This is a genomic window from Streptomyces actinomycinicus, from assembly GCF_016741775.1.
In the GTDB taxonomy this organism is placed as follows: domain Bacteria; phylum Actinomycetota; class Actinomycetes; order Streptomycetales; family Streptomycetaceae; genus Streptomyces; species Streptomyces actinomycinicus.
The window spans coordinates 115,343-340,764 of sequence record NZ_JAERRK010000005.1; the positions used below are offsets into that span (position 1 = coordinate 115,343).

General features: G+C 72.9%; 212 protein-coding genes, 5 pseudogenes and 1 riboswitch (2 of these 218 running past the window's edge). Of the genes and pseudogenes, 118 read left to right on the plus strand and 99 right to left on the minus strand.

Going from position 1 to position 225,422, the window contains the following annotated elements; all coding sequences use genetic code 11:
* The 3 genes from JK359_RS12230 to JK359_RS12240 form a co-directional block, all read left to right on the plus strand.
* On the plus strand, positions 1-169 hold the end of the coding sequence (locus tag JK359_RS12230) for an MOSC domain-containing protein (protein ID WP_201834928.1). Its footprint begins 656 nt before the window's first position; only the last 169 of its 825 coding nucleotides appear in the window; the start codon falls outside the window, past its left edge; its stop codon occupies positions 167-169.
* 214 nt (positions 170-383) lie between these two features.
* Positions 384-989 (plus strand): Rv1733c family protein, encoded by a 606-nt coding sequence (locus tag JK359_RS12235; RefSeq protein ID WP_201834929.1) that lies wholly within the window; start codon positions 384-386, stop codon positions 987-989.
* A 229-nt stretch (positions 990-1,218) separates the two neighbouring features.
* Positions 1,219-3,657: a right-handed parallel beta-helix repeat-containing protein gene (locus tag JK359_RS12240; RefSeq protein ID WP_201834931.1), complete on the plus strand. Its 2,439-nt coding sequence runs from the start codon at positions 1,219-1,221 to the stop codon at positions 3,655-3,657.
* A gap of 63 nt (positions 3,658-3,720) precedes the next feature.
* On the opposite strand, the gene JK359_RS12245 is transcribed toward JK359_RS12240, so the two are convergent.
* Together JK359_RS12245 and JK359_RS12250 are read right to left on the minus strand one after the other, a co-directional pair.
* A complete protein-coding gene (locus tag JK359_RS12245) occupies positions 3,721-4,149 on the minus strand; it encodes a VOC family protein (RefSeq protein ID WP_201834933.1) in 429 nt (142 codons plus the stop codon).
* Between the two features lie 172 nt (positions 4,150-4,321).
* A complete protein-coding gene (locus JK359_RS12250) occupies positions 4,322-6,670 on the minus strand; it encodes a hypothetical protein (RefSeq protein WP_201834935.1) in 2,349 nt (782 codons plus the stop codon).
* Positions 6,671-7,134: 464 nt separating this feature from the next.
* On the opposite strand from JK359_RS12250, the gene JK359_RS12255 reads away from it, so the two are divergent.
* On the plus strand, positions 7,135-7,965 hold the full coding sequence (locus JK359_RS12255; RefSeq protein ID WP_201834937.1) for a DeoR/GlpR family DNA-binding transcription regulator: 831 nt from the start codon (positions 7,135-7,137) through the stop codon (positions 7,963-7,965).
* 87 nt (positions 7,966-8,052) lie between these two features.
* A complete protein-coding gene (locus JK359_RS12260; protein ID WP_201834939.1) occupies positions 8,053-8,526 on the plus strand; it encodes an SRPBCC family protein in 474 nt (157 codons plus the stop codon).
* 18 nt (positions 8,527-8,544) lie between these two features.
* On the opposite strand, the gene JK359_RS12265 is transcribed toward JK359_RS12260, so the two are convergent.
* The 6 genes from JK359_RS12265 to cds1 form a co-directional block, all read right to left on the minus strand.
* Positions 8,545-9,849: a cytochrome P450 family protein gene (locus JK359_RS12265; protein ID WP_201835445.1), complete on the minus strand. Its 1,305-nt coding sequence runs from the start codon at positions 9,847-9,849 to the stop codon at positions 8,545-8,547.
* Positions 9,850-9,940: 91 nt separating this feature from the next.
* A complete protein-coding gene (locus JK359_RS12270) occupies positions 9,941-10,543 on the minus strand; it encodes a GTP-binding protein (RefSeq protein ID WP_201834941.1) in 603 nt (200 codons plus the stop codon).
* Complete coding sequence (locus JK359_RS12275; RefSeq protein ID WP_201834943.1) at positions 10,518-10,892, minus strand: DUF742 domain-containing protein; 375 nt, start codon at positions 10,890-10,892, stop codon at positions 10,518-10,520. The genes JK359_RS12270 and JK359_RS12275 overlap by 26 nt, the downstream gene beginning before the upstream one ends.
* A complete protein-coding gene (locus tag JK359_RS12280) occupies positions 10,889-11,287 on the minus strand; it encodes a roadblock/LC7 domain-containing protein (protein WP_201834945.1) in 399 nt (132 codons plus the stop codon). Before JK359_RS12280 ends, JK359_RS12275 begins: the two co-directional genes overlap by 4 nt.
* Positions 11,284-12,483 (minus strand): ATP-binding protein, encoded by a 1,200-nt coding sequence (locus JK359_RS12285; RefSeq protein WP_201834947.1) that lies wholly within the window; start codon positions 12,481-12,483, stop codon positions 11,284-11,286. Before JK359_RS12285 ends, JK359_RS12280 begins: the two co-directional genes overlap by 4 nt.
* 229 nt (positions 12,484-12,712) lie before the next feature.
* Positions 12,713-13,837, minus strand: coding sequence for an L-cysteine desulfhydrase Cds1 (cds1, locus tag JK359_RS12290; RefSeq protein WP_201834949.1), 1,125 nt, complete (start codon positions 13,835-13,837; stop codon positions 12,713-12,715).
* A 302-nt stretch (positions 13,838-14,139) separates the two neighbouring features.
* On the opposite strand from cds1, the gene JK359_RS12295 reads away from it, so the two are divergent.
* Together JK359_RS12295 and JK359_RS38970 are read left to right on the plus strand one after the other, a co-directional pair.
* Positions 14,140-14,463 carry a hypothetical protein gene (locus JK359_RS12295; protein ID WP_201834951.1) on the plus strand — a complete coding sequence of 108 codons (324 nt, stop codon included), beginning with the start codon at positions 14,140-14,142 and terminating at the stop codon, positions 14,461-14,463.
* Positions 14,464-14,670: 207 nt separating this feature from the next.
* A pseudogene (locus JK359_RS38970) lies at positions 14,671-15,216 on the plus strand (ATP-binding protein); the annotation flags it as partial.
* A 299-nt stretch (positions 15,217-15,515) separates the two neighbouring features.
* On the opposite strand, the gene JK359_RS12305 reads toward JK359_RS38970, so the two are convergent.
* From JK359_RS12305 to JK359_RS12315, 3 genes are read right to left on the minus strand one after another with little or no spacing between them, the layout of a single operon-like run.
* On the minus strand, positions 15,516-18,077 hold the full coding sequence (locus JK359_RS12305; RefSeq protein ID WP_201834955.1) for an ABC transporter permease: 2,562 nt from the start codon (positions 18,075-18,077) through the stop codon (positions 15,516-15,518).
* The gene (locus JK359_RS12310; RefSeq protein ID WP_201834957.1) at positions 18,074-18,823 is read right to left on the minus strand and encodes an ABC transporter ATP-binding protein; all 750 of its coding nucleotides are present in this window, start codon (positions 18,821-18,823) and stop codon (positions 18,074-18,076) included. The genes JK359_RS12305 and JK359_RS12310 overlap by 4 nt, the downstream gene beginning before the upstream one ends.
* A complete protein-coding gene (locus JK359_RS12315; RefSeq protein WP_201834960.1) occupies positions 18,820-19,110 on the minus strand; it encodes an SHOCT domain-containing protein in 291 nt (96 codons plus the stop codon). Before JK359_RS12315 ends, JK359_RS12310 begins: the two co-directional genes overlap by 4 nt.
* A 174-nt stretch (positions 19,111-19,284) precedes the next feature.
* On the opposite strand from JK359_RS12315, the gene JK359_RS12320 reads away from it, so the two are divergent.
* Positions 19,285-19,884 (plus strand): TetR/AcrR family transcriptional regulator, encoded by a 600-nt coding sequence (locus JK359_RS12320; protein ID WP_201834962.1) that lies wholly within the window; start codon positions 19,285-19,287, stop codon positions 19,882-19,884.
* Positions 19,885-19,905: 21 nt separating this feature from the next.
* Positions 19,906-20,490 (plus strand): DUF4865 family protein, encoded by a 585-nt coding sequence (locus JK359_RS12325; protein ID WP_201834964.1) that lies wholly within the window; start codon positions 19,906-19,908, stop codon positions 20,488-20,490.
* 91 nt (positions 20,491-20,581) lie between these two features.
* On the opposite strand, the gene JK359_RS12330 is transcribed toward JK359_RS12325, so the two are convergent.
* The 3 genes from JK359_RS12330 to JK359_RS12340 all read right to left on the minus strand — a co-directional run bounded on the left by JK359_RS12330 (position 20,582) and on the right by JK359_RS12340 (position 23,024).
* Positions 20,582-20,959 (minus strand): VOC family protein, encoded by a 378-nt coding sequence (locus JK359_RS12330; protein WP_201834966.1) that lies wholly within the window; start codon positions 20,957-20,959, stop codon positions 20,582-20,584.
* Between the two features lie 118 nt (positions 20,960-21,077).
* Positions 21,078-22,325: an ROK family protein gene (locus JK359_RS12335; RefSeq protein WP_201834968.1), complete on the minus strand. Its 1,248-nt coding sequence runs from the start codon at positions 22,323-22,325 to the stop codon at positions 21,078-21,080.
* A 48-nt stretch (positions 22,326-22,373) separates the two neighbouring features.
* Positions 22,374-23,024, minus strand: a complete 651-nt coding sequence (locus JK359_RS12340; protein WP_201834970.1) for an alpha-ketoglutarate-dependent dioxygenase AlkB family protein — start codon at positions 23,022-23,024, stop codon at positions 22,374-22,376.
* Positions 23,025-23,091: 67 nt separating this feature from the next.
* Here JK359_RS12340 and JK359_RS12345 point away from each other — a divergent pair, with 67 nt between their 5' ends.
* Entirely contained in the window at positions 23,092-24,225 is a 1,134-nt protein-coding gene (locus JK359_RS12345; protein WP_201834972.1) for a methyltransferase, read from the plus strand.
* Between the two features lie 81 nt (positions 24,226-24,306).
* Here JK359_RS12345 and JK359_RS12350 read toward each other — a convergent pair whose 3' ends face one another.
* Both JK359_RS12350 and JK359_RS12355 read right to left on the minus strand, forming a co-directional pair.
* A complete protein-coding gene (locus tag JK359_RS12350; RefSeq protein WP_201834974.1) occupies positions 24,307-25,191 on the minus strand; it encodes a class II fructose-bisphosphate aldolase in 885 nt (294 codons plus the stop codon).
* Positions 25,192-25,223: 32 nt separating this feature from the next.
* Entirely contained in the window at positions 25,224-26,105 is an 882-nt protein-coding gene (locus JK359_RS12355; RefSeq protein ID WP_201834976.1) for an SIS domain-containing protein, read from the minus strand.
* A gap of 236 nt (positions 26,106-26,341) precedes the next feature.
* On the opposite strand from JK359_RS12355, the gene JK359_RS12360 reads away from it, so the two are divergent.
* Positions 26,342-27,121 carry a DeoR/GlpR family DNA-binding transcription regulator gene (locus JK359_RS12360; protein ID WP_201834978.1) on the plus strand — a complete coding sequence of 260 codons (780 nt, stop codon included), beginning with the start codon at positions 26,342-26,344 and terminating at the stop codon, positions 27,119-27,121.
* 12 nt (positions 27,122-27,133) lie between these two features.
* Here JK359_RS12360 and JK359_RS12365 read toward each other — a convergent pair whose 3' ends face one another.
* Positions 27,134-27,529: a luciferase domain-containing protein gene (locus JK359_RS12365; protein ID WP_201834980.1), complete on the minus strand. Its 396-nt coding sequence runs from the start codon at positions 27,527-27,529 to the stop codon at positions 27,134-27,136.
* A gap of 416 nt (positions 27,530-27,945) precedes the next feature.
* Between JK359_RS12365 and JK359_RS12370 the strand changes: the two genes are divergently transcribed.
* From JK359_RS12370 to JK359_RS12385, 4 genes are all read left to right on the plus strand, one after another.
* Positions 27,946-29,142, plus strand: a complete 1,197-nt coding sequence (locus JK359_RS12370; RefSeq protein WP_307788079.1) for an MFS transporter — start codon at positions 27,946-27,948, stop codon at positions 29,140-29,142.
* Between the two features lie 191 nt (positions 29,143-29,333).
* Entirely contained in the window at positions 29,334-29,963 is a 630-nt protein-coding gene (locus tag JK359_RS12375; protein ID WP_201834981.1) for an HAD domain-containing protein, read from the plus strand.
* Between the two features lie 73 nt (positions 29,964-30,036).
* Positions 30,037-31,398 carry a C1 family peptidase gene (locus tag JK359_RS12380; RefSeq protein ID WP_201834982.1) on the plus strand — a complete coding sequence of 454 codons (1,362 nt, stop codon included), beginning with the start codon at positions 30,037-30,039 and terminating at the stop codon, positions 31,396-31,398.
* A gap of 89 nt (positions 31,399-31,487) precedes the next feature.
* Entirely contained in the window at positions 31,488-32,228 is a 741-nt protein-coding gene (locus JK359_RS12385; RefSeq protein WP_201834983.1) for a maleylpyruvate isomerase family mycothiol-dependent enzyme, read from the plus strand.
* Between the two features lie 7 nt (positions 32,229-32,235).
* Here the strand turns inward: JK359_RS12385 and JK359_RS12390 are convergent, their stop codons facing one another.
* Positions 32,236-32,634, minus strand: a complete 399-nt coding sequence (locus JK359_RS12390; protein WP_201834984.1) for a MarR family winged helix-turn-helix transcriptional regulator — start codon at positions 32,632-32,634, stop codon at positions 32,236-32,238.
* 85 nt (positions 32,635-32,719) lie between these two features.
* Between JK359_RS12390 and JK359_RS12395 the strand changes: the two genes are divergently transcribed.
* On the plus strand, positions 32,720-34,225 hold the full coding sequence (locus JK359_RS12395) for an MFS transporter (protein ID WP_201834985.1): 1,506 nt from the start codon (positions 32,720-32,722) through the stop codon (positions 34,223-34,225).
* 134 nt (positions 34,226-34,359) lie between these two features.
* Here JK359_RS12395 and JK359_RS12400 read toward each other — a convergent pair whose 3' ends face one another.
* The 3 genes from JK359_RS12400 to JK359_RS12410 all read right to left on the minus strand — a co-directional run bounded on the left by JK359_RS12400 (position 34,360) and on the right by JK359_RS12410 (position 36,983).
* The gene (locus JK359_RS12400; protein WP_201834986.1) at positions 34,360-35,025 is read right to left on the minus strand and encodes a response regulator transcription factor; all 666 of its coding nucleotides are present in this window, start codon (positions 35,023-35,025) and stop codon (positions 34,360-34,362) included.
* Complete coding sequence (locus tag JK359_RS12405) at positions 35,022-36,242, minus strand: sensor histidine kinase (protein ID WP_201834987.1); 1,221 nt, start codon at positions 36,240-36,242, stop codon at positions 35,022-35,024. The genes JK359_RS12400 and JK359_RS12405 overlap by 4 nt, the downstream gene beginning before the upstream one ends.
* Before the next feature lie 90 nt (positions 36,243-36,332).
* The gene (locus JK359_RS12410) at positions 36,333-36,983 is read right to left on the minus strand and encodes a TetR/AcrR family transcriptional regulator (protein ID WP_201834988.1); all 651 of its coding nucleotides are present in this window, start codon (positions 36,981-36,983) and stop codon (positions 36,333-36,335) included.
* Positions 36,984-37,180: 197 nt separating this feature from the next.
* On the opposite strand from JK359_RS12410, the gene JK359_RS12415 reads away from it, so the two are divergent.
* Positions 37,181-38,218, plus strand: coding sequence for a medium chain dehydrogenase/reductase family protein (locus JK359_RS12415; protein WP_201835447.1), 1,038 nt, complete (start codon positions 37,181-37,183; stop codon positions 38,216-38,218).
* A gap of 177 nt (positions 38,219-38,395) precedes the next feature.
* On the opposite strand, the gene JK359_RS12420 is transcribed toward JK359_RS12415, so the two are convergent.
* Positions 38,396-39,088 (minus strand): TetR/AcrR family transcriptional regulator, encoded by a 693-nt coding sequence (locus JK359_RS12420; RefSeq protein ID WP_201834989.1) that lies wholly within the window; start codon positions 39,086-39,088, stop codon positions 38,396-38,398.
* Between the two features lie 147 nt (positions 39,089-39,235).
* Here JK359_RS12420 and JK359_RS12425 point away from each other — a divergent pair, with 147 nt between their 5' ends.
* Positions 39,236-39,691: a nitroreductase family deazaflavin-dependent oxidoreductase gene (locus JK359_RS12425; protein WP_201834990.1), complete on the plus strand. Its 456-nt coding sequence runs from the start codon at positions 39,236-39,238 to the stop codon at positions 39,689-39,691.
* Here JK359_RS12425 and JK359_RS12430 read toward each other — a convergent pair.
* Positions 39,681-40,922 (minus strand): geranylgeranyl reductase family protein, encoded by a 1,242-nt coding sequence (locus JK359_RS12430; RefSeq protein WP_201834991.1) that lies wholly within the window; start codon positions 40,920-40,922, stop codon positions 39,681-39,683. The two genes, JK359_RS12425 and JK359_RS12430, sit on opposite strands and share 11 nt — an antisense overlap.
* A gap of 132 nt (positions 40,923-41,054) precedes the next feature.
* Here JK359_RS12430 and JK359_RS12435 point away from each other — a divergent pair, with 132 nt between their 5' ends.
* On the plus strand, positions 41,055-42,410 hold the full coding sequence (locus tag JK359_RS12435) for a dipeptidase (RefSeq protein ID WP_201834992.1): 1,356 nt from the start codon (positions 41,055-41,057) through the stop codon (positions 42,408-42,410).
* Between the two features lie 62 nt (positions 42,411-42,472).
* Positions 42,473-43,177, plus strand: a complete 705-nt coding sequence (locus JK359_RS12440; RefSeq protein ID WP_201834993.1) for an MBL fold metallo-hydrolase — start codon at positions 42,473-42,475, stop codon at positions 43,175-43,177.
* A 120-nt stretch (positions 43,178-43,297) separates the two neighbouring features.
* On the opposite strand, the gene JK359_RS12445 is transcribed toward JK359_RS12440, so the two are convergent.
* The gene (locus JK359_RS12445) at positions 43,298-44,341 is read right to left on the minus strand and encodes an NUDIX hydrolase (protein ID WP_201834994.1); all 1,044 of its coding nucleotides are present in this window, start codon (positions 44,339-44,341) and stop codon (positions 43,298-43,300) included.
* Between the two features lie 153 nt (positions 44,342-44,494).
* Positions 44,495-44,719: a hypothetical protein gene (locus tag JK359_RS12450; RefSeq protein ID WP_201834995.1), complete on the minus strand. Its 225-nt coding sequence runs from the start codon at positions 44,717-44,719 to the stop codon at positions 44,495-44,497.
* Positions 44,720-44,916: 197 nt separating this feature from the next.
* On the opposite strand from JK359_RS12450, the gene JK359_RS12455 reads away from it, so the two are divergent.
* On the plus strand, positions 44,917-45,288 hold the full coding sequence (locus JK359_RS12455) for a hypothetical protein (RefSeq protein WP_201834996.1): 372 nt from the start codon (positions 44,917-44,919) through the stop codon (positions 45,286-45,288).
* 297 nt (positions 45,289-45,585) lie between these two features.
* A complete protein-coding gene (locus JK359_RS12460; RefSeq protein ID WP_201834997.1) occupies positions 45,586-47,649 on the plus strand; it encodes an NPCBM/NEW2 domain-containing protein in 2,064 nt (687 codons plus the stop codon).
* A gap of 204 nt (positions 47,650-47,853) precedes the next feature.
* Here JK359_RS12460 and JK359_RS12465 read toward each other — a convergent pair whose 3' ends face one another.
* Complete coding sequence (locus JK359_RS12465; RefSeq protein WP_201834998.1) at positions 47,854-48,807, minus strand: ROK family protein; 954 nt, start codon at positions 48,805-48,807, stop codon at positions 47,854-47,856.
* A gap of 211 nt (positions 48,808-49,018) precedes the next feature.
* On the opposite strand from JK359_RS12465, the gene JK359_RS12470 reads away from it, so the two are divergent.
* Entirely contained in the window at positions 49,019-50,068 is a 1,050-nt protein-coding gene (locus JK359_RS12470; RefSeq protein ID WP_201835000.1) for a LacI family DNA-binding transcriptional regulator, read from the plus strand.
* A gap of 2 nt (positions 50,069-50,070) precedes the next feature.
* Complete coding sequence (locus JK359_RS12475; RefSeq protein WP_201835001.1) at positions 50,071-50,814, plus strand: hypothetical protein; 744 nt, start codon at positions 50,071-50,073, stop codon at positions 50,812-50,814.
* A gap of 45 nt (positions 50,815-50,859) precedes the next feature.
* On the opposite strand, the gene JK359_RS12480 is transcribed toward JK359_RS12475, so the two are convergent.
* Positions 50,860-52,158: a DUF6986 family protein gene (locus tag JK359_RS12480; protein ID WP_201835003.1), complete on the minus strand. Its 1,299-nt coding sequence runs from the start codon at positions 52,156-52,158 to the stop codon at positions 50,860-50,862.
* Positions 52,159-52,369: 211 nt separating this feature from the next.
* On the opposite strand from JK359_RS12480, the gene JK359_RS12485 reads away from it, so the two are divergent.
* Entirely contained in the window at positions 52,370-53,272 is a 903-nt protein-coding gene (locus JK359_RS12485; protein WP_201835005.1) for an endonuclease/exonuclease/phosphatase family protein, read from the plus strand.
* 58 nt (positions 53,273-53,330) lie between these two features.
* Here JK359_RS12485 and JK359_RS12490 read toward each other — a convergent pair whose 3' ends face one another.
* The 4 genes and pseudogenes from JK359_RS12490 to JK359_RS12505 form a co-directional block, all read right to left on the minus strand.
* Complete coding sequence (locus JK359_RS12490) at positions 53,331-54,293, minus strand: electron transfer flavoprotein subunit alpha/FixB family protein (RefSeq protein ID WP_201835007.1); 963 nt, start codon at positions 54,291-54,293, stop codon at positions 53,331-53,333.
* A 54-nt stretch (positions 54,294-54,347) separates the two neighbouring features.
* Complete coding sequence (locus tag JK359_RS12495; RefSeq protein WP_201835009.1) at positions 54,348-55,133, minus strand: electron transfer flavoprotein subunit beta/FixA family protein; 786 nt, start codon at positions 55,131-55,133, stop codon at positions 54,348-54,350.
* A 216-nt stretch (positions 55,134-55,349) separates the two neighbouring features.
* Positions 55,350-55,859: a flavin reductase family protein gene (locus tag JK359_RS12500; protein ID WP_201835010.1), complete on the minus strand. Its 510-nt coding sequence runs from the start codon at positions 55,857-55,859 to the stop codon at positions 55,350-55,352.
* A 208-nt stretch (positions 55,860-56,067) separates the two neighbouring features.
* Positions 56,068-56,453, minus strand: a pseudogene (locus tag JK359_RS12505) (thioredoxin family protein).
* Positions 56,454-56,768: 315 nt separating this feature from the next.
* Between JK359_RS12505 and JK359_RS12510 the strand changes: the two are divergent.
* On the plus strand, positions 56,769-57,497 hold the full coding sequence (locus JK359_RS12510; protein ID WP_201835012.1) for a lysophospholipid acyltransferase family protein: 729 nt from the start codon (positions 56,769-56,771) through the stop codon (positions 57,495-57,497).
* Positions 57,498-57,551: 54 nt separating this feature from the next.
* Here the strand turns inward: JK359_RS12510 and JK359_RS12515 are convergent, their stop codons facing one another.
* The 4 genes from JK359_RS12515 to JK359_RS12530 form a co-directional block, all read right to left on the minus strand.
* Entirely contained in the window at positions 57,552-58,142 is a 591-nt protein-coding gene (locus JK359_RS12515) for a transglutaminase domain-containing protein (RefSeq protein ID WP_201835013.1), read from the minus strand.
* A 78-nt stretch (positions 58,143-58,220) separates the two neighbouring features.
* On the minus strand, positions 58,221-59,291 hold the full coding sequence (locus tag JK359_RS12520) for a threonine aldolase family protein (protein ID WP_201835014.1): 1,071 nt from the start codon (positions 59,289-59,291) through the stop codon (positions 58,221-58,223).
* Complete coding sequence (locus tag JK359_RS12525) at positions 59,288-60,034, minus strand: SDR family NAD(P)-dependent oxidoreductase (RefSeq protein WP_201835448.1); 747 nt, start codon at positions 60,032-60,034, stop codon at positions 59,288-59,290. The genes JK359_RS12520 and JK359_RS12525 overlap by 4 nt, the downstream gene beginning before the upstream one ends.
* Before the next feature lie 41 nt (positions 60,035-60,075).
* Entirely contained in the window at positions 60,076-61,473 is a 1,398-nt protein-coding gene (locus JK359_RS12530) for a DUF6421 family protein (protein ID WP_201835015.1), read from the minus strand.
* Between the two features lie 404 nt (positions 61,474-61,877).
* On the opposite strand from JK359_RS12530, the gene JK359_RS12535 reads away from it, so the two are divergent.
* Entirely contained in the window at positions 61,878-62,561 is a 684-nt protein-coding gene (locus tag JK359_RS12535; RefSeq protein ID WP_201835016.1) for a glycerophosphodiester phosphodiesterase, read from the plus strand.
* A 38-nt stretch (positions 62,562-62,599) separates the two neighbouring features.
* Here the strand turns inward: JK359_RS12535 and JK359_RS12540 are convergent, their stop codons facing one another.
* Positions 62,600-63,139 (minus strand): GNAT family N-acetyltransferase, encoded by a 540-nt coding sequence (locus JK359_RS12540; protein WP_201835017.1) that lies wholly within the window; start codon positions 63,137-63,139, stop codon positions 62,600-62,602.
* Positions 63,140-63,210: 71 nt separating this feature from the next.
* Here JK359_RS12540 and JK359_RS12545 point away from each other — a divergent pair, with 71 nt between their 5' ends.
* Positions 63,211-63,603, plus strand: coding sequence for a VOC family protein (locus JK359_RS12545; protein ID WP_201835019.1), 393 nt, complete (start codon positions 63,211-63,213; stop codon positions 63,601-63,603).
* 372 nt (positions 63,604-63,975) lie between these two features.
* On the plus strand, positions 63,976-65,025 hold the full coding sequence (locus JK359_RS12550) for an aldo/keto reductase (RefSeq protein WP_201835021.1): 1,050 nt from the start codon (positions 63,976-63,978) through the stop codon (positions 65,023-65,025).
* Between the two features lie 127 nt (positions 65,026-65,152).
* On the opposite strand, the gene JK359_RS12555 is transcribed toward JK359_RS12550, so the two are convergent.
* Positions 65,153-65,734: a MarR family winged helix-turn-helix transcriptional regulator gene (locus tag JK359_RS12555; RefSeq protein WP_201835023.1), complete on the minus strand. Its 582-nt coding sequence runs from the start codon at positions 65,732-65,734 to the stop codon at positions 65,153-65,155.
* Complete coding sequence (locus tag JK359_RS12560; RefSeq protein WP_201835025.1) at positions 65,731-67,575, minus strand: FUSC family protein; 1,845 nt, start codon at positions 67,573-67,575, stop codon at positions 65,731-65,733. The genes JK359_RS12555 and JK359_RS12560 overlap by 4 nt, the downstream gene beginning before the upstream one ends.
* 178 nt (positions 67,576-67,753) lie before the next feature.
* On the opposite strand from JK359_RS12560, the gene JK359_RS12565 reads away from it, so the two are divergent.
* The 5 genes and pseudogenes from JK359_RS12565 (at position 67,754) to JK359_RS12585 (ending at position 71,532) form a co-directional block, all read left to right on the plus strand.
* Positions 67,754-68,320 carry a DUF5134 domain-containing protein gene (locus tag JK359_RS12565; RefSeq protein WP_201835449.1) on the plus strand — a complete coding sequence of 189 codons (567 nt, stop codon included), beginning with the start codon at positions 67,754-67,756 and terminating at the stop codon, positions 68,318-68,320.
* A 90-nt stretch (positions 68,321-68,410) separates the two neighbouring features.
* On the plus strand, positions 68,411-69,346 hold the full coding sequence (locus tag JK359_RS12570; protein WP_201835026.1) for a M56 family metallopeptidase: 936 nt from the start codon (positions 68,411-68,413) through the stop codon (positions 69,344-69,346).
* Positions 69,347-69,670: 324 nt separating this feature from the next.
* Positions 69,671-70,315, plus strand: coding sequence for a phosphatase PAP2 family protein (locus JK359_RS12575; RefSeq protein WP_307788100.1), 645 nt, complete (start codon positions 69,671-69,673; stop codon positions 70,313-70,315).
* Positions 70,316-70,324: 9 nt separating this feature from the next.
* Positions 70,325-70,480 (plus strand): annotated as a pseudogene (locus tag JK359_RS12580) (hydrolase); the annotation flags it as partial.
* 383 nt (positions 70,481-70,863) lie between these two features.
* Entirely contained in the window at positions 70,864-71,532 is a 669-nt protein-coding gene (locus tag JK359_RS12585) for a TetR/AcrR family transcriptional regulator (protein WP_201835030.1), read from the plus strand.
* A gap of 18 nt (positions 71,533-71,550) precedes the next feature.
* Here JK359_RS12585 and JK359_RS12590 read toward each other — a convergent pair whose 3' ends face one another.
* Entirely contained in the window at positions 71,551-72,150 is a 600-nt protein-coding gene (locus tag JK359_RS12590; protein WP_372445399.1) for a DUF6214 family protein, read from the minus strand.
* A gap of 196 nt (positions 72,151-72,346) precedes the next feature.
* On the opposite strand from JK359_RS12590, the gene JK359_RS12595 reads away from it, so the two are divergent.
* Positions 72,347-73,684: an FAD-dependent oxidoreductase gene (locus JK359_RS12595; RefSeq protein WP_201835032.1), complete on the plus strand. Its 1,338-nt coding sequence runs from the start codon at positions 72,347-72,349 to the stop codon at positions 73,682-73,684.
* Between the two features lie 198 nt (positions 73,685-73,882).
* Here the strand turns inward: JK359_RS12595 and JK359_RS12600 are convergent, their stop codons facing one another.
* Positions 73,883-74,239, minus strand: coding sequence for an ArsR/SmtB family transcription factor (locus JK359_RS12600; protein ID WP_201835034.1), 357 nt, complete (start codon positions 74,237-74,239; stop codon positions 73,883-73,885).
* A 128-nt stretch (positions 74,240-74,367) separates the two neighbouring features.
* On the opposite strand from JK359_RS12600, the gene JK359_RS12605 reads away from it, so the two are divergent.
* Positions 74,368-75,447: an NADH:flavin oxidoreductase/NADH oxidase gene (locus JK359_RS12605; RefSeq protein ID WP_201835036.1), complete on the plus strand. Its 1,080-nt coding sequence runs from the start codon at positions 74,368-74,370 to the stop codon at positions 75,445-75,447.
* Between the two features lie 168 nt (positions 75,448-75,615).
* Here JK359_RS12605 and JK359_RS12610 read toward each other — a convergent pair whose 3' ends face one another.
* From JK359_RS12610 to JK359_RS12620, 3 genes are all read right to left on the minus strand, one after another.
* The gene (locus tag JK359_RS12610; RefSeq protein WP_201835038.1) at positions 75,616-79,911 is read right to left on the minus strand and encodes a cation-translocating P-type ATPase; all 4,296 of its coding nucleotides are present in this window, start codon (positions 79,909-79,911) and stop codon (positions 75,616-75,618) included.
* Between the two features lie 8 nt (positions 79,912-79,919).
* On the minus strand, positions 79,920-80,399 hold the full coding sequence (locus JK359_RS12615) for a hypothetical protein (protein ID WP_201835040.1): 480 nt from the start codon (positions 80,397-80,399) through the stop codon (positions 79,920-79,922).
* A gap of 330 nt (positions 80,400-80,729) precedes the next feature.
* Complete coding sequence (locus JK359_RS12620; protein WP_201835042.1) at positions 80,730-81,488, minus strand: PaaX family transcriptional regulator C-terminal domain-containing protein; 759 nt, start codon at positions 81,486-81,488, stop codon at positions 80,730-80,732.
* A 71-nt stretch (positions 81,489-81,559) separates the two neighbouring features.
* Between JK359_RS12620 and JK359_RS12625 the strand changes: the two genes are divergently transcribed.
* Both JK359_RS12625 and JK359_RS12630 read left to right on the plus strand, forming a co-directional pair.
* On the plus strand, positions 81,560-83,236 hold the full coding sequence (locus tag JK359_RS12625) for a DNA alkylation response protein (protein WP_201835044.1): 1,677 nt from the start codon (positions 81,560-81,562) through the stop codon (positions 83,234-83,236).
* Positions 83,237-83,381: 145 nt separating this feature from the next.
* Positions 83,382-85,364: a HEAT repeat domain-containing protein gene (locus tag JK359_RS12630; RefSeq protein ID WP_201835046.1), complete on the plus strand. Its 1,983-nt coding sequence runs from the start codon at positions 83,382-83,384 to the stop codon at positions 85,362-85,364.
* Positions 85,365-85,388: 24 nt separating this feature from the next.
* On the opposite strand, the gene JK359_RS12635 is transcribed toward JK359_RS12630, so the two are convergent.
* A complete protein-coding gene (locus JK359_RS12635; RefSeq protein WP_443729081.1) occupies positions 85,389-85,976 on the minus strand; it encodes an Rv1733c family protein in 588 nt (195 codons plus the stop codon).
* A gap of 277 nt (positions 85,977-86,253) precedes the next feature.
* On the opposite strand from JK359_RS12635, the gene JK359_RS12640 reads away from it, so the two are divergent.
* The 4 genes from JK359_RS12640 to JK359_RS12655 all read left to right on the plus strand — a co-directional run bounded on the left by JK359_RS12640 (position 86,254) and on the right by JK359_RS12655 (position 90,182).
* Positions 86,254-87,342, plus strand: a complete 1,089-nt coding sequence (locus tag JK359_RS12640; protein WP_201835050.1) for a WD40/YVTN/BNR-like repeat-containing protein — start codon at positions 86,254-86,256, stop codon at positions 87,340-87,342.
* 88 nt (positions 87,343-87,430) lie between these two features.
* Complete coding sequence (locus JK359_RS12645) at positions 87,431-88,108, plus strand: uracil-DNA glycosylase (RefSeq protein ID WP_201835052.1); 678 nt, start codon at positions 87,431-87,433, stop codon at positions 88,106-88,108.
* On the plus strand, positions 88,105-89,079 hold the full coding sequence (locus tag JK359_RS12650) for an N-acetylglucosamine kinase (RefSeq protein WP_201835054.1): 975 nt from the start codon (positions 88,105-88,107) through the stop codon (positions 89,077-89,079). The genes JK359_RS12645 and JK359_RS12650 overlap by 4 nt, the downstream gene beginning before the upstream one ends.
* Positions 89,080-89,255: 176 nt before the next feature.
* Positions 89,256-90,182 carry a sirohydrochlorin chelatase gene (locus tag JK359_RS12655; protein WP_201835056.1) on the plus strand — a complete coding sequence of 309 codons (927 nt, stop codon included), beginning with the start codon at positions 89,256-89,258 and terminating at the stop codon, positions 90,180-90,182.
* 84 nt (positions 90,183-90,266) lie between these two features.
* Here the strand turns inward: JK359_RS12655 and JK359_RS12660 are convergent, their stop codons facing one another.
* Positions 90,267-91,304, minus strand: a complete 1,038-nt coding sequence (locus tag JK359_RS12660) for a lactonase family protein (RefSeq protein WP_201835058.1) — start codon at positions 91,302-91,304, stop codon at positions 90,267-90,269.
* Positions 91,305-91,583: 279 nt separating this feature from the next.
* A complete protein-coding gene (locus JK359_RS12665; protein ID WP_201835060.1) occupies positions 91,584-93,074 on the minus strand; it encodes an FUSC family protein in 1,491 nt (496 codons plus the stop codon).
* A 230-nt stretch (positions 93,075-93,304) separates the two neighbouring features.
* On the opposite strand from JK359_RS12665, the gene JK359_RS12670 reads away from it, so the two are divergent.
* From JK359_RS12670 to JK359_RS12680, 3 genes and pseudogenes are all read left to right on the plus strand, one after another.
* The gene (locus JK359_RS12670; RefSeq protein ID WP_201835061.1) at positions 93,305-93,781 is read left to right on the plus strand and encodes an Lrp/AsnC family transcriptional regulator; all 477 of its coding nucleotides are present in this window, start codon (positions 93,305-93,307) and stop codon (positions 93,779-93,781) included.
* A gap of 17 nt (positions 93,782-93,798) precedes the next feature.
* A pseudogene (locus tag JK359_RS12675) lies at positions 93,799-94,174 on the plus strand (HAD-IA family hydrolase).
* A 164-nt stretch (positions 94,175-94,338) separates the two neighbouring features.
* Entirely contained in the window at positions 94,339-95,805 is a 1,467-nt protein-coding gene (locus JK359_RS12680) for an MFS transporter (protein ID WP_201835062.1), read from the plus strand.
* 49 nt (positions 95,806-95,854) lie between these two features.
* On the opposite strand, the gene JK359_RS12685 is transcribed toward JK359_RS12680, so the two are convergent.
* The gene (locus JK359_RS12685; RefSeq protein ID WP_201835063.1) at positions 95,855-96,655 is read right to left on the minus strand and encodes a LysR family substrate-binding domain-containing protein; all 801 of its coding nucleotides are present in this window, start codon (positions 96,653-96,655) and stop codon (positions 95,855-95,857) included.
* Positions 96,656-96,814: 159 nt separating this feature from the next.
* On the opposite strand from JK359_RS12685, the gene JK359_RS12690 reads away from it, so the two are divergent.
* Entirely contained in the window at positions 96,815-97,216 is a 402-nt protein-coding gene (locus JK359_RS12690; protein WP_201835064.1) for a DUF5997 family protein, read from the plus strand.
* Between the two features lie 265 nt (positions 97,217-97,481).
* Positions 97,482-98,294, plus strand: a complete 813-nt coding sequence (locus tag JK359_RS12695) for a helix-turn-helix transcriptional regulator (protein ID WP_307788081.1) — start codon at positions 97,482-97,484, stop codon at positions 98,292-98,294.
* 132 nt (positions 98,295-98,426) lie between these two features.
* On the opposite strand, the gene JK359_RS12700 is transcribed toward JK359_RS12695, so the two are convergent.
* Positions 98,427-98,849, minus strand: coding sequence for a secondary thiamine-phosphate synthase enzyme YjbQ (locus JK359_RS12700; RefSeq protein WP_201835065.1), 423 nt, complete (start codon positions 98,847-98,849; stop codon positions 98,427-98,429).
* 128 nt (positions 98,850-98,977) lie between these two features.
* Here JK359_RS12700 and JK359_RS12705 point away from each other — a divergent pair, with 128 nt between their 5' ends.
* Positions 98,978-100,054 carry an NAD(P)-binding domain-containing protein gene (locus JK359_RS12705; protein ID WP_201835066.1) on the plus strand — a complete coding sequence of 359 codons (1,077 nt, stop codon included), beginning with the start codon at positions 98,978-98,980 and terminating at the stop codon, positions 100,052-100,054.
* A 12-nt stretch (positions 100,055-100,066) separates the two neighbouring features.
* Here JK359_RS12705 and mltG read toward each other — a convergent pair whose 3' ends face one another.
* The gene (gene mltG, locus JK359_RS12710) at positions 100,067-100,963 is read right to left on the minus strand and encodes an endolytic transglycosylase MltG (RefSeq protein WP_201835067.1); all 897 of its coding nucleotides are present in this window, start codon (positions 100,961-100,963) and stop codon (positions 100,067-100,069) included.
* 43 nt (positions 100,964-101,006) lie between these two features.
* Positions 101,007-102,809, minus strand: coding sequence for an ABC transporter ATP-binding protein (locus JK359_RS12715; protein ID WP_201835068.1), 1,803 nt, complete (start codon positions 102,807-102,809; stop codon positions 101,007-101,009).
* Between the two features lie 114 nt (positions 102,810-102,923).
* Here JK359_RS12715 and JK359_RS12720 point away from each other — a divergent pair, with 114 nt between their 5' ends.
* A complete protein-coding gene (locus JK359_RS12720; RefSeq protein WP_201835070.1) occupies positions 102,924-103,373 on the plus strand; it encodes a MarR family winged helix-turn-helix transcriptional regulator in 450 nt (149 codons plus the stop codon).
* A 64-nt stretch (positions 103,374-103,437) separates the two neighbouring features.
* Here JK359_RS12720 and JK359_RS12725 read toward each other — a convergent pair whose 3' ends face one another.
* Positions 103,438-105,048, minus strand: a complete 1,611-nt coding sequence (locus tag JK359_RS12725) for a peptide-N4-asparagine amidase (RefSeq protein ID WP_236677729.1) — start codon at positions 105,046-105,048, stop codon at positions 103,438-103,440.
* Between the two features lie 233 nt (positions 105,049-105,281).
* On the opposite strand from JK359_RS12725, the gene JK359_RS12730 reads away from it, so the two are divergent.
* Positions 105,282-106,853 (plus strand): M1 family metallopeptidase, encoded by a 1,572-nt coding sequence (locus JK359_RS12730; protein WP_307788082.1) that lies wholly within the window; start codon positions 105,282-105,284, stop codon positions 106,851-106,853.
* A 247-nt stretch (positions 106,854-107,100) separates the two neighbouring features.
* Positions 107,101-109,023 carry an N-acetylmuramoyl-L-alanine amidase gene (locus tag JK359_RS12735; protein ID WP_236677792.1) on the plus strand — a complete coding sequence of 641 codons (1,923 nt, stop codon included), beginning with the start codon at positions 107,101-107,103 and terminating at the stop codon, positions 109,021-109,023.
* Positions 109,024-109,068: 45 nt separating this feature from the next.
* Here the strand turns inward: JK359_RS12735 and JK359_RS12740 are convergent, their stop codons facing one another.
* A complete protein-coding gene (locus tag JK359_RS12740; protein WP_307788084.1) occupies positions 109,069-109,836 on the minus strand; it encodes a L,D-transpeptidase family protein in 768 nt (255 codons plus the stop codon).
* Positions 109,837-110,074: 238 nt separating this feature from the next.
* Between JK359_RS12740 and JK359_RS12745 the strand changes: the two genes are divergently transcribed.
* From JK359_RS12745 to JK359_RS12760, 4 genes are all read left to right on the plus strand, one after another.
* The gene (locus JK359_RS12745; RefSeq protein ID WP_201835076.1) at positions 110,075-111,880 is read left to right on the plus strand and encodes an ABC transporter ATP-binding protein; all 1,806 of its coding nucleotides are present in this window, start codon (positions 110,075-110,077) and stop codon (positions 111,878-111,880) included.
* Entirely contained in the window at positions 111,877-113,658 is a 1,782-nt protein-coding gene (locus JK359_RS12750) for an ABC transporter ATP-binding protein (RefSeq protein WP_201835078.1), read from the plus strand. Before JK359_RS12745 ends, JK359_RS12750 begins: the two co-directional genes overlap by 4 nt.
* A gap of 348 nt (positions 113,659-114,006) precedes the next feature.
* The gene (locus JK359_RS12755; protein ID WP_201835455.1) at positions 114,007-114,477 is read left to right on the plus strand and encodes a DUF5709 domain-containing protein; all 471 of its coding nucleotides are present in this window, start codon (positions 114,007-114,009) and stop codon (positions 114,475-114,477) included.
* Positions 114,478-114,580: 103 nt separating this feature from the next.
* On the plus strand, positions 114,581-114,856 hold the full coding sequence (locus JK359_RS12760) for a type B 50S ribosomal protein L31 (RefSeq protein ID WP_201835080.1): 276 nt from the start codon (positions 114,581-114,583) through the stop codon (positions 114,854-114,856).
* A 14-nt stretch (positions 114,857-114,870) separates the two neighbouring features.
* Here JK359_RS12760 and JK359_RS12765 read toward each other — a convergent pair whose 3' ends face one another.
* Positions 114,871-115,665, minus strand: coding sequence for a metal-dependent hydrolase (locus tag JK359_RS12765; RefSeq protein WP_201835082.1), 795 nt, complete (start codon positions 115,663-115,665; stop codon positions 114,871-114,873).
* 145 nt (positions 115,666-115,810) lie between these two features.
* Here JK359_RS12765 and JK359_RS12770 point away from each other — a divergent pair, with 145 nt between their 5' ends.
* Both JK359_RS12770 and JK359_RS12775 read left to right on the plus strand, forming a co-directional pair.
* Positions 115,811-118,324 carry a DEAD/DEAH box helicase gene (locus tag JK359_RS12770; protein WP_201835084.1) on the plus strand — a complete coding sequence of 838 codons (2,514 nt, stop codon included), beginning with the start codon at positions 115,811-115,813 and terminating at the stop codon, positions 118,322-118,324.
* Positions 118,325-118,364: 40 nt separating this feature from the next.
* Positions 118,365-119,231 carry an acyl-CoA thioesterase gene (locus JK359_RS12775; RefSeq protein WP_201835086.1) on the plus strand — a complete coding sequence of 289 codons (867 nt, stop codon included), beginning with the start codon at positions 118,365-118,367 and terminating at the stop codon, positions 119,229-119,231.
* A gap of 31 nt (positions 119,232-119,262) precedes the next feature.
* Here JK359_RS12775 and JK359_RS12780 read toward each other — a convergent pair whose 3' ends face one another.
* A complete protein-coding gene (locus JK359_RS12780) occupies positions 119,263-120,315 on the minus strand; it encodes a DUF6397 family protein (RefSeq protein ID WP_201835088.1) in 1,053 nt (350 codons plus the stop codon).
* A gap of 126 nt (positions 120,316-120,441) precedes the next feature.
* Entirely contained in the window at positions 120,442-120,855 is a 414-nt protein-coding gene (locus JK359_RS12785) for a roadblock/LC7 domain-containing protein (RefSeq protein WP_201835090.1), read from the minus strand.
* A 91-nt stretch (positions 120,856-120,946) separates the two neighbouring features.
* On the opposite strand from JK359_RS12785, the gene JK359_RS12790 reads away from it, so the two are divergent.
* Entirely contained in the window at positions 120,947-121,375 is a 429-nt protein-coding gene (locus JK359_RS12790; protein WP_201835092.1) for a PPOX class F420-dependent oxidoreductase, read from the plus strand.
* Between the two features lie 9 nt (positions 121,376-121,384).
* Here the strand turns inward: JK359_RS12790 and JK359_RS12795 are convergent, their stop codons facing one another.
* From JK359_RS12795 to JK359_RS12815, 5 genes are all read right to left on the minus strand, one after another.
* Positions 121,385-121,987 carry a GTP-binding protein gene (locus JK359_RS12795; protein WP_201835094.1) on the minus strand — a complete coding sequence of 201 codons (603 nt, stop codon included), beginning with the start codon at positions 121,985-121,987 and terminating at the stop codon, positions 121,385-121,387.
* A 190-nt stretch (positions 121,988-122,177) separates the two neighbouring features.
* Complete coding sequence (locus JK359_RS12800; protein WP_201835096.1) at positions 122,178-122,588, minus strand: DUF742 domain-containing protein; 411 nt, start codon at positions 122,586-122,588, stop codon at positions 122,178-122,180.
* 18 nt (positions 122,589-122,606) lie between these two features.
* Positions 122,607-123,044 carry a roadblock/LC7 domain-containing protein gene (locus tag JK359_RS12805; protein WP_201835098.1) on the minus strand — a complete coding sequence of 146 codons (438 nt, stop codon included), beginning with the start codon at positions 123,042-123,044 and terminating at the stop codon, positions 122,607-122,609.
* The gene (locus JK359_RS12810) at positions 123,041-125,683 is read right to left on the minus strand and encodes a sensor histidine kinase (protein ID WP_201835100.1); all 2,643 of its coding nucleotides are present in this window, start codon (positions 125,681-125,683) and stop codon (positions 123,041-123,043) included. The genes JK359_RS12805 and JK359_RS12810 overlap by 4 nt, the downstream gene beginning before the upstream one ends.
* 47 nt (positions 125,684-125,730) lie before the next feature.
* Entirely contained in the window at positions 125,731-126,504 is a 774-nt protein-coding gene (locus JK359_RS12815; protein WP_201835102.1) for an MHYT domain-containing protein, read from the minus strand.
* A 152-nt stretch (positions 126,505-126,656) separates the two neighbouring features.
* Here JK359_RS12815 and JK359_RS12820 point away from each other — a divergent pair, with 152 nt between their 5' ends.
* The 3 genes from JK359_RS12820 (at position 126,657) to JK359_RS12830 (ending at position 128,750) form a co-directional block, all read left to right on the plus strand.
* A complete protein-coding gene (locus tag JK359_RS12820) occupies positions 126,657-127,268 on the plus strand; it encodes a class I SAM-dependent methyltransferase (RefSeq protein ID WP_201835104.1) in 612 nt (203 codons plus the stop codon).
* 172 nt (positions 127,269-127,440) lie between these two features.
* Complete coding sequence (locus tag JK359_RS12825) at positions 127,441-127,737, plus strand: hypothetical protein (protein ID WP_201835106.1); 297 nt, start codon at positions 127,441-127,443, stop codon at positions 127,735-127,737.
* Positions 127,738-127,880: 143 nt separating this feature from the next.
* On the plus strand, positions 127,881-128,750 hold the full coding sequence (locus JK359_RS12830; protein ID WP_201835107.1) for a hypothetical protein: 870 nt from the start codon (positions 127,881-127,883) through the stop codon (positions 128,748-128,750).
* A gap of 253 nt (positions 128,751-129,003) precedes the next feature.
* Here JK359_RS12830 and JK359_RS12835 read toward each other — a convergent pair whose 3' ends face one another.
* Complete coding sequence (locus tag JK359_RS12835; RefSeq protein ID WP_201835109.1) at positions 129,004-129,186, minus strand: tail-anchor membrane protein; 183 nt, start codon at positions 129,184-129,186, stop codon at positions 129,004-129,006.
* Positions 129,187-129,408: 222 nt separating this feature from the next.
* Between JK359_RS12835 and JK359_RS12840 the strand changes: the two are divergent.
* Positions 129,409-129,725: pseudogene (locus JK359_RS12840) on the plus strand (SNF2-related protein); the annotation flags it as partial.
* Positions 129,726-129,964: 239 nt separating this feature from the next.
* The gene (locus tag JK359_RS12845) at positions 129,965-131,305 is read left to right on the plus strand and encodes an esterase-like activity of phytase family protein (RefSeq protein WP_201835111.1); all 1,341 of its coding nucleotides are present in this window, start codon (positions 129,965-129,967) and stop codon (positions 131,303-131,305) included.
* A 63-nt stretch (positions 131,306-131,368) separates the two neighbouring features.
* Here JK359_RS12845 and xylA read toward each other — a convergent pair whose 3' ends face one another.
* Positions 131,369-132,535: a xylose isomerase gene (gene xylA / locus JK359_RS12850; protein ID WP_201835113.1), complete on the minus strand. Its 1,167-nt coding sequence runs from the start codon at positions 132,533-132,535 to the stop codon at positions 131,369-131,371.
* 154 nt (positions 132,536-132,689) lie between these two features.
* Between xylA and xylB the strand changes: the two genes are divergently transcribed.
* From xylB to exaC, 6 genes are all read left to right on the plus strand, one after another.
* On the plus strand, positions 132,690-134,150 hold the full coding sequence (xylB, locus tag JK359_RS12855) for a xylulokinase (RefSeq protein ID WP_201835115.1): 1,461 nt from the start codon (positions 132,690-132,692) through the stop codon (positions 134,148-134,150).
* A 31-nt stretch (positions 134,151-134,181) separates the two neighbouring features.
* Positions 134,182-135,432 carry an ROK family transcriptional regulator gene (locus JK359_RS12860; RefSeq protein ID WP_201835116.1) on the plus strand — a complete coding sequence of 417 codons (1,251 nt, stop codon included), beginning with the start codon at positions 134,182-134,184 and terminating at the stop codon, positions 135,430-135,432.
* Between the two features lie 374 nt (positions 135,433-135,806).
* Positions 135,807-136,820 (plus strand): acetamidase/formamidase family protein, encoded by a 1,014-nt coding sequence (locus tag JK359_RS12865; RefSeq protein WP_201835118.1) that lies wholly within the window; start codon positions 135,807-135,809, stop codon positions 136,818-136,820.
* 86 nt (positions 136,821-136,906) lie between these two features.
* Positions 136,907-137,506: an N-acetylmuramoyl-L-alanine amidase gene (locus JK359_RS12870; RefSeq protein ID WP_201835457.1), complete on the plus strand. Its 600-nt coding sequence runs from the start codon at positions 136,907-136,909 to the stop codon at positions 137,504-137,506.
* Between the two features lie 172 nt (positions 137,507-137,678).
* Entirely contained in the window at positions 137,679-138,983 is a 1,305-nt protein-coding gene (locus tag JK359_RS12875; protein WP_201835120.1) for a GAF domain-containing protein, read from the plus strand.
* A 56-nt stretch (positions 138,984-139,039) separates the two neighbouring features.
* The gene (gene exaC, locus JK359_RS12880) at positions 139,040-140,563 is read left to right on the plus strand and encodes an acetaldehyde dehydrogenase ExaC (protein WP_201835122.1); all 1,524 of its coding nucleotides are present in this window, start codon (positions 139,040-139,042) and stop codon (positions 140,561-140,563) included.
* A 151-nt stretch (positions 140,564-140,714) separates the two neighbouring features.
* Here the strand turns inward: exaC and JK359_RS12885 are convergent, their stop codons facing one another.
* The 4 genes from JK359_RS12885 to JK359_RS12900 form a co-directional block, all read right to left on the minus strand.
* Positions 140,715-142,136, minus strand: coding sequence for a DEAD/DEAH box helicase (locus JK359_RS12885; protein ID WP_201835123.1), 1,422 nt, complete (start codon positions 142,134-142,136; stop codon positions 140,715-140,717).
* 369 nt (positions 142,137-142,505) lie between these two features.
* On the minus strand, positions 142,506-143,315 hold the full coding sequence (gene xdhC / locus JK359_RS12890; protein ID WP_201835125.1) for a xanthine dehydrogenase accessory protein XdhC: 810 nt from the start codon (positions 143,313-143,315) through the stop codon (positions 142,506-142,508).
* 1 nt (position 143,316) lies between these two features.
* Entirely contained in the window at positions 143,317-145,758 is a 2,442-nt protein-coding gene (gene xdhB / locus JK359_RS12895; RefSeq protein ID WP_201835127.1) for a xanthine dehydrogenase molybdopterin binding subunit, read from the minus strand.
* Positions 145,755-147,251, minus strand: coding sequence for a xanthine dehydrogenase small subunit (locus JK359_RS12900; protein ID WP_201835128.1), 1,497 nt, complete (start codon positions 147,249-147,251; stop codon positions 145,755-145,757). The genes xdhB and JK359_RS12900 overlap by 4 nt, the downstream gene beginning before the upstream one ends.
* A 676-nt stretch (positions 147,252-147,927) precedes the next feature.
* On the opposite strand from JK359_RS12900, the gene JK359_RS12905 reads away from it, so the two are divergent.
* Positions 147,928-149,049 (plus strand): fatty acid desaturase family protein, encoded by a 1,122-nt coding sequence (locus JK359_RS12905; RefSeq protein ID WP_201835129.1) that lies wholly within the window; start codon positions 147,928-147,930, stop codon positions 149,047-149,049.
* Positions 149,050-149,187: 138 nt separating this feature from the next.
* Here JK359_RS12905 and msrA read toward each other — a convergent pair whose 3' ends face one another.
* Positions 149,188-149,718, minus strand: a complete 531-nt coding sequence (gene msrA, locus JK359_RS12910; RefSeq protein WP_201835130.1) for a peptide-methionine (S)-S-oxide reductase MsrA — start codon at positions 149,716-149,718, stop codon at positions 149,188-149,190.
* A 318-nt stretch (positions 149,719-150,036) separates the two neighbouring features.
* On the opposite strand from msrA, the gene JK359_RS12915 reads away from it, so the two are divergent.
* Positions 150,037-152,118, plus strand: a complete 2,082-nt coding sequence (locus JK359_RS12915) for a galactose-binding domain-containing protein (RefSeq protein ID WP_201835459.1) — start codon at positions 150,037-150,039, stop codon at positions 152,116-152,118.
* Positions 152,119-152,185: 67 nt separating this feature from the next.
* Here the strand turns inward: JK359_RS12915 and JK359_RS12920 are convergent, their stop codons facing one another.
* Together JK359_RS12920 and JK359_RS12925 are read right to left on the minus strand one after the other, a co-directional pair.
* Complete coding sequence (locus JK359_RS12920; protein ID WP_201835461.1) at positions 152,186-153,376, minus strand: S8 family peptidase; 1,191 nt, start codon at positions 153,374-153,376, stop codon at positions 152,186-152,188.
* Positions 153,377-153,817: 441 nt separating this feature from the next.
* Positions 153,818-154,396: a TetR/AcrR family transcriptional regulator gene (locus JK359_RS12925; protein ID WP_201835131.1), complete on the minus strand. Its 579-nt coding sequence runs from the start codon at positions 154,394-154,396 to the stop codon at positions 153,818-153,820.
* An 89-nt stretch (positions 154,397-154,485) separates the two neighbouring features.
* On the opposite strand from JK359_RS12925, the gene JK359_RS12930 reads away from it, so the two are divergent.
* From JK359_RS12930 to JK359_RS12940, 3 genes are all read left to right on the plus strand, one after another.
* Complete coding sequence (locus JK359_RS12930; protein ID WP_201835132.1) at positions 154,486-155,754, plus strand: NADH:flavin oxidoreductase/NADH oxidase family protein; 1,269 nt, start codon at positions 154,486-154,488, stop codon at positions 155,752-155,754.
* 96 nt (positions 155,755-155,850) lie between these two features.
* Complete coding sequence (locus JK359_RS12935) at positions 155,851-156,156, plus strand: hypothetical protein (protein ID WP_201835133.1); 306 nt, start codon at positions 155,851-155,853, stop codon at positions 156,154-156,156.
* 36 nt (positions 156,157-156,192) lie between these two features.
* Positions 156,193-156,957, plus strand: a complete 765-nt coding sequence (locus JK359_RS12940; protein ID WP_201835134.1) for a DedA family protein — start codon at positions 156,193-156,195, stop codon at positions 156,955-156,957.
* Between the two features lie 335 nt (positions 156,958-157,292).
* On the opposite strand, the gene JK359_RS12945 is transcribed toward JK359_RS12940, so the two are convergent.
* On the minus strand, positions 157,293-157,781 hold the full coding sequence (locus JK359_RS12945) for a hypothetical protein (RefSeq protein WP_201835136.1): 489 nt from the start codon (positions 157,779-157,781) through the stop codon (positions 157,293-157,295).
* 193 nt (positions 157,782-157,974) lie between these two features.
* Here JK359_RS12945 and JK359_RS12950 point away from each other — a divergent pair, with 193 nt between their 5' ends.
* Together JK359_RS12950 and JK359_RS12955 are read left to right on the plus strand one after the other, a co-directional pair.
* A complete protein-coding gene (locus tag JK359_RS12950) occupies positions 157,975-158,337 on the plus strand; it encodes a DUF779 domain-containing protein (protein ID WP_201835138.1) in 363 nt (120 codons plus the stop codon).
* A gap of 128 nt (positions 158,338-158,465) precedes the next feature.
* The gene (locus JK359_RS12955) at positions 158,466-159,647 is read left to right on the plus strand and encodes a phosphodiester glycosidase family protein (RefSeq protein ID WP_307788088.1); all 1,182 of its coding nucleotides are present in this window, start codon (positions 158,466-158,468) and stop codon (positions 159,645-159,647) included.
* Between the two features lie 16 nt (positions 159,648-159,663).
* Here the strand turns inward: JK359_RS12955 and JK359_RS12960 are convergent, their stop codons facing one another.
* The 6 genes from JK359_RS12960 to JK359_RS12985 all read right to left on the minus strand — a co-directional run bounded on the left by JK359_RS12960 (position 159,664) and on the right by JK359_RS12985 (position 164,884).
* Positions 159,664-159,858, minus strand: coding sequence for a hypothetical protein (locus tag JK359_RS12960; RefSeq protein WP_201835141.1), 195 nt, complete (start codon positions 159,856-159,858; stop codon positions 159,664-159,666).
* A 101-nt stretch (positions 159,859-159,959) separates the two neighbouring features.
* A complete protein-coding gene (locus JK359_RS12965) occupies positions 159,960-160,823 on the minus strand; it encodes a phosphatidylinositol-specific phospholipase C/glycerophosphodiester phosphodiesterase family protein (RefSeq protein WP_201835143.1) in 864 nt (287 codons plus the stop codon).
* Between the two features lie 173 nt (positions 160,824-160,996).
* The gene (locus tag JK359_RS12970; protein WP_201835145.1) at positions 160,997-162,073 is read right to left on the minus strand and encodes an acyl-CoA dehydrogenase family protein; all 1,077 of its coding nucleotides are present in this window, start codon (positions 162,071-162,073) and stop codon (positions 160,997-160,999) included.
* A complete protein-coding gene (locus tag JK359_RS12975; RefSeq protein WP_201835147.1) occupies positions 162,070-163,251 on the minus strand; it encodes an acyl-CoA dehydrogenase family protein in 1,182 nt (393 codons plus the stop codon). Before JK359_RS12975 ends, JK359_RS12970 begins: the two co-directional genes overlap by 4 nt.
* Positions 163,248-164,219: an NADPH:quinone oxidoreductase family protein gene (locus JK359_RS12980; RefSeq protein ID WP_201835149.1), complete on the minus strand. Its 972-nt coding sequence runs from the start codon at positions 164,217-164,219 to the stop codon at positions 163,248-163,250. Before JK359_RS12980 ends, JK359_RS12975 begins: the two co-directional genes overlap by 4 nt.
* A gap of 89 nt (positions 164,220-164,308) precedes the next feature.
* Entirely contained in the window at positions 164,309-164,884 is a 576-nt protein-coding gene (locus JK359_RS12985) for a helix-turn-helix domain-containing protein (protein WP_201835151.1), read from the minus strand.
* Between the two features lie 78 nt (positions 164,885-164,962).
* Between JK359_RS12985 and JK359_RS12990 the strand changes: the two genes are divergently transcribed.
* From JK359_RS12990 to JK359_RS13025, 8 genes are all read left to right on the plus strand, one after another.
* On the plus strand, positions 164,963-165,481 hold the full coding sequence (locus JK359_RS12990) for an FAD-binding protein (RefSeq protein ID WP_201835153.1): 519 nt from the start codon (positions 164,963-164,965) through the stop codon (positions 165,479-165,481).
* A 277-nt stretch (positions 165,482-165,758) separates the two neighbouring features.
* Entirely contained in the window at positions 165,759-167,297 is a 1,539-nt protein-coding gene (locus tag JK359_RS12995; RefSeq protein ID WP_201835155.1) for an ATP-dependent DNA ligase, read from the plus strand.
* Positions 167,294-167,767 (plus strand): NUDIX hydrolase, encoded by a 474-nt coding sequence (locus JK359_RS13000; protein ID WP_201835157.1) that lies wholly within the window; start codon positions 167,294-167,296, stop codon positions 167,765-167,767. Before JK359_RS12995 ends, JK359_RS13000 begins: the two co-directional genes overlap by 4 nt.
* Before the next feature lie 76 nt (positions 167,768-167,843).
* Positions 167,844-169,229 carry an NADP-dependent succinic semialdehyde dehydrogenase gene (locus JK359_RS13005; RefSeq protein WP_201835158.1) on the plus strand — a complete coding sequence of 462 codons (1,386 nt, stop codon included), beginning with the start codon at positions 167,844-167,846 and terminating at the stop codon, positions 169,227-169,229.
* A gap of 25 nt (positions 169,230-169,254) precedes the next feature.
* Positions 169,255-169,488, plus strand: coding sequence for a DUF6213 family protein (locus tag JK359_RS13010; RefSeq protein ID WP_201835159.1), 234 nt, complete (start codon positions 169,255-169,257; stop codon positions 169,486-169,488).
* Between the two features lie 247 nt (positions 169,489-169,735).
* The gene (locus JK359_RS13015; RefSeq protein ID WP_201835160.1) at positions 169,736-170,800 is read left to right on the plus strand and encodes a type III polyketide synthase; all 1,065 of its coding nucleotides are present in this window, start codon (positions 169,736-169,738) and stop codon (positions 170,798-170,800) included.
* Complete coding sequence (locus JK359_RS13020; RefSeq protein WP_372445401.1) at positions 170,800-172,023, plus strand: cytochrome P450; 1,224 nt, start codon at positions 170,800-170,802, stop codon at positions 172,021-172,023. The genes JK359_RS13015 and JK359_RS13020 overlap by 1 nt, the downstream gene beginning before the upstream one ends.
* A gap of 7 nt (positions 172,024-172,030) precedes the next feature.
* Positions 172,031-172,552 (plus strand): cupin domain-containing protein, encoded by a 522-nt coding sequence (locus JK359_RS13025; RefSeq protein WP_201835162.1) that lies wholly within the window; start codon positions 172,031-172,033, stop codon positions 172,550-172,552.
* A 92-nt stretch (positions 172,553-172,644) separates the two neighbouring features.
* Here the strand turns inward: JK359_RS13025 and JK359_RS13030 are convergent, their stop codons facing one another.
* Positions 172,645-173,874, minus strand: a complete 1,230-nt coding sequence (locus tag JK359_RS13030) for an acyl-CoA dehydrogenase family protein (RefSeq protein WP_201835164.1) — start codon at positions 173,872-173,874, stop codon at positions 172,645-172,647.
* Positions 173,875-174,045: 171 nt separating this feature from the next.
* On the opposite strand from JK359_RS13030, the gene JK359_RS13035 reads away from it, so the two are divergent.
* Positions 174,046-174,690, plus strand: a complete 645-nt coding sequence (locus JK359_RS13035; RefSeq protein WP_201835166.1) for a TetR/AcrR family transcriptional regulator — start codon at positions 174,046-174,048, stop codon at positions 174,688-174,690.
* 141 nt (positions 174,691-174,831) lie between these two features.
* On the opposite strand, the gene def is transcribed toward JK359_RS13035, so the two are convergent.
* Positions 174,832-175,386: a peptide deformylase gene (gene def, locus JK359_RS13040; protein ID WP_201835168.1), complete on the minus strand. Its 555-nt coding sequence runs from the start codon at positions 175,384-175,386 to the stop codon at positions 174,832-174,834.
* A 152-nt stretch (positions 175,387-175,538) separates the two neighbouring features.
* On the opposite strand from def, the gene JK359_RS13045 reads away from it, so the two are divergent.
* From JK359_RS13045 to rocD, 8 genes are all read left to right on the plus strand, one after another.
* Positions 175,539-176,777 (plus strand): Mur ligase family protein, encoded by a 1,239-nt coding sequence (locus tag JK359_RS13045; protein ID WP_201835169.1) that lies wholly within the window; start codon positions 175,539-175,541, stop codon positions 176,775-176,777.
* Between the two features lie 20 nt (positions 176,778-176,797).
* Positions 176,798-177,526 carry a type 1 glutamine amidotransferase gene (locus JK359_RS13050; protein ID WP_201835170.1) on the plus strand — a complete coding sequence of 243 codons (729 nt, stop codon included), beginning with the start codon at positions 176,798-176,800 and terminating at the stop codon, positions 177,524-177,526.
* A gap of 201 nt (positions 177,527-177,727) precedes the next feature.
* Entirely contained in the window at positions 177,728-178,753 is a 1,026-nt protein-coding gene (locus tag JK359_RS13055) for a 6-phosphofructokinase (protein WP_201835171.1), read from the plus strand.
* Positions 178,754-178,937: 184 nt separating this feature from the next.
* The gene (locus JK359_RS13060; protein ID WP_201835172.1) at positions 178,938-179,888 is read left to right on the plus strand and encodes a cytochrome c oxidase assembly protein; all 951 of its coding nucleotides are present in this window, start codon (positions 178,938-178,940) and stop codon (positions 179,886-179,888) included.
* Between the two features lie 114 nt (positions 179,889-180,002).
* Positions 180,003-180,170 carry a hypothetical protein gene (locus JK359_RS13065; RefSeq protein WP_201835173.1) on the plus strand — a complete coding sequence of 56 codons (168 nt, stop codon included), beginning with the start codon at positions 180,003-180,005 and terminating at the stop codon, positions 180,168-180,170.
* Between the two features lie 33 nt (positions 180,171-180,203).
* Complete coding sequence (locus JK359_RS13070) at positions 180,204-180,689, plus strand: Lrp/AsnC family transcriptional regulator (RefSeq protein WP_201835174.1); 486 nt, start codon at positions 180,204-180,206, stop codon at positions 180,687-180,689.
* Between the two features lie 161 nt (positions 180,690-180,850).
* The gene (gene ddaH, locus JK359_RS13075) at positions 180,851-181,660 is read left to right on the plus strand and encodes a dimethylargininase (RefSeq protein ID WP_201835176.1); all 810 of its coding nucleotides are present in this window, start codon (positions 180,851-180,853) and stop codon (positions 181,658-181,660) included.
* On the plus strand, positions 181,660-182,877 hold the full coding sequence (rocD, locus tag JK359_RS13080; RefSeq protein ID WP_201835178.1) for an ornithine--oxo-acid transaminase: 1,218 nt from the start codon (positions 181,660-181,662) through the stop codon (positions 182,875-182,877). The genes ddaH and rocD overlap by 1 nt, the downstream gene beginning before the upstream one ends.
* Positions 182,878-182,926: 49 nt before the next feature.
* Here rocD and JK359_RS13085 read toward each other — a convergent pair whose 3' ends face one another.
* Positions 182,927-183,574 (minus strand): DUF305 domain-containing protein, encoded by a 648-nt coding sequence (locus JK359_RS13085; RefSeq protein WP_201835180.1) that lies wholly within the window; start codon positions 183,572-183,574, stop codon positions 182,927-182,929.
* Between the two features lie 91 nt (positions 183,575-183,665).
* Positions 183,666-184,067: a DUF6153 family protein gene (locus tag JK359_RS13090; RefSeq protein ID WP_201835182.1), complete on the minus strand. Its 402-nt coding sequence runs from the start codon at positions 184,065-184,067 to the stop codon at positions 183,666-183,668.
* 544 nt (positions 184,068-184,611) lie between these two features.
* On the opposite strand from JK359_RS13090, the gene JK359_RS13095 reads away from it, so the two are divergent.
* Positions 184,612-185,337 carry a lysophospholipid acyltransferase family protein gene (locus JK359_RS13095; protein WP_201835184.1) on the plus strand — a complete coding sequence of 242 codons (726 nt, stop codon included), beginning with the start codon at positions 184,612-184,614 and terminating at the stop codon, positions 185,335-185,337.
* A gap of 58 nt (positions 185,338-185,395) precedes the next feature.
* The gene (locus JK359_RS13100) at positions 185,396-186,418 is read left to right on the plus strand and encodes an NAD-dependent epimerase/dehydratase family protein (protein ID WP_201835186.1); all 1,023 of its coding nucleotides are present in this window, start codon (positions 185,396-185,398) and stop codon (positions 186,416-186,418) included.
* A 59-nt stretch (positions 186,419-186,477) separates the two neighbouring features.
* On the opposite strand, the gene JK359_RS13105 is transcribed toward JK359_RS13100, so the two are convergent.
* From JK359_RS13105 to JK359_RS13140, 8 genes are all read right to left on the minus strand, one after another.
* Complete coding sequence (locus JK359_RS13105) at positions 186,478-188,043, minus strand: alpha/beta hydrolase (RefSeq protein WP_201835188.1); 1,566 nt, start codon at positions 188,041-188,043, stop codon at positions 186,478-186,480.
* Between the two features lie 220 nt (positions 188,044-188,263).
* Positions 188,264-189,037, minus strand: coding sequence for an urease accessory protein UreD (locus JK359_RS13110; RefSeq protein WP_201835190.1), 774 nt, complete (start codon positions 189,035-189,037; stop codon positions 188,264-188,266).
* The gene (ureG, locus tag JK359_RS13115; protein ID WP_201835192.1) at positions 189,034-189,711 is read right to left on the minus strand and encodes an urease accessory protein UreG; all 678 of its coding nucleotides are present in this window, start codon (positions 189,709-189,711) and stop codon (positions 189,034-189,036) included. The genes JK359_RS13110 and ureG overlap by 4 nt, the downstream gene beginning before the upstream one ends.
* A gap of 79 nt (positions 189,712-189,790) precedes the next feature.
* Positions 189,791-190,465 (minus strand): urease accessory protein UreF, encoded by a 675-nt coding sequence (locus JK359_RS13120; protein ID WP_201835194.1) that lies wholly within the window; start codon positions 190,463-190,465, stop codon positions 189,791-189,793.
* 9 nt (positions 190,466-190,474) lie between these two features.
* Positions 190,475-192,196: an urease subunit alpha gene (locus JK359_RS13125; protein WP_201835196.1), complete on the minus strand. Its 1,722-nt coding sequence runs from the start codon at positions 192,194-192,196 to the stop codon at positions 190,475-190,477.
* On the minus strand, positions 192,189-192,500 hold the full coding sequence (locus tag JK359_RS13130; protein ID WP_201835203.1) for an urease subunit beta: 312 nt from the start codon (positions 192,498-192,500) through the stop codon (positions 192,189-192,191). Before JK359_RS13130 ends, JK359_RS13125 begins: the two co-directional genes overlap by 8 nt.
* Before the next feature lie 10 nt (positions 192,501-192,510).
* On the minus strand, positions 192,511-192,813 hold the full coding sequence (locus tag JK359_RS13135; RefSeq protein WP_059248006.1) for an urease subunit gamma: 303 nt from the start codon (positions 192,811-192,813) through the stop codon (positions 192,511-192,513).
* A gap of 262 nt (positions 192,814-193,075) precedes the next feature.
* Positions 193,076-193,354 carry a type II toxin-antitoxin system Phd/YefM family antitoxin gene (locus JK359_RS13140; protein WP_201835205.1) on the minus strand — a complete coding sequence of 93 codons (279 nt, stop codon included), beginning with the start codon at positions 193,352-193,354 and terminating at the stop codon, positions 193,076-193,078.
* A gap of 203 nt (positions 193,355-193,557) precedes the next feature.
* Here JK359_RS13140 and JK359_RS13145 point away from each other — a divergent pair, with 203 nt between their 5' ends.
* The 3 genes from JK359_RS13145 to JK359_RS13155 all read left to right on the plus strand — a co-directional run bounded on the left by JK359_RS13145 (position 193,558) and on the right by JK359_RS13155 (position 195,557).
* Positions 193,558-194,193 carry an ATP-dependent Clp protease proteolytic subunit gene (locus JK359_RS13145; RefSeq protein WP_201835207.1) on the plus strand — a complete coding sequence of 212 codons (636 nt, stop codon included), beginning with the start codon at positions 193,558-193,560 and terminating at the stop codon, positions 194,191-194,193.
* 7 nt (positions 194,194-194,200) lie between these two features.
* Positions 194,201-194,506 carry a hypothetical protein gene (locus tag JK359_RS13150; protein ID WP_201835209.1) on the plus strand — a complete coding sequence of 102 codons (306 nt, stop codon included), beginning with the start codon at positions 194,201-194,203 and terminating at the stop codon, positions 194,504-194,506.
* Positions 194,507-194,925: 419 nt separating this feature from the next.
* A riboswitch (cyclic di-AMP (ydaO/yuaA leader) is annotated at positions 194,926-195,080 on the plus strand.
* 3 nt (positions 195,081-195,083) lie between these two features.
* On the plus strand, positions 195,084-195,557 hold the full coding sequence (locus JK359_RS13155) for a C40 family peptidase (protein ID WP_201835210.1): 474 nt from the start codon (positions 195,084-195,086) through the stop codon (positions 195,555-195,557).
* A gap of 7 nt (positions 195,558-195,564) precedes the next feature.
* On the opposite strand, the gene JK359_RS13160 is transcribed toward JK359_RS13155, so the two are convergent.
* Positions 195,565-195,729: a hypothetical protein gene (locus JK359_RS13160; protein ID WP_201835212.1), complete on the minus strand. Its 165-nt coding sequence runs from the start codon at positions 195,727-195,729 to the stop codon at positions 195,565-195,567.
* Between the two features lie 217 nt (positions 195,730-195,946).
* Positions 195,947-196,405 (minus strand): ATP-binding protein, encoded by a 459-nt coding sequence (locus JK359_RS13165; protein WP_201835214.1) that lies wholly within the window; start codon positions 196,403-196,405, stop codon positions 195,947-195,949.
* Between the two features lie 212 nt (positions 196,406-196,617).
* Between JK359_RS13165 and JK359_RS13170 the strand changes: the two genes are divergently transcribed.
* Positions 196,618-197,478 (plus strand): helix-turn-helix domain-containing protein, encoded by an 861-nt coding sequence (locus JK359_RS13170; protein WP_201835216.1) that lies wholly within the window; start codon positions 196,618-196,620, stop codon positions 197,476-197,478.
* 9 nt (positions 197,479-197,487) lie between these two features.
* A complete protein-coding gene (locus JK359_RS13175) occupies positions 197,488-197,709 on the plus strand; it encodes a DUF397 domain-containing protein (protein ID WP_201835217.1) in 222 nt (73 codons plus the stop codon).
* A 77-nt stretch (positions 197,710-197,786) separates the two neighbouring features.
* Here JK359_RS13175 and JK359_RS13180 read toward each other — a convergent pair whose 3' ends face one another.
* Positions 197,787-198,914 carry an 8-amino-7-oxononanoate synthase gene (locus JK359_RS13180; protein WP_201835218.1) on the minus strand — a complete coding sequence of 376 codons (1,128 nt, stop codon included), beginning with the start codon at positions 198,912-198,914 and terminating at the stop codon, positions 197,787-197,789.
* Between the two features lie 147 nt (positions 198,915-199,061).
* On the opposite strand from JK359_RS13180, the gene bioB reads away from it, so the two are divergent.
* The 4 genes from bioB to JK359_RS13200 all read left to right on the plus strand — a co-directional run bounded on the left by bioB (position 199,062) and on the right by JK359_RS13200 (position 203,165).
* A complete protein-coding gene (gene bioB, locus JK359_RS13185; protein ID WP_201835219.1) occupies positions 199,062-200,303 on the plus strand; it encodes a biotin synthase BioB in 1,242 nt (413 codons plus the stop codon).
* The gene (locus tag JK359_RS13190; RefSeq protein WP_201835220.1) at positions 200,296-201,576 is read left to right on the plus strand and encodes an adenosylmethionine--8-amino-7-oxononanoate transaminase; all 1,281 of its coding nucleotides are present in this window, start codon (positions 200,296-200,298) and stop codon (positions 201,574-201,576) included. Before bioB ends, JK359_RS13190 begins: the two co-directional genes overlap by 8 nt.
* A gap of 1 nt (position 201,577) precedes the next feature.
* Positions 201,578-202,294 (plus strand): dethiobiotin synthase, encoded by a 717-nt coding sequence (gene bioD, locus JK359_RS13195; protein ID WP_201835221.1) that lies wholly within the window; start codon positions 201,578-201,580, stop codon positions 202,292-202,294.
* Between the two features lie 178 nt (positions 202,295-202,472).
* Positions 202,473-203,165 (plus strand): class I SAM-dependent methyltransferase, encoded by a 693-nt coding sequence (locus tag JK359_RS13200; protein ID WP_201835222.1) that lies wholly within the window; start codon positions 202,473-202,475, stop codon positions 203,163-203,165.
* 158 nt (positions 203,166-203,323) lie between these two features.
* Here the strand turns inward: JK359_RS13200 and JK359_RS13205 are convergent, their stop codons facing one another.
* Complete coding sequence (locus JK359_RS13205; protein WP_201835223.1) at positions 203,324-203,698, minus strand: fic family toxin-antitoxin system, toxin component; 375 nt, start codon at positions 203,696-203,698, stop codon at positions 203,324-203,326.
* Between the two features lie 4 nt (positions 203,699-203,702).
* A complete protein-coding gene (locus tag JK359_RS13210; protein ID WP_201835225.1) occupies positions 203,703-203,945 on the minus strand; it encodes a toxin-antitoxin system HicB family antitoxin in 243 nt (80 codons plus the stop codon).
* A gap of 216 nt (positions 203,946-204,161) precedes the next feature.
* Between JK359_RS13210 and JK359_RS13215 the strand changes: the two genes are divergently transcribed.
* The 8 genes from JK359_RS13215 to mug all read left to right on the plus strand — a co-directional run bounded on the left by JK359_RS13215 (position 204,162) and on the right by mug (position 213,733).
* On the plus strand, positions 204,162-204,992 hold the full coding sequence (locus tag JK359_RS13215) for an ABC transporter ATP-binding protein (RefSeq protein ID WP_201835227.1): 831 nt from the start codon (positions 204,162-204,164) through the stop codon (positions 204,990-204,992).
* Between the two features lie 4 nt (positions 204,993-204,996).
* Positions 204,997-207,564 carry an ABC transporter permease gene (locus JK359_RS13220; protein WP_201835229.1) on the plus strand — a complete coding sequence of 856 codons (2,568 nt, stop codon included), beginning with the start codon at positions 204,997-204,999 and terminating at the stop codon, positions 207,562-207,564.
* 1 nt (position 207,565) lies between these two features.
* Positions 207,566-207,883: a GNAT family N-acetyltransferase gene (locus tag JK359_RS13225; protein ID WP_372445402.1), complete on the plus strand. Its 318-nt coding sequence runs from the start codon at positions 207,566-207,568 to the stop codon at positions 207,881-207,883.
* Between the two features lie 206 nt (positions 207,884-208,089).
* On the plus strand, positions 208,090-209,484 hold the full coding sequence (locus JK359_RS13230) for a hemolysin family protein (RefSeq protein ID WP_236677736.1): 1,395 nt from the start codon (positions 208,090-208,092) through the stop codon (positions 209,482-209,484).
* Positions 209,481-210,500, plus strand: a complete 1,020-nt coding sequence (locus tag JK359_RS13235) for a hemolysin family protein (protein ID WP_201835231.1) — start codon at positions 209,481-209,483, stop codon at positions 210,498-210,500. Before JK359_RS13230 ends, JK359_RS13235 begins: the two co-directional genes overlap by 4 nt.
* A 213-nt stretch (positions 210,501-210,713) precedes the next feature.
* Complete coding sequence (locus JK359_RS13240; protein WP_201835233.1) at positions 210,714-211,502, plus strand: SGNH/GDSL hydrolase family protein; 789 nt, start codon at positions 210,714-210,716, stop codon at positions 211,500-211,502.
* Positions 211,503-211,727: 225 nt separating this feature from the next.
* Complete coding sequence (gene purB, locus JK359_RS13245) at positions 211,728-213,170, plus strand: adenylosuccinate lyase (RefSeq protein ID WP_201835235.1); 1,443 nt, start codon at positions 211,728-211,730, stop codon at positions 213,168-213,170.
* Between the two features lie 71 nt (positions 213,171-213,241).
* Positions 213,242-213,733 (plus strand): G/U mismatch-specific DNA glycosylase, encoded by a 492-nt coding sequence (gene mug, locus JK359_RS13250; RefSeq protein ID WP_307788089.1) that lies wholly within the window; start codon positions 213,242-213,244, stop codon positions 213,731-213,733.
* Here the strand turns inward: mug and JK359_RS13255 are convergent, their stop codons facing one another.
* From JK359_RS13255 to JK359_RS13265, 3 genes are all read right to left on the minus strand, one after another.
* Entirely contained in the window at positions 213,734-214,177 is a 444-nt protein-coding gene (locus JK359_RS13255; protein ID WP_201835237.1) for a hypothetical protein, read from the minus strand.
* A gap of 89 nt (positions 214,178-214,266) precedes the next feature.
* Positions 214,267-214,983, minus strand: coding sequence for an ABC-2 transporter permease family protein (locus JK359_RS13260; protein WP_201835238.1), 717 nt, complete (start codon positions 214,981-214,983; stop codon positions 214,267-214,269).
* Positions 214,984-214,985: 2 nt separating this feature from the next.
* A complete protein-coding gene (locus tag JK359_RS13265; RefSeq protein ID WP_201835240.1) occupies positions 214,986-215,906 on the minus strand; it encodes an ATP-binding cassette domain-containing protein in 921 nt (306 codons plus the stop codon).
* Between the two features lie 108 nt (positions 215,907-216,014).
* Here JK359_RS13265 and JK359_RS13270 point away from each other — a divergent pair, with 108 nt between their 5' ends.
* From JK359_RS13270 to JK359_RS13280, 3 genes are all read left to right on the plus strand, one after another.
* Complete coding sequence (locus JK359_RS13270; protein ID WP_201835242.1) at positions 216,015-217,169, plus strand: sensor histidine kinase; 1,155 nt, start codon at positions 216,015-216,017, stop codon at positions 217,167-217,169.
* Between the two features lie 14 nt (positions 217,170-217,183).
* Positions 217,184-217,840, plus strand: a complete 657-nt coding sequence (locus tag JK359_RS13275) for a response regulator transcription factor (protein ID WP_201835243.1) — start codon at positions 217,184-217,186, stop codon at positions 217,838-217,840.
* Positions 217,841-217,938: 98 nt separating this feature from the next.
* A complete protein-coding gene (locus JK359_RS13280) occupies positions 217,939-219,090 on the plus strand; it encodes an ROK family protein (protein ID WP_201835245.1) in 1,152 nt (383 codons plus the stop codon).
* A 325-nt stretch (positions 219,091-219,415) separates the two neighbouring features.
* Here the strand turns inward: JK359_RS13280 and JK359_RS13285 are convergent, their stop codons facing one another.
* Both JK359_RS13285 and JK359_RS13290 read right to left on the minus strand, forming a co-directional pair.
* On the minus strand, positions 219,416-220,177 hold the full coding sequence (locus JK359_RS13285; RefSeq protein WP_201835247.1) for a GntR family transcriptional regulator: 762 nt from the start codon (positions 220,175-220,177) through the stop codon (positions 219,416-219,418).
* Positions 220,178-220,471: 294 nt separating this feature from the next.
* On the minus strand, positions 220,472-221,362 hold the full coding sequence (locus JK359_RS13290; protein ID WP_201835249.1) for an RNA polymerase sigma-70 factor: 891 nt from the start codon (positions 221,360-221,362) through the stop codon (positions 220,472-220,474).
* Between the two features lie 122 nt (positions 221,363-221,484).
* Here JK359_RS13290 and JK359_RS13295 point away from each other — a divergent pair, with 122 nt between their 5' ends.
* The 3 genes from JK359_RS13295 (at position 221,485) to JK359_RS13305 (ending at position 224,974) form a co-directional block, all read left to right on the plus strand.
* Positions 221,485-222,138 carry an NADPH-dependent F420 reductase gene (locus tag JK359_RS13295; RefSeq protein WP_201835251.1) on the plus strand — a complete coding sequence of 218 codons (654 nt, stop codon included), beginning with the start codon at positions 221,485-221,487 and terminating at the stop codon, positions 222,136-222,138.
* 144 nt (positions 222,139-222,282) lie between these two features.
* Positions 222,283-223,113 (plus strand): alpha/beta fold hydrolase, encoded by an 831-nt coding sequence (locus JK359_RS13300; RefSeq protein ID WP_201835253.1) that lies wholly within the window; start codon positions 222,283-222,285, stop codon positions 223,111-223,113.
* A gap of 274 nt (positions 223,114-223,387) precedes the next feature.
* Positions 223,388-224,974 (plus strand): alkaline phosphatase D family protein, encoded by a 1,587-nt coding sequence (locus JK359_RS13305; RefSeq protein ID WP_201835255.1) that lies wholly within the window; start codon positions 223,388-223,390, stop codon positions 224,972-224,974.
* Positions 224,975-225,041: 67 nt separating this feature from the next.
* On the opposite strand, the gene JK359_RS13310 is transcribed toward JK359_RS13305, so the two are convergent.
* Positions 225,042-225,422: the end of a helicase domain-containing protein gene (locus JK359_RS13310; RefSeq protein WP_236677806.1), read on the minus strand. Its footprint extends 1,692 nt past the window's final position; only the last 381 of its 2,073 coding nucleotides appear in the window; its start codon lies beyond the right edge, outside the window — the gene reads right to left on this strand; it ends in the stop codon at positions 225,042-225,044.

Genomic DNA, 225,422 nt, shown 5'->3' on the forward strand with positions numbered 1-225,422 from the left:
GTGTGTCGTGACGACCACCGACCAGGACACCGCCGTGCGCGGCCGGGAACCGCTGCTCACCCTGGCGCGCCACCGCAGGATCGGCGGAAATCTGCTGTTCGGACTGAATCTCGTGCCCGTCTCCTCCGGGACGATCCGGGTGGGCGACCCGGTGCGTGTGCTCGAGTAGGACGGCCCCGGGCTCCGGTGCACCCCCTCGGTCCACTCCGGCTCCCCGGCCGGGAACCGCGGGCGGTACCCCGGTCGTTGAAGGGGCGTGAGAAATTCGTGAGGAGCCGCGTGCGTCAGGTACCGCGGCGGGCGTGACAGCGCTCTCCCCCGATCCGGACCGGGGGTGAGCGCCGGTGTCGGGGGACATGACGGACCGGAAGGGGGGTGGGGACATGCGGGCTCTCAACGGGCTGTGGCGCTGGCGGCACAATCCGCTGCGCCGCGCGACCGATCTGGCCGAGGCGTGGGTGGCCCTGGTGGCGCTGCTGCTGATCGCCGTGGCCGCACCCGTGGCCGGCTGCCTGGTCGGCGCCGCTGCCCAGGACTCCCTCCAGCAGTCCGTACGCCGGCAGCAGCACGCGCGCCACATGGTGACCGCCACCGTGGTCCGGGATCTGGGCGAGGCCCTGCCGGAGTCCGACCCGGAGACCAGCAGCGCGAGCCAGGCCCGCAGCCGTGTCATCGCGCACTGGGTCGCGCCGGACGGCACCCGGCAGCACGGCGCGGTGCTCGCGGACCTCAAGTCCCCGCACCGGGGCGACCGTTTCAGGCTCTGGACCGACCCGCACGGCCGAATAACCACCCGCCCGCTGGACTCGGCCACGGCGACGGCTCACGCGGTGCTCGCCGGGTTCGGCGCGGCCCTGGTGATCGCGGTCCTGGTCGAATGCGGCCGGCGCCTGACCGTGTGGCGCATGGTCCGCCGGCGGTTCGCGCACTGGGACCAGGCCTGGGACCGGGCGGGTCCGGACTGGGGCAAGGCGGGCACCGGCAGCTGACGGCCTTCCGGCTCTGGTCAACCCGACGTGCATGCACACGCTACGGTGGACCGGCCGAAGCGCTTTCGGCGACAACCCGCGGGTGCGTGGACCCCGGGGCGTGCAGGTTCCCGGAGCGCGAACGCGCTCATGCCCCGGGGGCCGAGCACGGTCGTGGTCCCGGCACCGGCGGCAGCGTCCCGGTGGGCAGCGAGCCATCAGTACGACGAGGTGGGGGCACAGCAACGCCATGGCACAGGGCACGGTCCAGGTGACGCACACCGGTACTTCGCGGTGGCGGCGCCGCACGGGTGAGTACGCGTCGCTCGCCGCCGCCCTGGAGGCCGCCGCCGACGGCGACGTCCTCACGATCGCCGCCGGCACCTACCGGGAGAACCTCGTCGTCCAGCGCGCGGTGACACTCCGCGGGCCGGACGGCTCCCCCGGCTCGGTGCGGATCGCGCCCGTGGACGGGGTGCCGCTCACCGTGCGGGCCTCGGCCGTGGTGCGGGACCTGCACGTGGAGGGGCAGGACGCGGCGGCGCCCGCGCTGCTGGTCGAGGAGGGCACGCCCGAGCTGACGGACGTGCGGATCGTCACCCGGTCCGCCGCCGGCATCGAGGTGCGCGGTGGCGCCCGTCCGACCGTGCGCCGGTGCACCGTGGACAACCCGGCCGGTATCGGCATCGCCGTACTCGACGGCGGGAGCGGGGTGTTCGAGGAGTGCGAGGTCGTCGCGGCCGGCCAGGCGGGCGTGGCGGTCCGCGGCGGGGCGCATCCGCGGCTGGAGCGCTGCCGGGTCCACCACGCCTCGGGCACGGGGTTGTCCGCGACCGGCGAGAACTCCTCGCTGGAGGCGGTGGGTTGCGAGATCTACGAGGTGCGCGGCTCCGGTGTGCAGGTGACCCAGCGGGCCACCGCTCACCTGACCGACTGCGATGTGCACCGGACCGCCGCCGACGGCGTCACCATGGACACGGACGCGGTGCTCACGCTCGCCGACTGCCGCATCCACGACATCCCGGAGAACGCGGTCGACCTGCGCTCCCGTTCGGTGCTGACGCTGACCCGGACGACGGTCCGTCAGTTCGGCCGCAACGGCCTGTCGGTGTGGGACCCGGGGACCCGGGTGGACGCCAACCAGTGCGAGATCTTCGACAGCACCGGCGACTACCCGGCGGTGTGGGTGAGCGACGGCGCCACCGCGGTGCTCGACTCCTGCCGGGTGCACGACGTGCCGGACGCGCTGTTCGTGCTGGACCGCGGTTCCCGTGCCGACGTCGTGGACAGCGACCTGTCCCAGGTGCGGAACACGGCGGTGTCGGTGAGTGACGGGGCGACCGCTCAGCTGGACGACTGCCGGATCCGGGAGGCGGCCACCGGCGCGTGGTTCCGTGACCACGGCAGCGGCGGCACGCTCAACAACTGCACGCTGGACGGCACGCAGACCGGGGTGATCGTCACCAAGGGCGCCGACCCGACGATCGAGCGCTGCACGGTCGACTCGCCCGCGGAGGCCGGTTTCTACGTCTCGGCGGGCGGCCGGGGCAGCTTCCTGAACTGCCGGGTCACCGGCAGCGGCGGATACGGCTTCCATGTGATCGACGGCTGCCGTACGACGCTGCGCAGATGCCGTACGGAGCGGTGTGCGCGCGGGGGTTACGAGTTCGCCGACGGCGGCCCGGACGCGGGGTCCGGGACGGGGCCGGTCGTGGAGGACTGCACCAGCGACGAGAGCGGCGGTCTCCGGGCACCGGCGGCGCTCGAGACGGCCGTACAGACGGCGACGCGGTCCGCCGGACTGCTGGGAGCGCTTCCGGGGCAGCGGGCCACGGACCAGGAGCCGCCGGTCGCCGTCGCGGAGCCGGAGAAGGCGCAGCGCACGTCGAAGGACGTGCTCGGGGAACTCGACGCCCTGGTGGGTCTGGAGAGCGTCAAGCGTGAGGTGCGGGCGCTGACCGACATGATCGAGGTGGGCCGGCGCCGGCAGCAGGCGGGGCTGAAGGCGGCCTCCGTCAAGCGGCATCTGGTCTTCACCGGCTCCCCCGGCACCGGCAAGACCACGGTCGCCCGGCTGTACGGCGAGATCCTCGCCTCGCTGGGCGTGCTGGAGAAGGGCCACCTGGTGGAGGTGTCGCGGGTCGACCTGGTCGGCGAGCACATCGGTTCCACGGCGATCCGCACCCAGGAGGCCTTCGAACGGGCGCGCGGCGGTGTGCTGTTCATCGACGAGGCGTACGCGCTGTCGCCGGAGGACGCCGGGCGGGACTTCGGCAAGGAGGCCATCGACACCCTGGTGAAGCTGATGGAGGACCACCGGGACGCGGTGGTGGTCATCGTCGCCGGGTACACCGCGGAGATGCAGCGCTTCCTTTCCGTCAACCCGGGTGTCGCCTCCCGCTTCTCCCGGACCATCACCTTCGGCGACTACGGCCCCGACGAGCTGCTGCGGATCGTGGAGCAGCAGGCCGAGGAGCACGAGTACGCGTTGACGCCGGGCGCGTGCGAGGCACTGCTGAAGTACTTCACGACGATCCCGAAGGGGCCGGCGTTCGGCAACGGCCGGACCGCCCGGCAGACGTTCGAGGCGATGGTGGAGCGCCACGCGAGCCGGGTCGCCCAGCTCACCGACCCCACCACCGACGATCTGACCCTCCTCTACGCGGAGGACCTGCCCGAACTGCCCTGACCGGGCCGGCCGGCCGACGCGGTGCCGGAAGGCTCGGCCGGGCCGGCCCGCGCCGTGTCGCTGTCAGGGGCGGATGTAGGGCCGGGTCATGATCTCCATGTTGTGGCCGTCGGGGTCGTCGAAGTAGGCGCCGCGGCCGCCGAACAGACGGTTGATCTTGCCGGGTTCGGTGTGGCCGGGGTCGGCGTAATAGGTGACGCCGACTGCCTCCAGGCGGGCGATCATGCCGTCGAACTGCTCGTCGGGCACGAGGAAGGCGTAGTGCTGGGCCTGGATCGGCTCGTCCCGCTTCTCGTAGTAGTCGAGTGTCACGCCGTTGCCGAGGTCGACGGGCAGGAACGGCCCGAAGGGGGCGCCGACCTCCAGGCCCAGGATCGCGGCGAGGAACTCGGCGGACAGGCTCCGGTCGCTCGCGTAGACGGCGGTGTGGTTCAACTGAACGGCTGCAGCAGGCAGTTGTGAGGCGTGCGTGTTCTGCGGGTGTTGGGGCACGGGTGAAGGTCTCCGGTCGTTTGTTCCGTCGTGCTGGGGCGCCGCGCTCGGGCGCCGGGAGGAAAGACACGGAGAAGAGGGGCGGGGCTCTCGCCCGCCTCGCGCTCACGCGGAGGCCGGGAGTCCCACTCGTGTATGGCCCATGGCCGACCCGGCAGTCACACGGCGAACGTTATCGATCTTCAGGGGCCGGTGCAACACGCTGCTCCTCGAACGAGGCCCGCTCCTGCGGGCGTTGGCCGGGCAGCTCCGGGTGCAGTCGGGCCAGGAGCCGGCCGCGGTCGTGGGCGAAGGCCGGGTCCGACTGGTAGTCGGAGTGACCGAGGACGGGCGCCGGGAGGGGGTGGTCGGCCGTGCGGCCGTAGGCGAGGGGGTCACGCAGCGGCTCGTGGTCGACGTCCGGGGTGGTGGTGCCGCCGGGGACGTGCACCGGGCCGCCGATGGGGTCGGTGAGGCGATAGAGGTTGCGCCAGCAGGCGACGTCCTGGTGCAGGGCGGCGAGGGCCGGCGGGCCGAAGTGGGCCGGGAACCAGCGGCCGTACAGGCGCTCCAGCGGGGAGCCGTAGGTGAGCAGGGCGACCCGTCCGCGGACGGACGGCGGCAGCTGCCAGGCCGCCGCGGCGGCGAGGACGCTGCCCTGGGAGTGGCCGGACAGGACCAGCCGGCCGCCGGTGTGCCGGGTCCAGGTCGCCATGCGCCAGGTGAGGTCGGGTACGGCGCGCTCGGCGTAGCAGGGCGGTGCGAAGGGGTGGGCGGCGCGCGGCCAGAAGGTCCCGACGTCCCAGAGGGTGCCGATGGTGCGCCGGGCGGAGGCGTCCTTGTAGGCGCGTCTGCCCCAGGTCACGAACAGCAGGAAGCCGAGGCCGACCAGCCAGGAGCCCAGAGCCTGGGAGGTCTCGGCCATGGCCTGGACGACGTGGTGGGCGTGCCGGGCCGCCCCGGCGGGGGGCTTCCTGGTGGCGAGGGCTCCGGTCAGGGCCACGGTGCCCAGGAGCAGGGTGGTGGCGGTGAGCACGGCGACGACGAGGGGCGCCCGGTCGGTGAGGGTGGCCATGGCCCGGGCGTGGGCGATGGCACGGGTGCGGCCCGGGTCCTCGGGTTCGCCGGGGTGCTCGTGGCGGACGGTGTCGCGCTCCGCGCGGGCGAGCCGGGCGGTGCGTACCGCGAGTCCGGCGGCCAGGAGCAGGAGCACCGCGAGGACGGGCGGGATGGCGGAGGCCTGCCAGGTGAGCAGGACGGGCGGTCCGGGGAGCAGGGCGCGGGTGCCGTCCAGCCAGTCGGCGACGCGCTGGGCGACCCCGCCGGAGACCACTCCGCCGAGCGCGCAGCCGAGCAGTGCGACCGCGGGGCCGCCGAGGCCGCGCATGGCGGCGCGCGGGTCGGGTCTGCGCCGGTGGAGATCCGCGGCCACGGCACCGAGGGCGACGACGAGCAGGCCCTGGCCCAGCATGAGGGCGCCGAAGGCCGGGTCCCCGGGCAGCCGTCCGGTGGACTGCCAGCCGGGCCGGGACCAGCCGGCGTACAGCAGGCTGAGCAGCAGCAGGGCGAGCGCGCCGAGCGGCAGGCGGCGTACCAGGTGGTGGTCGAGGCGCTGGTCGAGGCGGTTCTCGCTGCGGCCCCGGCGGCACACCACGGACACCACCGCCGCCGCACAGGCGAGCAGGGCCGCGGGCAGCAGCCGGCCGAGGAGGTCCAGGGCCGCGGGACCGCCCGGCCGGTGGTCGAAGCGGGCGGCCGGGGTGGCGACGGTCGCGGCCACCGTGAGCAGGCCCGCCGCGGTGTGGGCGGCGCGCAGCCGGGCGACCAGGCGGCGCCCGTACCAGAAGCCGGGCCGGGCCAGCGCGCTCGCATGGGTGTCCGGCTCGGGGTCGAGGGTGAGGGGGCGGTGGGACTCGTACGCGTTCCAGGTGCGGTGCGAGAGGTACCAGAGCAGGCCGGTCAGTGCGGCGGGCAGTGCCGCGGCGAGGGCGAGCCGGCGGCCGGGGGCGCTCCACCAGCCGCCGGACGCGGTGGGCGCTCCGGGTACCGCGGGCGCGAGGAAGCCCAGCCAGGAGTGGCGGCGTACGCAGGTGCGGGTGCCGGCGCACTGCCAGGCCACGAGGTCCAGAGCCACTTCGCAGGCGGCGGCGATCAGCAGCACGGTCAGGGTGAGGGCGACCAGGCGCACCAGGAGGCCGTACAGCCGGACGGTGCGGGGCCGGCCGGGGGCGGCGGGGCGCATCCAGTGAGCGAGGTTGACCACCATGAACGGCAGCAGCAACAGCCACAGGGCACGGCTGCCGTCGCCGGAGGTGAGCTTGCACCAGACGTACGCCTCCTGGACGGGTCCGCTGCCGGGGTCCGTCCCGGCCGGGGCGGTGCCCGCGTCGCCGGCCCGCCGGAAGACGGCGGCCGTGTCGTCGCCGGTGATCCGGACGGTGCGCGGGTCGCCGAGCATCTTCTCGGGCGTGGTGCCGCCGACCCCGTGCACCAGCAGCTCCAGATCGTTCCCGGACCCGGCACCCCCCTGCGCGTGCCACACCGGAGCCCGGTCCGCACCCCGTCCCGGGGCCTGGTCCGCACCCCGTCCCGGGGCCTGGTCCTCACCCCGTCCCGGGGCCTGGTCCCCGGGCAGCCGCGGGGCCTGTTCCCCGCGCCGCCCTGGCGCCCGGTCCGCCCGCTGTGCCGGAGGCTGTCCTTGCGCACGTTCCACTGTTCTCGCACTTCCCCCGTGACGCGCTGACGTCTGTGTCGTGCGGGCTCCAGGATGTCCGGTCCTGCGGTCGCGCACACCCCTCGTCACGGAATCTCCCCGAACCGTGTGAGGCCGGGCGGACGGGAGACGACGCGCGTGGCGGGTGCGCGCGTCGGCAGGTGGTGGCGCACCCCGTGGCGTCCCGTGAAAAGATGGGACGCCCGCGCACTGCCGGACGGACGGAACGTCGAGGTCGGAGCCGGTGCGCCGGGCGAGTCGGACGGGTTGGCGGCGAAAGGACCGGAGCGTACGTGAGTGAGAATCAGAACCTCCTCGCGGAGCAGCGCCGCGCACTGATCCTGGACGAGGTCCGGCGCCGGGGCGGTGTACGGGTCAACGAGCTGACCCGCAAGCTCGGTGTCTCGGACATGACCGTGCGCCGTGACCTGGATGCGCTCGCCCGCCAGGGGATGCTGGAGAAGGTGCACGGCGGCGCGGTGCCGGTGGTCGACGCCAGCACCCACGAGCCGGGGTTCGAGGCCAAGTCGGGCCTGGAGCTGACGGCCAAGGAGGACATCGCGCGGGCCGCCGCCCGGCTGGTCAGCCCGGGTACGGCGATCGCTCTCTCCGGCGGTACGACGACGTACGCGCTCGCCCAGCTCCTGCTGGAGGTGCCGGATCTGACCGTGGTGACGAACTCGGTGCGGGTCGCGGACGTCTTCCACGCGGCGCAGCGGACCTCGGGGCAGCGGCAGGGGGCGGCCACGGTGGTACTGACCGGCGGGGTGCGCACCCCGTCGGACTCGCTGGTCGGTCCGGTGGCCGACCAGGCGATCGCCGCGCTCCACTTCGATCTGCTCTTCCTCGGTGTGCACGGCATATCGGTGGAGGCCGGTCTGTCCACGCCGAACCTCGCGGAGGCCGAGACCAACCGGCGCCTCGTGCACTCGGCACGGCGGGTCGTGGTGGTCGCCGATCACACCAAGTGGGGCACGGTGGGGCTGAGTTCGTTCGCCACGCTGGAGCAGGTGGACACCCTGGTGACCGATGCGGGACTGCCCGTGGAGGCGCGCGCCGAGATCGCGGAGCACCTGCGACTGGTGGTGGCGGGCGAGCCCGGGGAAGACGGCACAGACATCTGACAGTCAGTCAGCTATGGTGACTGGCGCCCGATGCCGGCTCTGCCCGGTCGACCGCAGCCGCGGAAGTGGCACAAGGGGGTTACGTCCATGGCTCGTCGTCTGCGCCCGGTGGACATCGACTTCGTCGAGGCCGCGCCCGTGCGTCTGGTCTTCGCGCGGGGTGTCTCGGCGCCCCCCGGGCAGGTCTTCCGCGCGCTCGCGGAGGACGTGCCCGGCTGGGCGGAGTGGTTCTCGGCGGTGACGCTCGCCCGGCCGACCGACGGGGGTGCCGGGCGGGAGATCCGGCTCCGCGGCGGGACGCGGTTCGCGGAGACGGTGCTCGCGTCGAAGGAGCCCGAGGTGTACGCGTACCGCGTCGACACCACCAACGCGCCGGGTGCCCGGGCGCTGGTGGAGGAGTGGCGCCTGGCTCCGCGCGGCACCGGCACCCGCGTGCAGTGGACCTTCGCCGCCGACGGGCCGGCGCCGTTCCGCTTCGCCCTCGGTCTGGCCGGGCCGGGCCTGGGACTCGCCTTCCGCCGTGCGGTGACGACCCTGGACCGGCGCCTGACGGGACGGTGATCACCCCGTTCCGGCGCGTCAGACCCGGAAGACGTCCAGGAACGTGCTCCAGAAGCCCTTTTTCCTGGCCGGTTCCTGACGCGTCGCGGCGGCCGTAGCCGTGGGCCGCGGCTGCTCGGCCCCCGTGGGGGCGCCCCGGCTCTGCAGCGCGGCGGCCGTGCGGGTCGCCGGCGTCGGGCTGAAGGCGACCGGCAGCGCCACCAGTGCCCGGTGGAACGGGCCCGGCCGCCATTGCAGTTCCTTCTCGTGGACGGCCAGCGTCAGATCGGGCAGCGCGTTGAGGATCTTCTCGATCGCGGTGACGGCGATGACCTGCGCCGGGTCCTTGGCCGGGCACGCGTGCGGGCCGGCCCCCCACGCCAGGTGGGCGCCCCTGCTGTGCGTCCGCCGGGCGTCGGCCAGCGCGGGATCGCTGTTGGCTGCGGCGAAGCTGATCACGACCGGCGTGTCAGCCTCGGCCACCACTCCCCCGAGGTCCACGTCCTGGAGCGGGTAATGGGTGGCGTAGTTGGCGATGGGCGTCTGGTTCCACAGGACGTGGTCGATCGCCTCCTCGATCAGCAGGCCGGAGTCGCCTCCGCCGGCGCCGGGCGACAGCAGCAGGAGCAGGGCGTTGCAGATCAGGTTGCGCTCCGGCTCGACGCCGGCACCCATCAGAATGATCAGCTGGTCCCTCAGTTCCTCGTCGGTCAGGCCCGCGGGGTGCTGGATCAGCCAGGAGGTGACGTCGTCGCCGGGCCGGCGCCGCTTGAGGGCGACCAGCTCCATGAGGCAGGTGTTGATGTCCTCGCTGGCACGCAGGGCGTCCTGGCCGTCGAACATCGCCGACATGGCGCTGGTGAGGGTGTCACCGATGTCCGCCGGGCAGCCGAAGATCTTGTTGAACAGCAGCAGCGGCAGCAGCTTGGCGTAGTCGTTGAGGAGGTCGGCGCGGCCCCGCTCGCTGAACCGGTCGATGAGGTAGTCGGCGATGGGCTCGACGTCCCGGCGGACCCGGGTGATGTTGAGCCGGGCGAGGCTGTCCGTGACGGCCTTGCGCAGCCGCAGGTGCACGGCGCCGTCGGTGAACAGGCAGTTGGGCCGGTACGCCATCATCGGCAGCACCGGGCTGTCCAGCGCGATCCGCCCTTCGTTCAGCGCCTTCCAGCGGCGGGAGTCCCGGGCGAACAGCGTGGAGTTCTGCAGCACGCGCAGCGCCATCTCGTGTCCGACGACCAGGGTGGCGTCGACGCCGGGTGCGAGTTCGACCGGGCCGGCCGGACCGTGGGCGCGCAACCGGTCGTAGACGTGGTGGGGGTCGGCGGCGAACGCCGCGTCGTGCATGGGGCATCTGGCCGCGGGGGCGGGGGCTGACTGGCGGTCCATGAAGTTCCTTCTGCTGGCTCCGGGCCGGTGGTCCGGGTCGTTGGGCGTGTCAGGCTGCTCGGGCGAGCAGATGACGCACGAGCGCGATGAGCGCATGGGCGGAGGACTGCCGGTCGCGGGCGTCGCAGTAGACCACGGGGGTGTCCGGGAGCAGGTCGAGGGCCTCGCGGACCTCCGTCTCCTCGTAGTTCCGGTCCGGCTGGAAACTGTTGACCGCGATGGCGTACTCGAGGCCGTAACCCTCGACGAGGTCGATGACGGGGAAGGTCTCCTCCAGCCGGGCGGGGTCGACCAGGAGCAGCGCCCCGAGCGCGCCGCGGGCCATGTCCTCCCACAGCTGCATGAAGCGCTGCTGTCCGGGGGTGCCGAACAGGTACAGGACGAGTTCGTCGCTGAGGGTCAGGCGGCCGAAGTCCAGGGCGACGGTGGTGGTCGCCTTGTCCGTCACGCCCCGCAGGTCGTCCACGTGGAGCGACGCCTGCGTCATCTTCTCCTCGGTGCGCAGCGGGGTGATCTCGGACAGCGAGCCGATGAAGGTCGTCTTGCCCACGGCGAAATGGCCGACGACCAGGATCTTGGCAGCGTTGGTCACCGCGCTGGAGACGTAGATGGATCCAGGGGCCGTCTCAGCCGATGAGGGATTGGAGTCCATGCAGAACCTTCTCGAGGGTCGCTCTGTCAACGTTCTGAGCCCGGGGCGGCTCGGCGCGGCGCAGGAGGTGGCCCTGCTCGGATAAGTCGGTCAGCAGCAGCCGGGCCACCCCCACCGGCAGCCCCACGTGGCCGGCCACCTCGGCGACCGACAGGTAGCCGCCCGCGCACAGCTCCCAGATCGCCATCACCTCGGGGCCGGCTCCCAGCGGAGGGGTCCGCTCGGGAGCCAGGGTGACGAGGGTGTGCAGCGCCAGGTCGTCCGGGGCCGGCAGGGTCCGGCCGCCGGTGATGACGTAGGAGCGGACGAAGTCACTGGTGACGGAGGCTTCCTCGCCGGGCCGCGTCATACGCCGGCACCGTCCGAGCGCGGTGCCACGCTCATGGCCTTGCTGAGGCCCGACACCGTCTTCTGCATGCGGAACGACATGGCCTCCATGTCGACGTCCAGCGCGGCGGAGACGGCGAGGTAGGAGCCCTGGCCGGCGGCGATCAGGAAGATCCAGCCGCCGTCGTACTCCAGCAGGGTCTGCTTCCAGATGCCGTGTCCCGCTCCCACGAACCCTGCGACGGCGCGGCTGAGCGACTGCATCGAACTCATCGCGGCGGCGTTCGTCTCGGCGTCGTCCCGGGGGATGTCGTCCGAGCGCTGCAGCAGCAGGCCGTCACCCGAGACGAGGATCGCGTGCCGGGCTCCGCGTACCTCGAGCACGTCGTTCAGCACCCAGGACAGGTCGATCTTCACTTGTTGTCAGGTCCTTCCGTGGTGTTCGTGGTGCGACCGAGCTGTGTGCCGCGCGCGAACGCCCCGATCCGCGACGCCGTGACCTCGCTGGCCGGCTCGGACGTCTCCTGCCGGCCGGCGGTGTCGAGGGCCGGGACCACCGTCACCGGGCCGTTGCGGCGCCGGCGCTTGGGCAGACCACCCGAGGTCGTTCCCACCACGTGCGAGGGGCCGACGACCGGCACGGGCGCCAGTCGCTGGGGGGCCGCCTCGGTTCCCTCGGCGTCCTGCGGGGCGGCGGGGGCAGGCACTTCGGCCGCGAGAAGGCTTTCGGGCACACGGATCACTGCACGTACTCCGCCGTAGGGGGACACGGAACCGACGGAGACGGCGAAGCCGTAGCGGGCGGCGAGCATGCCGCACACGGCGAAGCCGAACCGCGGCGGGTCGCCGAGGCCGGTGATGTCGACGGGGCCGTCGACGGCCAGCAGTGCCGCCGCCCGGTCCTTGGTCTCCTGGTCCATGCCGAGCCCGGCGTCGTCCACGATGAAACACACACCGGTCGGTACGGTCTGGATGTTGACCTCGACCGGCGTTCCGGGCGCGCTGTAGGTCGTCGCGTTGTCGAGCAGTTCGGCCAGTACGACGGCCACCGGCTCGACCGCCTTGCCGATGAGGGAGACGTTGACCTGCGAGTGGACGCCGACCCGGTCGAAGTCCCTGATCCTGCCCTGGGCGCTGCGGGCGACGTCGTAGACGGTGGCGGCGCCCTCGCGCCGGCCCAGCCATCCGCCGCAGAGTACGGAGATGCCCTTGGCGCGGCGGCCGAACTGGCTGCCGGTGTGGTCGACCGTCATCAGGTCGGCCAGGACGTCCGTGGTGTCGCCGTACTTCTTCAGCAGACCGTCCAGGAGAACCTGCTGCTCCTCGGCGAGCGACTGGAGCGTGCCCATCGCCGACTTCAGCACCGCCTTGGTCGCCGCCTCGGCGTCGGCCCGTACGTCCGCGAGGTCCCGCTGATGCTGCGCCGTCAGACCGGCGATGTGCGTGTGCAGCTGGCCGACGTCACCGCGGGCCTCCCCCAGTCCTGCCTCCAGGTCCTTCCTCGTTCTTCGGAGCGCCATGTTGGTTCTCCGGGCCCGCATCACCGCGACGACCGCAGCGACGAGCACCACCAGCAAGATCCACAGCAGTGGATCCCGGGTCAATGACGTCATGAGACTCTCTTCAAGTCGCATCGCGCCAGGAGCATCAGCGCGCGATGGTGCCTGTGACTGTCCCCCAGACGCGTACATGACACGCCGTCAGCCCACTGAAAAGTGGGATGATCTTATCAGTCAGCTCCACACAACACGCTTGCCCAGGGCCTCAATTGAGCCGTCACCAAACCCACACACCCCCGTCACCCGCCCGTCGGCCGGCGGGTGGCCCGAGGGCGCGGCCGGCTCAGTCCGGCCACACGCCCGTCGCCAGGAACGAGTCGATGGTCGCCGCGTACGGCGTGATGTCCAGCCCCTGCTCCGCGAGCCACGCGTCCGAGTAGTACTTGTCCAGGTACCGGTCGCCCGGGTCGCACAGCAGCGTGACGACGCTGCCCGTACGGCCCTCGGCGACCATCTCGGCGACGATCTTCAGGGCGCTCCACAGCCCCGTGCCCGTGGAACCGCCCGCCCTGCGGCCGATGGCACCCTCCAGGGCCCGTACGGCGGCCACGCTGGCGGCGTCCGGGACCTTCATCATCCGGTCGATCGCACCGGGCACGAAGCTCGGCTCCATGCGCGGCCGGCCGATGCCCTCGATCCGCGAGCCGCAGTCACAGGTGACGTCCGGGTCACCGCTGGTCCAGCCCTCGAAGAAACAGGAGTTGTCGGGGTCGGCGACACAGATCCGGGTGTCGTACTGCATGTAGTGGACGTAGCGCGCCAGGGTCGCCGAGGTGCCGCCGGTGCCGGCCGTGGCGACGATCCAGGCCGGCTCAGGGAACCGCTCCAGGTGCAGCTGGCGGAAGATCGACTCGGCGATGTTGTTGTTCCCGCGCCAGTCCGTGGCGCGTTCGGCGTAGGTGAACTGGTCCATGTAGTGGCCGCCGGTCTCCACCGCCAGGCGTGCGGACTCCTCGTACATCTTCCGTGAGTCGTCCACGAAGTGGCACTGCCCACCGTGGAACTCGATCAGGCGGATCTTCTCGGCGCTCGTCGTGCGCGGCATGACCGCGATGAAGGGCACACCGATCAGACCGGCGAAGTAGGCCTCCGAGACCGCCGTCGAGCCGCTCGACGCCTCGATCACCGGGCGGCCCGGCCGGATCCAGCCATTGCACAGGCCGTAGAGGAACAGGGAACGGGCGAGCCGGTGCTTGAGGCTGCCGGTGGGGTGGGTGGACTCGTCCTTGAGGTAAAGGTCGATGCCCCAGCGCTCGGGCAGCGGGAAGCGGAGCAGGTGCGTGTCCGCCGACCGGTTGGCGTCGGCCTGGACCTTGCGGACGGCTTCTTTCAGCCAGGAGCGGTAGGCGGGGTCGCTGCGGTCGACGTCGAGGGTGGCGCCGGTTCCGGCTCGGGGGGTGCTGCTCACGGCAGGGCTCCTTACGCTCTTCGCCGACGGCGCCTCACGCGGGCCGGCAAGTCGAGCATAGGCACCTTTCACACCGCTTCCCACCTGCATAAACGCATCTTTGGGCGGCCCAAAGAGGCGCTGTGGCACATGCGTGCGAGCGGACTGGGGGCGCACGGGCCGAAGTGCTTCGGGCCCTCGTCGCACCCGTCCCGCGCGTACTGGTGCTCCTCGCCGCATGGGGGCAGACTGCACGCGACGGGACCGCCCTCCCGAACGAGGGCGCACCGGTCCACGGGCAGACCGCAAGGGGGCGGCGAGACATGGCGGAGCCGGAGTTCACGGCCACAGGCGTGCGCATCGGCAAACGGCTGCGTTCGCTCACCCGGGCCGGGCAGGTCCGGATCAGCGACGGCCGGCTGCAGTTGCTCACCAGCTACGGCAGCGAGATCGACAGCGCTCCGGTGCAGGCGGTGCGCGCGTCCAAGCCGTGGTTCGCGCCGGAGGACCGGGCGCTGGCCGACGTCAACGGTACGCGGTACCTGCTGACGCTGGGCGAGCACGATCCCGCGCCGGAGCAGCCGGGGCCGCCCGCGGCACGGCGGTTCATCGAGGCGGTCCGCCGGGCGGCGGGGCGCGGCGGCTGAACGGCGTACCGTCGCGGCGAGTTGCGGGAGCGCTTCCGCTGCGTCACGCTGTTCTCACGTCACTCTGGGTTTACCGGCGATAACGCTGCGAACCAGCCCGCCGGCCACGACAGCAGGCGGACGTTTGGACGCAAGCCACCCTGCTGGATCCGTTGTTCTCCGTGTTTCTTCCGGTTCCTCCGGACCTCACATCGGGGAGTCGCAGCCGTGATCAGTCACCCAAGCAGGCACTGCACGGTGGAGCTCCAAGCCCTGCCGTCGCGGATCGGCCAGGTCCGCAGAATCGTATCTGCGCAGTTGCGCTACTGGCATATGGACCCGTTGATAGACCGAGCCGCGCTCGGTGTGACGGAGCTGCTCAGCAACGTCCACCGTCACGCCAGGCCCGACAAGTCCTGCACCGTCGAGCTGGAACTCCTCCCGGACCGGCTCACCGTGTCGGTGCGGGACCACGATCCGCGCCTTCCGGTACCGGTCGACGCCCCGGACGCCGCCGACGACACCCCGCTGGCCACCTGCGGGCGGGGCCTGGCGATGGTGGCCGCCGTGAGCGAGAGCTGGGGCGCGCGGCCGGACGGCGAGAACGGCAAGGTCGTGTGGTTCACGCTGCCGGCCACGGCAGCGGCCACGACTGCCGGCCGAAGTCGTCCGGCACGGCCCACGCCGCGGGCGGCGCCGGCCCCGGCAGCGGCCGGGGTGCCGGCAGCGGCCGCAATGCCGTCATCGACGCCGGCACCAACGCCCGTCCCGGCGGTGGCCGTGCCCGCAGGAGCGCCTGTTCCCGCGGGAGCCGTGCCCGCAGGAGCACCTGTTCCCGCGGGAGCGGTGCCCGCGGGAGCGCCTGTTCCCGCGGGAGCGTCCCTTCCCGCAGGGGCTTCCGTCGCCTCGGGAGCGTCCGTCGCGGAGGCAGCGCCCGTTCCCGCGGGTGCCGGGGCCGGTGCTCGGGTCTCCAAGGGTGCCGCACCGGCCGCCGCTCCCGCTCCCTCCGTGAGGGCCGGCTCGACGACGGCCTGACACCCCGCGCCCCCACCTGAGGGGGCGCGGGGCGCTGTTCACTCCGCCGCGACAGCCCGCAGCACGTCCAGCCGGGCCGCTCGGCGGGCCGGGCGGAGGGCCGCGAGGACGCCTGCCGTGAGGCCGACGAGGGCGACCAGGGTGAGCCGGAGCGGTGGGAGGGCGAAGACGAAGGCGGAGTCGCTCACTCCGTCGGACGCCTTCACCAGCGCCCATCCCAGGAAGGCGCCGAGACCGAGGCCGCCCACGGTGCCGAACGCGGCGACCAGGACCGACTCCCAGCGGACCATGGCCCGCAACTGGGCGCGGGTCTGACCGACGGCCCGGAGCAGGCCGAGTTCCCGGGTGCGTTCGTGCACGGCGAGGGTGAGGGTGTTCGCGATCCCGAGCAGGGCGATGACGACCGCGAGGGCGAGCAGGGCGTAGACGAGGGTCAGCATCATGTCGATGCCGCCCGCCGAGGACCGTGCGTACTCCTCCCGCGTCTGCACCTCGGGGTTCCCGTACCGCGCGGCGGCCCGTTTCACCGCCGCCTCGCCCGCACCGGCACCCACTCCCCGCCCGAAGGTGACGGCGATCAGCCGGTCGGAGTCCTGGGTGCGGTGCGGCGCCCAGGCGGAACGGGTGATGACGTAGTCGCCGACGAGTTGGGACGGGCCGTAGACCGCACGGACGGTGAAGGTGTCCGTCCTTCCGTCGGTGAACGTGAGCCGGGCCGTGTCGCCGGGGCGCAGGTGCTGCCGGTCGGCCTCCGTCCGGGTGAGCGCGAGGCCGTCGCTGCCGAGGCCGCGCAGCGACCCGGTGACCGTTCCGAGGTCGAAGGCGCGGGCGAGCGCGGCCGGGTCGGTGACCGTCAGCTCCCGTCCGGCGCCGTCGACCTCGGCGACTGCCTTGCCGAGCCCGACCGCGGTGTCCACCTCGGGCAGCCGTGCCAGGGCGGGGGCGAGCCGGGGGCTGAGTCCGCTGCCGCCGGCGCCGAACGACGGGGTGCTGACGGCGACATCGCCCGCGAAGGACCGGGACACGGTCTGGTCCATCGTGGCCTTGAGCGAGGCGCCGAACACCGTGAAGAGGGACACCACGGCCACTCCGGTCATCAGCGCGCTCGCGGTGGCGGCCGTCCGCTTCGGGCTGCGCAGGGCATTGCGCCGGGCGAGTGCGCCGGTGACTCCGCGCAGCCGGTCCAGCGGGCCGCCGAGCAGCCGTACGGCGGTGGTGGCCACGACCGGGCCGAGGACGACGAAGGCGGCGAGGGCGAGCAGAGCGCCGGCTCCCGCGAGCCGGAGGGACGGCGAGGCGAGGACGCCGGAGAGGGTGGCGGTGAGGGCCAGGACGGCGAGGGCGGTACCGGTGATCGCGCGGCTCCGGGAGGCGCCCGAGGTGTCGACGGCGGTCTCCCGCAGCGCGGCCAGGGGGGCGGTGCGTCCCGCGCGCACGGCCGGCAGGAGCGCGGAGCCCAGGCAGACCACGAGGCCCACCGCGAGCGGCAGGACCATCGACGGTGTCCTGATGACCAAGGCGCCCTCGGGGAACGGAAATCCGATCGCCGGAAAGAGCGCCTGCAGCCCGGCGGCGACACCGGTGCCGCCCGCGAGTCCGGCGGCGGAGGCGGTGAGCGCGACCACCGCGGCCTCGGCGAGCGCGGCGGCCGTGACCTGGCCACGGGCGGCACCGAGGGCCCTCAGCAGGGCGTTCTCCCGGGTGCGCTGGGCGACCACGATGGCGAAGGTGTTGTGGATGGAGAACGTGGCGACGAGCAGGGCGACGCCGGAGAAGACGAGCAGGAAGGCCGTGAACACGGTCAGGAACTGGCTGGAGATCATGTCGGTGTTCTCGCGCGCCGACTGCTGCCCGGTGATGGCCTCGACCCCCTTGGGCAGCACGGGAGCCAGCCGCCGCACCAGTTCCCGCTGGGAGACGCCGTCGGCCGCCCGCACCTGGATGCTCGTGGCCTGCCCGGGCCGTTCGGTGAGGTACTTCTCGGCATCGGCCCGGGTCATCCCGGTGAAGGTCACCTGCGCCATGCCGTCCTGGCCGCCGAAGGTGGCGAGTCCGACGACGGTCACCCGTACCGGGTCAGGGGTGCGCAGGACGGTCGTGTCACCGATCTCGAGGCCGCCTTTCGCCGCTGCGCCCCGGTTGACGACGACCTCGCCGGGACCGGCGGGGGCGCGGCCCTCGGCGATCCGGTACGGATTGAGGTCGCGGTCGGTGATCCAGTTGCCGGCGAGGGTCGGCGGCCCCTGCCCGCCGACGGGTTCGCCGTCGGCGCCGACCAGTTGACCCGCGCCCTGGATCTGGGGGGCCGCCGCCGCCACGCCGGGGACGCGCTCGATGCTCCGCACCAGCGAGATGCTCACCGGCCGCCGTACGCCCTGGGCCTCCCCGGGTGCGGTGATCGCGTCGGCACCGCGTACGACGGCGTCGGTGCCGCTGGTGGCCTCGCCGAACATGCTGCCGAAGCTCGCGCGCAGCGTGTCGCCCATGACGAGGGTGCCGGTCAGGAAGGCGACCCCGAGGAACACGGCGAGGAACGTGCCGGCGAAGCGACGCCGGTGTGCGCGAAGGGAGTTGAGGCTGAGCCGCAGGGATGCGTTCACGACCGCACCTCGAAGGCCTTCATGCGGTCGAGGACCTTGTCGGCGGTCGGCGCCTCCATCCGGTCGACGAGCCGTCCGTCGGCCAGGAAGACGACCTCGTCGGCGTGGGCGGCGGCCACCGGGTCGTGCGTCACCATGACGACCGTGCGTTCCGTCTGCCGTACCGCACGGCCGAGCAGGCCCAGGACCTCGCCGCCGGAGCGGGAGTCCAGGTTGCCGGTCGGCTCGTCGGCGAAGACGACGTCCGGGCGGCCGGCGAACGCCCGGGCCACGGCCACGCGTTGCTGCTGGCCGCCGGAGAGTTCCGAAGGCCGGTGGTGCAGCCGGTCGCGCAGTCCGACGACGTCCACGAGCGCGTCGATCCACTCCCGGTCGCCGCGCCGCCCCGCCAGGTCCAGGGGCAGCGTGATGTTCTCCGCGACCGTCAGCGTCGGCACCAGGTTGAAGGCCTGGAAGACGAAGCCGACCCGGTCGCGGCGCAGCAGGGTGAGACGGCGGTCGTCCAGGGCGCCCAGTTCGGTGTCGCCGATCCAGGCGGTGCCGGACGTGAGCGTGTCGAGGCCGGCCGCGCAGTGCATGAGGGTGGACTTGCCGGAGCCCGACGGTCCCATGATCGCCGTGAAGCGTCCGGCGGGGAAGGCGAGGCCGACGCCGTCGAGGGCGCGTACGGCGGTGTCGCCGGCGCCGTACACCTTCACGGCGTCCACCACACGGGCCGCGGCTCGCGGCTCGGTCGTCGTGGTCACGCCGCACCGCCCTTGGCCGCGCGGCCGAACTGCTCCTCCAGGACGGACAGGCGGCGCCAGTACTCGTCCTCGTCGATCTCGCCGGAGGCGAAACGCCGGCCGAGGACCGCGAGCGGCGAGTCGCCCGCCGGGCGTCCGGCGTCCAGGGGCCGCCAGGGCCCGCCGCGGCCGCGCCGGCCGGTGCGGCGCAGGACGGTGACGGCGCCGAGCACGACGGCCGCCCAGATCAGCGGGAAGAACAGGATCCAGGGGCCGGGTCCGCCGTCCCAGTTCGCCAGGGTCTGCATCGCGGGTCATCTCCCTCGTCGGGTTCGGTCTTCGGGCGATGTCCCGAGACTCCCGCCGGGAGGGGGTCCGGGTCGTCGTGCGGCCGGCGGCACCGCGCGTACCTCCCGGGGAGTACGGCCACGAGGCACGACTGCTACCGGCGGACGCGCGCCCTGGAGTCTGTAACTACTAGTATGTACAGTGAGTGCGTGAGCACCTCGGAACGACTGATCGAGTCCACCCGCGAGCTGCTGTGGGAACGCGGATACGTGGGGACCAGCCCCAAGGCGATCCTGGAGCGCGCGGGCGCCGGCCAGGGCAGCATGTACCACCACTTCAAGGGCAAGCCCGACCTCGCCCTGACCGCGATCCGGCGCACCGCGGAGGAACTGCGGGCCACCGCCGAGGCCGTCCTCGCCGGCCCGGGCACGCCGTACGAGCGCATCGAGGCGTATCTGCTGCGCGAGCGTGACGTGCTGCGGGGATGCCCGGTAGGCCGGCTGACCATGGATCCGGACGTGATCGCGAGTCCGGAGCTGCGCGCGCCGGTCGACGAGACGATCGCCGCTGTCCGCGAGCGGATCGCGGGGGTCGTCGAAGAGGGCAAGCGGCTGGGGCAGTTCGCGCCGGAGCTGGACGGCGCGGAGATCGCCGCAGCCGTCCTCGCGACCGTGCAGGGCGGCTACGTCCTCGCGCGTGCCGCCGGCTCGCCCGCCGCCTTCGACGCCGGCGTCCGCGGCCTGCTCGCCCTGCTCTCGCCCCGGACTCCCGGAGTGAGCGACCAGCCCGCCTGAACCCGCCCGGAAGGACCCCGGATGCACGCCATGCAGTACGAGTTCACCCTGCCCGCCGACTACGACATGGGCAGGATCCGCTCCCGTGTCGCCCGGGCCGGGCATCTGCTCGACGACTGGGACGGTCTCGGCATCAAGACGTACGTGATGCGCGAGCGGGGGGTGCACGGTTCGCCGGTGAATCAGTACGGCCCGTTCTACCTCTGGAACACCGTGGAGGGCATGAACCGATTCCTGTGGGGCGGAGCCTTCCAGGGGCCCGTCGGCGACTTCGGACGGCCGGCCGTGCGGCAGTGGACCGGCCTGGCCTTCGAGGAGGGCGCCGCGACCGCTTCCGCGCCCACGACCGCCGTCCGCCGTCGCCGACCGGTGCCGGACGGCGTGGAGTTGGCGGCCTTCATGGCGGACGCGGTGGCCGAGACCGGACGGCTGGCGGCCGCGGACGGCGCGGTGCTCGCCGCGGCGGCCGTCGACACGCACACCTGGGAACTCGTGCACTTCTCGCTGTGGGACCGCGACAGCCCGAAGGCCGAAGGCGACGTCTTCCAGGTGCTGCACCTGTCCGCGCCCGGCCGGGACCGGCTCCCGCGCGGGCGGCAGTGGTGAGCCGCGCCCGTACGTCCTCGGCGGCGTCCGGCCGGAGGAACAGCGCGTGCGCGACGCGCACGACCACCTCTTCCCGTGCCGCACCCGGACGTCAGCTGTTCGCCAGCTCCCCGGCGCTGCGTTCCACGCAGAACTCGTTGCCCTCCGGGTCGCGCAGCGTCACCCATCCGGTGCCGTCGGGCCGCCGGTGGTCCTCGTGCAGTTCGGCACCGAGCGCGAGCAGGCGCTCGACCTCTTCGTCGCGGGTGCGGTCCTGCGGCTGGAGATCCAGGTGCACGCGGTTCTTCGCGGCCTTGGGGTCGTCGACCCGCACGAACAGCAGGGTGCCGGCCGCAGACGTGACCAGGGCCTGCGGATCCCCGGGGAAGTCGTCGTCGGCGAGCGAGCCGTCCAGGGCCTGCGCCCAGAAGCCGGCGTGCGTGTAGGGGTCGGCGGAATCGACGGTGATGTGACGGATCGAGGAAGCCATGCCGCCGATCCGATCATGTACCACCGCCGCCGTCCAGGTGCGTGGACAGCATCCGGCGCGCGTGCGGCAGGACTGGGCAACCGGGCCGCTCCCCGCGGCGGCGGCGCAGGGACGCGTTCTAGACGCCCCGGGTCAGCGCGCCCAGCGGGTCGTCCAGGACCGGCTGCCAGGCGAGTTCGGCCGCGCCGACCAGGCTGTTGTGGTCCAGGGTGCACGGGAGGATGGGCACCCCGCCGCTCTGGCCCCACAGGCTGCGGTCGGCGACCACCGCGCGCAGCCGGTCCGCGTCCGCGTCCAGCAGGGTGCGGTGCAGGCCGCCGAGGATGATGCGGTCCGGGTTGAGGATGTTGACCAGGCCGGCCAGTCCGAGACCGAGGCGGTCGATGAGGGCTTCCGCGGCCGTGCGCACGGCCGGGTCGCCGTACTGCGTGCGCAGCAGGTCGTTGGCCTGCTGGAGCAGGGACACCTCGGGACCGGGTTCGCGGCCCGCCTCCACGAGCAGCGCCAGCGGGTCGGCCTCGACGTCCAGGCAGCCGCGGCTGCCGCAGTGGCACGGCCGGCCCTCCGGGTTGACCGTGAGGTGGCCGACCTCCAGCGCGAGGCCCGAACTGCCGGTGTGCAGGCGGCCGTCCAGGACGAGCGCGCCGCCGACACCCCGGTGCCCGGTCGCCACGCACAGCAGGTCCCGCGCACCCCGGCCCGCGCCGTGCCGGTGTTCGGCGAGCGCGGCGAGGTTCACGTCGTTGCCTGCGAAGGCGGGTCCGGTGAGGCCGGCGGCCCGCACGCACTCGGCGAACGTCTGCCGGACGGGGGCGCCTACGGGCCAGGCCAGGTGCAGGGGGTTGAGCGCCAGGCCGTCGGGTTCGGCGACGGCGGACGGCACGGCGAGTCCGGCGCCGACACAGCGCCGCCCGGTCGTGCGCAGCAGTTCCGCGCCCGCCTCCACCACGGACCCGAGCACCTTGGCCGGGTCGGCGTCGACGGTCTCGCAGCCGGGCGCGGTCGCCACGATCCGCCCGCCCAGGCCGACCAGCGCGGCCCGGAAGCCGTCGGCGTGGACCTGTGCCGCGAGGGCCACCGGCCCGTCCTCGGCGACCTCCAGCCGGTGCGAGGGGCGCCCCTGGGAGCCGGCCGCCGAGCCGGGCCGGGCGTCCACCCGGATCAGGCCCAGCGCCTCCAGCTCGGCGGCCACGGCACCGGCCGTGGCGCGGGTGACGCCGAGTTCGGCGGTGAGCACGGCCCGGGTCGGTGCCCTCCCGGTGTGCACCAGCTCCAGCGCGGGTCCGAGCGCACCGCGCCCCCGGTCCAGCCGCGCCCTCGAGGTGGTCCTCTCCCCCGCCGTGCGGGGTTCCGCCTTGCCGCTCATGAGGGGGAGTCTCCCATGATCCGCATCCTGGGTGGCCGGCGCCGCCGGCTACCGGCCGCTCACCCGCAGGGTGATGTTGAGCCGACCGGTCAGGCCCAGCCGGTCCGGCGCCGTGCCGGCGCGGACGCGCGGTACGCCGTGGTAGGCGAACCGGGAGGGGCCGCCGAAGACGAACAGGTCGCCGCTGCGCAGCTCCACGTCGGTGTACGGCTGCCCGCGCGTCCCGGTGTTGCCGAAGCGGAACACGCAGGTGTCGCCGAGGCTCAGCGAGACGACCGGCGCGTCCGCCTTCTCGTCGCCGTCACGGTGCATGCCCATGTGTGCGTCGCCGTCGTAGAAGTTGATCAGCGCGATGTCGTACGGGGCCGCGGGCACGGCGGCCGGGCCGAGGGCATCGGTCACCGCCCGGCGGGCCAGCGCGCCGAGCCAGTCCGGGAACGGCTTCACGGGAGTGCCGTCGCCGTCGACGACCGTGCGGGCGTAGGCGTACGGGTACCAGTGCCAGCCGAGGCAGACCTGGCGTGCGGTCATCGTGCCGCCGCCGGGGGTGCGGACCGTGCGCAGCCCGGCCGGCGGGCGTGCCCACTCCCGGCAGGCGCCGAGCAGGGCGCGCTGCCGCTCGCCGTCCAGCCAGTCCGGGACGTGCACGGCGCCCGTCGCGACCTCCGTGCGCTCCCGGGGGAACAGCTCGTCCTCCATGCCCCCATCCTGCCCCACCGCCTCTGATCTGCGGCTCCGCTAGCCTGGACGCACGATGAGCGACCGTATGACGACACCGTGGGGCGAGGCCGAGCTGACCCGCTTCCCCGAGGATCCGCGCGACCGGCTGCGTGCCTGGGACGCCTCCGACGCGTACCTGCTGCGCCACCTCGCCGAGGAGAGGGTGCCGCTCACGGGTGCGGTCGTGGTGGTCGGGGACCGCTGGGGCGCCCTGGTCACCGCGCTGGCGGAGCGGCGGCCGACACAGATCACCGACTCCTTCCTGAGCCAGGAGGCGACCCGGGCGAACCTGGCGCGGTCCGGCGCCGAGCCGGGTGCCGTACGGCTGCTCACCACGCAGGACCCGCCCCCGGAGCGGGTGGACGTGCTGCTGGTGCGCGTGCCGAAGAGCCTGGCGCTGCTGGAGGACCAGCTGTTGCGGCTGGCGCCGGCCGTGCACGCGGACACCGTGGTGATCGGCACCGGGATGGTGAAGGAGATCCACACCTCTACGCTGCGGCTGTTCGAGCGGATCCTCGGGCCGACCCGGACCTCGCTGGCGCAGCAGAAGGCGCGGCTGATCTTCTGCACCCCGGACCCGGCGCTGGAGCGGCCCGCGAACCCGTGGCCGCACAGCTATGCCCTGCCCGACGACACCGGAGTGGTGTCGGGACGCACGGTCGTGAACCACGCGGGCGTCTTCTGCGCCGACCGGCTGGACATCGGCACCCGGTTCTTCCTCCGGCACCTGCCCGGCCCGGGCGCCGGGCGCGTGGTGGACCTCGGGTGCGGCAACGGCGTGGTCGGTACGGCGGTGGCGCTGGCCGATCCGTCGGCCGAGGTGCTGTTCGTGGACGAGTCGTTCCAGGCGGTGGCCTCGGCGGAGGCCACGTACAAGGCGAACGGGGTGCCGGGACACGCCGAGTTCCGGGTGGGCGACGGGCTGGCCGGGGTGGCGCCCGGCAGCGTGGACCTGGTCCTCAACAACCCGCCGTTCCACTCCCACCAGGCGACCACCGACGCGACCGCGTGGCGGATGTTCACCGGGGCGAAGCGGGCGCTGCGGCCGGGTGGCGAGCTGTGGGTGATCGGCAACCGCCACCTCGGCTACCACGTCAAGCTGAAGCGCCTGTTCGGGAACAGCCGACTCGTCGCGGGTGACCCGAAGTTCGTCGTGCTGCGGGCCGTCAAGCAGGGCTGACGAAGCCGGGCGGGGGGCCCGGTCCCGGCCGGATCCCGGCCGTGTGCCGCGACCGGATCCCGGCCGTGTGCCGCGGCCGGATCAGGCGGCGGTGCCGGTGACGACACCGATGATCCGGGCCACTTCCCGGGCCATCGCCTCCCGGCCGACGCTGAGGTACTTCCGGGAGTCGACGGCCTCCGGATGGGCGGCGAGGAACTCCCGGATCGCGCCGGTCATGGCGACGTTGAGCGCGGTGCCGACGTTGACCTTGGCGATGCCGCCCTCGACCGCCGCGGCCAGCCCGTCGTCGGGTACGCCGGAGGAGCCGTGCAGGACGAGCGGAACGGTCACCGCGGCGGACAGCCGTCCCAGCAGCCCGTGGTCGAGGGCGGCGGTGCGGCTGGTCATGGCGTGGACGCTGCCGATGGCGACGGCCAGGGCGTCGACTCCGGTGTCGGCGACGAAGTCCCGTGCCTCGCCGGGATCGGTGCGGGCGCCGGGTGCGTGCGCGTCCAGCGGAGCCCGGACGGTCCGCCCCCACCCGCCCTGCCCGGCCTTGCCGCCGATCTCCCCCAACTCGGCCTCGATCCACAGCCCTTGGGTGTGCGCCCAGTCTGCGGCGGCCCGGGTCGCGGCGAGGTTCTCGGCGTAGGGCAGGCGGGCGGCGTCGTACATGACGGAGCTGAACCCGGCGTCGGGCGCCTGTCGCAGCAGGTCGTCGCTCTGCACGTGGTCCAGGTGGAGCGCGACCGGTACGGTGGCCCGTTCGGCGACGGCGACGGTGGCGCGGGCCAGCGGCAGGAGCCGCCCGTAGCGGAACTTGACGGCGTTCTCACTGACTTGGAGGACGACGGGCGTGCCGGCCGTCTCGGCGCCGGCGACGACGGCCTCGACGTGTTCCAGGGTGATGACGTTGAAGGCGGCGACGGCGGAGCGGGCTGCGGTGGCACGGATGACCAGTTCGCCCGTGTTTGCGAGGGGCACGTGCGTCCTTCCGGGACGGGAGCCGGTGCGGCTCAGGGGGCGAGGATCACCGAGCGGGTGAGGTGACGGGGCCGGTCGGGGTCGAGTCCCCGGGCGGCGGCGACGGCCACCGCGAGGCGCTGCACGCGGACGAGTTCGGCGAGCGGGTCGAGTCCGCCGTCGATCCACGACGCGCCGGTGGCGCGGACCTGTCCGGCGAGCCCGTCGGGTGCCTCGCCGAGCATCCAGGTGGCCGTGCCCCCGGTGCTGATGCTGATCGGGCCGTGCCGGTACTCCATGGCCGGGTAGGCCTCGGTCCAGGCGAGGGAGGCCTCGCGCATCTTCAGGCCGGCTTCGTTGGCGAGTCCGACGGTCCAGCCGCGCCCGAGGAAGGTGAACTGCCGGCACTCCACGAGCCCTTCGGGCAGGGGTGTGGCGAGGGCGGTGCGCGCGTCGGCGACGACGGTGTCGGAGTGCAGCCCGAGATGGGCCCGCAGGAGGGTGAGCGCGGTGGTCGCGAACCTGGTCTGCACGACGGAACGCTCGTCGGCGAAGTCCAGGACCACCAGGGCGTCCGCGGCCGACACGACCGGGGTGGCGGGGTCTGCGGTGACGGCGGTGGTGCGCGTCCGCCCCCGCACCCTCCCCAGCAGTTCCAGCACTTCGGTGGTGGTGCCGGAGCGGGTGAGGGCCAGGATCCGGTCGTACGGCCGCCCGTGCGGGAACTCGGAGGCGGCGAAGGCGTCGGTCTCGCCCTGCCCCGCCCCCTCACGCAGGGCGGCCACCGCCTGCGCCATGAAGTACGAGGTCCCGCACCCGACGACGGCGACCCGCTCCCCCGGTTCGGGCAGCGCGTCCCGGTGTCGCCCCGCCTGCTCCGCCGCCCGTGTCCAGCACTCCGGCTGGCTGTTCAGCTCGTTCTCGACATGGGTCATGCCCACACCCTCCCCTTACTGATTGTTCCTGCAAGATATAGCCAGCTTTCGAGCACAATCAAGCATTCGCGCGCAGGAGCGGGTGCGCTAGGGTCGCTGGGAGACCGGGGAAGATCGCGGAATGATCGGCGAACGGTCGGTGAGCCGGCCGGTGAGCGGTCGGACGACCGACCGGTCGGGGCCGCGGAGCCCTGGCCCCGGTCGGCAGGGGAACGACCGGAGAACGGAGGCCGCGGATGTCCCGGGACGCCCGCTGGAAGGCGCTGCTGGAACTGCTCGTCGAGCGCGGCCGGCTGGAGGTCGAGGAGGCGGCGGCCGAACTCGCGGTGTCCGCGGCCACGATCCGCCGGGACTTCGACCAGCTCGCCGAACAGCAGATGCTGGTGCGCACCCGGGGCGGCGCGGTGGTGCACGGGGTGTCGTACGAACTCCCGCTGCGTTACAAGACCGCCCGCCGCGCCTCCGAGAAGCAGCGCATCGCCAAGGCGGTGGCGGAACTCGTCGCGCCCGGCGAGGCGGTGGGGCTGACCGGCGGTACGACGACCACGGAGGTGGCCCGCGCGCTCGCCGTGCGCGGGGACCTGTCCACCGGCTCCCCCGCGCTGACCGTCGTCACCAACGCCCTCAACATCGCCAACGAGCTGGCCGTACGGCCCCAGTTCAAGATCGTGGTGACGGGTGGGGTGGCGCGTGCGCAGTCGTACGAACTCATCGGTCCGCTCGCGGACGGGGTGCTGAGCCAGATCACGCTCGACGTCGCCGTGCTCGGTGTCGTCGGCTTCGACGTCACGCACGGGGCGGCGGCGCACGACGAGGCGGAGGCCGCCATCAACCGGCTGCTGTGCGAGCGGGCCGAGCGGGTGGTCGTCGCCGCCGACTCCAGCAAGCTGGGCCGGCGGGCGTTCGCCCGGATCTGCGGGGCCGAACTGGTGGACACGCTGGTGACGGACACGGCGGTGGGGCAGGAGACGGTACACCGGTTCGAGGAGGCGGGCGTGGCGGTCCTGGCGGTCTGAGCGGCGACTGTTTCAGAACGCGCCGAGGTCGGCCTTCACGAACCCCGCACCCCGCTGGTCGTTGCAGCCGGCCGCCGGCCGGTCCCCCGGTTCGGGCCAGGCCTGCTGGGCCTTGAGCGCCACGCTCACCAGGGTCAGCAGCAGATCGACGTCGCTCGCGGCGTCGAGGCGCAGGGTCACCCACTGCGAGCCCGGAACGATCCTGATCGCCCCGGAGTCCTTGAGGTCCTTGGCGAGCCGCCGGACGGCCCGGTCGGTGAGCCGCAGGTCGACATCGCGCTCGGAGTGGAAATGGGCGATCTCGCCGTGGACCGAACTCACCGCCCGCCCCAGACCGCAGCTCGGCACGGCCGGTCTCAGGTCCGGCCAGATCGCCAGTTGTGCGAGCGCGCGCGAGGCCAACGTCATGGGCCCATCATGGCGCGCTCACCCGCTCGCAACCAGCTCGTGAGCAAGCATTAACCGACCTGTATCCCCCGCACGTTCCACGACCCGTACGCATGCCCACCCCTCGAACGCCCGCCCCCCTGGCCGCGGTTGCCCCCACACCGGACAGGGGCGGGCGGACACCGCGGTCCGGGGCCCACCCGGACACCCCCTTCGAGCGGCCCTGACCTCGTCGCCGGCCGCCGCCGGCACGGACGTACGACCCCGCGCCACCACGGACGAACGACTCGGCGACCTTGCGAACGCACGGCTCCCTGCCCGCACCGGACGACTCGGTACCCCACGGGACGACTCCGCGCCCCCGCAGGACGACTCGCGAGGCAGGCCCTTGACGAACTGGTTTGCCCCACCCGCCCGGCCCGCCCTACCCTGAGTTTGTGCCGCAAATAAACAAAACCCGTCCGCACAGCGTGGTGCCGGGCCCGAGCCTCACCCCGCTGCGTGCGGCGATCACCGCGTTCTTCGCCCTGGACGGCTTCATCTTCGCCGGGTGGGTCGTCCGTATCCCCGACATCAAGCACCAGACGCACGCCTCCGCCGGTGCCCTCGGCCTGGCGCTGCTCGGAGTCTCCGCCGGCGCCGTCCTCACCATGACCCTGACCGGCCGGCTGTGCCGCCGCTACGGCAGCCATCCCGTGACCGTCGTCTGCATGGTGGTGCTCGCACTCAGCGTCGCACTGCCCCCGCTCACCCACTCGGCACCGGCGCTGGGGGCCGTCCTGCTGCTGTTCGGCGCGGGCTACGGCGGGGTCAACGTGGCGTTCAACAGCGCCGCCGTGGACCTGGTGGCCGCCCTGCGCAAGCCGGTCATGCCGAGCTTCCACGCCGCGTTCAGCCTGGGCGGCATGGTCGGGGCGGGCCTCGGCGGGCTGGCCGCCGGCGTCCTGTCCCCCACCCGTCATCTGCTCGGGCTCACCGTGACCGGGCTGCTCGTCACGGCCGTCGCCGGGCGCACCCTGCTGCGGCAGGCGCCGCCCGTGCCGCCGGAGCGGACACCGACGCGGGCCGCCGGCACGGCACGGCAGCCGGCCGCGCGCGGGCTCGTGGTCGTCCTCGGGCTCGTCGCCCTGTGCACGGCCTACGGTGAAGGCGCCATGGCCGACTGGGGCGCGCTCCATCTCCAGCAGGACCTCGCCGCCTCCGCCGGTACCGCGGCCGCCGGGTACGCCTGTTTCGCGCTGGCCATGACCGTCGGCCGGCTGACGGGGTCGACACTGCTGGCCCGCTTCGGCCGGGCCCGTACCGTGATCGCCGGCGGCACCGTCGCGACCGCGGGCATGCTGCTCGGCTCCCTCGCCCCTTCCGTGGGGGCGGCGCTGACCGGCTTCGCCGTCACCGGCCTCGGACTGGCCAACCTCTTCCCGGTCGCCGTGGAGCGGGCCGGTGCGCTGGCCGGCCCGTCCGGCGTCGCCGTCGCCTCCACCCTGGGCTACGGAGGCATGCTCCTCGGCCCGCCCGCGATCGGCTTCATGGCCGACTGGTTCTCCCTCCCCACCGCGCTGACCAGTGTGGCCGCGCTGGCCGCCGTGGCCGCCGTCATCGGGGTGTCGACGCGCGGGGCGCTGGGCCGCTGACCTCCCGCGGCGGCCCGCCGGCCGGTGAGCACGCTTCTGCTCCGGGCCCTGCCGGCCGGCCCGGAGTGCACTGCCGGGCCGGGCCCGCCGGCGCCGGCCGGGCCGTGAGCACGCGCCGCCCGTTCCTGATCGCCGCACGTCGGGAGCGGAGCGCAGGCACCGGGGTCGCCGCGGCGCACTATCGTGGCGGCATGACCAGCTCTCCCGTCTCCGTGACGGGGCTGACCGGCCCGTCCGGCCCTCCGGGGCGCCCCTTCCGCTTCGCCCCCGGCCGACGCGTCGCTCCTCCCGTCCTTTTCCTCGACGTCGACGGGCCCCTCATCCCCTTCGGGCCGGCGCACGGCCGCGCACGGGCGGCTTCCGCCGTCGCCGCGGGGGAATCGCCCGGCCCGGGGAACCCGCTGCTGGGGCGGCTCGACCCGGCCGTCGGACCGCGCCTCGCGGCTCTGGGGTGCGAGCTGGTGTGGGCCACCACATGGCTGGACCTGGCGAACGAGGTCGTCGCGCCAAGGATCGGACTGCCGGGTCTGCCCCTGGTCAGATGGCCGGGGACCAGTGCGGACGAGGGGCCGCGCGGCCTGCACTGGAAGACGCGGCACCTCGTGGAGTGGGCCGGCCGCCGCCCGTTCGTCTGGGTCGACGACGAGATCACCGCCATGGACCGCCTCTGGGTGTCCGCACAGCGCCGGGAACCGTTCCTGCTGCACCGCGTGGACCCGGACGAAGGCCTCGGGGAAGACGACTTCACCGCGATCGGCGACTGGCTGCGCGCCACCGTTCCGCAGCACCTTCCGGGCAGCTCACCGCAGTTGCTCCGTTGACTCCGGCCGAACGGCCGTGCGACGGTGAGGGCGCGTTCGTCCCGAGGACCCTGGGCACTGGAGGCAGACCGCTGTGACCTACGGACACGACGACTCCCACGAGGCCATGGACCGTAGTCTGACTCCGGATCAGCTCGAGTCCTTCGAGAAGGACTTCGCCGCCCGGCCGGCGAACCGGCTGATGCAGAACGCGGTCACCCAGACACCCGTGGACGACGTCGCCCTGGACCGGCGGATCCTCACCGGCATCGACCACTCGGTCTCCCACCACCTGGACGACTGGAAGGTCACCAACCAGAAGCAGAGCGGACGCTGCTGGATGTTCGCGGGACTCAACCTCCTGCGGGTCGGCGCCGCGCGGAAACTCGGCGTCAAGGACTTCGAGTTCTCCCAGAACTACCTGCTCTGGTGGGACAAGTTCGAGCGCGCGAACCATTTCCTCGAGGCGGTCATCGAGACCTCGGACCGGGACGTGGACGACCGCACGGTGGCGTGCCTGCTGGCGGACCCGATCGGCGACGGCGGACAGTGGAACATGTTCGTGGCGCTGGTCGTCAAGCACGGCCTGGTGCCCAAGTCGGCCATGCCCGAGACCGACAGCTCCTCCTCGACCCGGGCGATGAACAGGGCCCTGAAGACGCTGCTCCGTCAGGGCGCACGTGATGTGCGGGCGCAGGCCGGCGAGGGAGTCGCGGCGCAGCGGGAGCGCAAGCGGGAGGTGCTGGCCGCCGTCCACCGGGTGCTCAGCATCCATCTGGGCACGCCTCCGCGGCGGTTCCTGTGGCAGTGGGAGGACAAGGACAAGCAGTTCCACCGCGACGGCTGGCTCACCCCGGCAGAGTTCGCCGCCTCGTACGTGCAGCTGCCCCTGGACGAGTACGTCTGTCTGGTGCACGACCCGCGGGAGTCCAGCCCGGTGGGCCGCACCTTCACCGTCGAGTACCTGGGCAACGTGGTGGACGCCCCGCCGGTGGTCTACCTCAACGCGCCGGCCGACCTGCTGAAGCGGCTGGCCATGGAGACGGTGGTCGGGGGCGAACCGGTGTGGTTCGGCTGTGACGTGTCCAAGATGATGCGGGCGGACGCCGGCGTCTGGGACGCCGAACTCTTCGACTACGCCGCTGTGTACGACGCCCCCTTCACCATGGACAAGGCCGCCCGGCTGCTGCACCACGACACGCAGATGACCCATGCGATGCTGTTCACCGGCGTCGACGTGGTGGACGGCAGCCCACGCCGCTGGCGGGTGGAGAACAGCTGGGGCGAGGAGAAGGCCGACAAGGGTTTCTGGACCATGAACGACTCGTGGTTCGGCGAGCACGTCTTCGAGATCGCGGTCCGGCGCTCCGCGCTGCCCCCGGAGCTGTCCGCCGCGCTCGACGAGCCGCCGATCGTCCTGCCCGCCTGGGATCCGATGGGCGCCCTCGCGGACTGAGGGCACCGAGGACCGCGGCTCGCCGAGCGCGTCGGCCGGCCGCTCCGGTCACTCCCGCGGAGCGCGCCCCGTCGGGCACACTCACCCTCATGGAGACTGCCGAATTCCTCGAGATCCTGGACCGCGAAGGCCGGCTGCTGGCAGCGGCTGCCGCCGCGGCCGGGACCGACGCCAAGGTGCCGACCTGTCCCGAGTGGCAGGTGCGCGACCTGCTGCGGCACACCGGGGCGGTGCACCGGTGGGCCGGCGCCCTCGTCGCCGGCGGCCACACCGCGCCCCGGCCCATGGACGACCCGCCGGAGCTGGACGGTGCCGAGCTGGTGGCCTGGTACCGGGACAGCCACCGTCTGCTGCTGGACACGCTGGCCGCCGCGCCCGTGGACCTGGAGTGCTGGACCTTCCATCCCGCGCCCAGCCCCTCGCCACTGGCGTTCTGGACCCGGCGGCAGGCGCACGAGACGACCGTGCACCGCTACGACGCCGAGGCGGCCCGAGGCGGTACGCCGTCCCCGGTCGCGCCGGACTTCGCGGCGGACGGCATCGACGAGTTGCTGCGCGGCTTCCACGCCCGCTCCCGGAGCCGGGTGCGCAGCGAGGAGCCGCGGGTGTTGCGGGTACGCGCGCAGGACGCCGGTCCGGACGCGGTGTGGACCGTACGGATCAGCACGGAACCGCCGCTGACCGTGCGCGCCGAGGAAGGGGAGGCGGAGGCGGAACTGTCCGGCCCCGCCGACCGGTTGTACCTGGCCCTGTGGAACCGGACGGCGGTGCCGCGGGTGACCGGCGACTCGTCGCTCGCCGACCTGTGGCGGGACCTGGCCGCGATCTGACGCCCGGTCAGCCGGCGTCTTCGAGCATCCGCGCCAGCACCGCGCGCTGCACCGGCCGTACCGCGCCGTGCAGCGCGCGTCCCTTCGCCGTGAGGGTCACGCGCACCCCGCGCCGGTCGTCGGGACACATGGCCCGCTCGACCAGGCCGTCCTTCTCCAGGCGGCCGATGAGCCGGGACAGTGCACTCTGACTGAGATGGACGCGGTCGGAGATCTCCTGCACCCGGTAGGCACAGCTGCCGTCCGCGGGGGCGCCCCCGGCCAGCAGGTCCAGGACCTCGAAGTCGCTGGCACACAGGCCGTGCGCGTGCAGCTCCCGGTCCAGTTCGCACTGGGTGCGGGCGTGCAGGGCCAGGATGTCCCGCCACTGTTCCACGAGCGCCTGTTCGGCCTTCTTCGCCGCCATGAGCGCACCGTAGCAGAGAAAGCAATCTATTGCATCGGCATTAAATGCGCTTGCATTCAATGCATGCGCATGTAGTGTCGTCGCCATGACCTCTCCGCTCACCACCCCCGCGTCCCAGGGACGGTGGACCCCCCGGCTGTGGGGCACCCTGCTCGTGCTCTGCGCCGCGATGTTCCTGGACGCGCTGGACGTGTCCATGGTCGGCGTCGCCCTGCCGTCCATCGGCTCCGACCTCCATCTGTCCACGTCGGCCCTGCAATGGGTCGTCAGCGGCTACATCCTGGGCTACGGCGGCCTGCTGCTGCTCGGCGGCCGGACCGCCGACCTGCTCGGCCGGCGTCAGGTGTTCCTGGTGGCGCTCGGCGTCTTCGCCCTGGCTTCGCTGCTCGGCGGACTCGTGGACTCGGGCCCGCTGCTGATCGCCAGCCGCTTCGTCAAGGGCCTGAGCGCGGCCTTCACGGCACCGGCGGGCCTGTCCATCATCACCACGACGTTCCCCGAGGGCCCGCTGCGCAACCGGGCCCTGTCGATCTATACCACGTGCGGCGCCACCGGCTACTCCATCGGCCTTGTCTTCTCCGGCCTGCTCACCGAGGCCGGCTGGCGGTTCACGATGCTGCTGCCCGCGCCCGTCGCCCTGCTGGCCCTGCTCGCCGGCATGCGCCTGCTGCCGCGCACCGGGCGCGAACGGGGCCGGGGCGGCTACGACATCCCGGGTGCCGTGCTCGGCACGGCCTCGATGCTGCTGCTGGTCTTCACCGTGGTGCAGGCACCCGAGGCGGGCTGGGCCTCGGCCCGTACGGTCCTGTCCTTCCTCGCCGTCGCCGTCCTGCTGGTGCTGTTCGTGCTGGCCGAGCTGCGCAGCCCCAGCCCGCTGGTCCGGCTCGGGGTACTGCGCTCCGGATCCCAGGTCCGGGCCCAGCTCGGCGCGTTGACGTTCGTCGGCAGCTACATGGGCTTCCAGTTCCTGGTCACGCTCTACATGCAGCAGGTGCTCGGCTGGTCCGCCCTGCACACCGCGCTGGCGTTCCTGCCGGCCGGTGCGCTGGTGGCGCTGTCCGCGACCAAGGTCGGGGCCGTCATCGACCGGTTCGGCACAACCCGCCTGATCGTGCTGGGCTTCGTCCTCATGACGGCCGGATACGCGCTGTTCCTGCGCATCGACCTCCACCCGGTCTACGCGGCAGTGATCCTGCCGACCATGCTGCTGGTCGGGGCGGGCTTCGCGCTGACCTTCCCGTCCCTCAACGTCCAGGCCACGAACGGGGTGGACGAGCACGAGCAGGGCATGGTCTCCGGTCTGCTCAACACCTCGGTGCAGGTCGGCGGCGCGATCTTCCTGGCCGTCGTGACGGCCGTGGTGACCGCCCACAGCCCCCAGAAGGCCACCCCGCAGGCCGTTCTCGACAGCTACCGGCCCGGTCTGGTCGTGGTCACGTTCATCGCGGTGGCCGGCCTGCTGATGTCGCTCACCGGACTGCGCCGGACCCGCACGCAACGGTCCGTCGTGGTCGCCCGGTCCACGGTGAACGAGGTCGCCCCGGCCACGGTGAAGGAGGCGGACGCGGACCGTGTACCTGTCCGCGACTGACGGGGAACGCCTCCCGGTGCGCCCGGCGGAGCCGTTTGCTCCGCCGGGCGCACGTCCGTGGAGTCGACGGGACGTACGACCTCGGGGCCGCGACAGCCCGGCCGGCAGGACGCGAAGGCAGTCGCGGCGGAGGCCTAACCCAGCCAGCCCGGTCGTACCAGCCCCGACTCGTAGGCGAGGACCACCAGTTGGGCGCGGTCCCGGGCGCCCAGCTTGACCATGGTCCGGCTCACGTGGGTCTTGGCCGTGAGCGGGCTGACCACCAGCCGGCGGGCGATCTCGTCGTTGGACAGGCCGATGCCGACCAGCGCCATCACCTCCCGTTCCCGCTCGGTGAGCCGGGCGAGGGCGCCGGCCGCCGCGGGCGCCTTGGAGCGCGCGGCGAACTCGGCGATCAGACGGCGGGTGACCCCCGGGGACAGCAGCGCGTCCCCCTCGCACACCGCCCGTACCGCGCGCACGAGTTCGTCCGGCTCGGTGTCCTTCACGAGGAAGCCGGAGGCGCCGGCGCGGATCGCCTCGAAGACGTACTCGTCGAGTTCGAAGGTGGTGAGCATGACCACCTTCACGTCCCCCAGGTCCGCGTCGGAGGTGATGCCCCTGGTCGCGGCCAGGCCGTCCAGGGCGGGCATGCGGATGTCCATGAGGACGACGTCCGGCCGCAGTTCGCGTACCCGGCGCAGCGCCTCCTCGCCGTCGGCCGCCTCACCGGCCACCTCGATGTCCGGCTGTGCGTCGAGCAGCGCCCGGAATCCCGCGCGCACCAGCGACTGGTCGTCGGCGAGCAGTACCCGGATCAACGGTCCTCCCTGAGGTGCGACGGCAGGACGGCGAGCACCCGGAAGCCGCCGTCGGGGCGCTGGCCCGCCTCGATGGTGCCACCCAGCGCGGCGGCCCGCTCCCGCATGCCGGCCAGCCCGTTCCCACTGCCGCCGGCGTCCGCGCCGGTCGCCGGTCCGTCGTCGTCGATCCGCAGCCGCAGGGCGCCGTCGTCGTACGCGAGGTGCACGCGCGCGTGCCGCGACCCGGAGTGCCGTACGACGTTGGTCAGGGCCTCCTGCACGATGCGGAAGGCGGCCAGGCCGGCGCCGGGCGGCAGCTGCGGCGGCACGCCGTCCAGCTCCACGGTCAGCCCCGCCGCGGCCGCCTGCTCCACCAGTTCCGGCAGCCGGTCGAGGCCGGGGGCGGGGGCACGCGGCGCGGCACCGGACGCGCGCAGCGTGTCGAGGACCTGGCGCACCTCACCGAGCGCCTCCTTGCTCGCGGTCTTGATGGTGGTGAGCGCGGCCCGGGCCTTCTCGGGGTCGCCGTCGAGCAGGGCGAGCCCCATGCCGGCCTGGACGTTGATGACGGAGATGCTGTGCGCGAGGACGTCGTGCAGCTCGCGGGCGATGCGCAGTCGTTCCTCGTCCGCGCGCCGCTGCGCCGCCTGGGCGCGGTCCGCGCGTTCCCGTGCCCACTGCTCGCGCCGCACCCTCGCCAGTTCGGACAGGGCGACGACGGCCAGCACCCAGGTGGCGGCGACGATCTGCTGGGTGAGGCTCCCGCTCTCGTCGCCTTTGGGCGGGAGCCGGCGGAACAGCCAGAGGGCGATCAGGGCGTGCCCGGCCCACAGCAGGCCGACGGCCGCCCAGGCGGCCCGCCGGTGCCCGGCCGTGACCGCGCTGAAGCAGCTGACGGCGACGGTCAGGAAGACCGGCCCGTAGGGGAAGCCCGCGGCCAGGTAGACGAGGGTCGCCGCGGCGGTGCCGAAGGCCACGGCCGCCGGGTGGCGGTGCCGCCACAGCAGCAGGAGCGAGGCGACGAGCAGGAGCACGCGGGCGTAGGCGTTCAGCTCGACGCGGTGCGTTTCGCCGTGCGCGGCGAAGTTGGTGCCGACCAGGACGACCGCGGTGAGCAGCGCGGTGGAGCGCCAGGGCAGGCGAGCGGCGGCCGGCTCCGCGTCGTCGGCGCGCGGCCACCACGGCGGCCCGTACCGCCACAGGTGCGAGGGACCGCGTCCGTGCTGCTGCGTCATGCCCGTCACGCTAGCCGCCGTGGGCCGCCGGGACGTCGGCCGGGCGAGGTGCTCGGCCGTACTCCCCGGGGAGTACGGCAGCCCGTCCGCTCAGCGGCCGTCCGCCGGTCCCGCCGCCTCGGCGGTGAACAGCAACTCCGCGTCGAAGCCCATGCCGGTGAAGTGGCCGGCGAGTTCCAGCGAGAGCACGCCGTGCAGTCGGGTCCAGAACGCCAGGGCACGGCGCAGCACGGACGGCGGGGCGGGGTGATCGCCCGCCCAGGCACGGTGGTCCGCGAGGTGGGTCTCGAAGGCGTCGGGTGACGCGCCGCGCGGTCGCTCGGCCGCACAGACGTCCAGCAGGACGGCCATGATCTCCCGGGCGATCGCCGTGATGTCGTCCGGCGCCCGGTATCCGGGAACCGGTGTGCCGTAGACGAGGAAGTAGCGCTGGGGGTCCTCCAGCGCCCAGCCGCGCAGCGCCCGGGCCAGACCGGGCAGGTCCGCGCCCGCGTCGGCCGCGGCGCGGAAGGTGTCCGCGAGGCTGCGGTAGCCGTCCCGGACCAGCTCGGTGATCAGGTCGTCCCGGCCGGAGAAGTACCGGTACAGCGCAGGGCCGCTCATGCCCAGTTGTCTGGCGATGGCGTTGAGGGACAGCCCGGACGCGCCCGCGGTGGCGATCTGTTCCCAGGCCTTGGCCTTGATCTCCGCGCGTACCTGAGCGCGGTAGCGCTCCCGGGGACCGGCCGCGTCTGCCGTCATCGCGTTCACGCTCCTCATGGTCGGGTTTCAACCTATCACTGCCGAGAGAGGCCATAACAGACATGCGAGATGAAGGCTTGACACTGTCGATAGGGACAGTCATTTTAGTTATAGCTTCTAACTCAAGCGAGGCGCTCTAGGTGTTTCGCCGCAAGCCGGAGTCGCCCACCGCTCTCTCCCACCTGGAGGTCGTCGTGATGGACAGCAAGGAACTCGTCGAGGTCGTCCTGCCGGGCACGGTCGAGCCGGAGGAGCTGCAGCTGCGGCACCGGCCCGTCCCGCGGCCGGGAGCCGGGCAGATCGTGGTCCGGGTGGAGGCGACCGGGGTGTCCTTCGCCGAGCAGCAGATGCGCCGCGGCCGCTACTACGACCAGCCGCCGTTCCCGTTCGTACCGGGCTACGACCTGGTCGGCACGGTGCTCACGGCCGGCGCCGGCGTCGCACCGGGGCTCGTCGGCACGCGGGTCGCGGCGCTGGTCAAGGTCGGCGGCTGGGCCAGCCATGTGGTGCTCGACGCGGCCGGCGTGGTGGAGGTGCCGGCCGCGATCGGTCCGGCCGAGGCCGAGACGCTGGTGGTCAACGGGATCACCGCGTGGCAGATGCTGCACCGCAAGGCGCGGGTGCGCGACGGCGGCACGGTCCTGGTCCACGGCGCCAACGGGGGCGTCGGGACGGTCCTGGTCCAGCTCGCCCGTGCCGCGGGCCTGCAGGTGATCGGCACGGCGTCCGCGCGTCATCACGAGGCGCTGCGCGAGCTGGGCGCCGTCCCGGTCGACTACCGCACCGAGGACGTCCCGGCCCGGGTCCGTGAACTCGCTCCGGGCGGGGTGGACGCCGTCTTCGACCATCTGGGCGGGCGCAGTGTCGTCGACTCCTGGCGGCTGCTCGCCCCCGGCGGGACCCTCGTCTCCTACGGCAGTGCCACCACCCGGGACGACTCGGGCTCGAAGCAGTGGCCCGTCCTGAAGATCCTCGGCCGGGTGTGGTGGTGGAACGCGCTGCCCAACGGCCGTCACTCGTACTTCTTCAACGTCTGGGCGGGGCGCGCCCTGAACAGGGACCGTTTCCGGGACCGGCTGCGCGCCGACCTCACCCAGGTGTTCCAGGCCCTGGAGCGCGGCGAGCTGACCGCGCGGATCGCGGCCCGGCTGCCGCTCACCGAGGTCGCGGAGGCGATGCGGCTCGCCGAGTCCGGCACGGTGACCGGCAAGGTCGTCCTGGTCCCGGAAGCGTAGGTGCGGCCGGCAGCCGGACCCGGCGTCCGGCCGGCAGGGGCGGACCGGCCCCAGGCCCTGGGCGAGCAGGCGGTCGACCGTCAGGGGGTGGACCAGCACCGGGTCCTGGGCGAGCCGGGCGGACGGCCGTCAGGGCGTGGACCAGCCCCGGTCCTGGGCGAGCCGGGCGGACGGCCGTCAGCGGTGGACCAGCCCCACGTCCCGGGCGAGCCGGGCGGCCGCGTGCCGGAAGAACGCCTCCCGGTCCTCCACGACCCGGTGGAACTGCCCGAACAGCTCGAACCCGACCAGCCCGAACAGCTGGGCCCAGGCCGCAACCAGCGCCACGGCCGCCCCGGGAGGCAGGTCGGGGGCGAGGTCCCGGACCATGCGCTCGCCCTCGGGGCGCAGCTCGGCGGGCAGCGGCAGGCCGGCGAGGCCGGGGTCCCGGGCGGCGTCCCGGACGATGCCGATGAGGAGCAGTCCGACGCGCGCGGCGGCCGGCACGGTGGTCTCGGGGGCGGCGTAGCCGGGCACCGGCGATCCGTAGATCAGGCTGTACTCGTGCGGATGAGCGAGGGCCCACGCGCGCACCGCCTCGCACACGGTCGTCCAGCGCCGCACATGGTCCGTGGCCGCCGCCTTCGCGTGGGCCGTCTCGGCCGCCTCGCCGAGGGAGTCGTAGGCGTCGATGATCAGCGCGGTCAGCAGGTCGTCGCGGCTCGGGAAGTAGCGGTAGAGCGCCGAGGAGACCATCCCCAGCTCGCGGGCGACGGCCCGCAGGGAGAGCTTGGCGGCGCCCTCCGCCGCGAGCTGTCTGCGCGCTGCGTCCTTGATGGCGGCCGTCACTTCGATTCTGGCCCGCGCGCGGGCGCCCTGTGCGGTGCTCATGCCAGCCAGTGTGCCACGACGCCAGAGCAGTGCACACAAACAGAAGCGGCGCCCCGAAAAGAGAGCACTGCTCTTGTGCGAGAGCGCCAGTCTCCCGCATAGTGGAGTCGAGCGAGAGCACCGCTCTCCCGAACAGTGGGGGTCACCATGTCGTCGTCTTCGCCGTACTACCTCAAGGGCAGCCCGCTGACCGTCCGGATGAACGCGGTCATCGGCTGGCTCGCCCGGCACGGACTCAGCCTCGCGGGCACCGCCGAGATGTCCGTGCGCGGCCGCAAGAGCGGCAAGGTGCAGCGCATCCCGGTCAACCCGCACACCTGCCAGGGCGGCCAGTACCTGGTCTCGGCGCGGGGTCACTCGCAGTGGGTGCGGAACATGCGCGCGGCCGGCGGCGGCGAACTGCGCGTCGGCCGCACGGTGCGCACCTTCACGGCGGTGGAACTCCCCGACGCCGAGAAGCTCCCCGTCCTGCGGACCTACCTGGAGAGGTGGGGCTGGGAGGTCGCCCAGTACTTCGACGGCGTGACCGCCAAGTCCTCGGACGAGGAGATCATCGCCTGCGCCGGCGACCACCCGGTCTTCCGCATCACCGTCACGAGCTGACGGGCTCCTCCGCGGGAGCGGCCGGCCCGCGGTCCAGCGCGGTCAGGGCGCGCTGGGCGAGTGGGTGCGAGCGGACGAGCTCACCCAGCGACGTGGACCCCTGGGTGATCTCCCGGAACGCCCGCCAGGCCGGACGGAAACCGGTGAGGGCCGCGTGGAAGAGGCCGGGACGCTTCTCGAACAGGGCCAGCATCCGCTTGCCGACGCTCATCTCGACGCCGAGCCCCGCCTTGATCGCGAAGGCGTAGTTCAGGGCCTGACGGCGGGTGTCCACGGCGTCGTTCGCCTCGGCGATGCGCACCGCCCACTCCCCCGCCAGCCGGCCGGAGCGCAGCGCGAAGGAGATTCCCTCACGGGTCCACGGCTCCAGCAGGCCCGCGGCGTCCCCGCAGACCAGCACCCGGCCCCGGGAGAGCGGCGAGTCGTCGGCACGGCAGCGGGTGAGGTGCCCGGTGGAGACGGCCGGCTCGAATCCGGCCAGCCCGAGCCGGGCGATGAAGTCCTCCAAGTACCGCTTGGTGGCGGAGCCTTCGCCGCGCGCGGAGATCACGCCGACGGTCAGCGTGTCGCCCTTGGGGAACACCCAGCCGTAACTGCCCGGCATCGGACCCCAGTCGATCAGGACCCGGCCCTTCCAGTCCTCGGCGACCGTCTCCGGCACCGGGATCTCCGCCTCCAGGCCGAGGTCGACCTGGTCGAGCTTCACTCCGACGTGGGCTCCTATGCGGCTGGCGCTGCCGTCGGCACCGACGACCGCACGGGCCAGCACCGTCTCGCCGCCCTGGAGCACCACGGCGACCGTCCGGCGGTCCGGCACCGCGGAGCCGTGCTGCTCGACGCGCTGCACCGTCACGCCCGTCCGCACCTCGACACCCGCCTTCTGCGCGTGCTCGACCAGCTGCTGGTCGAACTCGGGCCGGTTGATCAGCCCGAACAGCATCTGCTTGGAGCGGCGGGTACGGGTGAAGCGGCCGTTGTTCGAGAACGTGATCGCGTGCACCCGGTCCCGGAACGGCAGCTCGAAGCCGGGTGGCAGGGCATCGCGCGACGGACCGATGATGCCGCCGCCGCACGTCTTGTAGCGGGGCAACCCGGCCTTCTCCAGCAACAGCACGCGCCGCCCCGCGACCGCCGCCGCGTAGGCGGCCGAAGCCCCCGCGGGTCCCGCGCCCACCACGACGACGTCCCACACCTGCTGCACGTCGTCCGCCGAAGAGTTCTCGCTGCTCACGATGGTCTGCTGCTCCGATCAAACCGCTGCCGAAGTGTCCCCCCGCATCCTACGGCGGCCGTCCGCGCAGGCTGCTGTGGGAGGATCGGTGTACTCACCCCGTACAACGTCGCACCCACGAGGAGCGTGCCCATGTCGTCGAATCCGGTCGCCGAGACCGTGGCTTCGCTGCTGCCCCGGGCCAAGGCGGAGCTGGCCGAGCTGGTCGCCTTCAAGTCGGTGGCGGACTTCGCGCAGTTCCCGAGGAGCGAGAGCGAGGGTGCCGCGCGCTGGATCGCCGACGCGCTGAGCGCGGAGGGCTTCGTCGACGTCGCGCTGCTGGACACCCCGGACGGCACGCAGTCCGTCTACGGCCGGCTGCCGGGCCCCGAGGGTGCCAAAACGGTTCTTCTCTATGCGCACTACGACGTCCAGCCTCCGCTGGACGAGGCCGGCTGGACCACCCCGCCGTTCGAGCTGACCGAGCGCGACGGCCGCTGGTACGGCCGCGGGACCGCCGACTGCAAGGGCGGATTCCTCATGCACCTGCTCGCGCTGCGCGCCCTCAAGGCGAACGGCGGTGTGCCGGTGCACGTCAAGGTGATCGTGGAAGGCTCGGAGGAGCAGGGCACCGGTGGTCTGGAGCGGTACGCCGAGCAGCACCCCGAGCTGCTGGCGGCCGACACGATCGTCATCGGCGACGCGGGCAACTTCCGCGTGGGCCTGCCGACCGTGACGACCACCCTGCGCGGCATGACCCTGGTGCGGGTGCAGGTCGACACGCTGGCCGGCAACCTGCACTCGGGACAGTTCGGCGGCGCCGCCCCGGACGCGCTGGCCGCGCTGATCCGGGTCCTGGACTCGCTGCGCGCCGAGGACGGCTCGACCACGGTCGACGGACTGGACTCCACGGCGCGGTGGGACGGTCTGGAGTACACGGAGCAGCAGTTCCGTACGGACGCCAAGGTGCTGGACGGCGTGGGACTGATCGGTGAGGGGTCGGTCGCCGACCGCATCTGGGCCCGCCCGGCCGTCACCGTCATCGGCATCGACTGCCCGCCGGTCGTCGGAGCCACCCCCTCCGTGCAGTCGAGCGCCCGCGCCCTGATCAGCCTGCGGGTGTCGCCGGGCATGAACGCGGCGGAGGCCACCAAGCTGCTGCAGGCGCACATCGAGGCCCACACGCCGTGGGGCGCCCGGGTCACCACCGAGCAGATCGGCCAGGGCCAGCCGTTCCGCGCCGACACCTCCAGCCCCGCCTACCAGGCGATGGCCGACGCGATGGCGGTCGCCTACCCGGGCGAGACGATGCAGTACGCCGGCCAGGGCGGCTCCATCCCGCTGTGCAACACCCTCGCCGGTCTGTACCCGCAGGCGGAGATCCTCCTCATCGGGCTCAGCGAGCCGGAGGCGCAGATCCACGCGGTCAACGAGAGCGTGTCCCCCGAGGAGCTGGAGCGGCTGTCGGTCGCCGAGGCGCTGTTCCTGCGCAACTACGCGGCGGGCTGAACCCTTCTGCCCACGGCAGAGGACCCTCGCCCCCGGGCGGGGGTCCTCCCTACGGTCGCGGCATGGACGTCATCGAACTGCTCCCCCGCCTCCACCTCTTGCGCTTCCCGGTCGGCCAGGCCTATCTCTGGCGCGACGACGAGGCGTTGACACTGATCGACGCCGGCACGGTCGGCTCCGGCCGGACCATCGCCGACGCGCTCACCCGGCTCGGGCACGCGCCGGGTGACCTGCGGCGGATCGTCCTGACGCACTTCCACGAGGACCACGTGGGCGGCGCGGGCGAGCTGGCCGCGCTGACCGGGGCGGAGGTGCTGGCCCACCGGCTGGACGCGCCCTTCGTACGCGGCGAACTCCCCGGCCCGCCGCCGCGGTTCGAGGAGTGGGAGCTGCCCGTCCACGCGGAAGCGGTCAAGCACCTGCCCGAGGGCACGCCGGTGCCCCCGGCCGCCGTCACCGGCCTGTCGGACGGCGATGTGCTGGACTTCGGCGGTGGCACACGGGTGATCCACGTCCCCGGGCACACGGACGGCAGCATCGCGCTGTTCCTGCCCGAGGAGCGCGTGGTGTTCACCGGGGACACGGTCGCGGCGTCCCCGGTGGACGGGTCGGTGATACCGGGGGTGTTCAACCTGGACCGGGAGCAACTCCTCCGCTCGCTCGGCCGGTTGGCGGACCTCGACGCGGAGGTGGCCTGCTTCGGGCACGGCGCGCCGGTGGTGGGGCGCGCCGCCACCGCGCTGCACGGGCTGGCGGCCGCGGTCTGAGCCGGCGAGGCACGCGCTGCCGCCGGCGCCCGGAGTCCCACGCGACGAGGCCCCGGACGCCGGCGCCCGCACCGCAGGAGGGACCACCGCCACCGGTCACCCGCGCACCGCGGTGACCGCTCAGCCGACGGGCACTCCGGCCTCCAGGTACAGCGCGGCACCCCGCTCGCGCGCCCGCAGCGCCCAGCGCAGCCGCTCGTAGCGGACGGGCGGCAGCATCGCGGCGGCCTCCTGCTCGGTGGCGAACCGCCAGGCACGCAGCTCCGGGCCGGGCAGCAGCACCCGGGAGGCCTCGCCGGACTCCAGCCGGCCGCCGTCGAACAGCAGCCGCAGCCCGCCGTAACCGGGCGGGGCGGGCCGCTCCCAGTCCACCACGAGCAGCCGGGGTACGTCCCGCAGCCGTATCCCCGTCTCCTCGGCGACCTCTCGCATCCCGGCGCGGGCCGGCGCCTCGCCCCGCTCCACCACGCCCCCGGGGAACTCCCAGCCGGGCTTGTACGTGGGGTCGACGAGCAGCACCCGGTCCTGCTCGTCGAAGAGGAGAACCCCGGCGGCGAGGGTCTCGGCGGTCGGCTCCGGGGTCTGCACGATGTCGCAGGCGGGTACGGCGCCGCTGCCGACGGCTTCGGCGATGCGGGCGGCGGTCTCGTACGGGGTGAGGGCGCTGGTGTCGACGAGGTGGGCGTCGGCGGTCAGCCAGGTGGAGAGGGCGGCGCGGTAGGGCTCGATGTGGTCGTAGGCCCACTGGTGTGTCCGCAGTTCGCCGTCGGGCAGCTCGGGCGGGATCTCCCGCCCGGCTATCCGCTCGCGCAGGATCGTTTCGGCCGGGGCGAGGAGCAGATGGTGCACCGCTATCCTGCGGGCTGCGAGGCCGCCGAAGATCTCGTCGCGGTACTCCTGGCGGAGCAGGGTCATGGGCACCACGAGAGTGCCGCCCAGCTCGGCGAGCACCGCGGCGGCGGTGTCGACGACCAGCCGGCGCCAGATCGGCAGGTCCTGGAAGTCGCCGACCTCGTCGAGGCGCTTGGGCGGCAGCAGGTGCGTGAGCCCCCCGCCGATGATCTCGGGGTCGAAGAGCGTGCTGTTCGGGATCAGCTCGATCAGTTCCCGTGCGGCGGTGGTCTTCCCCGCACCGAACGCGCCGTTGATCCAGACGACGGTCACGGACTCCCCCTCTTCTGTTTGGCCCCCTGAGGCTTGCCCGCTCCACCCTGCCACGGAAACCCCGTCCCGTTGAGGGCGCCTGTCCGTACACACAGGGGTGCCGGTGCCCCCTGCGGTGGGGGGCACCGGCACGCACGCCGTACGACTGCGGGTCTACTCCTGCCCGGCGTCGTCGTCGATGCCCAGGCTGTCCTGGCTGACGAGGCGGCCTGCCCCGTCGAGGGCGTCCGCGACGTGCAGGTCACCGAGCAGACCGTCTTCGGCCGCGTGGGACGGGGTGGGGAGCAGGCCGTCGTCCGCCGCGTGGGACGGGGTGACGGCGGCCACGACGAATCCGGTGGCGAGGGAGGCGATGGCGAGCATGCTGCGCTTCTTCATACGCTGATCAACTGCGGAACGGCCCGGGGGTCACGCGGCGCACCGCAGTTCCGCCCGCGCCCCGGGGCACCCGCTACACCCCGCCTCCGCCACGTGCCGGTCCGCACGCCGGCGGGGAAATCTCCTGGCGGGGACGATCACGGCACGGTTATCGTCCCAGGACCCCGACCGCCGTGACCGCCCAGAAAGGCGCAGCCATGACCCGCCCCCGCTCCACCACCACGCTCTGGCGCCCGACGGGCCCGAAGGAGCTCGAGCTGGTACGGGACCTGGGATGGCGTGCCTGGCCGCCGCGGCTCCCGGAGCAGCCGATCTTCTATCCCGTACTCAACGAGGACTACGCGATCCGCATCGCCCGGGACTGGAACGTCCGGCACGACGGCGCCGGTTTCGTGACCCGCTTCGAGGTCGACACCGAGTTCCTCGCCCGCTACCCGGTACAGCAGGCCGGCGGCAGGACGATCCTGGAACTGTGGGTCCCGGCGGAGGAACTGCCCGAGTTCAACACGCACATCGTCGGCCGCATCGAGGTCGTGCACGAGTTCCGGCCGGCGCCTGAGGGCGCCTGAGCGATAAGCGGGGCTCCGGCGCCACGGCCCGCGCAAGGCGCCCCGGGACTCCGGCGCCACGGCCCGCCCAAGGCGTCCGAAACCAACACTTCCGAACGCAGCCTCACGCTGCCGGGGCCCAATCGCCGTAGTGTCAAGGTTTCTGACGGGTAGTGACCGGGCAAGGCGCACCTCTTCCAACAGACTCCGACACGTCCTACCGTAAGCGCGCACCGATGACGCGTACATGTCGCTCGGCGTCGGCCGGGCCGTCGCATGCCGTCATCCCGCCTTACGCGAGTCGGAGGAACGTCAACGATGCGTCGACCTCACACCCGCACCACCAGCACCACCCGCCGGAGAGTGGCCGGCGCGTTCGCCGCGGGGCTGCTGTGCGCGGCCGGCCTCGCCGCACCCGCCCTCGCCGCACCCGCTCCGGCCGCGCCCGCCGTCCTCGACGCGCCCGCCGCGGCCGAGGCGGCCCCGGGGCCGGCCGAAGGTCTGGCCGCGACCCCGCCCATGGGCTTCAACAACTGGAACTCCACGCACTGCCGTGCCGAGTTCGACGAGGCCATGGTCAAGGGCATCGCGGACCTCTTCGTCGAGAAGGGCCTGAAGGACGCGGGCTACCGGTACGTCAACCTCGACGACTGCTGGGCCCTGCCGCACCGCGACACCGACGGCAAGCTGGTGCCCGACCCCGTGCGCTTCCCGGGCGGGATCAAGGCGGTCGCGGACTACGTCCACGCCAAGGGGCTCAAGCTCGGCATCTACACCAGCGCCGGCATCAAGACCTGCAACAGCGCAGGCTTCCCGGGGGCGCTGGGGCACGAATACAGCGACGCGCGGCAGTTCGCCGACTGGGGCGTGGACTACCTGAAGTACGACAACTGCAACAACATGGGCGTGGACGCCCGGCAGCGCTACCGGACCATGCGCGACGCGCTCGAGGCGACCGGACGCCCCATGATCTACAGCATCTGCGAATGGGGCGAGAACAAGCCCTGGGAGTGGGCCTCGGGCGTCGGCCACCTGTGGCGTACCACCGGGGACATCAGCGACAGCTGGAGTTCCATGCTGTCCATCCTGAAGCAGAACCTCCCCCTCGCGCCGTACGCCGGCCCCGGCCACTGGAACGACCCCGACATGCTGGAGGTCGGCAACGGCGGCATGACGGACACCGAGTACCGCTCGCACTTCTCCCTCTGGTCGGTCATGGCGGCGCCGCTGCTCATCGGCACCGACCTGCGCAAGGCCACCCCGGCGACCTTCGACATCCTGGGCAACAAGGAGGTCGTCGCCGTCGACCAGGACCCGCTCGGCAAACAGGGCACGGTCGTCAGCTCCGCGGGCGGACGCTGGGTCGTCGCCAAGGAGATGAAGGACGGGAGCCGCGCGGTCGCCCTCTTCAACGAATCCGGCACCGCCCAGCGGATCACTACCAGCGCGAACGCCCTCGGCCTGCCCGACGCCGACGCCTACACCCTGCGCGACCTGTGGCAGCACCGCGGCTTCAACACCGCCGGCACCATCGCCGCGACCGTCCCCGCCCACGGCACCGTCCTGCTGCGGGTCGCGGCGGATCCGGACTGGGCCGCCCAGCCGCCCGCCGTCGACCTAGGCCTGGACGGCAGCCCGCTGCTCGAGGCGGCCACCCCGGCCACGCTGACCAGCGTCGTCACCGACCTCGGCCGCACCCCCGCGCGCCGCGTCTCGGTGTCCCTGACCGGCCCCGACGGCTGGACTTTCAGGCCCACCACGGCGACCTCGGCCACCGCTCTCACCACCGGCAGGTCCCTGCGCACCGGCTGGCGCGTGACGGCTCCGGCCGGAACCCCGGCCGGCCCCTACGGCCTCACCCTGCGGACGAGTTACCGCTCGCCCGCCGGTCAGCGCGTGACCAGCACGCTCCCGCTCACCGCGTCCGTCGTCGTGGCACCGCCCGCCGGAACGTCGTACCTCGGCGACCTGCCGTGGCTCTCGGCGACCAGCGGCTGGGGGCCGGTGGAACGCGACACCAGCAACGGGGAGAGCGCCGCGGGCGACGGGCGTCCGATCACCATCGGCGGGACGGTGTACGGCAAGGGGCTCGGTGTGCACGCGCTCAGCGAGGTCTCCTTCTACACCGGGAAAACCTGCGAGAAGGTCACCGCCGACGTGGGCGTGGACGACGAGAAGAACACGAAGGGCACCGTCGCCTTCGAGATCTGGGCGGACGGCACCGAGGCCGCCGCCACCGGCGTCCTCTCCCATGCGATGCCCGCCCAGCGGGTCACCGCCGACGTCACCGGCGCCCAGGTGGTCCGGCTCGTCGTCACCGACGGCGGGGACGGCGTCGACTCGGACCACGCGGACTGGGCGGACGCCCGCCTGACCTGCTGACGCCCGCAGGGCCGGCACCCGGCCGCCGACGCTCCCAGGGCCCGCACCCGATGTCGCTGACGGCGACAAGGCCGACGCCCGTCCGCCGATGCCCGTCCGAGCCCCGCCGCACCCGGCGCCCCGCACGGCCGACGGCGCCCGCGATGCCGGCGTCCGGCCGAGTCGCCGGGCGCCCACCTGCCGTCGCCGCCGGGCCGCCGGCGGCTACAGGCTCGCCGCGGTCGTGTCCGGCCTGCGGGCCAGCGCGGCCGCGGCGGCGCCGACCAGCCCCGCGTCGGTGCCGGTCTGCGCGGGCACGACGGTGAGCCGCTGCACGAAGGAGAGGGTCGCGTAGTCGGAGAGGGCCTTGCGCAGCGGCGTGAGGAGGATGTCGCCGGCCTTGCCCACACCCCCGCCGATCACGGCGATGTCGATCTCGACCAGCGTCGCGGTGGCGGCGATGCCGGCGGCCAGTGCCCGCGCCGCCCGTTCGAAGGAGGCCACCGCCACCGGGTCGCCCGCGCGGGCGGCCGCGGCCACCGCGGCCGCCGAGGTGTCGCCGTCGGGCCCGGGCCGCCAGCCCTGCTCCAGCGCGCGGCGGGCGATGTTGGGGCCGCTGGCGATGCGCTCCACGCAGCCGCGCGAGCCGCACGGGCACGGGTCGCCGTCCAGGTCGACGCTGATGTGGCCGATGTGCCCGGCGTTGCCGGTCGGCCCCGGGTGCAGCCGCCCGCCCAGGACGAGGCCGCCGCCCACCCCGGTCGAAACGACCATGCACAGCGCGTTGTCGTGGCCGCGGGCGGCACCCTGCCAGTGCTCGGCCGCCGTGATCGCGACGCCGTCGCCGATCAGCTCCACCGGCAGCCCGCCGGTGGCCGCGCGCACCCGCTCGACCAGCGGGAAGTCACGCCAGCCCGGCACGTTCACCGGACTGACGGTGCCCGCCGAGGCGTCCACCGGGCCGGCGCTGCCGATGCCGACGGAGCCGGCGCGTCCCCACAGCGGCGAGCCGGCGAGGTCGCCGAGCACCTCCGCCACCGCCCGCATGACCGTTTCGCCGTCCTGCCGTGCGGGCGTGGCCCGCTGGGTCCGGGCATGTATCCGTCCGTCGCCGTCCACCAGCGCGCCGGCGATCTTGGTACCGCCGATGTCCAGGGCCGCCACGAGGTCGGTGTGCATCAGAGTCAGATCTCCCCGTTGAAGCTTGAAAGCGAAGAAAGGCAGCCGGTCAAGCGGTGGGGGCGCAGGCCGGAGACAGCGGTGGACAGTCTCTCCCGCATCTGACAACGTTGTCCAGGCTCTATGCTCGACGCCACATCCTCATACAAGCCCACGGATCACGCACCACCTCCCGTGGAGAGATACGGACGAGAGACAGGACCGACGCATCGTGCCCGAGACCACCCGCCGTACAGAGCGCCTCCCCGGGAACCGGTACGGCAACCGCCCGACGATGAAGGACGTGGCGGCGCGCGCCGGTGTGGGCCTGAAGACGGTGTCGCGGGTGGTGAACGGCGAGCCCGGAGTCACCCCCGACACCGAGCGCCGGGTGCAGGAGGCCATCGACGCGCTGGGCTTCCGCCGCAACGACAGCGCCCGGGTGCTGCGCAAGGGCCGTACGGCCAGCATCGGGCTGGTCCTGGAGGATCTCGCGGACCCGTTCTACGGCCCGCTCAGCCGTGCCGTGGAGGAGGTCGCCCGCGCCCACGGGGCGCTGCTGATCAACGGGTCCAGCGCCGAGGACCCGGAGCGCGAGCAGGAGCTGGCGCTGGCCCTGTGCGCGCGCCGGGTGGACGGTCTGGTGGTGATCCCGGCCGGGGACGACCACCGCTATCTCGAGCCGGAGATCAGGGCCGGGGTGGCGACCGTGTTCGTGGACCGCCCGGCGGGCCGGATCGACGCCGACGTGGTCCTGTCCGACAACTACGGCGGCGCGCGCGGCGGTGTCGCCCACCTCATCGCGCACGGCCACCGCCGGATCGGGTTCATCGGCGACATGCCCCGCATCCACACCGCCGCCGAACGGCTGCGCGGCTACCGGGCCGCCATGGAGGACGCGGGGATACCGGTCGAGGAGCGCTGGATGTCCCTCGGTGCGACGAACCCCGAGCGGGTGCGGCGGGCGGCCGAGGAGATGCTGTCCGGGCCCGATCCCGTCACCGCCGTCTTCACCGGCAACAACCGGGTCACGGTCACGGTGATCCGGGTCCTCGCCGAGCAGTCCCGCCGGGTCGCGCTCGTCGGCTTCGACGACATCGAGCTGGCCGATCTGCTGCAGCCGGGCGTCACGGTGGTGGCGCAGGACGCGGCGGCCCTGGGCCGTACCGCCGCCGAGCGGCTCTTCCGTCAGCTGGACGGCACGCTCGTGGCGCCCGAGCGGATCGAGCTGCCGACCCGGCTGATCAGCCGCGGATCGGGCGAGCTGCCACCGGCGGACTGAGCATGGCCACGCTGGAGGAGCTGGGCCTCGCCGTGGCGCCCCGCGACCGTCCGCTGACGTATCCCGGTGCCTGGCCCGCCGACTCCGGGCTGCTGCACGGCGACCGGATGCTCCCGCTGGAGCGGCTGGTGTACGACGACCGGGTGCCGGTCCTCGCCATCGGCTCCAACGCCTGTCCCGGCCAGCTGCGGCACAAGATGACCGAGTTCGGCATCGACTCCCCGCTGCCGATGGTGCGGGCCCGGGTGACCGGGATCGACGTGGGCGTCTCGGCCCACGTGAGCCGCTTCGGCTACGTCTCCGCCTCGCCCGTGAGGTCCCCCCGCGCGTTACGTGAGCTGTTCGTCATCTGGCTCGACGCCCGGCAGCTGGACGTGATCGACGCCAGCGAGGGCGTGCCGCTGCCCCGCGGGAACTTCCACCGGGCGTGGGTGCCCGCGCCGGACGTCCTGATCGCACTGCCCGACGGTTCCGTGCTCCCGGGGGCGTACGTGTACGTCAACCGGCACGGGGTGCTGCACAACGGTGCCCGCGCGCCGCGCCGGCATCCCGGGCAGCATGCCCTGCTGAGTGAACTCCTGGTGCGCTCCGCCTCGTTGCGGGAGTGGTTCGGCGGCACGCCGGAGGAGTTCTGTGCCCGGGCCCGTGCGTGCCCCGAGCTGTGCGCCCGGGGCACGCGGCTGTTCGCCGAGCGGAACTGGGTGACGGGTTCGGGCCTCGAACCGTACGCGGACGGCCGGCCGTAGCCCGTGCGTGGCCCGCCGTCAGGGGTGACGGGCCGCGGGGCGCCGCTACTTCGCCGAGGCTGTCAGGTCGCCGCGCCGGGGCGTCGCGAAGCTCTCCAGGTCGGCCCGGGTCAGGCCGCTGAGCCGGGCCACCTCGGCGATGTCGAGGGCACCGCAGTCCAGGCCGCGCAGCAGGTAACCGCTGAGGGCCTTGGCGGTGGCGGGCTCGTCCATCACGTCGCCGCCGGCCCGGTTGGCGTACCTGGCGAGCCGGCCCGCGGCCTGCTCGAAGCCCTCGCGGTAGAAGGCGAAGACGGCCGCGTAGCGGGTGGGGATGTGGCCGGGGTGCATGTCCCAGCCCTGGTAGTAGGCGCGGGCCAGGGCGCGGCGGGTGAGGCCGTAGTGCAGGCGCCAGGCGTCGTGGACCTTCTCGGTCGGGCCGACCGGCAGGACGTTCGTGGAGCCGTCCGAGACCCGGACGCCGGTGCCCGCCGCGGCGACCTGCATGACCGCCTTGGCATGGTCGGCGGCCGGGTGGTCGCTGGCCTGGTAGGCGGCGGAGACGCCGAGGCAGGCGCTGTAGTCGAAGGTGCCGTAGTGCAGCCCGGTGGCGCGGCCCTCGGCGGCCTGGATCATGCGGGCGACGGCCGCGGTGCCGTCGGTGGCGAGGATGGACTGGCTGGTCTCGATCTGGATCTCGAAGCCGAGCCGGCCGGCGTCCAGACCGTGCACCTTCTCGAAGGCCTCCAGGAGCCGGACGAAGGCGCTGACCTGCTCGGGGTAGGTCACCTTCGGCAGCGTGAGCACCAGGCCGTCGGGCAGGCCGCCGGCCTCGATCAGACCGGTGAGGAAGACGTCGAGGGTGCGGATGCCCCGGTCGCGTACGGCGGCCTCCATGCACTTCGTGCGGATGCCCATGTAGGGCGCGGCGGTGCCGTTCGCGTAGGCCTCGGCGATCAGGCGGGCCGCGCGGGCCGCCGTGGCGTCCTCCTCGGCGTCGGGGCGCGGGCCGTAGCCGTCCTCGAAGTCGACCCGCAGGTCCTCGACGGGTTCGCGCTCCAGCTTGGCGCGGACGCGCGAGTGGACCGGCTCGGCCAGCTCCTCCGAGAGGCCCAGGACGGCCGCGAAGGAGGCGGCGTCGGGGGCGTGGGCGTCGAGGGCGGCGAGGGCCTGGTCGCCCCAGCTGCGGATGGTGTCGGCGCCGAAGGCGTCGCCGGGGACGTAGACGGTGTGGACGGGCTGCCGGGTGCCGGGGTCCCCGGGGTAGCGGCGCTCCAGCTCGGCGTCGACCGGTACGAGGGAGGCGCTGATCTCCTCGCTCACGGCGCCCGCGAGGCTCGTCGCCACCTTCTCCTGCTGACCCATCCCACACCCTCCAAGCTTTCCGCTCTACGGAATCAACAATCCGTATAGTGAAGTTATCTGCCAACCTTCCCGCTGGTCAACACCGCATTCCGTACGCTCCACCCCGCCATCTCGGCACGTTCACGTGCACCTGGGACCGTGGGAACCGCACCGTTCCACCGCACAGCGCCTCAGCAACGACTCGCCGGAAGCCCTCGCAGAAGGAGCACCCGTGCCGATCCTCAGCCGAGTCACGCGCCGCATGGGCCTGAAGACCGCGTTGGCCGCCACGATCTCCGTACCCCTGTCCAGTACAGCACTGTCCGCCGGCCCCGCCCCGGCGGGCGGGCACTTCGGCGGTCCGCTCCGGGTCATGTCGTTCAACCTCCGCTACGCCTCCGCCGCCGAACCCAACAGCTGGGCCGCCCGCCGCCCCGTGATGTGCGCCCTGCTGCGCCAGGAACGCCTCCACGTCATCGGCACACAGGAGGGCCTCTACCAGCAGCTGCGCGACATCGAGGCCGGTCTCGGCGCCCCCTACGACTGGATCGGCACCGGCCGTGCGGGCGGCAGCCGCAGCGAGTTCACGGCGGTCTTCTACGACACCCGGCGGCTCGCCCCGCAGGAGTACGACCACTTCTGGCTCTCCGACACACCGGACGTGATCGGGTCCAACACCTGGGGCGGCAGCTGCGTCCGGATGGTGACCTGGATCCGGTTCCGGGACCTGGACGGCGGCGGGGAGTTCTACGTCCTGAACACCCACCTCGACAACCGCAGCCGGAAGGCACGCGCGCATGCCGCCGCACTGATCGCGCAGCGCGTCTGGGGACTCGACCGCACGCTCCCGCTCCTCGTCACCGGCGACTTCAACGTCCCCGCCCACAAGAAGCCGGTCTACGACACGATGCTGGGCGCCGGCCTGGTCGACACGTGGGAGACCGCGGCGGAGCGCAGCAAGCTCTACGCGACCTTCCACGGCTACCAGCCGCTCACGCCCGACGGCGACCGCATCGACTGGATCCTCGCCACCCCCGGTGTCACGGTGCACCGGGCCTCGGTCAACACCTTCTCGGCGGACGGCCAGTTCCCCAGCGACCACCTGCCCGTGCAGGCTTCCCTGACGCTGGGATGAGCCGAGGCCCCGGTGACCGCATCGGTCACCGGGGCCTCGGGTGCGCCCTGGGCGGGACTCAGCCCTTGCGGGTCTTGATCTCGTCGGTCAGCTGCGGCACGACGTCGAACAGGTCGCCGACCACACCGAAGTCGACCAGCTCGAAGATCGGGGCCTCGGCGTCCTTGTTGACGGCCACGATGGTCTTCGAGGTCTGCATACCGGCGCGGTGCTGGATCGCGCCGGAGATGCCGTTGGCGATGTACAGCTGCGGCGAGACCGACTTGCCGGTCTGGCCGACCTGGTTGGTGTGCGGGTACCAGCCGGCGTCCACGGCGGCACGCGAGGCACCGACGGCCGCACCGAGCTGGTCGGCGAGGGCCTCGATGATCGAGAAGTTCTCGGCGCCGTTCACACCGCGGCCACCGGAGACCACGATCGCGGCCTCGGTCAGCTCCGGGCGGCCCGTCGACTCACGCGGCGTACGACCGGTGATCTTGGTGCCGGTGGCCTGGCCGGAGAAGGTGACGGCGAGGGCCTCGACCGCACCGGCGGCCGGGGCCGCCTCCACGGCTGCCGAGTTCGGCTTGACCGTGATGACCGGGGTGCCCTTGATGACCCGGGACTTGGTGGTGAAGGACGCGGCGAACACCGACTGGGTGGCCACCGGGCCCTCGTCGCCGGCCTCGAGGTCGACGGCGTCGGTGATGATGCCGGAGCCGATGCGCAGCGCCAGACGGGCGGCGATCTCCTTGCCCTCGGCGGAGGACGGGACCAGCACGGCGGCCGGGGAGACGGCCTCGTGGGCGGCCTGCAGGGCGTCCACCTTCGGCACGACCAGGTACTCGGCGTACTCGGACGCGTCGTGGGTGAGGACCTTCACGGCGCCGTGCTCGGCGAGCGTGGCGGCGGTGTCGGCGGCGCCGTTGCCGAGGGCGACGGCGACGGGCTCGCCGATGCGGCGGGCCAGGGTCAGCAGCTCCAGGGTGGGCTTGCGGACGGCGCCGTCCACGTGGTCGACGTAGACGAGGACTTCAGCCATGGGATTGCTCTCCTGCGTAACGAAGTTGAGGGGCGGTCAGCGGGTGGCGGGCCCTTAGATGAACTTCTGGCCCGCGAGGAACTCAGCGAGCTGCTTGCCGCCCTCGCCCTCGTCCTTGACGATGGTGCCGGCCGTACGGGCCGGACGCTCGGTCGCGGTCTCGACCTTGGTGAACGCGCCGTCCAGACCGACCTCTTCGGCCTCGATGTCCAGGTCGGACAGGTCCCAGGACTCCACCGGCTTCTTCTTGGCCGCCATGATGCCCTTGAAGGACGGGTAGCGGGCCTCGCCGGACTGGTCGGTCACGGAGACGACCGCCGGGAGCGAGGCCTCGAGCTGCTCCGAGGCCGCGTCGCCGTCGCGGCGGCCCTTGACGGTGCCGTCCTCGACCGAGACCTCGGAGAGCAGGGTGACCTGCGGAACGCCCAGGCGCTCGGCGACCAGGGCGGGAACGACGCCCATGGTGCCGTCGGTGGAGGCCATGCCGGAGATGACCAGGTCGTAACCGGCCTTCTCGATGGCCTTGGCCAGCACCAGGGAGGTGCCGATGGCGTCGGTGCCGTGCAGGTCGTCGTCCTCGACGTGGATGGCCTTGTCGGCACCCATCGAGAGGGCCTTGCGGAGCGCGTCCTTGGCGTCCTCGGGGCCGATGGTCAGCACGGTGACCTCGGCGTCGTCCGCGTTCTCCGAGATCTGCAGCGCCTGCTCGACCGCGTACTCGTCCAGCTCGGAGAGCAGACCGTCCACGTCGTCGCGGTCGACGGTCAGGTCATCGGCGAAGTGCCGGTCGCCAGTGGCGTCGGGCACGTACTTCACAGTGACAACGATCCTCAAGCTCACGCCGGCTCTCCTACTGCATCGTCATTTCGGGCTGCCTCTTGGAGGCAGCATAGGCGCCTCAAGCGGCCGATCCCGGTCGGGGCGTCGGCGCGCTCCGACCGAAATATTACTCGCCAGTACACCCAGTTCCTGCCCGCTAAGCAAGCGCTTTGAACTGTGACCTTCGCAACGCAGCGTAACCGGAATCCGACGGCACCGCAGGGGCGGGAGCCGTGATCAATCCCGCAGGCCGGTGAAGCGGCCCTGGTGGTACAGGAGCGGGCGGCCGGCGCCCGCGGGGTCACCGGCGACGACCTCGGCGAGCACGATCCGGTGATCACCCGCCGGGACGCGCGCGACGACCCGGCACACCAGCCAGGCGAGCACGTCGTCCAGCACCGGTACGCCTTCCGGGCCCTCCCGCCAGGAGGTGGGCGCACCGAAGCGGTCGGCGCCGCTGCGGGCGAACGTGGCGGCCAGCTCGCTCTGGTGCTCACCTAGCAGGTGCACGCCCACGTGGCCGGCCTCGGCCATCGTGGGCCAGCTGGAGGCGCCCGTGCCGATGCCGAAGGAGACCAGGGGCGGCTCGGCGGAGACGGAGGTCAGGGAGGTCGCGGTGAAGCCGGCCGGGCCGGAGGCGCCGCGTGCGGTGATCACCGCGACACCGGCGGCGTGCCGGCGGAAGGTGGAGCGGAGCAGATCGGGGGAGGCGAGCCGAGGGGTGCCGAGGCGGGACGTGGCCGTCATGAAGTTGTCCTTCTGCGCGGGATGAGGGGCGGTTCCGGAGCTGCTCAGCAGCCGGGACAGCGGGCGCTCGCGGTGCGGGCCAGGTCGACATGGACCCGCCCGTGGAGAAGGAGTTCGGTCGGCACAAGGTCAGGCTGACGATAGGTGGCGCGCACAGTCAAGTGCGTTCCGGGATCTGGGAGCTGTCTCACCGTGCCCTGAAGCCCCGTCACACCGCCTCGCCCAGGGCCGCGATGACGTCCGCCCTGCGCGGCTGTCCGACGGCACGCCTGACCACGCGGCCGCCGGCGTCCAGGACCAGCACGGTGGGCGTCTTCAGGATCTCCAGTTCGCGCACGAGGTCCAGGTGGGCCTCGGCGTCGATCTCGATGTGCGCCACGCCCGGGACCATCGCGGCGACCTCGCCGAGCACGCGCCGGGTGGCCCGGCAGGGGGCGCAGAAGGCGCTGGAGAACTGCACGAGCGTGGCCCGCTCCCCCAGTTCGCCGCCGAGTTCGGTCACTCCGAGCCGCATTCCGTCCTCGCGCCCGCGCACCCGCACTCTCCCGTTCCGCCGCCCTGCGGCACTCCATGGACGCCCGCCGTCGCGAGCAGGACATCGACGCAAGCGTTCACGTGGCGGCAAAGATTCCCGCCGCCGACGACTCGGAGGGGTCGCAGGACTCGGACGGTCCGGACGACTCGGCGACTCAGGCGAGGGGGAGACGGGGAGAGAGGAGACGGCGAGGAGACCGCGAGAGGAGCCGGAATGTAGGCCGACGTGACGAGGATCTCGCCGCCGCGGGGCACCAGGGCTGGCTCCCCGTCCGTTCTTGGGGCACGATCTGCGAGACGCCGTAAACCTACGGCTGCGTAACTTTCCCGCCGGGAGCCCTTTCCCGAGCAGAGCAGAAAGGGTCCGTTCCGCCCATGGCAGAACTGGTCTACCGTCCCGTCGTCGGTCTCGCCAAGACGTTGTTCAAGGTCTGGGATCTGAAGATCGACTGTCAGGGCTCGGAGAACATCCCGCGCACGGGCGGCGCCGTGCTGGTGAGCAACCACATCAGCTACCTGGACTTCATCTTCAACGGCCTGGCCGCGCTCCCGCAGAAGCGCCTGGTGCGCTTCATGGCGAAGGAGTCCGTCTTCCGGCACAAGGTCTCCGGTCCGCTGATGCGCGGCATGAAGCACATCCCGGTGGACCGCAATCAGGGCGAGGCCGCCTACGCGCACGCGCTGGACTCGCTGCGCTCCGGCGAGGTCATCGGGGTGTTCCCGGAGGCGACGATCTCGCAGTCCTTCACCCTGAAGAGCTTCAAGTCCGGTGCGGCCCGACTGGCCCAGGAGGCCGGCGTCCCGCTGGTGCCGATGGCCGTGTGGGGCACCCAGCGGCTGTGGACGAAGGGGCACCCGCGCAACTTCAAGCGCAGCCACCTGCCGGTCACCATCCGCGTCGGCGAGCCGGTGGAGGCCCCCCGCGACCAGTACGCGGGCGCCATCACCCGACGCCTGCGCGAGCGCGTCCAGGAACTCCTGGACGCCGCCCAGCGCGCCTACCCCGGCCGCCCCAAGGGCCCGGAGGACTCGTGGTGGCTGCCGACCCACCTGGGCGGCACGGCGCCCACGGTCGAGCAGCTGCGAGCCGCCGAGGTGGGCTGAGCGGGCTGAGGGTGCGGCCGGTCACGCGTTCGTGGCCCTCGCTCCCGCATCGCCTCACAGGCTGCCGGGGAGCGTCTTCCACAGGGCGGGCCGGTCGGGAGCCGACCGCAGCGCGGCGAGGACGGCCGGGTGCGGTGCCGCGTACAGGGCCGGATAGTCCCGCTCACCCGACGCGGGGTCCGGGACCCAGGCCAGCCGCTCGCCGTCCAGCGAGAACCGGGCGTCGACACCCGGCTTGTTCCCGCGGGGGTCCTGCCGGTGCCACGCGCCGTTGAAGCGGACCGCGACCAGGCCGTGGACCATGTGGCCGCCCCCTTCGCCGGTCAGGCGCTGGTAGCACAGGGCGGTCGGGATGTCCTCGGCCCGCAGCAGGGCGGCGAGGGCATGGGCCTTGGCGTGGCAGATGCCGGTGCCCAGCCGCAGCACGTCGGAGGCGCGCCAGGTGACCCGGAGTTCGCCGGAGTCCTCGGAGTGCGGGATGGTGTCCCGTACGAATGCGTAGGCGGTGCGCGCATACTCATACGAGTCGGCGGCATCCACGGCCAGGCGCGCTGCCGTCTCCCGCACCACCGGGTGGTGATGATCGATGACCTCGTCCGCGATCAGATAAGCGGACAGATCGTCCGTGTTCTGGATCAGCTCCATGCCCGCAGAGCATAGAAATGCGATCACCCGACCGTCAATGACTTTTCAGGTGACCGCATATCCATGCAATGTGTGGGGTTAGCGGGCCATCTCTTCCTTGAGCGCCGCCAGGAACGCGTCGACGTCCTCCTCGGTCGTGTCGAAGGAGCACATCCAGCGCACCACCCCGGCGCCCTCGTCCCAGAAGTAGAAGCGGAACCGCTTCTGCAGGCGCTCGCTCACGTCATGCGGGAGCTTGGCGAAGACGCCGTTGGCCTGCACCGGGTAGAGGATCTCCACGCCGTGCACCGAGCGGACTCCCTCGGCGAGCCGCTGGGCCATCTCGTTGGCGTGGCGGGCGTTGCGCAGCCACAGGTCCTTCGCGAGCAGCGCCTCCAGCTGCACGGAGACGAAGCGCATCTTGGACGCCAGCTGCATCGACATCTTCCGCAGGTGCTTCATCTTCCGCACCGCGTCCTGGTTGATGACGACGACGGCCTCGCCGAACAGCGCGCCGTTCTTCGTCCCGCCCAGCGAGAGGATGTCGACGCCGACCGCGTTGGTGAACGTCCGCATCGGCACGTTCAGGGAGGCGGCCGCGTTGGCTATCCGGGAGCCGTCCAGGTGCACCTTCATGCCGTGCGCGTGGGCGTGCTCGCAGATCGCGCGGATCTCGTCGGGCGTGTAGAGCGTGCCCAGCTCCGTGCTCTGGGTGATCGACACGACCTGCGGCATCGCGCGGTGCTCGTCCTCCCAGCCCCAGGCCTGCCGGTCGATCAGCTCGGGCGTGAGCTTGCCGTCGGGCGTGGGCACGGTGAGCAGCTTCAGGCCGCCCATGCGCTCGGGCGCGCCGCCCTCGTCCACGTTGATGTGCGCGCTCTCCGCGCAGATCACCGCGCCCCAGCGGTCGGTGACCGCCTGGAGGGCGACCACGTTCGCGCCGGTGCCGTTGAAGACCGGGAAGGCCTCCGCGGTGGCCCCGAAGTGGCCGCGGACGATCCCCTGGAGGTTGTCGGTGTAGTCGTCCTCGCCGTACGCCACCTGATGGCCGCCGTTGGCCAGCGCCAGGGCGGCCATCACCTCCGGGTGCGCCCCGGCGTAGTTGTCACTGGCGAAACCGCGGACCTCCGGGTCGTGACGGCGACGCGCGTCGGTCTTGGGAGGGTTCACGGCTTCTCGGTCAGCCACAGACGGTTTCCGTTCACTTCGGCGGCGGGCTTGCTCCAGACGCCCTCGATGGCCTCGGCCAGGTCCTTGACGTCCGTGAAGCCCGCGAACTTCGCGTTGGGGCGTTCGGCGCGCATCGCGTCGTGCACCAGCGCCTTCACCACCAGGATGGCAGCCGCCGAGCGCGGACCCGCCTCGCCCCCCGCCTTGCGGAAGCCGTCCGCCATGGCGAGCGTCCACGCCTCGGCGGCGGCCTTGGCCGCGGAGTACGCCGCGTTCCCGGCCGTCGGCTTCTGCGCGCCGGCGGCGCTGGTGAGGACGTAGCGTCCGCGCTCGCTGCGCTGCAGGGCGTCGAAGAAGGCGAGAGAGGTGTGCTGGACCGTGCGGACCAGCAGCTTCTCCAGCAGCTCCCAGTCGGCCAGGTCCGTCTCGGCGAAGGTCGCGCTGCCGCGCCAGCCGCCGACCAGGTGGACCAGACCGTCGACGCGGCCGTGGTCCTTCTCGATGCGCGCGGCCCAGTCGCGGGTGGACTGCAGGTCGAGCAGGTCGACCGTCTCGCCGGTGACCGTGGCGCCGCCGCGGGCGTAGCGGGCGGCGTCGACGGCCTCCGCCAGGCGCTCCGGGTTGTTGTCGGCTCCGACGACCACCGCGCCCGCTTCCGCGAGCCGCACCAGCGTCGCGTGCCCGGCGGGTCCGCCCGCGCCGGCCACCGCGATCACCGCACCACTGAGAGACCCGTTCCCCACCATGTTCTTCCCCTCTTGAGCCGTGTTCTGGAGGCGGCCGCTCACGCGGCGAGCCGCTCGGCGCCGTCCGCCGTGATGCCCTTGGTCGAGGCGATCACATTCTTCAGCTTCTTGGACAGGGCCTCATAGAACATGCTCAGCGGAAACTCGTCCGGAAGCACGTCGTCCACGAGCTTGCGCGGGGGCTGGGTCAGGTCCAGGGCGTCCGGACCCTTGGCCCACTTCGAGCCGGGGTGCGGGGCCAGGTAGGTGGAGACCAGCTCGTAGCCGGCGAACCAGTGCACCAGCTTCGGGCGGTCGATGCCGTCCTTGTACAGCTTCTCGATCTCCGCGCACAGCTGGTTGGTGACCTGCGGGGCGCGCTCCCAGTCGATGGAGAGCTTGTTGTCGGTCCAGCTCAGGACGTCGTGCTTGTGCAGGTAGGCGAAGAGCAGCTGACCGCCGAGGCCGTCGTAGTTGCGGTTGCGGTCGCCGGTGACCGGGAAGCGGAACATGCGGTCGAAGAGCACCGCGTACTGCACGTCACGAGCCTGCGGGACACCGTCCGCCTGCAGCTTCACGGCCTCCTTGAAGGCGGTGAGGTCGCAGCGCAGTTCCTCCAGGCCGTACATCCAGAACGGCTGGCGCTGCTTGATCATGAACGGGTCGAACGGCAGGTCGCCGTGGCTGTGGGTACGGTCGTGGACCATGTCCCAGAGCACGAAGGCGTCTTCGCAGCGCTTCTGGTCGTGGACCATGGCGGCGATGTCCTCGGGCAGCTGAAGGCCCAGGATGTCGACGGCGGCGTCGGTGACCCGGCGGAAGCGGGCGGCCTCGCGGTCGCAGAAGATGCCACCCCAGGAGAAACGTTCCGGCGCCTCACGTACGGCGATGGTCTCCGGGAAGAGCACGGCCGAGTTGGTGTCGTAGCCCGAGGTGAAGTCCTCGAAGGTGATGCCGCAGAACAGCGGGTTGTCGTAGCGGGTGCGCTCCAGCTCGGCCAGCCAGTCCGGCCAGACCATGCGCAGCACGACCGCCTCGAGGTTGCGGTCCAGGTTGCCGTTCTGCGTGTACATCGGGAAGACGACCAGGTGCTGCAGGCCGTCCGTCCGGTTCGCGGCGGGCTGGAAGGCCAGCAGGGAGTCCAGGAAGTCCGGCACCTGGAAGCCGCCCTCGGCCCAGCGGCGCAGGTCCTTCACGAGGGCCTGGTGGTACGCGGCGTCGTGCGGGACGAGGGGGGAGAGCTGCTCGACCGCGTCGGCGACACGCTCGACCGCCGCCAGGGCGTCGGCCTGCTGCGGGGCACCCTCGGCGGCGAAGTCGATCGATCCGTCCTTCGACTGCCACGGCCGGATCCGCTCCACCGTCTCCTTGAGAACGGGCCAGGACGGGTGCTCGACCACCCTGGTCAGCGAAGGAACCTGCTCCTCCGCACCGGCCTGCTCAAGAATTTCCATCATGTCCCATCCTTCACGGGAGAACCTCGCGTATGGACACCGTATGCATACCCGGTTTCTCTCAGCAAGAGCCCGGTCGGGAAATTATTCTGTCCGATGCCTTGGTCACCGACATTTTTCCGGCGGTAAACCGTGACGACGCTCACTTCCGCCGAGGGCGGGCGAGCGTGACCCTGCAGCGACCCGCTCGGTCAAGGCCGGCGGGGACGCGCCCACGGGAGGGTGACGGGCGGGGCGGATACCGGCCAGTCGCCGCCTGACTCGCGCCCCCGCACCCCGCGCACATGCGGGTTCATCACGCCGTCCGGCCGTTAGGCTGCGACCCTGCCGCGTGGACACCGAAGTCCGGAACGGGGGCCGCCGGGCCGCGCGTCGCCGAGCCGCCGTCGACGGAAGCGAGTTGAACCTTGAACTTCCTTACCATCGGTCACCGCGGGGTCATGGGCGTCGAGCCCGAGAACACCCTCCGTTCCTTCGTCGCCGCGCAGCAGGCCGGCCTCGACCTGATCGAACTCGATCTGCACCTGAGCAAGGACGGCGCCCTGGTCGTCATGCACGACACGGACGTGGACCGCACGACCGACGGCTCCGGCCCGATCGCCGAGAAGACCCTGGCCGAGCTGCGCGCACTGGATGCGGGGCGCGGGGAGCGGGTGCCGGTGTTCGAGGAGGTCCTGGAGGCGGTGCGCACGCCCTTGCAGGCCGAGATCAAGGATGTGGCAGCGGCCCGGGCGCTGGCCGAGGTGATGCACGCGCGCGATCTGACCGGCCGGGTGGAGGTGTCCTCGTTCCACGACGAGGCGGTGGCGGAGATCGCGCGGCTGGTGCCCGGCGTGCGCACCGCGCTGATCGCGAGCCGCTACGGCACCGACGTGGTCGACCGCGCCGTCGCCGTGGGCGCGCCGACCGTCTGCCTGAACATCCGCCGGCTGACCCTGGAGATCGTCGAGCACGCCCGCGCGGCCGGCCTGCGGATCATCGGCTGGGTGGTCAACACCCCGGACCACCTCCGCCTGGTCCGGGCCCTGGAGCTGGACGGCGCGACGACCGACTACCCGGAGATCAAGCGCACGGGGCGCTTCACGGCGTAGGCCGCGCGCCGACGGCCGCGGACGCCACGCCGAAACGATCAGGCGAGCTTCTTGACGAGCAGCTCGAACTGGAGGTCGTCGCGCTGCGGGATGCCGAAGCGCTCGTCGCCGTACGGGAACGGCGTCATCTTTCCCGTACGGCGGTAGCCGCGGCGCTCGTACCAGGCGATCAGGTCGGAGCGGACCGAGATCACCGTCATGTGCATCTCGGTGACGCCCCAGGTCGCGCGGGCCTGACGCTCCGCCTCCGCCATGACGACCTTGCCCAGGCCCGCGCCCTGCAGGACCGGACTGACCGCGAACATGCCGAAGTAGGCGTGGGCGCCACGGTGTTCGAGCTGGCAGCAGGCGACTATCCGGCCGTCCTGCTCAGCCGTCAGCAGCCGGCTGTCGGGCGACTTGATGACCCGCAGCACGCCCTCGGGATCGGTCCGCTGCCCCTCCAGGATGTCCGCCTCGGTGGTCCACCCGGCCCGGCTGGAGTCTCCGCGGTACGCCGACTCGACCAGCGCGACCAAGGGCTCGACGTCGGCGTCGGTGGCGTCACGGAAGGTGAGTCCGGTGGCGGGGGTGTCCATGGGCGCGGTCTCCGATCTCGGGCGTGGCTGAGCCAGGGATGAGGGTAACCCTGCCACTAGGCTGCGCATGCATGGTGCAGGTACTCAGCAGTCGGACACTTCTGCAGCCCACCGACCCCGAGCGGTCCCGGGCCTTCTACGGCGGGCAACTGGGCCTGGCCGTGTACCGGGAGTTCGGTACGGGGCCGGGGCGCGGGACGGTGTACTTCCTGGGCGGTGGCTTCCTCGAGGTCTCCGGCAGGTCCGAGGCCCCGCCCTCGCCGGGCGTGCGGCTGTGGCTCCAGGTCGCGGACGTGACGGCCGCGGAGGAGGAGTTGCGGGCGAAGGGCGTGGAGATCGTCCGTCCGCCGGTGAAGGAACCCTGGGGCCTGGTCGAGATGTGGATCGCCGACCCGGACGGTGTCCCGATCGTCCTGGTGGAGGTCCCGGCGGACCATCCGCTGCGGTACCGGCCGGGCATCTGACTCTCTGGTGCCGACGCCGGTCTCTTGTCCCGACGCCGGTCTCTTGTCCCGACGCCGGTCTCTGGTGCCGACGCCGGAGAGGCCCGCGTCGCGGGCGTGACGTTGGGGCGGGCCGGCCAGGCAGGTAGGCAGGCAGGCAGGCAGGCAGGCAGCGTACGCCTGGCCCCGGGCGGTGAGCCGCCGGTTTCCGGGCGGGCGAGGAGGGCTGAGCGGCGAGCGGGCTGGAGCGGGCTGAGCTGACCGGACGAGCGGGCTGAGGCGGGTTGCGCCTGAGCGGTTGTGCGGGGGCTGCTGAGCAGCGGCTTGCCTTGGAGGGCGCTCCAGCTCCTAGCGTCGGCGTCGTACGCACCAACTGCTCGGAAGGGGACACACGTGCGGTACACGCTGTTCGGACGGACCGGTCTGCGCGTCAGTGAGCTGGCGCTCGGCACGATGACCTTCGGCGACGAGGCGTGGGGTTCCGGCAAGGAAACCAGCGCCCGGATCGTCGACGCCTACGCGGACGCGGGCGGCAACTTCATCGACACCGCGAACATCTACGCCGCGGGCAACTCGGAAGCCATCCTCGGCGAACTGCTCTCCGGGCGCCGTGACCGGTTCGTCCTGGCGAGCAAGTACACCTGCGGCACGCACGACGGTGACCCCAATTCGGCGGGGAACCACCGCAAGAGCCTCGTGCAGTCGGTCGAGGACAGCCTGCGTCGGCTGCGCACGGACCGGCTCGACGTGCTGTGGGTGCACGCCCGCGACAACTTCACCCCGGTGGACGAGGTGATGCGGGCCCTGGACGACGCCGTGCGTTCGGGCAAGGTGCTGTACGTGGGGGTGTCGGACTGGCCGGCGTGGGAGATCGCCCAGGCCAACACCCTTGCGGAGCTGCGCGGCTGGACGGCTTTCGCGGGCTCGCAGCTGCGCTACAACCTGCTGGAGCGCAGCCCGGAGCGCGAGCTGCTGCCACAGGCGCGGGCCTTCGACCTCACGGTGTTCGCCTGGGCCCCGCTGGCCGCGGGCCTGCTCACCGGGAAGTACCGGCGCGGGGAACGGGGCCGGCTGGAGGCGGCCGGGAAGCAGGCGGAGTCCTGGAAGGAGGACGTCATCAGTGCGGTCCTGGACATCGCCGGGCAGGGCGGCTGGAGTCCGGCGCAGGTGGCCCTGGCCTGGTTGCAGGGCCGGCCGGGGAACGTCGTACCGATCGTCGCGGCGACGAAGCCGGAGCAGCTCACCGACAACCTGGCGAGCACGGGCGTGCGGCTGGACGCGGACGCGCTGGCACGGCTGGACGAGGTGAGCGCGGTCCCGCTGGGCTTCCCGCACGAGTTCCTGCGGGAGCCGCCCGTCACCCGCAACGTCTACGGCGACCGCTGGACGGACCTCGAGGACCGCCGGTCCACTTACCGCCGCACGGTCCACGACGTGCTGTAGCCACCGGGCTCCCGGGCCCCGGGCCTCGTGGCGAGGCCGCCACCGCCTGTGGATCGCGGGGCCGCGGCGACCTCGGCCCCGCCCGGATGCCGGCAGGCGCACCGGCGCGCTCCCGGTGGCCGGAGCCCTACGCCCGCAGCGCGTGCATCTGGCTCTCCAGGCGGCTGAGCAACTCCGACAGCCGTCCCGCGAGTTCGCCCTGGCTCTCGGAGGACAGGGCGGAGAGCACGGACGTCTCGTAGGCGAGTTGCTCGGGGAGGATGCCGTCGACGAGGTCGCGGCCTGCTTCGGTGAGGCGGAGGTGGGCGACGCGGCGGTCGCGGGTGTCGCCGCGCCGTTCGACCAGGCCTCGCTCGGTCAGCTGCTTGAGCCGCTTGGTGACGGCGGCCCCGGAGGAGAACGTCTCGCGGGCCAGCTCCCCCGGCGTCAGCTCGTGTCCGGTGCGGCGCAGCGCACCGAGCAGGTCGAACTCGGGGCGGCTGAGGCCGGCCCGGCGCAGCGGAGCGTCCTCGGCCTGCTGGAGCAGGGCGGCGCAGCGGTTGATCCGGCCGATGATCTCCATGGGGCCGGTGTCCAGCTCCGGGTGGACGGCCCGCCACTGGCGGACGACGACGGCGACGGTGTCGCTCCGCGCGGGGTCCGTGCCGGCCCCTGGCCGGTCACCGGTCGCGTCGCTGCCGGGCGTCGGTCCGCCGTTCGTCGCCGTCATGGGCGTATCTCCTCCGTCGTCCTGTCCGGGCCCGGGTCCGTGTCCACGACCCGGTCCTGCGGTACGAGCCCCGTACGCCGTACCGTCGCCGCGAGCGTACGGTGTCCGGACTGTTCGGCGAGCACGACCCGCTCCTGGGGCAGTGCGCGCTGCCACCACTCGCCGGACGCGGCGTCGGCCGTGGCGCGCAGTTCGGCCAGTGCGGCGGCCAGGGAGCGGCGGGCGGACTCCAGGGCGAGCGGCGCCGGGTGCGGCTCGGCGAGCAGGCGGGCGGTGTTCTCGCGGACGCGTTCCGCAGCGCTCAGCGCGTGCTCGAGCCGGGCGCCCGCGCGCCGGTTGGTCACGGCGACGGCGGCGACGAAGCCGACCAGCGCGCCGACGAGGGTGTCCGCGACCCGCTCGGTGATCAGCTCCCCCGGGTCCTGGGTGCGTGCGAACTCGGTGACGAGCAGGGCCATCGGCGTGACACAGACGCTGCCGAGCCAGTAGTTGCGGCCGATCAGGGCCTCGGCGCCGAAGTTGAGGGCGAGGCAGCACAGCACCAGGGCCACGGGGTGGAGGTGGGCCAGCGGGGCGACCGCGGCGAAGACGAGGACACCGGCGAGGTTGCCGACGACGCGCTGGACACCCCGGCTCCAGGTGAGGGTGACGTTGGTCTGGTAGAGGGAGGCCGCCGTGACCAGCGCCCAGTAGGGGCGGCCGACACCGAGGGCCAGGGCGGCGTGTCCGGCGAGGGCGCAGCCGACCGCTGTGCGTGCGGCGAGCGGTGCCAGGGGGGCGAGGCGGCGGCGGAGCGGCCGGCGCCGTTCGGCGCGTTCAGCCCGCTCAGCCCGCTCAGCCCGCTCAGCCCGTTCAGCGCGTTCAGCGCGTTCAGCGCGTTCAGCGCGTTCAGCTGCCGCGCCGAGGAGTGCACCGGCGGACTCGCTCGGCTCCTCGGCGCGCGGGACGGGCCCGGTCCCGCGCAGCTCACGGGCCCAGGCGCGCAGCCGCGCGGGGTCGGAGTCCGCGGGTGCGGCGTGGGCGACCTCGGCACGGACGAGCAGCCGTCCGAGGGCGCGCCGGGTCGGGTCGGGACGGGCGCCGGCGGCGAGCAGCGACTGCCTGGCGGCCTGGACGGCGGCGGCGCTCGCGGCACGGGCCCGGGCGTGGCCGCCGGCGACGCCACGCGTGCCGGCGTCGTCGTCGGCGGTGCAACGCGTGCCGGCGTGGCCGCCGGCGGTGCCCTGGCTGCCGGCGTCGCCGTCGGCGGTGCAACGCGTGCCGGCGTAGTCGGCCGCGGCGTTCAGGGCCCGGGCGGTGGCGCGGCGCTCGGGGCCGTGCGGGCGGAGCAGCCCGGGCGCCATGCAGACCAGCCAGGCCCACGCCCCGGCGGCCAGGGCCAGTCCGATGTGGCCGGGTACCTGGCCGGGGGTCTGCGGGGCGAAGAGCGAGGCGGAGCTGATGAAGGTGAGGACCACGTTGCCGGGTGGTCCGATCCGGGTGGCGTCGCACACCGTCTTCTGCAGGGTGGCGAGAACGGCGCCGACGGTCACCAGGACGGCGGCGTCCGTGGTGAGTGACGCGGCGAGCAGAGCGACGGCGAGACCACCGGCCATGCCGAGCGCCACCCAGGCCAGGGCGCGGGCCCGGGCGGGGTAGGGCCGGTCGTGGCCGTACAGGGCGCACAGGGACCCGGCCATTGTGTACATGGCGAGGTCGAGGCGGCCGAGAGCGAGCAGCGCCAGATCGGGCGGGGCGACCGCGGCGACCACGCTCAGCGCGGGCTTGAACCAGATGTCCGAGGGCCGCCCGAGGCGGAGCACTCCGGCGAGGGGGAGACGGGGGGAGGTCGCGCTGCTCATCACGTCAATCTAGCATATAGTTTACTAGTGAAATATACGTGAAATACATGCTGGGCCGAGGGCGCGGTGACCGGTCACGCTCCCCCGCATGCACCCCGTGTACACCCTTGCGCTCGCGTGCGCCCCGCCCGCCCTGGGCATCGCATCCCTGGACCGACCGTCGAACAGGGAGGTACGCGTGCACGGACCGGTGTCGGCAGCCTGGCTGCTGGTCGTACTGTGCGCGGCGACCGGGGCCTACTGCCTGCTGCGGATGCGCAGCGCTGTCGAGGAGCAGCGCCGGGCCGCGGGCGGCGAGGCACTGATGGGCTTCGGCATGGCCGTGATGGCCGTACCGGCCGCGGTGTTCACACCGCCGCGCTGGGCCTGGCCGGTGTACGCGGCCGTGTTCGCCGCCGGGGCGCTGCGCGCGCTGTGGACCGCGCGCAGCGGCCGGCACCACCTGCACCACCTCGTGGGCAGCTCCGCGATGGTCTACATGGCGGTGGCCATGGCCGTGTCCCCGCCCACCGAGGCCCACCACGCGCACGGCGGCAACGGCATCCCGCCGGTGACCGGCGCGCTCCTGCTGTACTTCACCGGCTATGTGCTGCTCTCCGGCGTCCGGCTGGTGCCGACCGCCGCGGCAGCCTCGGCCGCGGCCGGCGGCCCCGCGCCGGCCCGCTGGGGGGACCGCCCCGAGCTGGCCCGGGCGTGCCGGCTGTCGATGGGGATCGGCATGGTGACGATGCTGCTGGCGATGTGAACGCCGGGCTGCGCAACACGCGCGTCGATTGCGTCACTTGGTGCCGGGGAACGTACCCCTGAGCGGCCTCGCGCTCATAGGGTGCTGACCATGATGGTCCCCGTGGCACTGCTCATGCTCGGCGCCCTGACCGCTGCCCTCGCCCCACGGCTGCTCGCCCGGGCGGACTGGCCGGACCGTGAGCCGGTCGTCGCCCTCTGGGTGTGGCAGTGCGTCGTCGCCGCCGTTCTGCTGTGTTGCGCACTGTCGATGACGCTCAGCGCGGCGGCGGCCTGGCAAGCGGTGCGCGGGCACGTGTTCGCCACGGCGCCGCGCACGGTCGTGGACGCGTACGCACTCGGCGCGGCCGGCCCCTGGGCGGCACCCACCGCCGTACTGCTCGCCTCCGGCGGGCTGTGGACCCTGGCGATGCTGGTGCGCGAGGTCGTCCGGACACGAGCACGGCGGCGCACGCGGCGGGACGAACTCCTCGTACGCGCGCCGCTGCTGCCCGGTGAGCAGCGGATGAGCGGCCGGCTGGTGGTGCTGGAGGGTGAGCGCTCCGACGCCTGGTGGCTGCCCGGTACGGCGCCGCAGCTGGTCATCACCACGGCCGCGCTGCGGCGCCTGAAGGGACGTCAGCTGGACGCCCTGCTCGCCCACGAGCAGGGGCATGCGCAGGCACGGCACGACTGGCTGCTGCACTGCTCGGCCGCGCTCGCGAGCGGCTTCCCGCAGATCCCGGTGTTCGCGGCGTTCCGTGACGAGATGCACCGGCTGGTCGAGCTGGCCGCCGACGACACGGCCTCCCGCCGCTTCGGGCGGCTCACGACGGCACTCGCTCTCGTCGAACTCAACGAGGAGCGGGGCGTGTTCGGTCCGGGTCCGACTCCGCAGGCGCACGTACCGCAGCGCGTACACCGCCTGCTGACCGACCCGGACCGGCTCCCCGCACGGCACCGTCTGCGCCTGACGGCCACCGCCGCGCTGGTTCCGGTGATCCCGGTGCTGGTGGCCCTGGTGCCCGGCCTGCGGGCACTGGCCTGACGCGACGGACCACCTGGACCGGCTCAGCACGCACCGGCCGCCCGTGCCGGCCTCCGCGAGGGCGGCCGGCACGGGCGACCGGTCGCCACGGGACGCTCGGCCCCTTTACTCGGCCACGCCGGGCTCGGCCACGCCGGGCTTGGCCCCGGCGGCCGTATCGACAAAGATCTCGGCATGCACCATCGGCCCACCACTCCCCCGCCCCCGGATCCGCCCCCGCCCTCTTCTCCACCTCCCCCCTCCTCTCCACCACCTCCCCCCTCACCACCTCCGCCGCCCTCCCCTCCGTCCCCCCAGCGGTCGACGCTCCGCACGGTGGCCGTCGTGGCCGCCGTCCTCGCTCTCTGTTCCGTGGTGTTGCTCGTCCTCGTCACGACTCGCTGGCATCCGCTGGTGTCTGCGGACGGCGGCATCTCCCGCGCGACCCACCGCTGGGCGGTCGACGACCACGTGGTCACGCACGTCTTCCGGATCCTGACGGACTGGGTGTGGGACCCGCTCACCATGCGCCTGGTGTGCGCGGCGGCCGCGGTGTGGCTGGTCTGGCGGCGCGGGGCCTGGTGGTCGGCACTGTGGCTGGGAGCCGCCCTCGCGGTGACCGCGGTCGTGCAGCAGTCGGTGAAGGCCGCCGTCGGCCGCCCCCGCCCGGTCTGGGCGGACCCCGTCGACTCCGCCCACTACGCGGCCTTCCCGTCCGGGCACGCGATGACCGCCACCGTGGTCTGCGGCCTGCTGCTCTGGCTGTTGCACCGCTGCCGGCCGGGCCGCGTCCTGTGGCGCACGGCGGTGGCGGCGGCGCTCGTCTCGGTGATCGGGGTCGGCGTGACCCGGGTGTGGCTGGGCGTCCACTGGCCCTCGGACGTGCTGGGGGGCTGGCTGCTGGGTGGGCTGGTGGTGGCGCTGGCGGTACTGGCCCACGAGCGGCCGCGGCACGGCCGGTCGGAGCCGGGGGCGGAGGAACGTGGGTGAAGTCCCGGCATGGCTGCCGTGCTCTTCGACTTCTCCGGGACGCTGTTCCGCATCGAATCCGCCGAGGCCTGGCTGCGCACGGTACCGGCCGAGACCGGGCATGTCCTGCCCGACAGAGAACTGACCAGGGCTGCCCGGGCGTTGGAGGCGGCCGGCGCCGGCCCGCGACCCGGATGAGGAGGGCCCAGGGTTCCCGGGAGATCCCGGTGGGTGGCCTTGCACAGGGTGAAATCGGTTCGACCCGTACGCAGAATGCCGTGTGAGGAGCGACCGGGACGCCTCGGGCAGCCCTTCGGCCCGGCAGCCTTCGGCCCGGCAGCCTTCGGCCGGGCGGGCCGGTGAAGGGAGGCCGCCTTGCAGGCATCGTACGAGGTGCCGGTGCGCTCGAAATGAACGCGCAAGCGCACCGCACGGCCCCGTACCGTCCGTCTGAGACGATCCCCCGTGTCGCCCCAGACGGACGGCCTTTCCGGACAGGTCCCGAAAACGGGAATGCCCGGTGCGTTGAGTATAGTTGGCTGGCAGCCAGTCAACGCAGGAGTTACAGGATGTCCCCGCGCAGCGCCTCGGTCAATGAAGAATTGCGGCGGCGTTCCCGGGAACGGCTGCTGCAGGCGGCAGTTGAGCTGGTCGGGGAGCGCGGGTTCGAGGCCACGACGCTGGGCGACATCGCGGACCGGGCCGGTTCGGCGCGCGGGCTGGTGTCGTACTACTTCCCCGGCAAGCGCCAGTTGGTCCAGTCGGCGGTGCACCGCCTGATGCACCGCACGCTGGAGGAGGGGCTGGAGCGGGAACCGCGCACCGAGGACGGCCGGGAGCGGCTGGCCCGGGCCATCGACGCGGTTCTGGGACTCGCCCGGGACCAGCCGGTGCTGATGCGCCAGCACATGGCGGGTCTGCTGCAGGGCGAGGGTTTCGTGCAGTGCCCCGAGCAGCGCCGGCTGTCGGAACTGCTCGGCGACACCGTGGCCCGGTACGGCTCGCAGAACGTCCCGGCCGACTATCCGATGCTGCGGGCCCTGCTGATGGGCGCGGTGTACGCGGCGCTGGTACCGGGGGTCCCGATGCCCGTTCCGCTGCTGCGGGCCGAGCTGTTCGAGCGGTACGGGCTGGACTGGGAACTGGGCGTGCCGCCGGAGAGCGCCCCGGACGCGGAGCAGCGGGTGCAGGACCTGTCCCGGTTCTTCGCCACGGAGGAACGCCCGGGCACCCCCTGACCGAGCCGTCCCGCCCGCTCAGCGGCGCGCGTGGCGGGGCGTCAGGTAGCCCGAGTCCCGTGCCTGGGCGATCAGCCGGAGGGAGCGCCGCCGGCTGTGCCCGGTCGCGCTCATCACGGCGAGCACCGGATCCGTACCGTCCTGCTGTGCCGTGCGGTACTCCTGCGCCACGCGCCGGCGCCCCTCGATGCCCCGGGGCCAGGCCGGCCGGGCACGGCGCGGACCCTGACCCCAGGCGTCCGGGTCGGCGTCGTGCCCGGCGGGCGGACAGCCGTCCTCCGTCCGGCACGCGCCGCCCTCCATCAAGCCCGCGCCGCCCTCCATCAAGCCCGCGCCGCCCTCCGTCTCGCACGAGCCGCCCTCCGCCTCGCACGCGCCGTCCTCCCGCACGGCCGCACCGCACGCCTCGAACAGGGGCCCCTCGAGCCAGTCGGCGAGCACCGTCAGATCGGCGAGGGACAGGGCCGGCTGCGCCTGGACGTCCTCGATGGACACGCACCCCTCGTTCACCACGGCCAGGGCGTCCAACCGGGCACCGTCGGGGAAAGCCAGCCTGACCTGGAACCAGGAGGTGGTACCGCCCTGCTCCTGCACCTCCCACGCGGAACACACGGACACCGTGCCGTCCTCCGCGCCCCGTTCGGAGAGATTAAGAAACGATGCTTCTAGCACACACGCAACGTAACCGCATGATCACACTCCATCCGGAGGGACACGCGCCCGCGTCACCCCGCCGGCCCCTGCCACGGCGGGTCCGGCGGTGCCATGCTGGAGCCGTCCGCACACCTCCCTCCTTGGGGCAAGGAGTACCGCCGTGCTGCGTGTCGCCGTCGTCGGTTCAGGGCCGAGCGGGTGTTACACCGCCCAGAGCCTCGTTCAGCGTGATCCCGGAGTCCGCGTGGACGTCCTGGACCGGCTGCCGTGTCCGTACGGCCTGGTCCGCTACGGCGTCGCGCCGGACCACGAGAAGATCAAGTCCCTGCAGGGCAGCCTGCGCACCGTGCTGGAGCACGAGCGGGTGCGCTTCCTCGGCGGGGTACGGGTGGGCGGCGGCCCCGGCGGCCTGTCGGTGGAACAGCTGAGGGCGCTCTACCACGCGGTGGTGTACTGCGTGGGCGCCGCCACCGACCGCCGGCTCGGGATCCCCGGCGAGGAGCTGCCGGGCAGCTGGTCCGCGACCGAGTTCGTCTCCTGGTACAGCGCGCACCCGGACGCGCCCGACGCGGGCTTCCTGCGCGGGGTGCGGTCGGCCGTGGTCATCGGGGTGGGCAATGTCGCGGTGGACGTCGCCCGCATGCTGGTCCGGGGCGCGGCGGAGCTGCGGCCGACGGACATTCCGCAGGCCGCCCTGGACACGCTGGCCGCGAGCGGGATCTCCGAGGTGCACATGGTGGGCCGGCGCGGCCCCGCACAGGCACGCTTCACCACCAAGGAGCTACGGGAACTGGGCGGGCTGCCCGGTACCGAGGTCACCGTCGAGGAGGCCGAGCTGGCGCTGGACCCGGGTGATCCGGGTGCGCTGCCGGCCGTGCAGCGCCGCAACGTGGAGGTGCTGCGCGACTGGGCGGCGCGGCCCGCCACCGCGGCCGCCCGGCGGATCCGGCTGCGGTTCTTCCTGCGGCCGGTGGAGCTGCTCGAGGACGGTGGCCGGGTGGGTGGCGTCCGCTTCGAGCGGACGGTGCCGGACGGCCAGGGCGGTGTGACGGGCACCGGCCGGTACGAGGACGTGCCCGCGCAGCTGGTGCTGCGCTCGGTGGGCTATCGCGGGGTGCCCCTGGAAGGGCTGCCGTTCGACCCGGCGAGCGGCACCATCCCGCACCAGGCGGGCCGTGTCCTGCGGAACGGCGTGCCCTCACCCGGCGAGTACGTCGCCGGGTGGATCAAGCGCGGCCCCACGGGTGTCATCGGCACCAACCGGCCCTGCGCCAAGGAGACGGTGACCTCCCTGCTGGCGGACGCATCCGTACTCGGCGACGCGGACGTGCCGGCCGATCCGGTCACGGCCCTGCGGGCGGCCGGCGTCGCACCCGTGGCCTGGGACGGGTGGCTGGCGATCGAGCGGGCCGAGGCCGAACTCGGGGCGCGGCTGGGCCGCGGCGTGGTCAAGCTGGCCGACTGGGACACCCTCCTCGGCGCGGCGCGGGTGCCGTAGCGCACGGGGGTGAGCGCACGGGGGTGGCCGGATCGGCCGGGCCGGCAGGACTCACCCGCGGCGGACCGGAATCGACGAGCGCTGGTGCCGCGCCGACGACGATCGCCGGGCGGTACGGCGTGCAACGGTTCGCGTCCGCTTTCCTGACCTGGATCGCGGTCCCGGCCGGCATCCCGGCCGGCTTCGCGGTCGGTGGTTTCAGCCGTCGGCGCCGAGTCGGCCGGCCTGCAGTCCGGCGGCGGCGAGCAGGCTGTCGAGCAGCCCGGGGAAGAGGACGTCCAGATCGTCCCGGCGCAGGCCGTTCATCTTGGCCGTGCCCCGGTAGACCTGCCGGATGACCCCGCTCTCGCGCAGCACGCGGAAGTGGTGCGTGGTGGTGGACTTGGTCACCGGCAGCTCGAACTGGGAGCAGCTCAGCTCGGCTTCCCGTGCCGCGAGTTCGCGCACGATCTGGAGCCGCATGGGGTCGGAGAGCGCGTGCAGCACGGATTCCAGCCGGATCTGCTCCCGTTCGGGGTGGGGCAGCGCGCGGCCGGGGGTGGCGGTGTCGGTCACGGCGGCTGCCCTTCGTCACGTGTTCCTTGCTGACCACATCGTACGAGAAGCGTCGTAGTTTGACATCTCTCGTAGTACGAGGGGTACCGTACAAGCTCATCTGCGGTCCCTGACGAACGGAGTCCGTCGTGAGTGCGCTCTTCGAGCCCATCACCCTGCGCGAAGTGACCATCCCGAACCGGGTGTGGATGGCCCCGATGTGCCAGTACTCGGCCGAGGCGGAGGGCCCGCTGGCCGGTGCCCCCCACGACTGGCACTTCGCCCACTACGCGGCGCGGGCCGCCGGCGGCACCGGTCTGATCGTGACCGAGGCGACCGCGGTCTCGCCGGAGGGCCGGATCAGCCCGTACGACCTGGGTCTGTGGAACGACGCCCAGGTGGAGGCGTTCCGCCGGATCACCCGCTTCCTCGTCGCCCAGGGCACCGTGCCGGCGGTCCAGCTCGCCCACGGCGGCCGCAAGGCCTCCACCGACCAGCCGTGGAAGGGCGGCGCGCCCGTCGGGCCGGAGGCGCACGGCTGGCAGCCGCTCGCGCCGAGCCCGGTCCCGTTCGACGCGGACCACCCGGTGCCGACCGAGCTGACCGTCGGGCAGATCGAGGAGATCGTCGGCCAGTTCGCCGCCGCCGCACGCCGGGCACTGGCAGCCGGCTTCGAGATCGCCGAGATACACGGCGCCCACGGCTACCTGATCCACGAGTTCCTCTCCCCGCACTCCAACCACCGCACCGACGCGTACGGCGGCTCGTACGAGAACCGCACCCGCTTCGCACTGGAGGTCGTGGACGCCGTACGGAACGTGTGGCCCGCGGACAAGCCGGTGTTCTTCCGGATCTCGGCCACCGACTGGCTGGAGGAGGCCGGCTGGACGGCGGACGACACCGTCCGCTTCGCGCACGACCTGCACGCCCACGGCGTCGACCTGCTCGACGTCTCCACCGGCGGCAACGCGCCGCGCGTCACCATCCCGGCCGGCCCCGGCTACCAGGTCCCGTTCGCCGCCCGGGTGAAGGCCGAGACCCCGTTGCGGGTCGGTGCCGTCGGTCTGATCACCGACGCCGGACAGGCCCAGAAGATCCTGGCCAACGGTGAGGCCGACGTGGTGCTGCTCGGCCGGGAACTGCTGCGCAACCCGTCCTGGGCACGGCACGCCGCACGCGAGCTGGGCGGCGAGGTCCGCGTGCCGGACCCGTACCACCGCTCGGTCTGAACCCGCCCGCTCACCGGACCCGCACCACCCGCTCGATCTGAATCGCCCGCTCACCGTGCCCGCACCACCCGCTCGGTCTGAACCCGCCCGCTCACCGGACCCGCACCACCCGCGTGATCGAGCCCGGCCCTTCGGTGCAGGGCCGGGCTCCCGGGAGGGGTGGGCGGGTCAGGTCGGCAGCAGGCGGCCGACGGTGGTCTCCAGGCGGGGCAGGGCCCGCTGCCCCGCCAGTGCCAGCGCGATCGCCGCCACGACCCCGGCCCAGGCGACCGGACCGAGCGGGGTGCAGCCGAACGCGCGGCTGATGCCCGGGGTCTGGACGACGGCCACGAGGGCCACCGCGGACCCCAGGGAGGTGACCTGCACCAGGCGGCTGTCCCTGCGGTCGAGCAGTGTCTGCACGAGCTGGGTGCCGACCACCCCGCACAGCGCCATGGTGCTGGAGCGGCGGGCGGTGCCCGGGGTGAAGCGGCCGATCAGCCAGGCCGTGAGCGCGCCGAGGCAGGTGGTCAGGGCCCGGTGCCGGATCTGCCGCAGCAGGGGTTCGCCGAGTACGCCGGCGGCCTCCTCCACGTTGGTGAGGTCCGCCTCGCCCTCCTTCTCCGTCACGGCCACCGCCATCGACGGGAAGAGGTCGGTGAAGAGGTTCACCATGAGCATCTGCCGGGTGGACAGCGGCGCCCGCCCGGACAGCAGCGTGCCGAGGATGCCGAAGCCGACCTCACCGGCGTTGCCGCCGATCAGGATGGCGATGGCGTCGGCCACGCTGTGCCACAGGGCACGGCCCTCGCCGACCGCGTCGATGAGCACGGTCAGGTCGTCGTCGGTCAGCACGATGTCCGCGGCATTGCGGGCGGCGGCCGAGCCGCGGGCGCTGATGCCGACGCCGATGTCGGCGGCGCGGATGGCGGCGGCGTCGTTGGCGCCGTCGCCGACCATGCCCACCACCCGGCCGGCGTCCCGCATCGCCTCGACGACCTGGAGCTTCTGCTCCGGCGCCACCCGGGCCACCACGCCGGCGTCGCGCAGGAGCCGGGCCCGGGCCGCACGGTCCGCCGCGGCCAGCTCGTCGCCGGTGACCACGACGGTGTCCTCCGGCCAGCCCAGGTCGGCGGCGATGGCCCGCGCGGTCTGCGGGTGGTCCCCGGTGAGCATGACCGGTCGTACGCCCGCCCCGTTCAGCCCGGTCACCAGCGCCGTGGAGGTCTCCCGCGGTACGTCGGACAGCGCCAGCAGGCCGGTGAACTCCAGGTCCTCCAGCGCCCGCTCCAGGGCGTCGCTCTCCTGCTCGCCCTCGCCGAGCCGTCGTCCGGCCACCGCCAGCACCCGCAGACCGCCGCCGGCCAGCGACTGCGCGGCCTCGGAGGCGTGCGACGGAAGGCCGGGGCAGGCGGGCAGCACGGTTTCCGGGGCACCCTTGACGACGAGGACGCGCGGACTGTCCCCGCACCGGCCGACGGCGGCGGCGTACCCCCGCGCGGCCTCGAAGGGCAGTCCGGCGAGCTGGGTCCACTCCGGGTCGGGGCCGGCAGCGGCCAGCACGGCCTCGTCGGTGGCGTGCACCGGCCGGTCCGATCCGCCGTTCAGCTGGGGACAGGCCCGCGCTGCGGCCCGGATCGTCTCCGCGGAGCCGGCGTCGTCCACCGTGTGCAGCGCGCCCCCGGCGTCGGAGGTGCGCACCAGCCGCAGCCGGTTCTCGGTGAGCGTGCCGGTCTTGTCGAAGCAGATGGTGTCCATCCGGCCCAGCGCCTCCAGGGTGCGTGGGGTGCGGACCAGGACCCCGCAGCGGCTCAGCCGCCGGGCGGCCGCCAGCTGTGCCACCGTCGCCACCAGCGGCAGCCCTTCCGGTACCGCCGCCACCGCCACCGCGACTCCACCGCTGACCGCCTCGCGGATCGGGGTGCCGCGCACCAGCGCCAGCCCCGTCACCGCGGCACCGCCCGCCAGCGTCAGGGGCAGCGCCTTGCGGGTGAGTTCCTGGAGCCGGGCCTGCACCCCGCCGGCCGGGGGCTTGCGGGCGGCGAGGTGGACGGCTCGGGCGGCCTCGGTGCGGTCGCCGGTGTCGACCACGACGGCCCGGGCCTCCCCCGCTACCACGGTGGTCCCTTCGAAGACCATGCAGCGCCGGTCGGCCACGGGGGCGTGCGGGGTGGGGTCGGTCTGCTTCTCCACCGGCAGCGACTCACCGGTCAGGGCGGACTCGTCCACCTCCAGCCCCTCCTGCCACAGCAGCCGGGCATCGGCCGGCACCACGTCGTCCGCCTGGAGCTGGATCACGTGGCCGGGCCGGAGCCGGCCCGCCTCGACGGTACAGCTACCGCCGGCCGGGGCCTGCTCCTCCGGCGGCACCAGGCGCGCCTTCCGCTTCTGCTCCGCGACCAGTCCGGACAGCGCCTCCTCGGCGCGCAGCCGCTGGATCCCGCCCACCAGGGCGTTGAGATCGAGAGCCCCGACGACGAGCAGCGCGTCGACCATGGAACCGAGGATCGCCGACGCCGCCGAGCCGACGGCCAGCACCGGGGTGAGCGGATCGTGCAGCTCCCCGCGGACGGCCCGGCCCAGCCGGTAGGACCAGCGGGCCGGTGCGGCGGCCGGGTGCCTGATCACGCCCCCCGCCCTCTTGCGCAGCCGGGCGGTCAGTTCTTCGTACGGACCGGTGTCGGCGGCCGGCTCGTGCTCCAGTCGTTCCCGGGCCTGGTCGGGGTCCAGTTCGTGCCAGTGCACGCGGGGACGGGGGTGCGGGGCGCGGGCCGCCGCCACGCCGAGTGCGGCCCGTATCCCGGAGAGCAGGGCCGACGCGGCACCGGCGTCGACGGGTGCGTGCCGCAGCCCCGGCAGCACGGCCCGGCGACCGCCTCCGCCGCCGGACTCGCCGACCGCCACCAGCAGTCCCGACAGGGCGGCACCGGAGCGGGCCAGGGTCTGGGCACGCCGGCCGACCCCGCGGGCCGCCGGGACGGCGGTCAGTACCCGCCACAGGTCCGGCAGCCCGTGCAGGGCGAGGATGTCCGCGCTCCACACCACCGCGCCGTCGCGGTCGGTGAGCGCGATCGCGATGTCCGCGGCGCGCAGGGCGGCCAGGACGTCGTGGTCGTCGGCCGACCGCACCCGGGCGGCGACCAGCACGGCGCCGCCGTCGCCGCCACCGGCCTCGTACACGACGTCGTCCAGCGGCCGGCGGGCGTCCACCACCTGGTCCGCGAGGCCGGTGAAGTCCTCCAGCGCGGGATCGTCCACGAGCACCACCCGGAGTCCGGCCCGGCGGGCCGCGTCCAGTACGGGCTCGGCCCACGGGTCGGCCTCGCCGTCCTCGGTGCGCAGTGCCCCGGCGTGCAGGACGACTGTGCCGGCCATCTCCAGCTGACGCAGCCGGTCCGGATCGCGCACGAGCACCCCCGCACGGGCCAGGGCCGCGCTGAGTACGGCGTGGAAGGCGGCCGGGCCGTAGCGGGCGGCCTTCGGGGAGCCGGCGAGCACCGCCTCCGCCGCCTCGGCCCCGTCGTGCTTGACGAGCATGGTGGCCACCGCGCCCAGCACACTGCCCGCGGAGGCGTGCGCCGCGTACTCCTGCGCCGGGGAGACGTGCAGCGACGGGCGCGGCGGTCCTTCCTGAGCGAGGCTGAGCCGGCCGGGCGCGCAGAGCCGGTCGTGCAGCGATTCGAAGGCGGCCGAGCGTGCCACGGTCTCGGCCACCTGGCAGGCGCGCAGGGCGCCGTCGAGGATCAGGGAGGTCGGGCTCTGACCGACGCCGTGGACGGCGGCGTTGGCGCAGGCCAGGGCGAGGTCCATGCGGGTGTCGCCGAGCCGGGCGCGCAGCCGGGCACGGAAGCGCGGGTTCTCCCGCAGCAGGGTCACCACCGCGGTCAGCACCCGTGGCGAGGGCGGCAGCCGCAACGCGTACGCGGTCAGGGCCACACCGATGCCGACGCCGTCGGCAGCGAGCGTGGCCACCGCGGCGCGCACCCCGGCCGGGTCCGCCGGGTGCGTGGTCTCCTCCACGTCCCCGCCGGCGAGCGCGAGGCCGTGCCGTGCGGCCAGGTCGGCAGCGTGCTCCAGGACCCGGTCGGCGGCCTCCTCCTCGGTCGCGGTCACCACCAGGCGGGCCAGTCCCTCGTCCCAGTAGGCGATCAGCACGTCGGGCCGTTCGGCCAGTGCTTCGGCCACCCGGCGAGCCAGGTGGGCCGTGCCCCCGGCGCGCCGGACGTGGTCCTCCTCCAGTGGCCGCAGGGCCAGGTGCGAGCGGGCGCCCGCGCGCCAGTGCGCGCCGGCGCCGGGCAGTGCGTTGCGAGCCACCCGTGTCACCCGTGCGGCGGCGTCAGCGCCGCGCACACCGGCGCGCGCGGTTCCGGCGGCGGCGCCGGCGGCCATGCCGACCGCCGGTGCCGCCGCTCGTGCGAGCAGCCGCGGGGCCGCGGGCAGCAGGCGGGCGGCGGCAGCGGGTACCGTCAGCAGACCGGGGGCCATGTCCCTCCTCAGAGTGTGGTGCGGTCGGGCCGCGCGGCGGGCCCGAGGGGGCCGGAGGACGGTTTGGCGGCCGATGCCCGGACGCCGTGGGCGGCCTCGGGCGGGCTGGCAGCCGCCGTGCCGCCCGGCTCTCCCTTGACCCGGCCGGACGCCCCGGCGCGGTGGGACGGCCCGCCGCCCGACCTGAGCGCCGCGGTGCCGATGTCATGTGCGGGTTCGGGCTGTGAGGGCGCGGGCCGGGGCTGGGTGAGCCAGGCCACCGCGGCTCCGGTGAGCGCCACGGGCCACTCCACCACTCCGGCGGCACCGAGCACCCCTGCCCCGGCGTACACCGCCATGCGCCGTCCGCGGGGCGAGACGGCGCCGACCTTGTCCAGCGTTCCTTCGGCGGCCCTGCCCACCGCTCCGGCGCCGGGCACCCTGCGCAGTACCGAGGCCGCGCCGCGCAGGGGCGCCGTGAGGACCGACGACGACTTCTGCTCAGCCATGACTCTCCTCGGGTGAGAACGTCTTGCGTGCCCACCGAGTGCCCACAACCGTGCTGGTCACCCAAGTTTTTCCGGGCGGTCGCGCCGACGCCATGCGGGCGGGCGGGCGGGGCCGCTGATCCGGGGCGTGTGCCGGGGGGCGGGACCGCTGGTGCGGGCGCCGTGCCGGGGGGTGCAACCGGTCGCTGGTGCCGGGCGCGGGATCGCTGGTGCGGGCGCGTGCCGGGGGGTGCAACCGCTGGTGCGGGGTGCGGGGTCGCTGGTGCGGCGGTCGGTGCGCGGCCGGGGGTGAGCGCCCGCCGCACGGCGCTCACCTCGGGTCGCGGTGGCTCAGCGCGCGTCGTCGCGCAGGTCCAGTTCCGCGGCCAGCTGGCGCCGGTAGTCGGAGTAGGCCGTGCGCAGCGCCTCGCCGGGCCAGTCGGCGGGCAGCAGGGCGGGCGGCAGGACCGGGTCGGCGAGGAGGTGGCGGACGGCCGCCGCGTAGCCGGTGAGGCGGTCGGCCGGACGGTCGGCGCCGGTCGCGCGGGCGAGCAGCGAGCGGGCACCGGCCGCCCAGTCGGCCAGCGGCCAGAGCCGGGCGGCCAGGTGACGTGGGGGTTCCTCGGGGCGGGCGGTGTACGTCAGGGCCACTTGGTGCAGGCCGGCCGGCAAAGGGCGGTCCAGGTTGGCCGGGCGCAGCCAGACCCCCTCGCGGAGTTCCGCCAGGCGAAGGCCGGTGAGGCGGGCGCGCAGGTCGGCGCGTTCGGCGGGACCGCGGCCCGTCGCCGTGATCACGACCATCTCCCAGTCGCCGTCCCACGCGCGCGTGCGCGGGCGCACGGCGTCGTCCTGTCGCCGCTGCCGGGCCAGCAGCCGGTCGCTGAGCCGGTAGACGGCGTCGGTGCGCCGCAGGTCTCCCGCGGCGACCATCCGGCTCAGCGCGGCCCGGAGCGTGGAGCCGCCGACCCCGAACGGCTCGACCAGCCGGACCAGGTCCTTCACCGGCAGCTCCGGCGGATGCGTGCCGAGCAGCAGGCTCAGCACGACCGACCGGGCCGACAGCGGTCGCAGGCCGACCGCATCCGGTTCCGCCGAGACGTTCATGCGCATGGGTCCGTACTGTACGTGCGCCCTGTTGTTGCATCATTGCTACAGTCGCAGGAAGAGTGCAACATGCTCGTATGGTCTCGATTCCCGCGCAGCAACTGCCGTCACCGGCCCAGCCGTCGACCGCCACGCACGACGTCACCAACCAGGCTCCGCCTCTCGCCCCGTACGACGCCTCCGACGACCCGGCCCTGCTGGAGGGGCTGCGGCGGGAGGGCGCCGGCTGGGCCGAGGAGGACCTCCGCCGGCTGGGGGCCCGGGCCGGCAGCGCCGAGGCGCAGGAGTGGGGGGAGCAGGCGAACCGCCACGAGCCGGTGCTGCGCACCCATGACCGCTACGGCCACCGCGTCGACGAGGTCGACTTCCATCCCAGCTGGCACCATCTGATGCGTACGGCGGTGGCCGAGGGCCTGGCCGGCGCCCCGTGGGCCGACGAACGGCCGGGGGCGCACGTGGCCCGGACCGCCGGCGGTCTGGTGTGGGGGCACACGGAGGCGGGGCACGGGTGCCCCACGTCGATGACGTACGCCGCCGTTCCCGCCCTGCGGGTGCAGCCGGATCTCGCCAAGGTGTACGAGCCGCTGCTCACCAGCCGCGAGTACGACCCGGAGCTGCGCGTCCCGGCCGAGAAGCCGGGACTGCTGGCCGGGATGGGCATGACCGAGAAGCAGGGCGGCTCCGACGTCCGGACGAACACCACCACAGCCACACCCACCGGCGAGCCGGGCGTGTACACGCTGCGCGGGCACAAGTGGTTCACGTCGGCGCCGATGTGCGACGTCTTCCTGGTGCTCGCGCAGGCCCCCGGCGGGCTGTCGTGTTTCCTGGTGCCGCGCATCCTGCCGGACGGCAGCCGCAACACCTTCCGCATCCAGCGGCTGAAGGACAAGCTGGGCAACCGGTCCAACGCCTCCTCGGAGCCGGAGTTCGACCGGACCGTGGCGTGGCTGGTGGGGCCGGAGGGGCGTGGCGTGAAGACCATCATCGAGATGGTCAACTGCACGCGGCTGGACTGTGTGATGTCCTCGGCGACCCTGATGCGCAAGACGCTGGTGGAGGCGGGGCACCATGCCCGGTACCGCAGCGCGTTCGGTGCCCGGCTGATCGATCAGCCGCTGATGCGCAACGTCCTGGCCGATCTCGCGCTGGAGTCGGAGGCGGCGACGACGCTCACGCTGCGGCTGGCCGGCGCGGCGGACCGCGCGGTGCGCGGGGACGCCGGGGAGCGGGCCTTCCGGCGCATCGCGACGGCCGTCGGCAAGTACTGGGTCACCAAGCGGGGCCCGGCCTTCACCGCCGAGGCCCTGGAATGCCTGGGCGGCAACGGGTACGTCGAGGACTCCGGCATGCCCCGGCACTACCGGGAGGCGCCGCTGCTGTCGATCTGGGAAGGCTCCGGGAACGTCAACGCGCTCGACGTGCTGCGCGCCCTCGGCCGGGAGACGGACACCGCCGACGCCCTGTTCGCCGAACTCGCCCTCGCGCGCGGCGCGGACGCCCGCCTCGACACGGCCGTGGCCGCACTGAAGGACGAATTGGCCGGAACCGATCAGATGGGCGCGCGCCGGCTGGTCGAGCGGATGGCGCTCGCCCTGCAGGCCTCCCTGCTCGTCCGGCACGCTCCGCACCCGGTCGCGGACGCCTTCTGCGCGACCCGGCTGGCCGGCGACTGGGGCCATGCGTTCGGCACGCTGCCCTCCGGCACCGCCCTGGACGCCGTCCTGGAGCGCGCTCTGCCCGGCCGGAACTGATCCCCTCCGCGCACGCGTGCGCGCAGTCCCCTCCCGTGGCCGGTGAGCGCCGACGGATCGCACACAGTCAGCAAGTGCTTGCGGACCGTTGTCAGTGCGGTGGTGCACACTCGCGATCAGGTGGCACTCGCCTGGGGAGGACAACGTGTTCACGGGGATCGACGAGGTCGACTGGGCCTCGCTGCGGCACGCGCACGGCAGCGCGGAGGACGTGCCCGTCTGGTTACGGGCCCTGGCGTCCGAGGACGCCGCCGAGCGTGCGACCGCGCTCGACGGGCTGTACGGCGCGGTGCACCATCAGGGGAGGGTGTACGACTCGACGCTGGCATGCATCCCTTTCCTGTTCGCGCTGGCGGCCCGCGAGGAGGTGCCCGACCGGGGCTCGGTCGTGGAACTGCTGGTGAGTATCGGCGGGGAGAGCGCCGTGACGGACCGGCGGGCGCGGGACGCGGTGTGCGAGGGCGCCGGGGCCTTCGCCGCCCTCGCCGGGGACCCGGTGCCGGCCGTGCGCCGGGCGGCCGCCGGGGCCCTGGTGCGCTTTCTGGACGAACCCTCCCGGGTTCTGGAACTGCTGCGGCAGCGGCTGCGGGCCGAGCGGGACGACCGGGTCCTGCCGGCCCTCACGGAAGCCCTCGGTCTGTTCGCGCACCGGCACCCCGCGCACGCCGGCGCGGCGGTGGACCTCCTGGCCGAGCAGAGCGCGCCGCCGTACGCGCCGGGGCTGCGGCTCGCGGCGCTCGGGCAGCTCGCGCTGCGGGCGCCGGACCGGCTCCCCGCCGACCTGGTGCCGACCGCCGTCCGGCTGCTCCGGCAGCGGTCCGCGCACCGCAGCCGGGCACAGGAGCACTGCGGCGCCGACACCCTCGTGGGGCGAATACGGCGGCTGCGCCCGTCCGACGAGGAGGGCGCCGTGCTGCTGCGTACCCTGCACGGCGCGCTCGGGGACCGGGTGGACGACCGGATCGCCCTTCTCACCGGGCAGTTGACCAGTCCGGAACCGGTGGACCGGTGCAATGCCGTGTGGATGTCGGCGGGACTGTTCCGCGGCTGGCGCGGCGACTACGGCGGGCCGGTCCGCCTGCTCGGCGCCCAGCTGAGCACCGAGCAGGACCGGTTGCGGGACGCTGCCGTCTCCGTGCTGGCGGAGCTGTTCACCCTGGCCGCGCCCGCTGCGGACGACCTGCACTCACTGGTGACCGCCCGGCCCGATCTGTGGACGCACCGCTGGGAGCGCTGCCCGCCCACGCTGGGCGGCCCGCTCAAGGCCCTGGCCAGGAGCGGGGATCCCCGCGCGGTCCCGCCGCTGGCCCAGCTCCTGGCCGGGCCGGCGGCACCCGTCGGCCTGGGGCAGGAGGCGGCGCACCTCGGCCGGGCCGCGGCTCCCCTGGCGCCCGCGTTACGGCACCGGCTGGGCCGGATCCCGCTCACCTCCCCCGCCGCGGCCCGGCTCGCCTCCCCGCTGCTGTCGGCGGTCGCGGCCGTCCGCGACGAGGCAGCGGTGCCCGAGGTGTTGAGGCTGCTCTCCGGCGCTCCCGACGGCCTGGGAGCACGGGAGGCGGTCGTCGGCGAGGTGGTGGCGACGTTGGCGGCGCTCGGGGCCACCGTGGAAGCCGTCCCGCTGCTGCGCGCCCTGCTGCACACGCGGCACGCGGCCCTCACGGCGGGCGCCCTGTGGTCGGTGGACGGGGACGCCACGGCCGTACTCCCCGTCCTCCTGCGCGAGTTGACCGGGTCCGATCCCGGGGCCCGCGGCGACGCCGCCCGGCAGCTGGGCGGGATGGGCCCGGCCGCCCGTACCGCCCTGCCCGGCCTGCACCGGCTCGCCCGGTCGGGTCCGGCGCGACAGCGGGTGCCGGCGGCGTACGCCCTGTGGCGCATCACCGCGGACCCCGGCCCCGTACTGCCCGTGCTCAGGGCCGCCTGGACACAGGACCCGCGCGGCCGGGGCGCGGTCGCCCGCTGCCTGACCGCGATGGGTCCGGCCGCGGCCCCCCTGCGGGACCTGGTCGCGGCGGAACTGGCCACGCCACGCCGCCACACGGGCCGTGAGGTGGCGTACGGCAGCCGTGACATCCCGGAGGACGAGGAACTGGTGCGGATGTGCCGGGAGGTCGTGGGAAGGCTGTGACGGAGGGGTCGCCGCAGGTCCGCTTCAGACCATCCGGCCCCACTGCGGGCCGAGTCGGGCCCATTCCGTGTCCCAGGCGTCCATACGGCGCCGTTCCAGGCGGCCTCGTACGGCCAGGCCGCCGACGAAGGGGACGGCCGCGGTGCTCACGCCGGCCAGGATGCCTATCAGGGTGGCCCGGAAGGCGGCCTCCGAGGCGGTCGTGGGGCGGCTGACGAGGTGGCCCTGCGGATCCGTCCAGACCGTGACCGGCGAACCGGCCTTGCTGCCGGGCTCCACCCGTACCTGGCCGGTGTGGGTGGAGCCTTCGGGCATCGTCCAGCGGGCCTTGGCCCAGACCCGTTCCCCGGCGGAGGTGTGGGTGCTATGGGCCGGTGCCGATCCGGGGACCTGTGCGACGACGCGGGCGACGGCGGGCCGCGATGTGACGCGCTCGTGGGCGAGTCCGTGCTCCACCGAGCGGGCCGCCGCGTAGCCCGCCAGCACGCCGCTCAGGACGGTCAGCAGGCAGGCACCGAGGACCACCCAGGCCTCCACCACGTCGGCCCGGCGTTTGAGCGGGTTGCGCCGCCAGCGCCACAGCCACACCTTCGGACCACGGAACGCCTTCAAAGGCATCCTCCTCACGAGCGCACCGACCGGCCGACCGCCCTCCCATACGGGAGAGATCGCTCCGTTGCTCACGACGAACCCCCTGCACGACGGTCGCACGACACACCGCTCCCGCGCAGGCGCATGCCGGAACGGGCCGGCCCGGTCTTTCCGGCGGGCCGGCGACACAGCCCGCGACCTGCGGCGGGGCGCATGGCGGGGAGAGTGTCAGCGGTGGGGTGCAGACTGGCCGATAACTGACGACTACCCGGACGAAGACGTCCCGGAGGTGATCGGCATGGCCGAGGTACTGCTCGCGGTGGGCACCCGTAAAGGGCTGTTCATCGGGCGGAGGCGGGGCGGTGGCCCCTGGGAGTTCGACGAGAGCCCGTACTTCAATGCGCAGGCGGTCTATTCGGTCGCGATCGACACCCGGGGCGACCGGCCGCGGCTGCTGGCGGGCGGGGACAGCCCGCACTGGGGTCCGTCGGTGTTCCACTCCGACGACCTCGGCCGCACCTGGACCGAACCGGCGCAGCCCGCCGTCAAGTTCCCCAAGGACACCGGCGCTTCCCTGGAGCGTGTCTGGCAGCTGCACCCGGCCGCGGCCGAACCGGGCGTCGTGTACGCGGGCACGGAACCGGCGGCGCTGTACCGGTCGGAGGACCGCGGCGAGAGCTTCGGGCTGGTCCGGCCGCTGTGGGAACACCCGACGCGCTCGCGGTGGGTGCCGGGCGGCGGCGGTGAGGGCCTGCACACGGTGCTCACCGACACGCGTGACCCGCGGGCGGTGACCGTGGCCGTGTCGACGGCGGGGGTGTTCCGTACGACGGACGGCGGCGCCAGCTGGACACCGTCCAACTCGGGGGTCTCCGCGGTGTTCCTGCCGGATCCGAACCCGGAGTTCGGCCAGTGCGTGCACAAGGTCGCCAGGGACGCGGGCGACCCGGACCGGCTGTACCTGCAGAACCACTGGGGGGTGTACCGCAGCGACGACGCGGGCGGGCAGTGGTCCGACATCGGCGAGGGCCTGCCGTCCACGTTCGGCTTCGCGGTGGCGGCCCATCCGCACCGCGGCGGTACGGCGTACGTCTTCCCGATCAACGCCGACGCGGACCGGGTGCCCGCCGGGCGCCGCTGCCGGGTCTTCCGCACCGCGGACGCGGGCCGGTCCTGGGAACCGCTGTCCGAGGGGCTGCCGGAGGAGGACCACTACGGCACGGTCCTGCGGGACGCCCTGTGCACCGACGACGCCGATCCGGCGGGGGTGTACTTCGGCAACCGCAACGGCGAGGTGTTCGCCTCGGCGGACGACGGCGACAGCTGGCAGCTGCTGGCCGCGCATCTGCCGGACGTCCTGTGCGTGCGGGCGGCGGTGACCGGCTGACCCGGCGGGCGGGGTGCCCGGGCGTCGGCGGGCCGTGCTCCGGCCATCGGTTGATCGCCGGCCGCCGTACGGCAGTAGGGTGACGCCCGTGGCACCACGACCCTTGCATGAAATCGTCGAACCGGGCTGGGCGAAGGCCCTGGAACCCGTCGCCGGACGGATCGCCGAGATGGGCGACTTCCTGCGCGCGGAGATCGCCGCGGGGCGCACCTACCTCCCGGCCGGCCCGAACGTCCTGCGGGCCTTCCAGCAACCCTTCGACGAGGTGAGGGTCCTGATCGTCGGTCAGGACCCCTATCCGACCCCGGGGCACGCGGTGGGCCTGTCGTTCTCCGTGGCGCCCGAGGTGCGCCCGCTGCCGCCGAGCCTGATCAACATCTTCCGCGAACTGAACAGCGACCTCGGTCTGCCCCAGCCCTCCAGCGGAGACCTCACGCCGTGGACGCAGCAGGGCGTGCTGCTGCTCAACAGGGCGCTGACCACCGCGCCGCGCAGTCCGGCCGCGCACCGCGGCAAGGGCTGGGAGGAGGTCACCGAGCAGGCGATCCGGGCGCTGGCGGCACGCGGCAAGCCGCTGGTGTCCGTCCTCTGGGGGCGTGACGCCCGCAACCTGCGCCCGCTGCTGGGACGTCTGCCGGCGGTGGAGTCCGCGCATCCCTCGCCGATGTCGGCCGACCGTGGCTTCTTCGGCTCGCGTCCGTTCAGCCGGGCCAACGACCTGCTGATCCAGCAGGGCGGACAGCCGGTGGACTGGCGTCTGCCGTGACCGGACCGGGGTATCTCGCCGTGGACTCCGGCGGTTCCGGTCTCCGGGTCGCCGTCGGGGTACCGGGCCGGGACCCCACGGCCCGGGGGGAGACCCGGGAGCCGGTCCGTACGGGTGCGCGGGGCATCGACCCCGCTCATCTGGTGGAACAGCTCGTGCCGCTGGCCCGGGCCCTGGCCGCCGAGGCCGGGGTCGGCGAGCTGGGCACGGCCGTGGTCGGCGCCGCCGGGTTCGCCACCCTGGGCGACGGGCTGCGCGCCGAACTGCCCGGCGCCCTCGCCCGGGAGCTGGGCGTGCGCAGCGTGGCCCTCGCCGCCGACGCCGTGACCGCGTACGTCGGCGCCCTCGGCCCGCGTCCCGGCGCCGTCCTGGCCGCGGGCACCGGCCTGATCGCCGTCGGCACCGACCTGACGGGCTGGCGGCGGGCCGACGGCTGGGGGCATCTGCTGGGCGACTGCGGAAGCGGTGCCTGGATCGGCCGGGCGGGCCTGGAGGCCGCGCTGCGCGCCCACGACGGCCGCGCCGGCGGCTCCCGCGCGCTGCTGGCCGGCGCCGAGGAACAGTTCGGCCCGGTGCGCGGCCTGCCCGGCCGGCTCTACCCGCGCACCGACCGGGCCGCCGTACTGGCCTCGTTCGCACCGCGGGTGGCCGCGTGCGCCGCGGACGACGCCGTCGCCGCGGGCATCCTGCGCGCCGCGGCCCGGCACATGGCCGAATCGGCCGCCGCCGTGTGCCCGGGCACGGGCGAGCCCGAAGTGGCGTTCACCGGCGGTCTGTTCCGGATGGGCGACCCGCTCCTCGTACCGCTGGGTGAGGAGTTGGCACGCCGGCTGCCGCATGCCCGGCAGGTGCCCGCCGAGGCGGATCCCCTGCACGGGGCGGTCCGGATCGCGGACGGGCTGGCGACGGGGCGGCTCACCCTGCCGGGTGAACCGGCGATGCTGTGCGTGATCCACGTCCAGGGTGTTTGAGGGTTCACGGGAACGCTTCCGGCCGGATGCCGGCCCATGTCTCCGGCCCATGTCTCCGGCACGTGCCCGGGACATGTGTCCGACGCCCGTAACTCATCAGACAAAACCGGACGGATACCGCTCACCTGCACCCTCCCCGAACGGCGGAGCCCATGAAACCAGTAACATGCGGCGCCATGAACTCCCCCACTGGACCCGCGTCCGGCCTGCCCGTACGAATGCCGCGACCCCGCCAGCCCGGCCGGCACCGCCGCCCGGAACCGCTGGTGGCTCCCGAGGGCGCGCCCGCGCTCGTCCTCGCGGTGCCCGGCGCGCCCAGCGCCGCCACGCGCAGCCTCGCCGAGGAGGTCGTGAGCATCGCCCGCTCGGAGCTGCCCGGCCTGGACGCCAGGATCGGGTACCTGGACGGGGACGACACCGAGTTCCCCATGCTCAGCTCCGTGCTGGCGCACGCCGCCGAGGAGCGCTCCGCCCGCTACGAGCAGGCCGTCGCCGCCGGGATCGAGGGAATCCAGGAGCCCGACGGCCCGGTCGCCGTCGTCGTACCGCTGCTGGCCGGTCCCGACAGCGCGCTGCTGCGCCGGATCCGTCAGGCCGTGATGGACAGCCGCGTCGCCGCCGATCTGACCGACGTCCTCGGCCCGCACCCGCTGCTCGCCGAGGCGCTGCACGTGCGGCTGTCCGAGGCGAGCCTGGCCCGCGCCGACCGCGCCCGGCTGTTCACCGTGGCGACTGCCGCGGACGGCATCATCCTTGCCTCCGTGGGCGGCGAGGAGGCCGTGCAGGCGGCCGGGATCACCGGCATGCTGCTCGCCGCGCGCCTGGCCGTACCGGTGATGGCGGCGGCCCTGGACCAGGAGGGATCCATCTCCTCCGTGGCCGACCAGCTGCGCTCTTCCGGTTCGCAGCAGCTGGCCCTGGCGCCGTACCTGATCGGCCCGGAGATCGACGCGGCGCTGCTGGCCGCGGCTGCCGCGGAGGCGGGCTGCGCCACGGCCGAGGCGCTCGGAGCGTACCCGGCGATCGGCAAGCTCGCCCTGGCCAAGTACACGACGGCGCTGGGCATCGCCCCGCAGCAGCCGCAGGGCACTCCGGTGCGCTGACGCACCCGGCACCTGTACGACACAGGGCCCGCTCCCGTCGCCGGAGCGGGCCCTTCGTTTTGCCCCTGCCGGGCCGCCGTCCGGCTAGCCGAAGACGACGCAGGAGGCCGCCGCGACGCGCACGGAGCCGTCGTAGCGCGGCATGCCCGTCGCCTCGTCCACGGCGAACCAGGTCACGTCGCCGGAGCGCTCGTTGGCGGCGTAGAGGAAGCCGTCGTGGTGGGCCAGGTCGCGCGGCCACCGCCCGCCGCAGGGTACGGTGCCGGTCAGCCGCAGTCCGCCCGCCTCGACGGCGAGCACGGACAGGACGTCCTCGCCCCGGGTCGCCGTCCACACGAAGCGGCCGTCCGGCGACACCGTGATGCCCGAGGGGTGGGCGTCGCCGGCGGGGGCGCCGTGCAGCACGGGTACCTCGGTCAGCGGCTTCAGGGAGCCGGCTGCGGAGTCCCAGCGGCACACCGTCACGGTCGGGGTCAGCTCGTTGACCACGTAGGCGTGCTCGCCGTCCGGGTGGAAGGACAGGTGGCGGGGGCCGGAGCCGGGGCGCAGCGCGATCTCCCGGTGGACGGCGAGGGCGCCGTCCGAGAGGGTGCACACCCGTACCGAGTCGGTGCCGAGATCGATGCTGACGGCCCACCGCCCGCTGGGGTCGGGCTGCACCTGGTGGGCGTGCGGGCCGCGCTGGCGCCGGTCGTGCGGTCCGGAGCCGGTGTGCTGGAGTCGGCCGGAGTGCTTGGGGGCGAGGGCGCCGTCCGGACGCACGGGTACGGCGGTGATGCTGCCGCAGCCGTAGTTGGCGGTCAGGACGTGCCCGGCGTACAGGCCGAGGTGGGTGGGTCCGCTGCCGTCCACGGGCACGGGCGGCCCGGCGGGTTCCGGCCGGTGGCCGTTGACGCGGTAGGCGGCGACGGCCCCGTCGGCGGTCTCACTGACCGCGTAGAGCATGTGGCCGTCCGGCGCCAGGGCCAGGTACGAGGGGTCGGGTACGTCCTGGACGACGGAGACGGGAGTGAGGGCGCCGCCGGCCGGCGCGACCTCCGCGGTCACGATCCCGGGGCCGCCCGCCGCCGTGAACGACCCGATGAAGGCCCGGCGCCTGCCCGCCCTGCCGTTCTGTGCCACCGCTGTCCCCTCTCGGTCGAGCCGCTCGGGCCGGTTGGGCCTGTCGAGCCGGTCCGGGGCCGACGGTAGCAGTCGATCAGCTGCGGTCTAGACCAAGAGGGTGGGTGGCGGGACGGTTTTCCGCTCGGGTCCCTGGATGCCGGACCGGCGGCGGGGCCGCTCTCTGGGTCCCTGGATGCCGGACCGCCGGCGGGGCCGCTCTCTGCCCGGGTGCCTGGGCGCCGGACAGCCGGCGGGCTCGCGGTGCGGGGCGGGAGCGGAGAGGGACCGGGTCTCGGCTCAGGCGCCCACCAGGCGGGAGCCCTTCGGCGTGTGCAGGGGTTCCGCGAGGTCGGCGAGGGCGCGTTCCAGGCCGTGCAGGTGGGCCAGGGCGGGCTCGGCGGGCGGTTCGGTGGGGCGGTGGAGGGCGTCGGTGCGGCCCGCGGTGAGAGCCTCGACGGCGGCCTCCACACGCCAGCAGGCGGCGGCGAGGCGGGCGTCGTGCGAGGCCTCCGGGTCGGCGGCGACGGCCACCAGCCCCCGGACCTCGCGGGCGCAGTCGTCGAGCAGTGCCACGACCCGGCGGGCCCGCGCCTTGCGGGCGGGCATCGGGTTCAGCGGGTGCACCAGGGGCGCCACCGACAGCCGTACGCGGCCGAGCAGCTGTTCCAGTTCGGCCACGCGCGGCGCCGGGTCGGCCGTGGCGGAGCCGGCGAGGCGGGCCGCCGCCTCGGCCGTGCAGGCGTGCACACAGCGCAGGGCCCGCTGGATCCAGGCGTCGGTGGTGGCGTGAGTGGTGACCGGCAGCACGAACAGCACGGCGAGCGCGGCCCCGAGCGCACCGACCCCGGTCTCGGCGAGCCGCAGCGCGAGCAGCCCGGGGCTGAGGACGCCGAGCAAGCCGTAGAGAAGCTCGGCGAGCAGCGTCACCCAGAGCATCATCCAGGTGTAGGAGACGGCGGCCGTGTAGAAGATGCCGAAGACGGCGACCGCGACCAGGACGGCCGTGGGCACGGGTGCTCCGTGCAGTGGGACGGTGACGAGGAAGCCGAGGCCGATGCCGATCACGGTGCCGAGGACCCGGCGGAAGCCGCGTACCAGCGTCTCGCCCCGCGAGGCGGTGTTGACGAAGATCCACCAGGTGGCGCCGACGGCCCAGTACCAGCGCTGGCCCGAGACCAGCTGCCCGGCCACGAGCGCGAACCCGGCACCCGCGGTCGCCGCGACGGCCTGCCGCGTGGTCACGCGCGCCAGACCGGTCCCGGTGGGCGGGGCGGGCACGGCCGCCGGGGGCAGCCGGCGCTCGTAGCACCACGCGCCGAACCGCACCGCGGCCGCGACGAGGACGGAGAGCAGGACGGCGGCGTACAGCTCGGGCAGCCGGTCCGGGGTGGCGTGCAGGAACTGGGCCACGAAGAACGTCATGAACGCGAACACGCCGAGGCTGTGGCCACGCGGGCCCCAGCGGCGCGCGTACACGCCGACGCCGACGACGGCCAGGAAGGTGAGGTCCCGCGCGACGGGATGATCGTGCAGCTCGGCCGCGGCGGCGAGCACCGGCACGCCCACGACGGGCAGCAGGGCGGTGGTGACCGCCTGTCCGCGCACGGTCGGGTCGGTGACGGTGAAGAGCGCGAGCAGCGCGGCGAGTCCGCCGGTGACCGCACCGACGAGGGATTGTCCGGCCAGCAGACAGACCATGACCGCCGGCCCGATGCCGAGGACGGCCCGGGTGGCGAAGCGCAACCGCGCCCGGCCCGGGTCCGGAGCCACGAACACCCTCTTCAGCACTGCTGTCCTCCCCTGGAACACACCGGCACAGAAAAGGCGCCGCGGGATCCGCAGCGCCATCGACACGTCCATGAGAGCATCACCGGGGTCACTGGCTCAAGTGTTGCCCGAATCACTGCACCATTGGCCCAGCATCGAAGGTGGACGCCAGCCCGCCGGAATGCCAACGGCCCAGGTCGGGCGGTACACCGGCATGCCCGCTCCCTGAGCCATTGGTACAGTCGTAGGCGATGGCCGTGGACGAACTCGACACCCGTATCCTGCGGCTGCTTCTGGAGCAGCCGCGCACCAGCGTGCGCGAGTACGCCCGCGTCCTCGGGGTCGCGCGCGGCACGCTCCAGGCCCGGCTGGACCGGATGGAACGGGAGGGTGTGATCACCGGCACGGGCCCTTCCCTCTCCCCCGCCGCACTCGGCCATCCCGTGCTGGCGTTCGTGCACATCGAAGTGACCCAGGGCCACCTGGACGACGTGGGGGACGCGCTGGCCGCGGTGCCGGAGATCGTGGAGGCCTTCTCGATCACCGGTGGCGGGGACCTGCTCGCCCGGGTGGTCGGCCGGGACAACGCGCATCTGGAAGACGTGATCCAGAAGCTGATCAGCCTGCCGGGCGTGGTGCGTACCCGTACGGAGGTCGCACTGCGCGAACGTGTCCCGTTCCGGCTGCTGCCGCTGGTGGAGTCGGTCGGCCGGGCGGCCCGTCCCTGACACGCATCCTGGACGCCATGAGCGATCTCGGCGGCCTCTCGGTCATCTTCGATCTCGACGGAACGCTGGTGGACAGCGAGCCGCACTACTACGAGGCGAGCCGGCAGACCCTGGCCGAGCACGGAGTCCCGGACTTCACCTGGACGGAGCACGAGGGCTACGTCGGCTCCCGACGTCTTCCTGGCGGCGGCCCGACGGCTCGGCGCGGCGCCGGCCGACTGCGTGGTCGTGGAGGACGCCGCCCCCGGCGCGGCCGCCGCCCGCGCGGCCGGGATGCGCTGCATCGCCGTCCCGTACGTCCCAGCCCAGGCCTGCCGCCCCGAGTTCGCGACGGCGCCCCTGCTCCTGCGCGGCGGGCAGGGGGAGTTCACGGCACAGACGGCCTATGCGTGACTGAGGGACGCGGCGGCACTCCCGAACAGCTGAACGGGTGACGGGTACGGGGGCAGAAGCGCACGTAGACGGCCCGCTGGGACTGGTCGGCCGCCCTCCCGCCCCGTGGTGACGCACGGTGGTTCTGCGTGCGCGGTGAGCCACGGCTGCATAGCGTGACCCTCATGAGCACAGATCAGGCCCGGCCCGCCCCCGACGAGCGGCGGTGGAAGGCGCTCGCGGTCTGTCTGGCGGCGGGCTTCATCTCGCTCCTCGACACCTCGATCGTGAATGTGGCGCTGCCCTCGCTGGAGCGGGGGCTGGGGGCCTCCGAGGCGACCGAGTCCTGGGTGGTCTCCGGGTACGCCCTCACTTTCGGGCTCGCGCTGGTCCCGGCCGGCCGGCTCGGTGACATGCGGGGCCGGCGCCAGGCCTTCCTGGTGGGGCTCGCCCTGTTCACCATGGCCTCGCTGGCGTGCGGGCTCGCGGCCGGCCCCGGCTGGCTGGTGCTGTTCCGGCTGATCCAGGGCACGGCTGCGGGCATGGTCGCCCCGCAGACCTCGGGGCTGATCCAGCAGATGTTCCAGGGCGCCGAGCGCGCCAAGGCCTTCGGCCTGCTCGGCACGGTCATCGGGGTGTCGACGGCGGCGGGACCCCTGGTGGGTGGCCTGCTGATCGACGTAGTCGGCACCGACGACGGCTGGCGCTGGGTGTTCTTCGTCAATCTGCCGATCGGGGTGGCCGCCTTCGCCGCGGGGCTCCGGCTGCTGCCACGCTTCCCGGCGACGGGGAGGCACGAGGAGTTCGACCTGTTCGGGGTGCTGCTCCTCGGTTCGGGCGTGCTCGCGCTCATGCTGCCGCTGGTGCAGGAGCAGCAGTGGACCGGACGGGAGAAGTGGGCGCTGCTGCCGCTGGCCGTGGTGCTGCTGGGTGCGTTCTGGGCCTGGGAAAAGCGGCAGGGGCTGCTCGGGCGCGCTCCGCTGGTGGACCTGGAGCTGTTCTCCCTGCGCTCGTTCACGCTCGGCGCGCTGATCAGCCTCTGCTACTTCGCCGGCTTCACGACGGTCTTCTTCCTCTTCGCGCTGTACCTGCAGAACGGCATGGGTTACAGCGCACTGGCATCGGGCCTGACGGTCCTGCCCTTCGCGGCGGGCTCGGCGGTCGGGGCCGCGGTCGGGGGCCGGCTGGTGGTGCGCTTCGGCCGCAAGCTGGTCGTCGCCGGCCTGGCCGGCGTGGCCCTGGGGCTGCTCGGACTGGTCGTGGCGGTGGAGCTGGTGCCCGGCCCGAACCTGGCGTGGGCGGCGGCGCTGCCGCTGCTCGCAGGAGGCGTCGGCTCCGGTCTGACGGTCTCCCCCAACACCACCCTCACGCTCGCCCTCGTCCCCGTACGCCGCGCGGGCGCGGCCGGTGGGGTGCTTCAGACCGGCCAGCGCGTGGGCTCGGCGGCCGGTATCGCGGTGGTGGGTTCGGTGTACTTCGCCCACCTCGCCAACCACGGCCGCACCGACACGGCGATGCAGCTCGGACTGCTCTCCGCCGTGGGGATCATCCTGGTCGCGCTCGTGCTGGCGGTCGCGGATCTGCGGGACCGCCGACTGCGTCCCGAACCCGAGATGGCGCCGCCCGGCCTCACTGACTGCGTACCTGACTGACCCCTGCCTGACTGGCCGCCTGCCTGCCGTGGTCCGACGACCGTCCGGCTCACGATCTCCGGCGCGGCTTCCCGCGCTTCACCGGCTTGGCCGCCTTGCCGCCGGCCGCGCGGGCACCGCGTGCCGTGCGGCCGGCCGGCTTCGCGGACGACTTGGACTGGGCCTTCGCCGCCGGTGTCTGCCGGGTGCCGGCCCCGCCGGAGGTCTTGCGCTTGTCGTCGGCCGCGGGCTTCGCCGGCGTACGGCCCCGGGTGCTGTTGACGGTGCGGCCGCGGACGATGCCGATGAAGTCCTCCACCAGGTCGGTGGTGGCCTCCTCCGGCCAGGACAGGGCGACGCTGGACCGGGGTGCGTCGACGACCGGACGGTAGGTGAGGTCCCGGCGGTGGTACAGGCGGGCAAGGGACTGCGGGACGACCAGGAGGCCGACGCCGGCGGCCACCAGCTCGACGGCGTCCGGAGTCGTCGCGGGCCGTTCGAAGGCCGCTTCGCCCGGCGGGGCGTCCCAGTCGAAGACGTCGTCGAGGGGGTGGAAGAGCGTCTCGTCGGCGAGGTCGGCCAGGGTCACCTCCTCGGCGGCCGTGATCACGTGGTCCTTGGGGACGATGACCACCGAGGTCTCGGTGTACAGCGGGATCGCGCTGAAGTACGCGCGGTCCACGGGCAGCCGGACCAGGCCCGCGTCGGCGTCACCCGCGCGCAGCACCTCGGGCGCCTCGGCGGCCGGGACCTGGACGAGGGCGAGCGGGATGTCGGGCAGGCGCTCGTTCCAGGTCTTCACCCACTTGGCGGGCGTCACTCCGGGAACGTACGCGAGCCGGAACGACGTTGATTCCTCCGAGCCTGTCACCAGGCCAGGTTACCGGCCGCCACGGGACCCTTCCGTCACGGGGCGGAGCGGACCCGTCCCGCAGCGGGCGCGGCGGACGCCTCCGTGACCGGGCCTGACCGGCCCCTCCTCCGTCGGCTGTGGTCAGCCGTCCCGTACCCGGCCGATACCCTTGACTCCATGAAGTCGCAGCAGAGCACCCAGACGATGAAGCCCGCGACCGCGGCGAAGAAGCTGGGTGTGTACCTCCCCGCCACCCCCGCCTCGTTCCAGGAGGGTGTGGTCTCGCGCGCCGAGCTGAACGAGCTGCAGGCCAACCCGCCGGAGTGGCTGAGCGAGCTGCGGCGCACCGGCCCCCACCCGCGTCCGGTGGTCGCCGCCAAGCTGGGCGTGTCGATCGCGGGCCTGGCCCGCGGCGGGGTCACCGAGCCGCTGACCACCGAGCAGATCGAGGCGCTCAAGCAGGAGCAGCCCGAGTGGCTGGAGAAGGAGCGCGCCACACAGGCCGAGGTCCGCAAGGAAGCCGCGCGGATAAAGAACCTGAAGAGGGAGAAGGAGAACGGCGGCGCCGAGCGCGGCTGACTCTCCCGCCCGTTCCTCCGCAGCGCCCTCCGGCTCCGCCGGGGGGCGTTGTCCGTCGTCCGCCCGGTACGTGCCGCCCGCGGCCCGCTGCCGGCCGGCGACACCGGACGGGCCGCCGTTCCCCCGTGCCGGCGGCCCGTCGGACACGCCAGGTCCGAGCAGGCCGGTGTCGCCGGGTTGAAGTGTGCGACAGCCGGGGACCGCATGGGTATGCGTACAAGTACGTACGCCGACGGGGGCTGCACACACACCGACCGGAGGACCCGTGCGGCTGGAGATGGCCTACGAACGCATGACGGCGGTGGCCGTGGCCGCGCTGAACGAGCGGGAACCGGAGCGGCTCTGGCCGATGCTGGCCGGCACGCTCGCGGACTTGTGCGGCGGTGACGCGGTCATCCACAAGCTGGACGAGTGGAGCGCGAGCGAGGGAACGATCGGCACGGTGCCGGACGCCGCCGCGGCGGAACTGGCCGGGCTCGGGGACGCCGAGCTGAGTCTGCTGCGCGCGGGTTTCCCGTTCGCCCGCCACTACGCGCACGGAACCGAACGGACGCCGGTCACCGCACACCGTGCGGCCGGGGCCGGCTGGCCGGGCAGCCCGACCGCGCGCCTGCTCGGCGAGATCCTCGACGTCGACCACGTGCTGGGCGTACCCCTCCCGGGAAGCACCACCCCGATCACCGGCTGCCTCGTCTACCGCGCCGGGGGCGACTTCCGCGACGACGACCTGGCGCTGGCCGAGCGCGCGCAGCCGCTGCTGGACGCCGTCGAGCGGCAGCGGCGACTGCTGGAGCAGTGGCGGCGGGCACTGGGGCCGGCCGCGGCGCCGGACCAGCGGGCGGCGGTCTGCTCCCTGACGCCGCGCGAAACCGCCGTCCTGCTGCTGCTCACCGACGCGCTGACCGCCGGCACCATCGGCCGGCGCCTCGGCATCTCGGTCCGTACCGTGCACAAGCACGTCGAGAACATCTACCGCAAGCTGGGCACCCGGGACCGCGTCGGTACGGTGCTGCGCGCCCAGCGGCTCGGCCTGGTGCCGCCGCCGGGGCCTGCCGAGGCCCGGGGCGGTCCGTGGTGACCGTTCCCCGGGCCCGTACCGACTGATCCGCACGCCGGCTGTGCCTGCGGCTGCACGGAAGCTCAGGAGGGGACTCTCAGCCGACGGAACTCGGCCGGGGAAGCCAGGCCGGGGAAACTCAGCCGGGGAAGCTCAGCCGAGGAAGCTCAGCCGCACCTTGCGGTCGGGGTTGTCCTTGTTGGTGTCCACCAGGCACACCGACTGCCAGGTGCCGAGTTCCAGGCGTCCGCCGATCACCGGAAGGGTCGCGTGCGGCGGGACGATGGCCGGCATGACGTGGTCGCGGCCATGACCGGGACTGCCGTGCCGGTGCTGCCAGCGGTCGTCGGCGGGGAGCAGGGTGTGCAGCGCCGCCAGGAGGTCGTCGTCGCTGCCGGCACCCGTCTCGATCACGGCGATTCCGGCGGTGGCGTGCGGGACGAAGATGTTGAGCAGACCGTCGCGACCGGCCGCCACCTCCCGCAGGAAGCCCTCGCAGTCGTCGGTGAGGTCGACGACGCGTTCCCGGGAACCCGTCGAGACGTGCAGCATGCGCGTGGTGAAGGCATCGGACATGCCCTCATCCTGACCCATACGCCGGCCTCCACACCCCGGGGCGCCACCGACTTCCGACCCGCGCGGCCCATGACGCGAGACACCGTGCGGCCGGGAAGATCCACCGGCGGCTTCCTGTTGGTAGAAGCGTGAACGAAACACGTGAGGTCGAGGTCGTCGTCACGGGCGCCGGCCAGGCCGGTCTGGCTGCCGCTTACCACCTGCGGCGCACCGGCTTCGAGCCGGACCGCGACTTCGTGGTCCTCGACCACTCTCCCGGGCCGGGCGGCGCCTGGCAGTTCCGGTGGCCCTCGCTGACGTTCGGCAAGGTGCACGGGATGCACGCGCTGCCCGGCATGGAGCTGACGGACGCCGACCCGGCCCGGCCCTCGGCGGACGTCGTGCGGGAGTACTTCGACCGGTACGAGCGCACCTTCGGCCTGCGAGTGAGGCGGCCCGTGGAGGTGCGGGCGGTGCGAGAGGGCGAGGAGGGGCGGCTGCTCGTGGAGACCTCGGACGGCGACTGGTCGACCCGGGCGCTGATCAACGCTACCGGCACGTGGGACCAGCCGTTCTGGCCGCGCTATCCGGGCCAGGAGACCTTCCGGGGGCGGCAGTTGCACACGGCGCAGTACACGGGGCCCGAGGAGTTCGCCGGTCAGCGGGTCGTGGTCGTGGGCGGTGGCGCTTCGGGCACCCAGCATCTGCTGGAGCTGGCACCGTTCGCGGCCTCGACCACCTGGGTCACCCGGCGGCCCCCGGTCTTCCGCGAGGGGCCCTTCGACCAGGATGCGGGCCGCGCGGCGGTCGCGCTGGTGGAGGAGCGGGTGCGGCGGGGTCTGCCGCCGCGCAGTGTCGTCTCGGTCACCGGACTGCCCTTGAACGACGCCGTCCGGCAAGGGTTGCGGAACGGGGTCCTGGACCGGCTGCCCGTGTTCGACCGGATCAGCCCGGCCGGCGTGGAGTGGCGGGACGGGCGGCACGTGGACGCCGACGTGATCCTGTGGGCGACCGGCTTCCGGGCCGCGCTCGGCCATCTGGCTCCGCTGCGGCTGCGCGAGCCGGGCGGCGGCATCCAGGTGGAGGGCACCCGCGCCGTCGCCGATCCGCGGGTCCACCTGGTGGGCTACGGTCCCTCGGCGAGCACCATCGGCGCCAACCGGGCCGGGCGCGCGGCCGTCCGGGACATCAGGCGGCTGCTGGCCGGGGAGCCGGTCGCCGCGTGACGTCCCGCCGGCTCAGCGGACCGCGGGCTGCTCGGTGGCCGGGGACGGCAGCGGACTCCGGCTCGGGGGCTGCGCCGTCGCCGTGCTCGGGTAGAGGGCGTTGAACTCGGCCACATTGCGCAGGTGTTCGTCGTAGTCCGCGGTGAAGCGCGTGTCGCCGGGCTTGACCGTGACGAAGTACAGCCAGTCGCCCGGGGTAGGGTTGAGGGCCGCCCGCATCGCGTCCTCGCCGGGGTTGGCGATCGGTGTCGGCGGAAGGCCGGTGCGCTCGTAGGAGTTGTACGGGCTGTCGGTCTGGATGTCGCTCAGCCTGGTGTGGACGGTGTTGCGGTTCATCGCGTAGTTGATGGTCGCGTCCAGTTGCAGCGGCATGCCGCGCTCGAGCCGGTTGAACACGACGCGGGCGACCTTGCCCATGTCCGACTTGGACGCCACCTCGGCCTGGACGATGCTGGCGATGGTGACGGTCTGGTAGACGTTCACCGCGTTGCGCTGCGCCCCGGCCGCGACCGGTGCGCCGTTGAACCTGCCCATGGCGGTGTCGACCATGGTCCGCAGCAGGGACTCGGGGGTGGCGCCTTTCCGCACGGGATAGCTGGCCGGGAAGAGATAACCCTCGGGGTTGCCCCCGGCCTCGTTCGGCAGTTTGAGCGCCGCCTTGCCCAGGGATTTGAGGGTACTGCCCGGGGGCAGTCCCAGGGTCTTGTCGATCGCGTCGTAGACCTGGCTCGCGCGCCATCCTTCCGGGACGACCAGCGTGGCGGGCCTCGCCTCCTGGTGGCCGCGCGCCAGGGTCAGCAGCGGCACCGCCACGGCGGTGCCGGCCACGACGGCGCCGGCCACGACGAGGGCGAGTCTGCCGCGGCGTGTCAGTCGGGGCTTTTTCCGTGACGGAATGTTGATCTGCATGCGGGCACGGTAATACGTATATCGTCCCAAACCTGGCATCTGTTCAGTTTGTCGGCTGCAGTTGCGCATCCCGGCGCACCAGGGCCGCGTAACGGCCGTCCAGCTCCAGCAGTTCCTCGTGCGTGCCGCGTTCGGCGACCTGTCCGGAGTCGAGGACCACGATCTGGTCGGCACTGCGGATCGTCGACAGACGGTGGGCGATGGTGATCGTCGTGCGGTCGGCCGACAGGGCGTCGATGGCTTCCTGGACAGCGGCTTCCGTGCGGGTGTCGAGCGCGCTGGTCGCCTCGTCGAGGATGAGGACCGGCGGGTCGCGCAGGATGGTACGGGCTATCGCCAGGCGCTGCTTCTCGCCGCCGGAGAAGCGGTGACCGCGTTCGCCGACGATCGTCTCGTAGCCGTCGGGCAGCGCGGCGATGTGGTCGTGTATCTGGGCCGCCCTGGCCGCCGCGTGCAGTTCCTCGTCGGTGGCGTCCGGCTTGGCGAAGCGGAGGTTGTCGGCGACGGAAGCGTGGAAGAGGTACGTCTCCTGCGAGACGACGCCCACCGCGCGGGCGAGGGTGTCGAAGTCGAGGTCACGGACGTCGACGCCGTCGAGGGTGACACGGCCGCCGGTGACGTCGTACAGGCGTGGCACCAGGTAGCCGAGCGTGGACTTGCCGGCGCCGGTGGGGCCGACGACGGCGAGGCTGCCGCCGGCGGGCACGGTGACGTCGATCCCGTCGAGCACGGGGCCGCCCTTGTCGTCGTACCGGAACGCGACCGCGTCGAAGCCGACTTCGCCCTTCACCTGGTCCAGCCGGACGGGCTGCTCCCGCTCGGTGATGTCGACGGGGAGGTCCAGGTACTCGAAGATGCGCTGGAAGAGGGCGAGCGAGGTCTGGATCTGGACGCCGGTCGCGAGCAGGCTGACGGCCGGGCGGAACAGGCCCTGCTGGAGCGAGACGAAGGCGACGATGGTGCCGAGGGAGACCTGGGGGCCGCCGAACTGGAGGGCGGTGCCCGCGGTCCAGTAGATGACCGCCGGCATCGCGGCCATGACGACGGTGATGACGGCCATGCGCCAGCGCCCGGCCATGTTCGACCTCACTTCCAGGTCGACCAGGCGCTCGGACTCGTCGGCGAACGTCGCGGTGAGCGAGTCCGAGCGGCCCATGGTACGGCCGAGCAGGATGCCGCTGACCGAGAGCGACTCGGTGACCGTGGCCGCCATCGCGGCCATCTGCTTCTGCCGCTCGGTGGTGATCTTCTTGCGTTCGCTGCCGACGCGGCGGCTGATCCACACGAACACCGGGAGCAGGAGCAGCGAGACGCTCGTGAGCCGCCAGTCCAGGGCGACCATCGCGACGATCGTGGCGATGACGCTCGTGGCGTTGGACACCAGGGAGGTGGCCGTGGAGGTGACGGTGGCCTGCATGCCGCCGATGTCGTTGGCGATGCGCGACTGCACTTCGCCGGTGCGGGTCCGGGTGAAGAAGGCGAGCGACATGCGCTGGAGGCGGCCGTAGACCGCGGTGCGCAGGTCGTGCATGACCCGCTGGCCGACGGTCGTCGAGATCAGGGTCTGCAGCACACCGAAGACGCCGGCCAGGACGGCGCTGAGGATCATGCCGAGCGCGAGCAGGCTCAGCAGGCCGGTGCGGCCCTGCGGGATCGCGACGTCGAGCGTCTCCCGCAGCAGGAAGGGCGTGGCCACCGAGACCAGCGACGAGGCGCCGACCAGGAGGCCGACGATCGCGAGCCGCGCGCGGTAGGGCCGGAAGAGTTTCAGGATGCGACGCACCTGCCGGGGCTGCTCGCCCGCGTCGGCGGGTGGGGTCCAGGACGGTTCACGGTCGGGATGCATGGGCTCCTACGGAGGTGCACGGACGACGGCCGGGACCGGCCGACGATGACGGAACGGATCGTAGCTCATTGTTACCTATACTCACAATGAACGGCATCCTGATATTGTTCCCGCATGACCACCCCGGATCCCGACGGACTGCTCGCCGAGCAGTTGCTACGGCTCACCCGCCGGGTGCACCGCATCCAGAAACGTCATCTGGAACAGCGCGAGCTGGGTGTCACCCCGGCCCAGTCCCGGCTGCTGCGCACCCTCGCGCACTACGGTGCTCCGCCGCGCATGGCCGATCTCGCCGAGCGTCTGGAGGTCGTGCCCCGCGCGGTGACGACGCTGGTCGACGGGCTGGAGGCGAGCGGCAAGGTGCGGCGGGTGCCGGATCCGGCGAACCGGCGCGTGACCCGGATCGAGCTGACCGACGAAGGACGCGCGACGCTGCGCGAGCTGCGCGCCGCCCGGCGCTCCGCGGCCGAGGAGATGCTCGCTCCCCTGACCGAGAAGGAGCGCCAGGTTCTCGGGGTCCTGCTGGACACGCTGATCGACGGGGACGCCGCCACACGCTGCTGAACGCCGGCGGCCCCCCGCTCCGAGGTGGAGCGGGGGGCCGCCGCCGTCCGTCGCGCGGTTCGCCTCAGCAGCGGCTGCGGTCCTGCGTCAGCACTCCCTGGACGGTGGTCAGTGAGCGGTCGTGGCAGCCGTCCGAGCCGATCAGGCGGTAGCGCTCGGTGGAGGTGCCGACCGCGTGCCGCTGGTCGCGCGGCACGTCGGCCGTGTACGCGGCATCCCCGCGGTAGGTGTCGTCGAGCCGGGACCAGGCGGTGCGCCGGCCGCCCTCGCGCACCACCACCGACGCCCGGTCGCCGAGAGTCAGCACGGTGCGCAGCCGCTTGTCGGCACCGAGGGTGACGACTCCGTCGACGGTGTACGTCCGACGGGTGTGCGTCGACCGTGCGGGACCGTGGCCGCCGACCGTGACGGTCTCGTCGTCGGTCCAGGCCGCGTCGAGGCCGTCCGTGTTCTCGCCGTCGGTCCAGCGGTGGGCGGAGGTGTTGGCGAGCGTGCGGGTGACGGTGGTGGTCACGCGGCCGTGCGAGGTGTCGAGGTACCCGGACACGGTGAGCCGGTGGCCCGCCTCGGTGTCCACGCGGTTCTCGGCACCGGGCGTGTACGTGGAGGAGTTGGCGAGGTCGGTCGCCTTGACCGCGGTGACCCCGCCGGTGACGCGGGCGCGGTGCGCGTCCCGCCAGACCAGCACGTTCACCGGTGCGCTCCAGCCCGACTGCCCTGCGGGCACGCCGACGACGGAGACCTCGACGCGGTGCGGACGGCCGTCGTTGAGCAGGCCGGCGAAGGGCGTGAGGTCGTACTCGACGGGCCGGACGTCGAAGGCGCGGGGCGCCGGGACGACGTACCAGAGGAAGGGGTTGGACCAGCCGCCCGTCCACACGTTCGGAAACGGCGCGGCGATGCCGGCGATCTGTCCGTCGACCTTGATCTGCACCTCGCGGTAGGGGCCGTGGTCGGCCTTGCAGGAGTACGACGCCGGGTCGGCCACGGTCAGGTACCAGAACTCCTCGCAGCCGCCGCCCGATCCGGTCGCGTACACCTCGGCGACGATCCGCTCGCTGTTGCGCGGGGTGGTGAGGGTCGTGCCGTCGGGTGTGCCGGTGAGGGTGAGGACGCGGTCGGGGGCGGGGGCCGCGGGACGCCCCGCATAGAAGGTGAGGGTGACGTGCACGTCGATGACACCGGTGTAGGTGTCGTCCACGACGTTGCCGATCAGCATCTCGACGTCCTGGGCGCTGCGGAAGGTGTCGCTGTAGCGCGTGACGTCCTTCTCGACGTGCCACTCGATGCCGTCGGGCGAGGGCTCCGGGGTGGAGGTGCGCAGGACCTCCACGCCGCCGACGTGCAGATAGCCGAGCCGGTCGTACTGACGGCCTTTCACCTTGCCGTCGAGGCGCAGGACGACCTTGCTCCAGCGGTCGCCGCAGCCCTCCGGGGGCGTGTAGGCACCCCGGTAGGGCGTGAAGTCGCGGAACCGGGCGTCGGCGAGGGTGATCTGACACGAGCTGGTGTGCGGCCGTTCGACGGGCGGTGCCGCCGTCACCGGGTCGTGCCAGTCGGTGCCGAACTCGGCGGGCACGTCGGCGGCTTGGGCGGACGGCGTCCCCGTACCGAAGAGCGTGCCCACCAGGAGGGTCGCTCCGGCGAGCATGGACATGACTATCCGTCTTCTCATGGCCGGTGTTCTACGAGGAGACGGGGTGTCCCGCAATGACGCCTCGGACGGATCGGCGCGATCCGGACGGCCACCGGCCGGCCGCGTACTCGCCCCAACGAATGAATATTTAGTGTTATAAACGGACCTTACTGACATAGTGTCGACATGGAGATCATGAACGCCGGCAGGCCGGCCGGATCAGCGGCCGGGAGCCCCGCTCCCTGGTCCCGCGACGACCACAGGACCCTCCGGTGAAGGCACCCCTCACGCGCGCCACGCACCCGGAGCCCGCGCCCCGGCGCCACCGTCATGTCGTCCGCGCCCGTCGCGCGGCCCTCGTCCTCACTTGCACCGGAGCCGTCGCGCTCATCGCCGACGCCCTGTTCGCCGGCGGGGGTCCGCCCGCGGAACGCGGCACCCCCGCCCCCGGCGCCTCGGCCGTCCCGGCCGGCGCGCGCCCCGCCCCAGGAGCGAGGGGCGTCGGCGACCCGCTCATGCCGCTCGCCGGCAACGGCGGGTACACCGTCCGCCGTTACACGCTCGACTTCGACTGGCAGGCACCACGGACGCCCTTCGCGGCCGTCGCCACCGTTCGTGCGACCGCCACCCAGGCCCTGTCCCGCTTCGACCTCGACTTCGCCGGCAACACCCTGCGCGGGGTCACCGTCGACGGGGCACCGGCCGCCGCGGTACGCGACGGCGACGAACTCGTCGTCACGCCCGGCAGACCGGTCCCGCGCGGCGGCGCGTTCACGGTCCGCGTCGCCTACACCGCCGACCCCACGCAGGGACGGCACCGGGACGACGCGATCCAGGACTACGGCTGGGTGCCGACCGCCGACGGCACCATCGTCTGCGCCCAGCCCGACGGCGCCCGCATGATCTTCCCGGCGAACGACCACCCGAGCCTGCGGGCTCCGGTCACCTTCCGGATCACGACACCTCCGGGGCTCAGTGCGGTGGCCAACGGACGGCTCGTCGGCACCGACCGGCGGCCCGGCGGCCGTACCCGCTGGACGTACGACTCCGAACAGCCGATCGCGCCGCAACTGGTCCAGATGGCGGTCGGCAGGTTCAGATTCGTCGACAGCAAGGGCCCGCACGGGCTGCCCGTCCGGGACGTGGTCCCGGACGGCCTGGTCACGGACACCGAGGCGTACCGCTCGCTCACCCCGGAGCACCTGACCTGGCTGGAACAGCGGCTCGGCCCGTACCCCTTCCGCCGCTACGGCGTGCTGGTCGGGGACACCGACCTGCCGGTGGCGCTGGAGACGCAGTCGCTCTCCGTCGTGCCGCGGGACGACCTCCTGGGTGACCGGGTGGACGCCGAACGCAATCTCGTCCACGAGCTGACGCACCATTGGACGGGCGACAGCGTCGCCGTCCGGCGCTGGTCCGACCTGTGGCTGAGCGAGGGTCACGCCCGCTACTACGAACGCCTGTACTCCGACACGCACGGCGGCGACAGCCTCGAGGACGCGATGCGGGCGGCGTACGAACAGCACGACCAGTGGCGTCACGACGAAGGGGCACCCGCCGAACCCACCGAGGCGACCCTGTTCAAGGTGATGCGCTACGACGGCTCGGCGCTGGTGCTGTACGCGCTGCGGGAGAAGGTCGGCGCGGAGGCCTTCGACCGGATCGAGCGTACCTGGGTGACCCGGTACCGGGGGCGTGCGGCCGGCACCGCTGACTTCGTCGCGCTCGCCTCGCAGGTCGCCGGCGAAGACCTGACGCCGTTTCTGAAGCCGTGGCTGTACGGGGCGCACACCCCGCCCATGCCGGGCCGTCCCGACTGGCAGGTGGACCCGGTCGAGGACTGAACCGGGCGGTGCCCCGGGAGGCGGAGTCACTGCCGCCGACCGGGTGGCCTCTGCGGGACCGCTGGTCCACCCCGGTGACGCTCGCCACGCGGTGGCGCGCGAGGCACGGAAACCTACGAGGGGTGGCCTTACGAACAACTCCTTTGTCCAGGTTGCGACGAGCGTGGTTGGGAGAGCCTCCGCGATGAGAAGAAATGTTTCTGCACGTGTCCCGGACAGCGTCCGGAGGTGCCGCCGGACGGCGTGCCTGATCGCGACGGCGGCTCTGCTGCCCCCGCTGCTGATCCTCCCGGTGTCCGGCGCCGACGAGGCCGCGGACCGACGTCTGCAGGACACTTTCACCAATGCCGCGCGCGAGTTCCACGTGCCACGCAGTGTCCTCATGAGCGTGGCCTACATGCAGTCGCGCTGGGACACCCATTCCGGCGCCCCGAGCGTCGCGGGCGGCTTCGGGCCGATGCACCTCCTGGACACCGAGGGCGTCCCGGCCAAGGCGGCCGAACGGCAGGACCGGTCCCGCCCGGGGACGGCGGGGGCGTCCGCGGAACACGCAGCCGATCTCCCGGCGGGCCGCGCCGTCCAGCCCGCGGACCTGCAGCACGCGGCACGGCTCATCGACGCACCGACCGGACGCCTGCGCACGGACGCCGTCGCCAACGTGCGCGGCGGAGCGGCACTCCTCGCGGCCACGCAGCGGCAGCTCGGCAACCCCCTCAGCGACGACCCGGCGGACTGGTGGGAGGCGGTGGCCCACTTCCCCGGCACCCGTGACGTCGCGGCGGCCGCGTCGTACGCCGACGACGTCTTCGCGCTGATCCGCCGGGGAGCGCACCGCACCACCGCCGAGGGCCAGGACGTCAGTCTTCCCGCCTCCCCGGGGGTGAAGCCGCACCGCCGGACCGCCGGACCGCAGCGGCCGAAGGACGTCGAGTGCCCGGTCGAGCTGGCCTGCGACTGGCTCGGCGCGCCGTACGAGGAGATCGACGACGGCGAGTACGGCAACCACGACCTGGCCGACCGGCCCAGGGACCAGCCGATCGAGTACATCGTCATCCACGACACCGAGGCGGTCCTGCCGAGCATGCTGCAGACGGTGCAGGATCCGACGGAGTCGTCGTGGCACTACTCGATCCGCTCCAGTGACGGCCACGTCACCCAGCACGTCAGGACGAAGGACGAGGCCTGGCACTCCGGCAGCCAGTTCGTCAACGCCCGCTCGATCGGCATCGAGCACGAGGGCTTCCTGACCCAGCCCGGCACCTGGTACTCGGAGCGGATGTACCGGTCATCGGCGCGTCTGGTGCGCTACCTGGCCAAGAAGTACGGCGTCCCGCTCGACCGGCAGCACATCTTCGGCCATGACAACGTGCCGGCTCCGACGGCCGACAGCATCCCCGACATGCACGACGATCCCGGCCCCTTCTGGGACTGGCGGCACTACTTCGACCTGCTCGGCGCACCCCTGCGGGCCACCGCGGGACCGGACAGCGACATGGTGACCATCCTGCCGGACTACGGCAAGAACAAGCCGGCGTTCACGGGGTGCGGCGGAAGCGGCGTCCCCTGCAAACCGCACGGCTCCAGTGCCGTCCGCCTGTACACCCGGCCGGAGGAGACCGCCCCGCTCATCCAGGACCCCGGCCGGAAGCCGGACGGTGAGGACTCCACCGTGGACGTCAACGACCTGGGATCACGGGTCTCCGCCGGCCAGACCTTCGCCGTCGCCGACCGCAGCGGTGACTGGACGGCGATCTGGTTCCAGGGCCGGAAGGCGTGGTTCAAGAACCCCGCGAAACAACCGACCGCCGTCGGTGCGGCCGGCCGCATGGTCACGCCCAAGGAAGGCCTGGACGAGATCCCGGTCTACGGCCGCGCCCTCCCGGAGGAGGACGCCTACCCCGACGATGTGGACGAGCCGAGCGAGTCGCCGCTCCCTTACAGCTTCCTGGCGGGCCAGCGCTACGTCACGCAGTCCGGCGTCGGCAGCTCGTACACCCCCAAGTCGTTCAGCGACGCACCCAACCCGGTGGTGTGGGGCCGGGAGAAGTACTACGAGATCCAGTTCGGCCACCGGCTCGGGTACGTCCGGGCGAGCGACGTGGACGTGGTGGGCTCGTCCAGCGCCGCGGCGGGAGCGCCGGGACTCGAGGCCGGTCCGGCAGGGAACTGACAGTGCGCACCGGTCAGGGGGCCGGGGGACCACGGCACCGCTGCATCAGCCGGCCGACAGACTCGCCCTGTCCCCCATCACCACGACCGGATCGCGAGCCGGGTCGAGCGTGCGCAGCAGGGACTCCATGGCCTGCCGGGAGACGCTGACGCAGGCCGAGGTGCCGCTGCCGTGGTCCATGTGCAACCAGATGCCGCCGCCCCTGTCCGCACCCCAGGGGCGCGTGGCGTCCTTCGGCGGCGTGCCCTTGACGCGGTTGTAGTCGATCGCGATGACGTAGTCGAAGTCGTGCCGGTGCGCCGCGTCCCACTGCGGCGGAGGCGCGTAGGCACGCTCGTCCCGGTCGTAGGGCAGTCCGGAACCCGGATCGGCGAGCACTCCGCCCGCGTCGGAGAGGGTGAACACACCGACCGGGCTGCGCTGGTCGCCCTCGTGGTGGTCCGTGGTCCAGCCCTTGCGTCCGTTGTGTGCGGGCCAGCTGCCCGCCGGCCGCCAGTGGGTGCCCTGCCGGGTGTACAGCACCACCCTGGAGTCCGCCGAATGCTCGTCCTCGCCGTAGACGGCCACGACCTGGCGGGAGTCGGCCGGGATCCTCCGGTGCAGGCGGGGACCGACGCCCGGGACACGCGTCGGGTCGGTCGTGGGCGCGGACGACGGGGCGGGTCCCTGCGCGCCCCGGCCGTGGGCAGCACCTTGCGCCGCGTGGCCGCGGGCGGGACCGGGGCCGGCGGTGCCGCAGGCGGAGAGCGTTGCGAGGAGGGTGCCCAAGGCTGCCACGACGACCGTCGTGCGCCGCGCGCTGTCGATCTGCACCCGCCCATGGTGGCATCGCGAACCGGCGCTTTGTGCGGGCCTTTCGGACGATCGCCCGGCCGGGTGAGGTGGCCTCGCGGCAGTGGGCCGACGAAGGGACGGAACCGTGGCCGGATGTGCGCGAAGTGAGCGGGCGATCGGGAAAACCGTTTGAAATTCACCACTCTGCGACGCGAACCTTTCACGGCTTGCTGCCGCTCGCCGCCGTTTTCCGCCTGACACGAGCCACTGGGACGCCATGCAGATTCAAGATCTCCCGTACCCCGATCCGGGCGTGCCCGACACGCGCTCGGGTCCCCGATTCCTGTGGTGGCTCTGGCGGAATCAGCTGGGCGGGCAGCTGAAGTCGCTCGCCTGGGGCGTGTTGCACTTCGTCTCGGTCTCCGCCCTGCCCTTCTGTGTCGGCCTCGCCGTACAGGCGGTCATCGACCGCTCCGGAACCCGGCTCGCCCTGACGGGCGGTCTGATGCTGCTGTGCGGCACGGGCATCGCCGTCGGCGACACCTTCCTGCACCGGACCGCCGTCACAAACTGGATCACCGCCGCCGCCCGTGTCCAGCAACTGCTGGCGCGCAAGGCCGCCGCGCTGGGCTCCGCCCTGACCCGGCGGGTGGCCGCCGGTGAGGTGGTGGCCGTGTCCACCGGCGACGTGGAGAAGATCGGCTGGTTCGTCGAAGCCGTCTCCCGCTTCACCGCTGCCGCGCTGACCGTCCTGATCGTCTGCGTGGGTCTCGTCGTCTACCAGCCCGCGCTCGGCGTGATCGTCGCCGTCGGCCTGCCCGTGGTGGCGCTCGCGGTGCTCCCGCTGCTCCCCCGGGCCACGCGCCGCGCCGACGAGCAGCGTGCCAAGGCCGGCCGGGCCACCGAGCTGGCCTCGGACACCGTCGCCGGGCTGCGCGTCTTGCGCGGCATCGGCGGCGAGGAACTGTTCCTCGAGCGCTACCGCCGCGCCTCGCAGGAAGTACGGCACGCCGCCGTCCGCAGCGCCCGGATGTGGTCGCTGATCTCCGCCGTTCAGGTGCTGCTGCCCGGACTGCTGCTGATCGCGGTCGTCTGGCACGGCACCCACCTGGCCCGCCAGGGCCGGATCACGGTCGGTGAACTCGTCACCGTCTACAGCGCGGTCATGATCCTGAATTACCCGCTGCGGCACTTCGAAGAGATCGCCATGGCCTACTCGTTCTCCCGCCCGTCGGCCAAGAGGGCCGCCCGGGTGCTGTCCATGGAGCGGGCCACGGCCACCGCCGGCACCCGCCGGGCCGGACTGCCGGACGGCGATCTGTACGACCCCACGACCGGTCTGCTGGCCCCGGCCGGCCGGCTCACCGCCGTGGTGTGCGGTGACCCGGACGCTGCGGGCCGGCTCGCCGAGCGGCTCGGCGGCCACGCCACGGAGCCCGGACGGTCGGTGCTGCTCGGCGGGGTGCCCCTGGACGAACTCCCGCTGGACTTGGCCCGGACCGCCGTCCTCGTCCAGGACAAGGACCCCGTGCTGCTCTCCGGCACCCTGCGCGAGCTGCTCGACGTGCCGGCCTCCGGTGCCGTACGGGCCGCGGACGCGCTGAGGGCGGCGCAGTGCGAGGACGTGCTGGACACGCTCGCGCAGGGTTCGCTGGACACCGCCGACCCGATGGACGCCCGCATCACCGAGCGCGGCCGATCCCTGTCCGGTGGCCAGCGCCAACGGCTGGCCCTCGCCAGGTCGCTGATCACCGATCCGGAGGTGCTGGTGCTCGACGAGCCGACCTCCGCGGTCGACTCGCACACCGAGGCGCGGATCGCGGACGGGCTGCGCCGGCTGCGGTCGGACCGCACCACGGTGGTGCTCACCTCCTCACCACTGCTCCTCGACCGCGCGGACCGGGTCGCCCTGGTCCACGAGGACCAGGTCGTGGCGGTCGGCGTGCACCGCGAACTGGTCGACAGCGAGCCGCGGTACCGGGCCGTGGTGACCCGCGAGACCGACGAGGAGCTGGCCGCCGCCGAAGAAGACGTGCTGCTGGAGGCCCTGCAGGAGCTGGAAGAGATCGAGGAGAGCGCATGATCGGCGTTGCGCCGCCGGCGTACGACCCGGCGGCCCCGACGACCACCACCACCCTGCCCGTCGGCGCCGCCGCGACCGTGCGGGGCTACGTCATCGAGCTGTTCCGCCGGCACCGCCGGGCGTTCCTGCTGCTCATCGCCGTCAACACGGTGGCCGTGATCGCTTCCATGGTGGGCCCGTACCTGCTCGGCGGCCTGGTCGAGCGGATGACGGACGGGGCTCGGGAACTGCATCTGGGCCTGACCGCCGGGCTGTTCGTGCTCGCGCTGGCCGTGCAGGCCGTGTTCGTCCGGCAGGTACGGCTGCGGGGCGCGATGCTCGGCGAGCGGATGCTGGCCGACCTGCGCGAGGACTTCCTCGTCCGGTCGGTCGGGCTGCCGCCGGGCGTGCTGGAACGGGCGGGCACCGGTGACCTGCTCTCCCGCATCACCACCGACATCGACCGTCTGGGCAACGCCATGCGCGAGGCAGTGCCGCAGCTGGCCATCGGTGTCGTGTGGGCGCTGCTGCTGCTCGGCGGGCTCGTCGTGACGGCCCCGCCGCTGGCCGCCGCCGTGCTGCTCGCCGTACCGGTGCTGGTGGCCGGCTGCCGCTGGTACTTCAAGCGCGCGCCCTCGGGCTACCGCTCCGAATCCGCCGGGTACGCCGCCGTCGCCGCGGCGCTGGCCGAGACGGTGGACGCGGGCCACACCATCGAGGCGCACCGGCTCGGCGACCGCCGCGTGGCCCTGTCGGAACGGCGGATCAAGGAGTGGACCGCCTGGGAGCGCTACACCCTCTGGCTCCGCTCCGTGCTCTTCCCGGTCATCAACGCCGTGCACGTCATCGTGCTCGGCTCGGTCCTGATGGTCGGCGGGGCGCTGGTCCTGCACGGCTGGCTCGGAGTGGGCCAGCTGACCACGGGCGCGCTCATCGCGCAGATGCTCGTCGACCCGGTCAACCTGATCCTGCGCTGGTACGACGAGGTGCAGGTCGCCCAGGTGTCGCTGGCCCGTCTGGTCGGCGTGCGGGACATCGAGCCCGACGCCGGGGACGCCTCGCTGGTTCCCGACGGGCGGGACGTGCACGCCGAGGAGGTGCACTTCGGCTACCGGGAGGGCGTCGACGTGCTGCGCAAGGTCTCCCTGGAGGTCGCCCCGGGCACCCGGCTGGCCCTGGTCGGCCCCTCCGGCGCGGGCAAGTCGACCCTGGGCCGGCTGCTCGCCGGGATCTACGCGCCCCGGGGCGGCCGGGTCACCCTGGGCGGGGCCGAGCTGTCCCGGATGGCCGCGGAACGCGTCCGCTCGCACGTCGCCCTCGTCAACCAGGAGCACCACGTCTTCGTGGGCGCCCTGCGCGACAACCTCCTGCTGGCCCGGACCGGCGCCACGGACGCGGAGCTGTGGGCGGCCCTGGGCGCGGTCGACGCGGACAGGTGGGCGCGGGCGCTGGACGACGGCCTGGACACCGAGGTGGGCTCCGGCGGCCTGACCCTGACCCCGGCACAGGCGCAGCAGATCGCGCTGGCCCGGCTGGTCCTGGCCGACCCGCACACCCTGGTCCTGGACGAGGCGACCTCGCTCCTCGACCCCCGCGCGGCCCGGCACCTGGAACGCTCCCTGGCCCGGGTGCTCGACGGCCGCACCGTCGTGGCCATCGCACACCGTCTGCACACGGCCCACGACGCCGACGTGATCGCCGTCGTGGAGAACGGCCGCATCAGCGAGCTGGGCAGCCATGACGAGCTGGTCGCGGCGGACGGGGCGTACGCGGCGCTGTGGCGGTCCTGGCACGGGTGAGAGGCCGAGGGAGCGGGGGCGGCGGCCGCGCCGAGGGGGTGCGGACGCCGGGCCGACGGAGGTAGGGCAGCCGGCCGGCGGAGGCAGGGGGGCGGCCGGGCCGACGAGGGCAGGGGCAGCCGGGCCCCGTCGGAGGCGGGGCGGGTGCTCCGCCTTGCCTCGTGCCCGCGCCGGTGTCCGTGCCGTTGCGCAGTGCCGAGCAGGGGTGGAAGGCTGGAAAGCGGCACCGGCTCGGGAAGCACGCCGGGAACCGATCGGTCCGCGGTGTGCGACCCCCGTGCCGGGCGTGCCGGCGGCCCGCCGCCCGCTGGGGCGGTACTCGGCCGTCCTCACCGCTTGGAGGTACTCGTGGACAGCGCCGACGGCTGGGGGGACGACGTCTACCAGCCCGATCCCTCGGAGATCCGGGAGGACTCGGGGGTGCTCGACGTCGAGGACACACTGGACTTCGACGGCGTCAGCGACCCCCTCGACCGCGGCTGGTCCCCTCCCGAGCGACCGTGGGCGGTGGAGCACACCGGCGTGACAGCCGCCGAACGCCAGGCGGGAGAGACCCTCGACCAGCGACTCGCCGAGGAGCAGCCCGACCTCGCCACGCCCTCCGGCGACGGCATCGGCGACTGCGACGGCACGGACGGGGAGCTGCTGGACAACGAGGTCGGCGACTCCCGCTCCGGCCGGCTGGTGGCTCCCGACGAGGGCGCCCACGAGGACGAGGAAGCGGCCCTCGTCGCGACAGACGTCGGTATCGACGGTGCCGCCGCCTCCGCGGAGGAGGCCGCGATGCACATCGTCGACGAGGACTCCCTCTCCGGCTGACCCGGACCTCCCGGCCACCCGCTGCCGGACCGCCCCGCTCTGCCCGACCGCCCCGCCGGACCGCCCCGCTCGAGGCCCGGAGCCCCGCTTTCGAGGAGCCGCCATGCAACAGGACAAGCACCCGGACTACCGGGCCGTGGTCTTCCGCGACCGCGCCGCCGGATACGCCTTCCTCACCCGTTCCACCGCACAGAGCGAGCAGACCATCGAGTGGGACGACGGCGAGACCTACCCGGTGATCGACGTGGAGATCTCCTCCGAGAGCCACCCCTTCTACACGGGCAAGGCCCGCACGGTCGACAGCGAGGGCCGTGTCGCCCGCTTCGAGCGCCGGTTCGGCGGACCGGACGCGGGCCGGCCGGGGGGCGGCCCGGCCTGAATCCGGCAGGCGCGTCAGATCACATTGAGGGCGGCGGCGCAGCCCACTCCCCCGAGCAGCATGAACGCCGGCATCAGCACCTTCAGCTCGACCCAGCTGCCGGCCCGGAACCGCATCGGCTTCGGCGGCCCGATCGGGTACCAGCGCTTGCGGCCCACCGGGATCGGCCACAGGATCGGGCACCCGGACACGGTCAGCGCGTCCCCGATGTCGTGCACCAGCGCGCCCAGGACGACCGGGAGCCCCAGCCACAGGTACTCCTGCCCGGGCGCGGTGAACAACCAGTCGGAACCGTTGCCCGGTTTGTCCAGCACTCCCGCCAGGATCCAGGCGCTGGTCGCCGCCAGCAGCCACACCAGCACATCGCTGCTGGAGCCACGCGCCGCCCGCCACAGCAGACCCTCGATGGCGAGCACCATGTGCACGAACAGGATCCCGAGCACCGCCCAGCGGCCGCCCGTGATCGCGGTCGCGGAACAGCCGGCGCCGATCAGGACCGCCCACAGCCAGGTGTGGGTCAGCGTGCGGTGACCGCCGGAGCGGCGCGGGTCGCCCTGTTTCCTGGTCGCCTTGTAGACGGCGTAGGACAGCTTGTCGACGATCTCGCAGATCCACCGCGAGAGCGGCCCGAACGCGCGCGAGATCGTGGCCGCCTTGTGGTCGAGGTCCGGGGCGAGCGCGGCACCGGCACAGATCAGGGCGCCGCAGAGCAGGACCGGCCAGGGCATCGCATGACCGGCCGCGGCGGCGGCCGCTCCGACGCCGAGCCAGGCCGCGGCCCCCGACAGTGAGTGTGCTGGTCCCATCATGGCCGCTTCCCGCCCCATTCCTCGTGTGCCGCTGTCCAGTTGACCTGGTGCGCTGACGCTGCGTCGGCGACACAGCGTAGCGGCCATGATCTTCGTGGCCGCAGCCGATTCCCCGCTCGGGCCCAAGGCCAGGCAAGATGGGGTCGTGACCCTCATCGATCAGCTGCCGCCGACCGCCGACCCCGACGCCCTGTACGAAGCCTTCGAGTCGTGGGCGCAGGAGCGCGGCCTCACCCTCTACCCCCACCAGGAGGAGGCGCTGATCGAGGTGGTCTCCGGGGCGAACGTGATCGTCTCGACGCCCACCGGCTCCGGCAAGAGCATGATCGCCGCCGGCGCGCACTTCGCCGCGCTGGCGCGGGACGAGGTCACCTTCTACACGGCTCCGATCAAGGCGCTGGTGTCGGAGAAGTTCTTCGAGCTGTGCAAGCTCTTCGGCACCGAGAACGTCGGCATGCTCACCGGCGACGCCTCCGTGAACGCCGACGCGCCCGTCATCTGCTGCACCGCCGAGGTGCTGGCCTCGATCGCGCTGCGTGACGGCAAGCACGCGGACGTCGGGCAGGTCGTCATGGACGAGTTCCACTTCTACGCCGAGGGAGATCGTGGCTGGGCCTGGCAGATCCCGCTGCTGGAACTCCCCCAGGCCCAGTTCATCCTGATGTCGGCCACTCTGGGTGACGTGTCCTTCTTCGAGAAGGACCTCACCCGCCGTACCGGCCGCTCCACCGCGGTGGTCCGTTCGGCCACTCGCCCGGTGCCGCTCTCCTACGAGTACAAGCTCACCCCGCTCACCGAGACGCTCACCGATCTGCTGGAGACCAAGCAGGCACCGGTGTACATCGTGCACTTCACCCAGGCGCAGGCCGTGGAGCGGGCGCAGGCGCTGATGAGCATCAACATGTGCTCGCGCGAGGAGAAGGACCAGATCGCCGAGCTGATCGGCAACTTCCGCTTCACCACCAAGTTCGGCCGCAACCTCTCCCGTTACGTCCGGCACGGCATCGGCGTCCACCACGCCGGCATGCTGCCGAAGTACCGGCGTCTGGTGGAGAAACTCGCCCAGGCCGGTCTGCTGAAGGTCATCTGCGGCACGGACACACTCGGCGTGGGCGTCAACGTGCCCATTCGCACGGTGCTGTTCACGGCGCTGACCAAGTACGACGGCAGCCGCGTGCGCACCCTGCGGGCCCGTGAGTTCCACCAGATCGCGGGCCGGGCCGGCCGGGCCGGTTTCGACACGGCGGGGCTCGTCGTCGCGCAGGCGCCGGAGCACGTCATCGAGAACGAGAAGGCGCTGGCGAAGGCGGGCGACGACCCGAAGAAGCGGCGCAAGGTGGTGCGCAAGAAGGCGCCGGAGGGCTTCGTCGGCTGGACGGAGAACACTTTCGAGAAGCTGATCGCCTCGGAACCGGAGCCGCTGACCTCGCGTTTCCGGGTGACGCACACCATGCTGCTGTCGGTGATCGCCCGTCCGGGCAACGCGTTCGAGGCGATGCGCCACCTTCTGGAGGACAACCACGAGCCGCGCAGGCAGCAGCTCCGGCACATCCGCCGGGCGATCGCCATCTACCGGTCGCTGCTGGACGGCGGGATCGTGGAGAAGCTCGACGAGCCGGACGCCGAGGGCCGCATCGTCCGGCTGACGGTCGACCTCCAGCAGGACTTCGCGCTCAACCAGCCGCTGTCCACGTTCGCGCTCGCCTCGTTCGAACTCCTCGACCCCGAGTCGCCGTCCTACGCCCTCGACATGGTCTCCGTCGTCGAGTCCACCCTCGACGATCCGCGGCAGATCCTCGTCGCCCAGCAGAACAAGGCGCGCGGCGAGGCCGTGGCCGCGATGAAGGCGGACGGCGTCGAGTACGAGGAGCGCATGGAGCGCCTCCAGGACGTCACGTACCCGAAGCCGCTGGAGGAGCTGCTCTTCCACGCGTACAACACCTACCGCAAGAGCCACCCGTGGGTCGGCGACCACCCGCTGTCGCCCAAGTCGGTGATCCGGGACATGTACGAACGGGCGCTGTCCTTCACCGAGCTGGTGTCCTTCTACGAGCTGGCCCGCACCGAGGGCATCGTGCTGCGCTACCTCGCCGGCGCCTACAAGACCCTCGACCACACCATCCCGGACGACCTCAAGTCCGAGGATCTGCAGGATCTGATCGAGTGGCTCGGCGAGATGGTGCGCCAGGTGGACTCCAGCCTGCTGGACGAGTGGGAGCAGCTCGCCAACCCGGAGGAGATGACCGCCGAGGAGGCCCGGGAGAAGGCCGACGAGGTCAAGCCGGTCACCACCAACGCCCGTGCCTTCCGGGTCCTGGTCCGCAACGCCATGTTCCGCCGCGTGGAGCTGGCGGCGCTGGACCAGGTCGAGGAACTGGGCGAGATGGACGCCGAGTCCGGCTGGGACGCCGATGCGTGGGGCGAGGCGATGGACAAGTACTGGGACGAGTACGAGGACCTCGGCACCGGCCCCGACGCCCGTGGTCCCAAGTTGCTGGTCATCAAGGAGGAGCCGGAGAACGGTGTCTGGCGCGTCCGCCAGATCTTCGAGGACCCGAACGGCGACCACGACTGGGGCATCAGCGCGGAGATCGACCTCGCGGCCTCGGACGCCGAGGGCCGGGCGGTCGTCCGTGTCACCGATGTCGGCCAGCTGTGAGCCGTTCACGGCCACGGGCGAGCCAAGGAGAATCCCACCGATGACGAATCCGGCCGAGAGACTGGTCGACCTGCTCGACCTGGAGCAGATCGAGGTCAACATCTTCCGTGGCCGCAGCCCGCAGGAGTCCCTGCAGCGGGTGTTCGGCGGCCAGGTCGCGGGCCAGGCACTGGTCGCCGCCGGCCGCACCACGGACGGCGACCGTCCGGTGCACTCGCTGCACGCGTACTTCCTGCGTCCCGGCCGGCCGGGTGTGCCGATCGTGTACCAGGTGGAACGGGTACGCGACGGGCGGTCCTTCACCACGCGCCGGGTCACGGCCGTGCAGCAGGGCCGCACGATCTTCAATCTGACCGCCTCCTTTCACAAGGACGAGGAAGGACCGTTCGAGCACCAGTTGCCGCCGGCCCGCGAGGTACCTGACCCCGAGTCGCTGCCGACGGTGGCCGAAGAGATCCGCAAGCATCTCGGCGCGCTGCCCGAACAGCTGGAACGGATGGCACGCCGCCAGCCGTTCGACATCCGTTACGTCGACCGGTTGCGCTGGAACGCCGATGAGATCCAGGGCGCCCAACCGCGCAGCGCCGTCTGGATGCGCGCGGTCGGCCCGCTGGGTGACGATCCGCTGGTCCACACCTGCGCACTGACCTACGCGAGCGACATGACCCTCCTCGACGCGGTGCGCATCCCGGTGGAGCCCCTGTGGGGGGCGCGCAACTTCGACATGGCCTCGCTCGACCACGCCATGTGGTTCCACCGGCCGTTCCGCGCGGACGAGTGGTTCCTCTACGACCAGGAGTCCCCGATCGCCACCGGCGGACGCGGCCTGGCCCGAGGACGCATCTACGACCTGCGGGGACGGCTACTCGTGTCGGTCGTCCAGGAGGGCCTGTTCCGGGCCGTGTAGGACCAGGCGACCCGGTCCGCGGACGGGGTGTTCAGATCCGCGCCGGCCGTGGACTCCGCCGCCGCAGCCAGGCCCGCAGGCCGCGCGGCGGCTGCGGCGGGGCCGCGCACCCGGGTTCCGGGAGCATCAGGGTGTCGCCGGCGGGTCGTGTCGCTCTGTCCGGCGGCGGCGTCGCGTGGCCCATGTCCCCCGTCCTCGGTACCGGCGGCCCCGAGGCGGAATGCGTGACCCTGGTGACCGTCCGTGCCATCGGAGGGATCGGCCGTGCGGTCGCGCGGGCCGGCGGTGCAACACGGCGGGCGGAGGGGCGTGGGGCGGGTGAGGCGGCGCGGGCCTGCTCCATCGCATGAGCCAGGTCGCTGCGCAGCCAGCCGATCTCATCGGCGTCCTGGGCCGTCATGATCTCTTCGGCGAGGTGCGCGGAGGGCGACCCGGGGGCGCTGTGCCCGGGGGCCGGGGGCCGGAAGCGGTTCAGGTGGGCACGTTCGTACGGGTCCCTGACGATGCCGGCGATCTCGACGGGTGCGAGGAATGCGGCCACGGCCCCGGCACGGGCCCACGGGTCGTCGGTCTGCCGCAGCTGGAGTCCCAGCCGCCGTCCTCGCCAGTTGCGGGCCCGTAGATCCACTCCCGCCGCGAGCTGGCCGCGCAGGGTCTCGGGGGTACGTCCCTTGAGCAGGTGCGCGTTCTCGGCGCTCGCGGCGAAGTTCCGCAGCTCTTCGGCCAGATAGAGCCACACCACGGCCCGGTAGCGGTTCAGGTGGAACTTGACGGGCACGAGCAGGCCCAGGCGGGCGAGCCGGGTGAACCGCGCTGCCGGGACGCCCATGAGCGCGGCGCCCTCCGCGGTGCCCACGACCCGCACGCGCTCGCGCAGGGATGCGGGGAAGCCGTCCTGCGCGCGGAGGCGGTCGATCTCCGTGCGCTCCACCCGACGGCCCCCTCCCCCGCCCTCGTCGGGCACGGTCCGGATGCGGCCGAGCTGCACGGCGAGGTCGAACTCGCTGCGCTTGAGCCCGAGTTCGCGAGCGGCCCGGCTCGGGGTGCAGGTGGGGTGCGGTGGCCCGAAGGTGTCTGCCGACATGGTCGTACTCCCCCGTGGAGTGGGTGGCTCACGCCCTGTGCGTTCGCCGTGCACTCACCGTAGCCGTTGCGGCGAACCTTGTGGCGGGCCTGTGGATAACTCCACCGGGGCGAAGAAACTCGCAGGTCAGGGGTCGGTGATGCGGGTGCGCTCGGGTTGCCTGGCATCCACGCCGAGGTGTTCGCCGACCCGGTTGACGAGCAGGGTCATCTCGTAGGCGATCTGGCCGATGTCGGCCTCGGCCGCGCTGAGCACACACAGACAGCTGCCGGTGCCGGCCGCGGTCACGAACAGCACTGCATCGTCGTACTCGATCATCGTCTGGCGTACCCTGCCGGCGCCGAAGTGGCGTCCGGAGCCCTTGGCGAGGCTGTGCAGTCCGGACGCCACCGCGGCCAAGTGCTCGGCGTCCTCGCGTCGTAGGCCTGTACTCGCCCCGGTGACCAGCCCGTCGTTCGACAGGACCAGCGCGTGGCGTACGTGCTCCACCCGCCCGGTCAGATCGTCCAGGAGCCAGCCGAGTCCCTGGTTCTGCACCATGTCCGCCTCCCCGTGTGACGTCTCCCCCTGGCTGGAGGAACTCCCCGCCAGCCTTCCCCACGACCGGCGTGCGAGCAAGCAGGATGGGCCCATGGCAGAGAAGATGACCGATGAGGAATGGCGGGCGTTCGTCTCGGACGGCACCCGAACCGGCAAGCTGTCCACCGTTCGCGCGGACGGGAGCCCGCACGTGGCTCCGATCTGGTTTCTGCTGGACGGGGACGAGTTGGTCTTCAACACCGGCAAGGACACCGTGAAGGGGCGCAACCTGGCCCGTGACGGGCGGGTCGCATTGTGTGTGGACGACGATCGGCCGCCGTTCCACTTCGTGGTGCTGAACGGCCGCGCCCGGCTGTCGGAGGACCTGGGCGAGCTGCGCCTGTGGGCCACCCGGATCGCCGCCCGGTACATGGGTGAGGAGCGCGCCGAGGAGTACGGCGCCCGCAACGGCGTCCCGGGTGAGCTGCTGGTCCGTGTCGGCATCGACAAGGTGGTGGCCGTGAAGAACATGGCGGCCTGAGCGGCCCGGTCAGCCGACCGAGTCCAGGAGCCGGGCGGTGTGCATCCGCCCGGCGTACTCCACGAGCCGGATCAGCACCTCCTTGCCGGAGTCCCGGTCCCGTGCGTCGCACAGGACCACAGGCGTACCGCGGTCCAGGTCGAGCGCCCGGGAGACGTCGTGGGCGCCGTACGTGCGGGCTCCCGCGAAGCAGTTGACGGCCACCACGAACGGGATGCGCCGGTGCTCGAAGTAGTCGACGGCGGGGAAGCAGTCCTCCAGGCGTCTGGTGTCCGCGAGGACCACGGCCCCGAGGGCGCCCTGGGCCAGTTCGTCCCACAGGAACCAGAAGCGGTCCTGGCCGGGCGTACCGAACAGGTACAGCGACAGACCGGAACGGATCGTGATGCGGCCGAAGTCCATGGCGACGGTCGTGGTGACCTTGTGGTCCACCCCGTCGGTGTCGTCGACCAGTTGACCGGCTTCGCTGAGGAGTTCCTCGGTACGCAGCGGCCGGATCTCGCTGACGGCCCCGACCAGGGTCGTCTTGCCGACGCCGAAGCCGCCGGCGACCAGTATCTTCAGCGCCAGGGCGGTGTTGTCGCCGGCGGCGTCGGAGTGCTCGGAGACCATGATCACTTCTCTCGGGAGGGCCGGTTGCGGTCGGCGTCCGCGTGCTCCGGTGGTGAAGGCAGCATCATGACAACGGGAGCGTGCAACGGGATGGTTGGACCGAAGCGCACCTGATGTGACCGAATTGCGCCCGGTCGGACGCGCACCGCGCACGGACGGGACCGGTGCACGGCGGTGTCCGAACGTTCATCTACAGCGCTCGCAATCCCTCGATGACCTCGCGCAGGATCCGTTCGTCCGGCAGATGCGCCGGGGGCACGGGGCGGCTGACGGTCACGCAGCCGATCTCCAGGAGGTCTCCGAGGAGCACCCTGATCACACCGACGGGAAGGTCGGCGTCCGCGGCGAGTTCGGCGACGGACTGCGTCTCCGTGCGGCACAGGCCGATCAGGGTGCGGTGCTCGGGGCCGAGCGCGATGCCGTCGAGGTCCGGTGCGGCGGGCTCGAGGGAGACGAGAGCGATCAGGTCGAAGCGCACGCCCGCGGGGCCCGGCTGGGTGCGGCCGCCCGTCAAGGCGTAGGGGCGGACCAGGGGTCCTGCCTCGCCGTCGTACCACTGGCTGCCCGGCTCCCGCGGACCGCCGGTCGCGTTCTCGGTCATCGCTGCGGCCCCTCCGGCTCATCCGGCCGCGGGTGGCTGTGCCGCGAGCCGCGGGGGCGTGTAGAGGTGCTCGCCGACCCGTTTGACCAGGCGGGCCATCTCGTAGGCGACCAGCCCGATGTCGGCCGTGACCGCGGTCAGCAGGGCGAGGCAGGAGCCGTCGCCCGCGGCGGCCACGAAGAGGAAGCCGTCGTCCATCTCGACCATGGTCTGGCGCACGCCGCCGGCTCCGAAGTGCCGTCCCGTGCCTTTGGCGAGGCTGTTGAAGCCGGAGGCGACGGCCGCGAGGTGCTCGGCGTCCTCCCGCGTGAGGCCGGTGGAGGCGCCGACGGCCAGCCCGTCGTTGGACAGCACCACGGCGTGCCGTACCTCGCTCACGCGCATCACCAGGTCGTCGAGCAGCCAGTCCAGTTCGCCGGACCGCTGGCCGGCCCTCGTGTTCGGGTCCTGGATCATGCCGGGTCTCCTTCACTGCTGTCACTGCGCGTCTCGGGTTCCGGGGCGGAGCCGCGTCCTGGCTGCCTGCCACCGCCGCGTGCCCAGCCGTCGCGGTAGGCCGTCATGCGGTCTCGTACGAGTTCGGGGGTGCGGCGGTCCTCGCCGTGCCGTACGGGCTGCTCGGCCGGCTCCTCGGCGCGCCGCGCACGCAGTTGCGGGGCGAGGCTCGCCTGGCGCACCCGGCGCGGGAGGTCTCCGGAGGGCTCGGAGCCGTCCGACGGGCGGTGCAGCCTCAAGGTGGTGACTCCGGGGGGCGGGGGCTGGTCGGCCGTGTCCTGGGCGACGGGCCTGGTGGCGTGCGGGCCCGGGCCGTCGGCGAGCGGGCCGGAGCCGGTCGGGTGCGGGCCGGAGCCGGTCGGGTGCGGGCCGGAGCCGGTCGGGTGCGGGCCGGAGCCGGTCGGGTGCGGGCCCGGGTCCGTGGCGTGCGGACCCGGGCCGGTGACCGCGAGGGCGGGCCGGTCGGACCGGGCGGTGACCGCCTCCTGGGCCGGGGCGGCGGCGGGCACGCGCGCGTAGGCACGCTCCTCCGCGGGGCGTGCATGCTCGTCCTGGCGGGCGGAACGTTCCGCCGAACCGCTGTGCAGCAGGGCCGTCGGCACCAGGACGACGGCGGTGGTGCCTCCGTAGGGGGACGTGCGCAGGTGCACCTTGATCCCGTGACGCGAGGCGAGCCTGCTGACCACGAAGAGTCCGAGCCGGTCGCTGTCGAACAGGTCCAGTGCCTCGGACTGTTCGATGCGCCGGTTGGCCTCGGCGAGGGTGTCGGCGCCCATGCCGAGTCCGCGGTCCTCGATCTCCAGGGCGTAGCCGTTGCCGACGGGTTCACCGGTGACGTGCACGCGCGTGTGGGGCGGGGAGAACTGGGCGGCGTTCTCGACGAGTTCGGCCAGCAGGTGGGTGAGGTCGGCGACCGCGGCCCCGATGACATGGGCCTCGGGGAGCTGGCGCACCTCCACGCGCGCGTAGTCCTCGACCTCCGACACGGCGGCGCGCACGACGTCGGTCAGCGAGACGGGGATGCGCCAGGCCCGGCCGGGTGCGGCGCCGGAGAGGATGATCAGGCTCTCCGCGTGGCGCCGCATGCGGGTGGTCAGGTGGTCCAGGCGGAAGAGGTCACTCAGCTCGTCGGGGTCGTCGGAGCGCCGTTCCATGCTGTCCAGGAGGCTGAGCTGGCGGTGTACCAGGACCTGGCTGCGGCGCGCGAGGTTGACGAAGACCCCGGAGATGCCGCTGGCGAGTTCGGCGCGTTCCACGGCGGCGCGCAGGGCGGCGCGGTGCACGGTGGTCAGGGCTTCCGCGACCTGGCCGGTCTCGTCGTCGGCGGGGGGCCCGGCGGGCGCCTCGGACCGGATGTCGATCTCCTCGCCCGCACGCAGTTTCCGCATCGCTTCCGGGAGTTTGCGGCGTGCGATCTCCAGCGCGTCGTTGCGCAGGCTCACGAGTTCCACCACGAGGGCCCGGCCGATACGGACGGAGATGACGAGCGAGGCGGCGACGGCGGCGAGGCCGAGGAGCACGGCGGCGCCGGCGGGGCTGATCAGCCCGCGCGCGACGGGGTCGGCGCGGCCCGCGACGGCGTGGCCCGTGCCCGCCGCGATGGTTCGCATGCCGTCCTGCACGCGCGCGTGGTCGGCGTGCCAGGCGGCCGGCAGTGCCGTGCCGGACGATGTGGCGGCGAGGATCTCGTCCTCGGCGGCGCCGAGCCCGGTGTAGGCGCGGCCGGACGCGAGATCGTGCCAGGCGGCGCGCTGCGCGGACGGCAGGTCGGCGACGGCCGCCTCGGTCAGGGCACGACGTGCGGCCACGGCGGAGCCGAACAGCTGCCGTCGCTCGCCCTGCAGCCCGCCGACGGTGCGCGCGCCGCCGAGTACGGCGTCTTCCTGGGCCAGCGCCTCGGCGGCCCGGGAGAATTCGAGGAGCACGCGCGTGTCGGAGCCGACGTCCGCCTGCTGGACACCGGCGAGGGCACCGTCCACGGCGAAGGCCCCGCCGATCGTCTCCGTGTACCGCGTGTAGACCTCGGCCCAGCCGGCCTCGTGGTCGAGTACCGCCGTCCGCAGCGTGCGCAGCCGTTCGGCGCCGGTGACGAACGCGCGGAGGCGTCCGGAGACGCCGGCGGGCAGTTCCTGGCTGTCGGCGACCGTGGTGTCGTGGCCGAGCCGCAGCTTGGCCACGGCCCGGTCGGAACGGGCCGTCAGGCTGCGGAGGTCGGCCTCGTTCCCGATGCCGATGACATAGCGCACGGCCGCGCCGCGCTCGGCCTGCAGCGCGGTGACCGCCGCGGCCACGGGGGTGCGCAGTTCGGCCTCGACCCGCTGGGACTGGCGCAGCCGGGCGACGTCCTGGGCCGTGCTGACCGTGGCGTACGCCCACAGGGCGAGCAGGGAGACGACGGGCACCATCAGCAGGCTGACCACTTTGGCGCGCACGGTACGGGGTCGCAGGTGCCGGCGGCTCCCACGCGCGCGTGCCGCTTTCGGCGGTGTGCCGAACGGGCGGTCGGTGTCCTCGTCGGCCGGCGGTCCGGCATGGGCGCGGCGTCCGCGCGGCGGGTGTGCCGGGGGGACCGTTGTGTCGGGTGTACGGGGTGGGCGCATGGCCTCCTCGCTCGGGACGTGGTCGGTGCGCTCGGGCCGGGGTCCCGCTAGCGGGCGACGCTCTCGACGGGTCGCTGTGCGGAGGCGGAGGCCTCGCGCTCGTCGGCCGTGGGCGAGAGGGCGACGAACGCCGAGGTGATGAAGAGGTAGGACCCGAGACCGACGGCGAGGGGGAAGATGAACTGCATCGCCGTGGCCCCGGGCAGGAGATCGCCGGACGGTTCCACCCGCACGCTCACCGCGAACATCCCGGTGTAGTGCATGCTGCTGACGGCCGCTCCCATGACGAGGGAGGCGACGGTGACCGCGAGGGGTGACTTGATGTTGAGTCCGGCCCACAGGGCCGCGGTCGCCGCGACCACGGCGATCAGCACCGACAGTCCGACGAGGACGGGGTCGTACGTGATGTCTCCGTGCAGCCGGACCGCCGCCATGCCCAGGTAGTGCATGCTGGCGACGCCGAGACCGGTGGTGAGTCCGCCGAGGAAGAGCGCGCGGTTGCGGTCGCGGCTGTAGCCGACGGCGAAGACGCCGGCGCAGACGACGACCATGGCGCCGAGGAGGCTGAGGATGGTCAGCGGCACGTCGTAGTGGATGTCGGTGCCGCTGACGCGGAAGCCGAGCATGGCCATGAAGTGCATGGTCCAGATGCCCGTCCCGATCGCGGTGGCCGCGGTGACGAGCCAGTTGCGGCGCGAACGGCCGGTGGCGGCGAGCGCGCGGACGGTGCAGCGCAGTCCGAGCGCGGCGCCCGCGCAGGCCATCAGGTACGACAGCGCGGGGGTCAGCCAGCCGAAGGCGGCGTGGTCCAGGTGTCCCATGGCCCCGGGACGCTAGCCGGGGCAGGGGCGCGCGAAGGGGGCGCATTTCGAAAGGTGTTGGAATATGACACAGAGATGCGACGGAACGATCGCGTCCCGCTCGAACATGCGCACAGCAGCATCCCTCATGGCGGTGAGGAATCATGCGGAACATGAGCGACGACCACACACATGTCCACACACACGTCCAGGAGTTCTTCACCGCGCGGGCGGCCGGCTGGGACGCCCGCTTCCCTGACGACGGCCCCGCCTACGCGACCGCCGTGTCCGGCCTCGGGCTGCGGGAGGGCGACCGCGTGCTGGACGCCGGCTGCGGTACGGGGCGCGCCCTGCCGCCCCTGCGGGCCGCCGTGGGCGCCTCCGGGCTGGTGCTGGGCGCCGATGTGACCCCGGCGATGCTCCAGGCCGCCGTACGGGCCGGCAGGGACCGTGACGGGCGTCTGCTGCTTGCGGACGTCGCCGCGCTGCCGCTCGGTGCGGGAGCCCTGGACGCCGTGTTCGCCGCCGGACTGATCGCCCACCTTCCGCGCCCGGCGGACGATCTGCGGGAGCTGGGCCGTGTGGTACGGCCGGGCGTCACGCTCGCGCTCTTCCATCCCGTCGGCCGCGCCGCCCTGGCGGCACGCCAGGGCCGCCGGATCACCCCGGACGACCTGCGGGCCCGGCCCAACCTCGGTCCGCTCCTGGCCCGTTCGGGATGGCGCATGACGTCGTACGTCGACGAGGACGCCCGTTTCCTGGCGCTCGCCGTCCGCGAGGCCTGACGACGGGGCGCATCGGCCCGCCTCCCGAACCGGCCCCCGGGCCGGAGGTCGGCACGAGCCGGCGTAAGCGCTTCACCGCGCCGTCCCCCTTCTGCCGCCGGAACTCCAACTCTACGTTGAACAGAAGCAGATGGGTGATCGGCGCTGTCCCGATCGGGAGAGGATGGTCCACGTGTTCGACCTGATCCGCAGGTACACCAGCAGGCTCCGCACCGCCGCGCCCGCGCGGCCGGCCCGTTCCGGCGAGCGGCGCGCGCACAACTTGTTCGAAGCGGCGGCGGTCTATGTGGTGGCCCGCGCGGAGGACGACCAGGACGGCGTCGAGGAAGCGGCGGCCTGGGTGTCGCCGGAGGCGCTGTCGTTCGGGGTGAGCGAGCTGGCCTGCCGGGCGGTCGTCGCCCTCGCCCGGGAGCGGGAGGAAACGCCCGACTCGGTCGCCCGCGATCTCCTCGGGCTGCCCGCGGCCTGAGCGGAACACCACTCTCCGGATGTGGTCGTTTCGCCCCTGTCCAGGCGGAAACCTGCAGCTCCGCGTGGTGTCGGCAGTCGTGACAAGGGGCGTGCGCTCGCACTAGGGTGCGCGCCGATGGACGAACCACTGGGGAGGCAGGGATGGCCGGGACGGACGATGAGGCCGTCGCCGCCGCGGACGATGCGCTGTATGTGCTGACGGCGGTGCTGTTGACGCCGGCGCAGTTCCCGAGCGTGCTGGGCGACGACTACCCGGAGGCGTGCGCGGCACTGGGCCTCGCACCTCGCGCCGACGGGTACGGCCTGGTCCTGGGCCAGGACGGCGACGGTGCCCGCTGGACGGTCGTGATCGACGACGTCTCGCTGGTCGCGGTGGCGATCGCGTCCTGGGACTGTGGCATGGAGTACGAGCTGTCCCCGGACGAGCGCGCGGTCGTGACGGCCCTGCCGGGGTGGCCCCTGGCCGTCGCCGTCGCGGCACCCGGCGTGCCCGCCCCGCACGACCCGGCCCCCGAGACGGCGGACGTGCCGGCGCTGTGCCCGCCGGACACCAGCGCGTGGGGGCCGGCCCAGCGCCGGCTGGGCGCCGACGAGATCGCGTTGCAGTGGGCGGCCTGGCGCGAGCAGATCGACGACGCCACGTTCACCGCACCTTCCGCACCGGCCGCCCCCGTCGAGCCCGCGGAGGCCGGGGGAACCGCGCCGGGGGACGTGAACGGCGCCGACGGCGCGGCGGCGGGCGGCCATGCCGGGATCCGCCGGGTGCTCGCGGAGGCCCGTGCGTACGTCGACTCGCCGCCGCCGCTCGGCCGGGTGCGCTCGTCCTTCGCCCCGGGCGAGGCCCGTACGCTGCGCGCCGACGGCCCCGGCTGGTCGATCGTGGCCCGCACGGACGACATCGCGTTCGTCCTGCTCGACGACGAACCCGGCGAGGTCCTGCCGGTCGGCCGCGGACCGGAACTGCCGGGCCTGCTGGCGGCGCTCGACAAGATGGCCGTCCGGCCCCTCTGAGCAGGGCCGGACGGACGGCACGCCGCGCACCGGCCGCCGGGAACCGCGCCCCAGGGAGCGGCGGGGCCCGGTCCGTCGGGCCGGCGCGGGCGGTCGGGCCGGCGCGGGCGGTCGCAGCCGGGCCGTCTGCCCGCGCCGGCCCGACGGCCCGGCTGCGGCTCCCTCGCGTACGCGGGCAGACACCCGGGCTGCGGCTCCCTCGCGTACGCGGGCAGACACCCGGGCTGCGGCTCCCCGAGGGTGCGCGGGTGCCTCAGCGACCGATCTCCTTGCGGCCGATCCGGCGCAGCCTGCGCCGCTGCGAGGGGTCCAGGGCCAGGTATGCGGCCGCCGGAACGCCCACCACTATCAGGAACGCCACCCACCAGGGCAGCCATATGAGCAGGACCAGCCCGACCGCCACGCCCCCTGCGGCGATCTTCGCGTTCATGGACATGAGCGTCGCCTCCTTCGCGGCCCCTGCCGCTCTCTGATCTGAGAACGGCGCCCCGCGCCCCACGGTTCCGGACCTCGCCCCTGAGACATCCCCGAGGCACTCCCCTAGTGGCCTCCGGCGGCTGCCGGGGCGCTGTCCGCGCGCGACGCATCGTGCTCTTCCGTCCGGTACCCCCGGCGGCCGCGGCCGAGTAGTCAAATCTGAGAAGTGCGCAGAGCTGTGACGATCGAGGCACGCGCGCGTGTGGCGCTCACCGGCACTCCGGTGGACAACGACCTCACGGAGCTGTGGGCGATCCTCGACTGGACGGCGCCCGGCCACCTGCTCGGCCGCCTCGGCTCCTTCCGCGCGCGCTACGCGCAGCCCGTCGAAGGCGGCCGGGACCCCGCCGCCGCGCGACGGCTCGCCCGGCTCGTCGGGCCGTTCCTGCTGCGGCGCCGCAAGTCCGACCCGGGCATCGCCCCCGAGCTTCCACCGAAGACCGAGACGGATCCCACCCGGTGGCGCTGACCGCGGAACAGACGGGACGGTACGAGGCCGCTCAGGACGCCGCACGACTGGCCTGCGGGCCGGCCCCAGCCGAGCCCGCGACCGCACTGGCCTCGACACGGCTCGGTACGGAGGGCGGTGTGACGCAAGGGTTCTGACGTGCCGTCACCACGGGAGCGGCACGATCCGACGAGCGGTGGACGCCGGCCGTTCATCCCGCGGTCGTGCCGCGTTCCTCCCGGGGCCCAAATCTGGCCGCTGTCAGAGTCCTTGCCCCTCAGGAGGCCCGATGTCCCCGTACGCCGCCGGCCGGCGCCGCGTCCACCGTTCCCTGGCCACGGGCCTTCCGCTGGCCCTCGCCGCCGTCCTCGTGGCCACGGAGACGGCCACGGCGGCGCAGTCGGAGGACGCCCGTGTCATCCGCACGGCCACGCTCGGTGAGATCCCCCTGGGCACGTTCAGCAACGCGCTGCTGCCGGGCGGTGTGGCCGACGACCGCGGGGTGAAGCTCGGCGGCATAGGCAGCGACATCTATCCGGCGGGCCGCAGGGGCGAGTACTGGACGGTGACCGACCGTGGCCCCAACGGCCAGATCAAGGTGGACGGCAAGAAGCGCCGCACCTTCCCCGTGCCGGGTTTCGACCCCGCGATCGTGAAGATCCGGGTCGCCGGCGACGAGGTCGACGTCATCGACGCGATCCCGCTGACCACGTCCTCCGGGAAGGCCGTCACCGGACTGCCGGACCAGAAGACTCGTGACGAGGCGCCGTACTCCTACGACGCCGGCACGCCGCTGTCGTACGACCCGAACGGTCTGGACACCGAGGGCATCGTGCGGGCCGCGGACGGGACGTTCTGGCTCGTGGACGAGTACGGGCCCTCGCTCGTGCACGTCTCCGCGCGCGGGAAGGTGATCGCCCGCTACGTGCCCGAGGGGCTCGGACTGACCGGCGCGGACTACCCGGTGGTGGAGGCGCTGCCGTCGATCTTCCTGCACCGCAAGATCAACCGGGGCTTCGAGGGGCTGGCCCAGCTGCCAGGCGGTGACCTGGTGCTGGCTCTGCAGAGCCCCCTCTCGCTGCCGGACGGGGATGCCGGGGACGCATCCCGCACCACCCGCCTGCTGCGTTTCTCGCCGCGCAGCAAGGCCGTCACCGCCGAGTACGCCTACCGCTTCGACCCGGTGAACGTGGTCGACCCCGGCGAGGACGACACCTCGGAGCTGAAGATCTCGTCCGTGGTGGCGGTGGGCGGTGACCGGCTGCTCGTCGAGGAGCGGACGGACAGGACGGCCCGGCTGCAGCTGGTCGAGCTGCGGCACCGCTCCGACATCCTGGGCGAGCGCTGGGACGACGACACGACGTCCCCTTCGCTGGAGCAGCTGGAGGATCCGGCGACCGCGGGGGTGCCGGTACTGTCCAAGCGGCTCCTGGTCGACCTGGGCCAGGTGGCCGGGGTGCCCGGCAAGATCGAGGGCATCGCGCGCGTGGATCGCGACACGCTCGCACTGATCAACGACAACGACTTCGGGATGACCGACGGGACGGGCGCGTTCGACGCGCAGGGCCGCCTGATCGACAGCGGCGTGAAGACGACCGTGACGTACGTACGGCTGCCGCGCCGGCGGTGACCTCCCGCCCGCGGGCGGCAGCGGGGCCGGGATGAGCTGATGCTCGTCCCGGCCCCGCTCCGTTCAGCCCCGGGCTCCCAGCAGGTGGTCCATCGCCAGCTGGTCGAGCCGTTCGAACGCCATGCCGCGCGCGGCGACCGTCTGCGGGTCGAACTCCTCGAACGCCGTGCGGTCGGCGAGCATGGCCTGCAGACCGTCGGCCGCGGTCGGCCGGGCCAGCTGGTCCAGCCGTGACGCGCGCAGCGCCTCCTGCACCTCCGGGTCGGCCCGGAAGGCGGCCGAACGGTCCTTCAGGATGAGGTAGTTGCGCATGCAGCCCGCCGCGGACTCCCACACGCCGTCGAGGTCCTCGGTCCGCGGCGGCTTGAAGTCGAAGTGGCGGGGTCCGTCGTAGCCGGCGCTCTCCAGCAGGTCCACGAGCCAGAAGGCGGAGCGCAGGTCGCCCGCACCGAACCGCAGGTCCTGGTCGTACTTGATGCCGGACTGGCCGTTGAGGTCGATGTGGAAGAGCTTGCCCGCCCACAGGGCCTGCGCGATGCCGTGCGGGAAGTTCAGACCGGCCATCTGTTCGTGCCCGACCTCCGGGTTGACGCCGTACAGCGCGGGCCGCTCCAGGCGCTCGATGAAGGCCAGCGCGTGGCCGACGGTGGGCAGCAGGATGTCGCCGCGCGGCTCGTTGGGCTTGGGCTCGATGGCGAAGCGGATGTCGTAGCCCTGGGAGGTGACGTACTCGCCGAGGAGGTCGAAGGCCTCCTTCATGCGGTCGAGGGCGGCGCGTACGTCCTTGGCGGCGCCGGACTCGGCGCCCTCGCGGCCGCCCCAGGCGACGTACGTGCGCGCGCCGAGTTCGACCGCCAGGTCGATGTTGCGGATCGTCTTGCGCAGCGCGTACCGGCGCACGTCGCGGTCGTTGGCGGTGAACGCGCCGTCCTTGAAGACGGGGTGCGTGAAGAGGTTCGTGGTGGCCATCGGGACGGTCATGCCGGTGGCGTCCAGGGCCTGCCGGAACCGCTTGACGTGCGATTCGCGCTCGGCGTCCGAGGAGCCGAAGGGGATCAGGTCGTCGTCGTGGAACGTCACGCCGTAGGCGCCGAGGGCGGCCAGGCGCTGCACGGTCTCGACCGGGTCGAGGGCGCGGCGGGTGGCGTCGCCGAAGGGGTCCCGTCCCTGCCAGCCGACGGTCCACAGGCCGAACGTGAACCTGTCCTCGGGGGTGGGCTGGTAGCTCATGCCGCGGCTCCTTGCTGCGTTCGGTATTTCGTCATGGCTGTTTACAAATTAGTATGCGGGTGCGTGACCGGGAAGAGACAAGATGTCTTTGACCGCAAGGCGTCTTCTGCAACCCACCGCACGTCCCGCCGAGCCGCGGGAGAGGGAGAACCCGATGTCAGCAGCCGAGGGTCCGCTCGTCGTGGGCGTGGACACGTCCACCCAGTCCACGAAGGCCCTGGTCGTCGACGCCTCCACCGGGGAGGTCGTGGCGAGCGGCCAGGCACCGCACACGGTGACGTCCGGGGCGGGCCGGGAGAGTGATCCGCGTCAGTGGTGGGACGCGCTGTGCTCGGCGCTGCACCAGTGCGGTGACGCCGCGCGCGAGGCCGCCGCCGTGTCGGTCGGCGGGCAGCAGCACGGCCTGGTCACGCTGGACGAGCACGGCGAGCCGGTGCGGCCCGCCCTGCTGTGGAACGACGTCCGCTCGGCGCCGCAGGCCCGCCGCCTGGTGGAGGAGCTGGGCGGACCGAAAGCGTGGGCGGAACGCACGGGCAGCGTTCCGGGAGCGTCGTTCACGGTCACCAAGTGGGCATGGCTGGCCGAGCACGAGCCGGAGGCGGTCCGCGCGACCCGTGCGGTACGGCTCCCCCACGACTACCTCACCGAGCGCCTCACCGGGCAGGGCTCGACCGACCGCGGCGACGCCTCCGGCACCGGCTGGTGGGCGGCCGGGACGCAGGCGTACGACGAGGAGACCCTCGCGCACATCGGACTCGACCCGGCGCTGCTGCCCAGGGTCGTGCACCACGGCGAGGTGGCGGGCACCGTGCGCGACAGCCACGACCTGCCGTTCTCCAAGGGCACGCTGGTGGCCTCGGGCACCGGTGACAACGCGGCGGCGGCGCTGGGCCTCGGCCTGCGGCCCGGCACCCCGGTGCTGAGCCTCGGCACCTCCGGCACGGTGTACGCCGTCTCCAGGCACCGCCCGGCCGACCCGACCGGCACGGTGGCGGGATTCGCGGACGCGCGCGAGGACTGGCTCCCGCTCGCCTGCACCCTGAACTGCACCCTGGCGGTGGACCGGATCGCAGCCCTGCTGGGCCTGGACCGGGAGGCCGTGGAGCCCGGCGGCTCCGTCACGCTGCTTCCGTACCTGGACGGCGAGCGCACCCCGAACCTGCCGCACGCCTCCGGTCTGCTGCACGGCCTGCGCCACGAGACGACCGCGGGCCAGCTGCTCCAGGCCGCCTACGACGGCGCGGTGCACGCCCTGCTCGGCGCCCTCGACCTGGTCCTCGACGAGGAAGCGGACCGCAGCACTCCGCTGCTCCTGATCGGCGGCGGGGCCCGGGGGACGGCCTGGCAGCAGACCGTGCGCCGGCTGTCGGGGCGGCCCGTGCAGGTACCGGAGGCCCGGGAGCCGGTGGCGCTGGGCGCGGCGGCGCAGGCGGCCGGGCTGCTCACCGGGGAGGATCCCGCGGCGGTGGCCCGCCGCTGGAACACGGCCGCGGGCCCGGTGCTGGAGCCCGTGGAGCGGGACGGGACGACGCTGGACCGGATCACCACGGTACTCTCCGGAGTGGCCCCGCTACTCGAGCGGGGAGCCGAAGCCCCGCCGCACGCAGAGAGCTGAACGGCGGCGGACCCCGAGGATTGACGGAGGCATGACCACACCGCTGCACGAGGCGCGCCGGCCGGGTGCCGGGCCCGCCCTCCCGGACACCCAGCAAGGCATGCGCCGGCGCAACCTCGCCCGGGTGATGCACGCCGTCAGCGCCGAGGGCTCACTGTCCAGGGCGGCGGTCGCCTCGCGGATCGGTCTGACACGGGCGGCGGTGTCCACCCTGGTGGACGAGCTGATCCGGAGGGAGCTGCTGGAGGAACTGGGCCCGGAGCGGCCGGGCCGGGTGGGCCGGCCGGGGTCGGCGCTCGCCGTCAGCGGCCGGGGGCCGGCCGGGGTCGGGGCCGAGATCGGCGTCGATCACCTCGCGGTGTGCGCGGTCGACCTGCGCGGCGAGGTCCGCGCGCGGGCGGTGCGGCACGGCGCCAACCGCGGGCGGGCGCCCGAGCCGGTGGTCGAGGAGCTGACGGCGCTGATCCGGCGGGTCGTCGCGGAGGCCGAGCGGGCCGAACTCTGGCCCGCGGGGCTCGCGGTCGCCGTACCCGGACTGGTGGCGAGGGACGGCCGGACGCTCGTACGGGCCCCGAACCTCGACTGGAACGACCTCGACCTCGGTGCCCTGCTGCCCGCCGGATGGCCGCTGACCTTGGACAACGAGGCCAACTTCGGTGCCCTGGCCGAGCTGTGGCTGGGCTCCGCCGCCCCTGACGACTTCCTGCACGTGTCCGCCGAGATCGGCATCGGTGCCGCGGTCGTCGTGGACGGCCGGCTGCTGCGCGGCACCCGCGGATTCGCCGGCGAGCTGGGCCACGTCCCCGTACGGCCGGACGGCCCGGCCTGTCCGTGCGGCGGCCGGGGGTGCCTGGAGCAGTACGCGGGCGAGGAAGCGGTGCTGCGCGCGGCCGGACTGGAGCCGCGCGAGGACTTGCTGGGTCTGCTCGCCGAGCGCGCCGAGAGCGGCGACGAGGCGGTACGGGCCGCTCTGCGGGACGCCGGTGCGGCGCTCGGGATCGCCCTGACCGGGGCGGTGAATCTGCTCGACCCCGAGACGGTGGTCCTCGGCGGGGCCCTCGCCGGACTCTCGCCGTGGCTGCTGCCGTCGCTGGAGGCGGAACTGACAGACCGGACCGCGGGTGCCGCCTGCCCGGTGACGGTTTCCCGGCTGGGTCCGCAAGGCCCGCTGCTGGGAGCCGCGCACTCGGTCGTCAGGGCGGTGCTGGACGACCCGGCGATGGTGGCGGAACGTTCCTGGCGCGGCACTGGACGACCCGGCGACGCGGGAGAACGTTCCTGACGCGGCACTGGACGACCCGGCCATGCGGCAGAGCGTTTCCGGCGCGGTGGCCCTGCGTTCCTGACGCGGTGGCTCTACGTTTCTGACCTTGTGGCGGAACGTTCCTGTCGCGGCTCGGCGCGCGACCCGGCGCCCATGGGCGGGCTGCCGTCCCCCGTTCGGGTGACCGGGTTGTCCACACGCCGTGGGTTTTCCACGGAACCGTGGCACATCTTCTGCCCAACCGGGTTGCGCCGTACCGTGATTCACGTGAGGCGCAGCCGACGGGTCGTCAGGCCCCGTCGGTGCTCGCGGATGGTGCCGGCACGGCGTCGTCCCGAGCCGGGCGCCGCACGTCCGATCGCCTCCGCCCGCCCGAAGGGAGCCGTGCCACGATGACCGCCCCCCGGATCCTCACCGTGCGACCGGAGCCGGGCCAGTACGCCTGGACGTTCGGCGGAGCGGCGCCGCTGGCGCGGATCGCGCCCGGCACGGTCCTCGACCTGTACACGGAGGACTGCTTCGCCGGCCGGGTCCGCTCCGAGAAGGACCTCGTGTCCAAGGTGTGCGAGTTCCCCTTCCTCAATCCGCAGACCGGCCCCTTCCACATCGAGGGCGCAGAGCCCGGCGACACCGTGGCCGTCCACTTCGTGTCGATCGAACCGGCCCGTGACTGGGCGGCGTCGACGACCGTCCCCCTGTTCGGCGCACTCACCTCCACGCACAGCACGGCCACGCTTCAGACTCCGCTCCCGGAGCGGGTTTGGATCTGGCAGCTGGACCGGACCCGGCGGACCGCTCTCTTCCGGGCTCAGGACAGCGACTTCCGGGTGGAACTGCCCCTGGACCCGATGCACGGCACGGTGGGCGTCGCCCCCGCCAACCTGGAGGTGCGCTCGGCCCTCGTCCCGGACGCCCACGGCGGCAACATGGACACGCCCGAGATGCGGGCCGGCGTCACCTGCTACCTGGGCGTCAACGTCGAGGGGGCGCTGCTGAGCCTCGGCGACGGGCACGCCCGGCAGGGCGAGGGCGAAACCTGCGGTGTGGCCGTGGAGTGCGCGATGAACACGGTCGTGGTGGTGGACCTCCTCAAGGACGTCGCCACGCCGTGGCCCCGGCTGGAATCGGACACGCACATCATCTCGACCGGCTCGGCGCGCCCGCTGGAGGACGCCTTCCGGATATCCCAGCTCGACCTGGTGCAGTGGCTGGTGCGCGACTACGGGTTCAGTGAACTGGACGCGTACCAGTTCGCCACCCAGGCGGTCGAATCACCGTTGGCCAACGTGTGCGACACGAACTACACGTGCGTGGCCAAGCTCCGCAAGGAGTGGCTGCCCGCACGGGAGACGTACCGCGGCGTGCACGCACGGCTCCGCGAGACCGCGCTGCCCCTGCCCCGCTGACCCTTCCCCCGCTGCCCCTTCCCCACTGACCTCTTTGCCGTACCTCCGACTCCGAAGGGCCTCCTGAAAGGCATCCCGCCATGGACATGGACCGAGCCGAGCCGCGGCTCAGCCGGCGACGGCTGCTCAAAGGCGCGGCACTCGCCGCCGCTCCCTGCGCGCTGCTCCCCCACGCGCGTGCCGTTGCCCGGACCAGGGCCGCCGACTATCCGCCCGCCGAGTGGCAGCCGGCGAGCACGTCCAACTACACGGCGTCCGAACGCCCCGGCGACTACACCATCGACCGTGTGATCATCCACGTCACGCAGGAGACGTACTCCGACACGCTGGCGATCTTCCGCAATCCGCAGAAGAAAGTCTCCGCACATTACCTGGTCCGCTCGGCGGACGGACACGTCGCCCAGTGTGTGCACGAGACCGACGTCGCCTGGCACGCCGGCAACTGGGGTTACAACACGCGCAGCATCGGCATCGAGCACGAAGGCTGGGTGGATCGGCCCGCCTACTTCACCAACGCCCTGTACGAGGAGTCGGCGAAGCTCACGGCAGCGATTTGCGCCAAGTACCGCATCCCCCGGGACCGGGAGCACATCATCGGTCACTACCAGGTGCCCGGCACCGATCACGACGATCCGGGTCCGAACTGGGACTGGGTGCGCTACATCAGACTGGTCAACTTCGCCTGACCGGGTCCGGAACCGCCGTCGCACCGGTTGTCCGCCCGAACACCCGGGGTGACGATGGTCCCGGCCGCGTGTCACCGCACGGCGGTCCGAGACGGCCTGTCACCGCACGACGGTCGCGGCTGTCGTGGCTCCGCACCGCATGACCGCCGTTCCGCCGTCCGGGGAGGCCGAGTTGACCGATCAGTGGGTGGCCCTGGAGCCGGGGGCCGACCCCGCCGAGCGCGTCCGTGTGCTGCGCAGGGCGCACGAGACGTTCACCACCGTCGGCACGGTGCCGCGCCCGGTGCGCTCGGTGGTGGCGGAGTCGTGGCGGCGCAGCGCACGGGCCGGCGTCGGACCGGACGGCACCGCCAGCGTGGAGCTGAGCGACGGCGACCTCGACGCCTACCGGGCGGAGCACCCGTTGGCCCGGGTGATGCCCCTGTTCCGTGAGCTGATGGGCGCCTTCGCGGCCGACGGCGAGCATCTGCTGGCGGTGTGCGACGCGCACGGCAGGCTGCTGTGGGTCGAGGGGCATCCCGCGACCCGGCGGCGGGCGGACCGGATGAACTTCGTGCCGGGGGCATGCTGGTCGGAGAGTGCGGTCGGCACCAATGCGCCGGGCACCGCGGTGGCCGTCGGCCGGCCGGTGCAGGTGTTCGCCGCGGAGCACTTCATACGGCGGGTGCAGCCGTGGACGTGCGCCGCCGCCCCGGTGCACGATCCGCGTACCGGGCGGGTGCTGGGCGCAGTGGACATCACCGGCGGGGACGGGCTGGCCCACCCGCACAGCCTCGGCTTCGTGCAGGCGGTGGCGCGGGCCGCCGAGTCACACCTCGCGCTCCTCGCCCCTCCGGGCCCGCACGAGGCGCTGCTGCTGAGCGCGCTGGGCCGGGACGAGGCCGAACTCCGCCTGGGCGGCGGGCCGATCAGACTCAGCCGCCGGCACAGCGAGATCCTCGTGCTGCTGTCCCGGCATCCCGAGGGCCTCAGCGGGGACGAGCTGTCGTGCGCGCTGTACGCGGACGAGTCGGTGACGCCGGTGACGCTGCGGGCCGAACTGGTCCGGCTGCGCAGAGCGCTGGGCCCGGGGATGCTCGCGTCACGGCCGTACCGGCTGACGGCGGCGGTCGAGTCGGACGCCACCGTGGTCGAGCGGAGGCTGCAGGCGGGTGCGCTCACCGCGGCGGCGGAGGGTTACGCAGGCCCCCTGCTCCCCGGCTCGCAGGCGCCGGCGATCGTCCGGCTGCGGGAGCGGCTCGCCGGTGGGCTGCGCACGGCGCTGATCGCGCACCACGACCCGGACCTGCTGGCGGACTGGGCGCACGCGCCGTGGGGCGAGGACGACCTCGAGGTGTGGCGGGCGCTCGCCGCGGTGCGGCCCACGGGGCCGGTCCGTGCCCGGCTCGCCGCGCTGGAGGCCGAACTGGCGGCACCGGCCGGACGGGGGGTGGCGCGGGGCAGCGGTGCAACGTACTTGCAACGTCCGCGTGCCTAGCCTCGCGCCGGAAGCTGCCCGACGACGGGCAGCGCTGCACCGGGAGGCAGACCAGGATGACTCGTTACGCGGCGCCGGGCACCGAGGGCGCGATCGTCTCCTACCAGGCGCGCTACGACCACTACATCGGCGGCGCCTATGTGCCGCCGGCTCGCGGGCAGTACTTCGAGAATCCTTCGCCGGTCAACGGTCAGCCGTTCACCGAGATCGCGCGCGGAACCGCGGAGGACGTCGAGCGGGCGCTGGACGCGGCGCACGGGGCGGCTCCCGGATGGGGCCGTACGTCGGTGACGGAGCGCTCCGACGTCCTGCTGAGGATCGCCGACCGCATGGAGGCGTACCTGGAGCCGCTGGCGGTCGCCGAGAGCTGGGAGAACGGCAAGCCGGTGCGGGAGACCCTGACCGCCGACATCCCGCTCGCGATCGACCACTTCCGGTACTTCGCGGGGGCGATCCGGGCGCAGGAGGGGTCGCTGGGCGAGGTCGACGACGACACGGTGGCGTACCACTTCCACGAGCCGCTCGCGGTCGTGGCGCAGATCATCCCGTGGAACTTCCCGATCCTGATGGCGGCGTGGAAGCTGGCGCCGGCGCTGGCCGCGGGGAACGCGGTCGTCCTCAAGCCGGCCGAGCAGACTCCGGCGTCCATCCACTACTGGCTGAGTCTGGTGGCGGACCTGCTGCCGCCGGGCGTGGTGAACATCGTCAACGGCTTCGGCGTGGAGGCGGGCAAGCCGCTGGCGTCGAGTCCGCGGGTGGCGAAGGTGGCGTTCACCGGGGAGACCACGACCGGGCGGCTGATCATGCAGTACGCCTCCGAGAACATCAAGCCGGTGACTCTCGAACTCGGCGGGAAGTCGCCGAACATCTTCTTCGACGACGTGTGGGCGCACGACGACGACTTCCGCGACAAGGCACTCGAGGGCTTCACGATGTTCGCGCTGAACCAGGGCGAGGTCTGTACTTGCCCGTCGCGGGCCCTCGTCCAGCGCGGTCACTACGCGGAGTTCCTGGAGGCGGCGGTCGAGCGCACCCGCCTGATCAAGCCCGGACACCCGCTCGACACCGAGACGATGATCGGCGCGCAAGCCTCCAACGACCAGTTGGAGAAGATCCTCTCCTACCTGGACATCGGCCGGCAGGAAGGAGCGAAGATCCTCACGGGTGGTGAACGCATCGAGCACGAGGGCGAGTTGAAGGGCGGCTACTACGTCCAGCCGACCATTTTCGTGGGCGACAACCGCATGCGGATCTTCCAGGAGGAGATCTTCGGCCCGGTCGTGTCGGTGGCCTCCTTCGACGGCTTCGACGACGCCATCGAGATCGCCAACGACACGTTGTACGGGCTGGGCGCGGGCGTGTGGACCCGGGACATGAACACCGCGTACCGCGCCGGCCGCGCCATCCAGGCGGGCCGTGTCTGGACGAACTGCTACCACGCCTACCCGGCGCACGCGGCGTTCGGCGGCTACAAGCAGTCCGGGATCGGCCGCGAGACGCACAAGATGATGCTCGAGCACTACCAGCAGACGAAGAACCTCCTGGTGTCGTACTCACCGAAGAAGCTGGGCTTCTTCTAGAACCGGACAGCACGGCCGGGGCCCGGTCGCCCGCGCCGCCGGGCAGGCTCCGTACGGCACACGTCATGTGCTGGAGGTTCGGCCGGCCAGGGCGCCTCCGTGCCCGGCCGCCCGGGCCGGGCGAGGTGGACCGTCCCCGTGCCGGCCGGTCTCAGCCGCCGCGCCGCACCCGGGCCGCCTTTCGGGCCTCCGCGAGCTTGCGGGCCTCGCCGCTCTTGCGGGACGGCCTGCCGCCGCTGCCGCCCTTCGCGTCCTTGGTGCTGCCCAGGCCGCGGAAGGGGGCGTTGTGGTTCTTGGGTCGCGGTACGGCCGGCCCGCCGTCGAGTGGCTTCCCGGACGGGGCCTTGGCGCCGGTGATCCGGCTCAGCTCCGCCTCGCCGGACCGCACTCTGGAGACCTTGGGGGCGACGTCGGCGTCCGCCATGACCTGGCTCGTCTCGCGGCGCTGTCCTGACAGGACGAGTGTCACGACGGTGCCGGAGCGGCCGGCCCGGGCCGTGCGGCCGGCGCGGTGCAGATAGTCCTTCGGGTCGGTGGCCGGATCGACGTTGACCACGAGGTCGAGGTCGTCGACGTGCAGGCCTCGTGCGGCGACGTTCGTCGCAACCAGCGCGGTGACCTGCCCGTTCTTGAACTGGGCCAGGGTTCGGGTGCGCTGCGGCTGGGACTTCCCGCTGTGCAGGGCGGCGGCGGCCACGCCGCTGGCCCGCAGATGGCGCGTGAGCTGGTCGACGCCGTGCTTGGTGTCCAGGAACAGCAGGACGCGGCCGTCCCGAGCGGCGATCTCCGTGGTCACGGCGTACCGGTCCGGGCCGTGCACGACGAGGACGTGGTGCTCGATCACGGAGACCGCGCCGGACGAAGGGTCCACGGAGTGGACAGCGGGGTCGCGGAGGTAGCGCTGCACCAGCTGGTCGACGTCGCGGTCGAGGGTGGCGGAGAACAGCATCCGCTGTCCGTCGGGACGCACCTGGTCCAGGGCCTCGGTGACCTGCGGCAGGAACCCCATGTCACACATCTGGTCGGCCTCGTCCAGGACTGCGATGCGCACCCGTCCCAGACGACAGCCCTTGCGCTCGATGAGGTCGTGCAGCCGGCCGGGTGTGGCGACGACGATCTCGGCGCCGTCCCGCAGCACGGCGGCCTGCCGTCCGATGGACATTCCGCCCACCACGGTCGTGAGCCGCAGCCCCAGCGCCTCGGCATACGGGGTGAGTTCCTCACCCACCTGCTGCGCCAGCTCCCTGGTGGGCACCAGAACGAGCGCCAGGGGCTCTTTCGGCTGCGCGCGGCGCCCGGCTGTCCGGGCGAGCATCCCCAGGCCGAAGGCGAGCGTCTTGCCGGATCCCGTGCGGCCCCTGCCCAGGACGTCCCGTCCCGCGAGCGCGTCCGGGAGCGCAGCCGCCTGGATGGGGAAGGGCACGGTCACACCGTGCTCATCGAGCGTCCGCAGAATCGCGGTCGGCAGCCCCAGCTGCGTGAAGGAGGTCGCCGTGGGCACTGCCGGAGTGGCGCCCGACGTGTCGGACGCATCGTCCTGCTGCCGGACATCGGCACGTGGTGATTCGCTCACAGAGAGCCTTCCTCCGAAGGGACCGTACCGAGGAAGGCGCGGCAGGGACACGGCCGCCGGCCAGGGACACCGAATGGAGTACCGGCGCAGCGACGCTGCAAAAGCGCAACGCTAACACGGGGCACGCCCCTCGGGCCTCCCGTGGTCGCGCCGCCCAGCCAGGAGCGACACCCGCAACGTCGGGGCCCGGGCACCACCTGGCCGGTGTCCGGCCCCGGCCGGGGCTCGACCGGCGGTACGGCACGTCAGGCGCGACAAGGCCCAGGCCCGGGACAAGGCCGGGGCCCGGGACTTGGCCGGGGCCCGGGACTGCACCGGGGCCCGGGACTGCGCCGGGGCCCGGGACTTGGCCGGGGTCCTCCAGGAGAGTCAGACCCGCTCGGTCTCGAAGGTGCGCAGCAGATCCGCGGCGACGCTCACGGCGATCGTCGCGGGTTCCTTGCCGGTGATGTCGGCCAGCCCGATCGGAGTCTTGATCCGGTCGATGGTGGCCTCGTCGTGGCCGCCCTCTGTGGAGAGGCGTTTACGGAACCGCACCCACTTGGCCGCCGACCCGATCAGCCCGATGGAGCCGAGGTGGTTCGTGCGCAAGGCGGCGTCGCACAGCGCGGCGTCCTCGGCGTGGTCATGGGTCATGATCAGGATGTGGGTGCCGCGCGGCAGCTCCTCCAGCACTTCTTCGGGCAGCAGCGGTGTGTGATGCACGTGCACCTGTGCCACCGCGTCCGCGAGCGCGTCGAGCCGCTCCTCGGCGAGGACGTCGGAGCGCGAGTCGATCAGATGGAGGTCGAGGTCCTGACGCGCCAGGATGCGGGCCAGTTCCAGTCCGACGTGCCCGACACCGAAGATCGCCACCGCCCGTACCACGGGCAGTGGTTCGAGCAGCACCGAGACCGTACCGCCGCAGCACTGCACGCCGTGCTGGTTGGTCACCTTGTCGTTCAGGGCGAAATCGATCAGCTCCGGCTCCGGCTTGGACACGGCGATCATCTCCCGGGCCCGGTCGATCGCGACGGCCTCGACATTGCCGCCCCCGATCGAGCCCCACGTTCCGGTCTCCCCCACCACGAGTTTCGCGCCGGCGTCGCGCGGAGCGTGACCGCGCACGGTCGCGACGGTCACCAGCACGCCGGCCTCCCGGCGTGCCCGCAACCGTGCGACCGCGGCGATCCACGTCATGTCAGGCACCGTGCAACGCTTCTGCATGGGCCCGGAGCCTGCCGTCGACGGCGTGCCCGTCGGCCCCTTCGGCTGCCTGCCCCCCGCCGGAGTGACCGTTCTGCGAGGCATCGCCCCGGCGAGCCGCCTGGATCGCCCAGTACACCGCTTCCGGCGTCGCGGGGGAGGCCAGATCCACACTGACCCCGCTCGGCCCGAACGCGGCGGCGGCCTGCCGCAGCGCCTCCCGCACCGAGAACGCCAGCATCAGCGGCGGCTCGCCCACGGCCTTGGAGCCGAACACCGCGCCTTCCTCGGTGGCGTTCTCCAGCAGCGTGACGTTGAACTCCTCGGGCATCTCCGAGAAGCTCGGCAGCTTGTAGGTGCTCGCCGCCTGGGTCAGCAGCCGGCCGCGGTGGGGGCCGTCACCGACGTCCCAGCGCAGGTCCTCGAGCGTCAGCCAGCCCGCACCCTGCACGAAGCCGCCCTCGACCTGACCGATGTCGATCATCGGGGAGAGGCTGTCGCCGACGTCGTGGACGATGTCCACCCGCCGGATGCGGTACGCGCCGGTGAAGCCGTCGACCTCCACCTCGGTCGCCGCGGCACCATGGGCGAAGTACTTGAACGGCGAGCCCCGGAAGGTCTTCGCGTCCCAGTGCAGCCCCTCGGTCCGGTAGTAGCCGGCCGCCGACAGCTGGACCCGCTGGAAGTACGCGGTGCGCACCAGGTCGTCCCAGGCCAGCTCCTTGTCGCTGCCCAGGGCACGCGCGACGCCCTCGATGATGCGCACGTCCGAGGCGTTCGCGCCCAGCTGGGTCCCGGCCACCTGCAGCAGCCGCTCGCGCAGCTGTTCGCAGGCGTTCTTGATCGCCCCGCCGTTCAGGTCCGCCCCGGAACTGGCAGCGGTGGCAGAGGTGTTGGGCACCTTGTCGGTGCGCGTCGGGGCCAGGCGGACCTTGTGCAGCGGGATGCCCAGCGTGGTCGCGGCCACCTGCATCATCTTGGTGTGCAGGCCCTGCCCCATCTCGGTGCCGCCGTGGTTGATCAGGACCGAGCCGTCCTTGTAGATCAGCACCAGCGCGCCGCCCTGGTTGAAGGCGGTGAGGTTGAACGAGATGCCGAACTTGATGCCGGTGATCGCGAGGGCGCGCTTGGTGTGCGGGTGTGCGGCGTTGAAGGCCGCGATCTCGCGCTTGCGGTCGGCGATGCCGGCGTCGTCCTGAACCTGCTGCCAGACGGTGGAGATCCGTTCGGGCTGCGTGACCGGCTGCCCGTACGGCGTGGTCTGGCCCTGGCCCGGCCGGTAGAAGTTGCGCTCCCGCAGCTCCATGGGGTCCAGGCCGAGCAGCGGCGCGCAGCGGCCCAGGATGTCCTCGATCACCAGCATGCCCTGCGGTCCGCCGAAGCCACGGAACGCGGTGTTGGAGACGGTGTTGGTCTTGGCGATGCGACCGGCGACGCGCGCGTTGGGGATCCAGTACGTGTTGTCGATGTGGCACAGCGCGCGGGCGAGCACCGGCTCGGACAGGTCCAGGCTCCAGCCGCCGTCCGCGGTCAGCGTGGCGTCGAGGGCCTGGATGCGGCCGTCCGCGTCGAAGCCGATCTTCCAGGTGGAGTGGAATCCGTGGCGCTTGCCGGACATGGTCAGGTCCTGAGTCCGGTTGAGCCGGAACCGGACGGGCCGACCGGTCAGCTTGGCGCCGAGCGCGGCGACGGCCGCGAACCCGTGCGGCTGCATCTCCTTGCCGCCGAAGCCGCCGCCCATGCGCAGGCACTGCACCGTCACCTCGTGGCTGGGCACACCGAGCACATGGGAGACGATCTCCTGGGTCTCCGAGGGGTGCTGGGTGCTGCTCTGGATGAACACCTGCCCGTTCTCGTCGATCTGGGCGAGCGCCGCGTGCGTCTCGAGGTAGAAGTGCTCCTGACCGGCGAACTGGAACTCGCCGGTGAACACGTGCGCGGAGTCGGCGAAGCCGGCGTCGATGTCACCGTGCACCATCACGGGCCGGGCGCCGTGGAAGCTGCCCGCCTCGATCGCGTCCTGCAGCGTGACCAGGGAGGGCTGTTCGTCGAGTTCCACCTCGACGGCCGCCGCACCGAGCCGGGCCGCCTCCAGGGTCTCGCCGAGCACCCAGGCGACGGCGTGGCCGTAGAACATGACCTCGTCGGGGAAGAGCGGTTCGTCGTGCTTCATTCCGGCGTCGTTGACGCCGGGCACGTCCGCCCCGGTCAGCACGCGCACCACGCCGGGTACGGCGAGCGCGGGCTCGGTGCGCAGCGCGGTGATCCTGCCGTGGGCCTTCATGACCTGGACCGGGTAGGCGTGCAGCACGTCCTTGGTGCGGCAGACCAGGTCGTCGGTGTACAGCGCGGTGCCGGTGACGTGCAGGCCGGCGCTCTCGTGCGGCAGGGAGAGGCCGACGACGGGCTTCTCGGGGCGCTCGGACAGATGGCTCATGACGACACCGCCTCGGTGGTTTGCGCGTACAGCTTCAGCAGGCTCTGGCCGAGCATCGCGGAGCGGTAGCCGGCACTGGCACGGTGATCGTTCATCGGCGTCCCCTGGGCCTGCAGCACCTGGGCCGCGGCCTCGACCGTCTCCGGCGTCCACGGCTTGCCCTCGAGGGCCACCTCGGCGGCGAGGGCGCGGATCGGGGTGGCGGCGACGCCGCCCAGGCCGATGCGGGCCTTGCGGACGATCCCGCCCTCGATGTCGAGCGCGAAGGCGACCGCCACGCTGGAGATGTCGTCGAAGCGCCGCTTGGCGATCTTGTGGAAGGCGGTGAGCGGCGACAGCGGCAGCGGGATGCGCACCGCACGGATCAGCTCGCCGGGCCTGCGCACGCTCTGCCGGTAGCCGGTGAAGTAGTCCGCGAGCGGGACCTCGCGCTCTCCGTCGGCGCCGGCGAGCACCACCGACGCCTCCAGCGCGAGCAGCACGGGCGGGCTGTCACCGATGGGGGAGCCGGTACCCAGGTTGCCGCCGAGGGTCGCACTGTTGCGGATGAGCCGGGACGCGAACTGCGGGAACAGCTGTGCCAGCAGCGGGACATCGCCGTCGAGGCGGCGCTCGATCTCGGTGAGCGTCAGCGCCGCCCCGATCTCGATGTGGCCGGATTCGACGCGCAGCTCCCGCAGTTCGGGCAGCCGGTCGATGGCGACGACGCAACCCGCCCGGCGGGAGCGGATGTTCACCTCGACGCCCCAGTCGGTGGAGCCGGCGACCACCACGGCGTCGGGCCGCTCGCCGAGCACCTGAAGTGTCTCGGCCAGGGTGTTCCTGCGCAGGAAGGCGCTGTCGTCCCGGACGTACTCGGTGGCGACCGGTGCGGGCGGCGACTGCTCGCGGCGCTGTGCCAGCGGGTCCTCGTCGGTGGGCTCACCGACGGCGAACGCGGCGTCGCGGATCGGGCGGTATCCGGTGCAGCGGCACAGGTTCCCGCTCAGCGCGTGCAGATCGAAACCGTTCGGGCCGTGTTCGGCGTCGCTGCCGTCCACCGGTTCCGCGTGCTCGGCGTCGGTGCCGTCCGCCGGTTCCGCGTGTGCGCAGCGGTTCGGCCGGTAGTACTCGGCGGCCATGCTGCAGATGAATCCCGGGGTGCAGTAGCCGCACTGGGAGCCTCCGCGCACCGCCATCTCCTCCTGCACCGGGTGCAGGGTGGGCGGCGTGCCGGGTTCGCCGGCGGTGGCGAGACCCTCGGAGGTGACGATCTCCTGACCGTCGAGCGCCGCGACCGGGACCAGGCAGGCGTTGACCGCCACCCAGTCGGTGGGCTTGTTCACGCCGGGACGGGCCACCAGGACCGAGCAGGCGCCGCACTCGCCCTCGGCGCAGCCCTCCTTCGTGCCGGTGAGGCCGCGCTCGCGCAGGAAGTCCAGCGCGGTGGTGTGGGGCGCTGCCGGTGAAATCGGCGCTTCTTTTCCGTTGACCGTGATCCGCGCCGCTACCATGACGGGCCTTCATTCCGGTGTGTGATCGGTCGATTCATCATGTTCGCCAATTCCAGGCAGCTTTCTGTGTTCAGACGCGCCACGTGAGAGAAACGGGCGCAAAAACGGCACGCAAAACGGCACGACACCGCGAGGGGCCGGAAGGGTGGTGACGGGAAACCCGGAATGTGCCGCGAAGGGGCACATCAGAACGGCGTGCTCAGCAGCCGTGCGCGATCCGACCCGGAACCCAGACCGTGCGCTGGGCGAGGCGACCGAGATCAGAGATGACGTTCATCTGTGGGCCGCCTCCTTTCCGTGATTATGGGTCGACGATTACCGCAAGCTAGTGGCTGGGGCCACAGAGGTCAAGAGGTCGGCCCTCGTCGATCACCGAGAACCGACCGGCCGGGGGCGCCGGGCCTGCCCCGGGGGATCGTGCCGGTATGCCCCGGGCCGGTGCGGACGGGCTCGGACGCCGGTACCGACGGGCTCGCAGCCGACGTCGACGGGCTCAGAGCCGGTGCCGACGGGCTCGCAGCCGACGTCGACGGGCTCAGAGCCGGTGCCGACGGGCTCAGAGCCGCTGCCGCCGGGGCGGGGGGTTAACCCCCGGCGGTGGGTGGGGCGGGCCTCGGGCGCATACGGTGGCTGGCAGGCTTCTGCGGGTCGTACGGTCGTCACCAGAATTCCCGGCATGACGATCTCCTCCGAGACCTGCCCCGATGCCTCTCCAGGCGCCTCCCCCGGCGCCTCCTCCGGCACCGTTCCCGCGGCCCGGCGTTCCGCCGTCGACACGGGTACGACGAGCCCCGGTGCCGGCAGCGACTTCGCCCGGTTGTCCCAGCGGATCGCCGCGGCCGGCCTGCTCGAGCGGCGCCCCGGCTACTACGCGGTGCGGCTCGGTCTCGTGATCGGGTCGTTCGCCGGCTGCTGGGCCGCGTTCTTCGCCCTCGGCGACACCTGGTGGCAACTGGCCGTGGCCGCGGTGCTGGCCCTGGTCTTCGGACAGGTGGCCCTGGTGGCGCACGACCTGGCCCACCGGCAGGTCTTCCGTCGGCGCCGGCACAGTGAGATCTGGGGACGACTGTTCGGCAATCTCGGCATCGGCATGAGCTACGGGTGGTGGATGAACAAGCACACCCGCCACCACGCCCATCCCAACCACGAGGAACTCGACCCCGACGTCGCCCCGGACATCCTGGTGTGGTCCACCGGGCAGGCCCGGGCCAGCCGGGGTCTGGCCCGCCTCCTCGGCGGTCACCAGGCGCAGCTCTTCTTCCCGCTGCTCACCCTCGAGGGCTTCAACCTGCACGTCGCCGGAGTCCGGGCGCTGCGCTCACCGTCCATGAAGAACCGGACACTGGAGGGCGCCCTGCTCCTGCTGCACATGGCGGGGCTTCTCACCGCCGTGTTCCTGGTGCTCCCGCCGGGCAAGGCGGTGGCGTTCCTGGCCGTGAACCAGTGTCTCTTCGGCGTCTACCTGGGCTGCACCTTCGCTCCCAACCACAAGGGCATGCCGACGATCACCGGCGGGCAGCGGCTCGACTTCCTGCGGCGCCAGGTCCTGACCTCGCGCAACGTACGCGGCGGCTGGTTCACCGACGTGATGCTGGGCGGGCTCAACTACCAGATCGAGCACCACCTGTTCCCGAGCATGCCCACGGTCCATCTGCGCCGGGCCCAGGTGATCGTGCGCCGGTACTGCGCCGAGATCGGGGTGCCGTACCACGAGACCGGACTGATCCAGTCCTACCGTGAGGCCCTGACCCATCTGCACCGCGTGGGCGAGCCGATCAGGCAGCAGCGCAGGGCGTGAACGACCGCCCGGACGCGCCTCGGCGGTCCGGGCGGTCCGGGTGGCGCGGTGTGAGGTCGGGGAAGGGCCGGAGCCCCGCCGACGTGGCGGGGCCCCTCAGGCCGTGGTCGTGACCAGGCGCCCGGGTCGGCGGGGGAATCAGGCGCCCGGGTCGGCGGGGGACGAGGCCCGGCGCGGCAGCTTCCAGTTCGGGCGCGGGAAGTGGCAGGTGTACCCGTTCGGATAGCGTTCCAGGTAGTCCTGGTGCTCGGGCTCGGCCTCCCAGAAGTCGCCCACGGGCTCGACCTCGGTGACCACGTTGCCCGGCCACAGGCCGCTCGCCTCGACGTCCGCGATGGTGTCCAGGGCGACGCGGTGCTGCTCCTCGCCGCTGTAGAAGATGGCGGACCGGTAGCTGCGCCCGAGGTCGTTGCCCTGGCGGTCCTTCGTGGTCGGATCGTGGATCTGGAAGAAGAACTCCAGGATGTCGCGGTAGCTCGTGGCCGAGGGATCGAAGAGGATCTCGATGGCCTCGGCGTGGTCGCCGTGGTTGCGGTACGTGGCGTTCGGCGTGTCACCGCCGCTGTAGCCGACGCGGGTGGCCACCACGCCCGGCTGCTTGCGGATCAGGTCCTGCATGCCCCAGAAACATCCGCCCGCCAGTACGGCCCGCTCGGTTTCCGATGCCATCGGGTGCTCCTCACCTTCGAGCCGCTGTCGGGCGCGGTCGTCGATCTACGGTTCTCGCTTTCGTCCAGCTTATTACTACCTCTGGGTAACCATCGAGCGAGCCCGCAGGAGCCCTCGGCACGGAGCCTGCCCCTTCCCGGCCCGGCCCCGGCCCCTTCACCCGGAGCCCGAGTATTGACTCGGAGACCGGCACTGGCGATCCTCGTGGCGCACAGTTTGCGTAGACATGACAAATCGGTATGCGCGCGTGTCTCCGGGCCCTGACCTCCTTCTCGGTCGGCCGCGCATCCCGCCGACCGAGGGACGTGGGCCGTGGCCATGACCAGCCGCCCGTACCACCGACGCAAGCACCTGTATCACCGACGCAGGAACGTCACCGTGGTGTCGCTGCTCCTCCTCGTCCTGACCGCCGTGCTCGGTCCCACCCCGAGTTCGGCCGCCGGGAACGACTGGTGGATCCCGGACGCGAGACCCGCCCCGGACTCCGGGATCGGCGTCACAGGCGAGCCGTTCACGGGCACCGACGCCAAGGGCGAGGTCCGCGGGTTCGCCGACGCCCACGACCACCTCTTCTCCAACGAGGCCTTCGGCGGCCGGCTCATCTGCGGCAAGGTCTTCTCCGAGGCCGGGATCGCCGACGCGCTCAAGGACTGCCCCGAGCACTACCCCGACGGCTCGCTGGCCGTCTTCGACTTCATCACCAAGGGCGGCGACGGCAAGCACGACCCGGTCGGCTGGCCCACCTTCAAGGACTGGCCCGCGCACGACTCGCTCACCCACCAGCAGAACTACTACTCCTGGGTGGAACGGGCCTGGCGCGGCGGCCAGCGGGTGCTCGTCAACGACCTCGTCACCAACGGCGTGATCTGCTCGGTGTACTTCTTCAAGGACCGCAGCTGCGACGAGATGACGTCCATCCGGCTGCAGGCGAAGATGTCGTACGACCTGCAGGCCTACATCGACAAGATGTACGGCGGCCCGGGCAAGGGCTGGTTCCGTATCGTCACCGACAGCGCGCAGGCCCGTGAGGTCATCGAGCAGGGCAAGCTGGCCGTCATCCTCGGCGTGGAAACCTCCGAACCCTTCGGCTGCAAGCAGATCCTGGACGTCCCGCAGTGCAGCAAGCAGGACATCGACAAGGGACTCGACGAGCTGTACGCGCTGGGCGTGCGCAGCATGTTCCTGTGCCACAAGTTCGACAACGCGCTGTGCGGGGTGCGCTTCGACTCGGGCGGCCTCGGAACGGCCATCAACGTGGGGCAGTTCCTGTCGACCGGCACCTTCTGGAAGACGGAGAAGTGCACGGGCCCGCAGCACGACAACCCCATCGGATCGGCCGCGGCACCGGGAGCCGAGGCGAAACTCCCGGCGGGCGTGAGCGTCCCCTCCTACGCTTCGGACGCGCAGTGCAACGTCCGCGGGCTCACCGACCTCGGTGACTACGCCGTGCGCGCCATGATGAAACGCAAGATGATGCTGGAGATCGACCACATGAGCGTCAAGGCCGTCGGCCGTGTGCTCGACATCTTCGAGTCCGAGTCCTACCCCGGCGTGATCTCCTCGCACAGCTGGATGGACGCGAACTGGACCGACCGGGTCTACGGTCTCGGCGGCTTCATCGCCCAGTACATGAACGGCTCCGAGGGATTCGTGGCCGAGGCCCACCGCACGAAGGCGCTGCGGGACAAGTACGACGTCGGCTACGGCTACGGCACGGACATGAACGGTGTCGGCGGCTGGCCGGGCCCCCGCGGCGCGGACGCCCACGACAAGGTGATCTACCCCTTCCGCAGCGTCGACGGCGGGTCCGTCATCGACCGGCAGACCACCGGCCGGCGCACCTGGGACCTGAACACCGACGGCGCCGCGCACTACGGCCTCGTCCCGGACTGGATCGAGGACATCAGGCGGGTCGGCGGGCAGAGCGTGGTCGACGACCTCTTCCGGGGCGCCGAGACCTACCTCGGCACCTGGGGAGCGACCGAGCGGCACCAGGCGGGTGTGAACCTCGCCAAGGACGCGCCGGCCACGGCCAGTTCGGCGGAGTGGTGGAACCCGTTCACCGGTTACGCGCCGAGCCGCGCCGTCGACGGCACCCGGGACACCCGCTGGGCCAGCGAGTGGAGCAACGACCAGTGGCTGCGGATCGACCTGGGCTCGACCCACCGGGTGGGCCGGGTCACGCTGGACTGGGAGCGCGCGTACGGGAAGTCGTACGGCATCCAGCTCTCCGCGGACGGCTCGAACTGGCAGACGGCCTGGTCGACCACCACGGGTGACGGCGGGCTGGACACCGTCCGGTTCGCCGGCACCCCGGCCCGCTACGTCCGTATCGTCGGCACGGAGCGCGGCACCCAGTGGGGCTACTCGCTGTACGAGGTCGGCGTGCACAGCAGCTGACGAAAGGGCCCGGCGGTGCCGCCGTGATGCAGGGGCGGCACCGCCGGGCTTCAGGGACTGCGCGGACCTACTCGGTCACCTTCAGCAGCTTGTTGGCGGTTCCGCTGCCGGGGTTGGTGATCTTGTCGCTGGTGGCACCGCCGGTCAGCGCGGAGGCCACCTGGGCGGGCGTGGCGTCCGGGTGTCCGGCCAGGTAGACCGCGGCGGCTCCGGTGACGTGGGGGGTGGCCATGGAGGTGCCGGAGATCGTCTTGGTGCCCTGGTCGCTGTCGTTCCAGTCGGAGGTGATGTCCGAACCCGGCGCGTACAGGTCGACGACCTTGCCGAAGTTGGAGAAGTCCGACTGGGCGTCGTCCTTGGTGCTGGAGGCGACCGTGATGGCCTCCGGGAGCCGGGCCGGTGAGCCCTGCCCCGCGTCGGCCGACTCGTTGCCCGCGGCCACCGCGAAGGTGACACCCGAGGCGATGGCCTTCTTGACCGCCTCGTCGAGCGCCGGGTCCGCGCCTCCGCCGAGGCTCATGTTGGCCACCGAGGGACCCTTGTGGTTCTTGGTCACCCAGTCGATGCCGGCCACGACCTGTTCGGTGGTCCCGGAGCCGTTGTCGTCGAGGACTCTGACCGCGACGACCTTGGCCTTCTTGGCCACACCGTGGGCGGTGCCGGCGATGGTGCCCGCCACATGGGTGCCGTGGCCGTTGCCGTCGTCGGCCTTGTCGTCGTTGTCGACGGCGTCGAACCCGTAGGCGGCGCGGCCTTCGAAGTCCTTGTGGCTGATGCGTACACCGGTGTCGATGACGTACGCGGTCACCCCTTCCCCGGCCTTGTCGGGGTAGGTGTACTTGCCGTCGCCGGCCGCGTCCTGCTGGTCGATGCGGTCAAGACCCCAGGACGGGGGCTTGTCCTGGGTGGCGTCGATGTGGAACTTCTTGTTCTGGACGACCGTGGCCACCGCGGGGTCGGCCGCGAGGCGCTTGGCCTCCGTCTCGGTGAGGCTGTCGGCGGCGAAGCCGTTGACCGCCGAGCCGTACGTACGGCTGAGCTTGCCGCCGTACTCGTCGGCCAGCTCCTTCTTCTCGGCCCCGGAGGCCTTCTCGTCCAGGAGCACGACGTAGCTGCCGGCCACGGCTCCTTCCGCGCCGAGGCCGTAGACCGTGCCCTCGGCAGGCTGTCCGGCCTGCGCGACGGGGGACACGTACAGGCCGGTACCGATGACGGTCGCGGCGGCCGCGATCGCGGTGACGGTCTTGGCCTTGCCCATGCGTTTGTGATGCGCCGTCAAGAGGGGTCTCCTCGTGGAGTGGGGGGATTTGTGTTCGAGGCGGCAGCGCTGCGCGTGCTCTGGAGCGTGCCTACTTGTCACGAACAGATCAACCCCCTGACAAGGCGCCGAGACCCCGCCCATGATCGATCTCCACAGGATTCACGCACATCCGAAGCAACCCGAGCGCAAACGTGCAGCCCGGCAGGCTGGTTGAATCACCAAGGAAGATCCACGGATTAACCGTGCCTCTTTCTTCACCGTCCGGTCACGTGCGGCACGGCTCGACGCGTCCCGGTGCGGTGACCGCGGTTCGCGCGGGAGGAACGGCGGGCTCGCGGGGGCCGACCGGGACGCCCGCCGGCGGGCAGCGAAAGACCCGCCGCCGTCAACCGCCGTCCGCCCCGGGCCGCCTCAGGGAACCCTCCGGGGAACCGGACCTCACGGCTGCGTGCCGAACAGCGCACGGACGGCGGCGCCGACCCGGTCGGCGACCACGTCGGGCGCGGAGGCGTCGAGCTTGCCGTCGAGGTACAGGAAGGCCAGCCCGTGGACCAGGGCCCACACCGCGGTCGCCAGCACCTCCGGATCGGCGCCCGGGAAGGCGCGGCGGACGAGCCCTGCGACGTATTCCGAGACGGCGGCGACCGCCGTCGCCCGCTCGTCGTTCGCCGGGTCGCAGGGCTCCGCGAACATGACGCGGAACAAGGCCGGGTGATCGAGCGCGAAGCGGACGTAGGCCACGCCGACCGCGGCGAGGTCATCGGGCGTCGCGGGAGAGGGATGCGCCGCCGCCAGGTGCGCGGCGAGTTCCCGGTAACCCTCCGCGGCGACCGCGGAGACCAGCGCGTCACGGTCCGCGTAGTGGCGGTAGGGGGCGGTCGCCGACACGCCGGCCCGCCGCGCCACGGCCCGCAGCGACAGCCCGGCGCTGCCGTCCTCCTCGAGCAGTTCCCGCGCCGCGCGCAGGCAGGTGGTGCGGAGATCCCCGTGATGGTACGAGGAACTGGCTTGTGGCATGGTTCACCCTTCCAAATGTTTACGCCGCTTACATCGTCGCCCTAATGTGAGCGGTGCATACATTCTAGGAGATCGAAAGGAGAGCCCGGATGTCCGGCGAGCTTTTCTCACCCCTGCCCCTGCGCTCCGGGCCGGTGCTGCGGAACCGAGTGGCGAAGGCGGCCATGGAGGAGAACATGGCCGGTTACGGTCAGCTCCCCGACCGGCACCTGCCGGCGCTGTACCGCCGCTGGGCCACCGGCGGCGCAGGACTGCTGATCACCGGCAACGTCATGGTTCACGCCGAGGCGCTGACCGGACCCGGCGGCGTGGTGCTCGACGACGCCTCACCGCTGGAGCCGTTCGCCGACTGGGCCGAGGCCGGCAAGTCCGGTGGCGCGGCGATGTGGATGCAGATCAACCATCCCGGACGCCAGGTCAACGCCGACATGCCCGGCGTCGTATGGGCCCCCTCCGCCGTCGGCGTCCAGCTGGGCCGGCACAGCAGCCGCTTCGGCCGTCCCGTGGCGATGACTCCCCGGCAGATCGAGGCCACCGTGGAACGGTTCGCGGTCACGGCCGCCCGCGCCGAACAGGCCGGGTTCGACGGCGTCGAAGTGCACGCCGCGCACGGCTACCTGCTGTCCCAGTTCCTGTCCCCGCTGGTCAACCGGCGCACCGACGCCTGGGGCGGGCCGCTGCGGAACCGGGCCCGGATGCTCCTGGACGTCGTCCGCGCCGTTCGTGCCGCCGTCTCACCGTCCTTCGCGGTCGCCGTGAAGCTCAACTCCGCCGACTTCCAGCGCGGCGGATTCGACGCCGACGACGCCCGGCAGGTGATCGAGATGCTCGCCCCGCTCGGCGTCGACCTGGTCGAACTGTCCGGCGGCAGCTACGAGAGCCCCGCGATGTCCGGCCGCCCCGCCGATGCGCGCACCCAGGCCCGCGAGGCCTACTTCCTGGACCTGGCGACGGATCTGGTCAGGACCAGCCCGCTCCCGCTGATGCTCACCGGCGGCATCACCCGGCGCGACACCGCGGAGCGGGTCCTCGACAGCGGCGTGGCGCTGATCGGGCTGGGCACGGCCCTCGCCGTCACCCCCGACCTGCCCGACCGCTGGCGCGGCGGCCGCGAGGCCGACCGGCAGCTGCGCCCGGTGACCTGGTCCGACAAGGCCCTCGCCTCCACCGCCGGCATGGCACAGGTCCGCCACCAGCTGCGCCGCCTCGCCCGCGGAGCAGGGCCCACGCCGGGCACCCACCCGGCCTGGGCCCTGCTCTCCGAGCGGCGCCATCAGCGCCGGGCACTGCGCCGGTACCGCGCCTGGCTGCCCGAGCCGGCCGGGGAGAGCGCGGAGGCGGTCGACCGACGGGGATGAGGATGCCGGGGACGCCAGGACCGCAGGGGACGCCGGCTGAGGTGGGCGAGGCCGGGGAAACGTGAGCCGGACCCGTAGGACGGCCGCAGGGAGCCGATGAGCCCCGATCCGGCCCTGACCGAGCCGGTCGGCAAGCTGCTCGAGGGCCGGGCCGTCTTCCTGGCCCGGGCCGTCGACCGGGTCGCCGGCCCGGACGAGCGCGAGGACCTGGCGAAGGCCGTCGAGCCGCTGGAACGGCTCGCCGCGGCCGACCTGAGCGACGGCGGCACGAACCGGCATTACCGTCTTCGTAGCCCCGCAACCCCGAGCACCACGGCGAGGAGAACCACGGAGCGGCCCCGCCCTCCCGGTACGAGTGGTACCGCGGCACGCGCGGGCTTGCCGGGCAGGCGATCCTGGTGAGCAGACACGTCCGCGAGAGCCCAGGAGGCGCGGCCCGTGATCGCCGTGAACCCGATGGACAGCGCCGCAGTGCTGGCCGCCTTCGGCGCGCTGGGTGTGCTGTTGGTGATCTTCGCCGAGTCGGGTCTGCTGGTCGTCGGCTTCTTCCTGCCCGGGGACACGCTGCTGTTCCCGGCCGGCGTGCTGTGTGCGGGCAGCGCGCAGCAGGCGCCGCGGCTCTCGCTGTGGCAGGTGCTGCTGTGCGCGGCCGTCGGGGCTGTGGCCGGCGGGCAGGTGGGGTTCCTGATCGGGCGGCACGGCGGCCGGGCGCTGCTGGCGCGGACGTCCAGCACGCGGCTGAAGGGAGCGGCGGCGCGGGCTGAGCGGCTGCTGGCGCGCTACGGCTACCGCAAGGCGCTGGTGATCGGCCGGTTCGTGCCGCTCCTGCGGTCGGTGCTGCATCCCGTGGCGGGAGCCCTGGGGGTGCCCACGCGGACCTTCACGCTGTGGCAGGCCGTGGCCGGTGTGCTGTGGTCGCAGACGCTGGTCCTCGCCGGATACACACTCGGCGCCTCCGTCCCGCACATCGACGACTACCTGCTGCCGCTGGTCGCCCTCGTCGTCGTCCTCTCCCTGCTCCCACTGCTCCCCGAGGCCTACCGGGCCCGCCGCGCCCGCCGAGCCCGACATGACCAGCCAGACCGCGACCCGCCAGACCGTGACCAGCCAGACCCTGACCAGCCGGACCGGCATGACCAGCCAGACCGTGGCCAGCCGGACCGGCACGACCCGCAGGACCGGCGCGACCCGCAGGACCCGTGAGGCCGGCGGAACCCGCAGGACCCGCCCGACCCGTGTGACTCCTCGAGCCGGTCGCGCCGCGGCCGTCACAGCCCGGCTGCCCGGTGCGCGACACGGCCCGCCACCACCGTGAGCGTGACGGTCATGCCTCGATGTGTTCGACACGGTGGCGCACCGGCTCCCGCACCGCTTCCGAACCCCTACCGCCCGCCCGCGCCTCTGTGTCCGGTACCTCCGCCCGCGCCTTCTCGACGGAGTCGCGCACGTGGCACACCGCCGCGTCGCCGACCGCATGCGTGGCCGGGGGGATCCCGGCGCGGTGGAGGGCGGCGATCAGCTCGGTTTCCGGCTCGGGCTCAGCCTTTCCGGCGTGCCGTACGGCCCTTGCGGCGCTCGCGCTTCGACTGCCGCGGGCCGGGGACCGGCTCCAGCTCGCCTACCGCCGCCGGCGCATGAGCCGGTTCGCCCGGGTGACCGCCGCCGGCGCACCACCAGGACGGGCGGCCGGAGTCCGGCGCCACATGCATGCCGAGCCCGTGCTCGGTGCAGACCGGCCAGACCTTCCACAGGCATTCCATGACCGTTTCCTGGGCGGCGTCGGCGACGTCCCCCAGGGCCCTTTCCGCGGACGTGACCGGTGGCAGCGAGTCGCCGTGCGCCTCGCCGTTCGCGAGGGCGACGAAGACCTGTTCGGCATCGTGCGTCGAGTACGAGACGAGGCACAGCGGGCGCTGCTCCGGCAGCGTCGCCGCCAGGTCCCGGTTGACCGCGGCCAGCGCCTCGTCCCACAGCGGGTGTTCGCCGGTGGGCACGAAGTACGGTTCGGGGGAACGCGGAGAGTACATGCCCCGATTGTCCCCGGCGGGCACACCGCCGTGCGAACCGCCCCCCGGCGAACTCGGGCCGCACCGCCCGGGCCGCCCGCCCGGCGCGGCAACGACGCGTTCTGGACTGGTCCGTGAGTGTCCGTGAGACTGGTTCGCGCGGCCGGCGGCCGCGGACCGGAACCGACGGCCCCCGGATCTCCAGGACGGTGCCATGGCAGACGAAGCCTCCCGCGTCGAACTCACCCCGCGCGCCGCCGAACTGGTGCGCCGGCTGCGCGCCGAGCACGGTCCGCTGATGTTCCACCAGTCCGGCGGCTGCTGCGACGGCAGTGCACCCATGTGCTACCCGGACGGCGAGTTCCGCACCGGCGGATCGGACGTGCTGCTGGCGGAGCTGGCCGTGGAGGGCGTGGACGAGCCCGTCACCTTCTGGATGTCGCGCAGCCAGTACGAGGCGTGGAGTCACACCCGGCTGATCGTGGACGTCGTGCCGGGGCGGGGCAGCGGCTTCTCGCTGGAGGCACCCGAGGGGGTGCGTTTTCTCACCCGTTCTCGCGTCGTAGACGCCCAGTAGGCCCATCGGCCGCCTGTGTCTGGTGCACTCCCCTGTAGACAGGGGCAGTTGACGAGACATCAGGAGGCACGGTGACGAGACGTCGCAGGCGTTCGGCAGCGGGCAGAGCGGTTCTCACAGGTGTCACGGTGTTCGGTGTACTGGCCGGTGCGACCCTGGTCGGTGCGGCGCCGGCCGGTGCCGCACCGACGGGCCGGCGGATCGCGCCGGGCGTCACCTACCGGCAGTTCGACATCGACGCCGCCGCGGGCACGGCTCACGCCCACCTGCTCACCATCGACCTGGCCAATCCGCATGTCCGCGTGGACCTGCTGTACCCGGGCGCGGTGGCGGCCCGGGCGACCGTCTCCCGGCTGGCCGACTCGGCCGGGGCGGTCGCGGGTGTCAACGGTGACTTCTTCAACATCACGGAGACGCAGCACCCGGGCGTGGAGGCCACCGGCGCGGCCGTCGGACCGGCCGTCGCGGGCGGGGACACGCTCAAGGCGGCGGTGCCCGAGGGCCAGCGGTTCGGGCCGTCGCTGCCGCCCGGGACGAACACGCAGGACGTGTTCGGTGTGGGCACCGACCGGCGGGCCCGGCTGGACCGCATGTCCCTCCTCGGAACGGTCGGCACCCCGGCCGGCCGGCTGCCCCTCAAGGGCCTCAACCAGTACGCGCTGCCGGTGAACTCCGTCGGCGCGTTCACCGCGCGGTGGGGCAGCGCCTCGCGGATGCGGTCCGTCTGCGGCACCGACACCCAGCGGTCGGCGCCCTGCAGCACCGACACCTACGAGGTGAAGGTGCAGGGCGGCCGGGTGGTCTCCGCGGCCGGTGATCCCGGCGGCGGCGCGATCCCGGGCGACACCACCGTCCTGGTGGGTCGTGAGGAGGGCGCGCAGCAGCTGCGGAAGCTGTCGGTCGGGGACCCGGTGGACGTGACACACAGCCTGGTGGCGGCCTCGTCCGGGGTGCCGTACACGTTCGCGATCGGCGGCTTCCCGATCCTGCGCGACGGCACACCGCTGTCCGGTCTGGACGACACCACCTCGGCGGTGCGCACGGCCGTCGGCTACAAGGGCGGCGGACAGCAGCTGCTGCTCCTGGCCCTGGACGGGGGCGCGGACTACCGGAGCGGCCTGACCGTCGCCGAGGAGGCGGACGCCATGCAGTCGCTGGGCGCCGCCGCCGCCTTCAATCTCGACGGCGGCGGCTCGACGGAGCTGGTCGCCCGCGAGGACGACGACGACGCCGTGCGGGTCCGCAATCACCCCAGCGGCGGCGCCGAGCGTCCCGTGCCGAACGGCATCGGCGTCTTCTCCACCCTCTGACCGGCACCGTGCGGCCTCAGGGCCGCAGACTGCTCACCAGGTCGGCGGTCGCGGTGAGCCCGCTGTGGATGGTGGGCGCCATGCTCGTGCAGGACAGGTAGAAGCCGAGCGTCGTGCAGACCAGGGCATGGGAGATCTTCAGCGAGCAGTTGCGAACGAAGATCACAGCAAGGACCAGGAGCAGCAGCACCACAGAGATGGAAATGGCCATCGGAACCTCCTCCGCCACGCCCCATGAGCGGCGTTCGGCCGCAAGTGTGGCGTAGCGGAGGAGCTGTCCGGGCAGCTGACGTGTCCTCCGATCGTGTGGTCTTACGCGGAGGGGTGGCTGTCGAGGAACGTCTCGAGGCCGGCGAGGTCGTCGGTGTTGAGGTAGTCGACGCCCGCTGCGAGCAGTTCCGTCCACAGTGCGTCCCGGGCCGGGCCCGGGGTGTCGGGGGTGGCCCAGAACCGGACCTGCTGCCCGCGCGCACGGGCGGCGCCGGTGATGCCGTGCAGCTTCTGCCGCTCGGCGTCGGGGAACGTGCCCTGGCCCGTCCAGGTGAAGTTCTGCGTCCAGTTGTCGCTGATCAGCGAGATGAAGTCGGCCGGGGCGGAGCCGCCGAGGTCGCTGAGCCGGCCGTCGTAGAAGGCGCGCCGCTCGGTCTGGGCCGCCATGGGGGCACGGGCCGCCCGGTCGCCGGAGACGACGGCGGTGACCGGTCCGGGGTGGACGCGGCCGTGCGCGTACCGCGTGAACAGGTGCGGGTAGCGGCGCAGGTGGCGGTCGAGTTCGAGGTAGGTCGAGGAACCCTCGGTCTTGATGTCGACGAGGAGCTGGAGCGGCCGGCGCCATCCCCGGTAGACGGAGCCGTGGCCGGCCCGCACGCGGGCGCAGAGCGGTTCGAGGTAGAGGGACTCGAGGGTGCGGGCCGGGTCCAGCTCGGAGGCGTCGTGTCCGATCAGGAGCTGGTCGCCGACGAGGAAGATGTCGGCCTCGACGCTCCCGAACCGGTGGTCGAGCGCGTCGGACAGGGGTCGCGGGTGTGCGTAGTCGTTGTGGGCGTGGGCGCGCCACAGCGGACGGGGGCCGCGGTGACTGCCGGCCGCCCGCGCCGCTGACGCGGGCAGGACGACCGCGCCGGCGAGCGCGGCGCCGAGGGTGCCGAGGACTCTGCGACGAGTGGTGAGGGCCATGCACTGCCTCCCTTGGGGTGCCGGAGGGGACCGGGGAGAGTATGCGTGCGCTCTCCACCCAAGGAGCCTTGTGTGCAGGGGAGTTGGCCGGAGTGCCGCCCTTTGTTCATGTCACCGGCGCGGGGCGCGCGGAAAGGCCCGCCCCGGGTGGGGCGGGCCTCATACCGCGCGGGTCACGGTGCCCGGAGGTCGACCAGTTCGGCCAGGGCCTCGCGGTGGGCGCCCGCGGTGCCGTAGGCGATCGAGTCGGCCTTGGCCCGCTTCAGATACAGGTGGACGGGGTGTTCCCAGGTCATGCCGATGCCGCCGTGGAGCTGCAGCGCCTCCTCGGTGGCGCGAACGGCGACGGGGGCGGCGTAGGCCTGGGCGACGGCCACCGTGATGCCGGTGTCCTCGCCGCTGGACAGGGCGTCGGCGGCGGCGCGGGCGGCGGCCCGGAGGTTGACCACCTCCAGCCACAGCTGGGCGAGCCGGTGCTTGAGCGCCTGGAAGCCGCCGACCGGCCGGTTGAACTGCTTGCGCTCCTTCAGGTAGCGGACGGTCTCGGTCAACGCCCAGTCCGCCACGCCGAGTTGTTCGGAGGCGAGCAGCCCGGCGGCAGCCCGCAGCGCACGGCGCACGGCGGGTTCGGCGTCACCCAGCCGGCGCGCGCCGCGCACTCCGTCGAGGGTGACGCGCGCCAGCGGCCGGGTGAGGTCCAGGGACGTCTGCGGCGTGATCGTCGCGGCGGAGGCGTCGACCGCGTACAGACCGCCGTCGTCCGCGGGCACCAGCAGCAGGTCGGCGACGGCCGCGTCCGCGATGCCGGACAGCTCACCGTGCAGGCGACCGCCGTCGACCCGTACGGTCGCGAAGGCGGCGCCGGGGGCGGCGTGCAGTCCCACCGCGAGCGCGCCGACCGTGGTCCCGGAGGCCAGCTGTGCGAGCAGGTCGTCGGCCCCGCATTCCAGCAGCGCCTCCGTGGCGACGACGGCGCTCGTCAGATAGGGCACGGGGGCGACCGCACGCCCCAGTTCCTCGAGGACGACGGCGGCCTCCCGGTGGGTGGCGCCCTGGCCGTCCAGCTCCTCCGGAACGAGCAGGCCGCCGAGGCCCATCTCTCCGGTGAGCGTCTTCCACAGCGAGATGTCGTGCGGTGCGTCCGACTCGGTGCGGGAGATCACCGCGGCCGGGCCGCAGCGGTCGGCCAGCAGGCCCCGTACCGCCGCCCTCAGCGCCTCTTCCTCCTCGGAGTACAGCAGATCCGTCATCGGGCGAGGTCCTTCCAGGCGACGTCCTTGTCGGTGCGCGGCTCGGCGGGCAGGCCCAGGACGCGCTCGGCGACGATGTTCAGCAGGACCTCGCTGGTCCCGCCCTCGATGCTGTTGCCCTTGGCGCGCAGATAGCGGTAGCCGGCGTCCCGGCCGGTGAAGTCGACCAGCTCGGGCCGGCGCATGGTCCAGTCGTCGTACGACAGGCCTTCCGCGCCGCGCAGTTCCACCTCCAGGCCGCTGATCTCCTGGTTGAGGCGGGCGAAGGCGAGCTTCATGCCGGCGCCCTCGGGGCCGGGCTGGCCGACGACGAGCTGCTGGCGCAGCCGCTCGGCGGTGAGGCGGGAGACCTCGGCCTCGACCCACAGCTTGAGCAGCCGCTGGTGCAGGTCGTGGGTACGCAGTTCGGGGCGTTCGCGCCAGGTCCTGGCCACCGGGCCGATCATGCCGCCCTCGCGGGGCAGGGCCATGCCGCCGATGGCGACGCGTTCGTTGTTGAGCGTGGTCTGGGCGACCCGCCAGCCGTCGCCGACCTCGCCGAGGCGGTGGGCGTCGGGGATGCGGACGCCGGTCAGGAAGACCTCGTTGAACTCGGCCTCGCCGGTGATCTGGCGCAGCGGCCGTACCTCGACGCCCGGGTCGGTCATGTCGCAGACGAAGTAGGTGATGCCCGCATGTTTGGGTACGGCCGGGTCGGTGCGGGCGATGAGGATGGCCCAGCGGGCGAGGTGGGCGCTGGACGTCCACACCTTCTGCCCGTCGACGACCCAGCCGTCGCCCTCGCGGACGGCCCGGGTGCCGAGCGCGGCCAGGTCGGAGCCGGCGCCGGGCTCGCTGAACAGCTGGCACCAGACCTCCTCGCCGGTCCACAGGGGCCGCAGGAAGCGCCGCTTCTGCTCCTCGGTGCCGTACTTGAGGATCGTCGGCGCGGCCATGCCGAGGCCGATGCCGATGCGCCGGGGGTCGTTGTCGGGGGCGCCGGCGGCCTCCAGTTCGGCGTCCACGACGCCCTGGAGGGAACGCGGGACGCCGAGGCCGCCGAGGCCCTCGGGGTAGTGCACCCAGGCCAGGCCGGCGTCGAAGCGGGCCCGGAGGAAGTCCAGGCGGTCGGTGCTCGCGGGCGGATGCTGCGCGAGCAGGTCCCGTGTGCGGCGGCGCAGTTCTTCGGCGTCGGTCATGCGGCGGCTCCGTTCTCGGGCAGGACGGCGACCCGGCCGGTGGTCACCCCGTCGGCGACCCGCTGCACGGCCGCAGCCGCCTCGGCGAGCGGCACCCGCTCGCTCACCAGCGGCTTGATCGCGCCCTGGGCGGCCAGTTCGGTCAGCTGCTCGTGGCAGTGCTGGACCAGCTTCGGGTTCTTGGTGTTGTACAGGCCCCAGTGCAGGCCGAGGATCGCGTAGTTCTTCACCAGGGCGTGGTTGAGGGCCGGGCTCGGGACGCCGCCACTGGCGAAGCCGACGACGACGATGCGGCCCTCGAAGGCGACCAGCTTCGCGGACTGGGCGTACGCCTCGCCGCCGACCGGGTCGTAGATCACGTCGGCGCCCCGGCCGCCGGTGGCCTCCTTGACGGCCGCGACGACGTCCTCGCCACGCCGGTCGACGACCACGTCACAGCCCAGCTCGCGGGCGACGGCCGCCTTCTCGGCGCCACCGACCACGCCGATCACGGTGGCCCCGGCGGCCTTGCCGAGCTGCACGGCCGCGCTGCCCACGCCTCCGGCGGCGGCGTGCACGAGCAGGGTCTCCCCCGCTTCCAGGCGGGCCCGGCGGTGCAGGCCGAACCAGCCCGTCTGGTAGCCGATGTGCAGCGCGGCGGCCTCGGCGTCGTCCAGGGATTCGGGCGCGGGCAGCAGGGCGCGCGCGTCGGCGAGGGCGTACTCGGCGAAACCGCCGTGGGGCAGCGCGGGGTTGGCGATCACCCGGCGGCCGTCCTCGGTCTCGCCGCAGATCTCCACGCCCGGGGTGAAGGGCAGCGGCGGGCGCACCTGGTACTGGCCGCGGCACAGCAGCGCGTCCGGGAAGTTGACGTTGGCGGCGCGCACCCGCAGCAGCACCTGGCCGTCACCGGGTGCGGGCCGCTCCACCTCCGCCAGGCGCATCACCTCGCCCGGCTCGCCGTTCTCGTGCACTTGCCATGCCTGCATGCGGTGCCTCCACGGGGGACTGCTTCGTCTGACCGGGTCCGACCGCATACTAAGCGGTCGCTTGCCGATCAGGGAACAGTCCTCCGCCGTCACTTCCGGGACGTAGGCCGCGCCCGTACGTGCATCCGCTCCCCCTGGGGCCCGAACAGGCTCAGGAACTCCACCGGCCCTTCCCCGGCCGACCCGAACCAGTGCGGGACGCGCGTGTCGAACTCGGCCGCCTCCCCCGCGGTCAGCACCACATCGTGCTGACCGAGCACCAGCCGCAGCCGCCCGGCCAGCACGTACAGCCACTCATAGCCCTCGTGGGTCCGCGGGTCCGGCTCGGCCGTCCGCTGCGGCTCGACCACCTTGTAGGCCTGCAGCCCGCCCGGCTGGCGGGTCAGCGGATACATCGTCCGGCCGTGCCGCACGATCGGCTTGGCCCGCACCCGGGGGTCGCCGACCGGCGGGGCGCCGACCAGTTCGTCCAGCGGGACCTGGTGGGCCTGGGCGATGGGCAGCAGCAGCTCCAGGCTGGGTTTGCGCAGGCCGGACTCCAGCCGGGAGAGGGTGCTGACGGAGATGCCGGTGGACTCGGACAGCGCCGCCAGGGTCACTTCCCGCTCCTTCCGGATCCGCCGCAGCCGCGGGCCCACCTCGGCGAGAACGTCGTCGGTACTCATACCCGTATTGCAGATTCGGCAACGGAGTTTGTCAATGCGGCACCGGCTGGGCGACCGTCGGCGGCGGAGGTGGTCACCATGACCGAGAGCTGGGAAGTGGTCGTCGTCGGGGGCGGTGCGGCCGGGCTGTCCGCCGCGCTGGTACTCGGGCGGGCCCGGCGCCGCACCCTGGTCGTCGACGCCGGCGAACCACGCAACGCGCCGTCCGCCCACATGCAGGGCTACCTGTCCCGGGACGGCATGTCCCCGGCCGAGTTCCTGGCCGTGGGGCGGGAGGAGACCGCCCGGTACGGGGTGCAGCTGGTCCGGGACCGGGTGGTGGACGCGACCGGCGGCGAGGGCTTCACCGTGGTCCTCGCGAGCGGCCGTACCGTACGGGCCCGGCACGGCCTGGGCGCCGAGATGCGCGAAACGCCGTTCGGCAGCTACCCGGTGATCGACGAACGGGGCCTGACGAGCGTGCCCGGCCTGTGGGCCGCGGGCAACGTGAGCGGCTTCGCCGAGCAGGTGATCAACGCAGCCGACCGCGGCCACCGGGCCGGCGCGGCGATCAACGGCGACCTCCTCTACACCGGCCTGGACAAAGGCACCCCCTGACCGCGCACCCCCGGCCCCCACAGGGGCGCGAGGAACTGCGCGACAGGCCACCACCCACCCGCACAAGACACACACCCCAGCCCCCACAGGGGCGCGAGGAACTGCGCGACAAGCCACCACGCACCCGCACCTCACGACGCACCCGGCACCCGCATCCGCACCCGCACCCCGCACCCGGCACCCGGCACCCGGCACCCGGCACCCGCACCCGCACCGCACGACGCACCGGCACCCGGAGAACGGCGCATCCGGCGGAGCCCTGAGGCACCATGACTGCATGCTGCTGACCCGGTTGGCCGAGGTGTCCCGGGAGGTCGCCGCCACGGCGGCCCGGTCCCGCAAGACGGAGCTGCTCGCTCAGCTGTTCCGGGACGCGGAGGCGGACGACGTGCCGATCGTCATCCCCTACCTGGCCGGACGGCTGCCGCAGGGCCGGCTGGGAGTCGGCTGGAAGGTGCTCGGCCGCCGGGTCCCGCCCGCCGCCGTGCCCACGCTGACCGTCGCCGAGGTCGACGCCCGGCTCACCGAACTGGGCAAGGTGTCCGGACCCGGTTCCCAGACGGAGCGGGCCCGGATCGTCGGCGAGCTGATGGCGGCGGCCACCGAGGAGGAGCAGCGCTTCCTGCTCGGCCTGCTCACCGGCGAGGTCCGGCAGGGCGCCCTGGACGCGGTCGCGGTGGAGGGGCTGGCCCGGGCGACCGGCGCGGGCCCGGCGGACGTACGGCGGGCCGTGATGCTCGCCGGCTCACTGCAGACGGTGGCGCAGGCGCTGCTCGGCGACGGTCCCGGCGCGCTGGAGCGGTTCCGGCTGACCGTCGGCCGCCCGGTGCTGCCGATGCTGGCGCACAGCGCGTCGTCGGTCGCCGAGGCGGTGGAGAAGCTGGGCGCCTGCGCGGTGGAGGAGAAGCTGGACGGCATCCGGGTCCAGGTCCACCGGGACGGCGACACGGTACAGGTGCACACCCGCACCCTGGACGACATCACCGACCGGCTGCCCGAAGTGACGGCGGCGGCACTGCGGTTGCGGGGCGAGCGGTTCATCCTGGACGGCGAGGTGATCTCGTTCGACGCGGCGGGCCGGCCCCGCTCCTTCCAGGACACGGCCGGCCGGGTGGGCTCCCGGACGGACGTGGCGAAGGCCGCCGAGGAGACCCCGGTCTCCCCCGTCTTCTTCGACGCCCTGTCCGTCGACGGCCACGACCTGCTCGACCTGCCCTTCGCCGACCGGCACGCGGAGCTGGCCCGGCTGGTGCCGGAGCCGATGCGGGTGCGCCGTACGGTCGCCGCCGGGCCGGAGGACACCCCGGAGGCGGAACGCTTCCTCGCCGACACCCTGGCCCGGGGCCACGAGGGGGTCGTGGTCAAGGCCCTGGACGCGCCGTACAGCGCGGGACGGCGCGGTGCCTCTTGGCTGAAGGTCAAGCCCGTGCACACGCTCGACCTTGTGGTGCTGGCCGCCGAGTGGGGCCACGGCCGCCGCACGGGCAGGCTCTCCAACCTCCACCTGGGCGCCCGCACCGCGGACGGCACCTTCGCCATGCTCGGCAAGACCTTCAAGGGCATGACCGACGCGATGCTCGCCTGGCAGACCGAGCGGCTCTCGGAGCTTGCCGTCGAGGAGACCGGCTGGGGGGTGCGGGTGCGTCCCGAACTCGTCGTGGAGATCGCCTACGACGGCCTCCAGCGCTCCAGCCGGTACCCGGCCGGCGTCACCCTGCGCTTCGCCCGGGTGGTCCGCTACCGCGAGGACAAGCGCGCCGAGGAGGCGGATACGGTGGAGGCCCTGCTGTCGGCCCATCCGGAGGTCAAGCCGTGACGGTACGGACGACGAAGCGCAGCGCGGGACTGCTGCTGTTCCGGCACACCGACGAGGGCCTGGAGGTGTTGCTCGGCCACATGGGCGGCCCCTTCTTCATGAAGAAGGACGCCGGGGCGTGGACCGTGCCGAAGGGCGAGTACGAACCCGGCGAGCCGGCCTGGGAGGCGGCCCGCCGGGAGTTCCGCGAGGAGCTGGGGCTGGCGCCGCCCGACGGGGAGGCCGTACCGCTCGGCGAGGTCGTGCAGTCCAACGGCAAGATCGTCACGGCGTGGGCGGTGGAGGCCGACCTCGACCCGGAGACGATCGAGCCGGGCACCTTCACCATGGAGTGGCCGCCGCGGTCCGGCCGGACACAGGAGTTCCCGGAGCTGGACCGGGTGGCGTGGCTCGGTCTGGACCGGGCCCGTGCGGTGATCGTCACGGCCCAGGCGGCGTTTCTCGACCGGCTGGCGGAGCACTCGGGCTGAGCGGGGGACCGTCGCGTTGCGACTTGCCGGGCCGCGCGCGAAGGTCGAGACAAGCCCGCTCCCAGGGAGGTCAGCCATGCCCATCGCAACGGTGAACCCGGCGAACGGCGAGACGCTCAAGACGTACGAGCCCATGGGTGAGGAGGAGCTGGAACGCCGGCTCCAGCTCGCCGAGGCCACGTTCCGCACGTACCGGACGACCGCGTTCGCCGACCGCGCCCTGCTGCTGAACAAGGCCGCCGATCTGCTGGACGAGGACCAGCAGGAGATCGGCCGGGTCATGACCACCGAGATGGGCAAGCCGGTCAAGCAGGCCCGCGCCGAGGCCGCGAAGTGTGCCAAGGCGATGCGCTGGTACGCCGCCAACGCCGAGCGGCTGCTGGCCGACGAGGAGCCCGCCGAGTCGGACGTGCGGGACTCGGGTGCCAGCCGGGTGCGGGTCCGCTACCGCCCGCTCGGTCCGGTCCTCGCGGTGATGCCCTGGAACTTCCCCCTCTGGCAGGTGGTCCGGTTCGCCGCGCCCGCCCTGATGGCGGGCAACGTGGGGCTGCTCAAGCACGCCTCCAACGTTCCCCAGACGGCTCTTTACCTGGAGGACCTCTTCCACCGGGCGGGGTTCCAGGAGGGCTGCTTCCAGACGCTGCTGATCGGCTCGGGCGCGGTGGACGACGTCCTGCGCGACGACCGTGTCAAGGCGGCCACCCTCACCGGCAGCGAGCCCGCGGGCCGGGCGGTCGCCTCCACCTCCGGGGAGATGATCAAGAAGACGGTGCTGGAGCTGGGCGGCAGCGATCCCTTTGTCGTCATGCCCTCCGCCGACCTCGACCGGGCGGCCGCGGTCGCGGTGACCGCGCGGGTGCAGAACAACGGTCAGTCCTGCATCGCCGCCAAGCGGTTCATCGTGCACACCGACGTCTACGACGCCTTCGCCGAGAAGTTCGTCGCGGGCATGGAGGCCCTCAGGACCGGTGACCCGCTGGAGGAGGACACCGAGATCGGACCGCTCGCCAGCGAGCAGGGGCGCAAGGACGTGGAGGAACTGGTCGACGACGCGAAGCGCAGCGGCGCCCAGGTGCTGTGCGGCGGACAGCGGCCGGACGGACCCGGCTGGTACTACCCGCCGACCGTGCTCGCCGGCATCACCAGGGAGATGCGCATCCACCGGGAGGAGGCGTTCGGGCCGGTCGCCACGCTGTACCGGGCCGGCGATCTTGACGAGGCGGTCCTGATCGCCAACGACTCCCCGTTCGGCCTGAGTTCGAACGCGTGGACGCGGGACGAGAACGAGGTGGAGCGGTTCGCGCGGGACCTGGAGGCGGGCGCGGTCTACGTGAACGGGATGACCGCCTCGCACCCGGCGTTCCCGTTCGGTGGTGTGAAGCGCTCGGGGTACGGGCGTGAGCTGTCCGGGCACGGTATCCGGGAGTTCTGCAACATCACCACGGTTTGGCAGGGTGCGTGAGCACTGCGGGGCTACCATCCCATTTGTGAACCGCGAAGTGACCCTGCCTCTGATCGTCGACGACCGCGGCGCCCTGCAGGTCGCCGCGGCCGACGTGAGTAAGTTGCTGCGGACCGTCGGTGCGCGGTGGCTGCATCTCGTCGAGGACGGGGAGCAGCGGCTCGACGAGGACACCGTCGCCGCTCTGACCATCGAGCTGGCGAAGCTGGCGGATCGCATCGACGTGGCCTGCATCGCGCACAGCAGCGGAGCGCCGTGACGGCACCGCCGGACCGCGTCGCAGCTGCCCGGGCCCTCCCCGCGTGGCCCTAACGTCACCAGGCGCGTTTTCCCTCGTCCGGCCGCAGAAACCGCCCTTCGAGCCCGACCCGGGGTCCCCGGTTCGGAGTAACCCAACGGGAGATCATCGTCCTCCCGGGTGACGGTGGGTGTAGCACCCAAAGAGGTGAACCACCTACTGGCCGGCGGGCGAAACCCTGCCGGCAACCGGAAAGCAGGGACGGTTCATGGCGACTTTGTGCAGGCCCTCGGTGTCGGTCCCGGAGCACGTGATCACGATGGAGGACACGCTGGAACTGGCGCGTTCCCGTCACGCCGACCACCCGCAACTGGGGCTCGCTCTGCGGCTGATCGAGAACACGGGCGTGAAGACCCGGCACATCGTGCAGCCCATCGAGGAGACCCTCAAGCACCCGGGCTTCGAGGAGCGCAACAAGCTCTACGAGGCCGAGGCCAAGGCCCGGGTCCCCGCGGTGATCCAGCGGGCGCTGGACGACGCCGAGCTGCTCACCAGCGACATCGACGTGATCATCTACGTGTCGTGCACGGGCTTCATGATGCCGTCGCTCACGGCGTGGCTGATCAACGAGATGGACTTCGAGAGCACCACCCGTCAGCTCCCGATCGCCCAGCTGGGGTGCGCGGCCGGCGGTGCGGCGATCAACCGGGCCCACGACTTCTGCGAGGCCTACCCGAACGCCAACGCGCTCATCGTGGCCTGCGAGTTCTGCTCGCTGTGCTACCAGCCCACCGACCTCGGGGTCGGATCGCTGCTCTCCAACGGCCTGTTCGGCGACGGCGTCGCCGCGGCGGTGGTCCGCGGCAACGGCGGCACCGGCGTCCAGCTGGAGCGCAACAGCTCGTACCTGATCCCGAAGACCGAGGACTGGATCGCCTACGACGTCCGGGCGACCGGCTTCCACTTCCTGCTCGACAAGCGGGTGCCCACGACGATGGAGCCGCTCGCCCCGGCGCTGCGGGACCTGGCGGGCACGCACGGCTGGGACGCGTCCGACCTGGACTTCTACATCATCCATGCGGGCGGGCCCCGCATACTCGACGACCTCAGCAAGTTCCTGGAGGTCGACCCGCACGCCTTCCGGTTCAGCCGCGCCACGCTGACCGAGTACGGCAACATCGCGAGCGCGGTGGTCCTGGACGCGCTGCGCCGGCTGTTCGAGGAGGGCGGCCCCGGCGACCGGGCCCGCGGCATGCTCGCCGGGTTCGGCCCCGGCATCACCGCCGAGATGACGGTGGGCCGCTGGGCCACCATGGACGGAGACGCCCGGTGATCGACGAGACGGCGGCCCCCGGCGCCCTGCCGGCCCTGCCCCCGATCCGGCACTGGCCCGCGCTCGACCTCAACGGCACCGACTTCGACCCGGTGCTGGCCGAGCTGATGGCCGAGGGCCCGGTCACCCGCGTCCAGTTGCCCAACGGCGACGGCTGGGCCTGGCTGGTCACCCGGTACGACGACGTGCGCACGGTGACCAACGACCCCCGCTTCAGCCGTGAGGCGGTGGTGGCCAGGCCGGTCACCCGGCTCGCCCCGCACTTCATCCCCGCCCCGGGCGCGGTCGGCTTCCTGGACCCGCCGGACCACACCCGGCTGCGCCGTTCCGTGGCCGCCGCCCTCACCGCGAAGGGCGTGGAGCGGGTGCGGGCGAGGGCGCGCGGGATGCTGGACGAGCTGGTCGACGACCTGCTGGACGGCGGGCCGCCCGCCGACCTGACGGCGGCGGTGCTCAGCCCGTTCCCCATCGCGGTCATCTGCGAGCTGATGGGCGTCCCGGCGGGCGACCGGCACAGCATGCACAACTGGACCCAGCTGATCCTCTCCGCCGCGCACGGCAAGGAGATCAGCGAGACGGCCAAGCGTGAGATGGCGGCGTACTTCTCCGACCTGATCGGGCTGCGCGAGAACAGCACGGGTGAGGACGTCACCTCACTGCTGGGTGCCGCGGTGGGCCGGGGCGAGGTCACCCTGGACGAGGCCGTCGGCCTCGCCGTGCTGCTCCAGATCGGCGGCGAGGCGGTCACCAACAACAGCGGGCAGATGTTCTACCTGCTGCTGACCCGCCCCGCGCTGGTGGCACGGCTGCGCGCCGAGCCGGAGATCCGCCGGCCGGCCATCGACGAGCTGCTGCGGTACATCCCGCACCGGAACGCGGTCGGGCTGTGCCGGATCGCCGTGCAGGACGTGGACATCGGCGGGGTCCGCATCCGCGCCGGAGACCCGGTCTACGTCTCCTACCTGGCCGCCAACCGCGACCCCGAGGTCTTCCCGGAACCGGAGACCCTCGACTTCTCCCGCAGCCCCAACCCGCATGTCGCGTTCGGCTTCGGCCCGCACTACTGCCCCGGCGGCATGCTGGCCCGGCTGGAGGAGGAACTCCTGATGGACGCCCTGCTGGACCGGGTCCCGGGCCTGAGACTGGCCGTGCCGGCCGATCAGGTCGCCTTCAGGAAGGGCGCACTGATCCGGGGCCCCGAGGCCCTGCCCGTGACCTGGTGAGCTGCCCATGACAGAGACCGAAGGACTGTACGTGCCACCGGGCCACGGCCGCGTCGTCGAGACGCCGGCCCAGCGGGTGACGTTCAAGGTGACCGGAACGCACTCCCGCATGGCCTCCACCTTCGAGGTGGACGTCCCGCCCGGCTTCGACGTGGGCGCCCATGTCCACACGCGCAGCGAGGAGTTGTTCTACGTACTCGAGGGCGAGCTGGACGTGCTGGCCTTCGAGCCGCGCGTGCGCACCCCGGACAACTGGCAGAAGTGGGAGTCGGTTTCGGGCAGCCGGGTGGTCCGCGCGACACCGGGCACGGTCATCGTCGTGCCACCGGGCTGCCCCCACGCCTTCGCCAACCCCACGGACGCCCCGGCGAAGATGTTCTTCCAGGCCGCTCCCCCGCCGGACCACGAGCGCTACTTCGAGGAGCTGCTGGAGATCCTGGGCAACGGGGGCCCTCCGGACCAGGAGGCCATCGAGGCGCTGCGGGCGAAGTACGACATCGAGCAGCTCACTCCGCTCAGGCACCGGTGAGCCCGAGCGGCCGCGGGGCCGCGGGGCCGCGGGGTGCTGCGCGGGAGACCGCCGGCGGCCTCGCGACCGGATCGCGCAGCACCCCCGCGGCCCTAGCGGATCGGCATCCCCGCCAGCGTCCGCGCGATGACGAGCCGCTGGATCTCACTCGTGCCCTCGAAGATGGTGTAGATCGCGGAGTCCCGGTGCATCCGCTCGACGGGGTACTCGCGGGTGTAGCCGTTGCCGCCCAGGATCTGGATCGCCTGTGCGGTGACCTTCTTCGCGGTCTCGCTCGCGAACAGCTTCGACATCGACCCCTCGGCCGCGGTGAAGGGCTTGCCGTTGACCGCCATCCACGAGGCGCGCCACACCAGCAGCCGGGCGGCGTCGATCTGCGTCCGCATGTCCGCCAGCTGGAAGGCGACCCCCTGGTTGTCGATGATCGGCCGGCCGAACTGCTCACGGGTCGTGGCGTACTCCAGGGCCACCTCGTACGCGGCCCGGGCGGTGCCGACGGCCATGGCGCCCACGGCCGGCCGTGACGCCTCGAAGGTCGCCATCGCCGCGTTCTTCACACGCTCGCCGCCGGAGGCCTTCGCCTTCTCCCGGGCCCGGGCGAGCCGCTCGTCCAGCTTCTCCTTGCCGCCGAGCAGACAGGAACCGGGAACGCGGACGTTCTCCAGCACGACCTCAGCGGTGTGCGAGGCGCGGATGCCGTGCTTCTTGAACTTCTGGCCCTGGGTGAGGCCCGGCGTGCCCGGCGGGACGATGAAGGAGGCGTGGCCCTTGGAGCCCAGCTCCGGGTCGACGACCGCGACGACGACGTGGACGTTGGCGATGCCGCCGTTGGTCGCCCAGGTCTTCGTGCCGTTGATCACCCACTCGTCCTTGGCCTCGTCGTACACGGCACGGGTACGCATGGAGGCCACGTCGGAGCCGGCGTCGGGCTCGGAGGAGCAGAACGCGGCGACCTTGACGTCGTTCTGGTCACCGTACATCTGGGGGATCCAGGTGCCGATCTGCTCCTCGGTTCCGTTGGCGAGGACGCCCACGGCGGCGAGACCGGTGCCCACAATGGAGAGGGCGATGCCCGCGTCGCCCCAGAACAGCTCCTCCATCGCCATCGGGATGCCGAGCCCGGTGGGGTCGAAGTACTGCTGTGCGTAGAAGTCGAGGGAGTAGATGCCGACCTTCGCAGCCTCCTGGATGACCGGCCAGGGCGTCTCCTCGCGCTCGTCCCACTCGGCGGCGGCGGGACGGATCACGTCCGCGGCGAAGCCATGGAGCCAGTCCCGGACTTCCCTCTGTTCGTCGTTCAGCTCCATGGTGAACTCGGCCATGTCCCCTCCAGCGGCGGCACGTGCAATGTTACTAGCGGTAACCCGAGTCTGTTACCGCCCGGTAGGAAAAGTCAACCGTCGATGACACCTCGGCAGCCCGTTCGATGTCAGGGGCCCGGGCAGTGTTAGTTTGCGCAGGCGTCACCGAATCAGCACGGGTGGGGAGAGCACATGGACACCACGCAGCGGACCGATCAGCAGCGGTCCGCCGACCGCCGACGGCGCGAGCTGCTGGAGGCCGCCGACCGGGTGGTGCTGCGCGACGGCCCGCAGGCGTCGATGAACGCCATCGCGGCGGAGGCCGGCATCACCAAGCCGATCCTCTACCGGCACTTCGGCGACAAGGGCGGTCTGTACGCGGCACTCGCCAAGCGGCACACCGACGCGCTGCTCGCCTCACTGCGGGCGGCGCTCGACGCTCCCGCCGAACGGCGCGAACGGGTCGAGTCCACGCTGGACACCTACCTCGCCGCGATCGAGGCCCGGCCCCAGGTGTACCGGTTCCTCATGCACCCGGCGGAGGGGAGCGCGGGCGGCGACCACGGGTTCGACGTCGGCAAGCACTCCGCACCGCTGCTGCGCAGGATGGGCGAGGAGCTGGCCCAGGTCATCGAGGAGCGGGTGGACCTGGGTCCGGAGAGCCAGCAGCTGGCCCGGGTCTGGGGACACGGGATCGTCGGGATGATGCATGCCGCCGGGGACTGGTGGCTGGGCGAACGGCCGTGCTCCCGCGCCGAGTTGGTGCGGTCCCTCGCCGATCTGCTGTGGGGGCGCCTCGCGGCCGCTGGCGACAGGGTCGGAGGCCCGGGGTTCTGACACCGTCCCCTCGACGGCGGGTGCGCGGGGTTCGTCGCGGACCGTCGCTGCACGGGGTCTTGGCGCGGACCGTCGGTGCGCGGGGCTCGGCGCGGACCGTCGGTGCGCGCGGGGGCTCGTCGCGCGGTGCGCCGGGTGGCCTCAGGCGGGGCCGGTCCCCCGGTGCCACGCAGCTCGGGCGATCCGCCTGTCCAGTCTTCGCCTGCGCCATCCCGTCAGGTGGTCCGCGTACACCCGGCCCGCCAGGTGGTCGCACTCGTGTTGCAGGCACCTGGCGAAGAACCCGGTGCCGTGCACCGTGACCGGCTCCCCCGTCACCGTGAAGCCCTCCACCACGGCATGGTCGTACCGTTCCGTGCCCGCCTCCAGACCCGGCAGGGACAGACAGCCCTCCGGGCCCCTGACGACGATCCCGTCCGTCTCCACCAGGCGGGGGTTGACCACATGGCCGAGGTGACGGACGTCCTCGTCGTCGGGACAGTCGTAGACGAAGACCCGCAGATCGACCCCGATCTGGTTCGCGGCCAGGCCCACCCCCTGCGCCGCGTACATCGTGGCGAACAAGTCCTCCACGAGGTCCGCCAGCCCGGGGCCGAAGTCGGTGACTTCCCGGCATTGCTCGCGCAGCGGAGCGTCGCCGAGCAGGGTCAGGGGCCGGACGCGCCCGTGGGCGCCCGGAATGGAACCGTGTCGCATGGCGGCAAGGGTACGGTTCCTTCAGCTCATGCCCGCCGCCGAAGGTATGGGCCGGGATTCGGGTGTGCGAATGGATCTCGATAGGCTGAGGTTCACACCACGTAGCCGGATGGCCCCAGGCGCGGCGCGTACGCAAGGAGGATCGAGAACTGATGGCAGGCAACTCGGACCCGCTCTCGCCGCGGGCCAAGCTGGCCGTGACCGCGGGCAAGGCGGTCGCTGCGGCATCGCGGGCCGCGGGACGCGGCAGCGGGTCGGTGATCGGTGGCCGGATCGCGCTCAGGCTCGACCCCGATCTGCTCGGGCGGCTCGCCCAGAACCTGGACGTCGTCCTGGTGTCCGCCACGAACGGCAAGACCACGACCACCCGGCTCATCGCCGAGGCCCTGCGCGCAGCGGGCCCGGTCGTGTCGAACGCGCTCGGCGCCAACATGCCTGCGGGCATCACCTCCGCCCTGGCGGGCGGTTCCGAGGCGAAGTTCGGCGTCATCGAGGTCGACGAGAAGTACCTGGCCGGCGTGGCCCGGGACACCGACCCGAAGTGCATCGCCCTGCTGAACCTCTCCCGCGACCAGCTGGACCGCGCGGCCGAGACCCGGATGCTCGCCGAGAACTGGCGCGAGGGCCTGGCCGGCTCCAAGGCCGTCGTCGTCGCCAACTGCGACGACCCGCTGGTCGTGTGGGCCGCGTCGTCCTCCGCGAATGTGATCTGGGTCGCAGCCGGACAGATGTGGAAGGACGACGCCTGGTCCTGCCCGTCGTGCGGTGGCGTCATGCAGCGCCCCGGCGACGACTGGTTCTGCGGTGAGTGCGGCTTCCGCCGGCCCACGCCGACCTGGGCGCTCTCCGGCGACCACGTGCTCGACCCGCACGGGTCCGCCTGGCCGATCCACCTGCAGCTGCCCGGCCGCGCCAACAAGGCGAACGCGGCCAGCTCCGCGGCCGTCGCCGCGGTCTTCGGGGTGCCGCCGCAGGTCGCCCTGGAGCGGATGTACCAGGTGCAGGCCGTGGCCGGACGCTACGACGTCGTCCAGTTCGAGAACCGCGACCTCCGGCTGCTGCTGGCCAAGAACCCGGCCGGCTGGCTCGAGACGTTCTCCCTCATCGACCCCGCGCCCGCCCCGGTGATCCTGTCCGTGAACGCGCGCGGAGCCGACGGCACCGACACCTCCTGGCTGTGGGACGTCGACTACACCCGGCTGACCGGCCACCCGATCTTCGTCATCGGTGACCGGAAGCTGGACCTCGCCGTCCGTCTGGAGGTCGCCAACCAGCACTTCCAGGTCTGCGAGAACCTCGACCAGGCCGTGCAGATGTGCCCGCCGGGCCGGATCGAGGTCATCGCGAACTACACCGCGTTCCAGGACCTGCGCCGCCGCGTCGGCAACTGATCTTCGAAGGGCGATCACTCATGAGCGACAACCAACTGCGGCTGGTGTGGATCTACCCGGACCTGCTGAGCACCTACGGCGACCAGGGCAACGCGCTCGTCGTGGAACGGCGGGCCCGGCAGCGCGGCCTGGACGTGGCCCGGCTCGACGTGCGCAGCGACCAGCCGATCCCGACCTCCGGCGACATCTACCTGATCGGCGGCGGCGAGGACCGGCCGCAGCGGCTCGCGGCCGAGCGGCTGCGCCGCGACGGTCATCTGCACCGGGCGGTGGAGAACGGCGCCATCGTGTTCTCGGTCTGCGCGGGCTACCAGATCCTCGGCCACGAGTTCATCAACGACCTCGGCCAGCGCGAGCCGGGCCTCGGCCTGCTCGACGTGGTGTCCGTGCGCGGTGAGGGCGAGCGGTGCGTCGGTGACGTGCTCGCCGACATCGACCCGCAGCTGGGTCTCCCCCAGCTGACGGGCTTCGAGAACCACCAGGGCGTCACCCATCTCGGGCCGACGGCCCGCCCGTTCGCCCGGGTGAAGATCGGCAAGGGCAACGGCACCGGGGACGGCACGGAGGGCGCGTACAACGGGACCGTGTTCGGCACGTACATGCACGGTCCGGTCCTCGCCCGCAACCCGCTGATCGCCGATCTGCTGCTGAAGCTGGCGCTCGACGTCAACGCGCTGCCGCCGATCGACGACCGGTGGTACGAGGCGCTGCGCGACGAGCGCATCGCGGCGGCGCAGCAGCCGGCGTAACCCGCATTTCAGCGCGATTTCAACGTGGTCCGGCAGGCTCGTGGCGGGCCCGCCTGACGGCCCGTCCGCTCACATGTGCGGGCGCGTCCAGCAGGCGGACGCCCGCTACGGAGCCACCCCCAGACGCCGGTAGGGTGGCCGGGAATCCGCCGGACAACGTGGTCCGGTTACCCGGCCCACGTTGAGAAGGTAATTCGGGCTATGCGCATTGGTGTCCTCACGTCCGGCGGAGACTGCCCCGGTCTGAACGCCGTCATCCGGTCCGTCGTGCACCGTGCCGTCGCCGACCACGGCGACGAGGTCATCGGTTTCCGGGACGGCTGGAAGGGCCTCCTGGAATGCGACTATCTGAAGCTCGACCTCGACGCCGTGGGCGGCATCCTGGCCCGCGGCGGCACCATCCTCGGCTCCTCCCGGGTCCGCCCCGGGCATCTGCGGGACGGCGTCGAGCGGGCCAAGGGCCATGTCGCGGAACTCGGTCTGGACGCGATCATCCCGATCGGCGGTGAGGGCACGCTGAAGGCGGCCCGGCTGCTGTCGGACAACGGGCTGCCCATCGTGGGCGTACCCAAGACCATCGACAACGACATCGCCGTCACCGACGTCACCTTCGGCTTCGACACCGCGGTGACGGTGGCGACCGAGGCCCTGGACCGGCTGAAGACCACCGCCGAGTCCCACCAGCGTGTGCTGATCGTGGAGGTCATGGGCCGGCACACCGGCTGGATCGCGCTGCACTCCGGCATGGCCGCCGGCGCCCACGCCATCGTCGTGCCCGAGCGTCCCTTCGACATCGAGGAGTTGACGCGGAAGGTCGGCGAGCGGTTCGAGGCGGGCAAGCGGTTCGCCATCGTGGTCGCCGCGGAGGGCGCCAAGCCGCGGCCCGGCTCGATGGAGTTCGACGAGGGCGGCAAGGACATCTACGGCCACGAGCGCTTCGCGGGGATCGCCCGGCAGCTGTCGGTCGAGCTGGAGCACCGCCTCGGCAAGGAGGCCCGGCCGGTCATCCTCGGACACGTGCAGCGCGGCGGCACGCCGACCGCGTACGACAGGGTGCTGGCGACCCGCTTCGGCTGGCATGCCGTGGAGGCCGTGCACCGGGGCGAGTTCGGCAGGATGACGGCGCTGCGCGGGACCGACATCGTGACGGTGCCGCTGGCGGAAGCCGTGGAGACGCTGAAGACGGTCCCCGTGGAACGGTACGACGAGGCGGAGTGCGTGCTGTAGGGGGTTCGTCCCGGGAGGTGCCTGTTCCGTCGCCGGGTGCCGGTGACTTGTGGCTGGTCGCACGGTTCCCCGCGCCCCTTTCGGGGCGCGCCGCAGCCGACCCCCGGTCGGAGGAGTGACCGGGGGCGGTTCTACTCTTGGGGGCGGACAAGTCGCACAACCCCCACGAAACAGGAGCCGGCGGATGGATCACAGCGGGCACGGCATGATGACGGATCTGCCGCCGTTCACGCTGGGGCGCGGGCTCCAGTGGTCGGCGGATCCGTTCTTCCTCGTGGCCTGTGTGGCCGGGCTGGCCCTGTACGGGTGGGGTGTGGTGCGGCTGCGGCGGCGCGGGGACGCGTGGCCCGTGACGCGTACCGTGTCGTACGTCGTCGGCGTGCTCACCATCGCCCTGGTGATGTGCACCAAGCTGAACGACTACGGCATGGTCATGTTCAGCGTGCACATGGTGCAGCACATGGTGATCAGCATGCTGTCGCCGATCCTGATCCTGCTCGGTGCCCCGGTCACGCTGGCCCTGCGCGCACTGCCGACCGCGGGCAGGGGCCGCAAGGGGCCGCGTGAGCTGCTGCTGATGCTGCTGCACAGCCGGTACATGCGGATCGTCACCCACCCGGCGTTCACCATCCCGCTGTTCATCGCCAGCCTGTACGCCCTGTACTTCACCCCGATGTTCGACTTCCTGATGGGCTCGCGGGCCGGGCACATCGCGATGATGGTGCACTTCCTCGCGGTCGGTGTCGTGTTCTTCTGGCCGATCATCGGTGTCGACCCGGGTCCGCACCGGCCCGGTCACCTGATGCGGATGCTGGAGCTGTTCGCGGGAATGCCGTTCCACGCCTTCTTCGGCATCGCGCTGATGATGGCGACGACGCCCATGGTGAAGACGTTCGAGCACCCGCCGGCCTCACTCGGCATCGACGCGCTGTCCGACCAGAGTGCGGCGGGCGGTATCGCCTGGGCGTTCAGCGAGATCCCCTCGGTGCTGGTGCTGATCGCGCTGCTGTTCCAGTGGTACGGCTCCGAGCAGCGGCAGGCCAAGCGCAAGGACCGGGCCGCCGACCGGGACGGCGACAAGGAGCTGGAGGCCTACAACGCCTATCTGGCCTCGCTGAACGCACGCGAGGGCTGAGCCGCCGTACCCCCTGCGGGCCGGAACCGTCCCGGTTCCGGCCCGCAGCCGTATCCCGCCCGGGCGGGAATCGGGGCACCATGGTCATGGACGGACCAAGAGGAGGGTGTCGCGATGCCCGGTTCCACGAACGGTTCCACCAAGGCGATGGGGGCGCTGACGGTCGGCGGGCTGGTCGTCGTGACCGCCTACACGGTCGCGCTCGGCAGCAACGGCTGGCTGTGGTTCGGCTGGGTGGTGCTGGGGCTGCTGACACTCGCCCTGGTGCTCACACAGTCCTGAGCCGGTCGGCCGCGGGCTGACTACAGTGCCCGCATGAACAGCAGGACGCCCTCGTTCGACGAGCTGGACCGCCAGATCATCACCGCGCTCATGGCGAACGCCCGGACCAGCTTCGCCGAGATCGGCGCGGCGATCGGGCTGTCCGCGACGGCGGTCAAACGGCGGGTCGACCGGCTGCGGGAGACCGGCGTGATCACCGGGTTCACGGCGACGGTGAAGCCTGCCGCGCTGGGCTGGCGCACGGAGGCGTACGTCGAGGTGTACTGCGAGGGCGCGGCCCCGCCCCGGCGTCTGGCGGAGGTCGTGCGCAACCACCCGGAGATCGCGGCCGCCATGACGGTGACCGGCGGCGCCGACGCGCTGCTGCACGTCCGGGCCCGGGACGTGGAGCACTTCGAGGAGGTGCTGGAGCGGATCCGTGCCGAGCCGTTCATCCGGAAGACGATCAGCGTGATGGTCTTGTCCCACCTCCTCCCGGAAAGCCCGGAAGCGGGCGCCACCCAGCCCGCCCCCGAGTGACCCGCAGTGACCCGGCGCCGCGCAGCATCCGTGCGCAGCCAAGCTCCACAACGCAGCGATGCTGCACATCTGCGCAGCTCTCCGCGCTTGTCGCCCGTCTTCCTCCCTTCTTACCGTGGTGACATCCCCAGTGACACACAGGAAACCGGAGGAAACCCTCTGTGTCCGACGCACGTGTGGCGCGTTCCCGGCGCTTTCTGGTCTGTGAACCCAGACATTTCGCCGTCCAGTACGCGATCAATCCCTGGATGCATCCCGACAAGCCGGTCGACGTGGATCTCGCCCAGGAGCAGTGGCAGGCGCTGATCGGCGCCTACCGCGCCCACGGCCACACCGTGGACTCCGTCGAGCCGGTCCCCGGCCTGCCGGACATGGTGTTCTCCGCGAACGCGGCCTTCGTGGTCGGCGGCCAGGTCTTCGGCTCCCTGTTCCACGCCCGGGAGCGGCGCCCGGAGTCGGTGCACTACGACACCTGGTTCAAGGCGGCGGGCTACGACGTCTACCGCCCCGAGTCGGTGTCCGAGGGCGAGGGCGACCTGGTGTGGACGGGCCGGTACGTGCTCGCCGGCACGGGGTTCCGCACCACCCGCGAGGCGCACCGTGAGGTGCAGGAGTTCCTGGGCCACCCGGTGATCGGCCTGACGCTGGTGGACCCGTACTTCTACCACCTGGACACGGCGCTGTTCGTCCTCGACGACGACAACGTCTGCTACTACCCGGAGGCGTTCTCTCCGGGCAGCCGCGAGGTCCTGCGGCGTCTGTTCCCGGACGCGGTGCTGGCCACCCGCGACGACGCGCTGGCGTTCGGCCTGAACTCCGTCTCCGACGGCCGGAACGTCTTCATCGCACCCCGGGCCGAGGCGCTGGCCGAACGCCTCGCCGGCCACGGCTACGTCCCCGTCCCCGTCGACCTGTCGGAGTTCCACAAGGCCGGCGGGGGCATCAAGTGCTGCACCCAGGAGATCCGCTGATGACCGCACCCGCGCGCACCCGTACGTCCGCCGACCTGATCCGCGCCGAGGAGCCGGTCCTCGCCCACAACTACCACCCGCTGCCCGTGGTCGTGGCCCGGGCCGAGGGCACCTGGGTGGAGGACGTCGAGGGCAACCGCTACCTCGACATGCTGGCCGGCTACTCGGCCCTCAACTTCGGCCACCGGCACCCGGCGCTGATCGAGGCCGCCCACCGCCAGCTCGACCAGCTCACCCTCACCTCCCGCGCCTTCCACAACGACCGGCTGGCCGGGTTCGCCGAGCGGCTCTCCGCGCTGACCGGCCTGGACATGGTGCTGCCGATGAACACCGGCGCGGAGGCGGTGGAGAGCGGCATCAAGGTGGCCCGCAAGTGGGCGTACGACGTGAAGGGCGTCCCGGACGGCCGGGCCACCGTCGTGGTCGCCGCGGACAACTTCCACGGCCGTACGACGACCATCGTCAGCTTCTCCACGGACGAGACCGCGCGGGCCGGCTTCGGGCCCTTCACGCCCGGCTTCAGAGTCGTGCCGTACAACGACCTGGCTGCGCTGGAGGAGGCCGTCGACGAGACGACCGCCGCGGTGCTGATCGAGCCCGTCCAGGGTGAGGCCGGCGTGATCATCCCGGACGAGGGTTATCTGGCCGGCGTGCGCGAGCTGACCCGCCGCAAGGGCTGTCTGTTCATCGCGGACGAGATCCAGTCGGGCCTCGGCCGCACGGGCCGCACCCTCGCCGTCGAGCACGAGGACGTCGTCCCGGACATGCTGCTGCTCGGCAAGGCGCTGGGCGGCGGGATCGTGCCGGTGTCCGCGGTGGTGGCCCGGCGCGAGGTGCTGGGTGTGCTGCACCCGGGCGAGCACGGCTCGACGTTCGGCGGCAATCCGCTCGCGGCGGCGGTCGGCACGGCCGTGGTCGAGCTGCTGGAGACAGGTGAGTTCCAGCGGCGCGCCGCCGAGCTGGGGGCGACCCTGCGCGACGGGCTCACCGAGCTGGTCGGCAAGGGTGTGACCGGCTTCCGCGCGCGGGGGCTGTGGGCCGGCGTGGACGTGGACCCGGCGCTCGGCACGGGCCGTGAGATCAGTGAGCGTCTGATGCGCGAGGGCGTCCTGGTCAAGGACACCCACGGCTCCACCATCCGGCTGGCGCCGCCGCTGACGATCACGGCGCAGGAGCTGGGTTCCGCGCTGGCCGCGCTGGAGAAGGTGCTGGCCTGAGGGCCGGGCGGGCGGGGGCCGGTGGCACCGGCCCCCGCCCGCCGGGCGGTCAGCTCGTGCCGAGGAGCCGCTTCATCTCCTTGATCTCCGCGTTCTGCGCGGTGACGATGGCGTCCGCCGTCTTCTTGGCGGGACCGAACCGGCCCTGGTCCTGCTCGGTGGTGGCCATCTCGACGGCGCCCTGGTGGTGCTCGGCCATCAGCGTCAGGAACTTGTTGTCGAACTCCTTGCCGGTGGCCTTCTTCAGGGCCGCCATGTCGGCGTCGCTCATCATCCCGGACATGCCCGCGTGGCCGGAGTGGTCCATGCCGGCCATGGGCGTCCGCTCGCCCCAGGCCTTGAGCCAGCCCGTCATGGTGCGGATCTCCGGGTCCTGTGCCTTCTCGATACGGGCGGCGAGGTCCTTCACCGCGGCCGAGGAGGCCCGGTCGGCGGCGAGCCCGGCCATTTCCAGGGCCTGCTGGTGGTGCGGGATCATGCCCTGGGCGAAGGCGACGTCCTGGGCGTTGTGCGCGGCCGCGGAGGCGCTCGAGGCCGCGGACGTGCTCGAGGCCGCGGACGTGCCGCCGTGGCCGGAGTGGGCGGCGCCGGAGTGACCGGAGCCGTCGCCGTCACCGCCACAGGCGGTCAGGACGAGGGCGGCGGTGGCGGCGACCGCGGTGAAGGCGGCGCGGCGCGTCAGGGTACGGGTGGTCATGCGGGAACTCCTGCTGTCGTGAAGGGATTACGGGCGCGCGTGAGCACGACCGCGGCGCCCGCTCGGGCAGGGCGTGCGGCCGTGGCGGCCTCTAGATCCGCAGGAGCTGGAGTTCGGACAGGTCGGGTGGCGCACGGGCGCCTTCCGGCGCCCCGGCCGGACCGGAGCGCAGGCAGGGTGCCGCCGCGGGGGCGGTCAGCGGGTCCGGGACCGGTGCGGGGAGCTGCGGGCCGCCGTCCACAGCGGCCGAGGCGCAGCTGGGGTCCGCGTGGTGGGGCCGGTGGCCACCGCAGTGGCCGTCACCGTCCATGCAGTCGTCAGGGGCGCCGGCGACGACCGCGCCGTGCGCGGCCCACTCGTGCCCCGGGTGTCCCATGCCGCCGCCGGGTGCGAGGGCGTGCATCCCCAGCAGACCGGCCAGCACCGCCAGCACGAACAGTGCGCGGCACCGCCGCTGGGGCGGTCGCGGGGCGTGCGGTCGGCTGCCGGTCATCGGGGCCATCGTACGGGGCCGGGCGGCGCGCCCCGTCAGGGGCTCACCGGCCTTCCCGCACACGACCGCCAGAGGTTCACCGTCCCTCGCGCACACCGCCGCCCGAGGTACACCGTCCCTCGCGCACACCGCCGCCCGAGGTTCACCGTCCCTCGCACGCACCGCCGCCCGAGGTTCACCGTCCCTCGCGCACACCGCCGCCCGAGGTTCACCGTCCCTCGCGCACACCGCCGCCCGAGGTTCACCGTCCCTCGCGCACACCGCCGCCCGAGGTTCACCGTCCCTCGCACGCACCGCCGCCCGGGGCGAGGGCACGGCGTGTCTCCGACGTGCGTCCCCTGTGGTCTGGTGCCCTGGTCAGGACGGCCGGAGTACGACTTAATGGCACCGTGAGGTCAACCGTCGTCACCCGGTCCCCGAGCATCGGCGGCCGGCCGACGGTTCGGCCCGGAGCCGCATGTCCCCGCGGGCGCGGAGGTCCGTGCCCGGCCGCACCACCGCCGGGCGGTCGCCGAGCGAGCCCTTGCCGAGTGAGGAGCGAGCCGTGTTCTACTACCTGCTCAAGTACGTGGTCCTGGGCCCTCTGCTCAGACTCGTCTTCCGACCCCGGATCGAGGGTCTGGAGCACGTGCCCGCTTCGGGTGCGGCGATCGTCGCCGGCAATCACCTGTCCTTCTCCGACCACTTCCTGATGCCGGCCATCCTGAAGCGCCGCATCACCTTCCTCGCCAAGGCCGAGTACTTCACCGGGCCCGGTCTGAAGGGCCGGCTCACCGCCTTCTTCTTCCGCAGCGCCGGGCAGATCCCGGTGGACCGCTCCGGCAAGGAGGCGGGCCGGGCGGCGATCCGCGAGGGCCTCGGGGTGCTCGGCAGGGGCGAGTTGCTCGGCATCTACCCGGAGGGCACCCGCTCGCACGACGGCAAGCTGTACAAGGGGAAGGTCGGTGTCGCCGTCATGGCGCTGAGGGCGGGGGTACCGGTCGTGCCCTGCGCGATGATCGGCACGTTCGAGGCCCAGCCGCCCGGCAAGGTCGTGCCCCGGATCCGTCCGGTGGCCATCCGCTTCGGCAAGCCCCTCGACTTCTCCCGCTACGCCGGCATGGAGCACGAGAAGGCCGTACTCCGGGCCATCACCGACGAGATCATGTACGCGATCCTGGCGCTGTCCGAGCAGGAGTACGTCGACGAGTACGCGGCCGTCGTCAAGGAACGGCAGACGGCACAGCAGGGTGTGCGGGAGCGCAGGTTCCCGCGGGCGCCGCTGAGTTGACCTCTGCCCTCGGCAGAAGCACCGGGCCGCCGGCGGTCCGCGCACCTAGGCTCGCCGTATGAAGAGGGCTGTGGTGATCGGGGCGAGTGGGCAGATCGGCCGTCCGGTGGTGGAGGCGCTGACCCGGGACGGCTGGGCGGTGACGGCCGCCTCGCGCGGTGGCGGCCGGGACGCGGGCTGGGACGAGGGGGTACGCACGGTCCGGCTGGACCGGGCCGACGACGCGGCCCTGGCCGCCGTGGTGGGCGACGCCTGCGACCTGGTCGTCGACGTGGTCGCCTACGACGCCGCTCACGCACGGCAGTTGACCGCCCTGGCGGGCCGGATCGGCTCCGCGGTGGTGATCTCCAGCGTGTCCGTGTACGAGGACGGCGCGGGACGGGGCTTCGACACCCAGGACCGGCCCGACGGCTTTCCCCGCTACCCGCTGCCGGTCCCCGAGACCCAGCCGACGGTCGCTGCGGGAGAGGAGTCGTACAGCACCCGGAAGGCCGCGATGGAGCGTGAACTCCTCGCGCCGGGCGGGGACTTCCCCGTCACGGTGCTGCGTCCCGGAGCGGTGCACGGGCCGTACAGCCCGTTGCCGCGCGAACTGTACTTCGTCAAGCGGAACCTGGACGGGCGCGAGCGGCGGGTGCTGGCGTACCGGGGGGAGAGCCGGTTCCATTCGTCGGGCGCGCGCAACATCGCCGAGCTGGTGCGGCTGGCGGCGGCCCGTCCGGGCTCGCGGGTGCTGAACGCCTGTGACGCGGAAGCGCCGACGGTCGCCGGGATCGGTGCGGCGATCGACGCCGTCATGGGCGTGGAGACCCGGACCACGTGCCTCGACGGGCCGCCGGCCGGCTCCGTGGGGCTGACCCCGTGGTCGGTGCCGCTGCCGGTGGTGTACGACATGTCGGCCGCGGAACGGGAGTTGGGCTACCGGCCGGTCGTCTCGTACGCCGAGAGCCTGCCGGAGACGGTCGGGTGGCTCACCGGGGCGCTGCGCGGGCAGGACTGGCGGGAGCGCTTTCCGCTGCTCGCCCGGGCCTGCCCGGACCTGTTCGACTACGCGGCCGAGGATGCCTGGCACACCGCCTGAGGACGTGCGGAAGGGGCGGCCGGGAAGCCCGGCCGCCCCTTCTCACCGTACCGGTGCGGTCACGGCTTGGGCGTGGCGTGCGGGGCGCAGGTCACGTCCGCGGAGTCCAGCTTGCCGTCGAGGAGGTAGGCGTCGACGCGCTGGTTGATGCAGGGGTTGACCAGGCTGGTCACACCGTGGGAGCCCGCGTTCTTCTCGGTGATGAGGCGGGAGCCCTTGAAGCGCCGGTGCAGCTCGACGGCGCCCTGGTACGGGGTGGCCGCGTCCCGGGTGGACTGCACGATCAGGACCTTCGGCAGGCCCTTGTGGGTCTTGACCTCTAGCGGGTGGTGCTGCTTGCCCGGCCAGGTGGCGCACGGCAGGTTCATCCAGGCGTTCGCCCAGGTCATGAAGGGGTGGTCGCGGTGCAGCCGGGTGTTGTCCCGGTCCCACTTCCGCCAGCTGGTCGGCCACTTGGCGTCGGCGCACTCGACAGCGGTGTAGACGGCGTTGCTGTTCTCCGAGGCGATGTTCCCCGCGGTGTCCGACAGGTCGGGGGCCGCGGCGTCGACCAGCGCCTGGGTGTCACCGGCGACGTACTTGCTGAACACCGTGGCGACCGGCACCCACGAGGAGTCGTAGTACGGGGCGCTCTGGAAGAAGGAGATCAGCTCGGCCGGGCCGACGACCCCGCCGATGGGGTTCTTCTTGGCCGTGGCGCGCAGTTCGAGCCACTTGGCCTGGACTGCGGCGCGGGTGGTGCCGAGGTGGAAGGCGGCGTCGTTCGCGGCGACCCAGTCCTGCCAGTCCTGCCAGCGGCCCTCGAAGGCGACGTCCTGGTTGAGGTTGGCCTCGTACCAGATGTTCTCGCGCGAGGGGTCGACCACGCTGTCGACGACCATGCGGCGCAGGTGGCCCGGGAACAGGGTGCCGTAGACGGCGCCCAGGTAGGTGCCGTACGAGACGCCCAGGTAGTTCAGCTTCTTCTCGCCCAGCGCGGCGCGGATGACGTCGAGGTCGCGGGCGGTGTTCGGCGTGGTCATGTGCGGGAGCATCGCGGCGCTGCGCTTGCCGCAGCCCTCGGCGTACTCGCGGGCCAGCTTGCGCTGCGCGGTCTTGTCGGCCTCGCTGTCCGGGACCGGGTCGAGCTTCGGCGCCTTGACGAACTCCTGCGGGTCGATGCAGGAGATGGGTGCGGAGTGGCCGACACCACGCGGGTCGAAGCCGACGAAGTCGTACGCCTTGGCGGCGTTGGCCCAGATGGCGTTCTTCGTCGTGACGCGGCGGGGGAAGCGCAGGCCGGAACCGCCGGGGCCGCCCGGGTTGTAGACGAGGGCGCCCTGACGCTCCCCCTTGCCGCCGGTGTTGCCGATGCGGTCCACGGCCAGCTTGATCTGCTTGCCGTACGGGTGGGCGTAGTCCACGGGCACGCTGACCCAGCCGCACTGGATGGGCTTCTCCAGCCCCCAGTCGGCCGGGCAGTCCTGCCAGTCGATGCCCGTCCTGGCGGCCCGGGCGGCGGCTATGGCGGCGCCCTTGGCCTCGCGGTCCGGGCCCGGCCGGCCGACCGCGCCGGCGGTGGGTGCCGACATGGCCCCGGCGATCAGGGTGGCGGTGACGAGTACTCCGGCGGAACCGAGCGCCATGACACGGCTCTTCGGTCTGTTCTCCCTCAAGTGGGGCCCCTCCCGAACTTCGCTGCGAGTGGTCAGGCGGGGATCCTCTCGGCTGTGAGCCCGCTGAGAACAGGGGTCGTCACCCATCTTTACCAATCCGATAACCGGATGATCATGTCCCGCTGAGCGAATCGTGCCGCGGGCCCGGGGTGTACGGTGCCGTGTTCCCCTCGGAGCGATGCGACGTCCGCTAGGGCCTTTCGCCGCAACCGAGTTGGGTCAGCACCTCGTCCATGAGCCGCCGCAGCCGCAGCGCGTCCGGGGCGACGGCGCTGACCAGGGCGGCCGGGCCGGTCAGTGGCACCAGCGCGGCGCACTCCCCCAGGACCTGTGCCCGGACCGGCCGCTGCGCGAACTCGGGGCGCACCACGATCAGCTGGCCCACCGCCCGGTGACCGGCGAGCACCGCGGGGCCGTCCCAGCCGCCCGTGGCCCCGGGCCCGCAGGCCAGTTCCTGGTCCAGTACGGTCCGGCCCGCGATCCGTACGGTCAGTCTGCTGGTGAGCCGCCCGGGCTGCTCCCCGGCCCGGCCCAGCACCTGCTCCTCGCGCAGCACGAGCCGAGCCCCGGCCTCGAGTTCGGCCCGGGTGGTGATACGGAGGTCGCTGCCGTGGGCAGAGATCAACTGCTCCGGCAGCCAGCACAGTTCGGCGTCGCCGGCCACGTGGAGCAGGACGTCGTACCGGGCCTCGCCCTTGGCCTGACCGGGCAGGGCGAGGGTGGCGGCGGCCGACCCGATGTGCAGCCGGGACCCCTGCTCCGCCCTGGCGGTCACGGTGAAGCGGTCGCCGCCGAGCGGGCCGCTCATCGCGCCGACGACCATGACCTTCGCCTCCGGCCCGGCCGACCGGGTGCGGCGCAGCGCCAGCGGGCCCTCGCCGTCCAGCACCGGCAGGGCTGTACCGCCCCGGCCGTCGGCGCGGGCGACGATGCGGGCACTCGCCCGGACCCCGGTGACGGTCATGCCGTCCACGCGCGGAGCCGCCCACGGACCCAGGCGGCCACCTCGGTCACGCCGGTCCCCCCGCGCAACGTCTGGAAGACGACGGGGAGTTCGGCCCGCTGTGCCTTGGCGTCGGCGGCCATCCGGGCGAGGTCGGAGCCGACGTACGGGGCGAGGTCGGTCTTGTTGACCACGAGCAGGTCGGCGGTGGTGACGCCGGGGCCGCCCTTGCGCGGGATGTCGTCGCCGCCGGCGACGTCGATCACGAAGATCTGTGCGTCCACGAGGCCCTTGGAGAAGGTGGCCGTGAGGTTGTCGCCGCCGGACTCGACGAGGATCAGGTCCAGCGGGCCGACCGCGTCCTCCAGGTCCTCCACGGCCTCGAGGTTGGCGGAGATGTCGTCACGGATCGCGGTGTGCGGGCAGGCCCCCGTCTCGACGGCGCTGATCCGCTCGGGCGGCAGCACGGCCTCCCGGAGCAGGAACTCTGCGTCCTCACGGGTGTAGATGTCGTTGGTGACCACGGCGAGCGACAACTGGTCGCGCAGTGCGCGGCAGAGTGCGGCGACGGTGGCGGTCTTGCCGGATCCGACGGGCCCGCCGAGTCCGATGCGCAGGGCACGCCGGGTTCCGTCGGGGCGGTGCGCGTCCGCGCTGAGGGCGGCGGGGCCGGGGTGGGGGTGGTCGAGGTGCACGGGTACGGCTCCTGTGGTCCGAAGGGCCGGCTCTGTTGTCCGGGAGGGTGTGGGGCGGGTGGACGGACGGGTGGGGAGGTCAGGACGCGAACAGCCGTACCGGCCAGGCGGCATGGGCCTCCGCCATGACCTCCAGCAGGGGTGCCGAGGCGGCGGGCAGCGCGTCGGCACCCTCGTCGGCCACTCTCCGGGCCGCCTCCACGGCGGAGTCCGCCACGCGGTCCAGCTCCGGCGCCAGCCGGGCCAGCACCGCCGTCGCGTCGAACGGATCGAGGCTCAGCAGCCGCACGGTGGCCGTCGCCGGTCCGCTCACGCTCTCGTACGCGGCACAGTGGGCCGCGTCCTCGGGCGCGAGTCCGGCCGCCCGGGCGGCGAGGCCGAGCACGACCGGCTGATGGGCGCCCTTGGGGAACTCCCGGGCGAGCACGTCCAGTTCGGCGGACGGCCAGGTGACGCGTGCGGCCCGCAGCAGTTGCCGGCCCAGGCGCCGTGCGGCGGTGCGCAGCGCGGGTGACGGCGTCCGGGCGTCGGCAGCGGCGTCCAGCTCCCGCGGCTCCACGCCCAGTGCGGCAGCGGCCGCCAGCGCGCTCGCCACCAGGCCCGCGGTGTGCAGCCGCCCCCGGCAGAAGTCCTCCAGGCTCGCGGCCGACGTGATGCGCCCCGCCTTGACGGCGGCCTCCGCCCCGCCGGAGTGCGCGTGCCCTCCGGCGGGGAAGCGGCCGTCGGCCAGGACGAGCAGTGCTGCTCTGGACATCAGGCCCCCTCAGAAGAGGAAGTAGCGCTGGGCCATGGGCAGTTCGGCGGCCGGGGTGGCCTCGACCAGTTCACCGTCGATGTGCACGGCGAAGCTATCGGGGTCGATCCGGACGTCCGGCCGCGCGTCGTTCTCGCGCATGTCGGCCTTGGTGACCGCGCGGGTGGACTCGATGGCCACGAACCGCTTGCCGAGCCCCAGCCGCTGCGGCAGCCCGTCCTCGATCGCCGGCCCGGCGACGAAGTTCACCGAGTTGGCGGCCGGGGCCCGGCCGATCGCGCCGTACATCGGACGGGGCAGGATCGGCTGCGGGGTCGGGATGGAGGCGTTGGCGTCGCCCATCTGGGCGTAGGCGATCTGCCCGCCCTTGATGACGAGGAGCGGCTTCACGCCGAAGAACGCGGGGTCCCAGAGCACCAGGTCGGCGAGCTTGCCGGTCTCGACGGAGCCGATCTCGGCGGCGAGGCCCTGGGCGAGCGCCGGGTTGATCGTGTACTTGGCGACGTAGCGCCGGACCCGGTGGTTGTCGGCGCGGCCGTCGCCCGGCAGGGCGCCCCGTCGGCGCTTCATGACGTGCGCGGTCTGCCAGGTGCGCAGGACGACCTCGCCGACGCGGCCCATGGCCTGCGCGTCGGAGGAGATGATCGAGATCGCGCCGAGGTCGTGGAGGATGTCCTCCGCGCCGATGGTGGAGGGCCGGATCCGGGACTCGGCGAAGGCCAGGTCCTCGGGGACGGCCGGGTTGAGGTGGTGGCACACCATCAGCATGTCGAGGTGTTCCTCGGCCGTGTTGACGGTGAAGGGCCGGGTCGGGTTGGTGGAGCTGGGCAGGATGTTGGCCTGCGAGACCACGGTCATGATGTCCGGGGCGTGGCCGCCGCCGGCGCCCTCGGTGTGGTACGAGTGGATGCCCCGGCCCGCGATCGCGGCGAGGGTGTCGCCGACGAAGCCCGCCTCGTTCAGGGTGTCGGTGTGGATGGCGACCTGGATGCCGGTCCGGTCGGCGACGGTCAGCGCGGCGTCGATGACGGCCGGGGTCGAGCCCCAGTCCTCGTGCAGCTTCAGGCCGACCGCGCCCCCGCGGATCTGGGAGAGCATCGCCTCGTGGCTGACGGTGTTCCCCTTGCCGAGGAAGCCGACGTTGACCGGGTAGGACTCCATCGCCTCCAGCATCCGGGCCAGGTGCCAGGGGCCGGGCGTGACGGTGGTCGCCTTGGAGCCCTCGGCGGGGCCGGTGCCGCCGCCGACCAGGGTGGTGACGCCGGAGGCCAGCGCCTCGTCGGCGACCTGGGGACAGATGAAGTGGACGTGCGCGTCGACGGCGCCGGCGGTGAGGATGCGTCCGTTGCCGGCGATGATCTCGGTCTCGGGGCCGATCACCAGGCCGGGGTGGACGCCGTCCATGGTGTCGGGGTTGCCGGCCTTGCCGAGGGCGGTGATCCGGCCGTCGCGGATGCCGACGTCGGCCTTGACGATGCCCCAGTGGTCGACGACGACGGCACCGGTGATCACGGTGTCGGGGGTGCCGTCGGCGCGGGTGGCACGGGACTGGCCCATGGACTCGCGGATGACCTTGCCGCCGCCGAAGACGGCCTCGTCCCCCGAGCTGCCGGGGCCGCCGGAGCGGTCCTCCTCGATCTCGATCAGCAGGTCGGTGTCGGCGAGCCGGATCCGGTCGCCGGTCGTGGGCCCGAACAGGTCGGCGTAGGCGGCGCGGGAGATCTCAGGCATCCAGGGCACCTCCGGTCGCCCCGCGCAGCCCCGGCACGATCCGGGCGCCGGTCAGGGGCACGAGCCCGACCTCGACGGGGATGCCGGGCTCGAAGCGCACGGCGGTGCCCGCGGCGACGTTCAGCCGCTTGCCGCGGGCGGCGGCGCGGTCGAACTCCAGGCCGGGGTTGGCCTCGGCGAAGTGGTAGTGGGAGCCGACCTGGACGGGCCGGTCGGCGGCGTTGAGGACGGTCAGCACGGTGACCTCGCGGCCCTCGTTGCAGATGACGGGGCCGTCCGCGAACAGGATCTCTCCGGGAATCATCGCGGCCCCCTCAGATGATCGGCTCATGGACGGTGACGAGCTTGGTGCCGTCCGGGAAGGTGGCCTCGACCTGGACGTCGTGGATCATCTCGGCGACGCCGTCCATGACGTCGTCCCTGGTCAGGATCTTGCGGCCGGAGGACATCAGCTCGGCGACGGTACGGCCGTCCCGTGCGCCCTCCAGGATGTGCGACGTGATGAGGGCGACCGCTTCCGGGTGGTTGAGCCTGAGGCCACGCGCCCTGCGCTTCTCGGCGACGTCGGCCGCCACGTGGATCAGCAGCCTCTCTTGCTCGTGCGGGGTCAGTTGCACGTCCCACCTCACAGTCCTTGCTCCGGACCGTACGGGGTCCGGTTGCCGCGGCCACCGCGACGGGGACAGGTGTAACACACAGACAAATCCCCGGATCGCCTTCAATCCGGGCGGAAAAACCCCTGGTGGCGTGGATCGGCAGGCTAGAACGCCGGAGTTTCAACGACGTTAAACCAGACCTTGATCCGCCCATGACCCCCCTATGGGGTTCCCTGGAGACGAGCCGGTACCCCCCTTACGGGCTCCCCCGAGGACGAACGGTTCAGGAACCGCCCGGCCTCCGGTGCTCGGCCGCGATCCCGAACCGCTGCTGGTCGCGTGGGACGGATCCGGCCTCGTGGACCCTGGACACCGAGCTGATGACCTGCTCCTCGGCCGGTTCGTCCAGCGCGTCGAGCCGCTCGAGGTCTTCGGCCGAGACCAGCGCCACCAGCGGCTTGCCGTGCCGTGTCACGACGACGCGCTCACCGCCGTACACCACCCGGTTGATCAGGTCGGCGAGTTCAGCCCTGGCTTGGGTCACCGGAATCTCGTAGGCCATACCCCCAGCTTACGGGGCACCTCCGGGCGACCTGCCTCTCCGGCGGCTGCAGCCCGGTGGTCCATTCCTCACCGAAACGGGCGACGAAGCCGCTTCGTCCTGGCGGACCGTCACCGCCCCGCCTCCCGCGGGTTCTGTACGTCCTGTACATTTTTTACAGACAGCTCGCCGAGTGCGGCTCTGCCGCGAGGAAGGGTGTGCCCATGCCCCGACCGTCCGCCCGTCATGTCCTGCCCGAATTCACCGAGCGCACGGGAACCGGCGTACGTACGCTCGATCCCTATGCCAGGCTCTTCGAGGACCGGATCATCCTGCTCGGCGCGCCGGTCGGCCCCGCGCTGGCGACCGACGTGACGGCCCAGCTCATGTACCTCGAACACGCGGCGCCCGACCGGGACATCACGCTGTACATCAACTCGCCGGGCGGCTCGTTCGAGGCCCTCACGGCGGTCTACGACACCATGCAGTACGTCAGTTGCGATGTGGCGACCTACTGCCTGGGACAGGCCGCCTCCACGGCCGCGGTGCTGCTCGCGGCCGGCGCCCCGGGCAAGCGGTTCGCCCTGCCCGGCGCCCGGATGGTGATCGAACAGCCCGCCCTCTCCGAGCCGGTGCACGGCCAGCCCAGCGACCTGCTCCTGCAGGCCGAGGAGTTGTTCCGGATGCGCGCACAACTGGAGCGGATGCTCACCCGGCACACGGGGCGCACGGCCGGGCAGGTCCGTGCGGACCTGGAGCGGGATCTGATCCTGGACGCCGCCGGAGCCGTCGCCTACGGTCTGGTGGACGGCGTCGTGCCCAGCCGCCGGGACACGCCCGGCGCACCGGATGCGAGGTGAGCCCCCGATGCTGCCGGAACTGCCGCCGCTGCCCGCCCTCACCCGCGCCGAAGGTGAGTTGATCGACCGCTACCTGGACTCCGTCGACCTGCTGGGGCGCATCAATCCGGCCCGGCAGACGCAGACCTACCACGGGCTGCGCGCGGCCCAGGCCCTGGTGCGCAAGGCGACAGAGCTGCGCGACGCGCTCGCACTGATGCATCAGCGGGGCGAGACGGAGCTGCACGGGGACACGCTGGCACGGGCGTTGCGGGTGCTGGACGGCGAACGCCGCGCCGCTCGCGTCACGCTCCCGCCCAACGTCGTCGCCTGAGCCGGACGCCCGTCCGGCCCGACGGGATCACCGCGCCGACACACGCCGTTCGGACCGGACTTGAAACGGCCCGAACGGCTTACCCCCGACCGGCGTACCGTCAGATCGTTCTCCGGGCTTCCCGAGTTGCGCACGACGCCCGTCCGGGGGGTCCCGGAAAACGCTTAGTCCCAGGTCCGGGGCTACGTCCGGGTCCTGACGGACACTCGAACGCAGTAGTGTCCACCCGAACGGGTGAGTGGTGAGTAACGCCACAAATCCCCGATTCCATTGGGATTTTCAGACACTCATACGTGAAGATCCCTGTCTGACGACAAGCCCCCGCCACCGCGGCGGGGCGGTCCGGGCGGACGCCGAGTCCTGCCGCCGCCCGGATGACCGGTCGACAGGAGTGGATCGGCAGGAGTGGAGGACCCAAGCAAGACGGGTCGCCGGAACGGATGTCCGTCTGTTCGACACAGACGGGCGTGAGGTTCCGAGCAGCCCTTGGGGTGAAGCCGTGGCAACGCGGCCGGGCAACTTCGCCAGCCCGAATCCGACAGGTCATCCTTCACAGGCGGCTGACGAAGGGTTGCGCATGACTGCGCTCAATCGTGTCCCGTCGCTGATGGCCCGGGCCGGCACGGCCTCGGCACTCACTCTCGCCGCCGTGGGCGGCTCGATCGCGGTGCCCGGCCTCGCCACCGAGGCCTCCGCCGCGACGACGGCGACCAAAGCACTGCAGGTCGCGGCCTCCAAGAAGGGGGCTCCGTACGCGTGGGGCGCCACCGGACCGCGCAGGTTCGACTGCTCGGGGCTGACGCTCTACTCCTACAAGAAGGCGGGCAAGAAACTGCCGCGTACCGCCGCCCAGCAGTACAACAAGACGCACCACATCAGTGCCCGGCACCGCAAGGCGGGCGATCTGGTGTTCTTCCACTCGGGTTCCAGCGTCTACCACGTCGGCATCTACGCCGGCCACGGCAAGATCTGGCACGCCCCGAAGACCGGCGACGTGGTCAAGCTCCAGAAGATCTGGACCAGGAGCGTCTGGTACGGCCGGGTGAGCTGACCCGCCGTCATGCCAGGAGCGGCTCCAGCAGCAGGGCCGCTCCCCGTGCCGTCAGCGCCACCCCGGTGCCCGCCTGGAGCCCATGGGCGGCCTGGGGCCTGCGCAGCCACCCTCCGAGCCGGTGCACCGGCAGGGCGACGCCCTGGGACCACACCGGCGCCGGCGCGCACACGATCAGCGTGAGCAGCAGCGTCCGGGGCAGGGAGTGGCCGTAGGCGCCGCCGAACAGCTGCAGGGCCCGGAACGGAGTGCGTGGCTCGGGGTGGCTGTCGTACCGGAGACGGTGGCCCGGACCGCGGTCGCGCCGGTCGGGGTACGCCCCCTGGAGGACGGCCGTCTGCGCCGCACGGTCCCGGCGGCCCGCTTTTCCCCGCTTCGGCGCCCTGCACTCAGAGTTCCTGCGGTCCCCCCGCCGGTACCGACGCGGCCGAGACCGACCACGGGAGTTCGATGAAGACCGTCTTGCCACCCTCGCGGGTGGGGCGGATCCGGAGTCTCCCGCCGCACTCCGCGGTGAGCCAGCGGATGATGACCATGCCGCGGCCGTTGTCCTGCTGGACGGCCGCGGGCAGTCTCTTCGGAAAGCGTGGATGGCTGTCCGTGACGCCGATGCGCAGGTGTTCGTCATGGTGCAGCGCGATGTCGACCGTGAAGGTGGGTGACTGGCCGAAGGTGTGCTGTACGGCGTTGGTGGCGAGTTCGGAGACGATGAGCCGGACGGTGTCGGCCACGTCGGTGTCGGACGGAAGGCCCCACTCCGCGAGGGTTCCCACGACGTAGGTGCGGGCGGCGGAGACCGAGGCGGGATCGCTCGGCAGAGTGACGGATGCTTCCAGATGGTCTGCCATGGCGACGTCGTCCCTTTCCCACGGGACCGCGGTCCGACATACAGCGGATGGTTCGAGTACGGTCCCGGACTGGTGCTTGCTCGCCAGACTGCCATCAACGCCCGGTCACGGGGAGCGATCCACCAAGATATGCATATATCTGTCGCTCGAAGCGGTGAACTCTGCGACGCGAGACCGTATTTGGGTGGCCCGGAAGGAGTAAGGAGGAGGTCATGCAGAACGGTCCGGCAGTGCGCCGACGGAAACTGGGCGCCGAACTGCGGATGCTGCGCACCTGTGCCGGGCTCACGAGCGGCGAGGCGGCGCGGCTGGTCGGCTGGCACCAGTCGAAGGTGAGCCGTATCGAGACCGGCGCCAGCGGTGTGAAACCGGCCGATCTGAGGTTACTCCTCGACGCCTACGGTGTCCGGGACGGACATCTGCGCGAGTTGCTGCTGATGCTCGCGGGGTCGGAGGACGCGGGCGGCCGGCACCGCTGGTGGCACGCCTACCGCGGGGTGCTGCCCCCCACGTACCGCGACTTCATCAGCCTGGAGTCGCAGGCCAGCGCCATGCGCACCCTGGAGACCACGGTCGTGCCCGGTCTGCTGCAGACCGCCGAGTACGCCCGCGCGGTGACCCGGGCGGCCGTGAACGACCTGGACGAGGACCGGCTGGACGCGCTGGTCGAAGTGCGCCTGGCCAGGCAGGACGTGCTGCGTTCGGATCCGCCGCTGGTGCTGAGCGCGGTGCTGGACGAGGCGGTGCTGCGCCGCGAGGTCGGCGGTCCCGGGGTGATGGCGCGGCAGCTCGAACGGCTGATGGAGGCGGCCCGGCTGCCGCAAGTACGGCTCCAGGTGCTGCCCTTCGGGGCGGGGGCACATGTCGGCCTCACCGGGCCTTTCGTTATCTTCTCATTTCCGAGCACTTCTGATCTGGATGTGGTTGTTCTCGACCAGTTGACGAGTAGCCTCTATCTGGAACGGAAAGAAGACCTGATGGCCTACTCCGAGGCCTTCAACACCCTTCAGTTCCACGCCCTTTCCCCCGAGGACTCGTTGGACTACATCGCCGGGATAGGTGACGGCGCGTAAGGAGGCACCATGTCCGTTCTGCCTCGGAACGTTTCTGCCAGTACCGATCTGCACGACGTGCGCTGGCTGCGCAGCAGCTACAGCACGGGAGCGAACAACTGCGTGGAGACGGCCCGGCCGCACTCCGGCCCGGAGGCCGGACTGCTCGCCGTGCGCGACTCGAAGGATCCCGCCGGACCCTCACTGCTCTTCTCCCCCGAGAGCTGGACGGGATTCGTCACCACGCTCTGACCGACCTGGTCACTTTCCGTTCAAAATCGATCAGTTTTCCATCAATCTCGTGCGATACACGGCCGTGTCACGCCGACTCATGGTCGCGTCTCGCCGATGACCCGTACAGCGCGTTCGATCTCCGCCCCGGAGAGGTCCGCGCGGGCGGTGAGCCTCAGCCGTGAGACGCCGTCGGGCACGGAAGGAGGACGGAAGCAGCCCACGGCCAGGCCTGCCGCACGGCAGTCGGCCGCCCAGCGCACCGCCTGCTCCGGGGACGGAGCCCGCACGGAGACCACCGCCGCGTCCGGACGTACCGCCTCCAGACCCGCGGCGGTCAGCCGCGCGTGCAGTTCCGCGGCCACCTCACGGGCCCGCGCCGCCCGTTCGGGCTCGCGCTCCAGCAGCCGCAGCGCCGCCAGCGCGGCACCGGCCGCCGCGGGTGCCAGGCCGGTGTCGAAGATGAAGGTACGGGCCGCGTTGACCAGGTGGTCGATCACCCGGGACGGGCCGAGCACCACCCCGCCCTGGCTGCCCAGCGACTTCGACAGGGTCGCCGTGGCCACCACGTCGGCGGCGCCCGCGAGCCCGGCCGCGTACGGCGCGCCCCGGCCGCCCTCGCCCAGCACGCCCAGGCCGTGGGCGTCGTCCACGACCAGTCCGGCGCCGTGCTCCCGGCACGCCGCCGCCAGTTCGGCGAGCGGGGCCCGGTCCCCGTCGACGGAGAACACCGTGTCGGAGACGACGATCGCCGTGCCCTCGTGCGCGGCCAGGGCCTTGCGCACGGCCTCGGGGTCCGCGTGCCCCACGACCTGCCGGTCGCCCCGGGCGAGCCGGCAGCCGTCGATGAGGGAGGCGTGGTTGCCCGCGTCGGAGACGATCAGGGAGCCGTGCGGACCGAGCGCGGTGACGGCGGCCAGGTTGGCGGCGTACCCGGAGGAGAAGACCAGGGCCGCCTCGAACCCGCAGAACGCGGCCAGCGCCTGCTCCAGCTCGGTGTGCAGCTCGGTGGTGCCGGTGACGAGCCGGGAGCCGGTGGAGCCGCCGCCCCAGGTCCGGGCGGCCCGGGCCGCTCCCTCGGTGACCTCGGGATGGCGGGTCAGGCCCAGGTAGTCATTTCCGGCCAGGTCCAGCAGCGGCGAGCCGGCGGGGCGCGGGCGCAGGGTGCGTACGAGTCCGGCGCGGCTGCGCGCCTCGGCCTGCTCGTCGATCCAGCCGAACGCCATGGGTCCTCCGGTGCTTTTGTAGGTAGCGGACAGACACTAGCGGCCAGCCCTGCCGCCCAGGGTGTGGCAATACCCACACGGTGATCCGACTCTGTTGTGCGAAGTCTCCTTGGCCCGGGGCGGTCCCGTAGGACAGGATCGGACCTCATGGACCTGCTGAACACGCTGGTGGACAAGGGGCTTCGGCGCGAGCTGCCGACCCGCGAGGAAGCGCTCGCCGTTCTGGCCACCTCCGATGACGACCTGCTCGACGTGGTGGCCGCGGCCGGCAAGGTGCGCCGGCACTGGTTCGGGCGACGGGTGAAGCTCAACTATCTGGTGAACCTGAAGTCGGGCCTGTGCCCGGAGGACTGCTCCTACTGCTCCCAGCGGCTGGGCTCCGAGGCCGGGATCCTGAAGTACACCTGGCTCAAGCCGGACGAGGCCTCCAAGGCCGCCGCTGCGGGTCTCGCCGGCGGCGCCAAGCGGGTCTGTCTGGTGGCCAGCGGGCGCGGTCCGACGGACCGGGACGTGGACCGGGTCTCGGACACCATCAAGGCGATCAAGGACCAGAACGAGGGCGTCGAGGTGTGCGCCTGCCTGGGCCTGCTCTCCGACGGTCAGGCCGAGCGGCTGCGCGAGGCGGGCGCGGACGCCTACAACCACAACCTCAACACCTCGGAGTCCACCTACGGGGACATCACGACCACCCACACGTACGCCGACCGGGTGGACACGGTGCAGAAGGCGCACGCGGCCGGTCTGTCCGCCTGTTCGGGTCTGATCGCGGGCATGGGCGAGACCGACGAGGACCTGGTCGACGTCGTCTACTCGCTGCGCGAGCTGGACCCGGACTCGGTGCCGGTGAACTTCCTGATCCCGTTCGAGGGCACCCCGCTGGCCAAGGAGTGGAACCTCACCCCGCAGCGCTGCCTGCGGATCCTGGCGATGGTCCGGTTCGTCTGCCCGGACGTGGAGGTCCGCATCGCGGGCGGCCGCGAGGTCCATCTGCGCACCATGCAGCCCCTCGCACTGAACCTGGCCAACTCCATCTTCCTCGGCGACTACCTGACCAGCGAGGGCCAGGCGGGCAAGGCCGACCTGGAGATGATCGCGGACGCGGGATTCGAGGTGGAGGGCGCGGACCAGATCACCCTGCCGGAGCACCGGGCGGCCGGCGGCGGCTGCGGCTCGCACGCCGCGGCGGGCTGCGGTTCGGCGGCTCAGACGGGCTGCGGTTCCGAGGCGGAGGCGGGCTGCGGTTCGCACGCCGGGGCCGGCTGCGGTTCGCACGAGGGCGGCGGTGTCTGCGGTACGGCGAGCGCGCCGGCCGGGACGAACGAGCCCCGCACCGACCTCGTCGCCGTCCGCCGCCGTGGCGCCGGAACGGACCTCGCGCCCAATGCCTGACCTCGGGGTGCCGGAACTGCTGGAACTGGACCGGCGGCACGTCTGGCATCCGTACGGCCCGATGCCCGGGCGGGTGGAACCGCTCGTCGTGGAAGCGGCGAGCGGGGTCCGGCTGCGGCTGGCGAACGGCTCCGGCGAGCTGGTCGACGGCATGTCGTCGTGGTGGTCGGCCATCCACGGCTACAACCACCCGGTCCTCAACGAGGCGGCGCATGCCCAGCTCGGGCGGATGAGTCATGTGATGTTCGGGGGGCTCACGCACGAGCCCGCCGTCCGGCTCGCGAAACTCCTCGTCGACATCTCGCCCGACGGCCTGGAGCACGTCTTCCTGGCCGACTCCGGGTCGGTGTCGGTCGAGGTCGCGGTGAAGATGTGCCTGCAGTACTGGCGTTCGCTCGGCCGGCCCGGCAAACAGCGGCTGCTGACCTGGCGGGGCGGCTACCACGGCGACACCTGGCAGCCCATGTCGGTCTGCGACCCCGAGGGCGGCATGCACGGGCTGTGGACCGGAGTGCTGCAGCGCCAGGTGTTCGCGGACCCGCCGCCCGCCGGGTACGAGGAGACGTACGCGGAGCATCTGCGGGAGCTGATCGCACGGCACGCGGACGAGCTGGCCGCGGTCATCGTGGAGCCGGTGGTGCAGGGGGCGGGCGGGATGCGCTTCCACTCCCCCGCCTATCTGCGGGTGCTGCGCGAGGCGTGCGACGCGCACGACGTGCTGCTGGTGTTCGACGAGATCGCCACCGGGTTCGGCCGCACCGGCGCGCTGTTCGCGGCGGACCACGCGGCCGTCACGCCGGACGTGATGTGCGTGGGCAAGGCGCTCACCGGTGGCTATCTGACGATGGCCGCCACCTTGTGCACCTCCCGGGTCGCCGACGGCATCTCGCAGGGCGAGGTACCGGTACTGGCCCACGGACCGACGTTCATGGGCAACCCGCTGGCCGCCGCGGTGGCCTGCGCCTCCATCGGGCTGCTGCTGGGGCAGGACTGGCCGGCGGAGGTCAAGCGGATCGAGACGGGCCTGCGCGACGGCCTGGCACCGGCCGGCGGGATCCCCGGGGTGCGGGACGTCCGTGTGCTGGGGGCCATCGGAGTCGTCCAGCTCGACCATGAGGTCGACATGCGGGCGGCCACCGACGCCGCCGTGCGGGAGGGCGTGTGGCTGCGTCCCTTCCGCGACCTGATCTACACGATGCCGCCCTACGTCACCTCGGACGAGGACGTGGCACGGATCGCGCGGGCCGTGTGCGCCGCGGCACGGGAGGGATGAGATGCCGGTACTGGTGATCACGGGGACGGGCACGGAGGTCGGCAAGACCGTCACCACGGCCGCCGTCGCCGCCGCGGCGCTCGCGGCCGGGCGTTCGGTGGCCGTACTGAAAGCCGCCCAGACGGGCGTGGGACCGGACGAGCGCGGGGACGCGGACGAGGTCGCCCGGCTCGCCGGGCCGGTCACGGCCGGCGAGATCGCCCGGTTCCCCGAGCCGTTGGCACCGGGCACGGCGGCCCGGCGGGCCGGGATGGCGCCGGTGCACCCGCCCGAGGTGGCCGAGCGGGCCGCCAAGCTGGCCACCGAGCACGATCTGGTGCTGGTCGAGGGGGCGGGCGGGCTGCTCGTCCGGTTCGACGCGGCCGGCGGCACGCTGGCCGACGTGGCCCAGTTGCTGGGCGCGCCGGTGCTGGTCGTCGCCCAGGCCGGGCTCGGCACGCTCAACACGACGGAGCTGACGGCCCGCGAACTGCGCCGCCGGGGGCTGGAGTCGGCCGGTGTGGTGATCGGCAGCTGGCCGGCCGAGCCCGACCTGCCCACCCGCTGCAACGTGGCCGACCTGCCGGAGGTCGCCGCGGCCCCGCTGCTCGGCGCGGTGCCCGCCGGGGCCGGGGCGTTGCCGCCCGCCGAGTTCCGCACGGCGGCCGCGGGCTGGCTCGCCCCACGGCTGGACGGGACCTGGGATGCAGAGGCGTTCCGGATCCGGGAGGCACCGTAGCGGTCGGCCTTCCGGGACCTGGGACGCAGAGGCGTTCCGGATCCGGGAGGCACCGTAGCGGTCGGCCTTCGTCCGCTGCGGACGGGATTCCGCGGCGGGCGGCCGGGGCCGGGTGGGGTGCGCCGGGGCTTCCCTGGGGACACTCTTCCCAGGGCCGTCCTGCTCCAGGGAGGTTGCCATGCGGCTGCTGTCCACTCGATCCGCCCAGGTGGCGCGGAGTCCCGTCAGCCATCCGGTGTTCGCCCGCTACTACGCCCGGGCCAGCGTGAGTGCCGAGACCCGGCTCGGCATGGCCGGGGTGCGGGAGCGGCTGCTCACCGGGCTGTCCGGGCGCGTGATCGAGGTCGGCGCGGGCAACGGGCTGAACTTCCGGCACTACCCCGGCACCGTCGCGGAGGTCGTCGCGATCGAACCGGAGCCCCTGCTGCGGAAGTTGGCCCTGGAGGCGGCGCTGCGCTGCGAGGTGCCGGTCGACGTGGTGCCGGGCGCGGCGGAGGCCCTGCCGGTCAAGAGCGAGGCGTTCGACGCGGCCGTGCTGTCGCTGGTGCTGTGCAGCGTGCGCGACGTGGCGCGGGCGCTGAGCGAGGTGCGCAGAGTGCTCCGGCCGGGCGGCGAGGTGCGGTTCTTCGAGCACGGGCGGGGCGGCGGGCGGGCGATGACGCTGACCCAGCGGACGCTGGACCGGACCGTCTGGCCCGCTCTGACCGGCGGCTGCCATGTGTCCCGGGAGCCGGTCGCCGCCCTGCGCGCGGCCGGGTTCGCGCTCGGCCCGCACCGGCGGGTGCTGCTGCCCGACAAGGGGCCGGTACTGCCGACCTCCTACTGTGCGCTGGGCGTCGCCTGGCGACCGGACGAGCCGGGCGGACGCTGATCGGCTGGTCGGCCGGCACACGCCTCGTCGGCTGTCCGGCGGCGCACACCTCGTCAGCTGTCCGGCGCACACCTCGTCAGCTGTCCGGCGGCGCACGCCCGGTCGGCCGCTCCCGCGGCGCAACGTCGGTCAGCTGCTCTCAGCGGCGCAGACGTCGGTCAGCTGCTCCAGCGGCGCAGTTCACGGGCGATGGCGTCGACGTCGGCCGTGCCGTCCTTGACCAGCCGGGCGAGGTCTCTGACCTGTTCGGGTGTGGTGACGACCTTCACCCCGCTGGCCACCAGGTAGGCGTAGGCGACCGCCGAGGCGAACAGGGCGTTGGAGCGTTCCAGGGCCGGGACGTGGATGAGCAGCTGGAGCAGGGAGGCGGCTCGCGCGTGCGGGGTGTCGTAGACCGGTACGCCGAATATCTCGGCGCGGTGCCGGGCGACCGCGGCGACCAGGGCACCCCAGTCGGTGACCTGCGGGTCTCCGGGGGTCTGCTGTTCGGCGAGCATGAGCAGCCAGGCGAGGTCGATGCTGAGATCGTTCAAGGGCTCAGTGACGGCCTTCGCCGGGGGGCGTGCCGCGGGTCTCGGCGAACTCCTCGGCGAACACGGACTCGTACTGCTGCATGAAGTCGGCGGCGGCCTCCATGAACGTGCGGCCCGCCTCCCCGGTGTCCTGCCGGACCAGCTCTTCGATGTAGCGGTTCACGCTCATGCCGCGGGCCAGGGCGCGCTCGCGGGCCGCGCGGGCGGTGCCCTCGTCGACGCGCACGTTCAGCTGGGTCTTCGCCATACCGTGAAGCTAGCGCCGGAATGCTAGCGGGGGCAAGGGCGCGCGGCGGCGCGGAGGTGGTGCGCCGGGTCGTGGCACGGAAGTGGCCGCGCCGGGTCGGCCCGTCGCACGGAAGCGGTGCGCGGGGGTCGGCCCGTCGCACGGAAGTGGTGCGCCGGGTCGGCCCGTCCCCTACGCTCGCCCCGGACGGGCGGTTCAGGCGACCGGGAGGCGGTCTTGACCACACCTGCTGCGCACGAGACGCCGGACGGCGAGGTCGCGGCCCGCGCCCGCGGGCTGACCAAGGCGTACGGCTCCGGTGAGACGGCGGTGCTCGCCCTGGACGCGGTGGACGTCGACATCGCCCGGGGCCGCTTCACCGCCGTGATGGGCCCCTCGGGCTCCGGGAAGTCCACGCTCATGCACTGCCTCGCCGGCCTGGACACGGTGTCGGCGGGTCAGGTGTGGCTCGGTGGCACCGAGATCACCGGTTTGAAGGAACGGGAACTGACGCGGCTCCGCCGGGACCGGATCGGGTTCGTGTTCCAGTCGTTCAACCTCATCCCGACGCTCACCGCCGCCGAGAACATCACCCTGCCGATGGACATCGCCGGCCGGAAGCCCGATGCGCTGTGGCTGGACCGGGTCGTCGACACCCTCGGGCTGCGGAACCGCCTGAACCACCGGCCGGCCCAGCTGTCCGGCGGTCAGCAGCAGCGGGTCGCGTGCGCACGGGCACTGGCCTCCCGGCCCGAGCTGATCTTCGCCGACGAGCCGACCGGCAACCTGGACTCGGGGGCCGGCCTGGAGGTGCTGGGCTTTCTGCGCGGTGCCGTGGACGACCTCGGGCAGACGGTCGTGATGGTCACGCACGATCCGGGTGCCGCCGCCCACTCCGACCTCGTGCTCTACCTGGCCGACGGGCGGATCGTGGACGAGATGGAACAGCCGACGGCCGACGCCGTCCTGGCACGCATGCACCTTTTCACCAGGGCGAACCCCAGGCCGCCCGATGTCGTCGTGGTCCGCGGCCGGACCGCTGACGACGTCGTCGCACAGGAGGACTGACCCGGTGCTGAAGGCGACCCTGAGGAGCTTCCTCGCGCACAAGGGACGGCTGGCGCTGTCCGCGCTGGCCGTGATCCTGTCCGTGGCCTTCGTCGCGGGCAGCTTGATCTTCTCCGACACCGTGACCCGGACCTTCGACCGGCTTTTCGCCTCCACCGCCGCCGATGTGACGGTCCAGCCGGAACAGGACCTGAGGTCGACGCGGCTGAGCGGTTCGGTGCAGACCCTGCCCGCCGCGCTCAGGGACCGGGTGGCGAAGGTCGACGGCGTCGCGGCGGCACGCGCCGAGGTGTCGGTGCAGAACGCCGTCGTGGTCGACCGTCACCACAGGTCCGTCGGCCCCACCACCGGTGCCCCGACCCTCACCATGGCCTGGTACGTCACCCACCGCAGCCCGGTGAAGCTCACCTCCGGACACGCCCCGCACGGCGCCGGGGAGGTGTTGCTGGACGCCGACACGGCCGGCAGGCGCGGCGTGCGCATCGGGGACACGCTGACCGTGCAGGCGCAGCCGGGCACCCTCCGGGTGCGGGTCGTCGGCATCGCCACGTTCACCACGACCAACCCGGGCGCCGCCCTCGTCTTCCTGGACCCGGCGGTGGCGGGCCGCGAGTTGCTCGGCTCGTCCGCGAAGGCGACGAGCATCTCGGTGGACGCGGCGGCCGGTGTGTCCGACGCGGAGCTGAAGCACCGGATCGGCGCGGCGATCGGCTCCGGCGCCTACGACCTGAAGACCGCCGGCGAACGGGCCAAGTCGGCGGCGGCCGGCCTGGGCAGGTTCCTGGACGTGATCAAGTACGTGATGCTGGGCTTCGCCGGGGTCGCGCTGCTCGTGGGCGTGTTCCTCATCGTCAACACGTTCACCATGCTGATCGCCCAGCGCACCCGGGAGCTGGGCCTGCTGCGGGCGCTGGGCGCGGACCGGCGGCAGGTACGGCGCTCGGTGCTCACGGAGGCGTTTCTGCTGGGGCTGGCCGGCTCGACGCTCGGTCTCGCCGCCGGCACAGGGCTGGCGTTCGGCCTGGTGCGGCTGCTGAGCACGTTCGGGATGAACCTGAAGGCCACGGAGATGGTGATCGGCTGGGCCACGCCCGTCACGGCCTACGCCGTCGGGCTCGGTGTCACCTTCGTGGCCGCCTACCTGCCGGCGCGGCGCGCGGCGGCCGTCTCCCCGATGGCCGCGCTCGCGGACGCCGAAGTCGCCGGATCGGGCAAGCCGTTGACGGTGCGGGCGATCACCGGGGCGGTGATCGGGACGGCCGGGGCGGCGGCGCTGGCCGGGTGCGCGGCGGCCACGAGCACCGGCCGGGCCGCCTCGCTGCTGGGGGCCGGCGTCGTCCTGACGCTGATCGCGACCGTGGTCGCCGGGCCGCTGCTGGTACGGCCGGTGATCCGGGTGCTGGGCGGGGCGTTTCCCGCGCTGTTCGGCCCGGTCGGCCGGATGAGCCAGCGCAACGCCCTGCGCAATCCGCGCCGCACCGGTGCCACGGCCGCCGCGCTGATGGTGGGCCTCGCCCTGGTGGGCGGCATGTCGGTGGCGAGCGCCTCGATGTCCGCGTCGTTCGACCGGCAGATCGACGAGAACCTCGGCGCCGACTTCATCGTCCAGAACGCCAACTTCACCCCTTTCACCCGGCAGGTGAAGGACGGCGTGGCCCGCACGCGCGGAGTGGGGCTCGTGGTGGCGCAGCGCCTCACCCCGGTCGCGGTACGGCTGCCGGACGGCGACCGGGTCCGGACGACCGCCGCCGCGTACGGTGCCGGGCTCGACGACGTCGTGCACATCACCTACGTGCAGGGCGGTTCGCCGGCCGCGCTGGCCGACGGGCGCGTCGCCGTGGACGCCGACTTCGCCCGGGACCACGGCCTGCGTGTGGGCAGCGTGCTCCCGGTGGAGTTCCCGGGCGGACGGCACACCGGGCTGACGGTCTCGGCGCTCACCGACCAGGACGTCGCGGAGGGCTTCGGCACCGAGGGGGGCCTCTACTTCGGCCTTGCGACGCTGGCGAAGTACGCGCCGGACGCCCAGGACTCCGCGCTCTACGTCAACGCGGCCCCCGGGACGGGTCCGGCGGACCTGCGGCCTCGGCTGGAGCGTGCGCTCGAGCCGTACCCGCAGGTGCAGGTGCGTGACCAGGCCGACTACAAGGAGCTGGTGCACAGCCAGATCGCCGTCCTGCTGTACCTGGTGTACGCGCTGCTCGGACTGGCGATCGTCATCGCCGTGCTCGGGGTGGTCAACACCCTCGCGCTGTCGGTGGTGGAGCGGACCCGGGAGATCGGGTTGCTGCGGGCGATCGGACTGGGGCGGCGGCAGCTGCGCCGGATGATCCGGCTGGAGTCGGTGGTGATCGCGGTGTTCGGCGCGGTTCTCGGGCTCGGGCTGGGGCTGGTGTGGGGCGTGTGCATGCAGCGGGTGCTGGCGCTGCGCGGGCTGACCGCGCTGGCGATCCCCTGGGGCACGATCGTCGCGGTGGTGATCGGTTCGGCGGTGGTGGGGGTGGTGGCGGCGCTGCTGCCGGCGCTGCGGGCGTCACGCATGAACGTACTGGCGGCGATCGCCCACGAGTGAGCTGCCCCGGCCGCCGGGCACACGGACGTCACAGCCTTCACCGGGGGGCGAGCTGGTGGGCACGGTGATCGCCGGCTTCGACGGCTGGCGGTGCCACCTGTACCGCCTCGCGGTGCATCCGGAGCGGCGGCGCCGGGGCGTCGGCTCGGTCCTCCTGGCCGCCGCCGAGGAGCGCTTCGTACGACTCGGCGGCCGGCGGGCGGACGCCATGGTGCTGGTGCGCAACGAGACGGCACACCACGCCTGGCGCGCCGCCGGGTACGAGCCGGAGGAGCACTGGCGGCGCTGGGTGAAGCCGGTGAGGTCCCTCACCGGCTGAGGCCGGCGTCGTCGACGGGACCGGTCTCGCCTCCGGTAACCGGTCCCGCCGGCGCAAACCCCAGGCTTTTTGCTCATCCTTTACCATTGAGGGAGTACTCGGCCCTCCATGAAAGGTTGTGAGCGTCCGCCCATGGGCGAGCCCCCCGGTCCACGACGCCGCGCGTTCTCCCCTGCCCTGTCCGATCATGGGACGGGGGTGACCCGATGACAGAAGTGCTCCTCCTCCTGGTGGCGATCCTGCTGTCGCTCGCCTGCGGCGCCTTCGTGGCGGCGGAGTTCTCGCTGACCACGGTCGAGCGCAGCGAGCTGGAGCGGGCCGCCGAGCGCGGCGAGCGGGGTGCCGCGGGCGCCCTGAAGGCCGTACGGAACCTGACCTTCCAGCTCTCCGGCGCCCAGCTCGGCATCACCGTCACCAACCTGGTGGTCGGCATGCTCGCCGAGCCGTCGATCGCCCGGCTGCTGGCCGGACCGTTCCGCGCGATGGGCCTGTCCCCCGGCACGGCCGGCTCGGTCGCGCTGGTGCTGGGCACGGCCCTGTCGACGGTGTTCCTGATGGTCGTCGGCGAGCTGGTGCCGAAGAACTGGGCGATCTCCTCGCCGCTGACCGTGGCCCGGCGCGTGGGCAACGCCCAGCGCTGGTTCAGCGCGGCCTTCCGCCCCTTCATCACCCACCTGAACAACACCGCCAACCGTTTCGTGCGCCGGATCGGCATCGAACCCGCCGAGGAGCTGGCCTCCGCGCGCGGGCCGCAGGAGCTGGCCGCGCTCGCCCGGCACTCCGCCAAGGAGGGCGCCCTGGAGGCCGACACCGCCGAGCTGTTCGTCCGGACGCTGAATCTCGCCGATCTCACGGCGGAGAACGTGATGACCCCACGCGTCCAGGTGATCGCCCTGGACACCCAGGCGACCTGCGAGGACGTGGCCAACGCCACCCGGGCGACGGGCCTGTCCCGCTTCCCGGTCTACCGCAACAGCCTGGACACCGTCGTCGGCACCGCCCACATCAAGGACGTGCTGGCCGTGCCGGCGGACGAGCGGCGCCACCGCACGGTGGCCCAGGTGATGCGCGAGCCGCTGCTGGTGCCCGAGTCGCTGACCGTGGACCGGCTGCTGGACCGGCTCGGTGGCAGGCGCACGATGGCCGTCGTCATCGACGAGTACGGCGGCACGGCCGGCGTGGCCACGCTCGAGGACATCGTCGAGGAGGTCGTCGGCGAGGTACGGGACGAGCACGACCCGCACGAGACGCCCGACATCGCCCCCGCCGGCGCGGACGAGGAGGGCCGGGCCCTCTACGCGGCGGACGGCGCCGCCCGCACCGACCAGCTAGCGCGCGTGGGACTGCGCGCGCCCGAGGGGCCGTACGAGACGCTGGCCGGCCTGGTCGCCAGCGAGCTGGGCCGGATACCCGCCGCCGGTGACAGCGTCGAGGTGGCCGGCTGGCGGCTGGACGTGCTCGACGCCTCGGGCCGCCGCGCCGCCCGGGTTCTGCTGCACGCGCCCCTGGACGACGCGAAGACGACCGGAAAGGCCGACGACAGGGGCGGTGAGCGCACCCGCCGGCGGTGGGGCGCGACACCGGAGGAGGGGACCCGATGACCGCCGTACAGCTGCTGATCGGTCTGGCGACCCTCGTCGTCAACGCCTTCTTCGTGGGCGCCGAGTTCGCCCTCATCTCCGTGCGCCGCTCGCAGGTCGAGCCGCTGGCCCAGGAGGGCGACCGACGCGCGCGGAGCGTGCTGTGGGGCCTGGAGCACGTGTCCGCGCTGCTGGCCGCGGCCCAGCTCGGGATCACGCTGTGCACGCTGGTGCTGGGTGTCGTCGCCGAGCCGGCGATCGCGCACTTGCTCGAACCCGTGTTCCACGCGGTGGGCGTGCCCAAGAGCGCCGGTCACGCCGTGTCCTTCGTGATCGCGCTGACCCTGGCGACCTATCTGCACATGCTGCTCGGCGAGATGGTCCCCAAGAACATCGCGCTCGCCGAACCGGTGCGCAGCGCGCTGCTGCTCGGGCCGCCCCTGGTCGCGCTGTCCCGGGCGCTGCGTCCGGTGATCTTCACGGTCAACGCGTTCGCCAACGGGCTGCTGAAGCTGCTCCGGGTGGAGGCGAAGGACGAGGTCGCCGCGTCCTTCACGGACGCCGAGCTGGCCGAGATCGTGAAGGACGCCAGCCTGGCGGGCCTGATCGACGACCGGGCGCAGGAACGGCTGCACGACGCCCTGGAGCTGGGCAGCCGCCCGGTGCGGGACGTGGTCGTACCGCTGCGGCGGGTGGTCTACGCGCGCGTGGGAGTGACCCCGGAGCAGCTGGAGCGGCTGTCGGCCGAGTCGGGCTTCTCCCGGTTCCCGGTGGTCGACACCGGCCGCCGGATCGTGGGGTACCTGCACGTGAAGGACGCGCTGGACGCCTCGCCGCGGGACGTGCCGTTCCGGCTGGGGGACATGCGGTCCATCGCGCGCGTGCGGGCGGGGACACCCCTGGACGACGTGCTCACCGCGATGCGCGGCAGCCGGACGCACCTCGCCGCCGTGCTCGGCGACGACGGTCGGCTGGCCGGCCTGGTGACCATGGAGGACGTGCTCCGGGAACTGTTCGGACAGCCCGCTCCGGGGTGAGGCGCGAGGCGGTGGGGTAACCGGGGGGGCGTTCCCGCGGGGTGTCCGGAGCCCGGCGTTCCGGGGCGCGGTGTTCCGGGGCACGGTGTTTCGAAGCCCGGTGTTCCGGAGCCCGGTGTTCCGAGGCGCGGTGGGCCTGCGGGGGGTCGCGGATGCGGTGTCCCCGGGGTGACCGACCGACGGGTATGTCGGCGGGATACCATCGCTGTCGCCATGCAGACGAATCCCGCATCTCCCCCGTACACCAGCCTGGTCGCGGTCGGCGACTCCTTCACCGAGGGCATGTCGGACCTGCTGCCCGACGGCTCCTACCGCGGATGGGCCGATCTGCTCGCGGCACGGATGGCCGCCCGCACGCCAGGGTTCCGGTACGCCAACCTCGCCGTACGCGGCAAGCTGATCGGGCAGATCGTCGACGAGCAGGTCGACGTGGCCGCGGCCATGAACCCGGACGTCATCACCCTGGTCGGCGGCCTCAACGACACCCTGCGGCCCAAGTGCGACATGGGGCGGGTCCGGGGACTGCTCACCGAGGCCGTGGAGCGGCTGGCGCCCTCCTGCAGGCAGCTGGTGCTGATGCGCAGCCCGGGCCGCCAGGGGCCGGTGCTGGAGCGGTTCCGGCCGCGCATGGAGGAGCTGTTCGCCTGCGTGGACGAGCTGGCGGAGAAGCACGGCGCCCTGGTGGCCGACCTGTACGGGGCGCCCGCGCTGGCCGACCCGCGGCTGTGGGACGTGGACCGGCTGCACCTCACGGCGGAGGGGCACCGCCGGGTCGCCGAGGCGGTCTGGCAGACGCTCGGGTACGAGCCGGAGGACGCCGACTGGCACGTGCCGATGCCCACGACGCTCCCGCCGGGCTGGGTGGCGCGGCGCGTCGCGGACGCGAGGTTCGCCCGGCAGCACCTGCTCCCGTGGATCGGCCGCCGTCTGACCGGCCGCTCGTCCGGTGACGGCCTCCCGCCGAAGCGCCCCGAGCTGCTGCCCTACGAGGGGCAGGCGTAGCCGGAAGAGCCGGGCCTGCCGGTGCGTTCCGGAGCCGCGCCATGCGCACGTGCCGGCGGAACCGGCGGACCCGGCCGCCGTGACCGAGCCGTCCCCGCCGTGCTGACCAAGTCCTCCCGGCCGGCGTGACCGAGGCCTCCCGACCGGCGTGACCGGGGTCTCGTAGGTTCCGCTGAACGGGGGCGTGGCGCTGGCCTGCACGAACCGCCAGTAGAATCTGGACACGTGACTTCTGCGCCCGCCAAGCCCCGCATCCCGAACGTCCTCGCCGGACGTTACGCCTCCACCGAACTCGCCACGCTCTGGTCGCCCGAGCAGAAGGTGAAACTGGAGCGGCAGCTCTGGCTCGCCGTGCTGCGGGCCCAGAAGGACCTCGGCATCGAGGTGCCGGACGAGGCGATCGCCGACTACGAGCGCGTCCTGGACACCGTCGACCTGGCCTCGATCGCCGAGCGCGAGAAGGTCACCCGGCACGACGTGAAGGCGCGGATCGAGGAGTTCAACGACCTCGCCGGGCACGAGCACGTGCACAAGGGCATGACCTCCCGTGACCTCACGGAGAACGTCGAGCAGCTGCAGATCCGGCTCTCGCTCGAGCTGATGCGCGACCGTACGGTGGCCGTGCTGGCGCGCCTCGGCAAGCTCGCCGGCGAGTACGCCGAGCTGGTCATGGCCGGCCGCTCGCACAACGTCGCCGCGCAGGCCACCACCCTCGGCAAGCGGTTCGCGACGGCCGCCGACGAGCTGCTCGTCGCCCACGGACGGGTCGAGGAACTCCTCGCCCGCTATCCGCTGCGCGGCATCAAGGGCCCGGTCGGCACCGCGCAGGACATGCTGGACCTGCTCGGCGGCGACGCGGCGAAGCTCGCCGACCTGGAGAACCGGATCGCCGGGCACCTCGGCTTCTCGCAGGCGTTCACCTCGGTCGGCCAGGTCTACCCGCGCTCGCTGGACTACGAGGTCGTCACCGCGCTGGTGCAGCTGGCGGCGGCGCCGTCCTCGCTGGCCAAGACGATCCGGCTGATGGCCGGGCACGAGCTGGTCACCGAGGGCTTCAAGCCCGGCCAGGTGGGTTCCTCGGCCATGCCGCACAAGATGAACACCCGCTCCTGCGAGCGCGTCAACGGCCTCATGGTCATCCTGCGCGGCTACGCCTCGATGACCGGCGAGCTGGCGGGCGACCAGTGGAACGAGGGCGACGTGTCCTGCTCGGTGGTGCGCCGGGTCGCGCTGCCGGACGCGTTCTTCGCCCTGGACGGCCTGCTGGAGACCTTCCTGACGGTCCTCGACGAGTTCGGCGCCTTCCCCGCCGTCGTCGCCCGTGAGCTGGACCGCTACCTGCCCTTCCTGGCCACCACCAAGGTGCTCATGGGTGCCGTGCGGGCCGGTGTCGGCCGTGAGGTGGCCCACGAGGCGATCAAGGAGAACGCCGTCGCGACCGCCCTGGCGATGCGGGAGCAGGGTGCCGAGCGCAACGACCTGCTCGACAAGCTGGCCGCCGACGAGCGGCTGCCGCTCGACCGCGGGCAGCTGGGCGCGCTGATGGCCGACAAGCTGTCCTTCACCGGTGCCGCCGCCGACCAGGTCGGTGTGGTCCTCGGCCGGATCGAGGAGATCGTCAAGCAGCGCCCGGAGGCCGCCGGCTACACCCCCGGAGCGATCCTCTGACCCGCGCGCCGCGCTCTCCCCGCCCCACCCGGGCGGAACTGGAGGCCGCCCGCGACCGCCTCGTCCCGGACGTGGTCGCGGACGGCCTCCGCGTGCTCTTCTGCGGGATCAACCCGGGGCTGATGACGGCGGCGACCGGTCACCACTTCGCCCGCCCCGGCAACCGGTTCTGGCCCGTGCTGCACCTGTCCGGTTTCACGCCCCGGCTGCTGAACCCCGCCGAGCAGGGCGAACTGCTGTCGTACGGGCTGGGGATCACCAATGTGGTGGCGCGGGCGACCGCGCGGGCGGACGAGCTGACCGCCGAGGAGTACGTCGCGGGTGGGCAGTCGCTGACTGCAAAGGTGAAGCGGCTGCGGCCGGGCTGGCTGGCCGTGGTCGGCGTGACCGCCTACCGGGTGGCGTTCGGTGACCGCACGGCTCAGGTCGGTCCGCAGGAGCGGACGATCGGGGACACCCGGGTCTGGGTGCTGCCCAATCCCAGTGGGCTGAACGCGCACTGGACCGCGGCCACGATGGCGGAGGAGTTCGGCCGGCTGCGGCGGGCGGCCGACGGCGGCTGATCAGGGAGGATCCGTCTCGGTCACTATGCCGAGGAGCTGGAACGGCAGTTCCCCGGCCCACTGGGAGACGCCGAGGACGACCCACCGGTCCCGCTCCGGCACCCGCCACAGCTGGACGTCGGGGATGTGGTTGCTGAGGCCGGCCCAGGGTTCCTCGATGTGCTCGCCCTCCGTCCCCCGGCGGAGGACGCCGTACAGGCTGAAGTACTGGGCCGGCCCCCAGCGCTCGGTGAGCCGCTCAGCGAGGCCGTCCCGGTCGGCCTCGTACTGCTCCGCGGTCTCCTCCCGTGCCGTGCCGTCGTCCTCCCAGAAGTCACCGCTGGTCTGTAAAGCGGCTATGTGATAGCCGGGCCCGCTCTCGCCGTGCTCCGTCCTGCCGTGCGCGGCCGGGAACTCCCGGGCGCACAGCAGGTCGATGAGCGTCAGGCACTTCGCGATGTCCATGGGTTCCAGTAAAGCGGGCACCACTGACAATTGGCGGGCCGTCAGGCGTCCCCCGGGCACGCCGTGAGCCGGCCTCCGCTCCGCCGTCGTCAGGCGTCCCTGTGTCGCAGGGTCCAGCCGCCCGCGAGCAGGGCCCCCGCCGACCACAGCGCGGTCACCAGGAGTCCGCTCCCCGGGCCGAGGGTGCCGTCCCAGTCGCTGTGCAGGGCCACTTGGCCGGCCCGGTCGGGGAGGAAATCGGCCACCCCGCCGGACATGTCACCGATGACGAAGGACACGATCAGCACGAACGGGATCAGCACGGAGAGGGTCGCGACCCCGCTGCGCAGCACGACCGTGAGTCCGGCGGCGAACAGTGCCATCAGGGTCAGGTGCAGGCCGCAGCCGACCGCGCCGCGCACTCCCTCGGCCCAGCCCGGGGCGGACCCGCCGAGCACGGCCCGGCCCACCAGCAGCGTGACGAACCCGGTGAGCAGCCCCACGGCCAGTGTCGGCAGCGCGATCGCGGTCGCCTTCGCCGCGAACCAGCGTCCCCGGTCGGGCACCGCCGCCAGTGTCAGCCGCAGTGCGCCGCCCCGGAACTCGGACGCCACGGCCGTCGTTCCGAAGGCGATCGCGGCGACCTGCCCGAAACTGATGCCGGAGAACACCGAGAACAGCGCGTCGGAGCCGCGGCCGTCGGCGTCGGCCGAGGCGAGCGCCGAGAACACCACGGTGGTGACGAGGACGGCAGCGAGGGCGCCGCGCAGGGAAGGCAGCGTACGGATCTTGATCCACTCGGCGTGGAGCACGGGTACGAAGGGCATGGTCAGGCCTCCTGGGGCTGTGCGGTGAACTCGGCTTCGGCCGCGGTCAGATCGAGGTAGGCCTCCTCCAGCCCGGCCTCGCGGGCGGCGAGTTCCAGGACGGGGACGCCCGCTTCGGACATCAGCCGGCCGATGTCGTCCACACGCGCGTGGAGCACGGTCCAGGTGCCCTCCGCGTCCCGGGAGGCGTCGTGGCCGTGCAGGGCGAGGAGATCGCCGAGTACGGCGGGGTCGGTGGTGCGGACCCGGACGCGGGGCTGCACGCGCGCGTGGATGAACTCCTGGACCGAGGTGTCGGCGAGCAGCCGGCCCCGGCCGAGGATGAGCAGGTGGTCGGCGAACGCGGCGGTCTCGCCCATCAGATGGCTGGAGACCAGGACCGTACGGCCCTCCGCGGCGAGCCGGCGCAGCAGCGTCCGGATCCAGACGATGCCTTCGGGGTCGAGGCCGTTGGCGGGTTCGTCGAGCAGCACGGCCTCGGGGTCGCCCAGCAGGGCGGCGGCGATGCCGAGCCGCTGGCGCATGCCGAGCGAGTACGTGCGCACCCGGCGCCGCGCCACGGCCGCCAGCCCCGTCTCCTCCAGGACGGCGTCGACCCGGCGGGCCGGGATGCGGTTGCTCGCGGCGAGTGCCCGCAGATGATCCCGTGCCGTGCGGGAACCGTGCGCGGCGTCCGCGTCGAGCAGGGAGCCCACCCGGCGCAGGGGTTCGCGGAGCCGGGCGTAGGCGTGACCGCCGATCGTGGCGGTGCCGGTGGTGGGGTGGTCCAGGCCGAGGACCATCCGCATGGTGGTGGACTTGCCGGCGCCGTTGGGGCCGAGGAAACCGGTGACGCGCCCGGGGCGGACGCTGAAGGTGAGCCCGTCCACGGCCCGCCGGCCGCCGTACTCCTTGGTGAGGTCTCGTACGTCGATGCTGGTCATGACAACAGCCTGGCCGGGTGGGCGGGTTCGTCGCCTCCCCCGCCGGTGGAGAGCGTCTCCCCCGGCCGGGGGAGGCCCGTTGCCGGTGCTGCCTGCGACGATGTGGCCATGGTCCGGCTTCTGCGCCCGCTGCTGCGCGGGACGACGTACACGCGCCTGCTGCATCTGTGGGTGCCGGTGCTGGCGGTCAGTGTCTGGCTCTTCATCGACCCGGCGACCCCCTGGATGCCGGCGCTGTTCCTGATCCCGCTCGGTCTCGTGCCCGCCGTGCGGCTGGGCGAGGGTGTGCAGGCGCGGCTGCTGCTCACGCCGGGCGAGGCGGAGCCGGGCATCGCCGAGACCCCGTCGGCGACCTGGCGGGACCGGCTGCGCACGGTGCTGTGGCTCGAGTTGAGGATGGTCCTCGGCGGGGCCGCCATGGCCGCCTCGGTGTGGCTGCCCGTCATCTGCGTGGAGCTGGCGCGGTGCGCGTGGGGCGGGACGCCGGCCGGGGTCCCGCTGCTGGACCGGCTGCCACCGCACCGCGGCTGGGCACTGCTCGCCCCGCTCCCCCTGCTCGCCCTGTACGGGGTGGTCGTCGGGCTCGGCGAACTGATCACGGCCGGTGCGCGCCGGCTCCTCGGGCCGTCGCCGGCGGAGCGGCTGGCCGCGCTGGAGAGTCGTACCGAGCAGCTGCTGGAACGCACCCGGATCGCCCGGGAGCTGCACGACTCGATCGGGCACGCTCTGACGGTGGCGGTGGTGCAGGCCGGTGCCGCGCGGGCGGCGGCCGATCCGGAGTTCACCGACCGGGCGCTGGGCGCCATCGAGGAGACCGGCCGGGCCGCCCTGGAGGACCTGGAGCGGGTGCTGGGCGTGCTGCGGGAGGCCGAGCGCCCGGTGAGCGCCCGGCCCACCCTGGCCGACGCGGGCCGGCTGCTGGAGTCGGCGCGGGCCTCGGGCGCGCAGGTCGACGCCGAGGTGACCGGTCCCGTCGAGGCGGTGCCGGGGCCGGTGTCCCGGGAGGGGTACCGCATCCTCCAGGAGACGCTCACCAATGTGCTGCGGCACGCGGGGGCGGTGCCCGTACGGGTCCGGGTCGCGGTCGCCGGAGGCATGCTCTGCCTGGAGGTCCGCAATCCGCTGCCGGGCCCCGTACCCGGCCCGGGACGGGGCAGCGGGCTGCGTGGCATACGGGAGCGGGCCGCGCTGCTCGGCGGCACCGCCCGGAGCGGACCGGACGAGGGTGACTGGCAGGTGCGTGCGGAGCTGCCGCTCGGCTGATCTACGCTGGCCGGATGCCGGTCACCGTGCTCCTCGTAGACGACGAACCCCTGGTCCGCATGGGTCTGCGGGCCGTGCTGGAGGCGCAGCCCGACATCGAGGTGGTGGGTGAGGCGGCCGACGGCGCGGCGGTCGTTCCGCTCGTGCGGCAACTGCGGCCGGAGGTGGTGGCCATGGACGTACGGATGCCGCTGCTGGACGGGATCGAGGCCACGCGCGCGGTGCTGCGCACGGTCGACGAGCCGCCGAAGATCCTCGTGGTGACCACCTTCGAGGACGACGAGTACGTGTACGAGGCGCTGCGCGCGGGTGCCGACGGGTTCCTGCTGAAGCGGGCCCGGCCGGCCGAGATCGTGCACGCGGTGCGGCTGGTCGCGGAGGGCGAGTCGCTGCTGTTCCCGGCCTCCGTACGACGTCTCGCCGGCCGGTACGGCGCCGGTGACCGTCCGGCGCGGACCGCGCTGGAGCGGGCCCGGCTGACCGAGCGGGAGGCGGAGGTGCTGCGGCTGATGTCGAGTGGGCTGTCGAACGCGGAGATCGCCGACCGGCTGGTGGTCGGCGCGGAGACGGTGAAGTCGCATGTGAGCGCCGTCCTGGCCAAGCTCGGCGCGCGCGACCGGACCCAGGCGGTGATCGCGGCCTACGAGTCGGGGTTCGTGGAGCCGGGGTGAGCGAAGGGTCCGGCCGTGGGCGGAACGCGGCACTCGCCGGGGGTGCGCCGGGCCGAGTACGATCCGGCCAACACGCCCGCGAGCTGGGAGGACGGACGGTGGGGCAGCTGACCGGCGGCGATCCCTCGCTGCTGCGAAGGATCAATTCCGCGGTGGTGCTGCGCGCCCTGCGTGCCACGGACTGCGCGACGCTCACCGAGATCACCCGCGTCACCGGACTGTCCCGGCCGACCGTCGAGGGCGTCGTGGAAGGGCTCATCGAGGGCGGCCTCGTCGCGGAGGCGGCGGCCGACGAGGGGGGTGCGCGCCGGCAGGGGCGGCCCGCCCGGCGGTTCCGGTTCCGGGCGGAGGCCGGGCATCTGCTGGGGCTGGAGATCGGGCCGCACCGGGTCGCCGCGCTCCTGTCCGGCCTGGACGGGCGGGTGCTGGGCGCGCAGGCCAAGGAGGTCGAGGTGACCGCCCCGGCGGACGAGCGGCTGGAGCGGCTGCGCGGTGCGGTGGCCGAGCTGCTGCGCCGGTCCGGGGTCGCACGCAGCTCGCTGCGGGCGGTGGGCGTGGGCACGCCGGGCATCGTGGAGGCGGACGGCACGGTACGGCTGAGCACGGCGCTGCCGCAGTGGACGGGCCTCAAGCTCGGTGAGCGGCTGAGCCGTTCCTTCAGGTGCCCGGTGCTCGTGGAGAACGACGCCAACGCAGCAGCGGTCGCCGAGCACTGGAAGGGGTCGGCGACCGGGACGGACGACGTGGTGTTCGTGCTGGCCGGGCTGAGCCCCGGGGCCGGTTCGCTCATCGGCGGGCGGCTGCACCGCGGGTACGGCGGGGCGGCCGGGGAGATCGGCGCGCTGCATCTGCTGGGCCGCGAGGCCACGCCGGAGGCGCTGCTGTCCACGACCGACGAGCCGCTGCATCCGCTGGACGAGCAGGCGGTCGCCGCGGTGTTCGCGCTGGCCCGCAAGGGCGACGAGCGGGCGCGGGCGGCCGTGGAGCGGTTCATCCGGCGGCTCGTGCACGATGTGGCCGCGCTGGTGCTGGCGCTCGATCCGGAGCTGGTTGTGATCGGGGGGTGGGCGGCCGGTCTGGACGGTGTCCTGGAGCCGCTGCGCCGTGAACTCGCCCGGTACTGTCTGCGGCCGCCCCGGGTTGCGCTGTCGCTGCTCGGGGAGGCGGCCGTCGCCACGGGGGCGCTGCGCTTGGCTCTGGACCATGTCGAGGAGCGGTTGTTCGCGGTGGACGGGGCGGGTGCGCGCTGAACGGAACGGGGGGTGGGCGCCGGTGTGGTGCCGCGCCGTGGTGGTGCGGTAGCCGTTGCCGTGCCGCGCCGTCGTGGTGCGGTAGCCGTTGCCGTGCCGCGCCGTCGTGGCCGGTCGCGCAGTTCCCCGCGCCCCTGGGGAGTTGACCCCGGCCCTGGCAACTTGTTGGCCTGCGCCGCGGGTGAGACCGCGTGGTCGGGGCGGTGATCGTTGCCGTGCCGCGTCGTCGTGGCCGGTCGCGCGGTTCCCCGCGTGCCCTCGGGAGTTGGCGCCGGCCTGGATGACTCGTGGGTGTGGGCCCCGGGTTGTGGCCGGGGCCCTTGGGTCAGGATGCCTGGCGTTGGGGGTCGTGGTGGATTTCCACGCCCGCTGATTCGCCGAAGGTCAGGCGGCAGGTGTCGGCTCGGTAGGTCGCCACCGAGAGGGCCGCGGTGCGGCCCTGGGCGACGAAGCGGGTGGTGACGACAAGGACGGGTGAGCCGGGGAGCCGGTCGAGTTCCTTGGCGTCGTCCGCGCGCGCCGAGCCCAGCTCGACGGCGCGGTCCTGTGCCTCCAGCGGCAGGTGCTGCAGTTCCCGCAGCACCGCACGCGCGCGTGCCGGGCCGGACGGTGCGTCGATGGCGGTCAGGCCGGGCACCGAAGCCGCCGGGATGTAGAGCATCTCGGTGGCGACCTGCTGGCCGTGGGACATGCGGGAGCGCCGGACGGTGTGCACGGGCTCGTCCGTGCCGGTCTCCAGGGCCGCGGCGACGGCGGCCGGCGGTGTGGCCTGGTCGCTGTCGACGGACTGCCAGGCGTCCCCGGCGGCGCCCGGCCAGGCGTGCTGTTCCGTGCCGACGGCCACGCCCACCCGCGGCGGCGCGACGGTGGTGCCCACACCACGGCGGCGCTGCAGACGGCCTTCCAGCTCCAACTGTTCGAGAGCCTGGCGGAGCGTGGCGCGGGCCACGCCGAAGCGGGCCGCGAGATCACGCTCGTTGGGCAGGATCTCGCCGACCGAGAACTCGGAGTCGAGTGCCTCGGTGAGCACGGTCTTGAGATGCCAGTACTTCGGTTCCGGTACCGATTCCAGCTGCGTGGTCCCCACCCTGTCCTCCGCAAGAGCCGTGGTCCGGCAGTTTTTAGCGCCCTTGTTTATTAAAGGTTGTTGCACTTATCTGCGACCATAGGGCGGCCACAACCCTTGGTCAAGACCAATCCTCGGTCGCGTGCGGAACGCACGGGCGAGCTGCCGCACAGCGTTCACGGGGCGTTCGCGCACGGTGGTCCGTGTGACATCGCGGCAAAGTCCCCGTCGCACGGCAAAGTCGTCGCACGGCAAAGTCCCCGTCGCACGGCGAAGCCCCCGTCGTGGCGGCGGGGGCTTCAAGGGCGGCTCGGTTCAGTCGTCGGCGAGGTGCCGGAGCTTGTCCGGGTTGCGGACGATGTAGACGGCGGTGATCCGGCCGTCGGCGATGTCCAGCTGGACCAGGCTGTCGGGCTTGTCGTCGGCCAGCACCAGCAGGGCGGCGCCGCCGTTGACCTCCAGGGGCCGGAAGGACATGGACAGGGCCGACGGGAGTTTGCGGGCGGCGCCGATGAGGAAGCGGCCGACCTTGTCCGCGGTGTGCAGGGTGCGCACGGGCGCCTTGGCCTTGCCCCCGCTGTCGCCGACCAGCCGGACGTCCGGGGCGAGCAGGCACATCAGCCCCGCCAGGTCCCCCTCGGCCGCAGCGGCGAGGAAACGCTCGGTCAGCTCCCGGCGCCGGGCCGGCTCGACCTCGTACCGTGGGCGCCGCTCCGCGACATGCCGGCGGGCCCGTCCGGCGAGCTGCCGTACCGCCGGCTCGCCGCGGTCGAGCAGGGTGGCGATCTCGGCGTAGGGGTAGCCGAACGCCTCCCGGAGCACGAAGACCGCGCGCTCGAGCGGGGACAGCGACTCCAGGACGACCAGGACGGCGAGGGAGACGGTGTCGGCGAGCACGGCGCGGTCCGCGGAGTCCGGGACGGTGTCGCCGAAGTCGGTGCGGCACGGCTCGGGCAGCCACGGCCCGACGTACGCCTCGCCGCGCGACTGCACCTGGCGCAGCCTGTCGATGGCCAGGCGGGTGGTGACGCGCACGAGGTAGGCGCGCGCTTCGCGGATTTCCGTACGGTCGGCGTGGTACCAGCGCAGCCAGGCGTCCTGAACCACGTCCTCGGCATCGGCGACCCGGCCGAGCATGCGGTAGGCGACCCCCATGAGCAGGGACCGGTGTTCTTCGAAGACGTCGGTGGCGAGGTCGGCGGTCACCGCTCCATCCCAGCCGACACGCCCTGCCGGTGTCCACCCGGAATGAGCGGGTCCGGGAGCGGTCCGGATCACAATGACCGCGGACCGTCGGCGGGCGGCGGCCGGCGACCTGGAGGTGGCCGATGCGGTACGGGGTGCTGGGCACGGGCGAGGTGGGCCGTTCCCTGGGCGGCAGACTGCTGGAGCTGGGCCACGAGGTGACCCTCGGGTCCCGTTCGGCGGACAATCCGGTGGCCGTGGAGTGGGCCACGGCCGCGGCCGGCCGGGCTCACGCGGGCACCTTCGCGCAGGCGGCGGCGGCCGGCGAGGTGGTCGTCAACGCGGTGGGCGGCACGGTGGCGCTGGACGCGCTGCGGGCGGCGGGCGCGGAGCACCTGGACGGGAAGGTGCTGGTGGACGTGTCCAACCCGCTGCTGTTCGAGGACGGGCAGCCGCGACTGGACCCGGTGGAGTCGGACAGTGTGGGCGAGCGGATCCAGCGGGCCTTCCCGCACGCGCGCGTGGTGAAGACGCTGAACACCGTCAACTGCCAGGTGATGGTGAAGCCGGGGCGGGTGCCGGGCGAGCACAACGTGTTCGTGTGCGGGGAGGACGCGCGGGCCAAGGAGCAGGTGACCGAGCTGCTCGTGGAGTTCGGCTGGCCGGCCGGGCGGGTCCTGGACCTGGGCGGCATCCGGGCGGCGCGTGCGGTGGAGATGTATCTGCCGTTGTGGCTCTCCATGTTCGGGCGTTTCGGCAGCCCCGACTTCAACATCGAGGTACGCCGGGCGGTTTGAGGTGCGCCGAGCGATGTGAGGTGCGCCGGCCGGTTCGGCGGCCGTACGGCGGCACAAGGCGCACACCCCGGGGGCTACCCGCCGGTAGCAATTGCTGACAAGCTGTCTACGGCGTCCGTCAGCAGCCCAGACGAGGAGCACCCCATGTCCGCCACCGTCTCCTTCAAGGTCCCCACCCCGCACGGCCCGGGCGACGTGACCGTGTCCTACGCGCGCGTGGGCCGCGGCGAACCGCTGGTCCTGCTGCACGGCATCGGACACCACCGGCAGGCCTGGGACCCGGTCGTGGACATCCTCGCCACCGAGCGAGACGTGATCGCCGTCGACCTGCCGGGCTTCGGCGCCTCACCGGGCCTGCCCGGCGGCCTGGCCTATGACCTGCCCACCACCAACTCCGTGCTCGGCAGCCTGTTCGAGACCCTGGAGCTGGACCGCCCGCACATCGCCGGGAACTCGCTGGGCGGCCTGCTCGCGCTGGAGCTGGGCCGGGAGAAGCTCGTCCGCTCGGTGACCGCGTTCTCACCGGCCGGCTTCTGGACGGAGGCCGAGCGACGGTACGCCTTCACGGTGCTGCTCACGATGCGGGGCATCGCCCAGCGTCTCCCGGTGCCGCTGGTGGAACGGCTGGCGCACACGGCGGCCGGCCGGACCGTGCTGACGAGCACCATCTACGCCCGGCCCGCGCGCCGCTCCCCCGAGGCGGTGGTCGCCGAGACGCTCGCGCTCGTGGGGGCCACCGGCTTCGAGGCGACCCTGCGTGCGGGCACCACCGTCCGGTTCACCGACGGCCTGCCCGGCCTGCCGGTCACGGTGGCCTGGGGCGCCCGGGACCGGCTCCTCGTGCGCCGCCAGGGGATCCGGGCCAAGCAGCTCATCCCGCATGCCCGGCTGGTCCGGCTGCCCGGCTGCGGCCACTGCCCGATGAACGACGACCCGGCGCTGGTCGCACGGGTCATCCTGGACGGAAGCCGCTGAGCAGCGGGCCTGACGGCTGGTCAACCTCGGGCGGGAACGGCCGGTTACACACTCCTGGTCGCGTCGGGTTGCTCACTCCGGGCACGGCCGGTTGCTCGTTCCCGGCACGGCCGGTTGCTCACTCCTGGTCGCAGCGGGTTGCTCACTCCGGGCACGGCCGGTTGCTCGTTCCCGGGCGCGGACGGTTGTTCACTCGTGGTTTGCGTGCGCGCCGCAGCGCCCCAGTAGGTGTGGCTCTGCACACCGGCCGGACCCCGTCCCAGGAGGCGCAGTCATGTCCCACCGTCCGTTCCCCGGCCGCCGCAGCGTACTGCGCGGCTCCGTCGCCGCGTCGGCGGCCCTGACCCTGCCCGTGGGCCTCGGCGCGGCCCCGGCCTTCGCCCGCTCCGGACGCCCCGAGGCCGGCTGGGGCGTGCAGACGGGGGATGTCACCGCCCACTCCGGCCTGGTGTGGGTGCGTTCGGACCGGCCGGCCCGGATGATCGTGGAGACCTCGGCCACCGAGTCGTTCCGCGACCCGCGCAGATGGCACGGCCCGCTGCTGGGCGCCGGCACGGACTTCACCGGGACCACCCGGCTGCATGGCCTGCCCTCCGGGGAGCAGATCCACTACCGCGTGCTGCTCGCCGACCCGGACGACCCGCGCCGCACCGGCGAGCCCGTGACCGGTACTTTCCGCACGGCCTCCCGGCGCCGCCGGGACGGTGTGCGCTTCCTGTGGTCGGGCGACCTGGCGGGCCAGGGCTGGGGCATCAACCCCGAGCTGGGCGGCTACCGGATCTACGACGCGATGGCGAAGCTGGACCCCGACTTCTTCCTGTGCAGCGGCGACAACATCTACGCCGACGGGCCCATCGGCTCCACTCAGGCACTGCCCGACGGCAGCACCTGGCGGAACATCACCACCGAGGAGAAGTCGAAGGTCGCCGAGACCCTCGCCGAGTACCGAGGCAACTTCCGCTACAACCTGCTCGACGCGAACCTGCGCCGGTTCAACGCGCAGGTGCCCTCGGTCGTCCAGTGGGACGACCACGAGGTGCGCAACAACTGGTACCCGGGAGAGGTGGTCGCCGCCACCGACACCCGGTACACCGAGAAGAGCATCGACGTCCTCGCCGCGCGCGCCCGGCGGGCGTTCAGCGAGTACTTCCCGGTTTCCACACTGCGTCCGGGGGCCGCCGAGGGCCGCGTCCACCGGGTGCTGCACCAGGGTCCGCTGCTGGACGTGTTCGTGCTGGACATGCGGACCTACCGCAATGCCAACTCCCCCGACGGCCAGACCGTGGACCCGCAGGGCATCCTCGGCCGGGAGCAGCTGGAGTGGCTCAAGCGTGAGCTGGCCCGGTCGCGCGCCGCGTGGAAGGTGATCGCGGCCGACATGCCGCTGGGGCTCGTCGTACCGGACCCGATGGAGAACAAGCCCAACTTCGAGGCGGTGGCCCAGGGCGACCCGGGCGCCCCGCTCGGCCGTGAGCTGCAGATCGCCGAGCTGCTGCGGTTCGTCAAGCACCGGCGGATCACCGGCACGCTGTGGCTGACGGCGGACGTGCACCACACCTCCGCCCAGCACTACCAGCCGTCCCGGGCCGCGTTCACCGACTTCGAGCCGTTCTGGGAGTTCGTCTCCGGGCCGCTCAACGCCGGTGCGTTCCCGGCCAGCGCGCTGGACGGCACCTTCGGTCCCGAGCGGGTGTTCGTGAAGGCGCCGACCGCGTCGAACGTGTCGCCCGCCGGTGGCTACCAGTTCTTCGGCGAGGTGGACATCGACGGCGACAGCGGCGAGCTGACGGTACGGCTGCGCGAGCAGGACGGCACCGTGCTGTTCACGCAGACGCTGCAGCCGGGCCTGGTCGGCCAGTAGGACGGCTCCCGGAGCCCCTCCGGGGGCCATGGCTCGAGGTTCCGTGGCCTCCGGGGGCGCCGAGTCGTCAGGCGGGCTGGGCGGTGATGGTGCACAGGCGTTTGGTGGCGCGGGTCAGGGCTACGTACAAGTCCCTTTCCCCACCGGGGCGGGCCGTGATGATTTCCTCGGGGTCCACGACGACGACCCCGTCGAATTCCAGGCCGCGTGCTTCGGACGCCGGCACGATGCGTGCGTGGTGGGCGATGCCCCGGGCCGTCAGCTCGCTCACCCTGGTGTCCGCGCAGATCACCCCCAGAAGCTCGCCCGGGTGCGCGGTGCTCTGGGCGCGCAGCTCCTGGACGACGGCGGTGACCAACCCGTCCGGAGGTGTGGTCACGGTGCGAGGGCTCTCACCGCTTCGCAGTGACCGTGTGGGCTTCTGGCCGGGAGCGATCCGCGTGAGCAG

Coding starts and splice junctions, on each gene's coding strand:
- JK359_RS12235 (WP_201834929.1), top strand. CDS start 384: ATGCGGGCTCTCAACGGGCTGTGGCGCTGGCGGCACAATCCGCTGCGC.
- JK359_RS12240 (WP_201834931.1), top strand. CDS start 1,219: ATGGCACAGGGCACGGTCCAGGTGACGCACACCGGTACTTCGCGGTGG.
- JK359_RS12260 (WP_201834939.1), top strand. CDS start 8,053: ATGGCTCGTCGTCTGCGCCCGGTGGACATCGACTTCGTCGAGGCCGCG.
- JK359_RS12265 (WP_201835445.1), bottom strand. CDS start 9,849: ATGCACGACGCGGCGTTCGCCGCCGACCCCCACCACGTCTACGACCGG.
- JK359_RS12270 (WP_201834941.1), bottom strand. CDS start 10,543: ATGGACTCCAATCCCTCATCGGCTGAGACGGCCCCTGGATCCATCTAC.
- JK359_RS12275 (WP_201834943.1), bottom strand. CDS start 10,892: ATGACGCGGCCCGGCGAGGAAGCCTCCGTCACCAGTGACTTCGTCCGC.
- JK359_RS12285 (WP_201834947.1), bottom strand. CDS start 12,483: ATGACGTCATTGACCCGGGATCCACTGCTGTGGATCTTGCTGGTGGTG.
- JK359_RS12295 (WP_201834951.1), top strand. CDS start 14,140: ATGGCGGAGCCGGAGTTCACGGCCACAGGCGTGCGCATCGGCAAACGG.
- JK359_RS12315 (WP_201834960.1), bottom strand. CDS start 19,110: ATGCAGACCCTGGCGAACTGGGACGGCGGACCCGGCCCCTGGATCCTG.
- JK359_RS12320 (WP_201834962.1), top strand. CDS start 19,285: ATGTACAGTGAGTGCGTGAGCACCTCGGAACGACTGATCGAGTCCACC.
- JK359_RS12325 (WP_201834964.1), top strand. CDS start 19,906: ATGCACGCCATGCAGTACGAGTTCACCCTGCCCGCCGACTACGACATG.
- JK359_RS12330 (WP_201834966.1), bottom strand. CDS start 20,959: ATGGCTTCCTCGATCCGTCACATCACCGTCGATTCCGCCGACCCCTAC.
- JK359_RS12335 (WP_201834968.1), bottom strand. CDS start 22,325: ATGAGCGGCAAGGCGGAACCCCGCACGGCGGGGGAGAGGACCACCTCG.
- JK359_RS12340 (WP_201834970.1), bottom strand. CDS start 23,024: ATGGAGGACGAGCTGTTCCCCCGGGAGCGCACGGAGGTCGCGACGGGC.
- JK359_RS12345 (WP_201834972.1), top strand. CDS start 23,092: ATGACGACACCGTGGGGCGAGGCCGAGCTGACCCGCTTCCCCGAGGAT.
- JK359_RS12355 (WP_201834976.1), bottom strand. CDS start 26,105: ATGACCCATGTCGAGAACGAGCTGAACAGCCAGCCGGAGTGCTGGACA.
- JK359_RS12360 (WP_201834978.1), top strand. CDS start 26,342: ATGTCCCGGGACGCCCGCTGGAAGGCGCTGCTGGAACTGCTCGTCGAG.
- JK359_RS12365 (WP_201834980.1), bottom strand. CDS start 27,529: ATGACGTTGGCCTCGCGCGCGCTCGCACAACTGGCGATCTGGCCGGAC.
- JK359_RS12375 (WP_201834981.1), top strand. CDS start 29,334: ATGACCAGCTCTCCCGTCTCCGTGACGGGGCTGACCGGCCCGTCCGGC.
- JK359_RS12385 (WP_201834983.1), top strand. CDS start 31,488: ATGGAGACTGCCGAATTCCTCGAGATCCTGGACCGCGAAGGCCGGCTG.
- JK359_RS12390 (WP_201834984.1), bottom strand. CDS start 32,634: ATGGCGGCGAAGAAGGCCGAACAGGCGCTCGTGGAACAGTGGCGGGAC.
- JK359_RS12395 (WP_201834985.1), top strand. CDS start 32,720: ATGACCTCTCCGCTCACCACCCCCGCGTCCCAGGGACGGTGGACCCCC.
- JK359_RS12405 (WP_201834987.1), bottom strand. CDS start 36,242: ATGACGCAGCAGCACGGACGCGGTCCCTCGCACCTGTGGCGGTACGGG.
- JK359_RS12410 (WP_201834988.1), bottom strand. CDS start 36,983: ATGACGGCAGACGCGGCCGGTCCCCGGGAGCGCTACCGCGCTCAGGTA.
- JK359_RS12415 (WP_201835447.1), top strand. CDS start 37,181: ATGGACAGCAAGGAACTCGTCGAGGTCGTCCTGCCGGGCACGGTCGAG.
- JK359_RS12420 (WP_201834989.1), bottom strand. CDS start 39,088: ATGAGCACCGCACAGGGCGCCCGCGCGCGGGCCAGAATCGAAGTGACG.
- JK359_RS12425 (WP_201834990.1), top strand. CDS start 39,236: ATGTCGTCGTCTTCGCCGTACTACCTCAAGGGCAGCCCGCTGACCGTC.
- JK359_RS12435 (WP_201834992.1), top strand. CDS start 41,055: ATGTCGTCGAATCCGGTCGCCGAGACCGTGGCTTCGCTGCTGCCCCGG.
- JK359_RS12440 (WP_201834993.1), top strand. CDS start 42,473: ATGGACGTCATCGAACTGCTCCCCCGCCTCCACCTCTTGCGCTTCCCG.
- JK359_RS12450 (WP_201834995.1), bottom strand. CDS start 44,719: ATGAAGAAGCGCAGCATGCTCGCCATCGCCTCCCTCGCCACCGGATTC.
- JK359_RS12455 (WP_201834996.1), top strand. CDS start 44,917: ATGACCCGCCCCCGCTCCACCACCACGCTCTGGCGCCCGACGGGCCCG.
- JK359_RS12460 (WP_201834997.1), top strand. CDS start 45,586: ATGCGTCGACCTCACACCCGCACCACCAGCACCACCCGCCGGAGAGTG.
- JK359_RS12465 (WP_201834998.1), bottom strand. CDS start 48,807: ATGCACACCGACCTCGTGGCGGCCCTGGACATCGGCGGTACCAAGATC.
- JK359_RS12475 (WP_201835001.1), top strand. CDS start 50,071: ATGGCCACGCTGGAGGAGCTGGGCCTCGCCGTGGCGCCCCGCGACCGT.
- JK359_RS12480 (WP_201835003.1), bottom strand. CDS start 52,158: ATGGGTCAGCAGGAGAAGGTGGCGACGAGCCTCGCGGGCGCCGTGAGC.
- JK359_RS12490 (WP_201835007.1), bottom strand. CDS start 54,293: ATGGCTGAAGTCCTCGTCTACGTCGACCACGTGGACGGCGCCGTCCGC.
- JK359_RS12500 (WP_201835010.1), bottom strand. CDS start 55,859: ATGACGGCCACGTCCCGCCTCGGCACCCCTCGGCTCGCCTCCCCCGAT.
- JK359_RS12510 (WP_201835012.1), top strand. CDS start 56,769: ATGGCAGAACTGGTCTACCGTCCCGTCGTCGGTCTCGCCAAGACGTTG.
- JK359_RS12515 (WP_201835013.1), bottom strand. CDS start 58,142: ATGGAGCTGATCCAGAACACGGACGATCTGTCCGCTTATCTGATCGCG.
- JK359_RS12530 (WP_201835015.1), bottom strand. CDS start 61,473: ATGATGGAAATTCTTGAGCAGGCCGGTGCGGAGGAGCAGGTTCCTTCG.
- JK359_RS12540 (WP_201835017.1), bottom strand. CDS start 63,139: ATGGACACCCCCGCCACCGGACTCACCTTCCGTGACGCCACCGACGCC.
- JK359_RS12545 (WP_201835019.1), top strand. CDS start 63,211: ATGGTGCAGGTACTCAGCAGTCGGACACTTCTGCAGCCCACCGACCCC.
- JK359_RS12555 (WP_201835023.1), bottom strand. CDS start 65,734: ATGACGGCGACGAACGGCGGACCGACGCCCGGCAGCGACGCGACCGGT.
- JK359_RS12560 (WP_201835025.1), bottom strand. CDS start 67,575: ATGAGCAGCGCGACCTCCCCCCGTCTCCCCCTCGCCGGAGTGCTCCGC.
- JK359_RS12570 (WP_201835026.1), top strand. CDS start 68,411: ATGATGGTCCCCGTGGCACTGCTCATGCTCGGCGCCCTGACCGCTGCC.
- JK359_RS12585 (WP_201835030.1), top strand. CDS start 70,864: ATGTCCCCGCGCAGCGCCTCGGTCAATGAAGAATTGCGGCGGCGTTCC.
- JK359_RS12610 (WP_201835038.1), bottom strand. CDS start 79,911: ATGGCCCCCGGTCTGCTGACGGTACCCGCTGCCGCCGCCCGCCTGCTG.
- JK359_RS12615 (WP_201835040.1), bottom strand. CDS start 80,399: ATGGCTGAGCAGAAGTCGTCGTCGGTCCTCACGGCGCCCCTGCGCGGC.
- JK359_RS12620 (WP_201835042.1), bottom strand. CDS start 81,488: ATGCGCATGAACGTCTCGGCGGAACCGGATGCGGTCGGCCTGCGACCG.
- JK359_RS12625 (WP_201835044.1), top strand. CDS start 81,560: ATGGTCTCGATTCCCGCGCAGCAACTGCCGTCACCGGCCCAGCCGTCG.
- JK359_RS12640 (WP_201835050.1), top strand. CDS start 86,254: ATGGCCGAGGTACTGCTCGCGGTGGGCACCCGTAAAGGGCTGTTCATC.
- JK359_RS12655 (WP_201835056.1), top strand. CDS start 89,256: ATGAACTCCCCCACTGGACCCGCGTCCGGCCTGCCCGTACGAATGCCG.
- JK359_RS12670 (WP_201835061.1), top strand. CDS start 93,305: ATGGCCGTGGACGAACTCGACACCCGTATCCTGCGGCTGCTTCTGGAG.
- JK359_RS12680 (WP_201835062.1), top strand. CDS start 94,339: ATGAGCACAGATCAGGCCCGGCCCGCCCCCGACGAGCGGCGGTGGAAG.
- JK359_RS12690 (WP_201835064.1), top strand. CDS start 96,815: ATGAAGTCGCAGCAGAGCACCCAGACGATGAAGCCCGCGACCGCGGCG.
- JK359_RS12700 (WP_201835065.1), bottom strand. CDS start 98,849: ATGTCCGATGCCTTCACCACGCGCATGCTGCACGTCTCGACGGGTTCC.
- mltG (WP_201835067.1), bottom strand. CDS start 100,963: ATGCAGATCAACATTCCGTCACGGAAAAAGCCCCGACTGACACGCCGC.
- JK359_RS12715 (WP_201835068.1), bottom strand. CDS start 102,809: ATGCATCCCGACCGTGAACCGTCCTGGACCCCACCCGCCGACGCGGGC.
- JK359_RS12720 (WP_201835070.1), top strand. CDS start 102,924: ATGACCACCCCGGATCCCGACGGACTGCTCGCCGAGCAGTTGCTACGG.
- JK359_RS12725 (WP_236677729.1), bottom strand. CDS start 105,048: ATGAGAAGACGGATAGTCATGTCCATGCTCGCCGGAGCGACCCTCCTG.
- JK359_RS12745 (WP_201835076.1), top strand. CDS start 110,075: ATGCAGATTCAAGATCTCCCGTACCCCGATCCGGGCGTGCCCGACACG.
- JK359_RS12750 (WP_201835078.1), top strand. CDS start 111,877: ATGATCGGCGTTGCGCCGCCGGCGTACGACCCGGCGGCCCCGACGACC.
- JK359_RS12760 (WP_201835080.1), top strand. CDS start 114,581: ATGCAACAGGACAAGCACCCGGACTACCGGGCCGTGGTCTTCCGCGAC.
- JK359_RS12765 (WP_201835082.1), bottom strand. CDS start 115,665: ATGATGGGACCAGCACACTCACTGTCGGGGGCCGCGGCCTGGCTCGGC.
- JK359_RS12775 (WP_201835086.1), top strand. CDS start 118,365: ATGACGAATCCGGCCGAGAGACTGGTCGACCTGCTCGACCTGGAGCAG.
- JK359_RS12780 (WP_201835088.1), bottom strand. CDS start 120,315: ATGTCGGCAGACACCTTCGGGCCACCGCACCCCACCTGCACCCCGAGC.
- JK359_RS12785 (WP_201835090.1), bottom strand. CDS start 120,855: ATGGTGCAGAACCAGGGACTCGGCTGGCTCCTGGACGATCTGACCGGG.
- JK359_RS12790 (WP_201835092.1), top strand. CDS start 120,947: ATGGCAGAGAAGATGACCGATGAGGAATGGCGGGCGTTCGTCTCGGAC.
- JK359_RS12795 (WP_201835094.1), bottom strand. CDS start 121,987: ATGGTCTCCGAGCACTCCGACGCCGCCGGCGACAACACCGCCCTGGCG.
- JK359_RS12800 (WP_201835096.1), bottom strand. CDS start 122,588: ATGACCGAGAACGCGACCGGCGGTCCGCGGGAGCCGGGCAGCCAGTGG.
- JK359_RS12805 (WP_201835098.1), bottom strand. CDS start 123,044: ATGATCCAGGACCCGAACACGAGGGCCGGCCAGCGGTCCGGCGAACTG.
- JK359_RS12810 (WP_201835100.1), bottom strand. CDS start 125,683: ATGCGCCCACCCCGTACACCCGACACAACGGTCCCCCCGGCACACCCG.
- JK359_RS12815 (WP_201835102.1), bottom strand. CDS start 126,504: ATGGGACACCTGGACCACGCCGCCTTCGGCTGGCTGACCCCCGCGCTG.
- JK359_RS12820 (WP_201835104.1), top strand. CDS start 126,657: ATGAGCGACGACCACACACATGTCCACACACACGTCCAGGAGTTCTTC.
- JK359_RS12830 (WP_201835107.1), top strand. CDS start 127,881: ATGGCCGGGACGGACGATGAGGCCGTCGCCGCCGCGGACGATGCGCTG.
- JK359_RS12835 (WP_201835109.1), bottom strand. CDS start 129,186: ATGTCCATGAACGCGAAGATCGCCGCAGGGGGCGTGGCGGTCGGGCTG.
- JK359_RS12845 (WP_201835111.1), top strand. CDS start 129,965: ATGTCCCCGTACGCCGCCGGCCGGCGCCGCGTCCACCGTTCCCTGGCC.
- xylA (WP_201835113.1), bottom strand. CDS start 132,535: ATGAGCTACCAGCCCACCCCCGAGGACAGGTTCACGTTCGGCCTGTGG.
- xylB (WP_201835115.1), top strand. CDS start 132,690: ATGTCAGCAGCCGAGGGTCCGCTCGTCGTGGGCGTGGACACGTCCACC.
- JK359_RS12860 (WP_201835116.1), top strand. CDS start 134,182: ATGACCACACCGCTGCACGAGGCGCGCCGGCCGGGTGCCGGGCCCGCC.
- JK359_RS12865 (WP_201835118.1), top strand. CDS start 135,807: ATGACCGCCCCCCGGATCCTCACCGTGCGACCGGAGCCGGGCCAGTAC.
- JK359_RS12870 (WP_201835457.1), top strand. CDS start 136,907: ATGGACCGAGCCGAGCCGCGGCTCAGCCGGCGACGGCTGCTCAAAGGC.
- exaC (WP_201835122.1), top strand. CDS start 139,040: ATGACTCGTTACGCGGCGCCGGGCACCGAGGGCGCGATCGTCTCCTAC.
- xdhC (WP_201835125.1), bottom strand. CDS start 143,315: ATGACGTGGATCGCCGCGGTCGCACGGTTGCGGGCACGCCGGGAGGCC.
- xdhB (WP_201835127.1), bottom strand. CDS start 145,758: ATGAGCCATCTGTCCGAGCGCCCCGAGAAGCCCGTCGTCGGCCTCTCC.
- JK359_RS12900 (WP_201835128.1), bottom strand. CDS start 147,251: ATGGTAGCGGCGCGGATCACGGTCAACGGAAAAGAAGCGCCGATTTCA.
- JK359_RS12905 (WP_201835129.1), top strand. CDS start 147,928: ATGACGATCTCCTCCGAGACCTGCCCCGATGCCTCTCCAGGCGCCTCC.
- msrA (WP_201835130.1), bottom strand. CDS start 149,718: ATGGCATCGGAAACCGAGCGGGCCGTACTGGCGGGCGGATGTTTCTGG.
- JK359_RS12915 (WP_201835459.1), top strand. CDS start 150,037: ATGACCAGCCGCCCGTACCACCGACGCAAGCACCTGTATCACCGACGC.
- JK359_RS12920 (WP_201835461.1), bottom strand. CDS start 153,376: ATGGGCAAGGCCAAGACCGTCACCGCGATCGCGGCCGCCGCGACCGTC.
- JK359_RS12925 (WP_201835131.1), bottom strand. CDS start 154,396: ATGCCACAAGCCAGTTCCTCGTACCATCACGGGGATCTCCGCACCACC.
- JK359_RS12930 (WP_201835132.1), top strand. CDS start 154,486: ATGTCCGGCGAGCTTTTCTCACCCCTGCCCCTGCGCTCCGGGCCGGTG.
- JK359_RS12935 (WP_201835133.1), top strand. CDS start 155,851: ATGAGCCCCGATCCGGCCCTGACCGAGCCGGTCGGCAAGCTGCTCGAG.
- JK359_RS12945 (WP_201835136.1), bottom strand. CDS start 157,781: ATGTACTCTCCGCGTTCCCCCGAACCGTACTTCGTGCCCACCGGCGAA.
- JK359_RS12950 (WP_201835138.1), top strand. CDS start 157,975: ATGGCAGACGAAGCCTCCCGCGTCGAACTCACCCCGCGCGCCGCCGAA.
- JK359_RS12960 (WP_201835141.1), bottom strand. CDS start 159,858: ATGGCCATTTCCATCTCTGTGGTGCTGCTGCTCCTGGTCCTTGCTGTG.
- JK359_RS12965 (WP_201835143.1), bottom strand. CDS start 160,823: ATGGCCCTCACCACTCGTCGCAGAGTCCTCGGCACCCTCGGCGCCGCG.
- JK359_RS12970 (WP_201835145.1), bottom strand. CDS start 162,073: ATGACGGATCTGCTGTACTCCGAGGAGGAAGAGGCGCTGAGGGCGGCG.
- JK359_RS12975 (WP_201835147.1), bottom strand. CDS start 163,251: ATGACCGACGCCGAAGAACTGCGCCGCCGCACACGGGACCTGCTCGCG.
- JK359_RS12980 (WP_201835149.1), bottom strand. CDS start 164,219: ATGCAGGCATGGCAAGTGCACGAGAACGGCGAGCCGGGCGAGGTGATG.
- JK359_RS12985 (WP_201835151.1), bottom strand. CDS start 164,884: ATGAGTACCGACGACGTTCTCGCCGAGGTGGGCCCGCGGCTGCGGCGG.
- JK359_RS12990 (WP_201835153.1), top strand. CDS start 164,963: ATGACCGAGAGCTGGGAAGTGGTCGTCGTCGGGGGCGGTGCGGCCGGG.
- JK359_RS12995 (WP_201835155.1), top strand. CDS start 165,759: ATGCTGCTGACCCGGTTGGCCGAGGTGTCCCGGGAGGTCGCCGCCACG.
- JK359_RS13005 (WP_201835158.1), top strand. CDS start 167,844: ATGCCCATCGCAACGGTGAACCCGGCGAACGGCGAGACGCTCAAGACG.
- JK359_RS13015 (WP_201835160.1), top strand. CDS start 169,736: ATGGCGACTTTGTGCAGGCCCTCGGTGTCGGTCCCGGAGCACGTGATC.
- JK359_RS13025 (WP_201835162.1), top strand. CDS start 172,031: ATGACAGAGACCGAAGGACTGTACGTGCCACCGGGCCACGGCCGCGTC.
- JK359_RS13030 (WP_201835164.1), bottom strand. CDS start 173,874: ATGGCCGAGTTCACCATGGAGCTGAACGACGAACAGAGGGAAGTCCGG.
- JK359_RS13035 (WP_201835166.1), top strand. CDS start 174,046: ATGGACACCACGCAGCGGACCGATCAGCAGCGGTCCGCCGACCGCCGA.
- def (WP_201835168.1), bottom strand. CDS start 175,386: ATGCGACACGGTTCCATTCCGGGCGCCCACGGGCGCGTCCGGCCCCTG.
- JK359_RS13045 (WP_201835169.1), top strand. CDS start 175,539: ATGGCAGGCAACTCGGACCCGCTCTCGCCGCGGGCCAAGCTGGCCGTG.
- JK359_RS13050 (WP_201835170.1), top strand. CDS start 176,798: ATGAGCGACAACCAACTGCGGCTGGTGTGGATCTACCCGGACCTGCTG.
- JK359_RS13055 (WP_201835171.1), top strand. CDS start 177,728: ATGCGCATTGGTGTCCTCACGTCCGGCGGAGACTGCCCCGGTCTGAAC.
- JK359_RS13060 (WP_201835172.1), top strand. CDS start 178,938: ATGGATCACAGCGGGCACGGCATGATGACGGATCTGCCGCCGTTCACG.
- JK359_RS13065 (WP_201835173.1), top strand. CDS start 180,003: ATGCCCGGTTCCACGAACGGTTCCACCAAGGCGATGGGGGCGCTGACG.
- JK359_RS13070 (WP_201835174.1), top strand. CDS start 180,204: ATGAACAGCAGGACGCCCTCGTTCGACGAGCTGGACCGCCAGATCATC.
- rocD (WP_201835178.1), top strand. CDS start 181,660: ATGACCGCACCCGCGCGCACCCGTACGTCCGCCGACCTGATCCGCGCC.
- JK359_RS13085 (WP_201835180.1), bottom strand. CDS start 183,574: ATGACCACCCGTACCCTGACGCGCCGCGCCGCCTTCACCGCGGTCGCC.
- JK359_RS13090 (WP_201835182.1), bottom strand. CDS start 184,067: ATGACCGGCAGCCGACCGCACGCCCCGCGACCGCCCCAGCGGCGGTGC.
- JK359_RS13100 (WP_201835186.1), top strand. CDS start 185,396: ATGAAGAGGGCTGTGGTGATCGGGGCGAGTGGGCAGATCGGCCGTCCG.
- JK359_RS13105 (WP_201835188.1), bottom strand. CDS start 188,043: ATGGCGCTCGGTTCCGCCGGAGTACTCGTCACCGCCACCCTGATCGCC.
- JK359_RS13110 (WP_201835190.1), bottom strand. CDS start 189,037: ATGACCGTCACCGGGGTCCGGGCGAGTGCCCGCATCGTCGCCCGCGCC.
- JK359_RS13120 (WP_201835194.1), bottom strand. CDS start 190,465: ATGTCCAGAGCAGCACTGCTCGTCCTGGCCGACGGCCGCTTCCCCGCC.
- JK359_RS13125 (WP_201835196.1), bottom strand. CDS start 192,196: ATGCCTGAGATCTCCCGCGCCGCCTACGCCGACCTGTTCGGGCCCACG.
- JK359_RS13130 (WP_201835203.1), bottom strand. CDS start 192,500: ATGATTCCCGGAGAGATCCTGTTCGCGGACGGCCCCGTCATCTGCAAC.
- JK359_RS13140 (WP_201835205.1), bottom strand. CDS start 193,354: ATGGCCTACGAGATTCCGGTGACCCAAGCCAGGGCTGAACTCGCCGAC.
- JK359_RS13145 (WP_201835207.1), top strand. CDS start 193,558: ATGCCCCGACCGTCCGCCCGTCATGTCCTGCCCGAATTCACCGAGCGC.
- JK359_RS13150 (WP_201835209.1), top strand. CDS start 194,201: ATGCTGCCGGAACTGCCGCCGCTGCCCGCCCTCACCCGCGCCGAAGGT.
- JK359_RS13155 (WP_201835210.1), top strand. CDS start 195,084: ATGACTGCGCTCAATCGTGTCCCGTCGCTGATGGCCCGGGCCGGCACG.
- JK359_RS13165 (WP_201835214.1), bottom strand. CDS start 196,405: ATGGCAGACCATCTGGAAGCATCCGTCACTCTGCCGAGCGATCCCGCC.
- JK359_RS13170 (WP_201835216.1), top strand. CDS start 196,618: ATGCAGAACGGTCCGGCAGTGCGCCGACGGAAACTGGGCGCCGAACTG.
- JK359_RS13175 (WP_201835217.1), top strand. CDS start 197,488: ATGTCCGTTCTGCCTCGGAACGTTTCTGCCAGTACCGATCTGCACGAC.
- JK359_RS13180 (WP_201835218.1), bottom strand. CDS start 198,914: ATGGCGTTCGGCTGGATCGACGAGCAGGCCGAGGCGCGCAGCCGCGCC.
- bioB (WP_201835219.1), top strand. CDS start 199,062: ATGGACCTGCTGAACACGCTGGTGGACAAGGGGCTTCGGCGCGAGCTG.
- JK359_RS13190 (WP_201835220.1), top strand. CDS start 200,296: ATGCCTGACCTCGGGGTGCCGGAACTGCTGGAACTGGACCGGCGGCAC.
- bioD (WP_201835221.1), top strand. CDS start 201,578: ATGCCGGTACTGGTGATCACGGGGACGGGCACGGAGGTCGGCAAGACC.
- JK359_RS13200 (WP_201835222.1), top strand. CDS start 202,473: ATGCGGCTGCTGTCCACTCGATCCGCCCAGGTGGCGCGGAGTCCCGTC.
- JK359_RS13210 (WP_201835225.1), bottom strand. CDS start 203,945: ATGGCGAAGACCCAGCTGAACGTGCGCGTCGACGAGGGCACCGCCCGC.
- JK359_RS13230 (WP_236677736.1), top strand. CDS start 208,090: ATGACAGAAGTGCTCCTCCTCCTGGTGGCGATCCTGCTGTCGCTCGCC.
- JK359_RS13235 (WP_201835231.1), top strand. CDS start 209,481: ATGACCGCCGTACAGCTGCTGATCGGTCTGGCGACCCTCGTCGTCAAC.
- JK359_RS13240 (WP_201835233.1), top strand. CDS start 210,714: ATGCAGACGAATCCCGCATCTCCCCCGTACACCAGCCTGGTCGCGGTC.
- JK359_RS13255 (WP_201835237.1), bottom strand. CDS start 214,177: ATGGACATCGCGAAGTGCCTGACGCTCATCGACCTGCTGTGCGCCCGG.
- JK359_RS13260 (WP_201835238.1), bottom strand. CDS start 214,983: ATGCCCTTCGTACCCGTGCTCCACGCCGAGTGGATCAAGATCCGTACG.
- JK359_RS13265 (WP_201835240.1), bottom strand. CDS start 215,906: ATGACCAGCATCGACGTACGAGACCTCACCAAGGAGTACGGCGGCCGG.
- JK359_RS13270 (WP_201835242.1), top strand. CDS start 216,015: ATGGTCCGGCTTCTGCGCCCGCTGCTGCGCGGGACGACGTACACGCGC.
- JK359_RS13275 (WP_201835243.1), top strand. CDS start 217,184: ATGCCGGTCACCGTGCTCCTCGTAGACGACGAACCCCTGGTCCGCATG.
- JK359_RS13295 (WP_201835251.1), top strand. CDS start 221,485: ATGCGGTACGGGGTGCTGGGCACGGGCGAGGTGGGCCGTTCCCTGGGC.
- JK359_RS13300 (WP_201835253.1), top strand. CDS start 222,283: ATGTCCGCCACCGTCTCCTTCAAGGTCCCCACCCCGCACGGCCCGGGC.
- JK359_RS13305 (WP_201835255.1), top strand. CDS start 223,388: ATGTCCCACCGTCCGTTCCCCGGCCGCCGCAGCGTACTGCGCGGCTCC.